Origin of the sequence: Kitasatospora sp. NPDC048365 (genome assembly GCF_043200835.1) — a bacterium.
Lineage (GTDB): Bacteria > Actinomycetota > Actinomycetes > Streptomycetales > Streptomycetaceae > Kitasatospora > Kitasatospora terrestris.
Map to the genome: position 1 here is coordinate 1 of NZ_JBICYJ010000016.1, position 180,626 is coordinate 180,626.

The following is a 180,626-nucleotide window of genomic DNA, read 5'->3' on the forward strand; positions in this document are numbered from 1 at the left end:
TGCTTCTCAAAACTGCCGCCCCCCCCACCCCCCCCGCCCGGTGTTTTTTTTCGCTCACGGGGGGGGGGTGGTTGCGTGTCCCCGCGCGCGGGCGGGGGGCGGGGGCCCCCCCCCCCCACCCCTTCCTGTCAGGCCTTCTTGAGCTGGAAGGTCAGGCCGAGGGACTCGTCGGTGAAGGACTCCGACTCCCAGTCGGCGGCGCCGGCGGCGAAGTCCGTGGCGAGGACCTCGTCGGCGACGAGCTGGCCGTGCTCGGCGACGGCCTCGGCGGTCTCCTCGTTGGCGGCCCGCCAGCGCAGGACGATCCGGTCGGCGACGTCCAGGCCGGAGTTCTTGCGGGCGTCCTGGATCTGGCGGATCGCGTCACGGGCGATGCCGAGCCGCTTGAGCTCCGGGGTGATCGTCAGGTCGAGGGCGACGGTGGCACCGGACTCGTTGGCGACGGCCCAGCCCTCGCGCGGGGTCTCGGTGATGATCACCTCGTCCGGGGAGAGCGCCACGGTCTCGCCGTCGAGCTCGACCGAGGTGGTGCCGGTGGCCCGCAGCTCGGCGGCGAGCCGGGCGGCGTCCGCGGCGGCGACCACCTTGGCGACGTCCTGCACGCCCTTGCCGAACCGCTTGCCGAGCGCGCGGAAGTTGGCCTTGGCGGAGGTGTCGACCAGCGAGGCACCGACCTCGGCGAGCGACTCCACGGCGACGACGTTGAGCTCCTCGGCGATCTGCGCCCGCAGGTCGGCCGGCAGCTCCTCCCAGCCCTGGGCGGCGACCAGCGCGCGGAGCAGCGGCTGACGGGTCTTCACCCCGGACTCGGCGCGGGTGGCGCGGCCGAGCTCGACCAGCCGGCGGACCAGCGCCATGTCGCGCGACAGCTCCGGGTCGACCAGCGTCTCGTCGGCGACCGGCCAGGAGGCGAGGTGCACGGAGAGCGGCGCGTCGGGGGCGACCGGGACGACCAGGTCCTGCCAGACCCGCTCGGTGATGAACGGGGTGAGCGGGGCCATCAGGCGGGTGACGGTCTCCAGCGCCTCGTGCAGGGTGGCGAGCGCCGCGGCGTCGCCCTGCCAGAAGCGGCGGCGGCCGCGCCGCACGTACCAGTTGGAGAGGTCGTCGACGAAGGCGGAGAGCAGCTTGCCGGCCCGCTGGGTGTCGTAGGCCTCCAGCGAGAGGTCGACCTCGCGGACCAGGGTGTTGAGCTCGGAGAGCACCCAGCGGTCCAGCAGCGGCCGCGTCGCGGGTGCCGGGTCGGTCGCCGAGGGCGCCCAGCCGGCGGTGCGGGCGTAGAGGGCCTGGAAGGCGACGGTGTTCCAGTAGGTCAGCAGCGTCTTGCGGACGACCTCCTGGATGGTGCCGTGGCCGACGCGCCGCGCGGACCAGGGCGAGCCGCCGGCGGCCATGAACCAGCGCACGGCGTCGGCGCCGTGCTGGTCCATCAGCGGGATCGGCTGCAGGATGTTGCCCAGGTGCTTGGACATCTTGCGGCCGTCCTCGGCGAGGATGTGGCCGAGGCAGACCACGTTCTCGTACGAGTTCTTGTCGAACACCAGGGTGCCGACCGCCATCAGCGTGTAGAACCAGCCGCGGGTCTGGTCGATCGCCTCGGAGATGAACTGCGCCGGGTAGCGCTTCTCGAACAGCTCCTTGTTCTGGTACGGGTAGCCGTACTGGGCGAACGGCATGGAGCCCGAGTCGTACCAGGCGTCGATCACCTCGGGGACGCGCACGGCGGTGCCGGAGCACTGCGGGCACCCGAAGGTGACGTCGTCGATGAACGGGCGGTGCGGGTCCAGCGCGGACTGGTCGGTGCCGGTGAGCTCGGAGAGCTCGGCGAGCGAGCCGACGCAGGTGAGGTGGTCGTCCTCGCAGCGCCAGATCGGCAGCGGGGTGCCCCAGTAGCGGTTGCGGCTGAGCGCCCAGTCGATGTTGTTGTTCAGCCAGTCGCCGAAGCGGCCGTGCTTGACGTTCTCGGGGAACCAGTTGGTGGCCTCGTTCTCCCGGATCAGGGCGTCCTTGACCGCGGTGGTGCGGATGTACCAGGACGGCTGCGCGTAGTAGAGCAGCGCGGTGTGGCAGCGCCAGCAGTGCGGGTAGCTGTGCTCGTACGGCAGGTGGCGGAAGAGCAGGCCGCGGGCCTGGAGGTCGGCGACCAGCGCCTCGTCGGCCTTCTTGAAGAAGACGCCGCCGACCAGCGGGACCTCCTCCTCGAAGGTGCCGTCGGCGCGGACCGGGTTGACCACCGGCAGGCCGTACTTGCGGCAGGTCGCGAGGTCGTCGGCGCCGAAGGCGGGCGACTGGTGGACGATGCCGGTGCCGTCCTCGGTGGTGACGTACTCGGCGTTGAGGACGTAGTGCGCGTCCTCGATCTCGACCAGGTCGAACGGGCGGCGGTAGGCCCAGCGCTCCATCTCGGCGCCGGTGAAGGACTCGCCGGTGGTCTCCCAGCCCTCGCCGAGCGCCTTGCCGACCAGCGGCTCGGCGACGACCAGGCGCTCGGTGCCGTCGGTGGCGACCACGTAGGTGACGTCCGGGTGGACGGCGGCGGCGGTGTTGGAGACCAGGGTCCACGGGGTGGTCGTCCAGACCAGCAGCGCGGCGGTGCCGGCCAGCGGGCCGGAGGTCAGCGGGAAGCGGACGTAGACCGAGGGGTCGACCACGGTCTCGTAGCCCTGGGCCAGCTCGTGGTCGGACAGGCCGGTGCCGCAGCGCGGGCACCAGGGGGCGACCCGGTGGTCCTGGACCAGCAGGCCCTTGTCGAAGATCTGCTTGAGCGACCACCAGACCGACTGGATGTACGACGGGTCCATGGTCCGGTAGGCCTCGTCGAGGTCGACCCAGTAGCCCATCCGCTCGGTGAGCTTCACGAACTCGTCGGTGTGGCGGGTCACCGACTCGCGGCACTTGGCGTTGAACTCGGCGATGCCGTACGCCTCGATGTCCTGCTTGCCGGAGAAGCCGAGCTCCTTCTCGACGGCGAGCTCGACCGGCAGGCCGTGGCAGTCCCAGCCGGCCTTGCGGGCGACGTGGTAGCCCTTCATGGTCCGGTAGCGCGGGAAGACGTCCTTGAAGACGCGGGCCTCGATGTGGTGGGCGCCCGGCATGCCGTTGGCGGTCGGCGGACCCTCGTAGAACACCCACTCGGGGCGGCCCTCGGACTGCTCCAACGTGCGCTGGAAGACCTTGTTGTCCTGCCAGAAGCTGAGGATCTGGTGCTCGACCGCGGGCAGGTCGACCTGCGGGGGGACGGCGTTGTAGGTGGTCATGAGGCCTCCGACGGATGCGTGGACGTGCTTCCGACGGAGGGACGAGACGGCGTGCCGTCCCGCGGTACCACCCTCCTTGGCCGCGGACTGCTTCCCGCGACCCTCTCCTTGGGTTTTGCTGCCGGTTCTACTGGGCCCTGACCTGGGCCGTTCTTCCGGCGGCTCCGGGGTGATCTTCCCGCCGCGCACACCCCCGGGCTCACACCGTCCCCGGGTCGCTCCTGGCTGCGTACGTCGGTACTCGTCCCATCTGCGCCTTGCAGGCCCAGTGTATCGGGCATCGCAACCCGGATTAGCCGATGACGATCTGGGCACAACTTGGGAAGCACTCGTGCAGCGGCGGCTGCCCGGGTGGGTTCGACGAGCTGCATCGGTATGTCCCGTTGTGACCGGATTCGATGGGGATTATCGTTCCGGCACTGGCAAGATCGTCGGGAACCGACGGTTCGAATTATTCGTAAATGAGGTCGAAGCCATGGCTGAGAAGGCAACAGGGACCGTGACCAAGAGGTCGCGCAAGGCTGTGGCGGGCGACTCGGGGGAGGGGACCGTGAGCACTGCACGGCGTAAGACCAGCACCGGTACCGGCCACGCGGCGGCGACCAGCCGCACCCACGTGGCGGCGGGCAGCGGCGCCCGGGGCGCCGAGTCGGTCGACCCGGCCGAGCTGCCGGTCCGTCCCGGTGAGGAGCCCTGGACCTCCGCCGAGGTCACCGAGCTGCACGCCGAGCTGGAGACCGACCTGCACCGGCTGCGGGCCGAGATCGAGGCCGCCGAGGCCGCCATCGCCGGCCTGATGCGCGACTCCAACGACGGCGCCGGGGACGACCAGGTCGACGCCGGCACCAAGAACATCAACCGGGAGAGCGAGCTCTCGCTCGCCAACAACGCCCGGGACAGCCTCGCCCAGACCGAGCGCGCCCTGGGCCGCCTGGAGGGCGTCGGCTTCGGCCTGTGCGAGTCCTGCGGCCAGCCGGTCGGCAAGGCCAGGCTCCAGGCTTTCCCGCGCGCCACGCTCTGCGTCAGCTGCAAGGCCAAGCAGGAGCGCCGGTAGCCGGACGGCTCCGCAGGCTCCGGTAACAGCGGGGTTTCGGAGGGAGGCCATGGGGGCGGGCGGTGCCGTAGGCTCGTCCCCAGTACCTCGTCCACCTTGCACACGGCAGCGGAGCGGATCATCAGCACTCCAGGTTCCCCCCAGACCCAGGACGACGCCGTCCCCACCGCGCGCACCCCGCAGGACGGCCCGGAGGTCGGCGTGGACGAGACCGCAGGGGTTCCCCAGGGCCCGCAGCCGGCCGGCGCCACCGCCGCCGGGGCCCGCGACCTGGTCCGCCGCAAGCGGGTCGGCGTGCTGCTGGTCGTCGCGCTGCTCGCCTACCTGATCGACCTCGGCTCCAAGCTGCTGGTCGTCGCCAGGCTGGAGGGCCACGCGGCCATCCGGGTCATCGGCGACCTGATGAACTTCCAGGTCATCCGCAACCCCGGCGCCGCGTTCGGCATGGGCCAGGCGATGACCGTGGTGTTCACCGCCATCGCCGCCGCCGTGATCGTGGTCATCTGGCGGATCGCCCGCAAGCTGTACAGCCTGCCCTGGGCGATCGCGCTGGGCCTGCTGCTCGGCGGCGCGCTCGGCAACCTCACCGACCGCCTCTTCCGCTCGCCCGGGGTGTTCCGCGGTCACGTGGTCGACTTCATCTCGGTGCAGCACTTCGCGGTCTTCAACCTCGCCGACTCGGCGATCGTCTGCGGCGGCATCCTGGTGGTGCTGCTGTCCTTCCGCGGCTCCAACCCGGACGGGACCACCCACCACAGCGCCAAGAAGCCCGCCGCCGAGGCCCCCGCCGCTTCCCCGGACGACCAGGTGTAAAACCCGGGTGTGCCGCTTGCGGCATACTCGTACGGGTGAGTACCGCAGCGCAGACCCGCAGCCTCCCCGTTCCCGACGGCCTGGAGGGCGAGCGACTCGACGCCGCCCTGGCCCGGATGTTCGGATTCTCCCGGACGAAGGCGGCCGAACTGGCCTCCGAGGGCAAGGTGACGCTGGACGGCACCGTCGCCGGCAAGTCCGACCGGGTCACCGCCGGCGCCTGGCTGGAGGTCGAGATCCCGGCGCCCGCCGCCCCCGTGCAGGTGGTCGCCGAGCACGTCGAGGGCATGCGGATCATCCACGACGACGAGCACGTCGTGGTCATCGACAAGCCGGTCGGCGTCGCCGCCCACCCCAGCCCCGGCTGGACCGGCCCGACCGTGATCGGCGGCCTCGCCGCCGCCGGCTACCGGATCTCCACCTCCGGCGCCGCCGAGCGCCAGGGCGTCGTCCACCGCCTGGACGTCGGCACCTCCGGGATCATGGTCGTCGCCAAGTCCGAGATCGCGTACACCGACCTCAAGCGGCAGTTCCACGACCGGGTCGTCGAGAAGAAGTACAACGCCCTCGTCCAGGGCCACCCCGACCCGCTGTCCGGCACCGTCGACGCGCCGATCGGCCGCCACCCCTCCTCCGACTGGAAGTGGGCGGTCACCCGCGACGGCAAGCCGTCCGTCACCCACTACGACCTGATCGAGGCGTACCGGGCCGCGTCGCTGCTCGACATCAAGCTGGAGACCGGCCGCACCCACCAGATCCGGGTGCACATGTCCGCGCTGCGCCACCCCTGCGTCGGCGACCTCACCTACGGCGCCGACCCGACCCTCGCCAAGCGGCTCGGCCTCACCCGGCAGTGGCTGCACGCGGTGTCGCTCGGCTTCGAGCACCCCGGCGACGGGCAGTGGGTGCAGTTCGGCAGCGAGTACCCGGCCGACCTGCAGAAGGCGCTCGACGTGATCTCCTCGGAGAGCTGAGCCGTGGCCGAGACGATCCTGGTCGCGGACGGCGACGAGCGGCTGGAGCAGGTCCGGGCGGTCCGCCGCGAGGTGTTCGTCGAGGAGCAGGCCGTCCCCGAGGAGCTGGAGTACGACGCGTACGACGCCACCTCGGTGCACCTGCTGGCGCTCGGCGAGGACGGCACGCCGCTCGGCACCGGGCGGCTGATCCACGGCCCGCAGGCGCTGGAGCTGACCGGCGGCAAGGACGGCCGGGTGCTGCTCGGCCGGCTCGCCGTGGTCAAGGCGGCCCGCGGGACCGGGCTCGGCGCGCGGCTGGTCCGGGCGATCGAGCAGGCCGGCCGCGAGCACGGCGGCACCGAGCTGGAGCTGCACGCCCAGGTCCAGGCGCTCGGCTTCTACGAACGCCTCGGCTACACCGCGGAGGGCCCGGTCTACGACGACGCCGGGATCCCGCACCGCACGATGACCCGGACGCTGTAGCGCGACCCCGGGGCCCTTGTAGGGTGCCCCCCGTGAAGATCATCAGGGACTTGGCGCTCCTCTCCGTCGCGGTGGTGCTGGTGTGCGCCGGCGGCTACTGGGTGTTCGGCCGCGGTGACTGCACGGGGGCGGACGACCGGCTGGGGGAGCGGCTCGCCCGCGAGTCGGTGCTGGCCGCGCCGGGCGACGGGCTGCGGCGGGTGGACCTGACGGTGTACCCGTGCGACGAGGACGACGCGCACGTGGAGCTGAGCGCCGGCTACCGGGTGGACGGCACCGGTGCCGAGACCCGGTACCGGGCCGCGCTGGTCCGCGAGGGCTGGCGCCCGCTGGACCTGGAGTGGCCGACCCGGCACTGCTGGGTGAAGGACACCGCCGGCACCACCGCCTACCTGCGCCTCCGGCCGGTGAGCGAGGCGGAGGTGGCGGTCGTCGTCCGCGCGACCCGCGGCGGCGGCGACTGGTGCTGACCGCTCAGGGGTCGGTGCGGACCCGGGGCAGCGCCTGCGGGTGGTGGTCGCGCAGGTGGGCGATCAGGTGCTCGCGGACGGCGAGGCGCAGGTTGGCGGTGTCGTCGGGGGAGCGGGCGGTCATCCCGGCGCGGACCACGATGGTGCTCGGCGTGGTGTCGGTGACCTGCAGCGACCACTCCTTGCCGTCCCAGAGCCCGCTGCCGCTCAGGTAGTCGTGGAGGGCGGTGCGCAGCTCCTCGACCGGGGTGGTGTGGTCGAGGTGGAGCAGCACCCAGCCGAGCAGCCCGGGGTCGCGGCGGGTCCAGTTCTCGAAGGGCTTGGAGACGAAGTACGAGGTCGGCACGGTCAGCCGCCGGTAGTCCCAGAGCCGGAGCACCAGGTAGGAGAGGGTGATCTCCTCGACGGTGCCCTGCTGGCCGTCGACCACCACGGTGTCGCCGATCCGGACGGTGTCGCTGAAGGCGATCTGCAGGCCCGCGAAGAAGTTGCCGAGGGTGGACTGGGCGGCGATGCCGGCCACGATGCCGAGGATGCCGGCCGAGGCGAGCAGGCTGGTGCCGATGGTGCGCATGGTCTCGAAGGTGAGCAGCATCGACCCGGCGGTGACCACCCAGATCAGTGCGCTGGTGACCCGGCGCAGCAGGGAGAGCTGGGTCTGCACGCGCTGCACCCGGGAGGCGTCCTCGGTGACCGTCTCGTAGCGGGTGTGGACGGCCTCCAGGGCCGCGGCGACCACCCGGACGGCGAGCCAGCCGCAGGCGGCGATCAGGACCAGCAGCAGCAGGTGGCGCAGGTCCTCGTCGTCCTCGATGCCGAAGATCCGCTGCAGCGGTTCGGCGGCGAGCAGGATCGAGGTGAGGACCACCAGCTGGAGCGGGACCCGGCAGCGGCGCAGCTGCTCCCAGACGGGGGCCTCCGGGTGCCGGGCGGCGAGGCGTTGCAGGAGTTGGTCGACGACCCAGCCGATCAGCAGGGTCGCGAGGACGGCGGCGAGCAGGCTGACGAGTGGCCAGAGCACGGGAACACCTCGCGGGGGGACTTTTTCGTACCATATCGCCCGTTTGGTCCGCCGGTGACGGTGCGTCGGACGGACGGTGTGTCAGCGCGGCCGGGCCTGCGGCGTACGTGTCAGGCCTATGATCGGACGAAGGAGTGGATCGAGCCCGGGGGGTGGCGCGGTGGCGTCGGAGTACGAGATCACGGACGGCGAGCTGATGGACGCCGCCGCGGATCCGCAGCAGGCCGCCTCGCTGCACAAGGCACTGCGCACGCTGGCCGGGAACCCCTCGGTCGGCGAGGAGCTGCAGGCGCTGGCCCGGGACGCGCTCTCCGGGCGGATCGGCATCCGGGAGATGATCGAGTCCCCGCGCTACCTGGCGGCGGTCGGCGCCAAGCTGGACGAGATGCGCGAGGCCGCCGAGCGGATGTCCCCCGAGGAGCGGAAGGCCTCCGAGCAGCGCGCCGAGAAGATGCGCGAGGAGCTGCCGGAGGACCAGCGCGACAGCCTCGACGAGAGCCGTGAGGAGCGCCTGGAGGCGGAGCGCGACCGGTACTGAACCGGCCCCGACCCCTGGCGTTCGAGCCGTCTTCAAGTGGGCTTACGGGTTCCCTACTTCGGCCGCGCTTAGGATCGTGATCCATGAGCTTCGGTGGGGCGTGGCGCGGACGGTTCAGGTGGCGCGGACGCCGGGTGGGCCGCGGGACGCTGGTGGTGGCGCTGGTCGCCGTGCTGGCGCTGGCGGGGTTCGGGGCGGTCGCCGCCTCGGGCTCCTCGCAGCCGTCCGTCCGGCAGGAGGACCGGTTCCTGGAGCTTCCGGAGACTCCCGGCAGCGCCGAGCGGGTCCGGATCGACACCTCCTTCTTCACCACCGGCGACGGCCGCCGCCCCGCGGTGCTGCTGGCGCACGGCTTCGGCGGCTCCAAGGAGGGCGAACGGGACCGGGCCCAGCAGCTGGCCCGCTCCGGGTACGCGGTGCTGACCTGGTCGGCGCGCGGCTTCGGGCACTCCGGCGGCCGGATCGGCCTGAACGCCCCCGACCGCGAGGTGCAGGACGTCAAGGCCCTGGTCGACTGGCTGGCCCAGCGCCCCGAGGTGCAGCTGGACGGCCCGGGCGACCCGCGGGTGGGCATCACCGGCGCCTCGTACGGCGGCGCGATCTCGCTGCTCGGCGCCGCGTACGACTCCCGGATCGACGCGGCCGCGCCCGGCATCACCTGGTGGAACCTCGGCGACGCGCTCTTCCCGCAGGGCGTGCGGGGCGGCGGCGCGGCGGACGGCGTGTTCAAGAAGCTGTGGGCCGGGCTGTTCTTCACCACCGGCTCGGCGAGCGGGCTGACCGACGGTCAGGGCCTCGGCGGCGCCCCGCAGGGCGGCGCGAGCGAGCAGCAGGGCCCGGTCGGCTGCGGCCGGTTCCTGGACGAGCTGTGCGCGATGTACAACCGGGTCGCGGTGAACGGGCGGGCGGACGCCGAGGCGCTGGCCGTGCTCGACCGCTCCAGCCCGTCCTCGGTCGGCGACCGGATCAAGGTCCCCACCCTGGTGGTGCAGGGCCAGGCGGACTCGCTCTTCCCGCTCGACCAGGGCGACCGGATCGCCCGGGCGGTCGCCGCCAACGGCGCGCCGGTCGCGGTGGACTGGTTCGCCGGCGGCCACGACGGCGGCCTGGAGACCAGCGACCGGGTGGACGCCCGGGTCACCGCCTGGTTCGACCACTACCTGGCCGGGAAGTCCACCGACACCGGCCCGCTCTTCCGGCTGACCCGCACCGGCGGCCTGGACTCCACCGGCTTCCAGGCCGTGCTGCGCGGCGCCGAGGCGTCGAGCTACCCCGGCCTGGACGGCACCGGCCGGCGGACCGTGGAGCTGGCCGGCCGGGAGCAGACCGCGGCCAACCCGCCCGGCGGCGCCCCGCCGAACCTCTCCACCCTGCCCGGCATCGGCGCGCTCGCCCAGCTCTCCTCGGCGGGCGCCGGCCTGGCCGTCGACTTCCCCGGCCAGTACGCCGCCTTCGACTCCGCGCCGCTGGACGGCCCGCTGCACCTGACCGGCGCCCCGAGCGTCCCCGTCCGCGTGCAGGCAGACCGGCCGGAGGCGGTGCTCTTCGCCAAGCTGTACGACGTCGGCCCGGACGGGCGGCAGAGCCTGCCGCAGCAACTGGTCGCCCCGCTGCGGGTCACCGGCGCGGACGCGCCCGGCGGCCGGACCGTCGAGGTGGTCCTGCCCACCGTCGACCACGCCTTCGAGGCCGGGCACCGCATGCGGCTGGTGCTGGCCGCCACCGACCTGGCGTACTGGTCGCCCATCGAGCCGGCGACCTACCGGATCGCCGCGGCCGGCCCGCTGACCGTGCCCACCGTCGACGGCCTGCACACCGAGGCCGCGCCGCTGCCCGCCCGGACCTGGCTGCTCCCGCTGGTCGCGCTCGCCGTCGCCGCGCTGCTGCTCTTCGGGCACCGGCTGCGCGGCCGCCGCTTCCGCACCCCGGCGCCGGACCCGGCGCTGGCCGGGGTGCCGCTGCAGATCACCGGCCTGTCCAAGCGCTACAAGGGCTCGACCGACCGGTACGCGGTCCGCGAGCTGGGCTTCCGGGTGGAGCAGGGCCAGGTGCTCGGCCTGCTCGGCCCCAACGGCGCCGGCAAGACCACCACGCTGCGGATGCTGATGGGCCTGATCCGGCCCGACGAGGGCGAGATCCGGATCTTCGGCCACGCGATCCGGCCCGGCGCGCCGGTGCTCTCCCGGGTCGGCGCGTTCGTCGAGGGCGCCGGCTTCCTGCCGCACCTCACCGGCCGGGCCAACCTGCACCTGTACTGGCAGGCCACCGGACGGCCCGAGGGCGACGCGCACTTCGAGGAGGCGCTGGAGATCGCCGGACTCGGCGAGGCGCTGGACCGCGCGGTGCGCACCTACTCGCAGGGCATGCGGCAGCGCCTGGCGATCGCCCAGGCCATGCTCGGCATGCCGGACCTGCTGATCCTCGACGAACCCACCAACGGGCTGGACCCGCCGCAGATCCGCGAGATGCGCGAGGTGATGATCCGGTACGCCGCCGCCGGGCGGACCGTGATCGTCTCCAGCCACCTGCTGGCCGAGGTCGAGCAGTCCTGCACCCACCTGGTGGTGATGGACCGCGGCCGCCTGGTCACCGCCGGGCCGGTCGCCGAGATCGTCGGCGCGGGCGAGCTGCTGCTGGTCACGGTGGCCCGCGAGTACGAGGCGGACGAGCTGGCGGTGGCCGCCGACAAGCTGGCCGCGCTCGGCGGGGTCGGCGAGGTGCAGCCGGTCGACGGCGGGCTGCTGGTCCGGCTGGACGGGCTGCCCGCGAGCCGGCTGACCGCGGAGCTGGTGCGGCTGGGGGTGCCCGTCGAGGGCGTCGGGCCGCACCGGCGGCTGGAGGACGCGTTCCTGTCCCTGATCGGAGGTGCGGCATGAGTGCCACGGATGTTGCTGACGGCCGGGTCGCGGCGGAGGGCTACCGGCCCGGGCGCACCCTGCCGCTGCGGGTGGAGGCGCTGCGCCAACTGCGGCGCCGGCGCACCATGGTGGTCGGCGGGGTGCTGTTCGCGATGCCGTTCGTGGTGCTCGGCGCGATCTGGATCGGCGGCTCGCCCGGCCGGGAGAACCGCACCTCGTTCATCGAGCTGGCCACCTCCTCGGGGCTGAACTTCGCCACCACCATGCTGTTCATGGGCACCGGCTTCCTGCTGGTGATCCCGGTCGCGCTGTTCTGCGGCGACACGGTCGCCTCCGAGGCCAGCTGGTCCTCGCTGCGCTACCTGCTGGCCGCCCCGGTGCCGCGGGCCCGGCTGCTGGCCCGCAAGCTGACCGTGGCGCTGGCCTTCTCGGCGGCCGCGGTCGTGCTGCTCCCGCTGGTCGGACTGGCGGTGGGCACCGCCGCGTACGGCTGGGGCGACCTCAAGCTGCCCACCGGGGTCAGCCTCCCCGCCGGGGAGGCCCTGCCGCGCCTGGCGGTCGCGGTGGCCTTCGTCTTCCTCAGCGAACTCGTGGTCGGGGCGCTGGCGTTCTGGCTCTCCACGGCCACCGACGCGCCGCTCGGCGCGGTCGGCGGCGCGGTCTTCGCCTCGATCGTCACCGGCGTGCTGGACGCGGTCACCGCGCTCGGCTCGCTGCGCGAGTGGCTGCCCGCGCACTGGCAGTACTCCTGGGCGGACGCGCTCCAGCCACAGGTGGAGTGGGGCGGCATGCTGCAGGGCGTCTCGCTGTCGGTGTCGTACGCGATCGTGCTGGTCGCGCTGGCCTTCCGCGGCTTCGCCCGCAAGGACGTGGTCTCCTAGGCCTTCCCTATCCTTCCCTATCACCACCTTTCCGCTGCTATGGTTGGTGCGGAAAGGGAGTGAAGCGTGCAGTACTACTCGGTGGAGCAGGTCGCGGAGCTGCTCGGGTTGCACGTCCGGACCGTGCGCGGATACATCCGCGAGGAGCGGCTGCGGGCCACCCGGATCGGCAAGCAGTACCGGATCGCCCGGGAGGACCTGGAGGCGTTCACCGGCACCCCGGCCGAGGCCGCACCGGCCCACCGGCACGTCGAGGTCTCCTCGATCGTCCGGATCGAGGGCATCGACGCGGTCGCGGCCGGGCGGCTGAGCACCGCCGCGCTGGCCGGTGCCACCGGCCGGCGGCCGGACGGCACGCAGCTGCGGGTGCAGACCGTGCACGACGCGGAGCGCGCCACGCTGCAGGTGGTGGTGCTCGGGTCGCCCGGGGCGACCGCCGAACTCCTGCGCATTGTCGAGCTGCTGGCCAAGGAGATGGAATGACGCGGCAGACGGACGAGCTGGAGCAGGTCGGCGCGGTGCCCGTGCTGTTCTGCGCGGCGGGCGGCGCGCCGATCGACGGCGACCGGGCGGCCGGGGACCTGGTCGGCGCCGCCTTCTCGCACGGCGCGCAGTGGATCGCCGTACCCGTCGGGCGGCTGCCGGAGGAGTTCTTCCGGCTGCGCACCCGGCTGGCCGGGGACGTCGTCCAGAAGTTCGCCACCTACCGCCTGGGCCTGGCGGTCCTCGGCGACATCTCCGGCCACCTGGAGACCGGCACCGCGCTGCGCGACTTCGTCCGCGAGTCCAACCGCGGCACCCAGCTCTGGTTCCTCCCGGACGAGGACGCGCTGCGCGCGAAGCTGGTCTAGCGGGCCGGGGCGTTCTTGGTCAGGAAGGCCTGGACGTCGGGGAGGGCCCCGTCGGTGAGCAGCGGGGCGCCGTGGTGGTCGCCCGGGTAGGTCCTGAGCTCCTTGACCGGGGTGACGGCGGCGGCGTGCAGCTGCTGGGCGAACTCGGCGAAGCGGCCGTCCCGGTCCTCGACCGCGAAGAAGGTCGGGACCCGGGAGACGAGCACCGCCTTCTCGGCGTTGGACTCGCCGGGGTGGCTGAGCGGGGTGGAGAGCGAGACCACCGCGCGCACCGGCAGCGGGCTGCTCGCGGGGTCGGCGGCGACCTCGATGGCCGCGCTTGCGCCCTTGGAGGCGCCGACGAGGGCGACCTCGGTGACGCCCTCGGCCTTGAGGCGGGTGATCGCCGCGCGCAGGTCGTCCGGCCCGTTGCCGCCGACCAGGTAGCCGAGCACGGCGTACCCGGCGGCGGTGAACGCGGAGTAGTGCGGCTGCCAGTCGCAGAGCGAGCCGCCGGCCTGCGGGGCGAAGACGATGCCGACCTTGGCGTGCCCGGCGTCCGAGTCGCGGTAGTAGGCGCCGAGCGGCCCGCCGGGGGTGGTCAGGTCGAAGGAGCCGGCCGCGGCCTGGGCCTGGCTCAGGCAGCCGTGGGTGTCCGCCGACGGGCTCGGCGCGGCCGCGACCTTGCCGGTGCCGTCGCCGGTGGAGCCGCAGCCGGCCAGCAGGATCGCGGCCGCCGCCAGGGCGGCTGTGGACAGGCCGACGCGCTTCATCCTGATCTCCCCCGTGCCGTGGAATGGGCGTTCGGCCCAGACGCTAGGCGCGGGGGTGACGGGGCGTCAATGGTATGGACCAATCTGCCGACTGGACCAATTCCTCAGCGGATCGGCGACCAGGCGCGCTCGACCTGCTGGGTGCCTGAGCGGGTCCGGTAGGAGCGGGCCCACTTGGTGGTGGCGTCCTGGCGGGTGCGGTCGGAGAGCACGTAGTAGTCCATCTGCACCTGGTCGGGGGTGATGTCGAGGACGCCGTAGCCGTGCGAGTCGAGGTCGACCCACTTCACGTGGCGGTTGGCGGCCTGGATCGCGGCGACGGCGACCAGCGACAGGGTCTGCGGGGCGACCTTGAGGAAGTCGTCGATGTTGTCCGAGGTCACCGACGTGACCACGAACTCGGTCGCGGCGCTGCCGGAGAACGGGTAGGTGGCGGCCTCGTACGGGACGTCGCTCGCCCAGGCGGAGTGGATGTCGCCGGTCAGGAAGACGGTGTTGCGGATGCCGTGGGACTTGAGGTGGCCGAGCAGTTCGCGCCGGTCGTGGGTGTAGCCGTCCCACTGGTCCGGGTTGACCGCGAGGCCCTCCGCGGGCAGGCCGAGCAGCTGGGCGAGCGGGCGCAGCAGGTAGTCGGGCAGCGAGAGGAAGGCGACCGGGGAGATCATCACCTCGTTGCCGATCAGCCGCCAGGTGGTGTCGGAGGCTGCCAGTCCGGCCTTCAGCCAGTCGAGTTGGGCGCGACCGGTGATGCTGCGGTCGGCCGAGTCGACGCTGCCGCTGCCGGCGGAGGCCTGCTGGGAGCGGTAGGAGCGCAGGTCGAGCAGGTGCAGGTCGGCCAGCTTGCCGTAGCGCAGCCGGCGGTAGGTGGTGCCGGCGATCGAGGGCCGGACCGGCATCCACTCGAAGTAGGCCTGCTTGGCGGCGGCGACCCGGTCGGCCCAGGCGCCCTCGGCGCCGGGGGTGTGGTTCTGGGCGCCGCCGGACCAGGCGTCGTTGGCGAACTCGTGGTCGTCCCAGATCGCGATGGTGGGGACGGCGGCGTGCAGCGCCTGCAGGTCCGGGTCGGTCTTGTAACGGCCGTGCCGGGTGCGGTAGTCGGCGAGGCTCAGGATCTCGTGGGCGGGCGCGTGCGGGCGCACCACGCTGCCGCGGGCGCAGAACTCGCCGGACTTGTACTCGTAGATGTAGTCGCCGAGGAAGAGGAAGGCGTCCAGGTCGCCGCGGGCGGCCAGGTGGCGGTAGGCGGAGAAGTAGCCGGCCTCCCAGTTGGCGCAGGAGGCGACGCCGAGGCGCAGGTGGCCGAGGGCGGCGTCGGCGGCCGGGGTGGTGCGGGCGCGGCCGGTGGGCGAGGTGGTGCCGCCGGCGGTGAAGCGGTACCAGTACGCGGTGTCCGGGCGCAGGCCGCGGACGTCGGCCTTGACGGTGTGGTCGGTGGCGGCGGTGGTGGTGACGGTGCCGGTGGCGACGATCGTGGTGAAGGTGCGGTCGGCGGAGAGCTGCCAGGTGACCGCGGTGTCGGGGCCGAGGCCCGAGCCGGGGACGGCCTCCGGGGCGGGGGTGACCCGGGTCCACAGCAGGATGCCGTCGGGCAGCGGGTCGCCGCAGGCGACGCCGTGCAGGAACTGCGGGGCGGACGCGGCGGTGGCCGTGCCGCCCGCGGCGGTCAGGGGGAGGGCGACCGCGCCGGCGGTGAGCGCGGCGGCCTGGATGACCCGGCGGCGGCGCGGCCGGGCGGGGGGCAGGGAGTCGGTGGGCTCAGTCACAGGATCCGAGACTTACTGATCGGTAATCAGATGTCCAGAGTGTGGACAGATTGTTCGTCGGCTTTTCATCTCTCGACCAACTGTGCGATCAGTGGCCGGAATTGACGGTGCATGGAGGGTTCCCGAAACCATGTGACGTATGCAATTGTACATGTCACTCAAGCACGTTCCTCTCCCCACGGAGGCCCCACACCGTGCGCTCCTTCCGCATGTCCCGAACCCTGTTCACCCTGCTGCTGGCGTGCTGCCTGGCCGTCGGCGCCTTCTCCGCACGTGGCCACGCGGCCCCCCGGCCCGCCCCCCAGGCGGACCGCCAGGCCCCGCGGCCTGCCGCCGGCTCCGCCCCCACGGACGCCGTCGACGGTCGCAGCGCGCTCAGCGAGCGGGCCCCGCGCAGCACCGACTCCCTCCGGCCGCAGCAGTCGAAGGCCGCTCCCCGGGCGCTCGCGGCCGCCACCTGCACCGTTTCGGACTTCACCACCCGGACCGGCAGCGCGCTGGTCGCCACGATCAAGGGGGCGAGCGTCGACTGCGTCAACTCGCTCTTCCCGCTGACCGGTTCGGACGCCTACGGCGCGTTCCGGGAGGCGCAGATGGTGACCGTCGCCAACGCCCTGCGGGACGTCTCCGCGAGCTACCCCGGCGACAACTCCGGCTCCGCCACCCAGCTGGTGCTCTACCTGCGGGCCGGCTACTACGCGCAGTGGTACCACCCCGCCGACGTCGGCCCGTACGGCAGCGCGCTGCAGACCGCGATCCGCGGCGCGCTGGACGCCTTCTTCGGCTCCGCGCACTCCCGCGACGTGACCGACGCCAATGGGCAGACCCTCTCCGAGGCGGTCACCCTGATCGACAGCGCCGCCGAGAACGCCCGCTACCTGTCCGTCGTCAAGCGCCTGCTGAGCGGCTACAACTCCTCGTACAACGCGTCCTGGTACATGCTCGCCGCGGTCAACAACACCTACACCGTGCTGTGGCGCGGCCACCAGAACGCCGACTTCGTCACCGCGGTGCAGAACGACGGCAGCGTGCTCACCACCCTGGACGCCTTCGCCACCGCCAACAACGCGCTGCTCGGCGGTGACCTGGGCTACCTGGTCTCCAACGCCGGCCGCGAACTCGGCCGCTTCCTCCAGCACTCGGCGCTCCAGCCGACCGTACGGCCGCTGGTCAAGCACCTGCTCGACCAGTCCACCATGACCGGCCGCACCGCCGCGCTGTGGGTCGGCGCGGCCGAGATGACCGCCGAGTACGACGCCGCCAACTGCGCCTACTACGGCACCTGCGACCTCGCGAACCGGCTCAAGGCGGCCGTGCTCACCGTCAGCTACACCTGCAGCCCGAGCATCCGGATCGTCGCCCAGCAGATGAGCGCCACCGAACTCGCCGACAGCTGCACCAGCCTGCGCAACCAGGACGCGTACTTCCACGGTGTGGTCCGCGACAGCGGCCCGGTCGCCGGCGACACCAACACCGCCATCGAGGTCGACGTCTTCGACTCCAGCGCCGACTACCAGACCTACGCCGGCGCGATCTTCGGCATCGACACCAACAACGGCGGCATGTACCTGGAGGGCAACCCGGCCGCCGCCGGCAACCAGCCGCGCTTCGTCGCCTACGAGGCGGAGTGGGTCCGGCCCGCCTTCCAGATCTGGAACCTCAACCACGAGTACACCCACTACCTCGACGGCCGCTTCGACATGTACGGCGACTTCAACGCCGGCCAGGCCCAGCCCGCCGTCTGGTGGATCGAGGGCTTCGCCGAGTACGTCTCCTACTCCTACCGGGGCGTCACCTACACCGACGCGCAGACCCAGGCCGGCCGGCACACCTACGCGCTGTCCACGCTCTTCGACACCACCTACGACAACGCTGACTCCACCCGGATCTACAACTGGGGCTACCTGGCGGTCCGCTACATGCTCCAGTCGCACCGGGCCGACGTCGACGCGGTGCTCGCCAAGTACCGCGCCGGCGACTGGACCGGCGCCCGTACCTACCTGAAGTCCACCGTCGGCACCCGCTACGACGCCGACTTCAACAGCTGGCTCACCGCCTGCTCGGCCGGCAACTGCGACTCCGCGCCGCAGGCCCCCGAGTGCACCGGCGCCGACGCCCGGCAGCTCGGCAAGGACTGCCGCCGCTCCAACCTGGCCGCCACCACCGGGAACTACAGCTACCTGTACGTCTACATCCCGGCCGGCACCGCCCGGCTCACCGTCACCTCCGCCGGCGGCACCGGCAACGCCGACCTGTACTACAACGGCTCCACCTGGGCCACCACCGGCGCGTACACCGCCCGGTCCACCGGCTCCGGCAACGGCGAGACGCTGACGATCACCAACCCGCCCGCGGGCTACAACTACATCAGCCTGTACGCCCAGGCGGGCTTCAGCGGGGCGTCGGTGACGACCTCCTTCTGACCGTCCCTCCCGGGGCCCGGTCCGCCACGGCGGGCCGGGCCTCCCGGCGTCCGGCGGCCCGGGGCAGGCGATGAGGGATCATGGGAGGAGCCCGCCGCCGACACGAAGGAACACCTCGTGGCCCAGATCGTCCTCTTCCACTCCGCGTACGGCCTGCGCCCGGCCGTCCACGCCGCCGCCGACCGGCTGCGCGCCGCGGGCCACCGGGTGCACACCCCCGACCTGTACGACGGGCGCACCTTCGACGACGTCGAGGAGGGCATGGCGTACCGCGACGAGGTCACCAACGACGAGCTGCTGCGCCGCGCCGTCACCGCCGTCGCCCCGCTGCTCACCGACCCCGCCGCACCGGGCCTGGTGTACGCCGGGCTCTCGCTCGGCGGCTCGCTCGCCCAGAACCTCGCGCTCGCCGACGAGCGCGCCCGCGGCCTGCTGCTCCTGCACGGCACCTCCGACATCCGCGAGGACGCCGCCACCGGGATCCCGGTGCAGCTGCACGTCGCCGAGCCCGACCCGTTCGAGTCCGAGGACTGGCTGAACGCCTGGTACCTCAACCTCACCAAGGCCGGCGCGGACGTCGAGGTGCACCGCTACCACGGCGCCGGCCACCTCTACACCGACCCGGAGCTGCCCGACTGGGACGCCGAGGCCGCCGAGCAGACCTGGCGGACCGCGCTCGCCTTCCTGGCCGAGATCGACGAGGCCGACGGCATCGGGACGGGCGACGGGGCCGGCGAGGGCTGACGGCCGCCTCGGCCCGCAGAGCGAGCTGCGGCTGGTGATCCGGCGCGAGCTGCGCGGCCGGTCAGACCGGCGGGTGCAGCAGCGGCCGGGCGAGGCCGGTGACCGCGGCGGCGCTGGCCATGCCGAGCAGGGCGCCGGCCGCCACGTCCCCCGGGTAGTGCACCCCGGTGTGGACCCGGGAGTACCCGACCGTGGCGGCCAGCAGGCCGAGCGGCACGGACGTCCACGGCAGGCAGGTGCCGACGGCGGTGGCGAAGGCGAACGCCGACGCGGTGTGCCCGGACGGGAAGGACGCCGAGACCGGCATCGGGACGTGCCGGACGAACGGCACCTGCGCCGCGTCCCGGTCCGGCCGGGGCCGGCGGGCCAGCTGCTTGCCGAGCAGGTTGGCACTGACCGAGGCGACCGTGACCGCCGCCACCCCGGCCGCCGCCGCCCGGCGGGCCGCACCCGGGCGGACGGCCAGCAGCGCGGCGATCGAGAACGAGATCTTGGAGTGGTTGGCGGCGGTCGACAGCTCCCGCAGCCAGGTGTCCAGGGTCGGCGTGGGGGTGGCGGCCACGGCCGCGTACACCGCCTGGTCGACGACGGTCAGTTCGCGGACCGTCTCGCGCAGGCGGACGGCGAGCGGGGAGCTAGTCAGCGTTCTCTCCGAGGGCGAGGTGGTAGAGCCGGCGCCAGTCGAGCGGCCCGGTGACCGGCGGTGCGCCGGGCCGGTCGCGCGGCACCCGGACGCGCAGCGCGCCCGGGCGGATCCGGCAGCGGACCGGGGTGGGGAAGTTCAGGGCCTCGCCGTCCACCGCGACCGGGATCGAGTCGGCGTCCGCGGAGACGGTGACCTCGGGGACGGTCACCGAGGTGACCGCCTCGGCCCGCCCGCCGCGCAGCGCGACGTCCGCGGCCTGCGCGGCGCCGGTCACCTTGATGCCGAGCACGCCGAGCAGCCCGGAGTCCAGGCGGGGCCGGCGGCCGGCCTCCATCAGGTCGGCCGTGGTGTACGGGTTGTTGCTGACCAGGATGGCCTGCGGCGCGTCCATCCGGTGCTTGCCGGCCTGCGCGGTCAGCCGGGGGCCGGTGGCGCCGACCAGCAGGTCGGGCAGGTTGGCCAGCGCGGTGGCGGTCTTGGCGTCGCGGTACTCCGGGCTCTGCACGATCTCGGCGTAGGTGCCGAAGGAGACCGTGTTGACGAACGCGCGGCCGTCGATGTCGCCGAGGTCGATGCGCAGCTCCTCGCCCGCGTCGGTCAGGGCGTCCAGGCAGCGGGACGGGTCGGTGCGGTCCAGGCCGAGGTCCATCGCGAAGTGGTTGCGGGTGCCGGCCGAGACCACCAGGAAGGGCAGGTCGTGCTCGGCGGCGATGGCCGCGACCAGTGCCTGGGTGCCGTCGCCGCCGGCGACGCCGAGCAGGTCGGCGCCGTCCTCGACGGCCTGCCGGGCGAGCGCGGCGACGTCCTGCGGGGCGGAGGGGTCGAGCAGGATCACCCGGGCGCCGAGCGCCTCGGCCCGCCGCAGCAGGTCGAACTTCGCGACCTTCCCGCCGCCGGACTTCGGGTTCATGATCAGGACGGCGCGGCGGGGCGGGGGAGTGGCGACGGCGGGGGACGTGTGGGTGTGCCGGTCCCGGTGCAGCGCCTGGCGGGCGCAGCCGAGCGACAGGCCCCACAGCAGCAGCGCGGCGAGGACGTCCGGCCAGAGGTCGCCGCTGGCGTAGATCGCGATCACGGTGGCGGGCGCGGCGAGCGCGAGCAGCCCGCCGAGCAGCCGGACCGGGCCGCGGTGGGCCACCAGCCACCAGACGCCGGCCGCGGTGAGCAGCAGACCGGCCAGGCCGGTGACGATGATCAGCGGGCTCCACAGCCCGGCGGCGAGCACCAGCACCAGCACGGCCGAGGCGGCGCACAGCAGGGCGGCGCGGGCGTAGCGTCGGGTGCGCAGGGGACCGCTCACGGTGCTGCTCCTCTCCTGGGTGAACTGATGCCCCGGGCCGCCGCAGGGCATCCCTGAGGTCACTCGAACGGGCGAGCGATCCCTACAGGCCCGGGATCCGCTCGTTGCGGTACAGGTCGACGAAGAGCTGGTGGTCGGTGCGGGCGCGGGCGCCGTAGGTGTGGGCGAAGTCGACCAGCATCGCGGTGAAGCCGGCCTCGTCCCGGCCGATCGCCTCGTCGATGGCGTGCTCGGTGGAGAACGGCACCAGGCTGTGGCCGCTGGAGGACTCGTCGGCGGCGGCGTGCATGGTGGCGGTGGCGCGGCCCAGGTACTCGGTGACGGCGAGCAGGTCGGCGGGCTCGTGCAGGTCGGTCCAGTCCAGGTCGGTGGCGTACGGCGAGACCTCGGCGACCAGCTGGCCGCGCCCCTGCAGGACGGTGTGGCCGAGCCAGGGGTCGCTGTGGGCCTGCAGGGCCCGCTGGGAGATGACGGTGCGGTGGCCCTCGTGCCGGAAGTACGAGCGGATCGAGGGATCGGTCACGTGCCGGGAGACGGCCGGGGTCTGGCCCTGCTTCAGGTAGATGATCACGTCGTTCTCCAGGGCGTCGGTGGGCCCTTCGAGCAGCAGGTTGTACGAGGGCAGGCCGGCGCTGCCGATGCCGATGCCGCGGCGGCCGACCACGTCCTTGACCCGCAGCGCGTCGGGGCGGGCGCGGGAGGCGGGCGGCAGGGTGTCCCGGTAGGCGTCGAAGGCGGCGAGCACCTCGTCGCGGGTGTCGTGGTCGAGCTCGATCGCGCCGTTGCCGAGCAGGAAGCGGCGGTCGTGGCCCTCGACCACGGTGTCGGTGTCGAGCATCGAGACCCGGGTCTGCACCCGGGCCCGGCGCAGCACCTCCAGGACCGGCCCGGTGGCGGTGTCGAGGGTGTACGCCTCGGCGCGGCCGGTGGCGGCGAGCCGGGAGATCTGGGCGCGGTAGGCCTCGGCGAAGCACCGGACCAGCTCGGTGATCGTCCCGTCGGAGAGCGCCTTGGCGTAGCCGATCAGGGCGAGCGAGGCGGCCAGGCGCTGGACGTCCCAGGTGAAGGCGCCGACGTAGGCCTCGTCGAAGTCGTTGACGTTGAAGACCAGCCGGCCCTCGGCGTTGAGGTAGGTGCCGAAGTTCTCGGCGTGCAGGTCGCCGTGGATCCACACCCGGCCGGTCCGCGCGTCCAGGAAGTCGCCGCCGTGCCCGGCGTACGCGCCGCCGTCGGCGACATCCGCGTAGAAGAGGCAGGCGGTGCCGCGGTAGAAGGCGAAGGCGGAGGCGGCCATCTTGCGGAACTTCACCCGGAACGCCGCCGGGTCCTGGGCCAGCAGGTCACCGAAGGCCGTGTCGAAGACCCGCAGGACGGTCTCGGATCGCTCGGCGGTGGACATGGCGGCTCCTTCGGGGCGGTGCGGGGAGGTACACCTGACCGACGAAGGAACCCCCGCGGTGGTTCCGGCCCGTCACACGGTCGGCGGGGTGCTCGGCGGCTGCGGCAGGACTGGGGGCGGCGGCAGCGGGTGCTGCTGCGGCTGCTGGTGCTGGTGCTGGTGGGGGAAGGCGGCCGGCTGCGGGTAGGGGACGTAGCCGGCGTACGGGGGCGGGAAGTACCCGGGCTGCGCCGGGCCCACCGCCCGGGTGACGCCGGTGACCACGCCGACCGCGACGGCCAGCAGCAGGGTGAGCAGCGGGACGGCGATCAGCGCCAGCTGCCCCGGGGTCTCGGTGGCCGCGGGGGCGCCGCCCCCGGTGAGCAGGCTGACCAGCGCGCTCGACGAGGCGTAGGCGTTGACCGCGAGCAGGACGGTGGCGGCGGGCTTGGCCCAGGCGCTGCCGCGGAAGGCGCCGACGGCCAGCACCACCAGGGCGACGCACAGCGCGGTGTCCTGGCCGAAGAAGCTGGCCGGCGCGACCACGTAGTGCTCGTAGCTGAAGCCCAGGGCATCCAGCAGGTAGGCCGGTCCGGCCTGGGTCACGTCGTACGCCAGCACGATCAGCTCCAGCAGCAGCTGGGCGAGCAGCAGCACGCCGACGGCGACCGCCCCGCCCTTGCCGGGCTGCCGCGGGCCGGGCGGTGGTACCTGTCCGTACACCATGGATCCCCCTCCGTGTCGGTGGTCGCGCCGAGGGTAGCGCGAGCCCGGGACGCGGGGCGAGTCCCGCGTCAGGAGCGGCCGGTGGGGGACTAGACTCGGTGCCGCGAACCCGGAAGCCGTGGTCCGAGCCCTGGTGGTGGCTCGGGCCTTACGTGTTTCAGCCCTCACCCAGGACCCCGGAGGCCCCGCCTTGAGCGACCAGCCGTACGCGCACCTGCACGTCCACACCGAGTACTCGATGCTGGACGGCGCCGCCCGGCTGAAGCAGCTGTTCAAGGAGGTCGAACGGCTCGGGCAGACCCATGTCGCGATGACCGACCACGGCAACATGTACGGCGCGGCGGAGTTCCACAAGCAGGCGACCGCGGCCGGCATCACCCCGGTGATCGGCATCGAGGCGTACGTGGCGCCGGAGAAGCGGTCCAACACCAAGCGCATCCTGTGGGGCCAGCCGCACCAGAAGAAGGACGACGTCTCGGCGTCCGGCGCCTACACCCACAAGACCATCTGGGCCCGGAACCGGGAGGGCCTGCACAACCTCTTCAAGCTGACCTCGCGCTCCTACGCCGAGGGCTGGCTGGTGAAGTGGCCCCGGATGGACAAGGAGATCATCGCCGAGCACGCGGCCGGCCTGATGGCGACCACCGGCTGCCCGTCCGGCGAGGTGCAGACCCGGCTGCGGCTGGGCCACTTCGACGAGGCGCTGAAGTCCGCCGCCGACTACCGGGACATCTTCGGCGCCGAGAACTACTTCCTCGAGCTGATGGACCACGGCCTCGACATCGAGAAGCGGGTCCGCGACGGCCTGCTGGAGATCAGCAAGAAGCTGAACATCCCGCCGGTGGTCACCAACGACTCGCACTACACCACCGAGGCCGACGCCGGCGCCCACGACCTGCTGCTCTGCGTGCAGACCGGCAAGAACCTCTCCGACCCGGACCGCTTCCGCTTCGACGGCACCGGCTACTACATCAAGTCGGCCGCCGAGATGTACGGCCTGGACTCCTCCGACGCCTGGCAGGAGGGCTGCCGGAACAGCCAGCTGCTGGTCGCCTCGCGCGTCGACACCGAGGGCATGTTCACGTTCAAGAACCTGATGCCGCGCTTCCCCATCCCGGAGGGCTACGAGTCCGAGGCGGACTTCTTCAAGGCCCAGGTGTGGAAGGGCATGGACTGGCGCTTCCCGGGCGGCTACGACGAGGAGCACAAGAAGCTCGCCGAGTACGAGATGGACACCATCATCCAGATGGGGTTCCCGGCGTACTTCCTCGTGGTCGCCGACTTCATCATGTGGGCCAAGGAGCAGGGCATCGCGGTCGGCCCCGGCCGTGGCTCGGCGGCCGGCTCGCTGGTCGCGTACGCCATGGGCATCACCGACCTCGACCCGATCCCGCACGGCCTGATCTTCGAGCGCTTCCTCAACCCCGAGCGCATCTCCATGCCCGACGTCGACATCGACTTCGACGAGCGCCGGCGCGGCGACGTGATCCGCTACGTGACGGAGAAGTGGGGCTCCGACAAGGTCGCCATGATCGTCACGTACGGCACCATCAAGGCGAAGGCCGCCATCAAGGACTCCTCCCGGGTCCTCGGCTACCCGTACGCGATGGGCGACCGGATCACCAAGGCGATGCCGCCGGACGTCATGGGCAAGGGCATCCCGCTCTCCGGCATCACCGACTCCTCGCACCCGCGCTACAGCGAGGCGGGCGAGATCCGCGGCCTGTACGAGACCGACCCGGACGTCAAGAAGGTCATCGACACCGCGCGCGGCATCGAGGGCCTGATCCGCCAGCCCGGCGTGCACGCGGCCGGCGTCATCATGTCCGCCGAGCCGCTGACCGACCACATCCCGGTCTGGACCCGGCACACCGACGGCGTCACCATCACGCAGTTCGACTACCCCACCTGTGAGGGCCTCGGCCTCCTCAAGATGGACTTCCTCGGCCTGCGCAACCTGACGATCATGGACGACGCCGTCAAGGCGATCGAGAAGAACAAGGGCATCAAGATCAACCTGCTTGATCTGCCCCTGGACGACAAGCCCACCTACGAGCTCCTCGCCCGCGGTGACACGCTCGGCGTCTTCCAGCTCGACGGCGGCCCGATGCGCTCGCTGCTGCGCCTGATGAAGCCCGACAACTTCGAGGACATCTCCGCCGTCCTCGCGCTGTACCGACCGGGCCCGATGGGCGTCAACTCGCACACCAACTACGCGCTGCGCAAGAACGGCCAGCAGGAGATCATCCCGATCCACCCGGAGCTGGAGGAGCCGCTCAAGGAGATCCTGGAGCCCACCTACGGCCTGATCGTCTACCAGGAGCAGGTGCAGAAGGCGGCGCAGATCCTGGCCGGCTACTCGCTCGGCCAGGCCGACCTGCTGCGCCGCGCGATGGGCAAGAAGAAGAAGGAGATCCTGGAGGCGGAGTTCGTCCCCTTCCAGAAGGGCTGCCGCGAGCACGGCTACTCCGACGCCGCGGTCCAGGCGGTCTGGGACGTCCTGGTCCCCTTCTCCGGCTACGCCTTCAACAAGGCCCACACCGCCGGCTACGGACTGGTCTCCTACTGGACGGCGTACCTCAAGGCCAACTACCCGGCCGAGTACATGTCCGGCCTGCTCACCTCGGTCAAGGACGACAAGGACAAGTCCGCGGTCTACCTCAACGAGGCCCGCAAGATGGGCATCAACGTCCTGCCGCCGGACGTCAACGAGTCCGACGCCGACTTCACCCCGCACGGCAACGACACCGTCCGCTTCGGCCTCACCGCCATCCGCAACGTCGGCGGGCCGGTGGTCGAGTCGATGATCCGCACCCGCAAGGCCAAGGGGAAGTTCGCCTCCTTCCCGGACTTCCTGGAGAAGGTCGAGTCGGTGGTGTGCAACAAGCGCACCGTCGAATCCCTGATCAAGGCGGGCGCGTTCGACTCGCTCGGGCACACCCGCAAGGGCCTGACCGCGCAGTTCGAGCCGATGATCGACAACGTGGTCGGGGTCAAGCGCAAGGAGGCCGAGGGCCAGTTCGACCTGTTCGGCGGCGACGCCACCAGCGACGAGCCGAGCTTCGGCCTGGACGTGGTCTTCTCCGAGGAGGAGTGGGACAAGGCCTTCCTGCTCACCCAGGAGCGCGAGATGCTCGGCCTGTACGTCTCCTCGCACCCGCTGCACGGCATCGAGCACGTCCTCGCCGACAAGGCCGACTGCGCGGTCGCCGACCTTGCCGAGCGCCCCGACGGCGCCATCGTCACCATCGGCGGCATCATCTCGGGCCTGCAGCGCAAGATGACCAAGCAGGGCAACGCCTGGGCGATCGCCACCGTCGAGGACCTGGCCGGCTCCATCGACTGCATGTTCTTCCCCGCCAGCTACCAGCTGGTCTCCTCGCAACTGGTCGAGGACGCCGTGGTGTTCGTCCGCGGCAAGCTCGACAAGCGGGAGGACGTGCCGCGCCTGATGGGCATGGAGCTGTCCGTCCCGGACCTCTCCAACGTCGGCGCGCAGCTGCCGATCGTGATCACCGTGCCCGACAACAAGCTGACCCCGCCGCTGGTCGCCCGGCTCGGCGAGGTGCTGGCCCACCACAAGGGCACCACCGAGGTCCACGTCCACCTGCGCGGGCGCACCAGGACCACGGTGCTGCGCCTGGACCGGCACCGGGTGAAGTCGGACCCGGCCCTGTTCGGCGACCTCAAGCAACTCCTCGGCCCGAGCTGCCTGGCGGGCTGATCAGGCCCGCTTCGGGGCGAGGGCGGCGAGCCGGCCGGACAGCGCCTCGGTGCGCGGGCGGTGGCGGGTGTTCTGGAACGACCGGATCAGCCAGCCGCCGTCCGCGCCGCGCACCAGCACGTAGGTCTGCACGGACAGCGCCCGCCCGGCGGGCCTGTCCCGACGGCCCTTCAGGACCGCGCCCCGGGAGTGGACCAGGGCGGTGTCCGGGCCCAGCATCGCCAGGCCGGTGATCTCGGCGTACAGCCGGGATCCCTTCAGCACGCCCTCGAACAGGCCCCGGTGGCCGTCGGCGATGCCCGCGCGGCCGACCAGGTGGCCGCCGAAGAAGGTCACGTAGTCGGCGTCCTCGGTGAAGCAGGCGGCGTACGCCTCGGTGTCGCCCCAGGCGGCGCGGTGGGTCTCGAAGAACGCGCGGACGGCGGTGGCGCTCATGGCTGATCCTCCGGTGCTCGGCTAGAATTGCTTGCATCGATGCAATAGTTGCATGGATGCAAGTACTCGGCAAGGGGAAGGCGGCGGCATGTCCGAGCGGGAGCGGGAGGCACTGGTCGGCGAGGGCGCAGTGGCGTACCGGGAGTACCTGGGCGCGGTGGTGCTGCACGGGCAGGCGGCGGCCGAGGTGCTCGGGCAGAACCCGACCGACGTGTACGCGCTGAACGTGCTGGCGCTGTCCGGGCCGCTGGCGGCGAGCGTGCTGGCCGGGCGGATCGGGCTCTCGCAGAGCGCCACCACCCGGCTGGTCGACCGGCTGGAGCGGGCCGGCCGGGTCCGGCGGGTGCCCGACCCCGCCGACCGGCGGCGGGTGCTGGTGGAGTCGATGCCCGTCCCCGCCGAGGAGGACGAGCGCGCCTTCGGGCCGGCCCGGCGCCGGCTCGGCGAGGTGTTCGCGGGCTTCTCCGAGGACGAACTGCGGGTGCTGTTCCGGTACTTCACCCAGGCCGCGCCCGCGCTGCGGGAGGCCGCCGCGGAGACCCGGGGGATCGCACCGCAGAACTAGTTCCGAACTTCCGCGCGAAAAGTTGTTATCTCCTGTGTCTCCTGGGATCTCCCAGGTGTCGGTCGCCCATCCCCTCATGGCCGACGAGGAGACACACATGGCACGCAGGAAGGCGGCGTCGTCGCACCGACGCCGGAGCAGCCGGAAGCTGCTGGTGACGGTCACCGGTCTGGTGGCCGGAGTGGCGGTCGCGGCCGTCGGATTCGGTGCGGTGACGGACGGTCTGCTGCCGCGGACCACGACGGCGGCGGCGCAGGACGTGGTGCCCACCCCGGCGGCCGGTCCGGAGCACAAGCAGGCCCCGGCGCCGATCACCCGGATACCGGACAACGATCCGTCCAAGGGCCTGGTGTACACCGGACTGACCGCGGCGGCGAGCGGCGACCGCTGCGTCGGCGTCTACAAGGTGTCCGAGGCGGGCCTGTGCACGCACGGGCCGGACGCGCCGCCCAAGGGCGTGGACATCCGCAAGAACACCGAGCCCGCCGTGGCCGCCGGTGACAAGGCGCCGGTGCTGCAGGGCGGTTCGACCGACCCGGCCGCCGCCGACCTGGTCAAGGACGTCCCGGTGGTGGTCGACGCGCAGAGCGGCACCGCCCTCGCCGCCGCGAGCCCGGCCGCGGCCGGCGCCGCCCAGGCCCCCGGTGCGGCGGCCGCCGCCGGCAGCGCGGTGGTCTGCGACGGCGACGGCAGCACCGGCAACCGCGTCCAGGTGCTCTACGTCCACGGGCCGAACCAGGACCGCTTCGCGCAGTACCTGCCGTCCTTCCAGAAGTGGGCCGCGGACACCGACGTCATCTACAACGCCTCCGCGCAGGAGACCGGCGGCGTCCGGCACGTCCGCTTCGTCACCCAGCCCGACTGCACCGTCTCGGTGCTGAAGGTCGAGGTGTCGGCGTCCGCGCTGCAGGAGTTCGGCGCGATGAACGACGCGCTCGCCTCGCAGGGTTACAAGCGCAAGGACCGCAAGTACATGGTCTTCGCCGACGCGCAGGTCTACTGCGGCATCGGCACCTTCGCCGGCGACGAGCGTCCGACCCAGAACAACCTGAGCAACTTCGGCCCCTCGTACGGCCGTACCGACTCCGGCTGCTGGAGCGGCTCGACCGCCGCGCACGAGCTGGGCCACAACCTCGGCGCGGTCAACAACAGCGCGCCGAACACCAGCAAGGGCGGCCACTGCGTCGACGAGTGGGACATCATGTGCTACTCGGACAGCCCGTACTACCCGCAGATGCAGACCCACTGCCCCGACCGGGCGCACGACGACCGGCTGGACTGCAACCACGACGACTACTACAACACCGCGCCGAAGGCCGGCAGTTACCTGGCCACGCACTGGAACGTCGCGGACAACCAGTTCCTGATCAACGGCAACGGCAGCAACCCGAACCCCACGCCGACCCCGACCCCGACGCCCACGCCGACCCCCACCCCGACCCCGACCCGGACCGGCTCCACGCCGACCCCGACGCCCACCCCCACCCCGACGCCGACCCCGACGCCCACCCCCACGCCCACCCCGAGCCCGACCGCGACCGGCTCCACGCCGACCACCGGCCCGGACGTGACGGTCGGCCAGCTCACCCCCAACTCGGCGGTGGTCAGCTGGAAGCAGACCGCGGGCGCGACCGGCTACGAGCTGATCTTCAACGGCCGCTCGCTGGCCACCGTCCGCGCCACCGTGGTGCGGATCGTCGGGCTGCAGCCGGACGCCCAGTACAAGCTGGCGATCGTGGTGCACGGCGCCGACGGCAAGGCCTCCAAGCCGGGCCGCACCGCGACCTTCCGCACCCCGGCCTCGGCCGGCCCGACCAAGCCCGGCACCCCGTACCTGCTGACCAACACGCTGACCGGCCAGGCCGCCGACATGTGGGGCGGCTCCACCCGTGACGGCGCCGTGCTGATCGGCTACCAGCGCACCGGGTACGCCAACCAGCAGTGGCAGTTCGAGGACGCCGGCGACGGCTACCTGCGGATCAAGTCGGTCCGCTCCGGCAAGTGCCTGCAACTCGGCGGCGCGCCGGTGCGCGGCCAGTACGTGATGCAGCAGACCTGCGGCACCGCCGACAGCCAGCAGTGGAAGCTCGCCTCGGACGGCGCCGGCTACCGCCTCACCGCCAAGGGCTCCTCGCTGGTGCTCGGCAGCAGCAGCCGCTGGTACTACGGCGGTTGGCTGCTGGAGCTGCAGCAGCCCGGCACCGCGGGTGCCGGCCAGAACTGGACCGTCCAGCCGGCGTCCTGACCCGACCCCGGTCGCACCAGGACCGGCGCGGGGGCGGCCACGAGCCAGGCCCCCCCGCGCCCCCGCCCCTTTGAGGAGACCGCCGCGATGCGAACCCGACTCGCCGCCGCACTCGTCCTGTCCGCACTCGCCGTCCCGGCGCTGGCCACCCCCGCCGGCGCCCACGGCGACACCATCCACTTCACCGTCACCGCGCTGGTCGACGGCCACACCAAGGCCGTGGCCACCTGGGACAACGACGGCGACCCGGTCGAGGAGAAGGTGGCGGCCACGCTCAGCGCGACCGCCACCGACGGCCGGACCGTCGGCCCCTGGCCGCTGGTCGCCGTCGACGCCGCCAAGGGCGACTACACCACCGCGCTGGCGCTGCCGCCGGGCAGCTGGAAGGTGACGGTGGAGTCCGGCTTCCCGGCCCTGGGCCGCGGCGAGGCGGACCTCACCGTCACCGCCGTCCCCGGCACCGCCCCGTCGGCCGCGCAGAGCGCCACCGCCGGCCCGGCGAGCGGGTCCGCCCCGGCACCGGACCGGACGGTATCGGGCTCGGCGGTGGCGAGCACCGGGCCCGCCGCCGCCCCCGCGAAGCGCGGCGGCCCCGGCGCGTGGGCCCTCGGCATCGGCGTCGCGCTCTGCGCGGTGCCGGCCGTGGCCGTCGCCCTGCTGCTGCGCCGGCGGGCTCAGCTCCAGCGGTAGCGGCGCTTCAGGCTGTCGACCACCAGGTTGAAGCGCGCCCGGTCCAGGGCGCACGCCTCGCGCCGCATGCCGCCGTCCCACACCCGCATCACGCGGTCCAGCGCGACCCAGGAGTCGCGCCCGGTGCGGTCCCAGGGGCCCGACCCGATCGGCACCCAGTCCCGGTCGTGGTCGTGGCCCTTGCTGGACAGCATCACGGTGAGCAGCGAACCGCCCTGCTCGCGGGCCACCACGAGCACCGGGCGGTCCTTGCCGCGCCCGTCGTTCTCCTCGTACGGCACCCAGGTCCAGACGATCTCGCCCGGGTCCGGGTCGCCGTCGTGGGCCGGCGCGTACTCGGTGCGCACCGCCCCCACCCGGGTCGGCTCGACCTCCACCGTCGCCTCGGGGCCGAACCGGCCCGGCTGGTACTCGTCCTGATCGATCATCTCGGCCATGCCGGAAGCCTCCCGAACCGCGCCGGGCCGGTCAAGTCGTTCCCGGCCCCCTGTTCGGTCCCGCGGGACGCCCCTATGGTCGGTGGTACGCCTACGGTTCGGGGGGATCGTGAACTTCACGCAACGTGTCGTCCGTCGAAGCGCTCTGCTGTCCCGCACCCTGCTCGGCCTGGTCGTGCTCTCGGGGCTGCTGCTGGTGCATGCGGTGGTCGTGGAGAACATCTCCTCGCCGACGTTGTGGCTGTGGCAGCTGAAGCTCCTCGACCTGCAGAGCGCCACCGACCTGCTGGTGGCCACCGGCGCGGCCACGCTGGCGCGCGCCCAGTACGCGCGAACGGTCCGCCCGGCGATCGGCGCGATCGGGCGCGCGGTGCCGGACCTCGCACCGGACAACCGGCTGGCGTGGAGCTTTCAGGTCACCAACGCGGCCCAGGACGTGGCGGTTGTCACCGACGTCTCCTACGGGCTTCTGCTCGTCCCGGCCGAGCCGGACGGGCCCGTCGACACCTTGTCCTGGACGGGCCGGGCCGAGGTGGACCACCGGTTGATCGAACGCGAGCTGGTCTGCAACGAGGACTACTGGCTGTCGCTGATGGGCGTGGGCCGTCCTCTGCCGGCCCAGGGTGCTGCTTTCGTCGGGTGGTTCACCGAGGAAGCGATGCGCGTGATCGTCGAACTCTACGTCCGGATCCAGGTGGTGGACCGGGTCGGGGACGTGCACGAGCGGGTCTTCCCGTGCCTGCGCGGCGCCGACCGCACGCCGCGCAACCCCAGCCCACTGCTGAACTGAACCACCTTCAGGCGCCCCGGAGTTCACGTGGGACCACGGCGTGCAGCGCGGCCGCGAAGGCGGCCACCGCCGGGTGCGCGGCGGCGCCCGCGCGGAAGGCGGTGCGGGTGCGGCGGTACATCGGCAGCCGGGTCAGCGCGACGCCGGCCGGGCGCTGGCCGACCGTGCCGAGATGGGGGACGAGGGCGACGCCCTGGCCGACCGCGACCAGGGCGAGCACGGTGGCGAAGTCGTCCACCTGGTGCCGGATCCGCGGGCTGAACCCGGCGGCCTGGCAGGCCCGCAGCGTCATCGCGTGGCAGAGGGTGCCCGGCCCGGCCATGATCCACGGCGAGTCGCGGTGCTCGGCGACGCTCCCCGCGGCGGGGGCCGCCAGGTACATCGGCTCGGTGAACACCGGCCCGGTGACGGCGATCCCGGGCTCGGTCTCGGTCGGCACCAGGTCGTACTCGTGCACCAGGGCGACGTCCAGCTCCCCGGCGCGCAGCGCGGCCGCGACACCCGCCGGGTCGACCTCGCTGACCATCGCCTCCAGCGCGGGGTGCCGGGAGGCGAGTTCGGCGAGCGCGGCGGGCACCAGCGCGCGGGTCGCGGACGGGTAGGCGCCGATCCGCAGCGGCCCGGCCAACCCCTGCCGGGCGTGCGCGAGTTCGGCGCCCGCGCGCTCCAGGCGCTCCAGCACCGCCTCGGTGTGCCGGACCAGGTTGTGCCCGGCCGGGGTGAGCGCGACCCGGCGGCCGGTGCGCTCCAGCAGGGGCACGCCCGCCTCCCGCTCCAGCACCGACAGCTGCTGGGAGACGGCGGACGGGCTGAAGGCGAGTGCCTCGGCCACCGCGGCGATGGTGCCGTGGTGGGCGAGTTCGCGGAGCAGCCGCAGGCGGCGGACGTCGAGCATCGGCTCAGCTTACGAGAACCATCGGAAATGTGAACTGGACCTGCACGGTCACCGCCCGGCAGGCTCGACGGCATGGAACTTCAGGGCATTCACGTCCCCCTGGTCACCCCCTTCGCCGCCGACGGCAGCGTTGCCCTCGACGCGCTGGAGCGGCTCGCCCACGACGCGCTGGCCGCCGGCGCGGCGGGCCTGGTCGCGCTCGGCACCACCGGCGAGCCTGCCGTCCTCGAACCCGAGGAGAAGGCCGCCGTGGTCGCCGTCTGCCGCCGGGCGTGCGACGCGCACGGCGCGCTGCTGACGGTCGGCGCGGGCAGCGGCCCGACCGGAGCGGCCGGCCGCGCGCTGGCCGAGCTCGACGGCGTCGCGGACGCGGCACTGGTCGCCGTCCCCGCCTTCCTGCGGCCCGGCCCGGCCGGGACGCTCGCGCACTTCGCCGAGCTCGCCGCGCGGAGCCCGGTGCCGCTGATGATCTACCACGTCCCCTACCGCACCGGGCAGCCGCTGGACGCCGCCACCCTGCTGGAGCTGCTGGCACTGCCCGGCGTCGCCGGAACGAAGTACGCGGCCGGCGGGATCGACGAGGAGACCGTCGCGCTGCTCGCCGCGGGCCCGGCCGGGGTGCTGGTCGGCGACGACCCGTACCTGTCGCCGATGCTGGCGATGGGCGCCGCGGGCGGCGTGCTCGCCTCGGCGCACCTGGCCACCGGCGACTTCGTCGAGCTCGCCGAGGCCTGGCGCAAGGGCGACGCGGACCGCGCCCGCGCCCTCGGCCACCGGCTGTCCACGCTCTCCCGGGCGCTGTTCACCGAGCCCAACCCAACCGTGATCAAGGGCGTGCTGCACGCCCAGGGCCGGATCCCCACCCCGGACGTCCGGCTGCCGCTGCTGCCCGCCTCGCCCGGCGCGGTGCAGCGGGCGCTCGCGGCGCTCCGGTAGCACCGGAAGTTTTGCGGCTGCGAACGACCCGCGCCGCAGGCCTTCCAGCGCCGGACGGCCACCGTTCACCCTGTGGGACGGCGGCCCCGCGAACCGGCCTGACAAGGCATGATGACTGTGCACATTCCAGGAGGAGGAAGTCGGATGAGGATCGGCATCGTAGGGGCCACCGGCCAGGTCGGCGGCGTCGTCCGCGAGATCCTGGCGGAGCGTAACTTCCCGGTCGAGCAGCTGCGGCTGTTCGCGTCGGCGCGCTCGGCGGGCCGGTCGCTGCCGTGGAAGGACACCGAGATCACCGTGGAGGACGCGGCCACCGCCGACTACACGGGCCTCGACATCGTGATCTTCTCGGCCGGCGGATCCACCTCCAAGGCCCTCGCGCCGAAGGTCGCCGCGGCCGGCGCCGTGGTGATCGACAACTCCTCGGCCTGGCGCCGCGACCCCGAGGTCCCGCTGGTCGTCGCCGAGGTCAACCCGCAGGCCGTGGCCGAGCGCCCCAAGGGCATCATCGCCAACCCGAACTGCACCACCATGGCCGCCATGCCCGTGCTGCGCCCGCTGCACGAGGAGGCCGAGCTGGTCGCCCTGGTCGTCTCCACCTACCAGGCGGTCTCCGGCTCCGGTCTGGCCGGCGTCGCCGAGCTGCACGACCAGGCGAGCAAGGTGGTGGACGGCGCCACCGCGCTGGCCCACGACGGCTCCGCGGTCGAGTTCCCCGCGCCGAACGTGTACCGGCGGCCGATCGCGTTCAACGTCGTCCCGCTGGCCGGCTCGCTCGTCGACGACGGCTCCAACGAGACCGACGAGGAGCAGAAGCTCCGCCACGAGAGCCGCAAGATCCTCGACATCCCCGAGCTGAAGGTCGCCGGCACCTGCGTGCGCGTCCCGGTCTTCTCCGGCCACTCGCTGCAGATCAACGCCCGCTTCGCCCGCCCGATCAGCCCCGAGCGCGCCACCGAGCTGCTCACCGGCGCGCCCGGCGTCGAGCTGTCCGAGATCCCCACCCCGCTGCAGGCCGCCGGCCGCGACCCGAGCTACGTCGGCCGGATCCGCGCCGACGAGACCGTCGACCACGGCCTGTCGCTGTTCCTGTCCAACGACAACCTGCGCAAGGGCGCCGCGCTCAACGCCGTCCAGCTCGCCGAGCTGGTCGCCGCCGAGCTGCGCGACTGACACCCGCCCGGCCCCCGTGCCGAGCCGACCGGCCCCGCTGCTCAGGCAGCGGGGCCGTCGTCGTGCACCGGCACCGGGGCGACCGTGATCGGCTGCGGCGGCGACAGCGCCCCGCCCGTCCACTGGTCGCCCGGCGCCCACCACTGGAACTCGCCGGTCCCGGTCGCCGGCACCTCGGCCCGCAGCAGCCCGTCCGGGTCGGCACCCGCCGACGCCACCGTGGTCCACACCGAGGACCCCGACGGCCGGAACTGCAGCAGCGCCACACTGCCGTACCGCGGCCGGAAACCGTTGCGGTCCCAGTCCGCCTGCTGCAGCCGCGCCGCCACCGTCACCCGCTCGCCGAGCGCCGCCCGCTCCGGCGCGGTCGCGTCGACCAGCCGGGCCGCGCGCTTCAACGAGAAACCCGCCGCCGCCTTCGCCACGTACCGGTCGCCGTCCTTCGCCCGCACCCGCAGGTCCACGAACCAGGTGCCCGCCTGGTCGTCGTACAGCTGCCGCGACGGCGCCGTGACGGTCGCCGTCCCCCGGCAGCTCGCCGCCGTGCCCGCCGGGTCGAGCGGCGTGCACACCAGCGGCGCGACCTTCAGCGCGCCGTAGCCCGGACCCCACAGGCCGATCGGGTCGACCGTCCGGATCCCGCTGTTGTCGGTCGCCACCACCTCCACCGGGAAGGTCAGCGACTCGCCCGGTCCCAGCTCCAGCGAACGGCCCCCGTTGATCCGCACCGCCGTCACCGCGGTGTCCCCGCTCGACGTCTCCGGCACCGTCGCGGGCACCAGCAGCAGGGCGACCGCACCCACCGCCGCCACCCCGCACAGGACCACCGCACTCTTCCGCACGGTGACCCAGTATTGCCGCCACCGCCGCCCGGTCCGAATCCGGCCGTTGCCGGACGGGAGGGGTAGCCGCCGTTCCGAGGGGTAAGGGAAGGCGCAACACGACCGCCGGACCACCGGGTGAGCCCCCACGACCCCGCCGGCGGGTGCAGGAGAGGTGGTGCCGGATGGACCGCTGCGTGGTACTGGTCGACGCGGGATACCTGCTGGGCGCGGCCGCCAGCCTGCTCGCCGGGGAGTCCTCGCGCTCCCGGATCTCCGTCGACCAGCAGGTCCTGATCAACGCCCTGCGGGAACGCGCCGAGGCCGAGACCGGCCTCCCCCTGCTGCGGATCTACTGGTTCGACGCCGCCATCGACCGGCGGCCCGCCCCCGAGCACCGGCGGCTGCGGGTCCTGCCCCGGGTCACCGTCCGGCTCGGCGCCCTCACCCGGGCCGAGGGGCGGTGGGTGCAGAAGGGCGTCGACGCCGCGATGCACGCCGAACTCTCCGAACTCGCCCGCAACCACGCCTGCGCGGACGTGGTGCTGGTCACCGGCGACGGCGACCTGCTGCCCGGCGTCGTGTCCGCCAAGGAACACGGCGTCGCCGTGCACCTGTGGGCCCTGCAGGCCGCCGACGGCGACTTCAACCAGTCCGAGGACCTGGTCGGCGAAGCCGACGAACGGCGCGTCCTCGACCGCGCGTGGATCGAGCGCTGGGTCCGCCCCCGCGAAGCACCCAGCGTCTTCCCCGCCGCCGCGCCCGACCCGGAGATCGCCGAGATCCTCGCCGCGCCGCCCGTCGGCCCCGCGACCGTCCCCGCACCCGCCCGGCGGCCCGTCGAACCGGCCGTCCCCGCGGTCGCCGCCGCGGCCGCCACCGCAGCCTCCGTCGCGGCCGCGGTGCGCCCCGCGGCGCTGCGGGTCATCCCCACCCCCAAGGACCTGGCCGACCGGGCCGCGCCGGTCGCCGCCGCGAGCGCCCCGCTCGGCGGGCCGGTGCTCCGCTGGTCCTCCGACCGCGGCTGGGTCGAACGGCCGCCCCGCGCCGACGGCCCGCCGGGCCCCGGCGCCGTCGCCCTCCCCACCCTCGCCGACCTCACCACCGACGCCCAGCGCTGGACCGACCGGGAGGAGGACATCACCTCGATCGGCGGCGACCCGCAGGAGGTCGGACAGGTCTTCGCCCGGCGCTGGATCGAACGGATCGGGACGACCGACCGGCTCGGCCCGCTCTGGACCGACTACCCGCGGATCCCGCACCGGCTCGACGGCGAGCTGCTCCGCTACGCGGCCCGCTTCGGGCTGCTCGCCCACAAGGACGACCAGATCGACGAGCACGACCGCTACGCCATCCGCGAGGGCTTCTGGAAGGAACTCGCCACCCGCGCCCCCACCCCACCCGCCGGCTGACCGCCCGCGGGGCCGGAACGCGGGGCCGGAACGGGGGTCCTTGTCCGGTTCTGGGTGGGGGGCGCGTAGAGTCTTCCGACGTGAGTGAGGCACCTCGGGACGGCGGCGGCGGGACGTGCTGCACGGTTCGTGGCGTGGTCAAGACCTATCGCGGTGCGGCCGGCGTCCGGGCCAATGACGGCATCGACCTGGACGTGCGGCGCGGCGAGATCTTCGGTCTGCTCGGCCCGAACGGGGCCGGGAAGTCCACGCTGGTCCGGCAGCTGACCGGCCTGTTGCGTCCCGACGAGGGCAGCATCGAGCTGCTCGGCCACGACATCGTCCGCCATCCCGACCGCGCCGCCCGGCTGCTCGCGTACCTGGGCCAGGAGTCGACCGCGCTGGACGAGCTGACGGTGGCGCTGGCCGCCGAGACGACGGGACGGCTGCGCGGGCTGACCCGGGCCCGGGCGCGGGCGGAGGCGGCCGAGGTGATCGCGGAGCTGGGCCTGGAGCCGATCGCGACCCGGCCGCTCGCCAAGCTGTCGGGCGGCCAGCGCCGCCTGGCGTGCTTCGCCGCGGTGCTGGTGGGCGAGCGTCCGCTGCTGGTGCTGGACGAGCCGACCACCGGTATGGACCCGGTGGCGCGCCGCGCCGTGTGGTCGGCGGTGGACCGCCGCCGGGCGGAGCGCGGGACGACGGTCCTGCTGGTGACCCACAACGTGATCGAGGCGGAGACGGTGCTGGACCGGGTCGCGGTCGTCGACCGCGGCCGGGTGATCGCCTGCGACACCCCCGGTGGTCTGAAGGCGCTGGTCGGCGGCGACGTCCGGCTCGACCTGGTGTGGCGCGACGAGCCGCCGCTGGAGCTGCCGGCGGTCGCCGAGCTCGCCGGGCGGGCGGAGCGCACCGGCCGCCGCTGGACCGTCCGAACCACCCCCGAGCAGGCCCGCGAACTGGTCGCCGCCGTCACCTCCGGTCCGGCCCTCGCCGCCCTCGACGACTTCACCCTCGCCACCCCGAGCCTGGAGGACGCGTACCTCAAGCTCGGCGGCCGGTCCGGAGGCCTCGCCCGATGACGCTGCTCGACGCCCCCGCGGCCCCCGACACCACCGCCGCGCCGCTCGCCGCGCGGGCCCGCCTGCTGCCCGCCCTGGACGCGGTGTACCGGGCGCAGCTGGCCCGGGCCCGGGTGTCGCGGATCCCGCTGCTGTTCGTGGCGACCTTCCAGTCGCTGGGCATCCTGGTGATGATGCGCGGCGTGGTCGACCCGGGCGACAACCCGTCCGCGCACGCCGTGGTGGCGGGTTCCAGCGTGCTGGTGGTGGCGTTCGTGGCGCTGAACCTGCTCGCGCAGTACTTCGGGCGGCTGCGGGCCACCGGCGGGCTCGACCACTACGCGACCCTGCCGGTGCCGCCGGCCGCCGTGGTGCTGGGCGCCGCCGCCGCGTACGCCTCGTTCACCGTGCCGGGGGCGCTGGTCACCGCGGTCGCCGGCTGCTGGATGTTCGCGCTGCCGCTGACCCACCTGTGGGTACTGCTCGCGGTCGTCCCGCTGGCGGGTGCGGCGCTGTCCGGGCTGGGCGCGGCGTGCGGCCTGCTCGCCCCGCGGCAGGAGATCGCCACCCTGCTCGGGCAGCTCGGCATGTCGGCGGCGCTGCTGCTGGGCGTGCTGCCGGCCGGGCGGATGCCGGGCGCGGTGCAGTGGCTGCGCGACCTGCTGCCCTCGACGTACGGGGTGGAGGCCTTCGCCCGGACGTTCGCCGACCGGCCCGACTGGGCGGCGGTCGGCGGCGACCTGGGGGTCTGCGCGGCGGTCGGCCTGGCCTCGCTGGCCCTCGCCACCTGGGCGTACCGCCGCGCGGTGCGCTGACCCGCCGCCCGGGGGGACGGGTTGATCGGCGCCCGGCCGGGGTGTCGTGAAACGATGGGCCGGTGACCGTTCCGAACACACCTACGGGTTCCCCGGCGGGCCAGGATCCCCTCGCCGTGCCGCCGCCGTACCTGCCCCAGCCCGAGCGCAAGCCGCGCGAGGTGGGCCCCGAGCTGCGGACGGGCGCCCTGCTGACGGTCGCCGGCCTGATCCTCGGGCTGGCGCTCGGCCTGTGCTGGCTGTGGCTGGCGCCCCGGGTGATGTTCGACGTCAAGAACGACCGGATCCTGTACGTGGACCCGGAGGGCGAGCAGCGGATCGGCGCCGACGGCGTCTTCGCCCTGCTCGGCCTCGCCTGCGGCGTGCTCTCCGCGCTCGCGGCGTTCCTGTTCACCCGGACCCGCGGCGGCGGCATCGGCATGGTGGTCGGCCTCGCGCTGGGCGGCATCGGCGGCTCGGTGGTCGGCTGGCAGCTGGGCATGAAGCTCGGCCCGACCAGCGACATCCGGGCGCACGCCCTGCAGGTCGGCAACGGGCACCGGATCAGCGGGGCGCTGGAGCTCGGCGCGCACGGCGCGCTGCTGGTGTGGCCGATGAGCGCGATGATCGTGGTCTTCGCGCTCACCGCGGCGTTCGGCAAGCGCGAGGAGGACCCGCCGCCGTACTGGGCCGGCCCGCAGTGGTCGCCGCCGCCGTACGGCCCGCCGTTCGCCGGTCCGCCGGCGGCCCCGGAGGCCCCCGGCGCGGCGCCGGCACCCGCTCGGCCGGGAGAGACCCCTCCCGCCCCTCCCGTGCCCCCGACGGACGCGCCCCCGGCCCCGCCCGCGCCGCCGAAGGACCCGTGGTCGGCACCGCCTAACTGATCGGTGGGGTCAGCGGCCGATCGCGGCCGTCCGCGCCCCGGTGAGCCGCACCAGCTCCGCCGGGGCCAGCTCCACCTCCAGGCCGCGGCGGCCCGCCGAGACGAAGACCGTCGGGTGGTCGAGCGCGCTCGCGTCCACCACGGTGGGCAGCGCGCGGCGCTGGCCGAGCGGGGAGATGCCGCCGAGGACGTAGCCGCTGCTCCGCTCGGCGGCCGCCGGGTCCGCCATCGCGGCCCGCTTCCCGCCGACGGCGGCGGCCAGCGCCTTCAGGTCGAGCTGGCCGGAGACCGGCACCACGCCGACGGTCAGCGCCCCGTCGACGTCGGCGACCAGCGTCTTGAACACCCGCTGTGCCGGGATCCCCAGCACCTCGGCGGCCTCGCCCCCGTACGACGCCGCCCCCGGGTCGTGGTCGTACGCGTGGACGGTGAACGCCACCCCGGCCGCCTCCAGCGCCACCGTCGCGGGCGTCCCGCCCTTCTTCGCAGCAGATTTCCTGGGCACGAGGACCCCCTCTAGTTCGGGCTGAAGGCCTGGCGGGTCAGGTCGATGGCCGGGAGCGAGGGCAGCCAGGCCAGCAGGGCGGTCTCCTTGCGCAGGAGCTCCAGTTCGCGGGTGAGGCGGGTGGCGGTGTCGGGGCAGGCGAGGAGCTCCTGCTTGACCGGGGTGGGCAGCACGGTCGCGGCGGCGACCAGGTAGGAGAGCACCTGCGGGTCGTCGGGGAGTTCGCGTTCGCCGCTGAGGCTGGCCTCCTTCGCGCCGGCCAGGCGCTTCTGGTAGGCCCGGAAGGCGCGGTCGACGCCGGAGGCGAGGGCGCCGGCGCCGGTGCCGGACTCCTCGGGCAGGACGGAGACGTTCCCGACCAGGTAGGGGCCGCTGGTGTCGACGGAGCGCAGCCGGATCCGGGTGGTGCCGGTGACGATCAGCTCGTAGCGGCCCTCGGCCTGCTCCCGGACGGAGGTGACGTCGGCGACGCACCCGACCTGGTGGAGTGCCTCCATCGGGTCGCCGGTGGTGGTGCCGAGCCCGTCGAGCGGGCCGGCGGGGTGTTCGTCGTCGCGGACGGGGGCGACCTCGCGGCCGTCCCTGATCGTGACGATGCCGAAGCGCCGCGGCTCGTCCTCCGGTTGCTTCAGCAGGTCGGCCACCAGGTGCCGGTACCGCTCCTCGAAGACGTGCAGGGGCAGCACCAGGCCCGGGAAGAGGACCGTGTTGAGCGGGAAGAGCGGGAGCCGTTCTGTCACGGCGGCAAGCGTAGTTGCCGCGGGCGTGCTCCTGTCGCCGGGTTTACCACCTGGTTGCGTGCCGGTCAGTTCCGCTGGAGGAGCCGGGTGACCCCGGCGACGGTGGTGGTGGCGAGTACCCAGCCGGTGAGGACGAGGGCGGCGGCGACCAGTTGGCCGGCGGTGCCGGGGTTCCAGCCGCCCTGGCCGAGGTCGACCAGCGGCAGCACCTTGCTGAGCGCGTACAGCGCGGGGACCCAGGTGGGGGCCTCGTCGGCCTTGAGCGGGGCGGGCGGGTGCCCGGTGAAGTACCAGGTGCCGGCGGCCCAGGCGAGGACCAGCCAGAGGGCGGCCCGGCCGGGCCGGTAGCCGTAGCCGATGGCGATGTCCTGGAGCCGGCCCCAGAGCCGGCCGGGCAGCGGCAGGGAGCGCCGGCGGCGGCGCTGCTTGGCGTACAGGACGGTGCGGGCGTCCTCGTCGGCGCCGTCGCGGCGCAGTGCGGCGGCCAGCTGCTCGTACGCCTCGGGCCGGTACTCGGGGGAGGAGCCGTCGAGCCAGGCGATCCGCCGCTCGACCGGGAAGGGCACGGTGGGCCGCAGCGACTCGTAGGTGAAGCCGGTGAGGCCGATCCGGTGGTGGCGCGGCCAGCTGGTGGGGGAGTCGACGAGGTTGCCGACCCGGGCGCGGCTGAGCGAGACGGCGCCGGTGGGCGGGGTGGGGCAGGCGAAGCGCAGTTCGGGGGTCTGGATCCGGCTGAGCGAGAGCTCCTGGCCGGCGCCGAGGTGGAACTCGGCGTCGGCGATCAGGCAGGCGTTGTCGAAGCGCCCGTCGGAGAGCCGGACCTTGCCCCAGGCCCGGAACGGGGTGCACGGGCGGCCCTCGGAATAGGGCTCGCCGTACCCGGAGCCGTACACCTCGGTGGAGCCGGCCCAGCCGCCGTCGTCCGAGCTGGAGAGGTAGAGGGTGTGGCCGACGGAGATCCGGGCGGCGTTGATCGCGTTGGGGTTGTTCGGGACGGAGCGCAGCTGGGCGCCGCGCAGCGAGAGCCGGCCGCCGATCCGGGCGGAGCGCAGGCTGAGCTCGCCGGTGAGTTCGATCCGGTCGGCCTCGAAGTCCTGGCTGACGGTGAGGCCGTCGGCGGAGAGCGCCCGGCCGTACTTGTCGGGGCCGACGACCGACTGGTTGAGCAGCAGGTCGGTGCCGAGCCGGGCGTCGGTGAGGCGGACGCCGCCGGGTATCCGGCAGCGGGCCAGGTGCAGGTCGCCCTCGGTGACCAGCCGGGAGGCCTCCAGACGGGGCAGGGCGCAGTCGACCAGGCGCAGGGTGCCGGCGCCGGCCTCGGACATCAGGACCTTGCGCTCGAAGCGGCAGGCGTGCAGCTCCACGTAGTGGCCGATGGCGCCGCCGGCCAGCCGCAGCGGGCCGGTGATCCGGGCGCCGGTGAGCTGCAGCGAGGCGACCCGCCCGGGGTGCGGTTCGGGGCCTGCCAGCAGCAGGTGGGCGAGGACCTCGGCGCGCACCGTCCGCTCCGCGCCCCACTCGTGGCCGCCGAACGGGTCGTCCGTCGCGGCGTCGTCCGCCCGCAGGTCGTACGGCACTCCGCTGCGGAACGCCTCCCAGAGCCCCTGCTCGGCAGGCGTCCAGTCGCTCGGCGGCTGCTCCACCGCTTCCTCCCCCGTGATGATCTTCGGCTGTCTCAGCCTTCGTATCACGGACTGAAATGCACGGAAGTCTGTTTCGACCACTCCTTACACTTGGCCCTGTGATCTCTCGAATCGATCTGCGCGGCTCCTCCACCGACCTGCGCACCGTGCTGCCCCGTGCCGAGTTCGACGTGGAAGCCGCCCTGGACAAGGTGCGGCCGATCGCGGAGGACGTACGCCATCGCGGCGTCGCGGCGCTGATCGAGATCACCGAGCGCTTCGACGGCGTGCGGCTTACCTCCACCCGGGTCCCGGCCGAGCAGCTGGACGAGGCCCTGGAGACGCTGGACCCGAAGGTGCGCGCCGCACTGGAGGAGTCGATCCGCCGCGCCCGCATCGTCCACGCCGACCAGCGCCGCGAGGGGCACACCACCCAGGTGGTGCCCGGCGGCACGGTCAGCCAGCGCTGGATCCCGGTCGACCGGGTCGGCCTGTACGTGCCCGGCGGCCTGGCGGTCTACCCGTCCTCCGTGGTGATGAACGTGGTCCCCGCGCAGGAGGCGGGCGTCCAGGGGATCGCGGTGTCCTCCCCGCCGCAGAAGGCCTTCGGCGGCCGGGTGCACCCGGCGATCCTGGCGGCGTGCAAGCTGCTCGGCGTGACCGAGGTGTACGCCGTCGGCGGCGCCCAGGCGGTCGCGATGTTCGCGCTCGGCACCGAGGAGTGCGAGCCGGTCAACCTGGTCACCGGCCCGGGCAACATCTACGTGACCGCCGCGAAGCGGCTGTTCGCCGGGAAGATCGGCATCGACTCCGAGGCCGGCCCGACCGAGATCATGGTCCTCGCCGACGACACCGCGGACGCCGCCGAGGTGGCCGCCGACCTGATCAGCCAGGCCGAGCACGGCCCGACCTCCGGCTCGGTGCTGGTCACCGACTCCGCCGCGCTGGCCGAGGCGGTCGAGGCCGAGCTGAAGACCCAGGTCGCCCGGACCAAGCACAGCGAGCGGGTGGCCGAGGCGCTGGGCGGCCCGCAGTCCGGGATCATCCTGGTCGACGACCTGGAGCAGGGCCTCGCGGTGGCCAACGCCTACGCCGCCGAACACCTGGAGATCCAGACCCGCGACCCGCGCGCGGTCGCCGCGAAGGTCCGCAACGCCGGCGCGATCTTCCTGGGCCGCTTCAGCCCCGTGTCGCTCGGCGACTACGCGGCCGGCTCCAACCACGTGCTGCCCACCGGCGGCTGCGCCTGCCACTCCTCCGGGCTGTCGGTGCAGGCGTTCCTGCGCGGCGTCCAGGTCGTCGAGTACGACCGCGAGGCGCTGGCCGGGATCGCCGCGCACGTGGTCAACCTGTCCACCGCCGAGGACCTGCCCGGTCACGGCGACGCCATCAAGGCCCGATTCGACTGGACGGTTCCGGACGCGTGACGAAGATCGACGACCTCCCCATCCGGGACGAGCTGCGCGGCCAGTCCCCCTACGGGGCGCCGCAGCTGGACGTCCCCGTCCAGCTGAACACCAACGAGAACCCGTACCAGCTGCCCGAGCCGCTGGTCGCCCGGATCGCCGAGCGGGTCGCCGAGGCCGCCCGCAACCTCAACCGGTACCCGGACCGCGACGCGGTCGAGCTGCGCACCGGCCTCGCCGCCTACCTGACCCGCACCACCGGCTTCCCGGTCACCCGCGGGCAGGTGTGGGCCGCCAACGGCTCCAACGAGGTCCTCCAGCAGCTGCTGCAGACCTTCGGCGGCCCCGGCCGCACCGCGATCGGCTTCGAGCCCTCGTACTCGATGCACGCGCTGATCGCCCGCGGCACCGGCACCGGCTGGATCTCCGGCCCGCGCAACGAGGACTTCACCGTCGACCTCGACGCGGCGGTCACGGCGATCGCCGAGCACCGGCCGAACGTGGTCTTCGTCTGCTCGCCGAACAACCCGACCGGCACCGCCGTCGCCGCCGAGACCGTGCTCGCCCTCTACGAGGCCGCCCAGGCCGCCGGGCCGAGCATCGTGATCGTCGACGAGGCGTACGTCGAGTTCTCGCACCGCGCCTCGCTGCTGCCGCTGCTGGAGGGCCGCCCCCACCTGGTGGTCACCCGCACCATGTCCAAGGCCTTCGGCGCGGCCGGCCTGCGGCTCGGCTACCTGGCCGCCGACCCGGCCGTGGTCGACGCGGTGCAGCTGGTCCGCCTGCCGTACCACCTCTCGGCGGTCACCCAGGCCACCGCGCTGGCCTGCCTGGAGCACACCGACACCCTGCTCGGGTACGTCGCGCAGCTCAAGGACGAGCGCGACCGGCTGGTCGACGCGCTGCGCGGCCTCGGCCTCGCGGTCACCGACTCCGACGCCAACTTCATCCAGTTCGGCCGCTTCGCCGACACCCACGCCGTCTGGCAGGCGATCCTCGACCGCGGCGTCCTGGTCCGCGACAACGGCGTGCCCGGGTGGCTGCGGGTCACCGCCGGCACCCCCGCCGAGAACGACGCCTTCCTGGACGCCGTCCGTTTCGTGATCAAGGAGCTGTAACCCCGTATGTCCCGTATCGGACGCGTTGAGCGCACCACCAAGGAGACCGCGGTCCTGGTCGAGATCGACCTCGACGGCACCGGCAAGACCGACATCTCCACGGGCGTCGGCTTCTACGACCACATGCTCGACCAGCTCGGCCGCCACGGCCTGTTCGACCTCACCGTCAAGACCGACGGCGACCTGCACATCGACACCCACCACACCATCGAGGACACCGCCCTCGCGCTCGGCGCCGCCTTCAAGCAGGCGCTCGGCGACAAGGTGGGCATCTACCGCTTCGGCAACTGCACCGTCCCGCTGGACGAGTCGCTCGCCCAGGTGACCGTCGACCTCTCCGGCCGCCCGTACCTGGTGCACACCGAGCCCGAGAACATGGCCCCCATGATCGGCGCGTACGACACCACCATGACCCGGCACATCCTGGAGTCGTTCGTCGCCCAGGCGCAGATCGCCCTGCACGTCCACGTGCCGTACGGCCGCAACGCCCACCACATCGTCGAGTGCCAGTTCAAGGCGCTCGCCCGGGCGCTGCGCTACGCCTCCGAGCGCGACCCGCGCGCGGCCGGCATCCTCCCCTCGACCAAGGGTGCACTGTGAGCAAGACCGCGATCGCCCTGATCACCGTGGGGCTGTTCCTGGCCGGCGGCTGCTACTCGTTCTGGAAGCAGAAGCTGCCCAAGGGTGTCATCGGCGTGCTCGCCATCGGCGCGGTCATGTGCCTCGCCGCTGGCGTCATGCGGCTCTAGAGACCGACGGAGACAGGAAACCGATGGGCAAGAACGTCGTGGTGCTGGACTACGGGTCCGGCAACCTCCGATCGGCGCAGCGAGCGGTCGAACGCACCGGCGCCGACGTCACCGTCACCTCCGACTTCGACGCCGCGATGAACGCCGACGGGCTGCTCGTCCCCGGCGTCGGCGCCTTCGAGGCCTGCATGCGCGGCCTCAAGGAGGTCCGCGGGGACTGGATCATCGGCCGCCGGCTCTCCGGCGGCCGCCCCGTGATGGGCATCTGCGTCGGCATGCAGATCCTCTTCGAGAAGGGCGTCGAGCACGGCGTCGAGACCGCCGGCTGCGACGAGTGGCCCGGCACCGTCGAGCCGCTGGACGCCCCGATCGTCCCGCACATGGGCTGGAACACCGTGGACGCCCCCGAGGGCAGCCGGATGTTCGCCGGGATGGACGCCGACACCCGGTTCTACTTCGTCCACTCCTACGGCGTGCGCACCTGGGAGCTGGAGGTGCACAGCGCGCGGATCAACGCGCCGCTGGTCACCTGGGCCACCCACGGGCAGCCGTTCGTCGCCGCCGTGGAGAACGGCCCGCTCTGGGCCACCCAGTTCCACCCCGAGAAGTCCGGCGACGCCGGCGCCGCCCTGCTGACCAACTGGGTCAACACCCTCTGACGCCTGGAGCACCTGATCGTGTCCCGCCTCGAACTCCTCCCCGCCGTCGACGTCCGCGACGGCCAGGCCGTCCGCCTGGTCAAGGGCGCCTCCGGCACCGAGACCTCCTTCGGCGAGCCGCTGGCCGCCGCCCTCGCCTGGCAGAACGCCGGCGCCGAGTGGCTCCACCTGGTCGACCTGGACGCCGCCTTCGGCACCGGCTCCAACCGCGAGCTGCTCGCCGAGGTCACCGGCCGCCTCGACATCAAGGTCGAGCTGTCCGGCGGCATCCGCGACGACGCCTCGCTGGCCGCCGCCCTCGCCACCGGCTGCACCCGGGTCAACCTCGGCACCGCCGCCCTGGAGACCCCCGAGTGGGTCGCCAAGGTCATCGCCGAGCACGGCGACAAGATCGCCGTCGGCCTCGACGTGGTCGGCACCACCCTGCGCGGCCGCGGCTGGACCCGCGACGGCGGCGACCTCTACGAGGTCCTCGCCCGCCTGGACTCCGAGGGCTGCGCCCGCTACGTCGTCACCGACGTCAACCGCGACGGCACCCTGACCGGCCCCAACCTGGAGCTGCTGCGCAACGTCTGCGCCGCCACCGACAAGCCCGTTGTCGCCTCCGGCGGCGTGTCGTCCCTGGACGACCTGCGGGCCATCGCCACCCTGGTTCCGGAGGGTGTCGAGGGCTCGATCGTGGGCAAGGCCCTCTACGAGCAGAAGTTCACTCTCGAAGAGGCCCTGGAGGCTGTGTCCCGATGACCGATTCCCCCGCTGTCACCGCCCGCGTCTCCGGTTTCTCCCCCTGGGAGGACGTGTACGGGTTCTCCCGGGCGGTGGCAGCCGGGGACTTCGTCCTCGTCTCGGGCTGCACCGCGTTCGACAACGGCCTGATCCACGGCGAGGGCGACCCGTACGAGCAGACCGTCGCCGCCTTCGGCCTGGCCCTCAAGGCCCTCGCCCACTACGGGCTGACCGAGGCGGACGTGGTCCGCACCCGGATGTACATCACCCACGTCCGCGACTCCGACGAGGTCGGCCGGGCGCACAAGAAACTCTTCGACGCGGTCCGGCCGGCCACCACCCTGGTCGTGGTCGAAGGCCTGATCGACTCCCGGATGATGGTGGAGGTCGAGGTCGACGCCCACCGCCCCGGTCTCGCGAACAGCCTGGAAGGCAGCAACCAGCCGTGACTCTTGCCGTACGTGTCATCCCCTGCCTGGACGTCGACGCCGGGCGGGTCGTCAAGGGCGTCAACTTCCAGAACCTCCGCGACGCCGGCGACCCCGTCGAGCTCGCCAAGCTCTACGACGCCCAGGGCGCCGACGAGTTGACCTTCCTCGACATCACCGCCTCGTCCGGCGACCGGGAGACCACCTACGACGTGGTCCGGCGGACCGCCGAGCAGGTCTTCATCCCGCTCACCGTCGGCGGCGGCGTGCGGACCGTCGACGACGTCAACAAGCTGCTGCGGGCCGGCGCCGACAAGGTCGGCGTCAACACCGCCGCGATCACCCGGCCCGACCTCATCCGGGAGATCGCGGAGCGGTTCGGCCGGCAGGTGCTGGTGCTCTCCGTCGACGCCCGCCGCTGCCCCGAGGGCACCGTCACGCCGTCCGGCTTCGAGGTCACCACGCACGGAGGACGGCAGGGCACCGGGCTCGACGCGATCGAGTGGGCCGCGCGGGCCGCGGAGCTCGGCGCCGGCGAGATCCTGCTCAACTCGATGGACGCCGACGGCACCAAGGACGGCTACGACCTGGAGATGATCCGGGCCGCCCGCAAGGCCGTCTCCATCCCCGTCATCGCCTCCGGCGGCGCCGGCAAGCTCGCCGACTTCGCCCCCGCGGTCGACGCCGGCGCGGACGCGGTGCTGGCCGCCAGCGTCTTCCACTTCGGCGACCTGACGATCGGCCAGGTCAAGGACGAACTGAGGAACACCGGGCACCCGGTCCGCTAGCCTGCAGGGCATCGTTTTCAGGGGCTCGGGGAACTGCGAGGCCAGCCCCGTGGTCGGCGTCGCAGTTCTCCCCCAGCCTTCGGCCGGGAGGTACCCCCACGAGCCCCTGTTGTGGTTGATCTACTGCCTCGGCTCGGGCTTGAGCAGCGCGAACGTGGCGCCGAAGGGGTCGGCCACGATCGCGATCCGGCCGACCGTCGGGACGTCGTCCGCGGGCATGACCACCGTGCCGCCCGCGGCCGTCGCCGCGGCGACCGTCGCGTCGGTGTCGGCGACGGCGAAGTACACCAGCCAGCCGGCGTCCATCCCCGGGTGCACGCCGGCGACCCCGCCGAACGCGGCCGCCGGGTCGTCACCGCCGCTCTCCGTCATCAGCACCGTGTACTCGACGCCCGGGATCCCCGGGTCGCCGGCCCGCCAGTCGAACAGCGACTGGTAGAAGCCGACGGTCGCCTTCTGGTCGTCGGTGTGCAGCTCCGCCCAGACGAAGGTGTTGTCCTCGCCCACCGCGTCGAGGCCCTTGGTCTCGCCCGGCTGCCAGACGGCGAACTGCCCGCCCGCCGGGTCGGTGAACTGGCCCATCGAGCCGGCGGCCATCACGTCCATCGGGGGGACGCGGACCACGCCGCCGCCCTGCTCGACGCCCTTGGCCGTGGCGGCGGCGTCCGGGGTCGAGAAGTAGACCGTCCAGCCGGACTTCGCGCCCTCCTCGGTGAGCGGGCCGATCGCCGCGACGGTGTCGCCGTCCTGCTGGAAGAAGCCGTAGCCGCCGGCGTCCGGACCGGCCGACTGCAGGCTCCAGCCGAACGTCGCCTCGTAGAAGGCGGCGGCCGCCGCGGTGTCGGGGCTGCCGAGGTCGATCCAGCAGACGGAACCCTTGGTGTAGTCGGTGGTCACCATGCGCGTACTCCTTCGGACGGCTGTGGACATGCCGGGATGACCGTCCGTCGGCGCTGTGACGTACGGCACGTTCCCGAGCCATCGTCAGGCTGGCACACCCCACTGACAACTCGGCGGGACCGGGCGGATCAGGGGAGCGGGAGCACCCGGGCGAGCGCCGCCACCGCCTCCGGTGCGCCGTCCGCGACCACCGCCGCGCGGGCTCCGCGCCCGTACGCGAACAGCACCAGCTCGCCGGGCTCGCCGGTGACGGTGACCGTCGGGCCGTCCTTCGGGCCCACCGTGGCGGTGCGGCCGTCCGGGCGGGCCAGGGTCAGCCGGACCGGCGGCTTGGCGCCGGCGCCGAACCGGACGACCATCGGCAGCCGCTTCCACAGCGCGTCCGCGAGCCGCGGGTCCGGCTCCGCGGGCGACGGGTCGTCGCCCGCCCGGCGGACGTCCTCGGCGTGGACGAAGTACTCGATCAGGTTGGCCGCCTCGTCCGCGCCCGGGAGGGCGAACAGCGAGACCGTCGGCGGCCCCGACCGGAAGGTCCGCACCAGTTCCTCGTAGGGGCGGGCGGCGTAGCCGTCCTGCACCCGCTGCGTCCACCCGGCCAGCGCCTTCACCTGGATCCCGGCGGCGGCGTCCATCCGCCGCTCCCGCAGCACCAGGTGGGCCGCCATGTCCCTGGTCGTCCACCCCGCACACAGCGTCCCGGCGTCCGGCCCCGCCGCTTCCAGCAGCCCGGCCAGTCGCTCCCGCTCACCCCGCGCAAATGTCATGGCGCCAACCATAGAACCGCCCCCGGACGCCCGGTCTTGAAGGTCCGCCGTCGGCGGAGGATCGTGGAGGCACGGCTGGGCACGGGCCGGCGGACGGTCGAGTCCGAGGGGGCCCATGGAGAGTGCCATGACGTTCGTCCAGATCGTCGAGTGCAGGACCGACCAGGTCGACGCCCTCAACAGCCTGATGGACACCTGGGTGGAGCAGACCCAGGGCCGGCGGACCGCCACCCACTCGATCGTCGGCACGGACCGCGACAACATGCGGCACGTGGTCGAGATCGTCGAGTTCCCCTCCTACGAAGAGGCGATGCGCAACTCGGACCTGCCGGAGACCGACCGGATCTTCCGCGAGATGGTCGCGCTCTGCGACGAACCGCCCACCTTCACCAACCTCGACGTGGTCCGCGACGAGCAGCTCAACAAGGAGCTCGCGATGCGGTTCTTCGCCGTCGCCAACGGCCCCGACGACGTGATGATCGACAGCTTCGTCGCCGCCGACTACCACGACCACGACCCGGGTGCCCCGATGCAGAGCCAGAGCCGCGAGGACCTCAAACGCCAGATGGAGATGTGGCGCGGAGCCTTCGACTTCACCATGAACGTCGAGGACATGATGGCCGAGGGCGACCAGGTCTGCTGTCGCTGGTCGCTGCGCGGCAAGCACACCGGCGAGTTCATGGGCCTGCCGGCCACCGACAAGGTGGTCGAGGTGACCGGCACCACCATGATGCGGTTCAAAGACGGCATGCTGGCCGAGTCCTGGTGGCAGTGGGACAACGCCGGCATGCTGCGCCAGCTCGGCCTGATCAAGATGTAGCGGCTACTTCAGGTGCCCGGTCAGCTTCCGGCCGTGCTGCTGGTTGCTGACGGTCATCGTGCAGGTGGCCTCGTGCATGCCCTGCTTGTAGAAGTCCAGGTACGGGCCGATCGGGAAGCCGTAGTAGGGGCCGCCGCCGCCCTGGCGCTGCTCCCACTCGGCCAGCGGGGCCTTGCACAGCTCGCGCAGGGTGCGGCCGATCAGGGCGTCGTTGGTGAGCCCGTCGGGCAGGACCACGTTGGCGATCGCCTCGCCGTCGTGGGTCTGCTCGCACGGGCGCGCCTCGGCGCGCGTGATCGCCTCGCTGAGCTGCGGGTGGTCGAAGCAGGTGCCCGGTGTGAAGTACGGGTACGGCAGCACCCGGGACGGGCTCGGCGAGGGGCTGGGGGAGGCGCTCGGCGGCGGGGGCAGGGCCTGCTTCTTCTTCCCGTCCGGCCACAGCAGGACGGCCACGCCGACCACCAGCACCAGCACGGCGGCCACCACGGCCCAGATCCGTCGCTTGCCCACCCCGACCCCCTCAGTTCCAGCGGCTGCCCATTGTGACCGCAGAGCCGGGGCGGCGTCAGGGGTTCGGCGCTACTGCCCGTCGTCGAGGGCGGCGAGGTGCCGCTCCACCGACGCGACCTTGGCGGTCAGGCCGCCGGTCACCCCCACCCGGTCGTCGATCTTGATCACGGTGGAGACCCGGTTGCTGTACGCCTTCACCGCCTCGATCGCGGCCCGCACCACCGGCATCACCTCGTCCCACTCGCCCTCGACGCTGGTGAACATGGCGTCCGTCCGGTTCGGCAGCCCACTCGCCCGCACCACCTTCACGGCGGCGGCCACCGCCTCACCGACGTCCTCCCCGATCCCCAGCGGCGTCACCGAGAACGCGACGATCATCCTGGTACTCCTTCACTCCCGAGGGTCGACCCGGCCACCTTACGACCCGTCACTCCGGGTCGGTGAAGACGGCGAGGGCGGCGTCGCGGACGTCGGGCCGCGGGTGGCTGCGGAGCGCGGCCAGTTCGTTCCGCCAGTCCTCGGACCAGCCGCCGGACCGGCCGCCGCCGGCGACCACGGTGACGGCGAAGAGGCCCGCGGCCGTTCCGCCGTCCGTGCGGAGCAGCCGGGCGGTGGCGAGCGCCGCCCCGGTGGGCGCCGTGACCTGGGAGCGGCGGCGCAGGTGCTCGGCGGCGGTCGCGGCGAGGACCGGACGGTCCCTCAGCAGCCGGGCGAGGTGGAGGAGTCGCCCGCCGGCGTCCGGGGCGTCCGGGCTGATCGCGGTGACCAGCACGGGCACGGCCGTCGGCAGCAGGGACGGCTCGTCGGCGAGCAGCAGGCCGAGTGCCCAGCGGGTGGCGCTCTGGGTGACGGCCGGCGCGTTGAAGCTGTACCAGGACTGGGCGAGGGTCTCGATCCGCTGGCGGGCCGGCTGGTCCCGCCCGGGCCGTGCGGGTTCACCGGACCGGACGGCGGCGACCAGGGCGGCCAGGGTGTCGGCGAGGACGCTGCCGGGCGCGCAGCCGCCGAGCGGGTGCGGGGCGTCGCTGTGGGCGACCGTGGCGAGCGCGCCGGCGGCGGCCCGCCAGCCCTCGCGCAGGCCGAGCGCGGTGACGGGGGCGGCGAGCGCGGCCACCGCCTCGGGGGCGTGGCGGACCCAGCCGGTGAACTCCCGTCGGGCCGGGTCGGCGACGTCGTGGTGGTCGGGGTCGGTCAGCAGCCGGGCGAGCAGGGCCGCGAACCGCGGTCGGTCGGCGGCGGGCAGCTCGTGCGGGCGGACCGCGCCGAGCAGCGGGGTGCGCTGCCAGGACGGGCCGTCGGCTGCCTCGGTGAGGACGTCCCAGAGCGCGAGGTCGGCGAGCCGGGCGAGGGCCGCGGTGATCACGGCGCGCCGGACGTCGGGGTGCTGGCCGGGCATCCGGTGGGCGGCCCGCAGCAGGGCCGCGCCCTCGGGGACGGGCAGCCGGTCGGCGGCCAGCCGGACGGCCTGCTTGCGGCTGGTCACCTTGGCGGCCGGGTCGACGGCGATCCGGTGCAGCGCGGGTGCGAGGAGGTCGGCCGCCGCGTACCGGGCGGCCCGGCCGGCCGCGGCCAGGGCGACCCGGGCACGGTCGTCCCCGGCGTGGGCGAGCAGCGCGGGCAGGGTGTCGGCGGGGTGCTCCGTCCAGGGCAGGGCGGCCAGCGCCGCTTCGGCGAGGACGGTGTCGGGGGAGCCCGCGTACCGGTGCAGCAGGTCGAGGCCGACGGTGGGCAGCGGGGCGGCCGCGGCGAGCAGGGCGGCGCGTTCGTCGAGCGGGCGGTCCGGGTCGGCGAGGCCCGCGGCGAGCAGGTCGGCGGCCGCCCGGTGCTGGGCCGGTGTCCAGCGGTCGGCGGCGGTGGTGTCGGGCCGGGCGGGGGCGAAGCGGGCGCCGGGCCCGGCGGGGGTGAGCAGTGCGTCCAGCAGGTCGGTGCGGTGCCGAGTCAGGACGGCCTGGACGGCCGGTCGGGTGGCGGCGCTCGGTTCCAGTGCCAGGACCGCTTCCACCCGGTCGGCGCGGCCGGCCGGGTCGGCCAGCAGGTGCCCGGCGGCCCGGTCGAACGCCGCGTCGCCGCCCGTGCGTAGCACGCCTTCGAGCAGGGCGAGGAGGACGGGGGAACGCCGGGTGCGGGCGCCGAGGGCGTCGGCGACGGCCAGCAGCAGCTCGGCGTCCGGGGTCGCGGCGGAGCGTTCCAGGGCCGGGCGGAGCCGCTCCACCAGGGCGTCGGCCGGGCCCGGCGGCAGGGCCAGCGGCGGCAGCGGCAGTGCGGCGGGGCGGAGCCGGGCGAAGGTCCGGGCCGCCCAGTCGGTGATCTCCGGGACGGCGTCGGGCGCTCCCAGCACGGCGAGGACGAACCGGCCCAGCCCGATCCGGGTGCCCGGCGAGCAGTCGCGGGCGGCGAGGGCGTCGTCGGTGATCCGGTCGAGCGGGCCGGCGGCGGCGGGTTCGAGCAGTCGGACCGGGATCGCACCGAGGCCTCGCAGGGCGTCGTTCCGGACCGGGTCCTGCTCGTTGCGCAGCTGCCCGAGCAGTTCCAGCGCCTCGGTGACCGTCGCCGGGTCACCGGAGTGGGCGGCCTGGGACACCACCAGCAACCAGGCGTAGCCGCGCTCCTCGGGGTCGGGGGCGTGGGTCGGTTCCAGCAGCCGGGGCCTGGCCTCCTCGGTCGGCAGCAGGGCCAGCCAGTGGCGTTCGCCCGGCTCCTCGGCGAGCAGGGCCCGGGCCCGCGCCCACCGCTCGGCCGGGGGCAGGGTGGCGAGGACGTCGGACCGGTCCCAGTACCGGTAGTCCCCCGGAAGGGCGGCCACCAGGTCGAGGAGGCCGGCGCGCTGCTCGGCGGGCAGGGCGCGCAGCAGGGCCAGGAGGTCCGCACTGTTGCGCCGTCCCAGCCGGGCCCGCCCGGTGAGGTCGGTCGCGCTCAGCGCGCGGACCAGCGCGGGCCGCATCGGCGGGACGTGCCGGTCGTGCGGAACGGTGAGCAGCAGCCGGACGGTGCGGTCGGCGTCGACGGCGGCGAGGTCCGGCAGCCGGTCGCGCAGCGGGCCGGGGAAGGACCTCGGCGGGTGGCGTTCCAGCAGCTCCAGTGCCCGCAGCGGCCGCTGCCCGGCCGCCGCGGCCAGGCCGGGGGCGTGCCACTCCCAGTACGTCGGGCGCAGCGTGAACGGCAGCTCGGCGAGCTCCTGCGCGGCGAGGTCGAGGACGGCGTCCGGATGACGCCGGCCGAGGGTGGTGGTGAAGGTGAACGCGTGGGCCAGGACGGGCAGTTCGCGGGCCACCACGGCGGGCGGGCAGAGCGGCAGCAGCGGTGCGGCGGCGGCCGCGCCCCAGCGCTCGCGCAGCGCGGGCAGCAGCCGTTCGGCCAGCTCGGCGCGGCGGGCCCGCAGCACGGTGCGGACCAGTTCGTCCCGGATCGCCGGGCCGGCCGTCAGGACGGCCCGGGCGACCGCCTCGTCGGGGACGGGCAGGGCCCGGATCGCGCGGTGGGCGTAGCGGCGGACCACGCGGTCGGGGTCGGTGAGGTGCTCGGTCAGCCAGGCGGTGTCCCGGCCGGCGAAGGCGGCCAGGGCGGCGAGGCGGCGGCCGTACGGGCCGTGGGCGGCGAGCTCCGCCAGCAGGGGTGCGCGTGCGCCGGGGTCGAGGGCGGCGGCGGTGCGGGCCACCGTGCGCAGGCGGAGCGGATGGGACAGCGGGTCGACGTCGGCGAGCAGCCGGTCGGCGGTGAGTCGTGGCATCGGCGGCGATTCTGCCGACGTGCCGCGTCGATCGCACCGGGTTTTCGCGGTAGTACGCTGTCGGGCGGCACGACCCGGTTCGAAGGGTCGAATTTCATGCGGGTCGGAATCGTCGGGCACGAGGGGCTCTCCGAGATCTCCGAGATGCTCGTCCGGGGTGAGCTCTGGCGGCTCGTCACGTCGTACGGTGCGTACGACCTGGTCGGTGTCGGCTGCCTGGCCGAGGGGCCGGAGACGTGGTTCGCGCAGGCGGTGCTGGACCACGGCGGCAAGGTCGAGGCGATCGTCTCGGCGAGTGCCGGGCGGGTCGGGGCGTTCGGCGGCGAGGGGTGTTCGCGCACCCGGCAGCGGCTGCTCAACGAGGCGAACGCGGTGCACCGGCTGGCGGCCGAGGAGGTCGGCGGGCTGGGGGACGACACCTGCCGGGCGCTGGTCGGCATGGTCGAGGAGCTGATCGCGGTGTGGGACGGCGAACCCGGCAGCGAACCGGCGCGGGTGGTCGGGGCGGCGCAGCAGGCCGGGCTGTACGTCCAGGTGGTGTGGCCGGACGGCTGCGAGAGCCCGCGTCCGCGTCCGTAGCGGTGTCCGCCGGTTGGGAAGGCGCGTCGTCGGAGGCGTGGGGCCTGCGAGAATGACGGCATGTCCAGCTCTCCCGCCGCCCCCGGTTCCACGTCCCTCGACCCGGCGATCGCGGCCCGCCTCAAGCGCACCGAGGACGGCCTGCTGCCCGCCGTCGCCCAGCAGTACGACACCGGCGAGGTGTTGATGCTCGGCTGGATGGACGACGAGGCGCTGCACCGCACCCTGACCACCGGCCGCTGCACGTACTGGAGCCGCAGCCGCAGCGAGTACTGGGTGAAGGGCGACACCTCGGGTCACGTCCAGCACGTGAAGAGCGTGGCGCTGGACTGCGACGGCGACACCCTGCTGGTCCAGGTCGACCAGGTCGGCGCCGCCTGCCACACCGGCGACCGGACGTGCTTCGACGCCGACGTCCTGACGGCCGCTCGCTAACCTTGCTCCACCTGTCCGATCCCCACTGTCCGACCGACCGAACGGTGCCGCCCGCCATGGACCTCGCCGCCTTCCGTACGCTCGCCGCAGACACCCGGGTCATCCCGGTGACCCGCCGCCTCCTCGCGGACGGCCTCACCCCGATCGGCGTCTACCGCTCGCTCGCCGCCGAGCGGCCCGGCACCTTCCTGCTGGAGTCCGCCGAGCAGGGACGCAGCTGGTCCCGCTACTCCTTCGTCGGGGTGCGCAGCGGCGCCGTGCTGACCGTCGACGAGCAGGGCGGGGCCCGCTGGCTGGGCGAGCCGCCGGTCGGCATCCCGCGGACCGGCGACCCGCTGGAGGTGCTGCGCGCGACGCTGGAGGCGCTGCACACGCCGCGGCACACCGACGACGGGCTGCCGCCGCTGACCGGCGGCCTGGTCGGCTACCTGGGCTACGACGTGGTGCGGCGGCTGGAGAAGCTGCCCCAGCTGACGCCGGACGACCTGAAACTGCCGGAGCTGACGCTGCTGCTGGCGACCGACCTGGCGGTGCTGGACCACGTCGACGGGACGGTCACCCTGATCGCCAACGCGGTCAACCACAACGACCTGGCGACCGGCGTCGAGGACGCGTACGCCGACGCGGTGGCCCGGCTGGACGCGATGGAGGCCGACCTGCGCAGGCCGGTCGACCCCGGGCTCGCCACCTTCACCCCGACCGGCGCGGACGCCCGCTCGCCGTTCGGCGGGGAGCCGTACCGCAAGGCGGTCGAGGTGGTGAAGGAGCGGATCCGGGCCGGCGAGGCGTTCCAGGTGGTGCCCTCGCAGCGGTTCGAGGCGCCCTGCCCGGCGTCGGCCCTGGACGTGTACCGGGTGCTGCGCACGACCAACCCCAGCCCGTACATGTACCTGTTCCGCTTCCCCGGGCCGGACGGCGGTGCGGAGGGCGGCTTCGACGTGGTCGGGTCCAGCCCGGAGGCGCTGGTGAAGGTCGCCGAGGGCGAGGCGATGGTGCACCCGATCGCCGGCACCCGGCACCGCGGCGCCACCCCGCACGAGGACGCCGAGCTCGCGGCCGAGCTGCTCGCCGACCCCAAGGAGCGGGCGGAGCACCTGATGCTGGTCGACCTGGGCCGCAACGACCTCGGGCGGGTCTGCGAGCCCGGCTCGGTCGAGGTGGTGGAGTTCATGCAGGTCGAGCGGTACAGCCACGTGATGCACATCGTCTCCACGGTCACCGGGAAGGTCGCGCCGGGCCGCAGCGCGCTGGACGTGCTCACCGCGTGCTTCCCCGCCGGGACGCTCTCGGGGGCGCCCAAGCCGCGGGCCATGCAGATCATCGAGGAGCTGGAGCCGACCCGCCGCGGGCTGTACGGCGGCTGCGTCGGGTACCTGGACTTCGCGGGCGACTCGGACACCGCGATCGCGATCCGCACGGCCGTGATCCGCGACAGCACCGCCTACGTCCAGGCGGGCGCGGGCGTGGTCGCCGACTCCGACCCGCACGCCGAGGACACCGAGTGCCGCAACAAGGCCGCGGCGGTCCTCCGCGCGGTCGCCACCGCGGCGACCATCGCCTAGGGCACGGCCCCTGTCGGGGCCCGGCGTTCGCGGTGCGATAGTTGTTCGGTGACTCAGAACCGCCGTTCGCTCTCGTTGATGCTGCTGCTGACCGTCGCCGGTGCCGTGCTGGTGCTGACGGCGGTGGGGCGGACCTGGGCGGAAGGGGTGGTCACCGGGGTCGACGGCGGGCGGCTGGAGGTCGCGGCCCCGGGCAGCCGGCTGACCGGCCTGCCCGGCGGGCTGGCCCTGGTGGCGCTCGCCGCGGCGGTCGCGGTGTTCGCGGTGCGCGGCCGGGCGCGGGTCGCGGTCGGCGTGCTGACCGTGCTGGCCGGGCTGGGCGCGGCCGCGGGCGCGCTGATCGGCGCGCGGGACACCGCCGGCCTGGACGCCGTGGCGGCGGCCAAGCTGGCACTGGCCGGTGCGCAGGCGGCCGAGGTGACCCGGACGGTGTGGCCGTGGGTGGCGCTGGCCGGCGGGCTGCTGCTGGCACTGGCGGGCGCGGCCACGGTGCGGTTCGGCGCGCACTGGCCGGCCATGGGCAGCCGCTACGAGGCGCCCTCCCGGACGGCCCGGCCGAGCACCGACTCCCCGGCCGACCTGTGGAAGGCGCTGGACCGCGGCGAGGACCCGACCACCACCTGAGACCCCCGCGGGCGGCGAAACCGAGACGCAGATCTCACCGCCCGGACCGGGGCCCCCGCTTGGGCCTGCCGCGGGCGGACCGGCACAATGGGAGGCGTCAACCCGCCGAGCGCCTCACCGCCGCCCGGCAGGGCCCCGGAGAACAAGGAGCACCATCAGATGTCGAAGGCTGCGCACGGCCACAATCCCGCCGCCTGGACCGGCGTCACCATTTCGTTCATCGGCTTTTGCATCAGCGGCGTCGCGATGATCATGCCGAACGTCCTGCTCTTCTGGGCGGGTATGGCGGTCGTCGTGATCGCCGGTGTCGTGGGCAAGGCGATGTCGATCGCCGGCATGGGCAAGCAGCCCAGCAAGCACTTCGCCCCGGTCGCCGAGGAGCGCACCCCGGTCGCCGCGGGCTGACCACGCGACGCAGTCGCAACGGCGGGCCGCCACGCCCGCCGTTCGGCGTTCCGGGTGAAATACGCGCGGACGGGGGCACAATCGTCGGCGTGAACGCTCCCGCCACCCCGGCCCCGGGCCAGAAGAGTTCCGCGCTGCGCCGGCTGGTCCGCCCCGTCGCCGCGCTGACCGCGGTCGCGGTGCCCACCGCGTACGTGGCGCTGGTGGACCCGAACACCCCCGGCCACTACCCGGTCTGCCCGGTGCTGCAGGCGACCGGCTGGTGGTGCCCGGGCTGCGGCGGACTGCGCGCCGTGCACGCGCTGACCAGGGGGGATCTCACCACGGCGGGGCACGACAACCTGCTGGTGCTGGTCCTGGCGATCGTGCTCGGGGTGCTGTGGGTGCGCTGGGCGTGGGCGGCGCTGACCGGCGGGACGGCGCCGGGCGCGCGGATCGGGCTGCGGCAGACGGTGCTGCTGACGGTGGTGCTGGGCCTGTTCATGGTGGTCCGCAACCTGCCGGTGGGGGCGGGGCTGGCGCCGCCGGCGGTGTGAACCGGCGCCCGGGGTGGTCCGCTCCGCGAGACGCGCGCCGGACGGATGCGCTTCGCGCCCCCTGTGACCGATACCATCGAAGGGCCAACGGGGGTGTCGGACGCATGATCCTCACCGGATCGTGCGAGTCACCCTCCTGGTCTTGACCGTCTGCCGGAACCGGGGAGAGCCCGTCTCGCCCCGGCCGCCGGCCAGCAACATGATGGGGGCCTCCTGTGAGTGTGCTCGACGAGATCATCGTCGGGGTCCGTGAGGACCTCGCCGAGCGACAGGCCCGGGTCTCGCTGGACGAGCTGAAGGAGCTCGCCGCGAAGGCGCCCGAGGCCAAGGACGGCGTGGCCGCCCTGCGTGGCGACGGTGTCCGGGTGATCTGTGAGGTCAAGCGTTCCAGCCCGTCCAAGGGCGCCCTCGCGGCGATCGCCGACCCGGCCGCCCTAGCCGCGGACTACGCGGCCGGCGGTGCCGCGGCGATCAGCGTGCTCACCGAGCAGCGCCGCTTCGGCGGCTCGCTCGCCGACCTCGACGCGGTCCGCGCCGCGGTGGACACCCCGCTCCTGCGCAAGGACTTCATCGTCACCGCGTACCAGCTGTGGGAGGCCCGCGCGCACGGCGCCGACCTCGCGCTGCTGATCGTCGCGGCGCTGGACCAGCCCGCGCTGGTCTCGCTGATCGAGCGGGCCGAGTCGATCGGGCTCACCCCGCTGGTGGAGGTCCACGACGAGGAGGAGATCGCCCGCGCGGTCGACGCGGGCGCGCGGATCATCGGGGTCAACGCCCGCAACCTGAAGACCCTCGAGGTCGACCGGAACACCTTCGGCAACGTGGTGGACGCCATCCCGGCGCACATCGTCAAGGTCGCCGAGTCCGGCATCCGCGGCCCGCACGACCTGATCACCTACGCCAACCAGGGCGCCGACGCGGTGCTGGTGGGCGAGTCCCTGGTGACCGGCAAGGACCCGAAGGCGGCCGTCGCCGACCTGGTCGCGGCCGGCGCCCACCCCGCGCTGCGCAACCCCGGGCGGAGCTGAACCAGGCCATGTCGCTCGCTTCCCGTCTCGCCCCCGGCTGCCGCCCGCGCGGCTGCCGCGCGCCCGCACGCCGGGTGCTGGGGCGGCGGGTGCGGTACGTGATCGGCTGTGAGCCCGGTCAGGTACCGGGCCGCCGATGGCGCAGGACGCGCGGCTGACGCCGCTCATCGCCCTTTCCTGCCCAGCCATCACTTCAGCTAGGACTCTTCCATGTCCGAGAACTACCTTCCGGGTACCCAAGTCCCGGACGCCCGCGGCTACTTCGGCGCGTACGGCGGTCGCTTCATCCCGGAGGCGCTGGTCGCCGCCGTCGAGCAGGTCGCCGAGGAGTACGAGAAGGCCAAGGCCGACCCGGCCTTCGCCGCCGAGCTCGACGCCCTGCTCAAGGACTACACCGGCCGGCCCAGCCCGCTGACCGACGTCCACCGCTTCTCCGCCGAGGCGGGCGGCGCGCGGGTCCTGCTCAAGCGCGAGGACCTCAACCACACCGGCTCGCACAAGATCAACAACGTGCTGGGCCAGGCGCTGCTCACCAAGCGCATGGGCAAGACCCGGATCATCGCCGAGACCGGCGCCGGCCAGCACGGCGTGGCCACCGCCACCGCCTGCGCGCTGTTCGGCTTCGACTGCACCGTCTACATGGGCGAGGTCGACACCCAGCGCCAGGCGCTGAACGTCGCCCGGATGCGGATGCTGGGCGCCGAGGTCGTCGCGGTGAAGTCCGGCAGCCGCACGCTCAAGGACGCGATCAACGAGGCGTTCCGCGACTGGGTCGCCAACGTGGACTCCACGCACTACCTGTTCGGCACGGTGGCCGGCCCGCACCCGTTCCCGATGATGGTCCGCGACTTCCACCGGGTGATCGGCGTCGAGGCCCGCCGGCAGGTGCTGGACCGCACCGGCCGGCTCCCCGACGCGGTCGTCGCCTGCGTCGGCGGCGGCTCCAACGCGATGGGCATCTTCCACGAGTTCATCCCGGACGCCGGCGTGCGCCTGATCGGCTGCGAGGCGGCCGGCGAGGGCGCCGAGACCCCGAAGCACGCCGCCACCCTGACCAAGGGCGACCCGGGCGTGCTGCACGGCTCCCGCACCTACGTCCTGCAGGACGAGGACGGCCAGACCATCGAGTCGCACTCGATCTCGGCCGGTCTGGACTACCCGGGCGTCGGCCCGGAGCACGCGTGGCTGAAGGACACCGGGCGGGCCGAGTACCGACCGGTCACCGACGACCAGGCGATGCAGGCGCTGCGCCTGCTCTCCCGCACCGAGGGCATCATCCCGGCGATCGAGAGCGCCCACGCGCTGGCCGGCGCCCTGGAGCTCGGCCGCGAGCTCGGCCCGGAGGCCACCATCCTGGTGTCGCTCTCCGGCCGCGGCGACAAGGACATGCACACCGCCGCCGAGTACTTCGGCCTCTACGACGCTGCCAACGGGGGTAAGTGACCATGGCCTCGAAGCTCACCGACACCCTCGCGGCGGCCAAGGCCGAGGGCCGCGCCGCGCTGATCGGCTACCTGCCGGCCGGCTTCCCCACCGTGGACGGCGGCATCCGGGCGGTCGGCGCCCTGATCGAGGGCGGCTGCGACGTGGTCGAGATCGGCCTGCCGCACTCCGACCCGGTCCTCGACGGCGCCACCATCCAGACCGCCGACGACATCGCGCTCAAGGGCGGCGTCCGGATCAAGGACGTGCTGCGCACGGTCGCCGAGGTGGCCGCCGCGCACCCCGCCGCGCCGGTGCTGGTCATGACCTACTGGAACCCGGTCGACCGCTACGGGGTCGCCCGGTTCGCCGCCGACCTGGCCGCCGCGGGCGGCTCCGGCGTGATCCTGCCGGACCTGCCGGTCGAGGAGTCCGAGGAGTGGCGGAAGGCGGCGGGCGAGCACGGCCTCGACACCGTCTTCGTGGTCGCCCCCAGCAGCAAGGACCCCCGTCTGGCGGAGGTCACCGCGGCCGGCTCCGGCTTCGTGTACGCGGCCGCCGTCATGGGCGTCACCGGCACCCGGGCCCAGGTCGGCAACCTCGCCGAGGACCTGGTCGCCCGCACCCGGGCCACCACCGACCTGCCGGTCTGCGTCGGCCTCGGCGTCTCCAACGCCGCCCAGGCGGCGGAGGTCGCCGGCTTCGCCGACGGCGTGATCGTCGGCTCCGCCTTCGTCCAGCGCATCCTCGACGCCGACGGCGACGAGGAGGCCGGTCTGGCGGCGGTCCGCGAGCTCGCCGCGGACCTGGCGGCGGGCGTCCGCAAGAAGTAGTCCGCAAGAAGTAGCCCGACCCGGCAGGAAGCAGTCCCACCAGGGCCCGGGGCACCGTCGTGACGGTGCCCCGGGCCCTCGTGCTGCTCGAACTGCGGCGTCCCGGTGCCCGTGCGACGGTGAAAACTCCACCAACCCGAGCACGAAGGAGTGCCCATGCAGGCCGACGACCTCACCGACGACGTGCTGCGCCGACTGCGCGAGCCGAGGTCCTACCCGGCGGTCTCGCTCACCCTGCCGACCCACCGGCGCGAGCCGGACAACGCACAGGACCCGGTCCGGCTGCGCAATGTCCTGGCCGAGGCCGGCAGCAAGGTCGACGGCGACCCGCAGATCTCCCGGCAGGACCGGATCGACCTGTTGGCCAACCTGGAGCGGGCGGCCGACGAGGCGGACCTGCGCCACGCGCGGGACGGCCTGGTGGTCTTCGCCACCCCGTCGGAGTACCAGCTGTGGAGCCTGCCGCGGGAGGTCCCCGAGCGGGTGGTGCTCAGTGACACCTTCCTGACCCGCAACCTGGTCGCGGCCCGCGCCCAGGCCCGCCCGTACTGGGTGCTCGCGCTCGCCGCCGACCGGGCCACCCTGTGGAGCGGCGTCGAGCAGGAGCTGGAGCAGCACCGCGACGACGGCTTCCCGGCGGCGCCGGAGCCGGTGCAGTGGGACGTCCAGCGCGAGGAGCGCACCGGCGGCAAGCCGAGCACCTTCATGGACGAGGAGACCCGGCAGTTCCTGCGGACCGTGGACGCCTCGCTGGCCGCCGTGCTGGAGGCCGACCCCCGGCCGCTGTACGTGGTGGGCCTGGCCCAGGCGGTGAGCCTGCTGGCCGAGCTCGGCCCGGCCTCCCGGAACCCGGCCGCGACGGTGCTCAAGGGCGGCCTGCAGGACGGCCCGGCTGCCGCGCTGCTGGAGGCGGTGGCCCCGGCGGCCAAGGAGGTCCGTGAGGAGCGGCGGCGCCGGATCGAGCAGGCGCTCGACGAGGCGCGCGGGCGGAAGACCTTCGCGGCCGGGCTGGACGAGATCTGGGAGGCCGTCCGGGCGGGCCGGGTCGACATGCTCGCGGTCGAGGAGCACTTCCAGCAGACCGTGAAGGTGACGGACGGTCACCTGGCCCCGGTCAACGGGGAGGCCGCCTCGCCCACCGCGTGGGAGCAGGGCGTGCGTACCGACATCGTCGACGAGGTGGTGGAGACCGCCCTGGACGGCGGCGCCGAGGTGGTCTTCCTGCCCGACGACCGGCTCGCCGACCACGGGCGGATCGCCGCCGTGCTGCGGTTCTGACCGCCGGGCCCGGAACCGATCGGGTGAAAACCCGCGGGAGTTCGCATCACCGTGCGCGGGGGTGCAGTTGAGTCGGTGAAACGTTCGTCGGCGAAAGGGCTGTCCGTGCCGCACCTGCACCGTTCCGTGCTGGCCCGGGCGGCCGCCGCCGCGTTGGCGCTGGGGGTGGCGTTCGGCGCGGAGACCGCGGTGGAGGACGCGCTGGCCAGGCGGGGCGCGGAGCGTGCGCAGCACGACGAGTACGTCTGCCACCAGATGACCCGGCTGGCCGGCGAGGTGCGGGCCAGCCGTTCGGAGTCGGACGGCCGCCCGCCGCTGGGCGGGATGGTACCGCCGTCCCGCTGCGCGGCCGCCGCGCGGGGGCGTTGAATTCGGACATTCGATCGGTTTTGCTCACTCAAACGGCTTAATTCGCCAATGTGGAGGAACCGCACGCCTTCCCCTACGGTTCATCAGGCAGGAGTACGGCCCGATGAATTTCCGAGGGGGAGCCCGATGGCCAGTCAGCAGACCGTCCGGCCGCGCGCGCAGGGCGCGTTGCGCCGGGCGGTGGACGGCTCGGCGGGGGAGTGGATCGGCCTGGGGGTGCGGCTCGCGCTGGCCGTGGTGTGGGGCTGGGCTGGGCTGGCGAAGATCTCGGACCCTGCCGAGGCGGCCCAGGCGGTGCGGGCGTACGAGATCCTCCCCGAGTCCCTGGTGAAGCCGGTGGGCTGGGGGCTGCCCTTCCTGGAACTCGCGCTCGCGCTGCTGCTGTTGCTGGGCCTGGGGACGCGGATCGTGGCGATCGTCTCGGCCGTGCTGCTGCTGGCGTTCATCTCCGGCATCGCGTCCGCGTGGGCGCGCGGCATCTCGATCGACTGCGGCTGCTTCGGCGGCGGCGGTGCGGTCGACGAGTCCAAGACCGAGTACCTGCAGGAGATCCTGCGCGACACCGGGTTCCTGCTGCTCGCCGCCTGGCTGATCTACCGGCCCCGGACGAAGTTCTCGGCCGACGCCTGGCTCGCGTCCTGACCACCTCTCCGCCCTCGAACACCCCGGACACACGTACCCATGAGTGAGAAGAACCGAGAAGGCAAGCGCACCGCCCGCGAGCGGATGATCCAGGAGCGGGCGGCCGACGAGGCGCGCTCCCGGCGCAACCGCAAGCTGGTCGTCGGCGGCGTGGTGGTCGCGGTGATCGCGGCCGCCGTGGTCACCGGTGTGGTGGTGCAGAACGAGCGCTCCAAGCCGGAGACCCCGGTCGCCGCCCCGCAGGGCGCGATCGGCGACAAGAGCCTGGTCCTCCCGGCCGGCCCGGCGAACGCGCCGTCCGTGCTGACCGTGTACGAGGACCCGCGCTGCCCCGCCTGCGGCACCTTCGAGCGGACCTTCTCGCCGACCATCAACCAGCTCCAGGACCAGGGCAAGCTGTACTCCAACGTCCACGTGGTCTCGTTCATCGACCGCTCGCTCGGCGGCAACGGCTCCAAGTACGGCGCCAACGCCCTGGCCTGCGCGCAGGATGCCGGGCACTTCCGCGACTACCACGACGTGCTCTACCGCAACCAGCCCGAGGAGACCGACGACTCCTTCGGCAACAAGCAGACCCTGATCGCCCTGTCCAAGCAGGTGCCGGGGCTGGACACGCCCGCCTTCGAGGCCTGCGTCAACGACAACAAGTACGCGGGCTGGGTCTCGGCGGTGCAGCAGGACTTCGACAAGTCCAGCTACAAGTCGACGCCGACGGTGCTGCTCAACGGCACCCCGATCTACCCGAAGAAGGGCGACGAGCAGATCTCCCCGGAGAACCTGGTGAAGTGGGTGAACGAGGCCAACGCGGGCAAGCCGCTCGGCACCACCGGTCCGAACGGGCAGAGCCCGGCGCCCACCTCGACGGCCGCCGAGTCCAACACCCCGCCGTCCCCCTGACCCGGGGAGACCGACGTCAAGCTGTGACCCGCTCCGGTGCCGGTGCGCCGGGCGGGACACGGTAGCGTCGACCCTGCCATGGATCTCGCATACATCCCGAGCCCGTCGCGGGGCGTCCTCGAACTGGGACCGATTCCGCTTCGCGCCTACGCCTTCTGCATCATCATCGGTGTCGTCGTGGCCGTATGGCTCGGCAGCAAGCGCTGGGTCGCGCGCGGCGGCGGCAAGCACACGGTCGGCGACATCGCCGTCTGGGCGGTGCCGTTCGGCCTGGTGGGCGGCCGGCTCTACCACGTGATCACCGACAACCAGCTGTACTTCGGCCCGGGCAAGCACCCGATCGACGCGCTGAAGATCTGGGAGGGCGGCCTCGGCATCTGGGGCGCCATCGCGTTCGGCGCGGTCGGCGCCTGGATCGGCTGCCGCCGTCGCGGCGTGCCGCTGCCCGCCTACGCCGACGCGATCGCGCCGGGCATCGCGCTGGCCCAGGCCTGCGGCCGCTGGGGCAACTGGTTCAACCAGGAGCTGTACGGCCGGCCGACCACCCTGCCGTGGGGCCTGGAGATCCACAAGACCCTGCCGGACGGCACCGTGATCACCGGCACCTACCACCCGACCTTCCTGTACGAGTCGCTGTGGTGCGTGGGCGTGGCGCTGCTGGTGATCTGGGCGGACCGCCGCTTCACCCTCGGCCACGGCCGGGCGTTCGCGCTGTACGTGGCCGCGTACACGGTGGGCCGGTTCTGGACCGAGTGGCTGCGGATCGACGAGGCGCACCACTTCTTCGGGCTGCGCCTGAACGACTGGGTGGCGATCGCGGTCTTCCTCGGCGCGGTCGCGTACCTGGTGATCTCGGCGCGGACGAAGCCGGGCCGCGAGGACCCGGATTCGATCGACCCGCGGGCCACCGAGGAGGCCCGGCGGGAGGCGGAGATGGCCGAGAGCGACCAGCAGCAGGCCTCCTGACCTGGGCCGACAGCACTTCTGAGGCCGCCCTCACCCAGCGTGGTGAGGGCGGCCTTCCGCGTGTTCGGACAGCCTTACTTTGCTGGAAAGTCGCAGGTCAACGGGCTACGTTCAAGGAGTGGAGCCCTGCCGGAGCGGCCAGGGGGGACGTTCGAGCAGGAAGGTGCGTACACGATATGAGCACGATCGTCGCGGAGCCGGAGATCGACAACACCCAGCCGCGGATACCCGCCGCCGGGCACCACCGGGACGTCAACGGGGGCTGGCTGCGACCGGCCGTGTTCGGCGCGATGGACGGCCTGGTCTCCAACTTCGCGCTGATGACCGGCGTGGTCGGCGGCGCGGTCTCCAGCTCCACGGTGATCCTCACCGGGCTGGCCGGGCTGGCGGCCGGCGCCTGCTCGATGGCGGCGGGCGAGTACACCTCGGTGGCCTCCCAGCGCGAGCTGGTGGAGGCGGAGATCGAGGCGGAGCGGATCGAGCTGCACCGCAACCCGCACGGCGAGCTGGCCGAGCTGGCGCAGCTCTACATCGACAAGGGCGTGGAGCCGAAGCTGGCCCACCAGGTGGCCAAGCAGCTCTCCTCCAGCCCGGAGCGGACCCTGGCGGTGCACGCCCGGGAGGAGCTCGGGGTGGACCCGGACGACCTGCCCTCGCCGCTGGTGGCGGCGGCCTCCTCGTTCGTCTGCTTCGCCGCGGGTGCGCTGCTGCCGCTGCTGCCGTACCTGCTGGGGGCGACCGCGCTGTGGCCGGCGCTGATCGTGTCGCTGGTCGGCCTGTTCCTGTGCGGCGCGGTGGTGGCCCGGGTGACGGCGCGCAGCTGGTGGTTCAGCGGGCTGCGGCAGCTGGTGCTGGGCGGGGCCGCGGCGGGGGTCACCTACCTGCTGGGCATGCTGATCGGCGGGGCCGTCGGCTGACCCGCGACCGATTGTCGGAAGCCACATAACATTGCATGGTTATGCTGAAGTATGCGTGATGTTCCGCACATGGGATAGGCTGGCTACCTGTTCTAGTCTCAGCATCCGGCCGTCGGACCCGCAGATTCGCATCCGTCGGTGCGGCCCCGGGATGGAATCGCAGGCAGCCCATGATCGCCTCGTGTGGCGGCAGCGTTTCGCCCCTGTTTCACCCCGCCCGACCCCGGGCACACTGGTGGGGACGCGCAAGGTGGCGCGTCCTCTCATCGCCCCCGTGACCTGCGGATTCTGTCCGCCATATGGACCACGGATTCCAGTTCGCGGGATCTTGGGCATCATGTAACCTGCACGAAATCGCATCAGGGCCAACGTCGTCCCTCTGCACCTGCACTTGCCAAAGACGACGACGGGAGAGCCGATGCTGTCTGCATCCACGCACTCCGCCAACGAGAACGCCCAGGCCTCCGGCCCGTACGCGCTCGTTCCGGATGCACGCCCCACGGCCCAGGGTCTGTACGACCCGCGCAACGAGCACGACGCCTGTGGCGTGGGCTTCGTGGCCACGCTGACCGGCATCGCCGACCACAAGATCGTCGAGCAGGCGCTGACCGTCCTGCGCAACCTGGAGCACCGCGGCGCCACCGGCGCCGAGCCGGACTCCGGTGACGGCGCGGGCATCCTGACCCAGATCCCGGACGCGTTCCTGCGCTCCAAGGTCTCCTTCGAGCTCCCCGAGGTCGGCTCGTACGCGGTCGGCATCGCCTTCCTCCCCGACGAGGACACGGCCGACGCCGCCGCCGTCGCCACGATCGAGGCCATCGCGGCCGAGGAGGGCCTGACGGTCCTCGGCTGGCGCGACGTCCCGGTCACCCCCGACCTGCTGGGCGCCACCGCCCGCAGCGTGATGCCGCGCTTCCGCCAGGTCTTCGTCGCCGGCGGCGACAAGTCCGGCATCGAGCTGGACCGGGTCTCCTTCGTGGTCCGCAAGCGCGCCGAGCGCGAGGCGGGCGTCTACTTCCCGTCGCTGTCCGCGCGCACCATCGTCTACAAGGGCATGCTGACCACCGGCCAGCTGGAGCCCTTCTTCCCCGACCTGTCGGACCGGCTCTACGCCTCCGCCGTCGGCCTGGTGCACTCGCGGTTCTCCACCAACACCTTCCCGAGCTGGCCGCTCGCCCACCCGTACCGCTTCGTCGCGCACAACGGCGAGATCAACACGGTCAAGGGCAACCGGAACTGGATGACCGCCCGCGAGTCCCAGCTCGCCACTGACCTGATCCCGGGCGACCTGGACCGGATCTTCCCGATCTGCACCCCGGACCACTCCGACTCGGCGTCGTTCGACGAGGTCCTGGAGCTGCTCCACCTCGGCGGCCGCTCGCTGCCGCACGCGGTGCTGATGATGATCCCGGAGGCGTGGGAGAACCACGCCACCATGGACCCGGCCCGCCGCGCGTTCTACCAGTACCACTCCAACCTGATGGAGCCCTGGGACGGCCCGGCCTGCGTCACCTTCACCGACGGCACCCAGATCGGCGCGGTCCTGGACCGCAACGGCCTGCGCCCGGCCCGGTACTGGATCACCGAGGACGGCCTGGTCGTCCTCTCCTCCGAGGTCGGCGTCCTGGACATCGCCCAGGAGAACGTGGTCAAGAAGGGCCGCCTGCAGCCCGGCAAGGTCTTCCTGATCGACACCGCCGAGCACCGCATCGTCGAGGACGAGGAGCTCAAGGCCCAGCTGGCCGCCGAGCACCCGTACGAGGAGTGGGTGGCGGCCGGTCAGATCCAGCTCGCCAAGCTCCCCGAGCGCGAGCACATCGCGCACACCCACGCCTCGGTCACCCGCCGCCAGCAGACCTTCGGTTACACCGAGGAGGAGCTGCGCGTCATCCTCGCCCCGATGGCGAAGACCGGCGGCGAGGCGCTCGGCTCGATGGGCACCGACTCGCCGATCGCCGCGCTGAGCGAGAAGCCGCGCCTGCTGTTCGACTACTTCGTGCAGCTCTTCGCGCAGGTCACCAACCCGCCGCTGGACGCCATCCGCGAAGAGCTCGTCACCTCGCTGCTGTCCAACCTGGGCCCCGAGGGCAACCTGCTCGACGCCTCCCCGTCGCACTGCCGCTCGGTCGGCATCACCTTCCCGGTGATCGACAACGACGAGCTGGCCAAGCTGATCCACATCAACGCGGACGGCGACCAGCCCGGCCTCAAGGCCGTCACCCTGTCCGGCCTGTACAAGGTCGCCAGCGGCGGCGCCGGCCTGGCCGCGCGCCTCGCCGAGATCGCCGCCGAGGCGGACGCCGCGATCGCCGACGGCGCCCGGATCGTCGTGCTCTCCGACCGCCACTCGGACGCCGAGCACGCGCCGATCCCCTCGCTGCTGCTCACCTCCGCGGTCCACCACCACCTGATCCGCACCAAGCAGCGCACCCAGGTGTCGCTGGTGGTCGAGGCCGGTGACGTCCGCGAGGTGCACCACGTCGCGCTGCTGGTCGGCTACGGCGCCGGCGCGGTCAACCCGTACCTGGCGATGGAGTCGGTCGAGGACCTGGTCGCCCAGGGTGTCTTCGTCCAGGGCATCGAGCCCGACAAGGCCATCAAGAACCTGATCAAGGCGCTCGGCAAGGGCGTCCTGAAGGTCATGTCGAAGATGGGCATCTCCACCGTGGCCTCGTACCGCGGTGCCCAGGTCTTCGAGGCCATCGGCCTGGCCCAGGAGCTGGTCGACAGCTACTTCGCCGGCACCACCACCAAGCTCGGCGGCATCGGCCTGGACCAGATCGCCAAGGAGGTGGCCGCCCGCCACGCCAAGGCGTACCCGGCCTCCGGCATCCCGGCCGCGCACCGCGCGCTGGAGATCGGCGGCGAGTACCAGTGGCGCCGCGAGGGCGAGCCGCACCTGTTCGACCCGGAGACGGTCTTCCGCCTGCAGCACTCGACCCGCAACAAGCGGTACGACATCTTCAAGCAGTACACCGACCGGGTGAACAGCCAGTCCGAGCGCCTGATGACGCTGCGCGGCCTGTTCAAGCTGGACGGCCTCGGCCGCACCCCGATCTCGGTCGACGAGGTCGAGCCGGTCAGCGAGATCGTCAAGCGCTTCTCCACCGGCGCCATGTCGTACGGCTCCATCTCGATGGAGGCGCACGAGACGCTCGCCATCGCGATGAACCAGCTGGGCGGCAAGTCCAACACCGGTGAGGGCGGCGAGGACCCGGAGCGCCTGTACGACCCGGCGCGCCGCTCGGCGATCAAGCAGGTCGCCTCCGGCCGCTTCGGCGTCACCTCCGAGTACCTGGTCAACGCGGACGACATCCAGATCAAGATGGCCCAGGGCGCCAAGCCCGGCGAGGGCGGCCAGCTGCCCGGCCACAAGGTCTACCCGTGGGTCGCCCGGACCCGGCACTCCACCCCGGGCGTCGGCCTGATCTCCCCGCCGCCGCACCACGACATCTACTCCATCGAGGACCTGGCTCAGCTGATCCACGACCTCAAGAACGCCAACCCCGCGGCCCGCATCCACGTGAAGCTGGTCTCCGAGGTCGGTGTCGGCACCGTCGCCGCGGGCGTCTCCAAGGCGCACGCCGACGTGGTGCTGATCTCGGGTCACGACGGCGGCACCGGTGCCTCCCCGCTGACCTCGCTGAAGCACGCGGGCGGCCCCTGGGAGCTCGGCCTGGCCGAGACCCAGCAGACCCTGCTGCTGAACGGTCTGCGCGACCGCATCGTGGTCCAGACGGACGGTCAGCTGAAGACCGGCCGCGACGTCGTCATCGCCGCCCTGCTGGGCGCCGAGGAGTTCGGCTTCGCGACCGCCCCGCTGGTGGTCTCCGGCTGCATCATGATGCGCGTCTGCCACCTGGACACCTGCCCGGTCGGCGTCGCCACCCAGAACCCGGTGCTGCGCGACCGCTTCTCCGGCAAGCCGGAGTTCGTGGTGAACTTCTTCGAGTTCATCGCGGAGGAGGTCCGCGAGATCCTCGCCGAGCTGGGCTTCCGCTCGATCGAGGAGGCCGTCGGCCACGCCGAGCACATCGACGCCGAGGCCGCGATCGACCACTGGAAGGCCGCCGGTCTCGACCTGACCCCGCTCTTCCACGTGCCCGAGCTGCCCGAGGGCGCGGCCCTGCACAACACCACCGGCCAGGACCACTCGCTCGACAAGGCGCTCGACAACCAGCTCATCGAGCTGGCCGAGGACGCCCTGGAGCGCGGCGAGGCCGTCCGGATCCAGCTGCCGATCCGCAACGTCAACCGCACGGTCGGCACCATGCTCGGCCACGAGGTGACCAAGCGGTACCGCGGCGAGGGCCTGCCGGAGGGGACGATCGACGTCACCTTCACCGGCTCGGCCGGCCAGTCGTTCGGCGCCTTCGTGCCGAAGGGCGTCACCCTGCGGCTGGAGGGCGACGCCAACGACTACGTCGGCAAGGGCCTCTCCGGCGGTGTGGTGATCGTCCGCCCGGCGCGCGACGCCGCCGCGATCGGGGCCGACGCGCAGAACCACGTGATCGCCGGCAACACCATCGGCTACGGCGCCACCTCGGGCCGGATCCACCTGCGCGGCAAGGCCGGCGAGCGCTTCGCCGTCCGCAACTCGGGCGCCACCCTGGTCGTCGAGGGCGTGGGCGACCACGGCCTGGAGTACATGACCGGCGGCCGGGTCGTGATCATCGGAGAGACCGGCCGCAACCTGGCGGCGGGCATGTCCGGCGGCATCGCGTACGTCCTGGACCTGCGCCCGGCGAACGTCAACAGCGGCATGGTGGGCATCGAGGCCCCGAGCGCCGCCGACCGCGAGTGGCTGCGCGACACCGTGCAGCAGCACTACGAGGAGACCGGCTCCACCGTCGCCGCCGAACTCCTGGCTGACTGGGGCAGCGGCGTCTCCCGCTTCTCCAAGATCATGCCGACCGACTACAAGGCTGTGCTCGCCGCCAAGGACGCCGCTGAGCGCGATGGCCTCTCCGAGGCCGAGACCACTCGCAAGATGATGGAGGCGGCACATGGCTGACCCCAAGGGCTTCCTGACCACGCCCAAGCAGCTGGCGGAGCGCCGTCCGGTGGACGTCCGGCTCCGTGACTGGAACGAGGTCTACGTCGAGCGCAGCCTCCTTCCGATCATCACCAAGCAGGCCGGCCGCTGCATGGACTGCGGCATCCCGTTCTGCCACAACGGCTGCCCGCTCGGGAACCTCATCCCCGAGTGGAACGACCTGGCCTTCCGGGACGACTGGTCCGGTGCGATCGAGCGCCTCCACGCGACCAACAACTTCCCGGAGTTCACCGGCCGCCTGTGCCCGGCTCCCTGCGAGTCGGCCTGCGTGCTGGGGATCAACCAGGACGCGGTGACCATCAAGAACGTCGAGGTCACCATCATCGACAAGGCCTGGGACGGCGGCGGGGTCACCCCGCAGGTCCCGGAGCGGCTGTCCGGCAAGACCGTCGCCGTGGTCGGCTCCGGCCCGGCCGGTCTGGCCGCCGCCCAGCAGCTCACCCGGGCCGGCCACACCGTGGTGGTGTACGAGCGCGCCGACCGCATCGGCGGCCTGCTGCGCTACGGCATCCCCGAGTTCAAGATGGAGAAGCGCCACATCAACCGCCGCATCGAGCAGATGCGTGCGGAGGGCACCCGGTTCCGCACCGGCGTCCACGTGGGCGAGGACATCACCGGCCAGGACCTGCGCTCGCGCTTCGACGCGGTCGTCATCGCGGCGGGTGCGACCACCGCGCGCGACCTGCCCGCCCCGGGCCGCGAGCTCAAGGGCATCTACCAGGCCATGGAGTACCTGCCGCTGGCCAACAAGGTGCAGGAGGGCGACTACGTCGACTCCCCGATCAGCGCCAAGGGCAAGCACGTGGTGGTCATCGGCGGCGGCGACACCGGCGCGGACTGCGTCGGCACCGCCCACCGCCAGGGCGCGGCCTCGGTCACCCAGCTGGAGATCATGCCGCGGCCGAGCGACGAGCGCCCCGGCCACCAGCCCTGGCCGACCATGCCGATGACCTACAAGGTCACCTCGGCCCACGAGGAGGGCGGCGAGCGGATCTACTCCGTCAACACCACCCACTTCAGCGGCGACGAGGAGGGCAACGTCCAGGAGCTGCACCTGGTCGAGGTGGAGTTCAAGGACGGCCGCTTCGAGCCCGTCCCCGGCACCGAGCGCGCCATCCCGGCCCAGCTGGTCACCCTGGCCATGGGCTTCACCGGCACGGACGTCAAGAACGGCCTGGTGGAGCAGCTTGGCGTCGACCTGGACGCTCGGGGTAATGTGGCCCGCGACGGAAAGTTCGCCACCAACGTGGACGGCGTGTACGTCTGCGGCGACGCGGGCCGCGGACAGTCGCTGATCGTCTGGGCCATCGCGGAGGGCCGCTCGGCCGCCGCGGCGGTCGACAAGTTCCTGGGTGGCAAGACCCCGCTGCCCGCCCCGATCCGCCCGACGGACCGCCCCCTGGTGGTCTGACCCGCGGGTCACCGCACGACCCCGCTGTACCTGCAGGTACTGCCTGAGCCGCAGTACCTGCAGCAAAATCCCTCACCCTGAACCGCCGGGCCCGCACTGCCCGCCCGGCCGCACGAAGCCGACCCGCCAGAGCCGCCGGGGACGGTCCCCGCGGCGCCTGTCCGCTCCCCGACCAGTTGGGGGCAGGCGCCGTTTCGTGTTTTCCGTGTGCGGTGACGGCATCTCCGTGGCATGCGCACGGCCACTATGGGAGACGGCCCTCCCCAATGTCGGTGGGAGATGGCAGACTTCACGCCGCGGGGACGGACCTGAGGGGAGGCGGGGATGACGGGCGTACAGACCGGTGGTGGTGCCACCGTGCGCCGGATGCTGCTCGGTTCGCACCTGCGGAGGCTGCGCGAGGCCCACGGCGTCAGCCGGGAGGACGCCGGGTACTCGATCCGCGCCTCCGAGTCGAAGATCAGCCGGATGGAGCTCGGCCGGGTCGCCTTCAAGGCCCGCGACGTCGCCGACCTGCTCACCCTCTACGGGCTCGCCGAGGGCACCGAGCGCGAGGCGCTGCTCGCCCTGGTCGGCGAGGCCAACGCCCCCGCCTGGTGGCAGGGGCTCACGGACGCGGTGCCGTCCTGGTTCCAGCAGTACCTCGGCCTGGAGGAGGCCGCCGACCGGATCCGCGGGTACGAGGTCCAGTTCGTCCCCGGGCTGCTGCAGACCGAGGCGTACGCGCGCGCCGTGATGCGGGCCGGCAGCCCGTCCGCGAGCGAGGAGGAGCTGGACCGGCGGGTCGCCGTCCGGCTCGGCCGGCAGCGCCGCTTCCTCGCCGACGGCACCACCGCCCGGGTCGACCTGATCCTGGACGAGACCGCGCTGCGCCGCGCCTGCGGCGGCCCCGAGGTGATGCGCGAGCAGCTGGAGCACCTGCTGGCGCTGGCCGAACGGCCCTGGCTGACCCTGCGCGTGCTGCCGCTCGGCATGGGCGCGCTGGCCGCCGACAGCGGCGCCTTCACCGTGCTCGGCTTCCCCGAGGACGACCTGCCCGACGTGGTGTACCTGGAGCAGTTCACCACCGCCCTCTACCTGGACAAACCCGTCGAGGTCGCCGAGTACACCGAGGCGCTCGACCGGCTGGCCGAGGCCGCCGTGGTCGGCGGGCCGGCGCGGGATCTTGTCCGGAGGGTGCTCCGGGAGAGCTGATCCATCATTAGGATGATGATCCGTCAAGTTCGGTCGCTTGCAGCGCTGAAAGGGATCAGATGTCCTCCTTCGCGGACCTCGCACAGCAGTACATCGACGGCCAATGGCGCCCCGGCACCGGCTCCTGGGACATCGTCGACCTCAACCCGTACAGCGGGGAGAAGCTCGCCTCCATCACCGTCGCCACCGCCGAGGAGATCGACCTCGCCTACCGCGCCGCCGAACGCACCCAGCGCGGCTGGGCCCGGCTCAACCCGTACGCGCGGCGGCTGGTCTTCGAACGGGCACTGCGCCTGATCGAGGAGCGCGAGGAGGAGATCACCCGCACCATCATCGCCGAGCTCGGCGGCACCTACCTGAAGGCCGGCTTCGAACTCGCCCTCACCAAGGACATGCTGCGCGAATGCATGCAGCTGTCGCTGCGGGCCGAAGGCCGGATCCTGCCCTCGCCCACCGACGGCAAGGAGAACCGGCTCTACCGGCTTCCGGTCGGCGTCGTCGGCGTGATCAGCCCGTTCAACTTCCCGCTGTTCCTGTCGATGAAGGCCGTCGCACCCGCGCTCGCCCTCGGCAACGGCGTGGTGCTCAAGCCCCACCAGGACGCCCCCATCACCGGCGGCACCCTGATCGCCAAGATCTTCGAGGACGCCGGACTGCCGGCCGGCCTGCTCAACGTCGTCCTGACGGACATCGCGGAGATCGGCGACGCCTTCATCGAGCACCCGGTGCCCAAGGTGATCTCCTTCACCGGCTCCGACTCGGTCGGACGGCACGTCGCGACGGTGGCCGCGAGCCACTTCAAGCGGACCGTGCTCGAACTCGGCGGCAACAGCGCGCTCGTCGTCCTCGACGACGCGGACGTCGACTACGCCGTCGACGCCGCCGTGTTCAGCCGCTTCGCCCACCAGGGGCAGGTCTGCATGGCCGCCAACCGGGTGCTCGTCGACCGCTCGCTGATCGCCGAATTCACCGAGAAGTTCGTCGCCAAGGTCGCCACCCTCAAGGTCGGCGACCCCCAGGACCCGGCCACCCAGCTCGGCCCGCTGATCAACACCGCCCAGGCGGACGCCATCACCGCACAGGTCGACCGGGCGGTCGCGGACGGGGCGACGGTGCTGCTGCGCGGCGCGACGGTGGGGGCGCTCGTCGACCCGGTCGTGCTCACCGACCTGCCGGCGGACGCGGAGATCCTGCGGCGGGAGATCTTCGGGCCGGTGGTGCTGCTGGTGCCGTTCGACGGCGAGGAGGAGGCGGTCCGGATCGCCAACGACACGCCGTTCGGGCTGTCGGGCGCGGTCCACACCGGGGACGTCGAGCGGGGCGTGCGGTTCGCGCAGCGGATCGAGACCGGGATGATCCACATCAACGACGGGACCATCCACGACGAGCCGATCGTCCCCTTCGGCGGCGAGAAGAACTCCGGCGTCGGACGGCTCAACGGCGAGGCGACGGTGGACGCCTTCACCACGCTGAAGTGGATATCCATCCAGCACGGCCGCTCCCGCTTCCCGTTCTGACGTCCGGCGCCGGCCCCACACCCTGCCCCGGCGGGACCTTCGGCGGTCGCCGAGGTGCCTGCGGCGCCCGGATCCGCCTCCGGCGAGGCCTTCGGCGGTGAGCGGTGCCTCCGGCGCGGGGGGTGGCGCCTCCGGCGGGGGCCTCCGACGGCGGGGCGGTGCCTCCGGCGGGGGTCTTCGCGGGAGCCCGCCGGTTCGCCTCCGGCGGGGGCCTTCGGTGGCTGCCGAGGTGGCTGCGGCGCCCGGATTCGCCTGCGGCGGGGGCCTCTGGCGGCGGGGCGGTGCGCCTTCGGTGGGGGCTTCGGCGGGGCCGCCGGTTTGCCTCCGTCGGGGGTCTTCGCGGGGCCGCCGGTTCGCCTTCGGTGGCCACGAATTCGCCTCCGGCGGGGGCCTTGGTGGAGCCTCCGGTTCGCTTTCGGCGTTGTATGGGTGGTGTGCCCCGGGCTCGGGTGGGTCCGGGGCTGTTGTGTGTTCAGGTGAGGCCGAGGACGGTGCCGAGGCGGCGGAGTTCGTGGTCGAAGTAGGTGTGGGGGTCGGCGATGATGCGGGTGCGGTGGCCGAAGAGTTCGAGGGAGAGGGCGCCGGTCAGGTAGGTCCAGGCGGAGAGGCCGGCGACGACGGCGTCGGCGGGGGTGTCGGGGGGCAGGCGGTCGAGCAGGGGGCGGAGCGCGTCGTGGACGGCTCCGTCGGCGGGCGGGTGGGCCGCGGGGCGGTAGCGGCCGGTCGCGGCGGCCTCGGAGAAGAGTCCGCCGATCAGGTAGGGCAGTCGGACGCCCGGGGCGACGGTGTCCTCCGGTGCGGCGTAGCCGGGGACGGGCGAGCCGTGGATCAGCGCGTACTCGTGCGGGTGGGCGAGTGCCCACGCGCGGACGGCGTGCCCGATCGCGAGCCAGCGCTCCAGTAGCGTCGCGGGCCCGGTGGCGGCCTGCTCGGCGGCGTCGCCGAGGGCGTCGTAGGAGTCGGCGATCAGCGCGGTGAGCAGGGCGTCCCGGCCGGGGAAGTACCGGTAGAGCGCGGAGGCGGAGACCAGGCCGAGGTCGCGGGCGACGGCGCGCAGGGAGAGTCCGGCGGGGCCGTGTTCGGCGAGTTGCCGGCGGGCGGATTCCTTGATGTCCCTGGTGAGTTCGATCCTGGCCCGTTCGCGGGCGGTGGGGGCCTTCGGCGGGGTGGACATACCGCACATCCTGGCAGCCGCTGGAGAACACCCGCAACATTCGAGTACAGTGTTCTCGATCGAGAACAGTGTTCTCCATTTGAGGGGAGTCCGTCATGAGCACCCACCTGGTCATCGGCGCCGGACCGGTCGGCAGCGCCGCCGCCCGGCTGCTCGCCGAGCGCGGCGAGCAGGTCACCGTCGCCACCCGCAGCGGCCGCACCGCACTGCCGCTGCCCGAGGGCGTCCGCCGGATCCGGCTGGACGCGGCGGACCCGGCCGCCCTCGCCGAGGCGGCCCGCGGCGCCGACGTGCTCTACAACTGCGCCAACCCGGCCTACCACCGCTGGGCGAGCGACTGGCCGCCGATCGCCGCCGCGCTGCTGGCCGCCGCCGAGAGCAGCGGTGCGGTGCTGGCGACGGTGGGCAACCTGTACGGCTACGGCGCCGTCGACGGGCCGATGACGGAGACCACCCCGCTGCGGCCGAACTCGGAGAAGGGCCGGATCCGGGCCCGGATGTGGCAGGACGCGGAGGAGCTCCACCGGGCGGGGCGGATCCGCGCGACCGAGGTGCGCTCGTCCGACTACCTGGGCGCCGGAGCGGTCGGCATGCTCGACAACCGGGCGTTCAAGCGGGTGCTGGCCGGGAAGTCGGTCCAGGTGCTGGGCGACCCGGACGCGCCGCACACCTGGGCGTACACCGGGGACGCGGCCCGGCTGCTGGTCGCCGCCGCGGCCGACGAGCGGGCGTGGGGCCGGGCGTGGCACACCCCGAGCGGGCCGCCGCGCAGCCAGCGCCAGGTCCTCGCCGACCTGGCCGCGGCGGCCGGGCGTCCCGAGGTGAAGGTCGGCCGGATGCCGGGCCCGGTGCTGGCGCTGGCCGGCCTGTTCAACCCGGCGGCGCGGGCCGTCCGGGAGACGGTCTACCAGTTCGAGCGGCCGTTCGTCGCCGAGTCCGCCGCCACCGAGGCGCACTTCGGGTTCGGGCCGACCCCGTGGAGCGAGGTGCTCGCCGACACCCTGGCGGGGGTCAGCTGAGGCCCCCGGCGGCGAGCCAGTGCTCGGCGACGGCGGTGCGCAGGTAGAGGACGGTGCGGCCGGTGGGGTGGCGGGCCAGCAGGCCGGCCGCGGTCAGCGCGGTCAGGTGGTGGGAGACGTTCGGCGCGGACAGGCCCAGACGGGCGGCGAGTTCGGTGGTCGAGGCGGGGGAGGCGAGTGCGGCCAGCAGGCGGGCGCGGGTCTCCCCGAGCACGCCGGCGAGCGCCGCCGGGGCGGCCGGGGCGCTCTCCCACAGGGTCGCCACCCCGGCGGGCGGGTAGACCAGGCCGGGCCGGTACGGCGGCTTGGCCTGCGACCAGACGCCGGGCCAGGCGAACACCGCCGGCACCAGGACCAGCCCCCGCCCGCCGTCCAGCCGCCGTTCGGCGCGGTACCAGCGGTGGGCGATCCGCAGCGTGCCGTCGGCCCAGGTGACCCGCGGGTGCAGGTCCGCGAAGAGTGCCGCCGGGCCGCCGGTGGACATCTGCCGGGCCCGGCGCAGCACTTCGCCCTCCACCAGCCGCCGGATCCGCGGCCAGGAGGGCTCCAGCGCCGCCGCGAAGTAGGCGCGGATCTCGGCCGCGAGCCGCTCCAGGCCGGCCGCCGGATCGGCGAGCAGCGCGGCGGGCGCGTCGAGGCCCGCCAGGTCGGCCCGCACCTGCTCCGGCGGGGTGACCACGAGCTGCGCCAACTCCTCGTCCAGGGTGGGGGCGTAGCCGGCGGGCACCGGCGTGAGGAAGTCCGGCACCGCGACGCTCGGGACCGGTACCAGCGCCGACAGCAGCCCGAACTCCACGCCCGCCAGGGCCGCGCGGGCGGTCCGCACCCAGGGCAGGTGGACGGCGTGCGCCCCCGGCTCCTTGAGCACCTGGAGGCTGGTCACCACCTCCCACAGCGGCGAGTGGGCGAACCGGGTCAGCGCCAGGTCGGCCGCCGAGAACTCCCAGCTGAGCACCGCTTTCCTCTCCGAGGATTCGACCAGGACGAAATCTCTGGGCCACCCTAGCCGAGCGCCCGAGGATCGCCCCATGACCACCGCGATCCTCGGCCGGCGCCCGCGCGTCCACGGCCCGCACCACCTGCTCGGCGCCCACCTGATCGACAGCCTCGGCAGCGGCCTGCTGCTGGCCTTCACCGTCGTCTGGTTCGCTCGCACCACCGACCTGACACTGACCGCGGTCGGCGCCGCGATCAGCCTCGCCCGGCTGCTCGCCCTTCCCACCGCGGTCCTCACCGGCCCGCTGGTCGACCGGTACGGCGCCCGCCCGGTCGCCGCCTGGGCCAACGCCGGGTCCGCGCTCGCCTACACCGGCTTCCTCGGCGCCCGGCAGGTCTGGCAGATCGTCACCGTGGTGCTGCTCGCCCAGATCGGCACCGCCGCGTACTGGACCGCCTCCACCGGCCTGGTCGTGCTCGCCGCCGAACCCGGGCAGCGCCCCCGCTGGTTCGCCCTGGTCGGCTCGCTGCGCAACGCGGGCCTCGCGGTCGGCGGCGCGCTCGGCGCCCTGCTGCTCGCCGTCGGCGGGACGGACGGCCTGCGGCTCACCGTGCTGCTGAACGCGCTCAGCTACGCCGTGGCGGCGGGACTGCTGCTCGCCTGGCGCCCGGCCGCCGTCCCGCCCGCCGCGCGGGCCGCCGCCGCGGGCGGCTACCGGACCGTGCTGCGCGACCGCCGCTACCTGCTGCTGGTCGCGGTCAACCTGGCGTTCGTCTTCGCCTCGCTGGTGCTCGGCCTGCTGCTCGCCGTCTACCTCACCGAGGGCCTGCACCGCCCGGCGTGGCTGGCGGGCTCGCTGCTGGTGCTCAACAGCGTCCAGGTGGTGCTCACCCAGACCGCCGTCGCCCGGCTGCTCAGGCGGTACCGGCCGACCCGGGTGGTGGCCGCCGGGTCGCTGCTCAACGTGCTGGCCTTCGCCGGCTTCGCCGCGGTCGCCGCCGCGCCCGGCTGGGCCGTGCTCGCCGGGGTGTTCGCCGCGATGCTGGTCTACAACCTCGCCGAGACGGTGGCCACCCCGTACAAGGAGGAGCTCACCGTCCGGCTCGCCGCACCCGGGCTGCGCGGCCGCTACCTCGCCGTCAACCAGCTCGCCTGGACGCTCGGGCAGGCCCTCGCGCCGGGCCTGTTCACCCTGCTGCTCGGCCTGGGCCCGGCGTGGCCGTGGGTCTTCCTCGGGGCGCTGGGCCTGGCCGCGGTGCCCGGACTGCTGCTGCTGGAACGCCTCGGCGTGCCTACTGCGGACGCTTGAGCAGGAACTCCTCGAACTCCACGCCGTAGAAGCGGTCGGTGCGGCCCACCGGCGCCATGCCGAGCCGGCGGCAGACCGCGGCGGACGGCTCGTTGCCTGGGCGGACCACCGCGTGGATCGCCGGGAGGCCGTCCGCGAAGCCCTTGGCCACCACGGCCCGCGCCGCCTCGGTCGCCCAGCCGTGCCCCCAGGAGTCCGGGTGCAGGTGCCAGCCGACCTCCACCTCGCCGTCCCCGCCCGGCAGCGGCATCAGCAGTACGGTGCCCGCTACCACGGCGGTCTCCCGGACCTCCACCGCCCACAGGCCGTACCGGGGGTCCGCCGAGCGGTCCCGGAACCGCCCGATCAGGGCGTCCGCCTCCGCCGGCTCCTGCAGCGCCCGGGGCTCGGCGCCGAGCCAGCGGGCCACCTCCCAGCGCGAGTAGATGTCGAACGCCCGCTCCCGCTCCGACGGCTCCCAGAGCCGGACGACCAGTCGCTCGGTCTCGATCACGGTCTTCCCCCAACGCTCGGTACTGGACTGGCGGTCAGCGTACGCCGCGGGCCGGGGCCCGTGCCCGCCCGTTCCGGGCGCGCCGCGGCGGCCGGCCCCCACCCTCCGGAGGGGACCGGCCGCCGCGGGGTCACGGGGTCAGGAGAACAGCGGGACGCCGCCGCGCACCAGACGCCAGGTGACACCGCCGAAGTCGGCCGGGTCGATGACGCCCTTGGCCTTCACCCAACCGATCATGGTGTTGCGGATCTCGTCCGAGTTCGCCCAGACCTTGGTCGCGTTCGCCACGTGCGGGAAGTTGCCGCCACCGTTGGCCCGGTAGTTGTTCACCGCGAGCACGAACTGTGCCGCCGGGTCGATCGGCTTGCCGTCGTACGACAGGTTGACGATCCGCGAGCCGACCGGCTGCGACACGTCGATGTCGTAGGAGACGCCGTACACCGCGTCGTAGTTGTAGTCCGGGGTGTTCAGCGCGTTGGTCAGGGTGTCCAGGTTGACCGGGTCGCCGGCGGCCAGCTGGGCGTAGTACTTCGCCGAGTACTCCAGGTAGTCCTTGACCTGGGCACCCGTCAGGATCCGGGCCTCCAGGGTGTTCTCGTAGATGTACAGCCCGGCCGCGTCGCGCAGCTTGACCTCGCCGGACGGGATCACCGCGGTGCGGTTGAACGGCGCGGCCTGGGCCAGCACCGGCAGGCTGCCGTACTGGCCGCCGGCCAGCGCCGCCTTCACGGTGTCGGCCTGCACCCGGCCGATCAGGTCGATGATCGGCACGTCCTTGAACCGGGCGTCGGCGATGGTCAGTTCGGCCTTGCAGGTGCCGATCACCTGGTTGACGTAGCCGACCACCTTCTGGTGCTGCGCCTCGATCAGCGCCACGATCTCCGGGTCCTCCGGCACCGTGTTGGTGTTGATCACCCGGGCGGTGAGGGACGTGACCGCCCACTTGCCCTTGGAGAACTCGACCTCGAAGTCGAAGCAGGACAGGCGGTAGCCCCAGCAGTACGGCTCGGTCAGCACGACCGTCTTCCCGGTCTGCTTGTTGACCACCCGGCGCTCGGCCATCTCCTTGTGGGTGTGGCCGACCAGCACCGCGTCCACGTCCGGGACCTGCTCGGCGAGCGAGACGCAGGCCTGCTCGGGGAAGGGGATCTGGTCGCCGTACGAGGAGGGCTCGTCCATGCCCGAGTGGGCGGAGACGATCACGATGTCCGCGCCGGCCGCCTTCAGCCGGGGCACGTACTTCTTGGCCTGCTCGACGATGCCCGCGAAGACCAGCTGGCCCTGCACGTTGGCCTTGTCCCAGATCGCGATGCCCGGGTTGGTCAGGCCGAGGATGCCGACCCGCACCGGACGGCCGTGGCCCAGGTGCAGCTCGCGGATCACGTACGGCGGGAAGGCGGGCTTCTCGTCCTTGGCGTTCAGCGCGTTGGCGCCCAGCAGCGGGAAGTCCAGCTGGCGCTCCCAGGCGCGCAGCAGCGGGATGCCGTAGTTGAACTCGTGGTTGCCGAGCGCGGCCGCGTCGTACTTCATCGCGTTCATCGCGGCGGCCATCGGGTGCACCGGGCCGCGGCCGCGGCCGCTGATCGGCTCCACCCGGGCGTAGTAGTAGGACAGCTGGGTGCCCTGGATGGTGTCACCGGCGTCGATCAGCAGGGTGCGGTGGCAGCCCTTCTCCTCGCGGATCTGCTTGATCAGGGTGGAGATCTTGGCCAGGCCGATGTCGTTGTGCGCCTTGTCGTCGTACTCCGCGTCGGTGAAGTAGTCCCAGTTGAGGATGCGGCCGTGCAGGTCGGTGGTGCCCATGACGGTGAAGGTCTGCTTGGCCTTCGCCTTGCCGGGCGCGGACTCGGCACCGGCCGCCGAGGCGGGGGCCGCGGCGGCGACCGACGCGCCGCCGGCCAGGGCGGCGCCGGCCGCGGTGGCGGCGGAGCGGGTGACGAAGTCACGGCGGTTCAGGGGCATGGACTACTCCAACGTGGGCAGGTGAAGGCGCAGGTGACGCGCGTAGAGAAACGCGCGTAGAAGTCTGCCCGGAAAGGTGCCCCGCGACCAGCCCCCGGACGTTTCCTGCGGGTGAGATCTTGGCGACGGGTTGCCGTACAGACGTCCGCCGGGGCCGCGTACGATGGTCGGACGTAACGACAACTCACGGCCCGTCGCCGGACGTTGTGTCAGTTTGTTAATGCAATCTTTCGCGAACGTCCACGGGTAGGCTTCGCGGAACCGCGCTGTTACGCACCGGTAATGCCTACGCTCTGAAGGCATGCGCCGAGCAAAAATCGTCTGTACCCTCGGGCCTGCCGCGGACTCGTACGACCAGATCAAGGCACTGGTCGACGCCGGCATGGACATCGCCCGACTCAACCTCAGCCACGGCTCCCACCTGGAGCACGAGGAGCGTTACCACAGGGTCCGCAAGGCCTCCGACGAGACCGGCCGGAGCGTCGGCGTCCTCGCCGACCTCCAAGGCCCGAAGATCCGGCTGTCCACTTTCGCGGACGGGCCGGTACTCCTTGAACGCGGTGACGAGTTCACCATCACCGTCGAGGACGTCCCCGGAGACCGCGAGACCTGCGGCACGACCTACCCCGGCCTCGCCGACGACGTCTCCAGCGGCGAACGGATCCTGGTCGACGACGGCCGGGTCTGCCTGGAGGTCGTCCGCGTCGACGGACCCCGGGTCCACTGCGTCGTCGTCGAAGGGGGCCTGGTCTCCGATCACAAGGGCCTCAACCTCCCCGGCGTCGCCGTCTCGGTGCCCGCGCTCAGCGACAAGGACGTCGCCGACCTGCGCTGGGCCCTGCGGACCGGCGCCGACCTGATCGCCCTGTCCTTCGTGCGCAGCGCCAAGGACGTCGACGAGGTCCTGCGGATCATGGCCGAGGAAGGCCGCCGGATCCCCGTCATCGCCAAGATCGAGAAGCCCCAGGCGGTCGAGAACCTCGACGAGATCGTCGACGCCTTCGACGGCATCATGGTCGCCCGCGGCGACCTCGGCGTCGAACTGCCCCTGGAGCAGGTGCCGATCGTGCAGAAGCGGGCTGTCAAGCTCGCCAAGCGCAACGCCAAGCCGGTCATCGTCGCCACCCAGATGCTCGACTCGATGATCAACACGTCCCGGCCCACCCGCGCCGAGGCCTCCGACGTCGCCAACGCCATCATCGACGGCACCGACGCCGTGATGCTCTCCGGCGAGACCTCGGTCGGCAAGTTCCCGGTCGAGACCGTGAAGACCATGAGCCGGATCATCGAGGCCGCCGAGGAGGACATCCTCGCGGCCGGACTGCCCGAGCTCACCGAGGCCGGCAAGCCGCGCACCCAGGGCGGCGCCGTCGCCCGCGCCGCCGCCGAGATCGGCGACTTCCTCGGCGCCAAGTACCTGATCGCCTTCACCCAGAGCGGCGACACCGCCCGCCGGCTCACCCGCTCCCGCTCCCCGATCCCGGTGCTCGCCTTCACCTACGAGCCCGCCGTCCGCAGCCAACTCGCCCTCACCTGGGGCGTGGAGACCTTCCTCGGCCCGTTCGTCCCCACCACGGACGAACTGGTCGCGCAGGTCGACGCGGCGCTCATCGGGCTCGGCCGCTGCGAGCGCGGCGACATCGTGGTGATCACCGCGGGCTCCCCGCCCGGCCTGGCCGGCTCCACCAACCTGGTGCGCGTCCACCACGTCGGCGAGCTGGACAACTGACCTGTTGGTGTAGCGAGTTCACCACTGCGCGGCGGGTCCGTCCCGGTCCTGCAACGGACCGGGACCGACCCGCCGCGCGCGGGTAGCTTCCACCACAACGGCGCCCCGCACCCCGTCCAGGCGGCGCCCAGGGAGGGAGACACCCGTCATGCGTACCAGCCCCGCAGCCAGACCCGTCGCCGCACTCGCGGCCGTCGTGCTCGTCGCGGCCCTCGCCACCGCCTGCGACGACCTCGGGCAGGACAAGGCCGAGCCCGCCCCCGTCGCACCCGCCACCGCCTCCGCCGCCGCGGGCGCCGGGACGGCCGGCGCGGCCGCCGGCAAGGCGAAGACCGTGCAGCTCGGCAAGACCGTCTACAAGGGCGGCCTGAAGTTCGACGTCGCGACCGCCAGCTACCAGCCCGGTGAGAACGGCGACTTCAAGGTCGTGGTCGACACCACCGTCACCAACACCTTCAAGACCAGCGCCGTCCGCGACTGGCCCGACTTCGCCCTCGACATCGCCGGCACCCCCGTCCGCGGCGACTACGGCACCGCCGTCCCGCCCACCCCCAGCGCCTCCAACCGGCTCCCGCTCACCTTCACCGGCCACAGCGAGCCCGGACACCCCTTCGCGTTCGACGGCACCTCCCTCGTCCTCGGCGACGCCGCCGAGGCCCAGGCCGTCCTCCCGCTCGGCACCGGCGGACGCGAGGCGGCCGACCTCAAGCCCCTCGACCTCACCCTCCCCGGCGCCGGCCTCACCTCCGGGCGCCTCACCCTCACCCTCAAGACCGCCCAGCTCCGCGCCGACTTCGGCGACGGCGCCCCCGGCGGCCTGCAGCGCGGCCAGCGCGCCCTGTTCGTCGTCTACGACATGAAGGGCAACGTCGGACCGGCCGGCATGGCCGTCGCCGGCGAGGTGCTGCGCCTCAAGCTCCCGAACGGCCAGGAGGTCGGCCCCAGCCGCGCCCCGATCGAGGCGATCTACCCCGACCACCCGCTCTACCAGGACCAGGTCGCCTGGTTCGTCTTCAGCGGCGCCACCGACGGCGACTACACCCTCACCGTCACCGACGCCCCCTCCGCACCCGGCGCCGCCGTCTTCCACGCCACCGGCCTCAAGGCCTCCGGCCCGCTCGGCTGACCGCCGAACCGAACCGAACCGAGCCGACCGTCGGTCGTTCAGCCGGCCTGGTCACCCGTTCCCGAACGGGCCGTGACCAGGCCGGACTCGTACGCCGCGATCACCGCCTGGGCCCGGTCCCGGACCCCGAGCTTGTCGAAGATGCTGGTGATGTAGTTCTTCACCGTCGAGGCGCTGATCCCCAGCTCCCGCACGATCCCCGCGTTGTCCAGCCCGGTGGCGATCAGCCGCCACACCTCGACCTCCCGGGGCGTCAGCCCGCCGGCCGCTGCCGCCTCCGGTGCTGGCGGCGGCGGGGCGGCCGGCACCCGCACGTACGCCGCGATCAACCGGGTCAGCAGCCGAGGCGCGACCGCCGCCTCACCCCCGTGCACCGTGCGGATCGCCGCACCCAGCTCCTCCGGCGAGACGTCCTTCGGCAGGAACCCGTACGCACCCGCCCGAAGCGCCGCCACCACGTACTCGTCCATGTCGAAGGTGGACAGCGCCAGCACCCGGCAGCCGGGCAGCACCCGGGCCAGCCGCTCCGTCGCGGCGACCCCGTCCAGCACCGGCATCCGGATGTCCATCACCACGACGTCCGGACGCAGCCGCTCGGCCAGCACCACGGCCTGCTCGCCGTCCCCGGCCTCGCCCACCACCTCCAACGACGGGTCGGGCGACAGGATCAGCGACAGACCGCGCCGCACCAGCGGCTGGTCGTCCACGATCAGGACCTTGACCGGCGCCGTCACCGCACCCGCTCCCCGCGCTCCACGGCGGCCTCCGCCACCTCGTCCGCCGACAGCGGCAACTCGGCGAGCACCGCCCAACCGCCGCCCGGCCGCGGACCGGTCCGCAGCGTTCCGCCGTGCAGCGCCACCCGCTCCCGCATCCCGACCAGGCCGTACCCCGACCCGGCAGGCAGCTTCTCGCGGCCCGGCGAACCGCCGTCACCGGCCTGCCCGCCGGCGCCGTCCCGCCCGCCGTCGTCCCGCACCTCGACCGTGACCCGGTCCGCCTCGTACGCCAGCCGGACCAGCGCCCGGGCCGGCCCCGCGTACCTGCGCGCATTGGTCAGCGACTCCTGGACGATCCGGAACACCGTCAACCCGACCGTCGGCGGCAACGGCCGTGCCCGGCCCTCGACCCCCAGCTCCGTCGGCAGCCCGGCCGCGCACGCCTCGGCCACCAGCCGGTCCAGGTCGTCCACCCCCGGCTGCGGCGCCGGCGGAGCCGACTCCGGCTCGTCACCCGCCCGCAGGACGTCCAGCAGCTGACGCATCTCGCGCAGCGCCATCCGCCCCGACGACTCCAGGGTCACCAGGGCGTCCCGGACCACCTCCGGATTGCCGACGTTCGCCCGGGCACCGCCCGCCATCAACTGCATGCTCGTGATGTGGTGCGCCACGATGTCGTGCAACTCCCGTGCGATCCGCCGCCGTTCGTCCGCCACCGCACGGTCCGCCAGCAGCCTGCGGTTGGCCGCCACCTCCCGCTGCCAGCGCGACACCGCGAGCCCCGCACCCCCCACCAGCAGTACCGTCAACGGGGCCGACACCGCCGCCTGCCACCCCGGCACCCGGACATGGCTCTGCGCCAGCGCGGTCACCACCGCCGTCGCCGCCCCCGCCGCCACCGTCACCGGGACGGCACACGTCCGCGCGACCGTGAACAGCGCCACCGCCGGGACCGCGCCGAAATGGCTGGTCGGCGGAGCGAGCAGGTCCGCCACCGCCCCCAGCGCCACCACGGCCCCCAGCACCGCCACCGGGTACCGGCGGCGGACCAGCAGCGGCAGCGCCGACAGCACCACCAGCACGAAGCCCGCCAGACCCGGCTCCTCGTGCCGCTCGACACTGCTGAAGAGCAGGTACGTGAGCAGATCCAACAGGCCGGCACCGACCGCCACCAGCGCGTCGGCCTGCGTCCACGGCGAGCCGTCGGCCGCCGCCCCGGAGACCGCCGCCCTGTTCTCGGGGCGCTGGCGCCCGCCCATGTCCGCTCCTCCTCGTACCCGGTGGCCGATCAGCCCCGATGCCCGATTCTGGCACCCGCCCGCACCCCCCGGCATGCCCCCCGCGACCGACCCCGGGACGCGGGACCAGGACCACGCTCCCGGTCCCCGGACCCGACCGGGGAGCCCGGGCCCCCGCACGGATCATCCGAAGCCAGGACGCCCCGCCCCCACCCGGGTGATGGTCTGGAGACCGGCCGCGAACCGCCGGCCGACCCACCATCAGCCATCAGCAGGAGGACGACGTGATCCGCGCACTGACCGGATACGCCACCAGACACGCGTGGAAGGTCATCGCCCTCTGGGCCGTCGTCGGCATCGGACTCGGCGTCCTCGGCCCGATGCTGCTCGGCCGCGTCACCCAGGCCCAGTCCGCCGACTTCCTGCCCAGCGGCTACGACTCCGCCGCCGCCCTGCGCATCGCCGAGGAACAGTTCGGCGTGAAGCCCGACGCCACCACCGCCACGATGCTCGTGGCCCGCACCGACGGCACCCCCCTCACCGCCGCCGACCAGCAGCGGATCGAACGCGAGGCAGCGGACCTCGGCCGGCACCGGGTCACCATGCCCCGCAAGGAGGACGAGCCCGCCTTCCTCGTCCCCGACCACTCCCAGACCCCCCGCATCGCCCCCGCGATGCTCGCCCCCGACCGCAGCTTCGAACTGTTCGCCGTCGAGCTCACCGGCAACGCCGCCGAACCGGGCGTCCAGGACGTGTACCGGACCTTCCGCGACACCGCCCGCACCCAGTACACCGACGCCGGCATGCGCACCGGATTCACCGGCGGACTCGCCGCCGCCGCGGACACCGCGGACGCCAACCGCACCGCCACCACCGTCGGCGGATTCCTCGTCGTCGGCCTCATCGTCCTGCTCAACGTGCTGGTGTTCCGCAGCGTCCTCGCCGCCCTCGTCCCGCTCCTGGCCGTCGCCATGATCAGCGGGGCCGCCACCGGCGCCGTCGCCGGCGCCGCCGCCCTGACCGGCCTCACCCTCGACTCGGGCACCCCCGGACTGATCTCCGTCGTCCTCCTCGGCATCGGCATCGACTACCTGCTGTTCCTGCTCTTCCGCTACCGCGAACACCTCCGCAACCGGCCCGACCAGCCCGCCCGCGAAGCCGCCGCCCAGGTGTCCGCCCGGGTCGGCACCGCCATCACCTCCGCCGCGCTCACCATCGTCGCCGCCTTCGCCACCCTCGGCACCGCCACCTTCGGCCAGTTCCGCTCCCTCGGACCCGCCATCGCCGTCGCCGTCCTCGTCATGCTCCTCGGCAGCCTCACCCTCATGCCCGCCCTGCTCGCCGCCTGCGGCCGCAAGCTCTACTGGCCCTCCCGCAGCCTCCGCCGACCGCCCCGCGAACGGCTCGCCACCCGCTACGGCACCCTCCTCGCCCGACGGCCGCTGCCCCTGCTGCTCGCCGCCGTCGCCGTCCTCGCCGCACTCACCGCCGGAACCCTCGGCATCCGCATGGACTACGGCCTCGGCGGCCGGACCGACACCCCCGCCGCCGCCACCGCAGGCGAGATCACCCGCGCCCTCCCCGCCGGCGTCTCCGATCCCACCACCGTCTACCTCACCGCCGACGACGCCACCCCGCTCACCACCGCCCGGCTCGACGACCTCACCCGGGCCCTCGGCACCGTCGACGGCATCGGCCGGATCGCCCCCGCCGTCCTCAACGACACCCGCCACGCCGCCCGCATCGACCTCTACCTCACCGCCGACCCGCAGAGCCAGGACGCCCGCGACCTCGCCGCCGGCCCCGTCCGCGACACCGTCGCCGCCCACACACCCCCCGGCACCACCGCCCACGTCGGCGGCACCGCGGCCACCCTCGCCGACATCTCCACCGCCGTCGACCACGACCTCCGGATCGTCTTCCCGGTCGCCGCCGCCCTGATCGGACTGATCCTGCTCCTCCTGCTGCGCAGCCTGCTCGCCCCGGCCGTCCTGATGCTCTCCGTCGGCCTCGGCTTCGCCGCCACCCTCGGCGCCGCCACCCTCCTCTTCCAGCACCTCCTGGACGGACCCGGCGTCAACTTCACCCTGCCGCTGGTCCTCTTCCTGTTCGTCGTCGCCCTCGGCACCGACTACAACATCCTCGTCACCGACCGGATCCGCGAAGAGATGCGACACCCCGGCCCGCCCCGCGCGGCCGTCGCCCGCGCCGTCCGCCACAGCGGCCCCGCCGTCGCCACCGCCGGCCTCGTCCTCGCCGGTTCCTTCGCCACCCTCGCCACCACCCCCGGCACCGAACAGGTCGCCTTCGCCCTCACCCTCGGCATCCTGCTCTCCGCACTCGTCCTCTCCCTCGTCCTCGTCCCCGCCCTCGCCGCCCTCCTCGGCCGCACCCTCTGGTGGCCCCTCCGCCCGACCCACCCCGAGCCAGCCCCCGAGCCCGCGCCGGACCGCTCAGCCCTTCGGGCCGACGTGCGCGTCCAGTAGCGCCACCGAGGCCCGGCGGGCGACCGACACGTTCACCGCCCCGGACGCCCGCCGGGCCGCCCTCCACCCCACCCCGACGGCATCGAGCGTGTCGGTGAACAGCCGAACGATGTCGGGGGAGGTGTTGGTGAAGAAGTACCGTGGGTACTCGTGCCGCCGGACCTCCCCACCCACCGTCCGCGTCGCCCAGTTGGCGATCCGGCACCCGTCCGAGTGGATCAGCCCGCGCAGCAACTCCCACGGATGACGGTCCACCAGCTCCCGCTGCCACGGCGCGAGGACGATCGGGCGCTCGTGCTTCTTCCCCGGCCCGTGCTGGGGAAGGAGGCACGGCCAGTGCTTGCTGCGGCTCACCATGTAGGTACAGCCGGGCGCCCGGACCCGGTGGGTCGCGTTGTGGGGCAGGACCGACCGGACGGCGCGCTCGCACGTGTCGATCAGCCCCGGCCACGCGTTGCCGCAGGCGATGCGAAGGGCGTACCCCCCGCGGCGCTCGGGGCTGATGCAGCCGTCGCCGAGGTAGAGGCCGAGGAGGTAGGTACAGGCGTCGGACGGGACGGTAGGGCTGAGGTGCCCGGACGGGGCGGGGCACTCCGCCGTCATTCGGGGGCTCGGATCGACCCGGGCGGTCCAGGCGCGGATCGCCGAGCGGGAGATCCCGGTGGACCGGCTGACCTGGCTCAGTGACAGGCCGGAGATGTGGAGTGCCAGAGCCCGCTCACGGGTTGCCATGTCGTACATGGTGGCGATGGTCCGTGGGCCGCGGCATTCTCGCGGAGGCCGGGCGCGGACGCCACCTGAAGTGGTGAAGATCGCCAACCCTCTGGCGTCCTTGGATTTGAAGGTAAGTGCCCCGAGTGGGATTCGAACCCACACTGAATGGTGTTTGAGACCATCGCCTCTGCCCTTGGGCTACCGGAGCTCCCAGCGAATCCAAGGTCACCCTCGGTGTGCTGTGTCTCAAACATACCGTGTCTAGGTAGGCTCATGCATGCAGTACCCCCGCCGGAACGAGGAGCCCCGTGAGCACCGCCGACGAGCAGCCCGAGCCGCTTGAGACCGAGTCGCCCCAGATCACCCGAATTGTGATCGCCGAGGACGAGGCGCTGATCCGTCTCGACCTGAAGGAGATGCTGGAGGAGGAGGGGTACACCGTCGTCGGTGAGGCCGGGGACGGGGAGACGGCGGTGAAGCTGGTCGAGGAGCTGCGGCCGGACCTGGCGATCCTCGATGTGAAGATGCCGGTGCTGGACGGGCTGTCGGCGGCGGAGCGGATTCACGAGCAGCACCTGGCGCCGGTGTTGATGCTGACGGCGTTCTCGCAGCGGGAGCTGGTGGACCGGGCCCGGGACGCGGGTGCGATGGCGTACATCGTGAAGCCGTTCTCGAAGAGCGACCTGGTGCCGGCGATCGAGATGGCGGTGTCGCGGTACACCGAGATGCGGACGCTGGAGCTGGAGATCGCGGATCTCTCGCAGCGGCTGGAGACCCGCAAGCTGGTGGACCGGGCGAAGAGCGTGCTGCAGACGAAGTTCGGGCTGACCGAGCCGGCGGCGTTCCGGTGGATCCAGAAGACGTCGATGGACCGCCGGATGACGATGGCGGCGGTGGCGGAGGCCGTGATCGAGGAGGGTGCGGCCCAGGACCGGAAGAAGGCCGAGTCCGAGGGCTGATCGGGGTCGATCGGGGGGAGCGCCCCGTCGTGCGTCTGCGCACGGCGGGGCGTTCGCATGTTCGGACAAAGTGGTGTGAGACCTCGGGGTGGGGTCGGAGCGTCTGGTACGGGTGAGGGCAACGACGGCGAGGACGAGGGATCCCGGCATGGGGCTTGAAGAGGATCTGGGCAGGCTCCTGGGGCAGAGCGTCGAGGACGTGATGCCGCCGGTGGGGGACCTGGTGGCGGAGGGGATGCGGCTGGGGCGTCGTCGCCGGCGGTTGCGGAGGGGGTTGCAGGCGGCGGGTGCCGCGCTGGCGGTGGCCGGTGCGGTGGCCGCGGGGTCGCTGGTGGTGCCGGGCTTCGTGGGTTCGGAGCCGGTGCAGGCGGCGAGTGCGGCGGTGGGCCCCACGGGGGTGGGCCCATCGCCGGCACAGCAGTCACCGTCCCAGCAGTCGCAGTCGCAGTCGCAGTCTCAGTCGCCCGCCCAGCCGGAGGTGTCGCCGGCGCCGACGGGTCCGCTGGTGGACATGACGTGGCAGGCGATGCTGAAGATCTTCGCGGACCAGTTGCCGCCGGGTGGGCGGCTGTTGAACCTGGATCCGTTCGCGGTGAAGTTCAACAACGTGGGGATGTCGCGGCACTACATCGAGCTGCAGTACGACGACGGCGCGGGTCCGGCGACGGTGATGGTGACGCTCGGCCGGAGCGTGCGGATGTCGAGCGGGGGGTTCTCCTGCGCGACGTGGACCGGCAGCTCGGACGAGGGTCCGCGACGGGCCGGGTCGGAGAAGCCGATGTGCCGGGAGACGACCCTGCCGGACGGTGCGGTGATGACGAGTTACATCACCGGGACGGACGCGGTGGGCCTGTACGACCAGGGGGTGAAGGTCGAGCGGTCGAACGGCGACTTCGTGCAGATCGTGGCGGCGAACGCGACGCTGGACCAGTACACGGGGCAGTCGGGTCAGCCGATCACGGTGACCCGGGACCGGCCGCCGCTGGGGCTGTCGGGCTGGGAGGCGATCGCCCGCAGCGCGCTGTGGCAGCAGCAGGTGCCGCTGTCGACGGCGGTGGCGGGGGTGGAGTTCGCGAAGTCGGTGGGGCGGTTCCCGTGTCCGGACGACGCGAAGGCGGCGGACTGCGTCATCGACTGATGCGTCGGCAGAGCGGGGGAAAGCGGGGAGCCCCGCCGGTCCGGGGGGATCGGCGGGGCTCTCGCGTGTGACGGGACGTCGGGAGGAGTGTCAGTCCTCGCCGAGGTAGGACTTGCGGACGGATTCGTCGCGCAGCAGGTCCGCACCGGTGCCGTTGAGCACGATGTGGCCGGTCTGCATGACGTAGCCCTGGTCGGAGAGCGAGAGCGCGGCCTGCGCGTTCTGCTCGACGAGCAGGATGGTCATGCCGGAGGCCTTGAGCTCGACGATGGTCGCCATGATCTTCTGCATCATCAGCGGGGACAGGCCCATGGAGGGCTCGTCCAGCATGAGCAGCTTGGGCTTGGACATCAGGGCGCGGCCCATGGCGAGCATCTGCTGCTCGCCGCCGGACAGGGTGCCGGCGGCCTGCTTGCGGCGTTCGCCGAGGATGGGGAAGAGCGTGTAGGCGCGCTCGACGTCCTCGGCGATGCCGGCGGTGTCCTTGCGGAGGAAGGCGCCGAGGAGGAGGTTCTCCTCGATGGTCATCCGCGGGAAGATGTGCCGGCCCTCGGGGGAGTGGGCGAGGCCGAGCGACACGATCTTGTGGGCGGGGACCGTGTTGAGCGGTTCGCCGTCGAAGGTGACGGTGCCGGCGGTGGGCTTCAGCAGGCCGGAGAGGGTGCGCAGGGTGGTGGTCTTGCCGGCGCCGTTGGTGCCGATCAGGGTGGTGACCTCGCCCTGGTTGACCTTGAAGCTGATGCCCTTGACGGCCTCGATCTTGCCGTAGGAGACGCGGAGGTCGTTGACCTCGAGCAGAGCGGTCACTGGTCGTCCTCCGTGCCTGCGGTGGTTCCTTCGAGCGGGGCGCCGAGGTAGGCGGTGATGACCCGCTCGTCGTTCTGGACGGTCTCCTTGTCGCCCTCGACGATCTTCTGGCCCTGGACCAGGACGGCGGTGCGGTCGCACAGGTTGAAGATGAACTTCATGTCGTGCTCGATGACCAGGATCGCGATGCCCTTGTCGCGGATCGCGAAGACCAGCTCCTCGGCGGCGTTGGTCTCCTGGGGGTTCATGCCGGCGGTGGGCTCGTCGAGGAGGAGCAGGCCGGGCTCGCTGGCGAGCGCGCGGGCGATCTCCAGCTTGCGCTGCTCGCCGTAGGGGAGGTTGCGCGAGAGGTGCTCGGCCTTGTGGGCGAGGCCGCAGAACTCGAGGAGTTCCATGGCCTTCTCGCGGCTCTCGGCCTCGGCGCGCTTGTAGCCGGGGCCGCGCAGGATGGCCGAGAAGAGGCCTTCCTTGGTGCGGGTGTGCCGGCCGACCAGGACGTTCTCCAGGACGGTCATGTTGGCGAACAGCCGGATGTTCTGGAAGGTGCGGGCGATGCCGGCCTCGGTGACCAGGTTCGGCTTGGGCGGCAGGACCGTGCCCTTGTACTTCACCGTGCCCTCGGTGGGGACGTACAGGCCGGTGAGGCAGTTGAAGAAGGTGGTCTTGCCGGCGCCGTTGGGGCCGATCAGGCCGACGATCTCGCCCTCGCGGACGGTCAGGTCGACGTTGTTGACCGCGGTGAGGCCGCCGAAGCGCATCACGACGCCGGAGGCCTCCAGGACCGGCGCGCCGGTCGTGGTGGTGGGGGCGGTGTCGGTGGTCATCTGGGTGTTCACGCCCCTGCCTTGGTGAGTGCGTCGGCCGGCTCGGCCTGGGCGGGGATGTCCGCCTCGTGGAACTCGAGCTTCTGCCGCCGGTTGGCGATGATGCCCTCGGGACGGAGGCGCATCAGCAGGATCAGCGCGATGCCGAACGCGAGCAGCTGGTAGTTCTGCAGGAACTGGAGCTTGGCCGGGATCAGGAAGAGCAGCGCGGTGCCGACCAGCGGGCCGCTGACGGTGCCCATGCCGCCGAGGATGACCGCGGCGAGCAGGAAGGCGGAGTTCGGCGGGACGGCGCCGGCGAACAGGTACTGGTCGGGCGAGACGGCGCTGGCCACGTGGGCCTGGACGGCGCCGGCCAGGCCGGCCAGGGTGGCGCCGAGCGCGAAGGCGATCAGCTTGACCCGGAAGCCGTTGATGCCCATGGCCTCGGCGGCGGTCTCGTCCTCGCGGATGGCGACCCAGGCGCGGCCGATCCGGGAGTCGGCGACCCGGGTGAAGACGGTGACGACGATCGCGGTGACGACCAGCATCAGCAGCAGGTAGTTGCCGAACTTGCCGAGCTGGAAGCCGAGGATGTCGTGCGGCTGGCCGAAGTCGAAGCCGAACAGCGAGACGTCCGGGATGGCGGCGACGCCGTTGGGGCCGTTGGTGAGGCTCGGGCCGGAGGTGCCGTCGAGGTTGTTCATCGAGATCCGGAAGATCTCACCGAAGCCGAGGGTGACGATGGCGAGGTAGTCGCCGCGCAGTCGGAGGGTCGGCGCGCCGATGACCACGCCGAAGACCAGGGCCGCGGCGGCACCGATCAGGACGGCGACGGGGAAGGGCAGGTGCACGCCGCGGAAGACCGAGAACTGCGATCCGGAGACCAGGGCGGCGGCGTAGGCGCCGACGCCGAGGAACGCGACGTAACCGAGGTCGAGCAGGCCGGCCAGGCCGACCACGATGTTCAGGCCGAGGGCGACGGTCGCGAAGATCAGGATGTTGACGCCGATCAGCGTGTAGACGTCGCTGCTCTGGGTGAACGGGAAGGCGGCCGCGGCGGCGAAGGCCGCGCCGGTGGTGACGGTGCGGTGCTTGCCGGTCAGGTCGCGCAGGCGGGCGAGCAGCCCGGTGGCGATGAGCGCCTGGGTGGTGAAGCCGACCAGCAGCAGGTAGCCGATGAACAGCTCGCCGTCCTCGGCGGAGACGCCGAAGGTGGCGGCGACCAGGCCGACCGCGAAGACCGCGATGATCAGCAGGATCTCCAGCCAGGAGGCCAGTGCGCGCGGTGCGGGCAGCTGGCGCTCGATCCGGCCGATGCGCAGCCAGGCGTCGGCCAGGAGCGCGAGCTTGAAGAGCGCGATCGCGCCGGGCAGGGCGACGAAGAACCAGGTGTTGGTGGTGAAGATGGGCTCGATGCCGTCGGGGATGACGGTCAGCGCGAAGCCCTGGTCCAGGCCGATCCGGAAGACCACGGAGGCGACGGCGACGGCGTACCACCACCACTGCACGGTGGGGTGCTTGACCGTGGTGCGGCGGTCGAGGGGCAGGCCGAGGGCGCCGAGGACGGCGATCAGCGAGCCGGCCGCGGCGACGAAGCCGCCGGGCTCCAGGTTGGCGAGGCCGCCGAGCTGGACGGAGATGGCGATCACCGAGTACCAGCAGACCGCGAGGGTGCCGGTGGCGGCGAACAGGATGCCGTTCTTGGAGCCGGAGGGGCTCATCCAGCGCACGCCCGGGGTGCCGTGGGCGGCGAGCGCCAGCAGCGTGGTGAGCGTGCCGCCGACCAGGGCGAGCCACTGCAGGCCGGCCGGGGAGCCGTAGTAGGTGAGGTCGCCGGGGAACTCGTCGGTCCAGGTCCAGGACATCATCGCGGAGGCGGCGGCGATGATGCCGCCGGCGATGGTGACGGCCTTGGCGACGCCCTCCGGGACGGGGAGGACGGGCGTGGTCTCGTGGGTGGTGGTGGTCATCTGCCTCACGCCCGGTCTGCGACGCGCTCGCCCAACAGACCCTGGGGCCTGACGAGCAGAACGACGATGAGAAGGACGAACGCCCACACGTTGGCCCAGGCGGCGCCGCCGAGCTGGTGCATGCCGGGGACGTTCTGGATGTACGCGGTGGCGACGGCCTCGGCGACGCCGAGGACCAGCCCGCCGAGCATCGCGCCGTAGATGTTGCCGATGCCGCCGAGGACGGCCGCGGTGAAGGCCTTCATGCCGGCCATGAAGCCCATCATGAAGTCGACCTGGCCGTAGCGGAGGCCGTGCGCGACGGCCGCGACGGCCGCGAAGGCGGCGCCGAGGGCGAAGGCGATCACGATGATGCGGTCGGTGTTGATGCCCATCAGCTTGGCGGTGTCCGGGTCCTGCGCGGTGGCCTGCATGGCGCGGCCGGTGCGGGTGAGGCGGACGAAGCTGGCCAGGATGATCATGCAGAGCGGCGCGGCGATCAGCAGGAAGAGGTCGTTGCGCTGCAGGTGGAAGGCGCCGAACTCGATCGGGCCGCCCGCGAACTGCGGGAAGGTGAGCGCCTTCTTGGCGTTCGGGTAGAAGGCCCAGACCAGCTGCTGGAGGGCCAGCGAGAGGCCGATCGCGGTGATCAGCGGGGCCAGTCGGGGTGCGCTCCGCAGCGGGCGGTAGGCGAAGCGCTCGGCGCCGGTGGCCACCAGGACGGAGGCGATGACGCCACCGATGATCATGATGGGGAGGGCCACCCAGAGCGAGGTGCCCGACGGCAGCGCCATGTAGGCGGTCAGCGCGCCGAAGCCGCCGATCATGAAGATCTCGCCATGGGCGAAGTTGATGAGCTGGACGATGCCGTAGACCATCGTGTAGCCGACGGCGATCAGGCCGTACATCAGCCCGAGCATCAGGCCGTTGGCCAGGTTTTGCGGCAGTTCGTGCACCGCAGCCTCCGTGTTGGGGGGTATGGGAAAGGCGGGGGGCGCTCTTGGCGCCCCCCGCCCGGACTAGCGCTTGGTGTCCGTCAGACGGATCAGCCGGTGTAGGTGCCGCTCTTCACGGAGGCCCACTTGTTGTCCTTGACGGTGTAGACCGTCAGCTGCTTGTTGCTGGTGTCGCCGTACTGGTCGAAGGAGACCTTGCCGGTGACGCCGTTGAAGGAGACCTTGCCCATGGCCTCGACGACCTTGGCGCGGATGTCGTCCGGCACCTTGCCGTTGTTGGCGGCGACGACGGCCTTGACGGCCTCGATGACCGACCAGGCGGCGTCGTAGGAGTAGCCGCCGTAGGCCGCGTAGGGCTCCTTGTAGCCGGCCGCCTTGTAGTCCGCGATGAAGGTCTTCGCGTCGGGCAGCTCCTCGACCGGGGCGCCGACCGAGGTGGCGAGGTCACCGTTGCTGTTGTTGTTCGACAGCTTGATGAACTCGTCGTCGTACAGGCCGTCGCCACCGAACAGCGGGACGGCGGCGCCGGCCTTCTTGATCTGGTCGGAGAGCGGGCCGCCCTCGGGGTACTCGCCGCCGTAGTAGACCGAGTCGGCGCCGGAGGACTTGACCTTGGTGGCGACCGCCGAGAAGTCCTTGTCGTCCGGGTTGATGTGCTCGGTGCCGACCACGGTGCCGCCGAGCTTCTTGAACTCCTCCTGGAAGATGTTCGCGAGGCCCGCGCCGTAGGTCTTCTTGTCGTCGATGACGAAGACCTTGGTCTTCTTGGCGTCGTTGAAGAGGTACTGGGCGGCGAACTTGCCCTGGACCACGTCGGTGGTGGCGGTGCGGAAGTACGAGGCGTACGGGCGGGTGAACTTGCCGGTGCCCCAGTCCGGGCCGAGGCTCAGCTGCGGGTTGGTGTTGGCCGGCGAGACCTGGGCGAGCTTGCCGTCGTTGAAGACCTTCTGCATGGTCAGCGAGACGGAGGAGTTCAGCGGGCCGACCACGCCGACGACGTTCTTCTCGCCGACGAACTTGGTGGCGTTCTGCTGGCCCGAGGTCGGGTTGGCCTGGTCGTCCAGGGCCTCGAGCTCGAAGGTGACGCCGGGAACGACCTTGTCCTTGTTGGCCTTCTGGACGGCCAGGTCGGCCGAGTTCTTGATGCCGAGGCCGAGGGCGGACAGCTTGCCGGTGAGCGGGGCGTCGACGCCGATGACGACCTTCGTGGTGCCGCCGGCGTTCTCGGAGCCGGACTTCTCACCGCGCGAGCCGCAGGCGGAGAGGGTGAGCGCTCCGGTGACTGCAATGCCCACGACAATCAGTGAACTCTTACGCACGAGGGTCCCCTTCTGGATCAGGAAAGCACCGCGCCCTGTGATGGCGGTGCCGGGTCGCGCGCTGGGCCAGGGGCCCACTCGGTTGGCGCGGTGACTGGCCGTGACTCTAAACCGGCTTTGCCGCGTCGGGCAGTGGGTCCGGACATGCTGTGATTCTCTTGTTATGAGTACCCCCTGAAGAAATCTCACATGGTGGTCATCCGACCCTCCTGGAGCCCGTGATTCCGGGCTTCGTCTCACTCTCCGAATACGCTTGCAGGCCAAAGCCCTGGTCACGCAACGAATGTCCGATAATCGAACTGCTGTGTTCGGGTGGGGATCACTGGTCGCGTGCGTCCGAATATCGGGAATCCGGGCAGGCCAGACGGATGCTCGCGGACAGGTCGCGCGCGTAGGCCGCGCCGAGGATCTGGCTGACGGTCTGCATGGCGCGCGTGTTACGCAGCGTTACATCCAGGTAAGGCAGTGAGGACTCCGCCGGCGCCGCCGAGCAGTCGGTCACCCGCAGCGTGACCAGCAGGACGGCGCCCCCGTCCGGCGCCAGGGTGCGGGGCAGCGAACCCGTCACCTCCAGCCGCAGCCCCCGGTAGCCCTGGCTGATCCCCAGCAGCTCCAGCGGTACCGGCCCGTCGTTGTGCGCCGAGAGGCGGAAGGCGAAGGCCCGCGGGTCCTGCGCGGACGGGCCCTGGTAGGAGAACCGGGCCACCTGGGAGGGGTAGGGCGGCGGCGGGGAGTTGGCCGCGTGGTCCGGCCGGTGCGCCGCGTGCCGGACCGTCGCCGCGGTGGCCAGCGCGAGCAGCAGTGCGGCCAGCCAGTACTTCTGACGGCGGGTCAGCATCGGGGTGGGCGGGAGCGGCGGGGGCGGCGGGGCGGCCGAGCCGTCACCCGCCTCCACCGGGCCGAGGAAGCCGTGACCCGCGCCGGGCGGTTCGCCCCCACCGGCCATGCCACCGCCCCCTCGCGTCGCCGTCGAATCGCAGCCAGGAGGTGCCCGTGACGGCGTCCGGCCAAACCGGCGAGGGGGTGGCGGGCTTCGTTCCTACAGGTCGCGCAGCATGCAGGTGAGCCGGCAGCTGGTGATCCGCTTGCCGGTGTCGTCGGTGATCGCGACCTCGTAGGTGGCCGCCGTCCGGCCCTTGAACACCGCCGTCGCCACGCCCGTGACCAGGCCGGACATCGCCGAGCGGTGGTGGGTCGCGTTCAGGTCGACGCCCACCGCGTAACGGCCCGGACCGGCGTGCAGCATGGCGCCGATCGAGCCCAGGGTCTCCGCCAGCGCCGCCGAGGCGCCGCCGTGCAGCAGCCCGTACGGCTGCTGGTTGCCGTCGACCGGCATGGTGCCCACCACCCGGTCCGGCGAGGCCTCGACGATCCGGATGCCGAGCTTGTCGCCCAGGTGCCCGCCGGAGAAGGTCTCCGCGCTCACCCCCAGCTTGGCGAAGTGGTCGAGGACGTCCTGGGGCACGTTGAGGACGGGGGCCGGGTCGGTCATGGTGCTCCTGCCGATCGAGGGTGCACAGCTCGTGTCGACTGTGATCGTACGACCGTGTACCCGCCGGTAGGAACGGGCGGTTTGCGTCCTTGCGTCCGTTGTCGGTGCCGGGCCATAGGATCTGTCCCTGGCAGTGGAACCGGCAGGACGGGACGTTGACGTGGCTACGCAGAGTGCAGGCAAGAAGGCGGCCGCCCGGCCCCGGCTTATGCTGCTGGACGGGCATTCGATGGCCTACCGGGCGTTCTTCGCCCTGCCCGTGGAGAACTTCAACACCACCACCGGTCAACCCACCAACGCGGTCTACGGCTTCGCCTCGATGCTCGCCAACATCGTCCGGGACGAGGCGCCCACCCACCTCGCGGTCGCCTTCGACCTCTCCCGGCAGACCTTCCGCTCCGTCGAGTTCCCCGACTACAAGGCCAACCGCGCCAAGACGCCCGACGAGTTCAAGAGCCAGGTCCCGCTGATCGGCGAGCTGCTCGACGCCATGCGCGTCCCGCGAATCACCGCCGAGGGCTTCGAGGCCGACGACATCATCGCCACCCTGGCCACCGCTGCCGGAGCGGCGGGCTTCGACGTCGATGTCGTCACGGGCGACCGCGACTCGCTGCAGCTGGTCAGCGAGCACGTCACCGTCCTCTACCCCATCAAGGGCGTCTCCGAGTTCACCCGGTACACCCCGGAGAAGGTCCAGGAGAAGTACGGCGTCCTGCCGAGCCAGTACCCGGACCTCGCGGCGCTGCGCGGCGACCCGTCCGACAACCTGCCCGGCATCCCCGGCGTCGGCGAGAAGACCGCCGCCAAGTGGGTCAACCAGTTCGGCTCCTTCGACGAGCTGATCGCCCGCGCCGACGAGGTCAAGGGCAAGATCGGCGAGAAGCTGCGCGAGCACCTCGACTCGGTCAAGCGCAACCGGGTGCTCACCGAGCTGGTCCGTGACGTCGAACTGCCGCTCGGCGTCCCGGACCTGGAGCGCACCCCGTTCGACGGCGAGGCGGTCTCGCAGATCCTGGAGGCGCTGGAGTTCCGCAACCCCAACTTCCGCGAGCGCGTCCACGGCATCGACCCCGGCGCCGGGCAGGGCGCCGAGGTTGCCGAGGCCGCCCCCGGCATCGAGGTCGACGGCGAGCTGCTCACCGTCCCCGGCGCCCTCGCTGCCTGGCTGGACGAGCACGGCAAGGGCCTGACCGCCGTCGCCGCCGTCTACGAGTGGGCGCTCGGCACCGGCCGGGTGCAGGAGGTCGCGCTCGCCGCCGGCGAGACCGCCGCCTGGTTCGACCCGGCGAGCCTGGAGGAGGCCGACGACCGGGCGTTCACCGCCTGGCTCGCCGACCCCACCCGCCCCAAGGCCCTGCACATCGCCAAGCACGTGATGCGCGCCTTCGCCGAGCAGGGCTGGCAGATCGCCGGCGTCACCGCCGACACCGCGCTCGCCGCGTACCTGGAGAAGCCCGGCCGCCGCACCTTCACCCTCGACGTCCTCGCCGAGGAGTACCTGGCCCGCTCGCTCGCCCCCGCCGCCGCCGTCGAGACCGGCCAGCTCACCTTCGACGCCGAGGAGGAGGACGCCACCGCCGGCGCCCAGGCCCTGATGACCCAGGCCCGCGCGATCCTCGACCTGGCCGCGCTCTTCGAGACCCGGCTGCCCGAGGTCGGCGCCGTCGAGCTGTTCCACGACATGGAGCTGCCGATCGCCGAGCTGCTGGCCCGGATGGAGCGCTACGGCATCGCCGCCGACCGCGCCTGGCTCACCGGCCTGGAGGCGCAGTTCGCCGTCGAGATCCAGCGCTGCGTCGAGGAGGCCCACGCGGCCGCCGGCCACCCCTTCAACCTCGGCTCGCCCAAGCAGCTCCAGGAGATCCTCTTCGGCGAGCTCGGCCTGCCCAAGACCAAGAAGATCAAGACCGGCTACACCACCGACGCCGACGCCCTGACCTGGCTCGCCACCCAGACCGAGAACGAGCTCCCGGTCATCCTGCTCCGCCACCGCGACCAGGCCAAGCTGCGCACCACCGTCGAGGGCCTGCTCAAGACCGTCTCCCCGCAGGGCCGGATCCACACCACCTTCAACCAGATGGTCGCCGCCACCGGCCGGCTCTCCTCCCAGGACCCGAACCTGCAGAACATCCCGGTCCGCACCGAGGAGGGCCGGGCGATCCGCCGCGCCTTCGTGGTCGGCCACGGGTACGAGTCGCTGCTCACCGCCGACTACTCGCAGATCGAGCTGCGCATCATGGCCCACCTCTCCGAGGACGCCGCGCTGATCGAGGCCTTCGAGAGCGGCGAGGACCTGCACACCACCGTCGCCTCCCAGGTCTTCGAGGTCGCCCCGGAGGCGGTCGACGCCGAGATGCGCCGCAAGATCAAGGCGATGTCCTACGGCCTCGCCTACGGCCTCTCCGCCTACGGCCTCTCCCAGCAGCTCGGCATCAAGCCCGCCGAGGCCCAGGGCCTGATGGACACCTACTTCGAGCGCTTCGGCGGCGTCCGCGACTACCTGCGCGACGTCGTGGAGGACGCCCGCGCCGTCGGGTACACCGAGACGCTGCTCGGCCGCCGCCGCTACCTGCCGGACCTCACCAGCGACAACCGGCAGCGCCGCGAGATGGCCGAGCGGATGGCCCTCAACGCCCCGATCCAGGGCTCCGCCGCCGACATCGTCAAGATCGCCATGCTCAAGGTCGACCAGGCGCTCACCGACGCCAAGCTCTCCTCCCGGATGCTGCTCCAGGTCCACGACGAAATCGTGCTCGAACTCGCCCCCGGCGAGCGCGAGCAGGTCGAGGCCCTGGTCCGCGAGCAGATGGCCGGCGCCTACCCGCTCCGCGCCCCGCTGGACGTCTCCGTCGGCGTCGGCGCCAACTGGGAGGCCGCCGCGCACTGACCGCGCCCGCGAGCCCGACCCGTGGCCGGACGCCCCTGCGAGCGGGGCGTCCGGCCATGATCGCTAAGCTGCCGCCCCGACCTCCGCCGCCCGGGCGGAGCAGAGTCCAGGAGCAGCGGTGGAGACCAACGACCCGGCACTGCCGGAGGCGGCGCCGAAGCGCCGGAGACCGCGGACCTGGCGGGTGCTCACGCTCGCCGCGACCGCGCTCGTCCTGAGCGGCGCAGCCGCGTGGGCGATGGCGGGCACCAGCCACGGGCGCTCCACCCCGCCCACCCCGCCCGCCGCTCCCGCCGCCGCGCCCAGCAGCCCTGAAGCCGCTGCGCCGGTCGACTCGCCGACGCCCTCGCCCACCCTGTCGCCGTCCCCCGCTCCGAGCCCCGCGCCCGACACCCCGACGCCGACCCCGCCCCCGGCGGCCAAGGGCGCGCAGAACACCACCCACCCGGCCGCGCGGGCCACCGGGACGCCGCGCACCCGGATCAGCCCGGGCAACAACTGCAACTGCGACAACCACCCGGCGCCCTCGACCTGTACGTACGGCGGTCCGGGCGTGGCCGTCTGCTCCCCGGTCCTCAGCCTGTCGCCGCAGCCGCGCCCGGACACCACCGGCTACCCCTCCTCGCCGACGCCGGGTCACTGAAGCCGGCGGCGGTCATCCCTTGCCGACGCCTGGTGCGCGCGAAATACTTTGCTGAAACTTTCTGAAAGTCTCTGCAAGGAGTCGCTTCATGCCGGGTCTCGCTCCTCCCGTAGCCGACGAGCGTTCGGGGCTCGTCGCCTTCCTCGATCAGCAGCGCCGGCTGCTGCGGGCCGCCGCACACGGGTTGACGGAGGATCAGGCCCGGACGGCGGCAGCGGCGAGCGAGTTGACCATCGGCGGCCTGATCAAGCACGCCGCGCGCTGCGAGCGCGGCTGGACGGACCTAGTCCTGCAGCGCGAGCGCACGCAACCGGACGCGGAGGACGACGAGTTCGTCCTCGGCCCCGACGAGACGCTCGCCGGTGCGCTGGCCGACTACCGGGCCGCCACCGCCGAGACGGACGCGGTCCTCGCCGGGATCGCCGACCTCGGCCGGCCGGTGCCGGTGCCGCCGGGGCAGGTCTGGATCTCCGCCGACGTCACCGAGTGGTCGGTCCGCTGGGTGCTGCTGCACCTGATCGAGGAGACCGCGCGGCACGGCGGCCACGCGGACATCATCCGCGAGACGATCGACGGCGCGACGCTCTACCCGCTGATGGCGGCGGCGGAGAGCTGGCCCGACCCCTGGTTCGAGCCGTGGCGGCCGGCCGAGGAGCAGGCGGCCGAGGGGTAGTCAGCGCCGGGCGTTGGTGCGCTTGGTCGGTTCGGCGGTGGTCGGGTCCTCGGGCCACGGGTGGCGGGGGTAGCGGCCGCGGAGTTCGGCGCGGACGGCCTTGTAGCCCTCGCGCCAGAAGCCGGCCAGGTCGCCGGTGACGGCCGCGGGCCGGCCGGCGGGGGAGAGCAGGTGCACGGTGAGCGGCACCCGGCCGCCGGCCAGGGCCGGGGCGGCCTGCCAGCCGAACAGCTCCTGGAGCTTGACCGCCAGGACGGGCCGGTCGCCGGTGTAGTCGACCCGGATCCGGGAGCCGCTGGGGACGGTGATCCGCTCCGGGGCGAGCTCGTCCAAGCGGCCGGCCTCGCCGCTCGACCACGGCAGCAGCCGCTGCAACGCGCTCGCGGTGTCGATGCGCTGGAGGTCGGCGCGGCGGCGGGCCCGGGACAGCTCCGGCTCCAGCCAGCCGTCGGCGGCCAGCAGCAGCGCGTCGTCGGCGACGTCCGGCCAGGGGGCGCCGAGCACGCGGTGCAGGAAGGCCAGGCGTTCGCGCAGCGAGGCGGCGGCCGGCGGCCAGCCGAGCAGGGCGGTGACGCCCTCGCGGGTCAGCCCGTCGAGCAGGGCGGACCGGAGCAGCGCCGGCGCGGGGGCGTCGAGCCGGTCGGCCGAGAGTTCGATCGCGCCGAGCGCGTCGACCCGGCGGGCGACCACGTCGCCGCCGCGGGTCGACCACTCGACCTCCTCGCGGGAGGCGAGCAGCGGCGCGGCCGCCCGTCGCGCCGTGGCCTCGTCGAGGGCGACGGCCCGCTGCACCCGCGCCGACGGCGAACCGGCCGGCCGGTCGGCGACGGCGATCGCCAGCCACTCCGTGCCGCCGAGCCGGGAGTCGGGCGCGAGCTCGGCGGCCGTCCCGGAGGCCATCAGGTACGGGCCCCGGGGCCCGCGCGCCCGCGCGATCCGCTCGGGGTAGGCCAGCGCGACCACCAGCGCGGCGTGGCCGGCCGTCGGTGCGGAGCCCGCCGGGGACGGGACGTCCGGCCGGGGGTGGGCGCCGTCGGCGCCTCCCGCGGCGGGGCCCCCGCGGCCCTGCAGCTGGGCCCGGAGCCTGCCGGACTCGGTGCGCCAGCGGCGGGCGTACGGGTCGTCGGGGCGGGCCCGGAGGGCGGTCAGGATCGCGTGGAGGTCGTCGCCCATGGCCCGCGGGGGCTCCTCGGACAGCAGCGCGACGAGGTCGGCGGCCGCCCGGGCGCCGACCGTGCCGGCGGCGTCGAGCAGGGCGCGGGCGAGCCGCGGGTGGAGGCCGGTGCGGGCGATGCGGTGGCCGCGGTCGGTGGCGCGGCCGTCGCGGTCGACGGCGCCGAGCGCGGTGAGCACGCCGCGGGCGGCGGCCATCGCGCCGGCGGGCGGGGCGTCCGGCAGGGCGAGGGTGCGGGCGTCGGGGTCGCCCCAGCAGGCGGCCTGGAGGGCGAAGGAGGTGAGGTCGGCGAGGGCGATCTCGGGGGTCGGGAAGCGGGCGGCGCGGGCGTCCTCGACCTCCGCCCAGCAGCGGTACACCGTGCCGGGCGCCTCGCGTCCGGCCCGTCCGGCGCGCTGCCGTCCGGCGGCGAGCGAGGCGCGGACGGTGACCAGCCCGGCGAGTCCGCGGGCGTGGTCGGTGCGCGGCTCCCGGGTGAGTCCGGAGTCCACCACGACCCGGACGCCCGGCACGGTCAGCGAGGACTCCGCGACCGAGGTCGACAGGATCACCCGGCGCCGCTCGCCCGCGCTCAGGGCCGCGTCCTGGACGGCCTGCGGGGCCTGCCCGTGGAGTTGCAGGACCTCGGCGTCGACCCGCAGCAGCCCGGCGACGCGGGCGATCTCGCCGACGCCGGGCAGGAAGCAGAGCACGTCGCCGTCCCGCTCGGCGAGGGCCCGGCGGACGGTGGCGGCGACGTGGTCGAGCAGCGCGGGGTCGGTGCGGGTGCCCTGCGGCGGGCGGACGGCGCGCGGCGGGGGTGCCCACACCACCTCGACCGGGTGGGAGACGCCCTCGGCGGCCACCACCGGTGCGCCGCCGAGCAGCTCGGACCAGGCGTCGGTGTCGGAGGTGGCGGAGGCGCAGACCAGTTCGAGCTCGGGCCGCAGGGCGGCGCGGACGTCCAGCAGGAAGGCGAGCGCGGTGTCGGCGTCCAGGTGCCGTTCGTGGCACTCGTCGAGGACGACCACGTCGACGCCGGGCAGCTCCTGGTCGCGCTGGAGGCGCTGCAGCAGGACGCCGGTGGTGACCACCTCGATCACGGTGGCGGCGGAGGTGCGCCGTTCGCCGCGCACGGTGAAGCCGACCCGCTCGCCGACCGGTTCGCCGAGCAGCCAGGCCATCCGGCGGGCGGCGGCCCGCACCGCGAGGCGCCGGGGCTCGGCGACCAGCACCCGGCGGGCGGGCCCGGCCAGGCCGTCCACCAGCCCGGCCAGGGCGAGCGGCACCAGGGTGGTCTTGCCGGTCCCGGGCGGCGCGGACAGCACGGCGCACCCGCGGTCGACGAGTGCGGCGTGCAGCGCGGGGACGGCCGTGCGGACGGGCAGGTCGAGCCCCACCGTGCGCACCGGCGGTCAGCCCCGCTCGGCGACGAAGATCGCGGTGCCGGGGATCAGCCGGCCGCGCAGCGGACTCCAGCCGCCCCACTCCTGCTCGTGGCCGGCGGGCCACTCGGGCTCGACCAGGTCGAGCAGCCGGAACCCGGCGCCGACCAGTTCGCGGACCCGGTCGCCGACCGTCCGGTGGTGCTCGACGTAGGTGGCGCGCCCCTGGTCGTCCTGCTCGACGTAGGGCGTGCGGTCGAAGTAGGAGGCGCTCACCGTCAGGCCCTCGACCCCGGCGTCGTCGGGGAAGGCCCAGCGGATCGGGTGGGTCACCGAGAAGACCCAGCGCCCGCCGGGCCGCAGCACCCGGTGGACCTCGCGCATCAGGGCTGCGGTGTCGGCGCTGAACGGCACCGCGCCGTACGCCGAGCAGGCCAGGTCGAAGGCGCCGTCGGCGAAGGGGAGGACGGCGGCGTCGGCCTGCACCACCGCGACCGGCTCGGCGCCGCGGCCGAGGTCGATCCGGCGGGAGTGCTGGAGCTGCCGGTAGGAGATGTCGAGCGCGACCGGCCGGGCGCCCCGGGCGACGAGCCAGCGGGAGCACTGGGCGGCGCCGGCGCCGAGCTCCAGCACGTCCTTGCCCGCGACCTCGCCGAGCAGGCGGACGTCGGCCTCGTCCAGGCCCTCGGGGCACCAGGTGAAGCGGTCGTCGCCGAGGAACTCGCCGTGCTCGTCCTGGTACTCGTCGGCGTTGCGGTCCCACCAGTGCCGGCTGGCCCGGCTGGACTCGTCCGCGGCGGCCTCCCGGCGGACGGCGTCGTCGCCGTCGTCCTCGTCCTCGTACGGGCTGAGCCGGGCGAGCTCGTCGAGGTCGGTGAAGTCCTGGGGCGTGGAGCCGGGGGTGGTGGCCAAGATCATAGAACCTGTCGCGTAGGCTATGGACTGCGGAAGCGCCACTGGCGCATTCGGAGGATATGGCCTGATCTGTCCCGGCCTCTACCGTCTCGTCGCTTCGGCGTTGACCGTGCCCGGGTGTCCCCGTATGCTACAAGTTGCGCTGCGGGCCTGCGCGCCTCGGACGGAGCAGGTCGCGCTCGCATCTGTCGAAGACCCCACGGTCGCTAGACGGACACCGAATCCCGGATTCCGGGCCTTCGGTGTGCCGTGTTCTGGGCTGTCCGGCTTTCGGTGGGAGCGATACGGGCCCTCCGCGTGGCATTACCTACGACTTCATGTCCGTACCGGAGCCCTTTTCCTAATGACGAGCCCCACCGACACCTCTGTCAGCACCACCCCGCAGGTTGCGGTCAACGACATTGGCGATGCCGAGGCCTTCCTCGCCGCCATTGACGAGACCATCAAGTACTTCAACGATGGCGACATCGTTGAGGGCATCATCGTGAAGGTCGACCGTGACGAGGTCCTCCTCGACATCGGTTACAAGACCGAGGGTGTCATCCCCTCCCGCGAGCTCTCGATCAAGCACGACGTTGACCCGCACGAGGTCGTCAAGGTCGGCGACGAGATCGAGGCCCTGGTTCTCCAGAAGGAGGACAAGGAGGGTCGTCTGATCCTGTCCAAGAAGCGTGCGCAGTACGAGCGCGCCTGGGGCACGATCGAGAAGATCAAGGAAGAGGACGGCATCGTCACCGGTACCGTCATCGAGGTCGTCAAGGGTGGTCTCATCCTCGACATCGGCCTCCGTGGCTTCCTCCCGGCGTCGCTGGTCGAGATGCGCCGTGTCCGCGACCTCCAGCCGTACGTCGGCAAGGAGCTCGAGGCCAAGATCATCGAGCTGGACAAGAACCGCAACAACGTGGTCCTGTCCCGCCGTGCCTGGCTCGAGCAGACCCAGAGCGAGGTCCGCCAGACCTTCCTCACCACCCTCCAGAAGGGTCAGGTGCGCTCCGGCGTCGTCTCCTCGATCGTCAACTTCGGTGCCTTCGTGGACCTGGGTGGCGTCGACGGTCTGGTTCACGTCTCCGAGCTGTCCTGGAAGCACATCGACCACCCGTCCGAGGTTGTCGAGGTCGGCCAGGAGGTCACCGTCGAGGTTCTCGACGTCGACATGGACCGCGAGCGTGTCTCCCTGTCGCTGAAGGCGACCCAGGAGGACCCGTGGCAGCAGTTCGCCCGGACCCACCAGATCGGCCAGGTCGTCCCCGGCAAGGTCACCAAGCTGGTTCCGTTCGGTGCGTTCGTCCGCGTGGACGAGGGCATCGAGGGCCTGGTCCACATCTCCGAGCTGGCCGAGCGCCACGTCGAGATCCCGGAGCAGGTCGTCCAGGTCGGCGACGAGATCTTCGTCAAGGTCATCGACATCGACCTCGAGCGTCGTCGCATCAGCCTCTCGCTGAAGCAGGCCAACGAGTCCCTCGGTGCCGACCCGGCGTCGGTCGAGTTCGACCCGACCCTGTACGGCATGGCCGCCTCGTACGACGACCAGGGCAACTACATCTACCCGGAGGGCTTCGACCCCGAGGCGAACGACTGGCTGCCCGGCTACGAGAAGCAGCGTGAGGAGTGGGAGCGCCAGTACGCCGAGGCGCAGGCCCGCTTCGAGCAGCACCAGGCCCAGGTCATCAAGAGCCGTGAGGCCGACGCCGCCGCTGCCGCCGAGGCCGGCGAGGAGGCCCCGGTCTCCGGTGGCGGTTCGTACTCCTCCTCGAGCGACGAGGGCTCCGGCGCTCTCGCTTCGGACGAGGCGCTCGCTGCCCTGCGCGAGAAGCTGGCCGGCGGCCAGAGCTGATCGCTCGCTGAACAGCCTCGCGGCTGAATAGCTGAGAAACCCCCATCCGGTTCGCCGGGTGGGGGTTTTGCTTTTCTTATGTGTTCTTTATGTGAAGAAGATTGTGAGATGTGGCTCATCGTCCTTCTATAGGACGAACGCGCATTCACACCTAGATTGAGGGGAGTTGTCCGAAAGGCTCCCGTACATGCGCAACGCCCGCACTACCGCTGAGCACAAGGTCAGCGGCCGGCTCGCCGCCCTCGGTCGAGCGTGCTTCCGCCACCGTCGTTGGGTCCTCGCCTTCTGGGCGCTCGTCCTGGCCGCCGGTGTCCTGATCGGCGGCCGGGTCTTCGAGGGCTCGGTGGCCGCCACCGGCTCCGGTGGCTCCGAATCGGCCCGTGGCACCTCGGTCGTGGAGACCGCCGACCCGGCCCTGGGTAGCCTCACCGCCGTCGTGGACGGGGCACCGGCGAGCGACCCGGCCGTCCAGCAGGCCGTGCAGGCCGCCACCGCCGACATCGCCGCCCTGCCGGGCGTCTCCTCGGCCGTCGACACCTACTCCGCCGGTGGGCAGCTGACCGCGAGCGACGGCAACGCCTCGCTGGTCTCGGTGAAGATGGCGGACGCCTCCACCACCGCCCAGCTCACCGCGGTCACCGACCGCCTGGAGCACATCGACGCCGGTGGCGCGCACGTCACGGTCGGCGGCGACCTGGTGCTGCAGGACGAGGTCAAGAAGCAGACCGAGGCCGACACCCGTTTCGGTGAGATCGTCACCCTGCCGTTGACGCTGATCGTCATGGTGCTGGTCTTCGGCGGCCTCGCCGCGGCCGGACTGCCCGGCATCGGCGCGATCGCCTCGGTGGGCGGCGCCCTGCTCGCCATGTTCGGCTTCAGCCGGATCATGGACATGGACACCAGCGTCCTGCCGATCGCCACCGTGCTGGGCCTCGGCCTGTCGATCGACTACGCGCTGCTGATCGTCAACCGCTTCCGCGAGGAGCGCGGCCACGGCGCCACCATCGCCCAGGCCGTCGAGCGGACCGCCGCCACCGCCGGCCGGACGGTCGCCTTCTCCGGCCTGACCGTGGCCGTCGCACTGAGCGGCCTGTTCGTCTTCACCAGCCCGGTGTTCCGGGCGGTCGCCGCGGCCGGCGTGAGCGTGGTGGTGATCGCCGTCGCGGCGGCGCTCACCCTGGTCCCCGCGCTGCTGGGCTTCGTCGGCAAGCGGATCAAGGCGCCGACCTCGCCGGTGCCCGACGAGGGCTTCTTCTCGCGGATCGTCCGCCGGGTGCAGAAGCGCGCCGTCCCGGTGATGCTGGCCTGCATCGCGCTGCTGCTGGCCGCCGGCGCGCCGTTCCTCGGCTCGCACTTCAAGAACTCCGGCGCCGACGTGCTGCCGAAGAGCTTCTCCTCGCGCCAGGTCGCCGAGACCGTCGAGCAGCGCTTCCCCGGCCAGGTGCCGGCCCCGGTCACCGTGGTGGTCGAGGGCGACACGGCCGCCGCGCAGAACTACGCGGACACCGTGGTCAGCAAGCTGCCCGGGGTCAGCGGGGTGCGGACCGTGACGCCGGTCGGCGCCGACACCGGAGTCTCCACCGTCGAGGTGCTGGTGCAGGGCGACCCGCAGGGCGACCAGGCGAAGACCGTGGTCAAGGAGCTCCGCGCCGACCGCGGCGGCCTGAAGACCTACGTCACCGGCGACGCCGCCTCGCTGGTCGACTTCCAGCACGAGATCACCACCCGAGGGCCGTGGGCGCTCGGCCTGGTCGCGGCCGGGACGCTGGTACTGCTGTTCATGATGACCGGCTCGGTGGTGATGCCGATCAAGGCGCTGCTGATGAACGTGCTCTCGCTGGGCGCGTCGCTCGGCGCGCTGACCCTGGTCTTCCAGCACGGCTACTTCAGCGGGCTGCTCGGCTTCACGCCGACCGGCGGGCTGGAGACGTACATCCCGGTGCTGGTGTTCGCCTTCGCCTTCGGGCTGTCGATGGACTACGAGGTCTTCCTGCTCTCGCGGATCAAGGAACTCCACGACCAGGGGTACGACTCCCCCCGGGCGGTGCAACTCGGCCTGCAGCGCAGCGGCCGGATCATCACCTCGGCCGGACTGCTGATGGTGATCGTCTTCGCCGGGTTCGCGGCCGGGCAGATGCTCATGGTCAAGCAGATGGGCATCGCGCTGGCGGTGGCCGTCGCGGTCGACGCCACCCTGGTCCGCTGCCTGCTGGTGCCGGCCACCATGTCGCTGTTCGGCAAGCTCAACTGGTGGGCGCCGGCACCGCTGCGCCGCCTGCACCGGATCATCGGCCTGAGCGAGCACGTCACGCTGCCGCCGCTGACCCCGGCGACGCTGCCGGCGCCGCGGGCGGCTGTGGAGGACGAGCGCGAGCCGGCGGGGGTCGGGACGCGCTGAGCAGCCCGCAGTCGGCGCGAGCATAGTTGAACGCGTTCAAAAATTCTGCGACGATGGCCCTCGGCCCGGGGCGGTCCCGGGCCGAGGGGGTGCGGGACATGACGTGTGCGGTGCTGACGCCGTGGTGGCGCGCGAGGGTCGATCTCGGCCCGGCGGGGGCGGTCGAGGCGGGGGCGGCTGAGGTTGGGGGTGGGACCGCGCCGACGCCGATCCTGGACCGCGAGCACCCCCGGGTGCGGGCGCTGGTCCGGGCGGTGGGGGGCGAGGGCCCGCCGGTGGAGCGGCTGCGGCGGGCGCACCGGCTGATCGTGGCCCGGGTGCGGCCGGTGTACTCCGTGGAGGACCTCCGCCCGGTCTCCGAGGTGCTGCGACGCGGGCGCGGCTCGTGCAGCCAGCGGCTGGCGGTGCTGGAGGCCGTGGCCCGGGCCGGCGGTGTGCCCACCCGGGTCCGCGGGCTGGTGGTGGACGGGACGTTCTGGTACCCGCGCTTCCCGCGACTGCGGCGGATCGTCCCGGACCGGGTGGTGCTCGCCTGGCCGGAGTTCCGGATCGACGGCGGCTGGGTCTCCGTCGGCGAGCTCTTCGGCGCGGCCGCGGGTGGCGGCGCCGAGGGCGGCTTCGCGGAGGACGGCTTTGCGGGTGGCGGGTTTTCGGGTGGCGGGTTCGCCAACCGCGGGTCGGAGACGCTGTTCGAGGCGCTGGCCAGGACCCCGATCGACTGGGACGGCCCGGCGGTGTGCCCGGCGGACGGGGCGGGCTGCGACCTGTCGGCGTACGTGCTGGCGGACCTCGGCCGCTTCGACTCGCGCGACGAGCTGTTCGCGCGGCACGGCCAGACGCTCTGCGGGCCCGCCCGGCTGGTGGCGGAGCCGGTCCTCGGGCGGTGGGCGGCCGGCGCCGCCGCCTGAAAAACTTGCCGAAAAGGAAATCTTGCCGAAGCGGCAATAATCGGCCTAGGCTTGCTGCATGGCACCTGAGGACGACGCGGGCCTGCCCGGTGGGCCGGGGCTGCGCGAACGCAAGAAGCGGCAGACCCGGTTCGCGCTGAGCCAGGCGGCGATCAGGCTGTGCGTGCTGAACGGCTGGGACGGCGTCACGGTCGAGCAGATCGCCGCCGAGGCCGGCGTCTCCGTCCGCACCTTCCGGAACTACTTCGGCGGCAAGGCCGAGGCGATCGCCGCCACCCAGCTGGAACGGATGCTCGGCGTCGCCGAGGACCTGCTGGCCCGCCCGGCCGGCGAGCCGATCTGGGACTCGCTGCGGCACGCGGTCCTCGGCCGGTTTGTCCCGCCCGGCGGCTTCACCACCTCGCAGGACACCCGCTGGCGGGACGGCGTCCGGCTGATGCTGGCCGAACCGGCGCTCGCCGGTGAGATCGTCAAGGTCAACGCCGCCGCCACGCAGGAGCTGGCCCGCGCGGTCGCCCGGCGCACCGGCACGGACGCCGGCGACCTGTACCCGAAGCTGGTCGCGGCCGCCGTCGCGGCCGGTACGGCGGTCGCCGTCGAGCACGCCCTGCGCGAGGGGTGGCCGGCCTCGCTCGGCACCGTCCTGGCCGAGGTCTTCGAGCAGCTCGCCGCCGGACTTCCCGTCCCTTAGGCCGTCTCTTTCGGATCGCGTGGGGGCCGTCGGCGACCGACGAGAAGCCGTCGCGGGGGTACCTCCCGGCCGGGGGCTGGGGCGTGCGTGCTCCGGCGGCGGCCGCCCGGCGTGATCAGAAGGAGGCGGCCTGGGCCTGTCTTCCCGGTGCCGCCCGGTTCTTCCCCGTGAACGCCAAGGAGGCGTGACCGTGACAGTCGATGTGATCGTGGTGGGAGGCGGCCCGAACGGGCTGATGCTGGCCTGCGAGCTGGCCCTGGCCGGCGTCCGGCCGGTCGTCCTGGAGGAGCTGCCGCAGCCCAGTGGCGAGCCCAGGGCCAACGGCCTGCTCGGCCAGGTGGTCCGGCTGGTCGACCACCGCGGCCTGTACCGACCGCTCGGCGGCGGCGCCGGGGCGCCGGTGCCGAACTCCGCCTACTTCATGTTCGCCGCGATGGGCCTCGACCTGTCGCTGCTGGACGACAGCCCGATCCACACCCTGGCCGTGCCGCAGTACCGGATCGTCGAGGTGCTGGCCGAGCGGGCCCGCGAGCTGGGCGTCGAACTGCGGCGCGGGTACCGGGTCGACGGGCTCGTCCAGGACGGGGAGGCCGTCACGCTCGACGTCACCGGCCCCGGCGGCCCCGAGCGGCTGCGCGCCCGGTACGTGGTCGGCGCGGACGGCGCGCGCAGCGTCGTCCGCAAGCGGAGCGGCATCGGCTTCCCCGGCGTCAGCCACGACCGCCGTACCACCCGGACCGCGCACGTCGCGGTGCCCGCCGAGTGGGTCGACCCGGCCAGTGGCGCGCTGACCGTCCCCGGGCACGGGAGCGTGCTGCCGTTCCTGCCGCAGCGCACGGACGGCGGCGGGTTCACCTATGCGCCGTTCCCCGGCCTGCCGGTGCTGGTGAGCACCACGGAGTGGGACCAGCCGGCGGCCGACGGGCCGATGAGCCTGGCGGAGATGGCCGGGAGCATCCGCCGGGTGCTCGGCGTGGAGGTTCCGCTGGGCGCCCCGGACGGGCCCGGCCCGCACGTGCTGCGGCGCCAGGACGGCGGCAACACCCGGGTCGCGGACCGGTTCCGGGACGGGCGGGTGTTCCTGGTCGGCGACGCCGCCCACGTCTCCGCGGGTGGCGGCGGCTACGGCCTCAACCTCGGCCTGCAGGACGCCGCCAACCTCGGCTGGAAGCTCGCCGCCGCGCTGCGCGGCACCGCGCCCGACGGGCTGCTCGACAGCTACGACCGCGAGCGCCGCCCGGCCGCTCGCCGCATGGTGCTCAGCGCCGAGGCGCAGGCCGCGCTCACCGCGCCGGGCAGCGACACCACCGCGCTGCGGGAGCTGTTCGGCGAGCTCCTCGCGCAGCGCCGGGTCGTCCAGCACCTCGCCGACCTCACGGCCGGCACCGACGTGCGGTACGACATGGGCGCCGCCGAGCCGCACCCGCTGGTGGGCCGCTTCGCGCCGGAGCTGTCCGTGGAGGTGGACGGTACCCGGCTGCGGCTGGCGGAACTCGCCCGGAGCGGGCGGCCGTTGCTGCTCGACCTCACCGAAGGGCAGCTGGTGGGAGGCCTCCTGACGGAGGGGCGGTCCGAGGTGGACGTGGTCACGGCGGCCGGCGGCGTGGACGGGGCGGGCGGGCTGCTGGTGCGTCCGGACGGGTACGTGGCGTGGGCGTGCGGCGCGGCCGGGCCGGACGAGGCGGAGCGGGAGGAGCTCCGGGCCGCGGTCGGGCGCTGGTTCGCCCCGACCCGGTAGCCCGCCCGCGCCGGGCCCGCCTCCGGCCTGCCTCCGGTCAGACGAGCCGGCGCAGCAGCGGGATCGCCTCGCTCAGGCGGCGGTGCTCGGCCGGGGTGAGCCGGTCGGCGATGGCGGCGGCGATGGCGCCCTCGCGACGGGACCGCTGCGCGCGCAGCGCGGCGGTCCCGGCCTCCGTCGCGGTGACCAGCAGCTTGCGGCCGTCGGTGGGGTGCGGCTGCTGGGCGACCAGGCCGGCGTCGGTGAGCAGGGCGACCGTGCGGGCCATCGACTGGTGGCGCACCCGCTGCAGGTCGGCGAGTTCGGCGGTGGTGCGGGGCCCCTCGCGGACCAGCCAGCCGAGGACGGCGGCCTGGTTCTGCGGCAGCGCGTCGTCCACCCGCAGGGCACGGACCAGGGTGCCGATCGCCAGCCGCAGTTCGGCGGCGGTCTCCAGGGGGTCGGTGCTCTCCATGGGGGAAGTGTATCCCGCCTGTCTACAGCAAAACTGTGCAGTCTTGCTGTACTGTTTTCGGCATGCGACTCACCAAGTTCGGACATGCCTGCGTACGGATCGAGCGCGACGACACCGTGGTGGTGATCGACCCCGGGGCGTTCACCGAGCCCGAGGCCGTCCTGGGCGCGGACGCCGTGCTGATCACCCACGAGCACTTCGACCACTTCACCGAGGCGCAGCTGCGCGCCGCCGTCGAGGCCAACCCCGGCCTGCGGATCTGGGCCAACCGCGCGGTCGCCGCCCAGCTGGACGGCATCGGTGCCCGGGTCGCCGTGGTCGGCGAGGGCGACGCCTTCGACATCGACGGCCTGCCGGTCACCGTCCACGGCGAGTGGCACGCCGTGATCCACCCGGACATCCCCCGGGTCAAGAACATCGGCTTCCTGCTCGACGGCGCCCTCTTCCACCCGGGTGACGCGCTCACCCTGCCGCCGCACTCCGTGGAGACGCTGCTGCTGCCGATCGGCGCGCCCTGGACCAAGGTCAGTGAACTCATCGACTACGTCCGGGAGTTCAAGCCGGTTCGGGCGGTCTCCGTGCACGAGGCGGTGCTCAGCGAGATCGGCCAGACGGTGCACGGCCGCCAGCTCGGCCCCGAAGGCCCGGGCACCGGCGCCGAGTTCGTCCGGCTCGCGGCCGGCGAGTCGCTCGACCTGGGCTGAGCCGGGCCCGGCCGGTTGGCCGTGTGACAGACTGCGATCATGACAACGGGGATGATCACCGCTGCGGCGGCGGGGAGTTGGCGGCTCGGCGACCTGGAGGTGAACCGGATCGGCTTCGGCGCGATGCGGATCACCGGCAGCGGCGCCTTCCACCAGGGCGTGCCGAGCGACCGGGCGCGGGTGATCGCGGTGCTGCGCAGGGCCGTCGAACTCGGCGTCAACCACATCGACACGGCGGCCTTCTACTTCTCGCGGCTGCGCTCGGCCAACGAGCTGATCAACTCGGCGCTGGCGCCGTACCCGGAGGACCTGGTGATCACCACCAAGGTCGGGCCCGGCCGCGACCCGTCCGGCGAGTGGTACGGGGCCGGGCCCGAGCAGCTGCGGGGGCAGGTCGAGGAGAACCTGCGCCAGCTCGGCCGCGACCACCTCGACGTGGTCAACCTGCGCCTGTTCGGCCCGCGCGGCACCACCCCGGCGGCCGAACTGTTCGGCGCACTCGCCGAGTTGCGGCAGGCCGGGCTGATCCGGCACCTCGGCCTCTCCAACGCCGGCGCGGAGGACCTGGCCGCGGCCCGGGCGATCGCGCCGGTGGTGTGCCTGCAGAACCCGTACGGCATCGACATCCGGCGCGAGGACGACGCGCTGGTGCGCGAGTGCGCGGCGGCGGGCATCGCCTACGTGCCGTTCTTCGCCATCGCGACCACCGGCCGCGAGGGCGGGCGGGGCGGCGGCGAGTACCCGGCGGTCGAGGAGGTCGCGCGGGCCCACGGCGCCACCCCGGCCCAGGTCCGGCTCGCCTGGACGCTGGGCCGGGGAGCGAACGTGCTCGCCATCCCGGGCACCGGCAACCCCGACCACCTGGCCGAGAACGTCGCCGCCGGCGCGCTGCGCCTCACCGCGGAGCAGACGGCGCGGCTGGACGCACTCGCCCCCGCGCAGCCGGACGCCGTGCAGCCGGACGCCGCGGGCCGGGGTCGCTCGGGCGGATGAGGCCGGGGCGTCCGTTCGGCCGCCGCCCGGCATGTCACCCGCGGGTGCAGGGCGGCGGTGCTCAGTATCGGCAGGGTCCCAGGTTGTCCCAGTCCGAGGTGGTGGCCCCTTTGATCAGATCGACCCGTGCGCGCGTGGCCGCGGTGACCGTCGCGCTGGCAGCGCTCTGTGCTGTCGGAGGTGCCGGAACCGCCGAGGCGGTGCCGACGCCGGAGCACCACTGTGTCTCGGAGGGGGTCGACCTCAACGCGTACCTCGGGATTTCCGAGCGGATCATCGGTCCGCCCGGCTGCCGGGAGGCGCTGGCGGGGGAGCGCTGGGTCCGGTTCGCCCCTCCGTGGGGCACCGCGCCCAGTGCCCAGGGAACGGTCTACCCGGCGGGCTACACGCCCTCGCGGCCGGCGCCGATGGACGACTTCCTGGCCAAGTTCCAGGGCATCCGGGTGGTGCAGGACATCGGCACGCCCCGTGAGTGGAGCGCGGTCACCGGCCCCGAGGCGGTACGCCGCCTGGACAACGTCGAGGGCCTGACCTTCGCGTTCTTCGCGAGCAACCCGCTGCGGCCGCTCTCCGTCGGCCGGCACACCACCACGGTTTTCATGCGGCTGAGCGCCGAGCACTGCGACGGGGTGAGCACGGACCCGGACGCGAGCTGCCTGCCGGCCGGGGAGTTCCCGTGGACCGGCGACGCCCCCCTCACCTTCTTCCCGCGCAGGCCGTGAACCGCCCCGGCCCGGGCCCGGACATCCGTCGGGCCCGGGCCGGCGTGCGGGTCAGGCCGGGAGGAGGGCGGGTTCGGCGGCCGGGGTGAAGGGGCGGCCGTCGAGCGTCCAGTGCGGGTCGGGGGTGATCTCCAGGGCCGCGTAGACGTGGGCGGCGACGTCCGTGTGGTGCAGCGGGCCGACGGGGGCGCCGGGGACGATGCCGGGGCCGGCGGCGGCGATCCAGGCGGTGCGCTCCAGCTCGCTGCGGCCGCCGTGGCCGCCCTGGTCGACGTGGCCGTGGTCGGTGACCACGATGACCGTCCACTCCTCGCCGGCGTGGCCGGGGCGGGAGCGGACGGCGTCCAGGATGCGGCCGAGGCGGGCGTCGGCGGCCTCGATCGCCCGGCGGTACTCCGGGCCGCAGCCGAGGAAGTGCGCGGTCTCGTCGGGCGAGCCGAGGTAGACGAAGGACGCCTGCGGGTCGTCGTCGCTGCGGCCCAGCACGTACTCGGCCTCGGCGGTGACCCGCTCGTCGCAGACCTCCCACGCCGCCGGGGTGTCCTCCAGCGGTGCGATGTAGGAGAGCCGGCCGGGCGCGGCGAACAGCGGGCCGCCCGAGCGGTTCAGGAACAGCGGCTCCCAGCCGCCGGCCGCGAAGGTCCGGCGGCGGTGCACGGCCGCGAGCCGGGTGGTGAAGTCGGGGAAGACGTCCAGCCGGTTGCCGCCCAGGTGGTTGCCGTACACGCCGTGCTTGGCGACGCCGACGCCGGTGACGACGGTGGCCCAGCACGGGCCCGACATGGTCGGGGTCGCCTCGTCCACCTGGACGGGGGCCAGGAAGCCGGCGGCGGCGACCGCGTCCAGGTGGGGGGTGTGCAGCGCGTCCAGCAGGTCGAGACGGACGCCGTCGATGCCGACGACCAGGACGCGGCGCGGGCCTGCGGGCCAGAGGCTGGACATGGGACTCCCGTTCGGTGAACTTGTGTGAACAACACACTAGTGCGGCCGGGGTGGTCCGGGGGAAGGGCCGGAGGCTCCGGCCGGGCGGGAGTTGGGGCGGGCGCCGGAGAGTTCGCCTGAAGTTCGTTCGCCGTTCGGGCGGGGCGGGGCGGCCGGGAGAGCGTCCCGACCGGCCGGTAACCTTGGCGCATGCTGAGGATCGGACTGACGGGCGGAATCGGCGCGGGCAAGAGCGAGGTCTCGCGACAGCTCGCCGAACTGGGTGCGGTGATCGTCGACTCGGACCTGATCGCCCGCGAGGTGGTCGCCCCCGGGACGCCCGGCCTGGCCGCCGTGGTCGAGGAGTTCGGCACCGGCGTGCTCCGCGCGGACGGCGGGCTCGACCGCCCCGCGCTCGGCGCCGTCGTCTTCACCGACCCGCAGCGCCTGGCCGCCCTGAACGCCATCGTCCACCCGCTGGTCCGGGCCCGCTCCGCCGAGCTGGAGGGCTCCGCCGGGCCGGACGCGATCGTGGTGCACGACGTCCCGCTGCTCGCCGAGAACGGCCTCGCCCCGCTGTACGAGGCCGTCATCGTGGTGGACGCGCCCGACCAGGTGCGGATCGACCGGCTGGTCGAGCTGCGCGGCATGGCCGAGGACGAGGCCCGGGCCCGGATGGCCGCCCAGGCCACCCGCGAGGACCGCCTCGCCGTCGCCGACCTGGTGATCGACAACGGCGGCACGCTCGACGAGCTCACGCCCCGGGTCCGCGAGGTCTGGCAGCGACTGAAGGACCGGCAGGCCGCGCAGGGCCGGGCCGCCGAGGGTTAGGCGCCGACGGGCGCGGCCGCGTGCTGGACGGCGGCCGCGGCGAGGGCCCGGACGATCGGGTGCGCGCGGGTGCCGTCGCCGGCCAGTTCGGGCTGGAAGAGGGTGGCCAGGAAGAAGGGGTGGCCGGGGAGTTCGGCGATCCGGACGTCCCCCGTGTCGTCGGCGCCGGTGAAGCGCAGGCCGTGCGCGGCCAGCACACCCAGGTGGGCCGGGTCGAGGCCGTACGAGCAGTGGTAGCGCTCGACCGTCCGCTCGGCGCCGAGCACGGCGGCGGCGAGGCTGCCGGGGGTGACGGTCACCGCGCCCTCGTGGCCCACCAGGGAGCAGGCGAGCGGCACGATCACCGGGTCGGGGGCGGCCGGGTCGTTCTCGGCGTGCCCGGCGTCGGCGAGCCCGCAGACGGTGCGGGCGTACTCGAGGATCGCGTGCTGGAAGCCGGCGCACGTCCCGAGGAAGGGGATGCGCCCCTCCCGGGCGGCGCGGACGGCGGCGATCGCGCCGGCTTCGCTGCGGTACGGGCTGCCGGGCAGCAGCCAGACGGCGTCGAAGCCGGAGAGCGTGCCCGGGGCCCCGGCGTCCTCGGTGGGGATCCAGTACGCGTCCAGGACCAGCTGCTCGCGCTCGGCGAGGGCGTCGAGGAGTCCGGGGATGCGGGCGTGCGAGCGGACGGCCGGGGAGCGGTCGCCGACCAGGGCCAGGCGTGCGGTGAAGGAGTTCATGGCTGCCATCGTCGGGCGCCTGGCATCATCACGTCCAACGATGATTCCTGAGATTGACATCAGGGTTACTGATGGAGGGTGGATGGATCCGCAGCAGCTCCGGACGTTCGTGGCGGTCGCGCACCTGGCCTCGTTCTCGGAGGCGGCCCGTGAGCTCGGGTACACGCAGTCGGCCGTGTCGCAGCAGATCGCTGCGCTGGAGGGCGACGTGGGGGTGGCGCTGCTGGAGCGTCGGCCGGTCCGGGTCACGGCGGCGGGGGAACGGCTGCTGGAGCACGCCGGTTCGCTGCTGCTGCGGCTGGACGCCGCCCGGGCGGACGTGCGGCGGGTGGTGGGGGTGAGCGGCGGGCGGGTGGTGATCGGGGCGGCCGGTGCCACCGTGACGGCGGCGGTCGCGCAGGCGCTGGCGGCGGTCCGGGCGCGGTACCCGCGGGTGGAGGTGAGGATCACCCAGGTCGCCCGGGCCGCGGTCGCGGCGCAGGTCGCCACCGGGGTGGTGGACGTCGGGCTGGTGGACGGGGTCGCCGCGCCGAGCGACCCGCTGGCACTCGGGGACGTGGGGCCGCTGCGGACCGTTGCGGTGGCGGAGGAGCCGCTGGCGGTGCTGATGCCCGCCGGGCACCCGCTGGCCGGCCGGAAGGGGCTGGCGCTGGCCGACCTCGCGGACGCCCGGTGGCTGGACGCGCCGGACGTGGCGATGGAACTCGACCGGCTGCGGGCGGTGGCGGGCCCGGGGTTCCGGGCGGCGGCCCGGTACGAGGGTGGGGAGGTGCGGGGGCTGCTGGCGCTGGTCGCGGCGGGGCACGGGCTGGCGCTGGTGCCGCGGCCGTCGGCGGGCGGTGCTGGCGTCGCGGCGGTGCCGCTGCGCTCGCCGCGCCTGGTGCACCGGACGGAGCTGGTGCACGGGGCCTTGGCGGAGGGGCCGGTGGCGCTGCTGGTGGAGACGTTGACGGGCCGCTGACGCGGCGGCTCAGTGGTCCCAGGCGCGGGGGCGGGTCTGGGCCTCCCACTCCTCGCGGAGGAGGGCGAGGATCGCGAGGTCGTGGCGGCGGCCGCGGTGCTGGCAGGCGGAGCGGCGGACGCCCTCCCGGGTGAACCCGGAGCGGGCGAGCGTGGCCAGGGCGGCGGCGTTGGTGGTGTGGGTGACGGCCTCGACCCGGTGCAGCGGGAGTTCGCCGAAGGCGAGGTCGGTGAGGGCGTCGAGGGCGTCCGAGGCGTAGCCGTGGCCGCGGAACCCGGGGGCGAGCAGGAGGTAGGCCTCGGCGGTGCCGTCGGCGAGGTCCTGGTCGGTGAGGGCGATGTGGCCGATCGGCGTCCCGTCGGGCAGCAGGACCAGGAAGTCGTCGCGGTCGTTGTCGCCCTGGTCGCGTTCGATGCGCTCGCGCAGGGCGGACAGGGCGCGCGGCCAGATGCCGATCTCGTGGGCGGCGGTCGGGTCGGAGCGCCAGCCGTGCAGGAGTTCGGCGTCGTCCGTGTCGAGCGGCGCGAGGGCCACCTTGCGGCCGCGCCAGCAGGGCAGGCGGCCCGGGTCGGTCCCGTCCTCGTGATCGGTGTCGCTCATGCGCGGATCGTACGAGGGCGGCTCCCCGGGCCGGTAGCGAATTTCGGTCAGGCCGGCTGGAGGAGGTCCCAGCGGTTGCCGTACAGGTCCTCGAAGACGGCGACGGAGCCGTACGGCTCGTGCCGGGGCTCTTCCAGGAAGCGGACGCCGGCGGCGAGCATCCGGGCGTGGTCGGCGGCGAAGTCCCCGGTGGTGAGGAAGTGCCCGACCCGGCCGCCGGTCTGGTCGCCGATCCGGGCCCGCTGCTCGGGCTTGGAGGGGCGGGCGAGGAGCAGGCCCGACTCGGTGGATCCGCGCGGGGCGACCACCACCCAGCGGGAGCCGTCGGGGCGCGGGGTGTCCTCCCGCAGCTCGAACCCGACGGCGTCCACGTAGAAGGCGATCGCCTCGTCGTAGTCGGCGACCAGCAGGGCGGTCAGGGAGATGTGTGCCATGCGCACCATGATCCCCGAGCCGCGGGTCAGGGCTTGCGCGCGACGCCCGCCCAGATCGCGACCTGGGAGTCGGTGGGCTGCTCGGGCTGGTCGGGGCGCCACTGCGGGGCGGTGACCAGGCCGGGCTCCTGGAGTTCGAGGCCGTCGAAGAAGCGCAGCACCTGCTCGCGGCTGCGCATGGTCAGCTGGGCGGTGGCGTTCTTGTAGATCGCCGGGCCGCGGCCGGCCTCCTCCGGCGTGCTGAAGTCGCCGGTGGCGTGCGAGATCGCCAGGTAGCTGCCGGACGGCAGCGCGTCGACCAGGGTGCGGACGATCGCGTACGGGTCGTCGGCCTCGTCGACGAAGTGCAGGACGGCGAACAGCAGCAGCGCCACCGGCTGGTCCAGGTCGAGGAGTTCGCGCACCCCCGGATCGGCCAGGATCGCCTTCGGCTCGCGCAGGTCGGCCTGCAGCACGGAGACACTGCCCCGAGCGGCGCCGGCCAGCAGCGCCCGGCCGTGGACCAGCACGATCGGGTCGTTGTCCAGGTACGCCACCCGGGCGGACGGCGCGACCCGCTGGGCCGTCTCGTGGGTGTTGCCGGCGCTCGGTATGCCGGTGCCGATGTCGAGGAACTGCCGGATGCCCTGCTCGGCGAGGTGCCGCACGGCGCGCTGCAGGAACGCCCGGTTGGCGAGCGCGCTGATCCGCACCAGCGGCCCGAGCGCCAGCACCTGCTCGGCGGCGGCCCGGTCGGCCGGGAAGTTGTCCTTGCCGCCGAGGTAGTAGTCGTACATCCGTGCCGGGTGCGGGACCTCCGGACGCAGGTCGGCCGGCGGGCGGGCCTCCCCGTCGCCGTTCATCCAGTCGAGCGCCACGTCCTGATGGTCGGTCATCTGATCCCCCGTTCGGCCGTACGTACCGTACGGAGGGCAGCATAGACGGGACGGGTGTTGTCCACGCGTCGGTCCGCGACCCGGGCCGCGACCCGGTCCGCGGGTCAGTCCTGGGACGGGCGGGGCTCCGGGCCGGTGGAGGGGTCCCGGGTGAGCAGGTAGCGGGCGCCGGGCCCGGACTCGGCCGCGCGGTCGCCGGCGTTGTACAGCGCGCAGCGGCTCAGCGACAGGCAGCCGCAGCCGATGCAGCCGGTGAGCTTGGCCTTCATCAGTTCGAGCTCGGCGATCTGCCGGTCGATCCGGCTCTGCCAGGCGGTGGCCACCGCGTTCCACTCCTGGTGGCTGGGGGCCCGGTCGTGCGGCAGCCGGTCGAGCGCGGTGTGCACCTCGTCGAGGGAGAGTCCGACCTGCTGCGCGGCCCGGACGAAGGCCACCCGGCGCAGCGTCGAGCGGGCGAAACGGCGCTGGTTGCCGGTGGTGCGCTCGGCGTGGATCAGCCCGAGCTTCTCGTAGTAGCGCAGCGCGGAGGTGGCCATGCCGCTGCGTTCGGCGAGCTGGCCGATGGTGAGCAGGTCGTGCCGGGTCGGTCCCATGGCACGCAGGATACCGCTTGACTTGAAGTCGACTTCAAGTTGCACGCTCTTCCCCATGACCACCGAGACGCCCTCCCGGTACGGCTTCGCCGACCTGCCGGGGCTGATGGGCCTGATGACCGGCGACGAGAAGCACGGACCGGCCGCCACCTCCACCCTGGACGCGCTCTGGGTGCTCCACGACCGGGTGCTGCGGGTCTCGCCCGCCACCGCGGACGCCCAGGACCGCGACCGTTTCCTGCTCTCCAAGGGCCACGGGCCGATGGCGTACTACGCGGTCCTCGCGGCGAAGGGCTTCCTGGCCGCCGAGGTGCTGCCGAGCTTCGGCAGTTACGACTCGCCGCTCGGCCACCACCCCGACCGGCTGCTGGTACCGGGCGTCGAGATCGCCTCCGGTTCGCTGGGCCACGGGCTGCCGCTGGCGGTCGGCACGGCACTGGGCCTGCGGGCGCAGGGGCTGACCGACCCGGCGGTGTGGGTGCTGATCGGCGACGCCGAGTTCGACGAGGGCAGCAACCACGAGGCCCTCGCCTTCGCCGGGGCCGCCGGACTGGACCGGCTGCACGCCGTGGTGATCGACAACTCCTCGGCCACGCACGGCTGGAGCGGCGGCATCGCGCGCCGCTTCGAGGTCGAGGGCTGGTCCACCGAGACCGTCGACGGCCGCGACCACGAAGCCCTCCACCGCGCCTTCACTGCCCCGCACCCCGGCCGGCCGCACGCCGTCGTCGCCCGGGTCGAGCCCAAGAACTCCTGAGGAGCCCGCAGATGGAAACCATGCGCGAACGATTCGCCGCCACCGCCGGCGAGTTGCTGGACTCGGACTCCCGACTGGCCGTGGTCCTCGCCGACATCGGGGTGGACGGCTTCGCCGGCGCGGCCGCCAGGCACCCGGACCGGGTCGTCAACGTCGGCATCCGCGAGCAGCTGATGATCGGCGTCGCGGGCGGGCTGGCCCTCACCGGCCTGCGCCCGATCGTCCACACCTTCGCCGCCTTCCTGGTCGAACGGCCCTGGGAACAGGTCAAGCTGGACCTCGTCCACCAAGGGGTCGGGGCGGTCCTGGTGAGCGCCGGCGGATCGTACGACTGGCCGGCCGGCGGACGCACCCACATGTCGCCGGGCGACGTCGCGCTGCTCGACACCCTGCCCGGCTGGACGGTGCACGTCCCCGGCCACCCCGACGAGGCGGAGACCCTGCTGCGGCACGCGGCCGCCGACGGGGACGGCCTGGTGTACCTGCGGCTCTCCGCCCACCGCAACGAGCACCCGGTGGACGTCCGGCCCGGGCGGTTCACCGTGGTGCGGGAGGGTCGGCGCGGCGTGGTGCTCGCGGTCGGGCCGATGCTGGACGCGGTGCTCGCCGCGACCGAGACGTTCGACGTGACCGTGCTGTACGCGGCCACCGTCCGGCCGTTCGACGCGGAGGGGCTGCGCGCCGCGACCGGGGAACGGGCCGACGTGGTGCTGGTCGAGCCCTACCTGGCCGGGACCTCGGCGCTCGCCGCGCACGAGGCCCTGGCGGACCGGCCCCACCGGGTCCTGGCCCTCGGCGTCCCGAAGGCGGAGCACCGGCAGTACGGGTCGATCCCGGAGCACCTGGCGGCGTACGGGCTCGACGGCGCCGGGCTGCACACCCGGATCGCCGGGTTCCTCCGCTGAGCCGACGTAGGCTTCGCTCCGAAGCCATGCCCGCACGGAACGCGAGGGAACCGCACGGATGATCGACGACCGGCACCTGCTCGACATCTGCCGCCACCTGTTCGACGAGGCCGTCGAGGGCGACGAGGGCAGCGAGCAGCAGCTCGACGCGTTCACCCCGGAGCTGGAGCGGATCGCCCTGGCCGGCGACAGCGGTGCGCAGGACCTGCTGGGCGGCGTGGCGCTGGTGCTCGCCGAGGACGAGACGGCCGCCGCCCGCTGGTTCGCGCTCTCCGCCGCCGCCGGGAGCCCGGTCGGTGCCCGCTCGCTCGGCCACCTGTACGCGCAGGGCGCGGGCGTGCCGCGCGACACCGCCCGGGCGCTGGAGCTGTTCCGCGCCGCCGTGGCCGGCGGGGACGCTTCCGCCAAGGCCACGCTGGGGCGCCTGGCCCGCGCGGGGGTGGCCGAACTCCCGGCCGAGGAGACGCTCGGCCTGCTCACCGAGGCGGCCGGGGCGGGGATCGCCGAGGCGAGCGCCGAACTCGGCGACCTGCTGGCCGAGGCCGGCCGGCCCGCCGAGGCCTTGGCCCGCTGGACCGAGGCCGCGGCGGCCGGCCACGAGCGCGCCACTGTCCTCGCCGCCGAGTGCTACCGCGACGGCGTCGGCACCGAGGCCGACCCGGTGCGGGCCGTCCAGCACTACCTGATGCTGCTGGACCACCACAGCGGCGCCGGCGTGCCGCAGGCGCTGGCGCTCGCCCGGCACCTCACCGACGACCAGGTCCGCGAGGCCTGCCGCCTCGCCGGCCGCGACGACCACGCCCGCTCGATCCTCGACACCGTCCGCGACTGACCTCCGGCCGGGAACGGAACCGCCCGGCGGCGGTCAGGCGGTCTGGACGATCACCGTGGTGTCCGGGGCCAGGTAGAGGTGGTCGTCGGTGCCCGGCCAGCAGTCGCCGTGGAGGGCGAGGGTGGCGCGGTAGGGGGCGTCGAGGGGGACGGCGAGGGGGGTCTGGCCGCCGAGGTGGACGATGACCCGGTAGGGGCCGCGGTGGACGGCGAGCCAGCCCTGCTCGGCGTCGTGGGTGACGCGGACGGCGGACAGGTCGGCGTCGGTGAGCTCCGGGACGGTGCGGCGCAGGCGGATCAACTGCCGATACCAGTCGAGGAGTTCGGCGTGCGGTCGGCGCTGCGGCTCGGTCCAGTCGAGCACCGAGGCGAGCACCGTGGAGCGGGCCTGCGGGTCGGGTACTTCCTCGGCTTTCCAGCCGTACTCCGCGAACTCGCGGCGCCGTCCCTGCCGGACGGCCTCGGCGAGGCCGGGGTCGGTGTGGTCGGTGAAGAACTGCCAGGGGGTGGAGGCGCCCCACTCCTCGCCCATGAAGAGCATCGGGGTGAACGGTGAGGTGAGCACCAGCGCGGCCCCGGCGGCGAGCCGGCCGGGGGTGGTGAGGGCGGAGAGCCGCTCGCCGGTGGCGCGGTTGCCGATCTGGTCGTGGGTCTGCAGGTAGCCGAGCAGCCGGTGCCCGTACTCCGCGGGGAACGGCCGCCCGTGGTGGCGGCCGCGGAAGGTGGACCAGGTGCCGTCGTGGAAGAACCCGCGGGTGAGGGTCTTGGCGACGGCGGCGTACGGGTCGGCGCCGAAGTCGCCGTAGTAGGCCTGGGACTCGCCGGTGAGCAGGGCGTGCAGGGCGTGGTGGAAGTCGTCGCTCCACTGCGCGTCCAGGCCGAGGCCGCCGGCCTGCCGGGGGGTGGTGGTGCGCGGGTTGTTGAGGTCGGACTCGCCGATCAGGAACAGCGGCCGCCCGGTGGCGTCGGCCAGTTTCCGCACCTCGACGGCGAGTTCCTCCAGGAAATGCAGGGCCCGGTTGTCGACCAGCTCGTGCACGGCGTCCAGGCGCAGCCCGTCGATCTGGTAGTCGCGCAGCCAGGCCAGCGCGCTGCCGATCAGGTAGGCGCGGACCTCGTCGGAGCCCGGGGTGTCGAGGTTGACCGCGGAGCCCCAGGGGGTGTGGTGGCGGTCGGTGAAGTAGGGGCCGAAGGCGGGCAGGTAGTTGCCGGAGGGGCCGAGGTGGTTGTGGACCACGTCGAGGATCACGCCGAGTCCGCGCCGGTGGGCGGCGTCGACGAAGCGCTTGAGGCCTTCGGGGCCGCCGTAGGGCTCGTGCACGGCCCACAGCGAGACGCCGTCGTAGCCCCAGCCGTAGCGGCCGGGGAAGGGGCAGACCGGGAGCAGTTCGACGAAGTCGACGCCCAGGTCGACCAGGTGGTCGAGGCGTTGGGCGGCGGCGTCGAAGGTGCCGTCCGGGGTGAAGGTGCCGATGTGCAGCTCGTACACCACGGAGCCGGGCAGCGGCCGCCCGTGCCACGGGGTGTCGGACCAGTGGAAGGCGGCGTGGTCGACCTTGCGGCTGAGCCCGTCCGGGCCGTGCGGCTGGTGGGCGGAGCGCGGGTCGGGCAGGGCCGGCCGGCCGCCGAGGCGGAAGCCGTAGTCGCCCTCGGGTGCCTCGCCCTCCCACCAGCCGGGCCGGTCGGGGATCCGGGTCATCAGGTACGGGATGGCCCCGACCTCGACCTCGACCACGACTGCGTCGGGGGCCCACACCTGGTAGCTCGTCACGAGACCTCCGTCAGCAGAGCCACCGGGTAGCGGCTCAGCAGGTACGACAACTCCACCGGCCCGCCGAGGAAGTGACGTTCCGTCAACTGGTCGGTCCAGCGCCCCTCGGGGAGCTCCAGCACTGTATCCCGCCAGCCGCCGGCCCGGTGCAGGCCGTAGGGCAGCCGGGTCGCGGCGGCGATCAGCCGCGGGCCGCGGGCGAAGGCCAGCAGGTGGTCGGCGCACGGTCCGCTCGCGGCGAGCGGCGCGTACGGCCCGAACGGGTGGGTCTTGCGCAGGTGCAGGGCGGTGGTGGTGAGGTGCAGCTTCTCGCGGGCGAGGTCGTCGGCGCGGTCGGCGGGGGAGTCGGTGAGGCGGACGGCGAGCGCGTCCAGGTCGACGGGGGCCCGGTTGTCCGGGTCGACCAGGGTGTAGAGCGGCTCCTCGCTGCCCTGGTACAGGTCGGGGACGCCGGGGACGGTGAGCTGCAGCAGCGCCGAGGAGAGCGAGTTGCTGCGCGCGAACGGCGCGATCAGCTCGACGAAGCCGGCCATCCGCGGGCACAGCACCGGGTTGGCGAGCGCGCCGCGGACGTATCCGGTGAGCCACTGCTCGAAGCGCTCGTCGGGGCGGATCCACGAGGTGCGGCGCTTGGCCTCGCGGGCGGACTTGAGGATCACGCCGGTCAGCCGCTCCGCGGAGGCGGGCCAGGCGCCGAGCAGGGTCTGCCAGATCAGCCAGGCGGTCGGCCGGTCGGCGCACGGGCCGGCGGCGGTGGTCCAGGCGGCGCACTCGGCGGCCCACGCCTCGGGCAGCTCGGAGAGGACGGCCAGCCGGGCGCGGGCGTCGGCGCTGCGCTTGGTGTCGTGGGTGGAGAGCGCGGTCATCGCGTCCGGCCAGGCGCGCTCGCGCTCGGCGCACCAGCGGTGGAACTCGGCGGGGGTCACGCCCGGCCGGCCCGGGTCGCCGCCGACCTCGTTCAGGCTGAGCAGCGCGTTCCAGCGGTAGAAGGCGGTGTCCTCGACGCCCTTGGCCGCGACCGCGGAGGCGGTCTGGGCGAACCGGGCGCAGAACTCGTCCTTGGCCTCGGAGCGGCCCAGCAGGCCGAGCGCCAGGTCCCGGACCAGGCGGCCGGTGGCGTCGTCCTCGGCGGCGTCCCCGAGCACGGCGACCGCCTCGGCCGGCGGGTCCTCGCCGGGCACCACGTACGGCCGGTACACGGGGTAGGCGGTGAACAGGTCGGTCAGTGCCCGGCGCAGGTCCAGCGGGGAGTGGTCGGCGAGGGCCGCCTCGGCGGCGCAGATCCGCTGGGTGAGCCGGACCAGCCGGTCGGTCTCGGCGGCCAGCTCGCCGCCGGGGGCGGTCTGCTCGGCGCGGCCCTGCCGGGCGGCCTGGGCGGCGGTGGTGCGGTCGGCGACGTCCCGCTGGTACGCGGTGACCAGGCGCTCCGCCCCGGCGTGGTCGGTGAGCACGCCGTCGATCCGGCGCAGCGCGTCGTACCCGGTGGTGCCGGCGCACGGCCAGTCGGCGGGCAGCTCCTCCGGGCCGGTGAGGATCTTCTCCACCACCGTGTACGCGCCGCCGGTGGCCTCCGACAGGCGCCGCAGGTAGCCGCGCGGGTCGGCGAGGCCGTCCGGGTGGTCGATCCGGAAGCCGGCCAGCACGCCGTCGGCGTGCAGCCGCAGCAGCACCCCGTGGGTGGCCTCGAAGACCTCCGGGACCTCCATCCGGACCGCGATCAGCTCGTTCACGGTGAAGAAGCGCCGGTAGTTCAGCTCGCCGGCGGCCAGCTTCCACCAGGCGAGGCGGTACCACTGGCGGGAGAGCAGCTCGGGCAGCTGCAGCTTCTCGGTGCCGGGGCGCAGCGGCAGGACGTGCTCGTGGTAGCGCAGCACGTCCCCGTCGACGGTGAGCTGGTCGAGGACGGCGCCGAGCCGGTCGCCGAGCAGCGGCAGCAGCAGCCGGCCCCGGGCGGGGGCGTCCGCCGGGCCCGGCTGGGCCGTCCAGTCGACGTCGAACCAGGCCGCGAACGGCGAGTCCGGGCCGTCCCGCAGCACCTGCCACAGCGGGCCGTTGAGCCGTTCGGGGACGGGCAGCGCCATGTGGTTGGGCACCACGTCGGCGATCAGGGCGAGGCCGTGCCGGTGCGCCTCGTCGGCCAGCGAGCGCAGGGCGGCCTCGCCGCCGAGCTGCTCGCTGATCCGCGAGTGGTCGACCGTGTCGTAGCCGTGCGTGGACCCGGGTGCGGCCTCCAGGAGGGGCGACAGGTGCAGGTGGGAGACGCCGAGCGCGGCCAGGTACGGCACCGCGCGTTCGGCGTCCTGCAGGGTGAAGCCCGGCTGGAGCTGCAGCCGGTAGCTGGCCGTCGGTGGGTGTGCGGCGGCTGAGGTCATGCCTCATGCCTACCCGGGCACCCGGGCCGGTATGGGATCGAACTGCGCCAACCGGGGGGCGGGCCCGGCCGGAACCACGGGCGGTGCGGGTGCGTCCGCAGGGGCGTGGACGCTGCTGTGGGGCTCGGGCGCGCGCCCGGGGTGCGGGTACCCGGGGGATTCGGGGCTCTGCCCGGAGAGCGAGATCCCGTCGTGGTGGCCGTCCGGGCTGCCCGCCCGAGCGGGCGCGCCGGGACGGCCGGGGCCGGGGTCAGGCCGGGCGCTGGAGGACCATCAGCGAGCGGTCGGTGAGCCAGAGGGTGTCGCCGGCCTTGACCCGGGTGCCGGTGCCGGGGGCGGGCAGGGTGGGCCGGGTGGTGTCGACGACCACCGTCCAGGCCTCGCCGTGGTCGGCGGGGACGGCGAACTCCAGCTGCTCGGAGCTGGCGTTGAAGAAGAGCAGGAAGGAGTCGTCGACGATCTTGCCGCCGCGCCGGTCGGGCTCGGAGATGGCGTTGCCGTTGAGGAAGACGGTCAGCGACTTGGCGTAGCTGGTCGACCAGTCCTGCTTGGTCATCTCCTCGCCGCCCGGGGTGAACCAGGCGATGTCGGTCAGGTCGTCGTGGGTGCCGGAGACCGGGCGGCCGTGGAAGAAGCGGCGGCGGCGGAAGACCGGGTGGTCGCGGCGCAGCCAGATCATGCCCTGGGTGAACTCCAGCAGCTGCGTCTCGGCGCCGGGGCCCTCGGGCCAGTGCACCCAGGTGAGTTCGGAGTCCTGGCAGTAGGCGTTGTTGTTGCCGAGCTGGGTGCGGCCCAGCTCGTCGCCGTGCGAGAGCATCGGCACGCCCTGGGAGAGCATCAGGGTGGCGATGAAGTTCCGCTGCTGGCGCGCCCGCAGTTCGAGGACGGCCGGGTCGTCGGTGTCGCCCTCGGCGCCGCAGTTCCAGGAGCGGTTGTGCGACTCGCCGTCCCGGTTGCCCTCGTGGTTGGCCTCGTTGTGCTTCTCGTTGTAGGAGACCAGGTCGCGCAGGGTGAAGCCGTCGTGGCAGGTGACGAAGTTGATCGAGGCGATGGGGCGGCGGCCGTCGTCCTGGTAGAGGTCGGAGGAGCCGGTCAGCCGGGAGCCGAACTCGGCGAGGGCGGCGTTCTCGCCGCGCCACAGGTCGCGCACGGTGTCCCGGTACATGCCGTTCCACTCGGTCCACAGCGGGGGGAAGTTGCCGACCTGGTAGCCGCCCTCGCCGAGGTCCCAGGGCTCGGCGATCAGCTTGGCCTGGGAGACCACCGGGTCCTGCTGGACCAGGTCGAAGAACGAGGACAGCCGGTCGACCTCGTGGAACTGCCGGGCCAGGGTGGCGGCGAGGTCGAAGCGGAAGCCGTCCACGTGCATCTCGGTGACCCAGTAGCGCAGCGAATCCATGATCATCTGCAGCACGTGCGGCGAGCGCATCAGCAGGCTGTTGCCGGTGCCCGTGGTGTCCTCGTAGAAGCGCTGGTCCTTGGCGAGCCGGTAGTACGAGACGTTGTCCAGGCCGCGGAAGGACAGCGTCGGGCCCAGGTGGTTGCCCTCGGCGGTGTGGTTGTAGACCACGTCGAGGATCACCTCGATGCCGGCCGCGTGCAGCGCCTTCACCATCGACTTGAACTCCTGCACCTGCTGGCCGCGGTCGCCGCCGGAGGAGTACGAGGAGTGCGGGGCGAAATAGCCGATCGTGTTGTAGCCCCAGTAGTTGGACAGCCCCAGGTCGCGCAGCCGGTGGTCGCGGACGAACTGGTGCACCGGCATCAGCTCGATCGCCGTCACCCCCAGCTTCGCCAGGTGCTCGATCACCGCGGGGTGGGCGACGCCCGCGTAGGTGCCGCGGATCTCCTCCGGGATGCCCGGGTGCAGCTTGGTCAGGCCCTTCACCTGGGCCTCGTACAGCACCGTGCGGTGGTAGTCGGTGCGCGGCGGCCGGTCGGTGCCCCAGTCGAAGTACGGGTTGATCACCACCGAGTGCATGGTGTGCGGCGCCGAGTCCAGGTCGTTGCGGCGCTCCGGCGCGCCGAAGTGGTAGCCGTACACCGACTCGTCCCAGTCGATGTGCCCGCTCATCGCCTTCGCGTACGGGTCCAGCAGCAGCTTGGCGCTGTTGTGCCGCTGGCCCAGGCCCGGGTTGTACGGGCCGTGCACCCGGAAGCCGTACCGCTGGCCGGGCTGCACGCCCGGCAGGTACGCGTGCCGGACGAAGGCGTCGGTCTCCCGCAGCTCCACCGCGGTCTCCGAGCCGTCCTCCGCCAGCAGGCAGAGCTCGATCCGGTCCGCGCTCTCCGAGAAGACCGCGAAGTTGGTGCCCGCGCCGTCGTACGTGGCGCCGAGCGGGTACGACTGCCCTGGCCAGACCTGCATATGTCCTCGACTTCCCTGGGAGGCGTACGGCTCATGTCGCATACTCCCCAACGCTTCGCCGAACACCGCATCCATTTGGCAGTAGTTCGCCCGAACGGGTGTCCGTGGTGTTTCGGGCGGGACGGACCGGGCCCCGTGATGCCGCCGGTGTGGGGCAACGGCTGCCGCCCGGCGGTGCCGGGCGATACCCTTGATCGTCCGGAGTGACGCACCGTCACCCTCTGTGGTGTGGCGGCAGCGAGAGGTGAGGTAGCGCATGGGGTTCCCCGCCGGCGGCAGGGGCGGCGGCCCCGACGGCCAGGATCCGCTCACCGGGCGGAGCGAGGCGCCCACCCTGGTGATCCGCCCCGGCAGCCCGGGCCGCGGCCCGCTCTCCCCCCAGCCCACCGTCGACGGCCCCACCCTCGCCTGGAGCTCCGGCCAGTGGGAGGACGCCTACCGCCGGGTCCGGCTGGCCGGCCGCGCCTACGTCTGGCTGAACCTCGTCGAGCAGCGGATGCGCGACCTGGTCGACGAGGTCCTGCGCCCGGTCTACGCCCCCGCCCACGGCGAGGAGTGGGTCACCGCCGCGGCCGGCCCGGCCGGCGAGGAGTGGGTGCACCGCTCCGGCGCCGTCCGCGAGGTCAGCCGACGCAAGGGCTACCTGCTCGACCCGGCCGACGACGACCCGCTGGTCTTCCTGACGCTCCCGCAGCTGCGGGAGCTGATGGTGCAGCACTGGCCGTGCTTCGAGCCGTACCTGGTCGACCGGCGCGAGGTGGAGCTGGCGCTGGACGAACTGGAGGTCGCCCGGCACGTCGTCTCGCGCAACCGCTCGCTCTCGCAGACCGTCCTCGACCAGACCGAGCGGGCGGCCGCGCGGCTGCTCGCCCTGCTCGACGGCGGCCACGGCGGCCTGCCGTCCGACGTGGTGGAGGAGCTGGTCGCCGGGCGGTACGCCGACGTGGTCGCCGTGCACGCCGACCGGGTCCGCCTGCAGCGCGACCTGCCGGTCGAGGACCTGCTGGACGGCGCCCGCCGGCTGGACGCGGTCGGCATCGGCCTCGGCATGCTGTGCCAGAACTACACCGGCAAGCGGCTGGTCCGGTTGGCCGGCGAGGGGTGCCGGGTGCGGCTGCTCTTCCTCAACCCGGCGAGCAGCGCCGTCCGCCGGCGGGAGCGCGAACTCGGCTTGGGCCGAGGCGAGTTGGGCCGGTCGATCGAGATGAACATCATGCACGTGCGGCGGGTGCGGGCCCGGCTCCGCGACCCCGGGGCGTTCGAGATCCGGGTGTTCGACGAGATGCCGCGCTTCACCGCCTACCTGGTCGAGGGCCCCCGGCTCGCCGGGCCGGCGGGCGGCCGGCGGCGCTCCAGCGACCTCGGCGTGGTCCAGCCGTACCTGCGGCGGGCCCGCGGCATCGAGTCCCCGGCGCTGGTGCTGCGCAACGGCACCGGGCCGGAGCCCGGGCTGCTGGAGGTCTACCGCGAGGAGTTCGAGGGCGTCTGGGCCGACTCCCGGGCGGTGTCCTGAGGCTTGTCCGTCAGGCAGGCCTCAGGGCGCCGTCGGGCTTGTCACAGGTGCACGGGATGATGGTCCACGTCGCCGCGCGGGCGACCGCGCGACGACGGAAGGACACGCCTATGACCTGGTGGAAGGGGCCACTGGTCGGATTCGACCTGGAGACCACCGGCACCGATCCGGAGGAGTCCCGGATCGTCACCGCCGCCCTGGTGGACACGGTCGGCGGGCGGCTGGAGACCACCGGCAACTGGCTGCTCGACCCCGGGGTGCCGATACCCGCCGAGGCCACCGCCATCCACGGGATCGACGACGGGTACGTCCGCGAGCGCGGCCGGCCCGCCGCCGAGGCGGTGGAGGAGATAGCCGCCGCGCTGTGCGAGCGGCTCACCGCCGGGCGGCCGGTGGTGGCGTTCAACGCGGCCTTCGACCTGTCGCTGCTCGACGCCGAACTCCGGCGGCACGGGCGGCCGGTGCTGGCCGAGCGGCTCGGCGGGCCGGTCGGGCCGGTGGTCGACGCGATGGTGATCGACCGGGCGCTGGACAAGTACCGCAAGGGCTCGCGGACGCTGCAGCGGGTCTGCGAGGTGTACGGGGTCGAGCTGCTGGACGCGCACCAGGCGGGCAGCGACGCGCTGGCCGCGGTGCGGGTCGCCGTCGCGCTCGGCGAGCGGTTCCCGCGCCAGGCGGGGGAGTTGCCGCCGGAGGAGCTGCACCGGCGGCAGATCGGCTGGCACCGGGAGTGGGCGGAGGGCCTGCAGGAGTTCCTGCGGCGCAAGGACGCGGGCGTGGTGATAGACCCGCGCTGGCCCCTGCGCTAGGCGGCCGCCCACCCCGGGCGGGCCTACAGGCCAGGGGGCACGTGCGGCCAGGGGCGGAGGGCCTCGACGACGGCGGCCGCGCGGAAGACCGTGGCGTCCTCGTAGGTGCGGCCGACCAGCTGCACGCCGGTCGGGACGCCGTTGGAGGCGAGCCCGGACGGCACGCTCAGCACCGGGCAGCGGCTCGCGATGTTGAACACCGTGGTCATCGCGGCGTCCATGTAGTGGTCCAGCAGGACGCCGTCCACCTCGACCTTCGTGACGGTGTAGTCGTCGTCCGCGGCGAACGCCGGGATCGCGATCGTCGGGCAGAGCAGCAGGTCGTGGCGGTCCAGCAGGGCGCCCAGCACGGCCTGCACCTCCCCCTCCAGGGAGAGCCCCTCCAGGAACGCGCCGGGCTCGGCGACGAAGCCCGCGGCCTCCTCGGCGAAGGCCAGCGCGTACGGGGTCAGCAGCTCGGCGTGCTCGGCGGCGACCGAGGAGACGTACGGGCCGAACACCGAACCGAAGTGGATCATCGCGGCGCGCCGGACCTGCGCCCGGGTGATCCCCACCTCGACCTCCTCGACCACCGCCCCGGCGGCGCGCAACGCCTCGGCGACCGCGCGGGTGTTGGCCGCCACCTCCGGGTCGACCGGCCAGTCGCCGAGGTGCACCGAGAGCGCGACCCGCAGCCCGGCGACGCCCTCGAACCGCTCGGGCAGGACCAGCTTGGGCCGCAGCGAGACCGCGTCCAGCGGGTGCGGGCCGGCGATCACGTTCTGCAGCAGCGCGCAGTCGCCGACCGTGCGGGCCATCGGGCCGTCGTGGCAGTAGGTGTCCAGGTTGAACGGCGCCATCGCCGGCACCCGGCCGTACGGCGGCTTGAAGCCGACCGTGCCGGTCGCGGAGGCCGGCAGCCGGATCGAACCGCCGATGTCGGAGCCGGTCGCCAGCGTGGTGCTGCCCGAGGCCAGCGCCGCGCCCGCGCCGCCCGAGGAGCCGCCGGGCGAGTACGCCGGGTTCCACGGGTTGCGGGTGACGCCCCACAACCGGGACCGGGTGAACGCCGCGCAGCTGAACTCCGGTGTGGTGGTGCGGGCGTGCACGATGCCGCCGGCGTCCAGGATCCGCTGCACCACCGGGTGGGTCTGCTCGGCGATCTCGTCCCGGAAGGCCAGCGAACCGTCGGTGGCACGGCGGCCGGCGATCGGCTGCTCCTCCTTGGTCGCCACCGCCAGGCCCTCCAGCGGACGGGGCGGCTCGCCCTTCCCGCCGTAGCGGGCCTCGGCGGTGCGGGCGGCGGCCAGCGCCTCCTCGAAGGTGCGCTCGGCCAGGGCGTTGACGGTCGGCTCGACCGCCTCGGCGCGCTCGATCACCGCCGTCATCAGCTCGACCGGGGAGAGCGAGCGGTCGCGGAAGCGGCGCAGCGCCTCGGTGGCGGGGAGGTGGGCGAGTTCGGTCATGGCACCAGGTCCTCGGTGGGGGCGGCCAGGGAGCGGCGCTGCTCGGCGATGTGCTCCGGACGCCAGCCGGGGCGGGGGACGGAGGCCAGCAGCAGCCGGGTGTACGGGTGTCGGGGGTTGCTCAGGACGGCCTCGGTGGCGCCGGACTCGACCACCCGGCCGGCCCGCAGCACGCAGATCCGGTCGGTGAGGTGGCGGACCACGGCCAGGTCGTGGCTGACGAAGAGGAAGGACAGGCCGGTGTCCCGGCGGATGCCGGCGAGCAGGTCGAGGATCTGCGCCTGGATCGACACGTCCAGCGCGGCGACCGCCTCGTCCAGGATCAGCACCTTCGGCTCGGCGGCCAACGCCCGCGCGATGGCCACGCGTTGGCGCTGTCCGCCGGAGAGCCGGCGGGGCAGCGCGGCCGCCTCGCGCTCGCCGAGGCCGACCCGGTCGAGCAGGTCGGCGGCCCGGTCGCGGCGGGCGGCGGCACTCAGCGGGGAGTGCAGCCGCAGCACCTCCTCGACGCAGTCCCGGACGGTGATCCGGGGGTCGAGCGAGAGGTACGGGTCCTGGAAGACCATCTGGATCTCGCGGGCGCGGGCCAGCCGTTCGGCCCGGCCGCGCGGGCGGGCCGAACGGTCGCGGCCGTCGAGCAGCACGGTGCCGGTGTCCGGGGTCTCCAGGCCGACCAGCATCCGGGCGGTGGTGGTCTTGCCGCAGCCGGACTCGCCGACGATGCCGAGCGAGCCGCCGGGCGGCAGGATGAAGGAGACGTCGTCGACGGCGGTGTGCGGGCCGAAGCGCTTGCCGAGGCCGGAGACCAGCAGGCCGGAGGGGGAAGGGGCACCGGTCACGGCCGCCTCCCGGCGGTCGGGGCGAACACCCCTGCGGAGCAGGCCCGGGTGGCGGCCGCGCGGCCGCGGGGCCGGGGAGCAGGAGCGGACCGGGCGGTGGCCGGGAGGCGGGGGCCGGAGTGGTGCGCGCTGCGCGCGGGTCCGCTGGGTGGCGGGGTCGGCGCGGGGTCGTGCGCGCTGCGCGCGGAGCGGTCGGCGGGCGGGGTGGGGCCGGGGTGGCGGGGGCCCCGGAGGCGGGGGCGGGTCACGGGAGGATCCCTTCGTCGGCGCGGTGGCAGGCGGCGAGGCCCGGGCCGTGCGGGGTGAGGGCGGGGGGCTCGGTGCGGCAGCGGTCCGCGGCGTGCGCGCAGCGGGCGGCGAAGGCGCAGCCGGCCGGGGCCTCGGCGAGCGAGACCGGGCGGCCGGGGATCGGCCGGGGCGGGGCGGCGCCGGGCTCCAGCCGCGGCGTGCAGGCGAGCAGTCCGGCGGTGTACGGGTGCCGGGGCCGGGCGAAGAGCTCGGTGACGGCGCGCTCCTCGACGATACGGCCGGCGTACATCACGTAGATCCGGTCGCAGACGGCGGAGGCGAGCTCCAGGTCGTGGGTGACGAAGAGCATGCCGGTGCCGCGGTCGGCCTGCAGCCGGGTGAGGATGGCGATCACCTCGGCCTGGGTGGTGACGTCCAGTGCGGTGGTGGGCTCGTCGGCGAGCAGCAGTTCGGGCTGCCCGGCGAGCGCGGCGGCGATCACCACGCGCTGCAGCATGCCGCCGGAGAACTGGTGCGGGTAGCGGCGCAGCGCGCCGTGCGGGTCGCGGATGCCGACCGCGTCGAGCAGTTCCTCGGCCCGGACGGCGGCCTCGGCGGCGGGCGTCCCGGCGGCACGCAGGCCCTCGGTGAGGAAGTCGCCGACCCGGCGCAGCGGGTTGATCGAGGCGCGCGGGTCCTGGAAGACCATGGCGACCCGGCGGGCGCGCAGGTCGCGCAGCCCGGCGGGGCCGAGGTCGAGCACCTCGCGCCCGCCGACCCGGATCCGCCCCTCGGCGCGGGCGCCCTCGGGGAGCAGACCGAGGACGCTGCGGCAGGCCACCGACTTGCCGGAGCCGGACTCGCCGACCAGGCCGACCGTCTCGCCGGGCCGGACGTGCAGGGTGACCCCGTCCAGGATCGGCCGGGCGGCCCGGCCCTCGGGGAGCCGGACGGTGAGTCCGTCGATCTCCAGGATGTTCTGCTGGTCGGTCATCACCGCTCCCGCCTTGCCACCCGGTCGGCGAGGCCCTCGCCGACGATGCCGAACGCCACCACGGCGAGCACGATGCACGCGGACGGTGCGAGCGCGGGCAGCATCGCGCCCTGCTGGAGCGCCGACTGCCCTTCGTTGATCATCGCGCCCCAGTCCGCGGCGGGCGGCTGCACGCCGAAGCCGAGGAAGGAGAGCGCGGCGAGGTCCATCAGCGCGTAGCCGAAGTTCATCGCGCACTGGGCGAAGACCGTCGGCGCGATGTTGGGCAGCAGGTGCCGCAGGCAGATCGTCCAGCCGGACCAGCCCTGGACCAGGTACGACTCCAGGTACGGGCGGGCCTTCTCCTGCCGGGCGATGCCGCGCACCAGGCGTCCCACGTACGGGGTGTAGGCCACCGACATGGCGATCACCGGCGCGGTCATCCCGGAGCCGAACACCGCCACGAACATGATCGCCAGCAGCAGGCCGGGGAAGGAGAAGACCAGGTCCATGGTGCGCGAGAGCAGGGCGTCCGCCCAGCCGCCGCGCCAGCCGGCCAGCACCCCGAGCAGGGTGCCGAGCAGCGTGGACAGGCCGACCACCAGCAGCGGGCCGAGCAGGCCGGTCCGGGCGCCGTACAGCAGCCGGGAGAGGATGTCGCGGCCGGACTGGTCGGTGCCGAGCAGGTGGTCGGCGCTGCTGCCGACCAGGGAGGCGCCGAGGTCGAGCGCCTCCGGGTCGGCCGGGGCGAGCAGCGGCGCGCAGAGCGCGACCAGCACGAGGGCGAGCAGCACGAGCACGGCGGCGGTGAACAGCGGCCCCCCGCCGAGCAGTGCCAGGGCCCGTTGGCCGGGCCGGCGGCGCAGTTCGGGCAGCGCGGTGGCGGTCATCCGGTACCTCCCTTCGCCCCGCGGCGCAGGGTGAGCCGGGGGTCGATCAGCGGGGCGAGCAGGTCCACGGCCAGGTTGACCACCGCGAACGCGGCGACCACCAGCAGGGTGACCGCCTGCACCACCGGGAAGTCCTTCACCGAGACCGACTGGACCAGCAGTTGGCCCACCCCCGTGACGTTGAACGCGGTCTCCACGATCGAGGTGGAGACCAGCAGGCCGGCCAGCATGGTGCCGCCGACCGTGACGATCGGGCCGAGCGCGTTGCGCAGCACGTGCCGGCGGACCACCGCGCGGCCCGCGACGCCGCGGGAGCGCGACACCTCGACGTGCTCGCGGCCCAGTTCGTCGAGCATCGCGGAGCGGGTCACCCGGGCCAGCAGGCCGGCCAGGGTGACGGCCAGCGCGAACGCGGGCAGCGTCAGGTGGTACAGCCGGCCGCCGAGGCCGCTGCCGGTCGAGCCCGGGCCGGGGAACCACCCCAACTGCACCGAGAACAGCGAGACCAGGGCGATCGCGGAGACGAACGGCGGCGTGGCGGTGGCCACCCCGGTGCCGATCAGCACCGCGCGGTCCAGCGGGCCGGGGCGCAGCGCCGCCAGCACGCCGAGCAGCACGCCGCCGACGGTGACCAGCAGCGCCGCGTATCCGACCAGCAGCAGGGTGCCGGGCAGCCGGGCGCCGATCAGCGCGCCGACGTCCTGGCGGAACTGCACCGAGCGGCCGAAGTCGCCGTGCAGCACGCCGCCGAGCCACTTCAGGTACTGGGTGAGGAACGGGTCGTCCAGGTGGTACTGGGCGCGCAGCGCGGCCACCGTGGCGGGCGAGGCCGGGCGCCCGTTGAGCAGGAAGGCCACCGGATCCCCGGGGGCGAGGTGCACGGCGCTGAAGACCAGGAACGAGGTCGCCAGCAGCACCCCCGCCAACCCGAGGAGCCGGCCGAGGAGGTAACGGGCCATCAGTGCGCGGCGCCGATCGTCGCGGCCCACGGGTAGTACAGCGACGAGATGCTCGCCGTGGCACCGGCGATCCTGGAGCCGAGGAAGACGGTGTACGGCGACTCGTAGAGCGGGATGGCGACCAGTTCGCGGACCGCGATCTTCTGCAGCTCGGCGGTCAGGTCGGCCCGGGCGGCCGGGTCGGCGGCGGCCACCGCGCGGTCGAAGAGCTTGTCGAACTCGGGGTCGGACCAGTTGCCGTAGTTGGCGAAGTCGCCGGTGTGGAACGACTGGTAGAACTCCAGCGGGTCCGGGCTGTTGGTGTAGCCGTTGGTGATCACCAGGTCCAGCCCGGCCCGGGCGTTCGGGTCGGTGAACAGCGAGGTGTACTGGTCCGGCGCGACCGGCTTCAGCTCCACGTCCAGGCCGATCTGCCGGCCCGCCGCCTGCACCGCGTTGGCGACCACGCTGATCTCGGGCGCCAGCGAACTGGTCGCCAGCACCACCTTCTTGCCGTTCGCGCCGGCCTCCTGGACCAGCTTCTTGGCGGCCTCCAGGTCGTACTTCGGCTCGGGGAGCGCGGCGAAGTAGCCCTCGGTCCGGTCCGGGGCGGTCGCCCACGCGGCGCGGGCGGACGGCGCCTTGGCCGGGGTGCCGATCCCGCCGACCGCGGCCTTGACCATCGAGGCGCGGTCCAGCGCCATGGAGAGCGCCCGGCGGACCTTCAGGTCGGCGAGGGTGCCCTTGAAGTCGAGCACCGCGAGCTCGCCGGCGGCGGTGTTCGGGCCGAAGTACAGCTTGCCCTGGCCGGTCGAGCGCAGCTGCGCCAGCGAGGAGGTCGGGACCATGTAGCCGCCGTCGACGGTGCCCGACAGCCAGGCGTTGGCCCGGGCCGTCGGGTCGTTGATGAAGACGAACTTCACGCTGTCGGCCTTGGGCGCGAGCTCGGCGTCCCAGTAGGCGGGATTCTTCTTCAGGGTCAGGCTCTCGCCCTGCGCCCAGCTGTCGATCGCGTACGGGCCGGTGCAGTCCACCCCGCCCTGCGGGGAGCCGTAGTCCTTGCCCGCCTTGGCCAGGTAGGCCGCCGACTCGATGGTGCCGGGGGAGGCGGCGAGCAGCTCGTTCAGCAGCACGTCCGGCTTGGTGAGGTGGATGGTCACCTCCAGCGGGCCGGTCTTCTCGATCGAGGAGACGTTCTTGAACGCCGACCCCCAGGTCGAACCGGTCGCCGGGTCGAGGTGCCGCTGCAGGCTCGCCACCACGTCGTCGGCGGTCATCGTCGCGCCGTCGTGGAACTTCACGCCCTCGCGCAGGGTGTACACCCAGGTCAGCGGGTCCGGGTTGGTGGACTTCAGGGCGAGCGACGGCTCGATCCTCAGGTCCGGGGTGACCCGGAACAGTTGCTCGCAGACGTTCGCCAGCACGGTGTTCGGCGGGTAGTCGAAGGCCTGCGTGTAGTCGAGCGAGTACGGCTCCGCGTACAGCGACCAGGTGAACGACGCGATCGGCCCCTTGGCGGGCGGGGTGTCGGGCGCGGAGGTGTACGCCGTGTCGGTGGCCGTCGGCCTGGTCGCGCCGGAGCAGGCGGCGGTGGCGAGGACCAGAGCGGTGGCGGCCAGCAGGGCGGCCGGTCTGGGGACGCGCATGGCGGGTCCACCCCTTTCAGGGGTTGGCGGGGTGCTGGGGAGCGTGCGGGGGAAGTGCTGAGGAGTATTGATGCGGGAACGTTCCCGCACAAGGGGGTGCGGCACGGTTTGCGGGAACGGTTTTGCAAAGGTGGCGAGGGCGCCGGAGGAGGGGTGACGGCGGGCAGGCCGGGCTGGCAGCATTCGGTGCATGACCGACACCCCGCGCCCCCGGATCCGGCTCGTCGACGTGGCCCGCGAGGCCGGCCTGTCCAAGACCACCGTCTCCGCCGCCCTCAACGGCACCGGCCGGCTCTCACCCGCTGTCCGGGAACGCGCCCGCGAAGCCGCCCGCGCGCTCGGCTACCGGCCCAACGCCACCGCCCGGCTGCTCCGCGCGGGTCACGCGCGGCTGATCGGCTTCGCGGTCGGCGAATACCCGGCCGGGGCCGGGTCGTACATGGAATCGCCCTACTTCGCGCAGCTCACCAGCGCCACGGCGACCGCGGCCCTGGAACACGGCTACGCACTGGTGCTGCTGCCCAGCGGCGCGACGCCCGACGAGTGGAACGACCTGCCGCTGGACGCGGCGATCGTCGCCGACCCGCTGATCGACGACCCGCTGGTGGAGGACTTCCTGCAGGCGCGGATCCCGCTCTTCACGGACCGGTCCGTGGAAGGGCGCGAAGGCGCGCACTGGGTGGACATCGACACGGTCGAGGCGGTCCGAGGAGTCCTCGACCACCTGCGGGAGCAGGGGGCGCGGCGGACCGCCTTCGTGTCGCAGGATGCGCGGACCCGGTTCCACCGCGAGTCGGGGGAGGCGTACCGGTCCTGGTGCGAGGAGCAGGGGGTGGAGGAACGGTCGGTGCTGGCGGAGCGGCCCGGGAACGGGGCGGTGATCGCCGCCGTCGAACAGGCGCTGAGGGGTGGGGCGGACGCGCTGTTCGTGGTCGCGGAGGTGGCGCCGCCGCTGGTGCTCGACGCCGCGCGGCGGCACGGGCTGGCGGTGCCGCGGGACCTGCTGGTGGTGTGCGCCGGCGAGGACGGCACGGCCGAGCACGCCGACCCGCCGGTCAGCACGCTCGGCCTCCGGCCCACCCAGGTCGCCGAGGCGGGGGTGGAGCTGCTGGTCGCCGCCCTGGAGAGCGGCGACCCCGCGCCGACGGGACGGCTGGTCCGGACGGAGCTGACCGTGCGGGCGAGTTCGCTGCGCTGAGCGCGCCGCCCCTGGCGGGGCGCGGGTTGCGGGTCTAGTTCCTGTTGTAGACCAACTGGCCGCCGACGTACGTGCGTTCCACCTTGGTGTCGGCGATGGTGAGGGGGTCGGCCGTGAGGATGTCCTGGTCGAGGACGACCAGGTCGGCGAGGTGGCCGGGCTGGAGGGTGCCGGCGTCGGGGTGGCCGTTGATGTGGGCGGACCCGGCGGTGTAGGCGGCGATCGCGCTGGTGAGGGCGAGGCGCTGCTCGGGGAGGAAGACCCGGCCGTCGGTCGCGTCGGGTTCCATCCGGTTGACGGCGACGTGGATGCCGGCCAGCGGGTCGGGGCTGGAGACGGGCCAGTCGCTGCCGGCGCAGAGCGTGGCGCCGGCCCGGTACAGCGAGCCGAACGGGTACTGCCAGGCGGCGCGTTCGGGCCCGAGGAACGGGATGGTGAGCTCGTCCATCTGCGGCTCGTGGGCGGCCCACAGCGGCTGGATGTTGGCGATCGCGCCGAGCCGGGCGAAGCGCGCGATGTCGTCGGGGTGGACGACCTGCAGGTGGGCGAGGTGGTGGCGGTTGCCGCGCCGGCCGTTGGCGGCGACGGCGGCCTCGATCGCGTCGAGCGCCTCGCGGACGGCGCGGTCGCCGAGTGCGTGGAAGTGCACCTGGAAGTCGAGCGCGTCGAGGTCGGTGACGTGGGACCGCAGCGCGTCGGGATCGACGAAGCTGAGGCCGGAGTTGGCGGTGGCGCAGCCGCAGCCGTCCAGGTAGGGGCTGGTCATGGCGGCGGTGAAGTTCTCGGCGATGCCGTCCTGCATGATCTTCACCGAGCCGGCCCGGAACCGCCCGGTGCTCAACGCGGCCCGGCGCTCGACGAGTTCGGCGATCTGCTCGGCGCCGCGCTCGCGGTCCCACCAGAGGGCGCCGGTGACGCGGGCGGTGAGGGTGCCGTCGAGGGCGGCGGCGTGGTACGCGTCGGAGGGGTCGGGCTGGCCGTTGAAGACGCCGAGCAGGGCGTCCTGCCAGCCGGTGATGCCGAGGGAGTGCAGCAGCTGCTGTGCCCGGTGCAGGCCGGCCAGGCGGTCGGCGGCGGTGCTGGGCGGGATCAGCCGGGCGACCAGGCCGGTGGCGCCCTCCTGGAGGACGCCGCTGGGAGTGCCGTCGGCCTCGCGCTCGATCCGGCCGTCGGCGGGGTCGGGGGTGTCGCGGGTGAGGCCGGCGAGTTCGAGGGCGCGGCTGTTGGCCCAGGCGCCGTGGTGGTCGCGGTTGGTGAGGTAGACGGGCCGGTCGGGGACGACGGAGTCGAGCAGCTGCCGGGTGGGCAGGCCGCCGTCGAAGCTCTCCATGGACCAGCCGCTGCCGGTGATCCACGCGCGCTCGGGGTGGGCGGCGGCGTAGGCGCGGATCCGGTCGAGGTAGTCGTCGACGCCGACGGTGCCGGTGAGGTCGCACTGGGCGAGTTCGGCGCCGCCGAACACCGCGTGGACGTGCGCGTCCTGGAAGCCGGCGAGCAGCAGCTTGCCGTCCAGGTCGACGACCTCGGTGCCGGGGCCGATGAGCTCGCGGACCTCGTCGTGGCCGACGGCGGTGATCCGCTCGCCGGTGACGGCGAGGCTGGTAGCCCGGGTGCGGGCGGGGTCGCCGGTGTGGACGGGACCGTTGGTGAAGACCAGGTCGGCCTTGGTCATAGCTGGCGCTCCAGTGCGTCGGCGGGGGCGGCGTCCGGGGCGGTGCCGGAGGCCGGGCTGTAGTCGGGGGAGAAGTACGGGGCCTTGCGGACCCAGCGGGCCCAGGCACCGGCGACCAGGCCGCTGGCGATCATCAGGACCGGGACCAGCAGCTCGAACCAGCCGTTGTCGGCCGAGAGCTCGAAGTGGTCGGCGGAGTCCCAGAAGGTCCAGGCGAGGTAGCCGCCGACGCCGAGCAGGGCGGCGGCGCCGAGCAGCGGTGCGACGACGGCGCGCAGGCCCTCCAGCGGGTTGCTGCGCAGCAGGTGCCGGAAGCGCTTCGCGGCGGCGATGGCGACCAGCGCGTAGTACAGGGCGACGACGATGCCGATCGCGTTGACGGCGGCGGAGATCAGGTCGTTGACCGTGGGGATGACCAGCGAGAGCAGGGCGAGGGCGATCGCGACGCCGGTGATCAGGTAGGTGCCGGTGGCGGGGGTGCCGTGCCTGGGGTGGATCCGGGTCCAGACCGGGCCGAGGGTGCGGTCGCGGCCCATCGCGTACATGCCGCGGGCGGTCGGGATGACCGAGGCCTGCAGCGAGGCGGCGGCGGAGAACGTCAGGGCGACCAGGGGCAGGGCGGCGAGCGGCTGGTCGGCGAGCTTGTCGCCGAAGTAGGCCAGGCCGTGGGCGCCGTTGTCGGCCAGCTCGTCGAGCGGCAGGACCCGCTGGAAGGCGGTGCCGGCCACCAGGAAGAGCAGCAGCATCACGGTCAGCGCGATGAACCCGGACCGGGAGGCGTCGCGCGGGTCGCGGACCTCCTCGCCGACGCTGAAGACGGACTCGAAGCCCCAGTAGCAGAACACCGCGAGGACCATGCCCTGGGCGAGGGCGGCCATCGACGGGATGGCGAACGGGTTGTACCAGTCCCAGGAGAACGGCTGGTCGCCGACGAACAGGCCGTAGCCGCAGAAGGCCAGCAGCACCGCGTACTCGAAGACCAGCAGGACGTTCTGCAGGCGGGTCGCGTGGTGCAGGCCGCGGACGGCGACCACGGCGGCGGCGATCAGCACCACCAGGCCGAGCAGGGTGGACTGCACGGTGGAGTCCGGGTCCAGGGCGAGCCCGGCGACGCTGTGCAGGCCGGCCTGGCCGAGCAGCTGGAGGACGGCCGAGCCGGTCACCGTGGTGGTGTACGCCATGAAGACGACGGTGCCGACGGTGTTGACCCAGCCGGTCAGGAAGCCGAGCCACGGGTTGAGCGTGCGGCCGACCCAGCGGTAGCTGGAGCCGGCGTCCGGCTCGACCCGGCCGAGCCGGCCGTAGCCGCCGGCGATGGCCAGGACCGGGAGGAAGGCCAGCAGCATCAGTGCGGGCAGGTGCAGGCCGACGACGGCGGCCATCAGGCCCAGGCCGATGCCGACGCTGGTGGTGGCGGCCGTACTGGAGGCGGCGAGTGCCACGCCGCCGGCCACGCCGAGCGAACGGCGCATCGCCGGCTGGGAGCTGTGCAGGCCCGCTCTGGGGCCGGCTCCGGAGTCCTTCACCGTGGGTGCCAACGGATCACCGCCTAGGTATGGGGGAGGAAGTGCCAGGTGGGGGAGGCCCCGGACGGCGGGCGTGCGGCGCCCGGTCCGGTGGCGAGCTCATGAAACCCGTGAGCCGCTTCACACGTCAATGCTGTTGTCATAAGCTCGGGAGGCATGAGCGATCGAGTCGTACCCGAGGACCGGCGCCGGCGGCGCCGCCCCACCCGGCAGGGCACCGTCCTCACCCGCGAGGGCATCATCGGGACCGCCCTGCGGCTGGTCGAGCAGCACGGGACCGAGGCGCTCACCGTGCGGCGCCTCGGCGCCGCGCTCGGCGCCGACCCCAGCTCGCTGTACCGGTACTTCCGCAACGCCGACGACCTGCTGCTCGCGGTCGCCGACGAGCTGATCGGCCAGGCCCAGGCCGGCTGGCGGCCCTCCGGCGACTGGCGGGCCGACCTGCGGGAGATCGGGCTGCGGATCCACGCGGCGTACCAGTCCCACCCGCAGGCCGCGGTACTGGCCGCCCACCGCACCACCGGACGCGAGAACGAGACCCGGGCGGTGGAGGCCATCCTCGGGCTGCTGCGCGACGCGGGCTTCCCCGACCGGGAGGCGGTCCGGGTCTACCACGCCTTCGTCGACCAGGCCCTGGGCTTCGCCGCCCTCGACGCGGCGGCCCAGGCCCTCCCCGAACCCGCCCGCAACGCCGACCGCGACGTGTGGCCCGACGCCTACGCCCACCTCACGGCCGAGACCCACCCGCACATCGCGGCCACCGCCGGCCTGCTGGTCGCCGACATGGGACGCAGCGGCTACCCGTTCGCGCTGGACCTGCTGCTGGACGCCGTCGCCGCCCGCCTGGCCAACCACCGTACGGCGGAAGGCGGTTGACGGACCGGCCGAGGCCGTCCCGTTCGGACTAGGACGCCGGGAAGTCGAAGGTGTAGCCCTGGGCGACCAGCCACGGCAGGAGCTGCGCCAGCGCGGCGACGGTCTGGCTGCGGTCGCCGCCGCCGTCGTGCATCAGCACCACGCCGCCGGGCCGCAGGTCCTTCTGGACGGTGGCGACGATCGCCGGGACGCCGGGGCGGGACCAGTCGCGCGGGTCGACCGTCCAGCCGAGCGACTTCATGCCGAGGTCGGTCGCCGCCTTGACGTTCTCGGCGGTGAAGTCGCCGCCGGGCGCGCGCCACCAGGTGACCTGGGTGCCGGGGCCGCCGGCCCTGACGATGGTGTCCCGGGCGTCGGCGATCTCGGCGACCTGCCGGTCGTGCGGGAGGGCGTGCATCGGCTGCGGGTGGTCGACGGTGTGGTCGCAGAGCCGGTGCCCGCCGGCCAGGATCCGCTGGGTCATCGCCGGATCGGCGGCGACGTTCTTGCCGACCTGGCAGAAGGTGGCGTGCGCGCCGTAGCGGGCGAGCAGGTCGAGCACCTGGCCGGTGGCCGGCCCCGGGCCGTCGTCGAAGGTCAGCGCGACGGTGCGGCCGCCGGAGGCGGTGTGGTGCAGCACCGAGCCGGGCACGGGGACGCCGCCGGCCGGTCCGGAGGGGCGCGGCGTGGCGGGGGCGGTCGCGGAGGCCGACGGGGAGCCCGGCGGGCGGGTCGCCGAGGGCTCGGCGCTCTGCGGCTCGGGGGTCCGGGTCGGGGTGGGGTCCGCGTCGTCCGTCTCGGGCGTGCTGCTCGGCGAGGCGGGGTTCGGGGCCGAGCGCGCGGTCGAGGTGGAGGCGGCGGGGGAGGGCGACGCCGACGGCGAGGCCGAGGTGGACGCGGAGGGGCGGCCCGCGGCGTCGCCGGCGGACGAGCCGTGCCCGGGGCCGCCGCAGGCGACCAGCAGGGCGGGCGCCAGCAGGGCGGACAGGCCGACCCCGAGGGCGCGGCGGCGACGGTTGAGGGTGTGATGGATCACCAAGGTGACGACTCCTGACGTCGTACCGGCCGCCTTTGGACGGGGCGTCTGGCGGATACGACGCCGGGCACGAACGGGCTGGTTCCGTACGGGTGTGCGCCACGCCACATCGCGGGCGACCCTGGGAATCGGTCAGAACTCGAACCAGCGTACGTGGGGGTCGGCGTTACGCAACGAGGTCACCCGGCGACCGAACTCCGCTGCGGCGGCCGGGTTGTCGGGCGTCCGCTGGGCGACCCAGGCGGCGCTCGCGGTCTCCCGGGCACCGCGCAGCACGGCGCATCCGGGCCACTCCCGGACGTCCCAGCCGTACGCCGCGGTGAAAGCGGCGTACTCCTCGGCCGGGAGCCCGTACCGGTCCTGAGCGAGGGTCAGGACCACCAGGTCGTGCTCGCGCAGGTCGGCGCAGACCGTCTCCAGGTCGAGCAGGACCGGGCCGTCCGGGCCGACGTGGACGTTGCGCGGGAGCGCGTCGCCGTGGACCGGGCCGGGCGGCAGGACCGGGGTCAGCCCGGCGAGGGCGGTGACGAAGCTCTCCTTCCGCTCGCGCAGGAAGGCGGCGTCGGCCGGGTCGATGTGGCCGTCCGCCGCGGCGAGCCAGCGGTCGACCGGGGCGAGTAGCTCGCGTCGGGGCAGCGGGAAGGCCGGCGCGGGCCGGTCCGGGGCGTCGGGCAGCTCGTGCAGGGCGCGCAGCAGCGGGGCGAGGTCGGCCGCCCGGGCCGGCCGGACGGCCGGTGGCAGGCGGCGCCAGAAGGAGACCGGGTGGCCGTCGGCGTCGAGCGCCTCCGGCAGGTGGGGGCGGACCACCGGGATGCCGTGCCCGTCCAGCCAGCGGGCCACCGCGAGCTCGCGGGCGGCCCGGCAGCCGGAGGTGCCCGCGGACGGGACGCGGCCCACCTTGGCGACCACCGCAGGGTCGCCGAGGTCGAACACGGCGTTCTCGCCGAGCGCCAGCAGCGCCGCGCCGTCGGGGTCGGGCAGCCCGGCCGCCCGGCAGGCCCGCCGCAGCAGGTGGCGGGCCCGGATCTCGTCGAAGGGTCGCTCCAGCACGGGGACCATCGTGCCAGCGCGGGTACGCCGATGTGCGCGGCCGGTGGCGGGCCGCGCACATCGGGACGGAACGGGTCAGACCAGGACGCGCTCCCGCTCCTCGGAGCCGTGCCGCGGCTCGGGGGTGCCGTGGTCCAGGTTCGGCAGCCAGGAGAGCCAGCTCGGCAGGTACCAGTTGCGCTCGCCGAGCAGGGTCATGGTGGCGGGCAGCAGCACCGCGCGGATCACGGTGGCGTCCAGCAGGACGGCGACCGCGAGGCCCACGCCCATCTGCTTCATGGACTGCATCGACAGGGTGCCGAAGACCCCGAACACGCCGACCATGATCACCGCGGCGCTGGTCACCACCCCGGCGGTGGAGCGGATGCCGTACGACACGGCCTCGCGGGTGGCCAGTCCGCGGTCGTGCGCCTCCTTGATCCGGGAGACCACGAAGACGTGGTAGTCCATGCTCAGGCCGAAGAGGATCACGAAGAGGAACAGCGGCACCCAGGACTCCACCGCGCCCACCCCGGAGGTGCCGAACAGGGCCGCGCCGAAGCCGTGCTGGAAGACCAGCGAGAGCACGCCGTACGCCGCGCCCACCGACAGCAGGTTCAGCACCACCGCCGTCAGCGCGATGCCGAGCGAGCGGAACGACATCAGCATCAGCACGAAGGCGAAGGCGACCACGAAGCCGAAGACCGGGATCATGGAGTTCGACATCTGCTGGTTGAAGTCGTGCGACCCCGCGGTGTTTCCCGTGACCGGGGCCTCGGTGCCGGGTACTTTCAGGACGGTGGACGCCACCACGTCCTCCCGGAGGGCCTTGAGCGCGGCGGTGCTGGTGGCGTCGTTGCCGCTGCCGCTCAGCGGGATGTCCACGGTGGCGACGTTCTGCTCGGCGTGGACGTCGACCGTGATCGGGCCGTGCATCTTCCCGCCGCTCGCCAGCGCCTTCGCCTGGAGCTGCTCCAGCGCGGCCTTCATCTCCGGGGAGTCGATGTCGCGCGCCTTGACCACCACGGTGGCCGGTGCCGGGCTGCCGGGGAAGGCGGCCTCGATCCGCTGCGAGGTGGCGACCAGCGCGTTGCCCTTGGGCAGCTGCTGCTGGAAGGTGAGGTTCGCGGTGTGCATGGTGAGCAGCGGCGCGGCGAGCGCCAGCAGCACGCCGCCGGCCAGCAGCGCGGCGGTCACCGGACGGGCCAGCACCGGGGTGAGCAGCGCGTTCCACACCCGGCCGCCGGTGCCGGCGGGCTGCGCGCTGCGCAGGCGGTGCAGGAACGGGACGCGGCCCTTCTCCACCCGGTCGCCGAGCATGGACAGCAGGGCGGGCAGCACGGTGAGCGAGCCGAGCACCGCGGTGACCACCACGATGATGGTGGCGCCGGACATCGCCTGGAAGTCCGCGATGCCGGTGAGGAACATGCCGGCCATCGCGACCACCACGGTGATGCCGGAGACCAGCACGGCCCGGCCGCTGGTGGCGGCGGCGATCTGCAGCGCGTCCGCCGCGCTGCGGCCGGCGGCCCGCTCCTCGCGCTCGCGGCGCAGGTAGAACAGGCAGTAGTCGACGCCGACCGCGAGGCCGACCAGCAGCATCACCGAGCTGGCGTCGTCACTGGTGTGCAGGAAGGTGCTGGACAGGGCGACCAGGCCGCCCGCCGCGACGAACGCGGTGACCGCGAGGACCACCGGCAGCACCGCGGCGACCAGCGCGCCGAAGGCGATCAGCAGGATGCCGAGGGCGAGCGGCACGGCCGTCCACTCGGCGCGGGCGAAGTCGTCCTGGAACTGGTCCTGGAACCACTTGCCGGCGCTGGCCTCGCCGAACTCCTCGACCACCAGGTCCTTGTGCGCGGCCTGCACGCCGGCCACCGCGTCGACCACGGCGGGCACGTTGGCGACGGCCTTCTCCCGGTCCTCCCCGGTGATGGTGAACTGGAGCAGCGCGGAGTGGCGGTCGGCGGAGATCGCCTGCGTGTCGTACGGGCTGCGCAGGTCGGCCGTCCTCCCGGTGGCGCCGACGGCGGCGGCGACCTGGTCGACCACGGCGCGGAACGCCTGGTCGTCGGCGGTCAGGGTGGAGCTCTGGACGAGCACGGTCTCGGCGGCCGGGGACTTGATCCCGGCCTCGTCGAGGATCTTGGCGGCCCGGGCGACCTCGCCGGGCATCGACTCGGAGTCGGTCACCTTGTTGCTGCCGTGCACACCGCCGAGGTAGGCGGCGAGGACGACGAAGAGCAGCCAGCCGAAGACCGCTGTCTTGCGGTGGCGGGCGCTCCACGCGCCCATGGTGGCGGCGAGTCCTGCTTTCACGGAAGTTGTCCCCACGGAGAAGCGGCGGCCACCCCCGGCCGCCGGAGCCTTGCGCCGGCTGCGGTCCGGCTGCGCAACAGACGCTACGGAAGCGCGAGCTGACGGAACATCCGGCTGGGTACCGAGTTGTCCCTGGGCTTTCCCCCACCTTCGATGGTGGGGTTACCCCTAGGTGCCGAGCCTGCCCCCTCCTCCTTGAGGGCGGCCAGAAGTCCACCTTGAGGGGGAGAGGACTCCACCCGAAGCACGAGGTGGGCGGGGGCGGGCCCGGGTGACGATGGTGTGGGGCCCGGTTCGCCGTCCCCGGGGGGCGCCCCGTCGCGGAGCTATCCACTTGCCGGGCGGCAGGTAAGAGACCGTACGATACGCATTCACGTACTTACCTGCCGACCGGCTAAGGGGTTAGGGACTCGATCATGTTCCATCGAATCGGACAATTCGTCGTCAACAGGGCATGGTGGGTGATCGTCGCCTGGATCGTGGCCGCCGTCGCCATCGTCGCCACCGCGCCGACACTGACCGCCCAGACCGACGAGAGTGCCTTCCTCCCCAAGAGCTACGAGTCGATCCGGGCCATGGAGGTGCAGCAGAAGGCCTTCCCGGACGACTTCACCCCGTCCGCCATGGTGCTCTTCGAGCGCAAGGACGGCGGCAAGCTGACCGAGCAGGACCAGGCCGTGATGGGCAAGGTCACGCAGGGGCTCGCCGACAAGCACATCGACAAGGTCGAGAAGGTCGTCCCGGTGAACCCGCGGACCACCTCGCAGGACGGCCGCTACGCGATGGCCATGGTGGCCATGGAGAAGGGCTCCGCGCAGAAGCCCGAGGCCGCGGACACCGCCAAGGAGCTCCGTGAGGGCGCCAAGGCGCTGGGCGCCGACAGCGACCTGAAGATCCAGCTCGGCGGCCCGGCGGCGCAGGTCCTCGACCAGAAGGACTCCTCCGACCTCGCCAACGCGCTGATCGGCATCGGCACCGTGGTGATCATCCTGCTCACCCTCGGCATCATCTTCCGCAGCCCGATCATCGCGCTGCTGCCGATCCTCTCGATCACCGTCTACTCGATGGTCGCCAACGGCCTGATCGCCGACGCCTCCAAGGCCTTCGGCCTCAAGGCGGACAACTCGGTCTCGGCGATCCTGATCGTGGTGCTGTTCGGTGTCGGCACCGACTACTTCCTCTTCCTGATGTTCCGCTACCGCGAGCGGCTGCGGGCCGGCGACGACCGCAAGGAGGCCGTGGTCAACGCGGTCGGCCGGGTCGGCGAGGCCATCGCCTCCGCCGCCGGAGCGGTCATCGTGGCGTTCAGCGTGCTGATCCTCTCCAGCCTCGGCATGTTCAAGGCGCTCGGCCCCTCGCTGGCCATCGCCGTCGCGGTCACCGCCCTCGCCTCGGTCACGCTGGTGCCGGCGATCCTCTCGCTGATCCCGCAGAAGGTGCTGTTCTGGCCGTCCAAGGCCTGGCAGATCGAGCCCAAGTCCGCGCGCTTCGAGGCGATCGGCCGCACCGTCGGCCGCCGCCCCGCCATGACCGCGATCCTGTCCGGCGCGCTGATGGTGCTGCTCTCGCTGGCGGCCTTCGGCTACAAGGGCTCCTTCGACCTGGCCGCCGGCTCCATGCCGAAGGACAAGGAGTCGATGGTCGTCACCGACACCCTGACCAAGGGCTTCTCGGCCGGCGCCTCCGACCCCAGCCACGTCTACCTGACCGGCAAGAACGGCAAGCTCGACAGCGCTGCGCTGAGCGGCTACGCCCAGGCCCTCGGCAAGGTCCCAGGCGTCGCCCAGGTCGCCCCGGAACCCAAGCTGAACGGCGACGGCACCACCGCCGACTTCACCGTCATGCTCAAGGACGCCCCGGCCACCAACAAGGCCATCGACACCGTCGGCAAGCTGCGCGCCACCGCGAAGGACGCCGCGCCGCAGGGCACCGAGGCCCTGGTCGGCGGCCAGAGCGCGATCTTCAAGGACATCAACACGGCGATGGCCCGCGACTACTCGCTGGTTTTCCCGGTCGCGGCCGTCCTGATCATGGTCATCCTCGGCCTGCTGCTGCGCAGCGTGGTCGCCCCCTGGTACCTGATGGCGGCGGTCGGCCTCGGCTTCGGCGCCACGATCGGCGCCACCAGCCTGCTCTTCCAGCAGGTGCAGGGCGAGGCCGGGCTGATGTTCATGCTGCCGATGTTCATCTACCTGTTCGTGGTGGCGATCGGCACCGACTACAACATCCTGATGATCGCCCGCCTCCGCGAGGAGGTCGCCGAGGGCAAGGATGCCCGGACCGCGGCAGCCCAGGCGATCAAGCACGGCGGTCCGACCGTCGCGGCGGCCGGCTTCATCCTGGCGGCCACCTTCGGCACCATGCTGCTCGCGGGTAACTCGCTGTTCAGTCAGATCGGCTTCTCGGTCGCCTTCGGCATCGTGGTCTCGGCGTTCGTGATGTCGCTCTTCTTCACCCCGGCGCTGACCGCCCTGTTCGGGCGCTGGGCCTGGTGGCCGGGCACGGCCACCGCCGGCGGCCACGGGGCTTCGGTCGCCCCGCTCGGTGAGCGCGAGCCGGAGACCGCCGGCCGGCACTGACGGCAGGGCACTGCGGAGAGGGGGGGGGGGGGGGGGGGGGGGGGCCCGCCCCGCCCCCCCCCCCCCCCCCCCCCCCCCTCCCGCGCCCGGCAAACGTGGTGTGACCAGGGGAACTTTTCCCGTCGCATCGACCGGCCGTCGTGCTAGAGTCGAAGCAGTTGCAGTATTGGTTCCCATGAACGTATGTGTGCGCCTGCTGGTTCCAACCAACAGGCGCATTTGTTTTGTCCGGTGTTCTCTCCGGATGGGGATCGCGGCTACTTGGGGTCCACGAGGTGTGGGCCCTGACGCCCCAGTGAAAGTGGAGACGGTTATGGCTACCGGCACCGTGAAGTGGTTCAACAGCGAAAAGGGCTACGGCTTCATCGAGCAGGATGGTGGCGGCGCCGACGTGTTCGCCCACTACTCGAACATCCAGGCCAACGGCTTCCGTGAGCTCGTCGAGGGCCAGAAGGTCGAGTTCGACGTCACGCAGGGCCAGAAGGGCCCGCAGGCCGAGAACATCCGCGCCATCTGAGACTCGCTCTTCGAGCAGACTCAACAGTCGCGCAGCGAGGGCCCGCAACCTGCAGGGTGCGGGCCCTCGCCCATGCCGCCGGACGGCCGGGGCGGCGCCCGCGCGACTTTCCACTCCTGATACGGCCGACTTCATCGCCACCGGTACCGCACCGCGCATCCCGCACCGTCCGTACCGCACCGTGGCCCACGGCCCACCAGGACTTGGAGCAGCATGACCGACCAGGCACGCCCGCCGCGCAACCGATCCGCCCGCCCGCCCCGCAACGGCTCCGCGCCGCGCGGTGCCTCGGGGGCCCGTCCGGCGAACCGGACGCGTGGCCCGCGTACCGTCCAGGCCCGGCCGGCCGAGGACTTCACGCCCGTCGAGGGCACTCCGGCGCGTCCGCCGGCGGCGTCGTTCGCCGAGCTGGAGCTGCCGAAGGGCCTGCTCTCCGCGCTCGCCGCGCAGGGCGTCACCGAGCCCTTCCCGATCCAGGCCGCCACGCTGCCGGACTCGCTGGCCGGCCGGGACGTCCTCGGCCGCGGGCGCACCGGCTCGGGCAAGACCCTCGCCTTCGGCATTCCGCTGCTGGTCCGCACCGCGGGCCGCCGCGCCGACTCGCGCCGCCCGCTGGCCCTGGTGCTGGTGCCCACCCGTGAGCTGGCGCAGCAGGTGACCGAGGCGCTGACCCCGTTCGCGACCGCGCTCAACCTGCGGATCACCACCGTGGTCGGCGGTATGTCGATCACCCGGCAGGCCAACCAGGTCCGGCGCGGCACCGAGGTGCTGGTCGCCACCCCCGGCCGGCTGGACGACCTGATCGGCCGCGGCGACGTGTACCTCGACGACGTCACCATCACGGTGCTCGACGAGGCCGACCAGATGGCCGACATGGGCTTCCTGCCGCAGGTCGTCAAGCTGCTGGAGCAGGTCGCCGAGGGCGGGCAGCGGATGCTGTTCTCCGCCACCCTGGACCGCAACGTCGACCGCCTGGTCAACCGCTTCCTGGCCGACCCGGTCACCCACTCGGTCGACCCGTCGGCGGGCGCGGTCACCACGATGGACCACCACGTGCTCCAGCTGGAGCCGGCCGACAAGGCCGAGGCGACCACCCGGATCGCCGCCCGCGAGGGCCGGGTGATCATGTTCGTCCACACCAAGCACGGCGCCGACCGGCTCGCCAAGCAGCTGCGGGCGAACGGCGTGATGGCCGCGGCGCTGCACGGCGGCAAGTCGCAGCCGCAGCGCAACCGGGTCCTCGACCAGTTCCGCGACGGTCACGTCACCGCGCTGATCGCGACCAACGTTGCCGCGCGCGGCATCCACATCGACGGCCTGGACCTGGTCGTCAACGTGGACCCGCCGATCGACCACAAGGACTACCTGCACCGCGGCGGCCGCACCGCGCGCGCCGGCGAGTCCGGCACCGTGGTCACCCTGGTGCTGCCCGAGCAGCGCCGCGAGGTCAACCGGCTGATGACGGTCGCCGGGATCCGGCCGACGGTCACCAAGGTGCGCCCGGCCGACACCGAGCTGAAGCGGATCACCGGCGCGCGCACTCCCACCGGCGTCCCGGTCGCGCTGCCCGTCCCGGCGGCGAACCAGCCGGCGGCACCGGCGGCGCAGGCCGCGCAGGCGGCCCCGGCCGGCGAGCAGGGCGGTCGTGGTCGCGGCCGCGGCGAGCGGGCCCGGCGGTCCGAGCGCGCGGAGCAGACCGAGCGCACCGAGCGCACCGAGCAGACCGCGCGTACCGAGCGCACCGAGGGCCAGACGCGGCGCCGTCCGCCGGCGAAGCGCTCCGGGCTGCCCAAGGACGTGGACGCCAGCGGCAACCCGCGCCGTCCCCGCCCCAAGCAGCGTCCGGGCGCCGGCTCCGGCGGCGGGCACATGGCGGCCGGCTTCATCGGCAAGTCCTCGGGCCGGGCGAAGCCGGGCTCCGGGTCGAAGAGCGGCTCCAACTACGGCACGGGTCGTCAGCGCCGCAAGTCCGACTGACCTCGCCGATCGGCAGAACCGACGGGCCGTCGGGACGTTCGCGTCCCGGCGGCCCGTCGCCGTTCAGCGGACCGGCTCGGCGGCGGTTCCGGTCCGGGCCGCAGTCGCGGCGGCGTCGGCGGCGTCGGCGGCCGGGACGAGGGCGCGCAGCCGTTCGGTGGTCTCCCGGTCGCGCGGGGAGATCACCACTAGCTGGAGCCCGTCCGGGGCGCGCAGCACCACCTGGTCGAGGTTCAGCCGGCCGACCGTCTCGTGGTCCAACTCCTTCTCGGTGCCCGCGCGTTCGCTCACCCGGTGCTCGTCCAGCCAGCGGTCGGCCTCCGGGAAGGCGGCCCGCAGCCGGCGGATCAGCGCCGCCAGTGGCTCGGCCTCCGGGGCGCCGTCGCCGCCGCGCTCGCCGTACGCCGCCCGCAGCTCGGCCAGGGTGCGGCGGGCGTGCCGCTCCCAGTCGACGGTCCGGGCGCGGCTGCGCTCGTTGGCGAAGATCACCCAGGCCAGGTTCCGGTCGGCGGGGGCGAAGCGGGAGAACTCCAGCAGCGCCTCGGCGGGCGGGTTCCACGCCCGCAGGTCCCAGTCGGCGTCCATCACGAACGCCGGGGCGGGCGACTGCGCCTGCACCATCCGCAGCAGTGCGGCCGGCACCTGCGGGACGCGGTCCGGCGGGGCCGGGCGCGGTGCGCTGCCGGCCAGCCGGAACAGGTAGTCGGTCTCGGCGCGGTCCAGCCGCAGCGTCCGCGCCAGTGAAGTCAGCACCTCCGGCGAGGGGTTGATCTCCCGGCCCTGCTCCAGCCAGGTGTACCAGGTCACCCCGACCCCGGCCAGCAGCGCCAGTTCCTCCCGGCGCAGCCCCGGCGTCCGCCGCCGCACCCCGGGCGCCAGGCCGACCTGTTCCGGCGTCACCGCCGCGCGCCGCGCCCGCAGGAAGCTCGACAGCGCCTGCCGCCGGAACTCCTCGTCACTCATACGACCCCCCTCTCGGTCCGACCACCAGTATCCGCCCGTTGCCTGTCACTCCGGCTACCAGCATCGACACGCACTGCCGCCCGCCGCGGCCCGCCGGAAGAGTGGTGGACGTCAGCGAGGAACGCACGAAGGAGCAGGGGCGGATGAGGACGAGGACGGTTCGGACGGCACTGGTCGCGGCGGCGGTGGCGGCCGTGCTGGGCACGGGCGCGGCGCCCGCCGGGGCGGCGGGGCAGCCGGCGTCGTGGGCAGTGGCACAGGCAGCGGCGCAGGCCGGGCGGTACCCGGCGGTGCTGGTGGGGCACGGGGACTCGCTGCACCCCGAGGGGGCGGGCTGGGACCCGGTGCACCACCGGTTCCTGGTCGGCTCGATGCGGCACGGCACGGTGGCCGCCGTCCGGCCGGACGGCTCGACGGCGGTGCTGGTGGACGACCCGGCGCTGGTCACCGTGGTCGGGGTGCACGTGGACGCCGGGCGCGGCCGGATCCTGGTCGCCAACGGCGACACCGGGGCGGGCCTGCGGTCGAGCGCGGCCACCACCCACCGGGTGGCCGGGATCGGCGCGTACGACCTGGCGACGGGGCGCCGGCTGTTCTACACCGACCTGGCCGCGGTGGCCGCCGACGGCGGCGAGCACCTGGCCAACGACCTGGTGGTCGGCCCGGACGGGACGGTGTACGTCACCGACTCCTTCGCGCCGTTCGTCTACCGGGTGGCGCCGGGCGGGACGGCGTCCGTCCTGGTCCGGGACGACCGGCTGGCCCCGCAGCCCGGTGCCTTCGGGCTGAACGGCATCGTCCGCAGCGGCGGGACGCTGGTGATCGGCAAGTACGACGACGGCACGCTGTGGCGGGTGCCGATCGCCGGCCCCGAGCGGCTGTCGCGGATCCCCGTGGCCGGGGACGGCGGCCGGCTGCTCGGCCTGGACGGGCTGCTCTCCCGGCCGGACGGCACGCTGCTGGGCATCACCAACCACCTGGGCGGCAGCGGCGCCGAGTCCCGGGTCGAGCTGCGCTCCGCCGACGGCTGGCGGACCGCCCGGCTGACTGCCGTCCGGCCGACGCCGGACGCGGCGACCACCGTGCTCACCCCCGGCCCCGGCGGCAGCGTGTACCAGCTGTCCGGGCGGCTCGACCTGCTGTTCGCGGGCACCCCGGTGGACGAGTTCACGCTCCGTCGGGTGGGCTGAGGCAAGCGGCGCAGGGGCCGCACCCACCGGGTGCGGCCCCTGCGCCGGGTCGGAGCGGGGTGTCAGTTGAACTGGTCCGGGTGCGGGCCGGTGCGCAGCTCGCGGTCGCCGGCGGCGATCGCCGCCAGGTCCTGCTCGGTCAGCCGGAAGTCGAAGACGTCCAGGTTCTGCCGGATCCGGGCCGGGGTGACCGACTTCGGGATCACGATGTTGCCGAGCTCCAGGTGCCAGCGCAGGACCACCTGGGCGGGCGACTTGCCGGTGCGGGCGGCGATCGCGGTGATCGCCGGGTCGGCGAGGACGGCGCCCTGGGCGAGCGGGCTCCACGCCTCGGTGGCGATGCCGTGCCGGGCGTGGAACGCGCGCAGTTCGGACTGGGGCAGGCCCGGGTGGAGCTCGACCTGGTTGACGGCCGGGACGAGGTCGCTGCTGTCCAGCACCCGCTGCAGGTGTGCGGGCTGGAAGTTGGAGACGCCGGCGGCGCGGATCCGCCCGTCGGCGGCGAGCTTCTCCAGGGCCCGCCAGGTGTCCAGGTACAGGTCCCGGGCCGGGGTGGGCCAGTGGATCAGGTACAGGTCGACGTGGTCGAGGCCGAGCCTGTCGAGGCCGGCGTCGAAGGCCCGCAGGGTGGCGTCGTACCCCTGGTCGGCGTTCCACACCTTGGTGGTGACGAACAGCTCCTCGCGGGCCACGCCGGAGTCGGCGAGGGCCCGGCCGACCCCGGCCTCGTTGCCGTAGACGGCGGCGGTGTCGATGCTGCGGTAGCCGGCCTCCAGGGCGGCGGCCACGGCGGCGGTGGTCTCCTCGTCGGGGACCTGGAAGACACCGAAGCCGAGCTGGGGGATCTCGACACCGTTGTTGAGCTTCACGGTGGGGACGGTCATGGCGGTTTTCCTTACGCGGTGCGGTCGGTGAGGTCGGTGCGGTCGGTGAGGTGGTAGCGGACGGTCTGGGCGCTGATCCGTCCGTCGCGGAAGACGAAGGTGTCGGTGCCGTCGGTCACCCGGTGGCTGCCGGTGACGGCGGTCCACCGGAGGAACAGCAGGTCGCCGGCGAACTGCGGGGTCAGCTGCCATTCGGCGTCCGGGAGGTCGGCGAGCAGCTGCCCGATGACCTCCCGGACCCCGTCGTGGCCGGCGTACGTCCCGGCGGGGGTGATCAGGACGGCGTCCTCGGTGTAGTTCCCGGCGATCAGGTCGAGGTCGGCGGTGGCCAGCCGGCGGCCGTGGTCGGCGAAGACGTCCTGCGGGGTTCTGGTGGTCATGGCGGGTCCTCGGGTGCGGCGGTGCGGCGGATCAGTGGTGGACGGGGACGGCGGTGGGGGCGGCGAGCGGTGCGCGGGCCGGGGTGCGGCGCTCCAGGGCGGCCGACCAGAGCGCGAGGACCAGGGCGGACGCGGCGAGCAGGGCGCCGACCCAGTTCGGGGCGGTGTAGCCGAGGCCCGCGGTGATCACCAGGCCGCCGAGCCAGGCGGCCAGCGCGTTGCCGAGGTTGAAGGCGCCGATGTTGACCGCGGACGCCAGGGTGGGGGCGCCGTGCGCCTGGTCCAGGACGCGCTTCTGCAGCGGCGGGACGGTGGCGAAGCCCAGCGCGCCGACCAGCAGGATCGTGACGGCGGCCGGCACCTTGCTGTGCGCGGTGAAGGTGAACACGGCGAGCACCACGGACAGGCCGCCGAGCGTCACGTACAGCATCGGCATCAGCCGGCGGTCGGCGAAGCGGCCGCCCAGCAGGTTGCCGAGGAACATGCCGACGCCGAACAGCACCAGCAGCCAGGTCACCGCGCCCTCCGAGTAGCCCGCCGCATTGGTCATCATCGGGGCGATGTAGGTGATCGCGGCGAACACCCCGCCGAAGCCGAGCACCGTCATCGCCATCGCCAGGACCACCTGGACGTTGCGGAACGCGGCCAGCTCGCGGCGCAGCCGGGTGCCCTCGGGGCGCGGCAGCTGGGGGACCAGCCGGGCGATGCCCAGCAGTCCGACCACGCCCAGCGCGGCGACCGCGGCGAAGGTGGCCCGCCAGCCGACCGCCTGGCCGATGAAGGTGCCGAGCGGGACGCCGACGATGTTGGCGACGGTCAGGCCGGTGAACATGGTGGCGATCGCACCGGCCTTCCGGTCCGGCGCCACCAGGTCGGCGGCGACCACCGCGCCGATGCCGAAGAACGCGCCGTGCGCCAGCGAGGCGACGACCCGGCCCGCCAGCATCAGGCCGAAGCCCGGCGCCACCGCGGACAGCAGGTTGCCGACCGTGAACAGGCCCATCAGCAGCATCAGCATGGTCCGGCGGTTCATCCGGGTGCCGAGCGCCGTCATCAGTGGCGCGCCGAGCACGACGCCGATCGCGTACCCGGTGACCAGCAGGCCGGCGGTGGGGATCGACACCCCGAAATCACCGGCGATCTGCGGCAGCAGGCCCATCACCACGAACTCGGTGGTTCCGATCCCGAAGGCCCCGATGGCCAGGGCGAGGAGCGCGAGAGGCATGACGCCACCCTCCATGCGATTGCTTGTGCGTCTTACGTGCTTCGACAATAGTTGCAGACGCTCTGTATATGCAAACGCTGGCAATCTTCGGATGCGGGTATCCTGGAGACCGTCGTCCTCGCAAGCCCTCGGAAGGAGACCGGGCCCATGACCGCCACCGACCCCGCGCTGACCGCCCTCGCCAGCGGCTGGGCCGCCCTCTACGTGCTGCACGGACGGATCGACGCGCACATCGAGCGGGCCCTGCAGGCCAAGCACGACCTCAGCGTCCGCGAGTACTCGCTGCTCGAAGTGCTCAGCCGCCAACACGACGGCATCGGCGGACACCTCCAGATGAAGCAGGTCGCCGACGCGGTCGTGCTCAGCCAGAGCGCCACCACCCGCCTGGTCACCCGCCTGGAGGACCGCGGCCTGCTCGCCCGCTACCTCTGCCCCACCGACCGCCGCGGCATCTACACCGACGTCAGCCAGGCCGGCCTCGACCTCCTCGCCGCGGCCCGGCCCACCAACGACACGGCACTGCGCGAAGCACTCGACGAAGCCGCCAAGAACCCCGAACTCGCCCCGCTGGTCAGCGCCGTGGAGTCGGTGAAGGCCTGAGATGCGGCAGGACGAACGGCACGCCGCCCAGGAGGCGGCGCTCGACGCGCTGCTCGCCGCCCTCGGCCTCGAACACCACGAGCAGCCCGACGAGCGCGTCGCCCGCCTCGACGCCCAGGCACCCGGCTACGCCCGCCACCACCGCATCGGCCACAAGCGGCAGACCGCCTACCGCGCCCTCGAAGCCGACCGCGCCCTCACCGCGCGCCACGCCGACCTCGTCGTCCAGGCCCTGGCCGCCGACGACGACCCCACCTCGCCGAGCTGGCTCACCCGCGCGCTGCTCGCCGCGATCGGCCACCGCCGCACCATGGAAGCCCTGCTCACCCTCCTCGAACACGGCACCCCCCACCAGCGCACCTGCGCAGCCGCCGCCTGGCACTGGGCCCGCCCCCCGGCCCACCACGCGACGGCCGTGGCCGACCTCGACACCCGCTTCCGCGAGGCCGTCACTCGTGAGGCCGAGTGATCGCCGGATCGCCCTGGGTAGGCTGAAGGAGCTGCAAGACTCCGGCCCATGGGAGCACTGATGACCGTCGCACCTGAGCCCACTTGGCCCGTACCGCCGGAGGGCGGCTGGACCGCAGACGACCTCGACCGGCTTCCGAATCTGCCTCCGCACACGGAGCTGCTCGACGGGAGCCTGGTTTTCGTGAGTCCGCAGTCCCTCTTCCACCTCTACGCGATCAACCTTCTCCACTTCGGCCTGCTCCAGGCCAAGCCGCCGGAGCTGGCGGTGATCCGGGAGATGACGGTCACCCTGGGTAGGCGCGATCGTCCGGAGCCGGACCTCTGCGTGGTGCCGCGCGCGGCGGCGGCCGACGCCCGTCAGACCACCTTCCAGCCGACGGACGTCCTGCTCGCGGTCGAGGTGGTGTCGCCGGACTCGGAGGCCAGGGACCGTGAGGTGAAGCCGCGGAAGTACGCGGGCGCCGGGTTCCCGCACTTCTGGCGGGTGGAGAACGAGAGCGGGGAGCTCGCGGTGCACGTTTTCGAGCGTGACGGGGCGACCGGGGCGTACGCGCCGGTGGGGATCCACCGGAAGCGGCTGGCCCTCGATCTGCCGTTCCCGATCGACATCGATCTGACGGACCCGCAGCGGTGGCTGTGACGTCGGGTCAGGCGGCGAGGGCGGCGGTGAGGGTCGCGGCGTCGTAGCGGGCCAGGAGGAGGTGGGCGAGCTCCGGGGCGGCGCCGAGGACGTCGGCGACCAGGTCGGCGTCGGTGGCGGCGGCGGTGATGCGGTCGGGGAGCAGGCCCGGGGCGAGCATGTACGGGGCGACGGCGGTGCGGGTCGCGCCGCGGGCCCGCAGGGCGGCGATCGCCTCCTGGACGGTGGGGCCGCCGGTGGAGGCGTGGGCGAGTTCGATGGCGGCCCAGCCGCGGGTGGCCTGCCAGCGGGCGGCGACGGCGCGGGTGGCGGCGTTCGCGGCGGGGTCGGAGGACCCGGCGGAGGCGAGGACCACGCCGGTGCGGGCGCGGACGGCGGGGGAGCGGACGTCGAGGCCGGCTTCGGCGAGGCGCCGGTCGAGGGCGTCGAGCAGCAGGGGCGAGGGGCCGAGCACGTCGGCGACCGGGAGGGTGGCACCGGCGGCGCGCAGCGCGGCGGGGATGTCGTGCTTGGCGTGGTAGGCGCGGCTCAGCAGGAGCGGTACGGCCACCGCGGAGTCGAGCCGGCCGAGGACCTGGGGGATGCGCGGGGCGCAGTGGTCCAGGTAGGCGGTGGCGACGTCGAGGCCGGGGCGCAGGGCGCGGACGGCGTGGACGAGCCGGTCGACGGTGGCGGCGTGCCGGGGGTCGCGGCTGCCGTGGGCGATGAGGAGGAGGGTGGGCCCCGAGGGGGCGGCGGCCCCCTCGGGGCGGCGGGTCATCGGGTGCTCACCAGCAGTCCGCGGCTGCGCAGGACGCGCCGCTCGATCGGGGAGAAGAACAGCAGGTCGATGGCGACACCGACGAAGAGGATCAGGACGATGCCGAGCAGCACGCCCGACATGTCGGAGAACTCGCGCTGGTTCTCCAGGTACCGGCCGAGGCCGAGGCCCAGGTCGGGGGAGGAGGCGATGAGTTCGGCGGCCATCAGGGAGCGCCAGGAGAAGGCCCAGCCCTGCTTGAGGCCGGCCAGGTAGCCGGGGAGGGCGGCGGGCAGCAGGATGTGGCGGGCACCGCGCAGGCCGGTGGCGCCGAGGGTCTTGCCGGCCCGCAGGTAGAGCGGCGGGACCTGGTCGATGCCGGAGATCAGGCCGTTGGCGATGGACGGGACGGCACCGAGCAGGATGACGGCGTACATCGCGGAGTCGTTGATGCCGAGCCAGATGACCGCGGCGGGGACCCAGGCGACCGAGGGCAGTGCCTGCAGGCCGGCGAGCACCGGGCCGACGGCGGCCCGGATCGGCTTGACCTGGGCGACCAGCAGGCCGAGCGGGGTGCCGATGACGACGGACAGCGCGAAGCCGGACAGGCCGCGCCAGACGCTGGTCCAGATGATCGAGAACAGCGTGCCCTGGTACCAGAGGTCCTGGAGGGCGCCGAACACGTCGGCGGGGCTGGGCAGCTTGTACTCGCTGGTCAGGTGGAGGCTGTAGGCGAGCTGCCAGAGGGCGAGCACCAGGGCGATGCCGAGGATCGGCGGCAGCACCTTCTGGCGGAGCACCTGGCCGATCGGGGTGCGCTGGGCCTGGTAGGTCTCCAGGGCGTCGAGGCCGGCCTCGACGGACGCGGAGTCGGAGGTCTCCGGCTGCTGGTCCTGGTCCTTGACCAGGGTGGTGTCAGGGCTGCTGGACATGGCGGCGGATCTCCCCACGCAGGTGCTCGGTGATCTCGATGGACAGATCCGCGACGCCCGCGGACTCGATGCGGCGCGGCTGCGGCAGGTCGATCCGCCACTCCTTGGCGATCCGGCCGGGCCGGGAGGAGAGCAGAATGACGCGCTGGGCGAGCCGGACGGCCTCGCGCACGTTGTGGGTGACGAACAGGACGGTGAGCTTGCGCTCGGCCCAGATCCGGGTGATCTCGTCGTGCAGCACGTCGCGGGTGATGGCGTCGAGCGCGGCGAACGGCTCGTCCATCAGCAGCACGTTGGAGCCCTGGGCGAGCGAGCGGGCCAGCGCGACGCGCTGGCGCATGCCGCCGGACAGCTCGTGCACCCGCTTCTTGTACGAGCCGCCGAGCCGGACCAGCTCCAGCAGGCGCTCGGCCTCGGACTGGCGCTCGGCCTTGGGCACGCCGGCCAGGCGCAGGGCGAGTTCGATGTTCTTGCCCGCGCTCAGCCAGGGGAACAGCGCGTGGTCCTGGAACATCAGGGCGGGGCGGGCGCCGGGCACCTCGATGGTGCCGGCGGTCGGCCGGTCGAGGCCGGCCACCAGGTTGAGCAGGGTGGACTTGCCGCAGCCCGATGCGCCGAGCAGCGTGACGAACTCGCCGGGCGCGACGTCGAGGCTGATGTCGTCCAGCACCGGGGCTGCGGTGCCGGGACGGCCGAAGGTCTTGTGCACGTGCGAGAGCCGGACGGCGTACTCGCTGTCCGGGGTCTCGACGGCGGGGGCGGCTGCCGAGGTGGTCAGTGCCGTGGTCATGGGCACCTCCTGCGTGGAGTCTGGCGGTGGGCGGCTGGGAGCCGGGGTCCGGCCCCGCCCCGGCCCGGTGGGTGGGCATCGAGGGGCACGGGGCGGGGCGCGGACCGCGGAGCTACGGGAGGGGTCGGGTCACTTGGCGCCGAGACCGGCGTCGGCGACGGCCGGCTGACCCTTCTCCTTGAGCACCTTGTTGAGCGGGTTCAGGTCGTAGATCCCGGCCAGGGTCGGCTTCTTGAGCAGTCCGGCGGTCACCGCGTGGTCGGCCTCGGCCTGCAGGGTGCCGGCCAGCGGGTCGTCCAGGAAGTCGATGTCGGCCCAGGCCGGGTCGAGGACCGCGGCGTCCAGGGCGCTGCCCGCGTCGGTCTTGATCTGGGCGTTGGCGGCGGCCTTGGCCTGGTCCGGGTTGGCCTTGATGAAGGCGTTGGTGTTCACCGAGCCGCGCAGCACGGCCTCCACCACGTCCGGGTGCTCGTTGAGGAACTTCTGCGAGACGATGATGTTGGTGATCACGAACTTCTTGTCGGGCCAGACGTCCTTCTCGTTCAGCAGGACCTTGGCGCCGAGGGTGACCAGCTTGGAGGCGGTCGGCTCGGGCACCCAGGCGCCGTCGATCGAGCCGGACTTGTACGCGTCCGGGGTGACCTTGTTGTCGGTACGGACCACGCTGACGTCGCCGGCGCCGGACTGGGCGTCGACCTTCCAGCCCTTGCCCGCCAGGTAGTTGAGCAGCGCCACGTCCTGGGTGTTGCCCAGCTGCGGGGTGGCGATCTTCTTGCCCTTGAGGTCGTCGACCGTCTTGATCTTGTCCGGGTTGACCACCAGCTTGACGCCGCCGGAGGCCGAACCGCCGATGATCTTCAGGGACTTGCCCTCGGACTTGGTGAAGCCGTTGATCGCCGGCGAGGGGCCGATCCAGCCGATGTCGATCGAGCCGGCGTTCAGCGCCTCGATCTCGGCCGGGCCGGCGTTGAAGACCTGGGTCTTGATCTGGGTGGAGCCGAGCTCCTTCTGGAACAGGCCCTGCTGCAGGCCGACCAGGGCGGTGCCGTGGGTCAGGTTGGCGAAGTAGCCGATCTTCACCGTGTCGGCGGAGAGCTTGGCACCACCGGCGGACGCGGCCGGGGCGGCGGAGGCCTTGTCGGTGCTCTTCGAGCCGTAGCTGCAGGCCGAGAGCAGGCCGGCGGCGGTGATCACGGCCGCGGTGACGGCGGCGGCGCGTCTGATCCGACCGGCGTTCGGGCGGTTCGGGGTATGGCTGGACTCGGTGCTCGGTGCCATGAGAGGTGTCCCGTTCATGAACGTAGGGATGGGTGGCCTGTCGTGCGTGGGTCGCGCCGGGCCGGCGCCTGCTGTGGGAAGGTCCGGGCCCGGTGCCAGGGGATCAGTGCCCCTGGCAGGACCCACATCGGGACAGGCCGCCCTCGCCACTGCCGAGGGCGCCGCTGCCGACGCGGCCGCCTTCCTTGTTCATGCCCGAGAACGCCTCGCTGGGCATCAGACCCAGTCCTCCTCGTGGGGAGCGTCGTTGGTGCTGACGGTGTCGAACGCCTCGCCCGCCATGCCGGCGGTGAGGGTGGTGCCGTCGGCCGGGTCGATCAGCAGGAACGATCCGGTCCGGCGGTTGTCGGTGTAGTCGTCCAGCGCCAGCGGCTCGGCGGTGCGCAGCACCACGTGGCCGATGTCGTTGACGTTCAACCCCTCGGCGCCGGAGCGCTGTTCGAGGGTGTCGATGTCGATCCGGTACGAGATCTCCTTGACCAGCGCGCGCACCGTGCGGGTGGTGTGCTTGAGCAGCACCTTCGCCCCGACGGTCAGCGGACGCTCGTTCAGGTGGCAGACGGTGGCCTCGATGTCCTTGGTGGGGACGGGGGCCGGGCCGGCCGCGATCAGGTCGCCGCGGGAGATGTCGATGTCGTCGGCGAGCCGGACGGTGACCGACTGGGGGGCCCAGGCGATGTCCGTCTCCGCGCCGAGCGCGTCGATCCCGGCGACCGTGCTGGTGTGGCCGGAGGGCAGCACCGTGACGGTGTCGCCGACCCGCAGCACGCCGGAGGCCAACTGGCCCGCGTAGCCGCGGTAGTCGGGGTTCTCCTCGGTCTGCGGGCGGATCACGTACTGGACCGGGAAGCGGGCCGGCTCGACGCTCGGGTCGGTGCCGACCGGGACGGTCTCCAGGTGCTCCAGCAGGGTCGGGCCGCCGTACCAGTCCATGTGGGCGGACGGCTCGACCACGTTGTCGCCGGCCAGGGCCGAGATCGGGACGGCCACCACGTCCTTGACGCCCAGCGAGGCGGCGTACGCGGTGAACTCCTCGGCGATGGCGGCGAAGACCGGCTCCGCGTACTCCACCAGGTCCATCTTGTTGACCGCGAGGACCACGTGCGGGACGCGCAGCAGCGCGGCGACGGCCGCGTGCCGGCGGGTCTGCTCGACCACGCCGTTGCGGGCGTCGACCAGGACGACGGCCAGCTCGGCGGTGGACGCGCCGGTCACCATGTTCCGGGTGTACTGCACGTGCCCGGGGGTGTCGGCGAGGATGAACCGGCGCCGCGCGGTGGCGAAGTAGCGGTACGCCACGTCGATGGTGATGCCCTGCTCGCGCTCGGCCCGCAGGCCGTCGGTGAGCAGCGCCAGGTCGGGCGCCTCCTGGCCGCGGCGGCGGGAGGCGTGCTCGACGGCCTCCAGCTGGTCCGTCAGGACCGACTTGGAGTCGTGCAGCAGCCGGCCGACCAGGGTGGACTTGCCGTCGTCGACGGAGCCGGCGGTGGCGAAGCGGAGCAGCGAGGTGGCGCTGGTCTCGATGGTGGTGCTCATGCTTAGAAGTACCCCTCGCGCTTGCGGTCTTCCATGGCGGCCTCGGACATCTTGTCGTCCGCTCGGGTGGCGCCACGTTCGGTGAGGCGGCTGGCGGCGATCTCGGTGATCACGTCCGCGATGGTGGCGGCGTCCGAGTCGACGGCGCCGGTGCAGGACATGTCGCCGACGGTGCGGTAGCGGATCAGCCGCTTCTCGACCGTCTCGTGCTCCTTGGGGCCGCCCCACTCGCCGGCGGTCAGCCACATCCCGTCGCGCTTGAACACGTCGCGCTCGTGGGCGTAGTAGATCTCCGGGAGCTCGATGTTCTCGCGCTCGATGTACTGCCAGACGTCCAGCTCGGTCCAGTTGGAGAGCGGGAAGACACGCACGTGCTCGCCGACCGCGTGCCGGCCGTTGTACAGCGACCACAGCTCGGGCCGCTGGCGCCGCGGGTCCCAGGCGCCGAACTCGTCGCGCAGGGAGAAGACGCGCTCCTTGGCACGGGCCTTCTCCTCGTCGCGGCGGCCGCCGCCGAAGACCGCGTCGAACTTGTTGGACTCGATGGCGTCCAGCAGCGGCACGGTCTGCAGCGGGTTGCGGGTGCCGTCCGGGCGCTCGCGCAGCAGGCCGCGGTCGATGAAGTCCTGCACCGAGGCGACGTGCAGCCGCAGGTTGTGCTGCGCGGCCGTGCGGTCGCGGTACTCGAGGACCTCGGGGAAGTTGTGGCCGGTGTCGACGTGCAGCAGCGAGAAGGGGATCGCCGCCGGGGCGAAGGCCTTCAGCGCCAGGTGCAGCATGACGATGGAGTCCTTGCCGCCGGAGAACAGGATCACCGGCCGCTCGAACTCGCCCGCCACCTCGCGGAAGATGTGCACCGACTCGGCCTCGAGGGCGTCCAGGTGCGACAGCGCGTAAGGGTTCTCGCCGGTCTCGACGAGGCTCCGGGTGGCGGTGGTCATGCGAGGCCCCTCTCGGTCAGGAAGGCGTGCAGATCGGCTGCGGACTCGGCAACCGTTCGGCCCTGCGTCTGGATGCGGAGCTCCGGGTCCTCCGGGGCCTCGTACGGGTCGTCCACCCCGGTGAGACCGGAGATCTCACCGGCGGCCTGCTTGGCGTACAGGCCCTTGACGTCGCGCTCCGAGCACAGCTCGACCGGGGTGGCGACGTGGATCTCCAGGAAGTCGGTGCCGTTGGCCAGGTGCCGCTCGCGCACCGCGGCGCGGGAGTCGGCGAACGGGGCGATCACCGGGGCCAGCACCTTCACACCGTTGGCCGCCAGCTTCTCGGCGACGAAGCCGATCCGGGTGACGTTGGTGTGCCGGTCCTCGCGGGTGAAACCGAGGCCCTTGGAGAGGAACTCGCGGATCTCGTCGCCGTCGAGCACCTCGACCTTGTGGCCCTCGGCGCGCAGGCGCTCGGCGAGGGCGAAGGCGAGGGTGGTCTTGCCCGCGCTGGGCAGCCCGGTCAGCCACACGGTGGCGCCGCGCTCGCAGGCGGCGGCCGGGGCGGCCGCCTCTGCGGCTCCGCCGGTCGCCAGGGTGGTGGCTGTGCTCACGGTGACTTCTCCTAGGTGTTCGTGAAGGGGGATCAGAGGTGGATGCCGCACTCGGTCTTGCCCGAGCCGGCCCAGCGGCCGGCCCGGCCGTCCTCGCCCTCGCCGGGCTTGGCGGTGCAGGACAGCGGCGAGCAGCCGATCGAGGTGTAGCCCTCCCACAGCAGCGGGTTGAGCAGCACCCCGTTGGCCTGGACGTAGGCGTCCACGTCGTCCTGGGTCCAGCGGGCGATCGGGGCCAGCTTCACCTTGCGGCGCTTCGGGTCCCAGGACACCACCGGGGTGTTGGCGCGGGACGGCGACTCGTCGCGGCGCAGCCCGGTGGCCCAGGCGTCGTAGCCGCCGAGACCGCGGTTCAGCGGCTCGACCTTGCGCAGCGCGCAGCACTGGTCCGGGTCGCGGTCGTGCAGGTTCGGCCCGTACTGGGCGTCCTGCTCGGCCACGGTGAGCTTCGGGGTGAGCGTGATGACGTTGACCTTCATGGTCGCCGCCACCGCGTCCCGGGTGCCGATGGTCTCCGCGAAGTGGTAGCCGGTGTCCAGGAACACCACGTCCACGCCGGGCAGCACCGTGGAGGCCAGGTGGGCGACCACCGCGTCCTCCATCGAGGAGGTGACGCAGAAGCGCTTGCCGAAGTGGTCGGCCGCCCACTGCAGGATCTCCTGCGCGGAGGCGTCCTCCAGGTCGCGGCCGGCCGCGGTGGCCAGTGCCTCGTAGTCAGTCATCGGTGTTTCCCCCGTTGGCGGTCGACAGCAGGCCGAGGAACTTCAGCTGGAAGGCCCGGCGGCAGGAGTGGCACTCCCAGGCGCCGTGCCCGGCCTCGGAGGGCCGCAGGTCCTCGTCCCCGCAGTACGGGCAGTGGAAGGGCGCCGCGCGCTCGCTCACGACAGCTGCTCCTCGCTGGCCCGGGCCGCCCACTGGGCGAAGCGCTCGCCCTCGGTGCGGTCGGCCTGGTAGCGGCCGAGCACGCGCTCGACGTAGTCCGGCAGGCCGGCGCTGGTGACCTTGAGGCCGCGGACCTTGCGGCCGAAGCCGGCCTCCAGGCCGAGCGCGCCGCCGAGGTGCACCTGGTACCCCTCGACCTGCTCGCCGTTCTCGTCGGTGACCAGCTGGCCCTTGAGGCCGATGTCGGCGACCTGGATGCGGGCGCAGGCGTTCGGGCAGCCGTTGATGTTGATGGTCAGCGGCTCGGAGAACTCCGGCAGGCGGCGCTCCAGCTCGTCGATCAGGGTGCGGCCGCGCTCCTTGGTCTCGACGATCGCCAGCTTGCAGTACTCGATGCCGGTGCAGGCCATCGTGCCGCGGCGGAACGGCGACGGGGTGACCCGCAGGTCCAGCGCCTCCAGGCCGGCCACCAGCGACTCGACCTGGTCCTCGGCGATGTCGAGGACGAGCATCTTCTGCTCGGCGGTGGTGCGCAGGCGGTCCGAGCCGTGGGCGGCGGCGAGCTCGGCGATCTGGCCGAGGACCTTGCCGGAGACCCGGCCGACGCGCGGCGCGAAGCCGACGTAGAACTTGCCGTCGTTCTGCTTGTGCACGCCGACGTGGTCGCGCCACTGGCCGGTGGGCTGCTCGGGCGCCGGGCCGTCGACCAGCTTGCGCTGCAGGTACTCGTCCTCCAGCACCTGGCGGAACTTCTCGGTGCCCCAGTCGGCGACCAGGAACTTCAACCGGGCGCGGTTGCGCAGGCGGCGGTAGCCGTAGTCGCGGAAGATGCCGATCACGCCGCCGTAGACGTCCGCGACGTCCTCCAGCGGGACCCAGGCGCCCAGCCGCACACCCAGCTTGGGGTTGGTGGACAGGCCGCCGCCGACCCAGAGGTCGAAGCCGGGGCCGTGCTCCGGGTGGTTCACGCCGACGAAGGCGACGTCGTTGATCTCGTGGGCCACGTCCAGCAGCGGCGAGCCGGAGACCGCCGACTTGAACTTGCGCGGCAGGTTGGAGAAGTCCTTGTTGCCGATGAAGCGGCGCTGGATCTCCTCGATGGCGGGCGTGCCGTCGATGATCTCGTCCTCGGCGATGCCGGCCACCGGCGAGCCGAGGATGACGCGCGGGGTGTCGCCGCACGCCTCGGTGGTCGACAGGCCGACGGCCTCCAGCTTCTGCCAGATCGCCGGGACGTCCTCGATCCGGATCCAGTGGTACTGGACGTTCTGGCGGTCGGTCAGGTCGGCGGTGCCGCGGGCGTACTCCTCGGAGACCTCGGAGATCGCCTTGAGCTGAGCCACGGTCAGCCGGCCGCCGTCGATGCGCACCCGGAGCATGAAGAACTCGGCGTCCAGCTCGTGCGGCTCGAGGATCGCGGTCTTGCCGCCGTCGATGCCCTCCTTGCGCTGGGTGTACAGACCCCACCAGCGCATCCGGCCGCGCAGGTCCGCCGGGTCGATCGAGTCGAAGCCGCGGTGCGCGTAGATCGTCTCAATGCGTGTCCGCACATTGAGACCGTCGTCGTCCTTCTTGAACTGCTCGTTGGCGTTCAGCGGGGTGAAGTGCCCCATGCCCCACTGGCCCTCGCCGCGGTGGCGGGTCACCTTGCGGGCGGCGGGGCGGGGCGCGGGAGCGCCGCCGTCCTGGGGCTCGACCGTTTCGGGAGTGGTGGCCATGGTGTCGTCCTTAGAGCAGCTTGGCTGGTGCGGGGTGCTGGCATCCCCGGGCAAGGACTGCTCTGATCTGCGGGTTTCGGCAGATCCGGTGAACAGTGACCGAGGCCGGAGGGCGCCCGCGCATCCGCGTCGGCGGGGATGGGCGAGAAGGTGGCGCCGGGTGCGGTGGTGGCGGCGGGGTGGGGCTCAGGTCACCGGACAGATGGCGCTGGACACGCGAAGGAGATCGACGTGCAGTCGACCTACTAGGGTGGTTCCGGCGCTAGGCATGGCAAGAGATTCGCACGGGGAGCGACTCGCGGTCCACTAACGTCCGCATTCTGGACCCGGAAGTTTCGAAATGCGAGACGCGAATCGGAACCGGCACGCCGGCGCGGTCCCCGGTGGCAGCGCGCGTGTGCGTGCGCGCGGTACGGACACCCCGGGCCAGTACCGTAGGGGCGTGCAAGCAGCAGGCGGTACCCCGCACCCCCAGGACACCCCGGTCCGCGCCGGCCGCCGCCGGGGCGGCCGCCGCCGTGCCGCGAAGCGGAACACCTGGTACCGGACGGTCTGGTCGCTGGTCAAGGACACCACCAACACCTGTGTCGAGTACCGGGTGACCGGCCTCGCCGCCGAGGCCGCGTTCTTCACGCTGCTGTCCATCCCGCCGCTGCTGCTCTGCCTCGCCGGCACCCTCGGCTACCTCGACGACATCCTCGGCGCCGGCACCATCGACAAGCTCGAACAGGACATCATCTCGGCATCCGGGACGGTCCTCTCACCGAGCTCCATCGAGCAGGTGGTCAAGCCGCTGCTGCACAGCGTCTTCAACGGCGGCCGCCCCGACCTGATCTCGATCGGTTTCCTGCTCTCCCTCTGGTCCGGCTCCAGGGCGCTCTACATCTTCATCGACACCATCACCGTGATGTACGGCCTCGACGGCAAGCGCGGCATCGTCAAGACCCGGATGATGTCGCTGGGCCTCTACCTCGGCGCCCTGGTGATCGGCTCGCTGGTGCTGCCGCTGCTGCTGGCCGGCCCCGGCCTGGTCGTCCACACCCTGCCCGACTCCGCCGGACTGGTCAGCGCCCTCTACTGGCCGACCGCCATCCTGCTGCTGATCGTCTTCCTCACCACCCTCTACCACGTGGCCGTCCCGGTCTCCACGCCCTGGCGCGAGGACATCCCCGGCGCCATGGTCGCCCTGGTGGTGCTGGTGGTGTGCAGCGTGCTGCTCCGCCTCTACCTGGTCAGCTCGATCGAGGGCAAGAGCGTGTACGGCCAGCTCGCCGCGCCGGTCGCGGTCCTGCTGTGGATCGGCGTGGTCGCGCTCGCTGTCCTGATCGGCGCCGCGATGAACGCCGCCATAGACCGCCGCTGGCCGACCGTGGAGACCGCCGACGCCCGGGCCGAGAACGAGCGTGCCGAGGAGGAGGCCGCCGAGTACCTGGTCCGCGAGGCCGCCGCCCGGCGCGCCGTCGAACGTGCCCTGCGCACCCGCGAGCTCGGGCTCGCCGAGGGCGTCGAGGAGGAGTACTACGGGGAGGACGACGAGGACGACGGCATGCCGCCCTCCGAGTACCCCGAGCGCTGGGCCGACTTCCTGCCGCACCGCGACCTGCGCGGCCGCCTCGGCGGCCGCGGCACCGAGCGCCGCCAGCCCCCGCCGCCGGACTCCGACCGGCCGTACTGACGCCGCACCGACCCCGTACCGACGCGGAACCGGGGGGGGGGGGGGGGGGGGGGGGGGGGGGGGGGGGGGCGCGGCGGGGGGGGGGGGGGGCCGGGCGCGGGCCCCCCCGGCCCCCCCCCCCCGGCCCCCCCCCCCCCCCCCCCCCCCCCCCCGCGCCCCCCCCCCAAAAACCGGGGGGCCCCCGGGGGGGGCCGGTTCGCTACGGTGCCGTGGAAGGCCTGTGCAGGCCCCGTTGAGCCGGGAGGTGAGGACTGTGATGACCGTCGTTGCGACGGGCGCGGTTCGCGTCCAGAAGTCCGTACGCCCCACTTCCGTGGTCTCCGGCTGACCTCACACACTCTTCTTTCGGCGGGCCCGTAGCGGCACCGCCCGGCCGGGGCCACCCTCCTCGAAGGGTCCCACCCCGTTGCTTCCGCACACCTTCGCCCACCCGCTGTCCGGCCTCGGCTGGAACGGCGAGCGGGACGAGCAGTTCGCCCACCTCGCCGAGGCGGGCCTCACCCCGGGCCGGATCGCCCGGATCGACCGCGGGCAGTGCGACATCGTGCTGCTCGACCCCGACACCGGCGAGCTCCGCACGGTGCGCGCCGACACCCGCCCGGTGACCGGCGCCGAGACGGTGGAGAACCCCTGCACCGGCGACTGGGCGGCCGTCGACCTGGCCGCACAGCCGATGCCGGCACTGGCGGCTGTGCTGCCCCGCACCACCGCGATCATCCGCAAGTCGGCCGCCAAGCGGTCCGACGGCCAGGTGCTGGCGGCCAACATCGACACCGTGCTGATCGCGGTCTCGCTGGCGGCCGAGCCCGACCTGGGCCGGGTCGAGCGCTTCCTGGCGCTGGCCTGGGAGTCCGGCGCCCACCCGGTGGTCGCGCTGACCAAGGCCGACCTGGTCAACGACGCCGAGTTCATCCGCGAGGACGTGGAGGCGGTCGCCCCCGGCGCGACCGTGCTGGTGGTCAGCGCCGAGACCGGCGAGGGCCTGGACGTGCTGCGCGCCTGCGTCGGCGGGTCCACCGCCCTGATCGGCCAGTCCGGCGCGGGCAAGTCCACGCTCACCAACGCGCTCGCGGGCGCCGAGGCGATGCTGGTCCAGCAGACCCGCTCGGTCGACGAGAAGGGCCGGCACACCACCACCACCCGCGAGCTGATCCCGCTGCCCGGCGGCGGCGTGGTGATCGACACCCCGGGTCTGCGCGGTGTCGGCCTCTACGGTGGCGAGGGCCTGGGCCAGGCGTTCGCCGAGATCGACGAGCTGGCGGGGGAGTGCCGGTTCGACGACTGCTCGCACCGTACCGAGCCGGGCTGCGCGGTCCGGGCCGCGCTGGCCGACGGCACGCTGCCCGAGCGCCGCTGGGAGAGCTTCCTGAAGCTCCAGCGGGAGAACGAGTGGATCGCCTCGCGCACCGACGCGCGGCTGGCCGCGGAGCGGGCGAAGAAGTGGAAGACGCTCACCAGGTCGGTGCGCGGTCTGCCGGTCAGGAAGTGAGCGCGGGACGGCGCGGCCGCTCCGGGGTCAGGTCCCGGATCGGCCGCGCCGTCGTCCTGGGGGCGCCTCAGTCGGGCAGTTCGCCGGTCCGCATCACCTGCGCGTACCAGCGGGCGCTGTCCTTCGGGGTGCGCCGCTGGCTGGCGAAGTCGACGTGCACGATGCCGAAGCGCTTGCTGTAGCCGTACGCCCACTCGAAGTTGTCCAGCAGCGACCAGAGGAAGTACCCCTTCACCGGGGCGCCCTCCTCGATCGCCCGGCGGACCGCTCCGAGGTGTCCGCGCAGGTACGCCACCCGCTCCGGGTCGTGCACGTCGCCGCTGGGGTCGCAGTAGTCCTCGTACGCGGCGCCGTTCTCGGTGACCAGCAGCGGCAGGCCGGGCAGGTCGTCGCGCAGCCGGACCAGCAGCTCGTACAGGCCGTCGGCGTCCACCGGCCAGTCCATGGCGGTGCGGCTGCCCGCGGCCGGCAGGAAGCGGATGCCCCGGTCGGCGGGCCACGGGGAGTCGCCCTGGTGGCCGTCCTGGCGCGGCGCGCTGCCGGTCGGGTCGGCGGCGACCACGGTCGGCGTGTAGTAGTTGATGCCGAGCGAGTCGATCGGCCGGGAGATCTCGGCCAGGTCGCCGTCGTGGACGAAGGACCAGTCGGTCAGGTGCGCGGTGTCGGCGAGCACGTCCGCCGGGTAGCGGCCGTGGAAGACCGGGTCGAGGAAGATCCGGTTGGCCAGGCCGTCGATCCGGCGGGCCGCGTCCAGGTCGCCGGGGGCGTCGGTGAGCGGGCGGACCGCGGCCAGGTTGAGGGTGAGCGACACCTGGGCGGCGGCCGGCAGCTCGGCGCGCAGCGCGGCGGTGCCGAGGCCGTGCGCGAGCAGCAGGTGGTGGTGGGCGGTGAGCGCGTCGACCGGGTCCTTGCGGCCGGGGGCGTGCACGCCGTTGCCGTAGCCGAGGAAGGCGCTGCACCACGGCTCGTTGAAGGTGGTCCAGGTGGAGATCCGGTCGCCGAGCCGGCGGGCGGCGATCGCGGCGTACTCGGCGAAGCGGTACGCGGTGTCGCGCTCGGGCCAGCCGCCGGCGTCCTCCAGCTCCTGCGGCAGGTCCCAGTGGTAGAGGGTGGCGACCGGGGTGATGCCGTGCTCCAGCAGGCCGTCCACCAGCCGGTCGTAGAACTCCAGGCCGGCCTCGTTGGCCGGGCCGCGCCCGCCGGGCTGGATCCGCGGCCAGGCGAGCGAGAACCGGTAGGCGCCGAGGCCGAGGTCGGCCATCAGCGCGAGGTCGTCGCGCCAGCGGTGGTAGTGGTCGACCGCGATGTCCCCGGTGTCGCCGTTGCGCACGGCGCCCGGGACGCGGCTGAAGGTGTCCCAGATGGACGGGGTCCGGCCGCCCTCGGCGGCGGCGCCCTCGATCTGGTACGCGGCGGTGGCCGCGCCCCAGACGAATCCGGGCGGGAATCCGGTGCGGACCGGTGCGGGCAGTGCTTCGACGCTCATGTCGCCTTCCATGGATGTAGGTTGCCAGGGCGGAGGGCTCAACCCTTGACGGCGCCCTGCATGATGCCGCCGACGATCTGGCGGCCGAGCAGGGCGAAGACCAGCAGCACCGGCAGGGTGCCGAGCAGGGTGCCGGCCATGATGATCGACTGGTCCGGGACGTAGCCCTGGCCGAGGGACTTCAGGGCGACCTGGACGGTCGGGTTCTGCGAGCTGAGGGCCACGATCGGCCAGAAGAAGTCGTTCCAGGTGGCCATGAAGGTCAGCATGCCGAGCACGGCCATGCCGGGCCGGGCCACCGGCAGCACGATCGAGCGGAAGATCCGCAGCAGCGAGGCGCCGTCCACCCGGCCGGCCTCGATCAGCTCGTCCGGCAGGGCCTGCACCAGGTACTGGCGCATGAAGAACACGCCGAACGCGGAGACCAGCGCGGGCAGGATCACCGCGGGCAGCTTGTTCTGCAGGTCGAGCTTGACGATCACCATGAACAGCGGGATCACGCCCAGCTGCGGCGGGATCATCATGGTGCCGACGGTCACCGCGAGCAGCAGGCCCCGGCCGCGGAAGCGCAGCTTGGCGAAGGCGAAGCCGGCCAGCGTGGAGGAGAGCACCACACCGGCGGTGACGGTGGCGGAGACGATCAGCGAGTTGAGCAGCGCGGTGCCGATCGCGGCCTGCTGCAGCGCCTCGCCCAGGTTGTGGAAGAGGTTGGGGCCGGGGGTGAGCGCCGGGGTCGCCGAGCTCAGCTCGGCGTTGGAGCGGCTGGCGGCGACCAGGGTCCAGTAGAAGGGGAAGGCCGAGATCAGCGTCGCGGCGGCGAGGACCGCGTAGGCGAGCGGGCCGCCCTGGAGGGGGGAGCGCTTGGCGAGTCGCATGGGGGTCACCGGTCCGTACGGTTGCGCCGGGCGGCGATGGCCGCGTTGAGCAGGGCGAGCAGCACGATCAGCAGGAACATCACCCAGGCGACGGCGGCGGCCCGGCCGAGGTGGAAGAAGCTCCAGCCCTGCTCGTAGAGGTAGAGGCCGAGGGTCTGGTACTGGTGCGAGATGCCGCCGCCCGCGTTGCCCTCGTAGAGCAGCGGTTCGCCGAAGAGCTGGGTGGCGCCGATGGTGGAGACGACCACGGTGAAGACGATGGTCGGCCGCAGCCCGGGGATCGTGACGTGGCGGAACTGCTGCCAGCGGGAGGCGCCGTCGACGGCCGCCGACTCGTACAGCTCGCCGGGGATGGCCTGCATGCCGGCCAGGTAGATCAGCGCGTTGTAGCCGGTCCAGCGCCAGGTGACGACGGTGGACACGCCGATCTGGGAGGCCCAGGTGTCGGCCTGCCAGTCCACCGGGTTGAGCCCGACGCTGCTCAGCACCCAGTTGATCAGGCCGTAGTCCCGGCCGAACAGCTGGGCGAAGACCAGGGTCGCGGCGGCGACCGAGGTGGCGTAGGGCAGCAGCATGGCGACCCGGAAGAAGCTCCGGCCGCGCAGCTTGTAGTTGAGCAGGTGGGCCAGGCCGAGGGCCATCAGCAGCTGCGGCACGGTGGAGAGCACGCCGATGGTGAAGGTGTTGCGCAGCGCGTTCCAGAAGAACGGGTCTTCCAGCAGCCGGGTGTAGTTCTGCAGGCCCAGCCAGTCCATCCGGTCGGAGGTCTGCAGCTCGACCCGGTGCAGCGAGACGTACGCGGTGTACAGCAGCGGGAAGAGGCCGAAGGCGGCGAACAGGACGAAGAACGGCGCGACGAAGCCGTACGGGGCGATCCGCCCGGTGCGGGCGCGCCGGGCCGGGGCGGTGCCGGCGGCCGGCAGCCGGGCGGCGGAGGTGGTGGCCATGAGTGGGATCCTTCGACGGGCGGGGGGGGGGGGCGGGGGGGCCCCCCCCCGCCCCCCCCCCCGCGCGGGCCGGGGGGGGGGGGGGGGGGGGGTTTGGGGGGGGGGGGGGCCCCCCGCGGCGGGGGGGGGGGGGGGGGGGGGGGGCACC

163 protein-coding genes and 1 tRNA gene are annotated in these 180,626 nt (G+C 73.3%); 88 read left to right on the forward strand and 76 right to left on the reverse strand.

The features are described from left to right. Nucleotides 1-128: 128 nt before the first annotated feature. The gene (gene ileS / locus ACGFX4_RS17955; RefSeq protein WP_393074872.1) at nucleotides 129-3,257 is read right to left on the reverse strand and encodes an isoleucine--tRNA ligase; all 3,129 of its coding nucleotides are present in this window, start codon (nucleotides 3,255-3,257) and stop codon (nucleotides 129-131) included. Nucleotides 3,258-3,807: 550 nt separating this feature from the next. Here ileS and ACGFX4_RS17960 point away from each other — a divergent pair. From ACGFX4_RS17960 to ACGFX4_RS17980, 5 genes are all read left to right on the forward strand, one after another. After that, on the forward strand, nucleotides 3,808-4,311 hold the full coding sequence (locus ACGFX4_RS17960; RefSeq protein WP_393074875.1) for a TraR/DksA family transcriptional regulator: 504 nt from the start codon (nucleotides 3,808-3,810) through the stop codon (nucleotides 4,309-4,311). A 96-nt stretch (nucleotides 4,312-4,407) separates the two neighbouring features. Continuing rightward, complete coding sequence (gene lspA / locus ACGFX4_RS17965) at nucleotides 4,408-5,124, forward strand: signal peptidase II (RefSeq protein ID WP_393074878.1); 717 nt, start codon at nucleotides 4,408-4,410, stop codon at nucleotides 5,122-5,124. 35 nt (nucleotides 5,125-5,159) lie between these two features. Then, the gene (locus ACGFX4_RS17970) at nucleotides 5,160-6,098 is read left to right on the forward strand and encodes an RluA family pseudouridine synthase (RefSeq protein WP_393074881.1); all 939 of its coding nucleotides are present in this window, start codon (nucleotides 5,160-5,162) and stop codon (nucleotides 6,096-6,098) included. A 3-nt stretch (nucleotides 6,099-6,101) separates the two neighbouring features. Next, the gene (locus ACGFX4_RS17975; protein ID WP_393074884.1) at nucleotides 6,102-6,563 is read left to right on the forward strand and encodes a GNAT family N-acetyltransferase; all 462 of its coding nucleotides are present in this window, start codon (nucleotides 6,102-6,104) and stop codon (nucleotides 6,561-6,563) included. A gap of 32 nt (nucleotides 6,564-6,595) precedes the next feature. Next, on the forward strand, nucleotides 6,596-7,033 hold the full coding sequence (locus tag ACGFX4_RS17980) for a hypothetical protein (protein WP_393074887.1): 438 nt from the start codon (nucleotides 6,596-6,598) through the stop codon (nucleotides 7,031-7,033). 4 nt (nucleotides 7,034-7,037) lie between these two features. Here ACGFX4_RS17980 and ACGFX4_RS17985 read toward each other — a convergent pair whose 3' ends face one another. After that, a complete protein-coding gene (locus tag ACGFX4_RS17985; protein ID WP_393074889.1) occupies nucleotides 7,038-8,054 on the reverse strand; it encodes a mechanosensitive ion channel family protein in 1,017 nt (338 codons plus the stop codon). A gap of 160 nt (nucleotides 8,055-8,214) precedes the next feature. Here ACGFX4_RS17985 and ACGFX4_RS17990 point away from each other — a divergent pair, with 160 nt between their 5' ends. From ACGFX4_RS17990 to ACGFX4_RS18010, 5 genes are all read left to right on the forward strand, one after another. Beyond that, a complete protein-coding gene (locus tag ACGFX4_RS17990; protein WP_393074892.1) occupies nucleotides 8,215-8,592 on the forward strand; it encodes a hypothetical protein in 378 nt (125 codons plus the stop codon). An 83-nt stretch (nucleotides 8,593-8,675) separates the two neighbouring features. Then, nucleotides 8,676-11,468, forward strand: coding sequence for an alpha/beta fold hydrolase (locus ACGFX4_RS17995; protein WP_393074895.1), 2,793 nt, complete (start codon nucleotides 8,676-8,678; stop codon nucleotides 11,466-11,468). Next, the gene (locus ACGFX4_RS18000) at nucleotides 11,465-12,331 is read left to right on the forward strand and encodes an ABC transporter permease (RefSeq protein WP_393074898.1); all 867 of its coding nucleotides are present in this window, start codon (nucleotides 11,465-11,467) and stop codon (nucleotides 12,329-12,331) included. Before ACGFX4_RS17995 ends, ACGFX4_RS18000 begins: the two co-directional genes overlap by 4 nt. A gap of 66 nt (nucleotides 12,332-12,397) precedes the next feature. Continuing rightward, complete coding sequence (locus ACGFX4_RS18005; RefSeq protein WP_393074901.1) at nucleotides 12,398-12,814, forward strand: helix-turn-helix domain-containing protein; 417 nt, start codon at nucleotides 12,398-12,400, stop codon at nucleotides 12,812-12,814. Further along, the gene (locus tag ACGFX4_RS18010) at nucleotides 12,811-13,182 is read left to right on the forward strand and encodes a DUF4180 domain-containing protein (protein ID WP_393074904.1); all 372 of its coding nucleotides are present in this window, start codon (nucleotides 12,811-12,813) and stop codon (nucleotides 13,180-13,182) included. The genes ACGFX4_RS18005 and ACGFX4_RS18010 overlap by 4 nt, the downstream gene beginning before the upstream one ends. On the opposite strand, the gene ACGFX4_RS18015 is transcribed toward ACGFX4_RS18010, so the two are convergent. Both ACGFX4_RS18015 and ACGFX4_RS18020 read right to left on the reverse strand, forming a co-directional pair. Continuing rightward, nucleotides 13,179-13,934 (reverse strand): hypothetical protein, encoded by a 756-nt coding sequence (locus ACGFX4_RS18015; protein ID WP_393074907.1) that lies wholly within the window; start codon nucleotides 13,932-13,934, stop codon nucleotides 13,179-13,181. The two genes, ACGFX4_RS18010 and ACGFX4_RS18015, sit on opposite strands and share 4 nt — an antisense overlap. Before the next feature lie 104 nt (nucleotides 13,935-14,038). Then, the gene (locus ACGFX4_RS18020; protein WP_393074910.1) at nucleotides 14,039-15,697 is read right to left on the reverse strand and encodes an alkaline phosphatase D family protein; all 1,659 of its coding nucleotides are present in this window, start codon (nucleotides 15,695-15,697) and stop codon (nucleotides 14,039-14,041) included. A 209-nt stretch (nucleotides 15,698-15,906) separates the two neighbouring features. Between ACGFX4_RS18020 and ACGFX4_RS18025 the strand changes: the two genes are divergently transcribed. Next, nucleotides 15,907-18,120, forward strand: a complete 2,214-nt coding sequence (locus ACGFX4_RS18025; RefSeq protein WP_393074913.1) for a M9 family metallopeptidase — start codon at nucleotides 15,907-15,909, stop codon at nucleotides 18,118-18,120. A gap of 117 nt (nucleotides 18,121-18,237) precedes the next feature. Then, nucleotides 18,238-18,864, forward strand: a complete 627-nt coding sequence (locus ACGFX4_RS18030; RefSeq protein WP_393074916.1) for a dienelactone hydrolase family protein — start codon at nucleotides 18,238-18,240, stop codon at nucleotides 18,862-18,864. 61 nt (nucleotides 18,865-18,925) lie between these two features. Here ACGFX4_RS18030 and ACGFX4_RS18035 read toward each other — a convergent pair whose 3' ends face one another. The 4 genes from ACGFX4_RS18035 to ACGFX4_RS18050 form a co-directional block, all read right to left on the reverse strand. Then, entirely contained in the window at nucleotides 18,926-19,507 is a 582-nt protein-coding gene (locus ACGFX4_RS18035) for a phosphatase PAP2 family protein (protein WP_393075297.1), read from the reverse strand. Beyond that, nucleotides 19,500-20,810 (reverse strand): diacylglycerol/lipid kinase family protein, encoded by a 1,311-nt coding sequence (locus ACGFX4_RS18040; protein WP_393074919.1) that lies wholly within the window; start codon nucleotides 20,808-20,810, stop codon nucleotides 19,500-19,502. The genes ACGFX4_RS18035 and ACGFX4_RS18040 overlap by 8 nt, the downstream gene beginning before the upstream one ends. Before the next feature lie 82 nt (nucleotides 20,811-20,892). Further along, the gene (locus tag ACGFX4_RS18045; protein ID WP_393074922.1) at nucleotides 20,893-22,209 is read right to left on the reverse strand and encodes a DUF2252 domain-containing protein; all 1,317 of its coding nucleotides are present in this window, start codon (nucleotides 22,207-22,209) and stop codon (nucleotides 20,893-20,895) included. Between the two features lie 72 nt (nucleotides 22,210-22,281). Further along, a complete protein-coding gene (locus tag ACGFX4_RS18050; RefSeq protein ID WP_393074925.1) occupies nucleotides 22,282-22,914 on the reverse strand; it encodes a hypothetical protein in 633 nt (210 codons plus the stop codon). Nucleotides 22,915-23,104: 190 nt separating this feature from the next. Here ACGFX4_RS18050 and dnaE point away from each other — a divergent pair, with 190 nt between their 5' ends. Then, the gene (gene dnaE / locus ACGFX4_RS18055; protein WP_393074928.1) at nucleotides 23,105-26,638 is read left to right on the forward strand and encodes a DNA polymerase III subunit alpha; all 3,534 of its coding nucleotides are present in this window, start codon (nucleotides 23,105-23,107) and stop codon (nucleotides 26,636-26,638) included. Here the strand turns inward: dnaE and ACGFX4_RS18060 are convergent, their stop codons facing one another. Then, nucleotides 26,639-27,073: an SgcJ/EcaC family oxidoreductase gene (locus tag ACGFX4_RS18060; protein ID WP_393074931.1), complete on the reverse strand. Its 435-nt coding sequence runs from the start codon at nucleotides 27,071-27,073 to the stop codon at nucleotides 26,639-26,641. An 88-nt stretch (nucleotides 27,074-27,161) separates the two neighbouring features. On the opposite strand from ACGFX4_RS18060, the gene ACGFX4_RS18065 reads away from it, so the two are divergent. From ACGFX4_RS18065 to ACGFX4_RS18075, 3 genes are all read left to right on the forward strand, one after another. Beyond that, nucleotides 27,162-27,638 (forward strand): MarR family winged helix-turn-helix transcriptional regulator, encoded by a 477-nt coding sequence (locus tag ACGFX4_RS18065; protein WP_393074934.1) that lies wholly within the window; start codon nucleotides 27,162-27,164, stop codon nucleotides 27,636-27,638. Between the two features lie 97 nt (nucleotides 27,639-27,735). Then, entirely contained in the window at nucleotides 27,736-29,883 is a 2,148-nt protein-coding gene (locus ACGFX4_RS18070; protein ID WP_393074937.1) for an RICIN domain-containing protein, read from the forward strand. Between the two features lie 87 nt (nucleotides 29,884-29,970). Next, nucleotides 29,971-30,573: a hypothetical protein gene (locus ACGFX4_RS18075; protein WP_393074940.1), complete on the forward strand. Its 603-nt coding sequence runs from the start codon at nucleotides 29,971-29,973 to the stop codon at nucleotides 30,571-30,573. Here the strand turns inward: ACGFX4_RS18075 and ACGFX4_RS18080 are convergent. Beyond that, nucleotides 30,558-31,001 carry a type II toxin-antitoxin system PemK/MazF family toxin gene (locus ACGFX4_RS18080; RefSeq protein WP_393075300.1) on the reverse strand — a complete coding sequence of 148 codons (444 nt, stop codon included), beginning with the start codon at nucleotides 30,999-31,001 and terminating at the stop codon, nucleotides 30,558-30,560. The two genes, ACGFX4_RS18075 and ACGFX4_RS18080, sit on opposite strands and share 16 nt — an antisense overlap. A gap of 118 nt (nucleotides 31,002-31,119) precedes the next feature. Here ACGFX4_RS18080 and ACGFX4_RS18085 point away from each other — a divergent pair, with 118 nt between their 5' ends. Next, nucleotides 31,120-31,800, forward strand: a complete 681-nt coding sequence (locus ACGFX4_RS18085; protein ID WP_393074943.1) for a hypothetical protein — start codon at nucleotides 31,120-31,122, stop codon at nucleotides 31,798-31,800. A 7-nt stretch (nucleotides 31,801-31,807) separates the two neighbouring features. On the opposite strand, the gene ACGFX4_RS18090 is transcribed toward ACGFX4_RS18085, so the two are convergent. Beyond that, nucleotides 31,808-32,695 (reverse strand): LysR substrate-binding domain-containing protein, encoded by an 888-nt coding sequence (locus ACGFX4_RS18090; protein ID WP_393074946.1) that lies wholly within the window; start codon nucleotides 32,693-32,695, stop codon nucleotides 31,808-31,810. Nucleotides 32,696-32,767: 72 nt separating this feature from the next. Between ACGFX4_RS18090 and ACGFX4_RS18095 the strand changes: the two genes are divergently transcribed. After that, nucleotides 32,768-33,631 (forward strand): dihydrodipicolinate synthase family protein, encoded by an 864-nt coding sequence (locus tag ACGFX4_RS18095; RefSeq protein WP_393074949.1) that lies wholly within the window; start codon nucleotides 32,768-32,770, stop codon nucleotides 33,629-33,631. Nucleotides 33,632-33,775: 144 nt separating this feature from the next. Next, nucleotides 33,776-34,804, forward strand: a complete 1,029-nt coding sequence (locus tag ACGFX4_RS18100) for an aspartate-semialdehyde dehydrogenase (protein WP_393074952.1) — start codon at nucleotides 33,776-33,778, stop codon at nucleotides 34,802-34,804. 41 nt (nucleotides 34,805-34,845) lie between these two features. Here the strand turns inward: ACGFX4_RS18100 and ACGFX4_RS18105 are convergent, their stop codons facing one another. Beyond that, a complete protein-coding gene (locus ACGFX4_RS18105) occupies nucleotides 34,846-35,646 on the reverse strand; it encodes a hypothetical protein (RefSeq protein WP_393074955.1) in 801 nt (266 codons plus the stop codon). 164 nt (nucleotides 35,647-35,810) lie between these two features. Between ACGFX4_RS18105 and ACGFX4_RS18110 the strand changes: the two genes are divergently transcribed. The 4 genes from ACGFX4_RS18110 to ACGFX4_RS18125 all read left to right on the forward strand — a co-directional run bounded on the left by ACGFX4_RS18110 (nucleotide 35,811) and on the right by ACGFX4_RS18125 (nucleotide 39,752). Beyond that, on the forward strand, nucleotides 35,811-37,037 hold the full coding sequence (locus ACGFX4_RS18110; RefSeq protein WP_393074958.1) for an NYN domain-containing protein: 1,227 nt from the start codon (nucleotides 35,811-35,813) through the stop codon (nucleotides 37,035-37,037). An 80-nt stretch (nucleotides 37,038-37,117) separates the two neighbouring features. Further along, nucleotides 37,118-38,095 carry an ABC transporter ATP-binding protein gene (locus tag ACGFX4_RS18115; protein ID WP_393074961.1) on the forward strand — a complete coding sequence of 326 codons (978 nt, stop codon included), beginning with the start codon at nucleotides 37,118-37,120 and terminating at the stop codon, nucleotides 38,093-38,095. Then, nucleotides 38,092-38,889, forward strand: a complete 798-nt coding sequence (locus tag ACGFX4_RS18120; RefSeq protein WP_393074964.1) for an ABC transporter permease — start codon at nucleotides 38,092-38,094, stop codon at nucleotides 38,887-38,889. Before ACGFX4_RS18115 ends, ACGFX4_RS18120 begins: the two co-directional genes overlap by 4 nt. Before the next feature lie 62 nt (nucleotides 38,890-38,951). Continuing rightward, nucleotides 38,952-39,752 carry a hypothetical protein gene (locus tag ACGFX4_RS18125; protein ID WP_393074967.1) on the forward strand — a complete coding sequence of 267 codons (801 nt, stop codon included), beginning with the start codon at nucleotides 38,952-38,954 and terminating at the stop codon, nucleotides 39,750-39,752. 9 nt (nucleotides 39,753-39,761) lie between these two features. Here ACGFX4_RS18125 and ybaK read toward each other — a convergent pair whose 3' ends face one another. From ybaK to ACGFX4_RS18140, 3 genes are all read right to left on the reverse strand, one after another. Continuing rightward, nucleotides 39,762-40,256 carry a Cys-tRNA(Pro) deacylase gene (gene ybaK, locus ACGFX4_RS18130; protein ID WP_393074970.1) on the reverse strand — a complete coding sequence of 165 codons (495 nt, stop codon included), beginning with the start codon at nucleotides 40,254-40,256 and terminating at the stop codon, nucleotides 39,762-39,764. Between the two features lie 11 nt (nucleotides 40,257-40,267). Continuing rightward, nucleotides 40,268-40,996 (reverse strand): LON peptidase substrate-binding domain-containing protein, encoded by a 729-nt coding sequence (locus tag ACGFX4_RS18135; protein WP_393074973.1) that lies wholly within the window; start codon nucleotides 40,994-40,996, stop codon nucleotides 40,268-40,270. 65 nt (nucleotides 40,997-41,061) lie between these two features. Next, nucleotides 41,062-42,639 (reverse strand): oxidoreductase, encoded by a 1,578-nt coding sequence (locus tag ACGFX4_RS18140; RefSeq protein WP_393074976.1) that lies wholly within the window; start codon nucleotides 42,637-42,639, stop codon nucleotides 41,062-41,064. A 98-nt stretch (nucleotides 42,640-42,737) separates the two neighbouring features. On the opposite strand from ACGFX4_RS18140, the gene hisD reads away from it, so the two are divergent. The 8 genes from hisD to hisF are packed head-to-tail and all read left to right on the forward strand — an operon-like array spanning nucleotide 42,738 to nucleotide 48,492. Further along, a complete protein-coding gene (gene hisD, locus ACGFX4_RS18145; RefSeq protein ID WP_393074979.1) occupies nucleotides 42,738-44,045 on the forward strand; it encodes a histidinol dehydrogenase in 1,308 nt (435 codons plus the stop codon). Continuing rightward, nucleotides 44,042-45,142 carry a histidinol-phosphate transaminase gene (locus ACGFX4_RS18150; protein WP_393074982.1) on the forward strand — a complete coding sequence of 367 codons (1,101 nt, stop codon included), beginning with the start codon at nucleotides 44,042-44,044 and terminating at the stop codon, nucleotides 45,140-45,142. Before hisD ends, ACGFX4_RS18150 begins: the two co-directional genes overlap by 4 nt. Before the next feature lie 6 nt (nucleotides 45,143-45,148). Continuing rightward, nucleotides 45,149-45,742 (forward strand): imidazoleglycerol-phosphate dehydratase HisB, encoded by a 594-nt coding sequence (gene hisB / locus ACGFX4_RS18155; protein WP_393074985.1) that lies wholly within the window; start codon nucleotides 45,149-45,151, stop codon nucleotides 45,740-45,742. Next, nucleotides 45,739-45,891, forward strand: coding sequence for a hypothetical protein (locus ACGFX4_RS18160; protein WP_345696575.1), 153 nt, complete (start codon nucleotides 45,739-45,741; stop codon nucleotides 45,889-45,891). The genes hisB and ACGFX4_RS18160 overlap by 4 nt, the downstream gene beginning before the upstream one ends. 23 nt (nucleotides 45,892-45,914) lie before the next feature. Further along, complete coding sequence (hisH, locus tag ACGFX4_RS18165) at nucleotides 45,915-46,550, forward strand: imidazole glycerol phosphate synthase subunit HisH (protein ID WP_345696574.1); 636 nt, start codon at nucleotides 45,915-45,917, stop codon at nucleotides 46,548-46,550. Between the two features lie 18 nt (nucleotides 46,551-46,568). Beyond that, the gene (gene priA / locus ACGFX4_RS18170; protein ID WP_253801871.1) at nucleotides 46,569-47,294 is read left to right on the forward strand and encodes a bifunctional 1-(5-phosphoribosyl)-5-((5-phosphoribosylamino)methylideneamino)imidazole-4-carboxamide isomerase/phosphoribosylanthranilate isomerase PriA; all 726 of its coding nucleotides are present in this window, start codon (nucleotides 46,569-46,571) and stop codon (nucleotides 47,292-47,294) included. Next, on the forward strand, nucleotides 47,291-47,725 hold the full coding sequence (locus tag ACGFX4_RS18175) for a RidA family protein (RefSeq protein WP_393074990.1): 435 nt from the start codon (nucleotides 47,291-47,293) through the stop codon (nucleotides 47,723-47,725). Before priA ends, ACGFX4_RS18175 begins: the two co-directional genes overlap by 4 nt. Further along, nucleotides 47,722-48,492, forward strand: coding sequence for an imidazole glycerol phosphate synthase subunit HisF (hisF, locus tag ACGFX4_RS18180; protein ID WP_393074993.1), 771 nt, complete (start codon nucleotides 47,722-47,724; stop codon nucleotides 48,490-48,492). Before ACGFX4_RS18175 ends, hisF begins: the two co-directional genes overlap by 4 nt. A 120-nt stretch (nucleotides 48,493-48,612) precedes the next feature. Here the strand turns inward: hisF and ACGFX4_RS18185 are convergent, their stop codons facing one another. Next, nucleotides 48,613-49,392 (reverse strand): VOC family protein, encoded by a 780-nt coding sequence (locus ACGFX4_RS18185; protein WP_393074996.1) that lies wholly within the window; start codon nucleotides 49,390-49,392, stop codon nucleotides 48,613-48,615. 128 nt (nucleotides 49,393-49,520) lie between these two features. Continuing rightward, nucleotides 49,521-50,156 (reverse strand): TIGR03085 family metal-binding protein, encoded by a 636-nt coding sequence (locus ACGFX4_RS18190; RefSeq protein ID WP_345696569.1) that lies wholly within the window; start codon nucleotides 50,154-50,156, stop codon nucleotides 49,521-49,523. A 127-nt stretch (nucleotides 50,157-50,283) separates the two neighbouring features. Between ACGFX4_RS18190 and ACGFX4_RS18195 the strand changes: the two genes are divergently transcribed. Continuing rightward, the gene (locus tag ACGFX4_RS18195; RefSeq protein WP_393074999.1) at nucleotides 50,284-50,976 is read left to right on the forward strand and encodes an ester cyclase; all 693 of its coding nucleotides are present in this window, start codon (nucleotides 50,284-50,286) and stop codon (nucleotides 50,974-50,976) included. A gap of 3 nt (nucleotides 50,977-50,979) precedes the next feature. Here the strand turns inward: ACGFX4_RS18195 and ACGFX4_RS18200 are convergent, their stop codons facing one another. The 3 genes from ACGFX4_RS18200 to ACGFX4_RS18210 all read right to left on the reverse strand — a co-directional run bounded on the left by ACGFX4_RS18200 (nucleotide 50,980) and on the right by ACGFX4_RS18210 (nucleotide 55,213). Beyond that, on the reverse strand, nucleotides 50,980-51,486 hold the full coding sequence (locus tag ACGFX4_RS18200; RefSeq protein WP_393075002.1) for a hypothetical protein: 507 nt from the start codon (nucleotides 51,484-51,486) through the stop codon (nucleotides 50,980-50,982). A gap of 69 nt (nucleotides 51,487-51,555) precedes the next feature. Beyond that, nucleotides 51,556-51,864 carry an MTH1187 family thiamine-binding protein gene (locus ACGFX4_RS18205; protein WP_345696566.1) on the reverse strand — a complete coding sequence of 103 codons (309 nt, stop codon included), beginning with the start codon at nucleotides 51,862-51,864 and terminating at the stop codon, nucleotides 51,556-51,558. Nucleotides 51,865-51,913: 49 nt separating this feature from the next. Continuing rightward, nucleotides 51,914-55,213, reverse strand: coding sequence for a hypothetical protein (locus ACGFX4_RS18210; RefSeq protein ID WP_393075005.1), 3,300 nt, complete (start codon nucleotides 55,211-55,213; stop codon nucleotides 51,914-51,916). Between the two features lie 96 nt (nucleotides 55,214-55,309). On the opposite strand from ACGFX4_RS18210, the gene ACGFX4_RS18215 reads away from it, so the two are divergent. From ACGFX4_RS18215 to ACGFX4_RS18310, 20 genes are all read left to right on the forward strand, one after another. Continuing rightward, on the forward strand, nucleotides 55,310-55,792 hold the full coding sequence (locus tag ACGFX4_RS18215; RefSeq protein WP_393075007.1) for a hypothetical protein: 483 nt from the start codon (nucleotides 55,310-55,312) through the stop codon (nucleotides 55,790-55,792). A 60-nt stretch (nucleotides 55,793-55,852) separates the two neighbouring features. Next, a complete protein-coding gene (gene hisI / locus ACGFX4_RS18220; protein ID WP_345696564.1) occupies nucleotides 55,853-56,227 on the forward strand; it encodes a phosphoribosyl-AMP cyclohydrolase in 375 nt (124 codons plus the stop codon). 56 nt (nucleotides 56,228-56,283) lie between these two features. Then, on the forward strand, nucleotides 56,284-57,789 hold the full coding sequence (locus tag ACGFX4_RS18225; RefSeq protein WP_393075010.1) for an anthranilate synthase component I: 1,506 nt from the start codon (nucleotides 56,284-56,286) through the stop codon (nucleotides 57,787-57,789). Between the two features lie 48 nt (nucleotides 57,790-57,837). Then, complete coding sequence (locus tag ACGFX4_RS18230) at nucleotides 57,838-58,413, forward strand: TIGR02234 family membrane protein (protein ID WP_393075013.1); 576 nt, start codon at nucleotides 57,838-57,840, stop codon at nucleotides 58,411-58,413. A gap of 159 nt (nucleotides 58,414-58,572) precedes the next feature. Further along, nucleotides 58,573-58,818, forward strand: coding sequence for an HGxxPAAW family protein (locus tag ACGFX4_RS18235; RefSeq protein ID WP_393075016.1), 246 nt, complete (start codon nucleotides 58,573-58,575; stop codon nucleotides 58,816-58,818). An 89-nt stretch (nucleotides 58,819-58,907) separates the two neighbouring features. Beyond that, nucleotides 58,908-59,354 carry a DUF2752 domain-containing protein gene (locus tag ACGFX4_RS18240; RefSeq protein ID WP_393075019.1) on the forward strand — a complete coding sequence of 149 codons (447 nt, stop codon included), beginning with the start codon at nucleotides 58,908-58,910 and terminating at the stop codon, nucleotides 59,352-59,354. 215 nt (nucleotides 59,355-59,569) lie between these two features. Further along, on the forward strand, nucleotides 59,570-60,382 hold the full coding sequence (gene trpC / locus ACGFX4_RS18245) for an indole-3-glycerol phosphate synthase TrpC (RefSeq protein ID WP_393075022.1): 813 nt from the start codon (nucleotides 59,570-59,572) through the stop codon (nucleotides 60,380-60,382). 8 nt (nucleotides 60,383-60,390) lie between these two features. Beyond that, nucleotides 60,391-60,540, forward strand: coding sequence for a tryptophan biosynthesis modulator TrpM (gene trpM, locus ACGFX4_RS18250; RefSeq protein WP_393075025.1), 150 nt, complete (start codon nucleotides 60,391-60,393; stop codon nucleotides 60,538-60,540). Between the two features lie 52 nt (nucleotides 60,541-60,592). Then, nucleotides 60,593-61,825 (forward strand): tryptophan synthase subunit beta, encoded by a 1,233-nt coding sequence (gene trpB, locus ACGFX4_RS18255; RefSeq protein ID WP_393075028.1) that lies wholly within the window; start codon nucleotides 60,593-60,595, stop codon nucleotides 61,823-61,825. Nucleotides 61,826-61,827: 2 nt separating this feature from the next. Continuing rightward, a complete protein-coding gene (gene trpA, locus ACGFX4_RS18260) occupies nucleotides 61,828-62,637 on the forward strand; it encodes a tryptophan synthase subunit alpha (RefSeq protein WP_393075031.1) in 810 nt (269 codons plus the stop codon). 156 nt (nucleotides 62,638-62,793) lie between these two features. Beyond that, entirely contained in the window at nucleotides 62,794-63,915 is a 1,122-nt protein-coding gene (locus ACGFX4_RS18265) for a chemotaxis protein (protein WP_393075034.1), read from the forward strand. Between the two features lie 105 nt (nucleotides 63,916-64,020). Then, nucleotides 64,021-64,284, forward strand: a complete 264-nt coding sequence (locus tag ACGFX4_RS18270; RefSeq protein WP_393075037.1) for a hypothetical protein — start codon at nucleotides 64,021-64,023, stop codon at nucleotides 64,282-64,284. Nucleotides 64,285-64,410: 126 nt separating this feature from the next. Beyond that, complete coding sequence (locus ACGFX4_RS18275) at nucleotides 64,411-64,926, forward strand: MauE/DoxX family redox-associated membrane protein (RefSeq protein WP_393075040.1); 516 nt, start codon at nucleotides 64,411-64,413, stop codon at nucleotides 64,924-64,926. Nucleotides 64,927-64,965: 39 nt separating this feature from the next. Further along, on the forward strand, nucleotides 64,966-65,823 hold the full coding sequence (locus ACGFX4_RS18280; protein WP_393075043.1) for a DsbA family protein: 858 nt from the start codon (nucleotides 64,966-64,968) through the stop codon (nucleotides 65,821-65,823). Nucleotides 65,824-65,901: 78 nt separating this feature from the next. Further along, nucleotides 65,902-66,789, forward strand: a complete 888-nt coding sequence (gene lgt / locus ACGFX4_RS18285) for a prolipoprotein diacylglyceryl transferase (RefSeq protein ID WP_393075046.1) — start codon at nucleotides 65,902-65,904, stop codon at nucleotides 66,787-66,789. 176 nt (nucleotides 66,790-66,965) lie between these two features. Then, nucleotides 66,966-67,706: a VIT1/CCC1 transporter family protein gene (locus ACGFX4_RS18290; protein WP_393075049.1), complete on the forward strand. Its 741-nt coding sequence runs from the start codon at nucleotides 66,966-66,968 to the stop codon at nucleotides 67,704-67,706. A 418-nt stretch (nucleotides 67,707-68,124) separates the two neighbouring features. Further along, nucleotides 68,125-72,720 carry a glutamate synthase large subunit gene (gene gltB / locus ACGFX4_RS18295; RefSeq protein WP_393075051.1) on the forward strand — a complete coding sequence of 1,532 codons (4,596 nt, stop codon included), beginning with the start codon at nucleotides 68,125-68,127 and terminating at the stop codon, nucleotides 72,718-72,720. After that, on the forward strand, nucleotides 72,713-74,173 hold the full coding sequence (locus tag ACGFX4_RS18300) for a glutamate synthase subunit beta (protein WP_393075054.1): 1,461 nt from the start codon (nucleotides 72,713-72,715) through the stop codon (nucleotides 74,171-74,173). Before gltB ends, ACGFX4_RS18300 begins: the two co-directional genes overlap by 8 nt. A 324-nt stretch (nucleotides 74,174-74,497) precedes the next feature. Further along, nucleotides 74,498-75,367: a helix-turn-helix domain-containing protein gene (locus tag ACGFX4_RS18305; protein WP_393075057.1), complete on the forward strand. Its 870-nt coding sequence runs from the start codon at nucleotides 74,498-74,500 to the stop codon at nucleotides 75,365-75,367. A gap of 59 nt (nucleotides 75,368-75,426) precedes the next feature. After that, entirely contained in the window at nucleotides 75,427-76,884 is a 1,458-nt protein-coding gene (locus tag ACGFX4_RS18310; RefSeq protein WP_393075060.1) for an aldehyde dehydrogenase family protein, read from the forward strand. A gap of 472 nt (nucleotides 76,885-77,356) precedes the next feature. Here the strand turns inward: ACGFX4_RS18310 and ACGFX4_RS18315 are convergent, their stop codons facing one another. Further along, a complete protein-coding gene (locus ACGFX4_RS18315; protein ID WP_393075063.1) occupies nucleotides 77,357-78,058 on the reverse strand; it encodes a TetR/AcrR family transcriptional regulator in 702 nt (233 codons plus the stop codon). A 95-nt stretch (nucleotides 78,059-78,153) separates the two neighbouring features. Between ACGFX4_RS18315 and ACGFX4_RS18320 the strand changes: the two genes are divergently transcribed. Then, on the forward strand, nucleotides 78,154-79,077 hold the full coding sequence (locus ACGFX4_RS18320) for an NAD-dependent epimerase/dehydratase family protein (RefSeq protein ID WP_393075066.1): 924 nt from the start codon (nucleotides 78,154-78,156) through the stop codon (nucleotides 79,075-79,077). On the opposite strand, the gene ACGFX4_RS18325 is transcribed toward ACGFX4_RS18320, so the two are convergent. Then, nucleotides 79,070-80,032, reverse strand: a complete 963-nt coding sequence (locus ACGFX4_RS18325) for a DUF5937 family protein (protein WP_393075069.1) — start codon at nucleotides 80,030-80,032, stop codon at nucleotides 79,070-79,072. The genes ACGFX4_RS18320 and ACGFX4_RS18325 overlap by 8 nt on opposite strands. 73 nt (nucleotides 80,033-80,105) lie before the next feature. Here ACGFX4_RS18325 and ACGFX4_RS18330 point away from each other — a divergent pair, with 73 nt between their 5' ends. Beyond that, nucleotides 80,106-81,323, forward strand: coding sequence for an MFS transporter (locus ACGFX4_RS18330; RefSeq protein ID WP_393075072.1), 1,218 nt, complete (start codon nucleotides 80,106-80,108; stop codon nucleotides 81,321-81,323). On the opposite strand, the gene ACGFX4_RS18335 is transcribed toward ACGFX4_RS18330, so the two are convergent. After that, nucleotides 81,307-81,816 (reverse strand): GNAT family N-acetyltransferase, encoded by a 510-nt coding sequence (locus ACGFX4_RS18335; protein ID WP_393075075.1) that lies wholly within the window; start codon nucleotides 81,814-81,816, stop codon nucleotides 81,307-81,309. The two genes, ACGFX4_RS18330 and ACGFX4_RS18335, sit on opposite strands and share 17 nt — an antisense overlap. 138 nt (nucleotides 81,817-81,954) lie before the next feature. After that, on the reverse strand, nucleotides 81,955-83,778 hold the full coding sequence (locus ACGFX4_RS18340; protein ID WP_393075078.1) for a bifunctional metallophosphatase/5'-nucleotidase: 1,824 nt from the start codon (nucleotides 83,776-83,778) through the stop codon (nucleotides 81,955-81,957). Between the two features lie 301 nt (nucleotides 83,779-84,079). Here ACGFX4_RS18340 and pyk point away from each other — a divergent pair, with 301 nt between their 5' ends. Further along, a complete protein-coding gene (pyk, locus tag ACGFX4_RS18345) occupies nucleotides 84,080-85,507 on the forward strand; it encodes a pyruvate kinase (protein ID WP_393075081.1) in 1,428 nt (475 codons plus the stop codon). Nucleotides 85,508-85,655: 148 nt separating this feature from the next. Then, the gene (locus ACGFX4_RS18350) at nucleotides 85,656-86,633 is read left to right on the forward strand and encodes a hypothetical protein (protein WP_393075084.1); all 978 of its coding nucleotides are present in this window, start codon (nucleotides 85,656-85,658) and stop codon (nucleotides 86,631-86,633) included. A 38-nt stretch (nucleotides 86,634-86,671) separates the two neighbouring features. Here the strand turns inward: ACGFX4_RS18350 and ACGFX4_RS18355 are convergent, their stop codons facing one another. Further along, nucleotides 86,672-87,367 (reverse strand): response regulator, encoded by a 696-nt coding sequence (locus ACGFX4_RS18355; RefSeq protein ID WP_393075087.1) that lies wholly within the window; start codon nucleotides 87,365-87,367, stop codon nucleotides 86,672-86,674. Beyond that, nucleotides 87,364-88,611 carry a sensor histidine kinase gene (locus ACGFX4_RS18360; protein WP_393075090.1) on the reverse strand — a complete coding sequence of 416 codons (1,248 nt, stop codon included), beginning with the start codon at nucleotides 88,609-88,611 and terminating at the stop codon, nucleotides 87,364-87,366. Before ACGFX4_RS18360 ends, ACGFX4_RS18355 begins: the two co-directional genes overlap by 4 nt. A 263-nt stretch (nucleotides 88,612-88,874) precedes the next feature. Between ACGFX4_RS18360 and ACGFX4_RS18365 the strand changes: the two genes are divergently transcribed. Further along, on the forward strand, nucleotides 88,875-91,076 hold the full coding sequence (locus tag ACGFX4_RS18365) for an MMPL family transporter (RefSeq protein ID WP_393075093.1): 2,202 nt from the start codon (nucleotides 88,875-88,877) through the stop codon (nucleotides 91,074-91,076). On the opposite strand, the gene ACGFX4_RS18370 is transcribed toward ACGFX4_RS18365, so the two are convergent. Both ACGFX4_RS18370 and ACGFX4_RS18375 read right to left on the reverse strand, forming a co-directional pair. Further along, nucleotides 91,044-91,817 carry a transcriptional regulator gene (locus ACGFX4_RS18370; RefSeq protein ID WP_393075096.1) on the reverse strand — a complete coding sequence of 258 codons (774 nt, stop codon included), beginning with the start codon at nucleotides 91,815-91,817 and terminating at the stop codon, nucleotides 91,044-91,046. The genes ACGFX4_RS18365 and ACGFX4_RS18370 overlap by 33 nt on opposite strands. Before the next feature lie 108 nt (nucleotides 91,818-91,925). Further along, a tRNA-Leu gene (locus ACGFX4_RS18375) sits at nucleotides 91,926-91,998 on the reverse strand. Between the two features lie 100 nt (nucleotides 91,999-92,098). On the opposite strand from ACGFX4_RS18375, the gene ACGFX4_RS18380 reads away from it, so the two are divergent. Further along, nucleotides 92,099-92,749: an ANTAR domain-containing response regulator gene (locus ACGFX4_RS18380; protein WP_393075099.1), complete on the forward strand. Its 651-nt coding sequence runs from the start codon at nucleotides 92,099-92,101 to the stop codon at nucleotides 92,747-92,749. A gap of 112 nt (nucleotides 92,750-92,861) precedes the next feature. After that, nucleotides 92,862-93,887, forward strand: coding sequence for a hypothetical protein (locus ACGFX4_RS18385; protein WP_393075102.1), 1,026 nt, complete (start codon nucleotides 92,862-92,864; stop codon nucleotides 93,885-93,887). A gap of 90 nt (nucleotides 93,888-93,977) precedes the next feature. On the opposite strand, the gene ACGFX4_RS18390 is transcribed toward ACGFX4_RS18385, so the two are convergent. From ACGFX4_RS18390 to ACGFX4_RS18420, 7 genes are all read right to left on the reverse strand, one after another. Continuing rightward, on the reverse strand, nucleotides 93,978-94,694 hold the full coding sequence (locus tag ACGFX4_RS18390) for an ABC transporter ATP-binding protein (protein ID WP_393075105.1): 717 nt from the start codon (nucleotides 94,692-94,694) through the stop codon (nucleotides 93,978-93,980). Beyond that, entirely contained in the window at nucleotides 94,691-95,518 is an 828-nt protein-coding gene (locus tag ACGFX4_RS18395; protein ID WP_345701801.1) for an ABC transporter ATP-binding protein, read from the reverse strand. The genes ACGFX4_RS18390 and ACGFX4_RS18395 overlap by 4 nt, the downstream gene beginning before the upstream one ends. 8 nt (nucleotides 95,519-95,526) lie before the next feature. Further along, nucleotides 95,527-97,470, reverse strand: coding sequence for a branched-chain amino acid ABC transporter permease (locus tag ACGFX4_RS18400; protein WP_393075108.1), 1,944 nt, complete (start codon nucleotides 97,468-97,470; stop codon nucleotides 95,527-95,529). 5 nt (nucleotides 97,471-97,475) lie between these two features. After that, nucleotides 97,476-98,405 (reverse strand): branched-chain amino acid ABC transporter permease, encoded by a 930-nt coding sequence (locus ACGFX4_RS18405; protein WP_345696530.1) that lies wholly within the window; start codon nucleotides 98,403-98,405, stop codon nucleotides 97,476-97,478. Between the two features lie 89 nt (nucleotides 98,406-98,494). Continuing rightward, complete coding sequence (locus ACGFX4_RS18410) at nucleotides 98,495-99,724, reverse strand: branched-chain amino acid ABC transporter substrate-binding protein (protein WP_345696529.1); 1,230 nt, start codon at nucleotides 99,722-99,724, stop codon at nucleotides 98,495-98,497. A gap of 319 nt (nucleotides 99,725-100,043) precedes the next feature. Beyond that, nucleotides 100,044-100,670, reverse strand: coding sequence for a hypothetical protein (locus ACGFX4_RS18415; protein WP_393075112.1), 627 nt, complete (start codon nucleotides 100,668-100,670; stop codon nucleotides 100,044-100,046). A 93-nt stretch (nucleotides 100,671-100,763) separates the two neighbouring features. Beyond that, nucleotides 100,764-101,216 (reverse strand): hotdog fold thioesterase, encoded by a 453-nt coding sequence (locus tag ACGFX4_RS18420; protein ID WP_345696527.1) that lies wholly within the window; start codon nucleotides 101,214-101,216, stop codon nucleotides 100,764-100,766. Nucleotides 101,217-101,424: 208 nt separating this feature from the next. Here ACGFX4_RS18420 and polA point away from each other — a divergent pair, with 208 nt between their 5' ends. The 3 genes from polA (at nucleotide 101,425) to ACGFX4_RS18435 (ending at nucleotide 105,419) form a co-directional block, all read left to right on the forward strand. Further along, complete coding sequence (gene polA / locus ACGFX4_RS18425; protein ID WP_393075304.1) at nucleotides 101,425-104,103, forward strand: DNA polymerase I; 2,679 nt, start codon at nucleotides 101,425-101,427, stop codon at nucleotides 104,101-104,103. Between the two features lie 118 nt (nucleotides 104,104-104,221). Then, nucleotides 104,222-104,746 (forward strand): hypothetical protein, encoded by a 525-nt coding sequence (locus ACGFX4_RS18430; protein ID WP_393075115.1) that lies wholly within the window; start codon nucleotides 104,222-104,224, stop codon nucleotides 104,744-104,746. Nucleotides 104,747-104,834: 88 nt separating this feature from the next. Continuing rightward, nucleotides 104,835-105,419 (forward strand): DinB family protein, encoded by a 585-nt coding sequence (locus ACGFX4_RS18435; RefSeq protein WP_393075118.1) that lies wholly within the window; start codon nucleotides 104,835-104,837, stop codon nucleotides 105,417-105,419. Here the strand turns inward: ACGFX4_RS18435 and hrpB are convergent, their stop codons facing one another. Further along, the gene (gene hrpB, locus ACGFX4_RS18440; RefSeq protein WP_393075121.1) at nucleotides 105,420-107,981 is read right to left on the reverse strand and encodes an ATP-dependent helicase HrpB; all 2,562 of its coding nucleotides are present in this window, start codon (nucleotides 107,979-107,981) and stop codon (nucleotides 105,420-105,422) included. Nucleotides 107,982-107,987: 6 nt separating this feature from the next. Continuing rightward, entirely contained in the window at nucleotides 107,988-108,869 is an 882-nt protein-coding gene (locus ACGFX4_RS18445; RefSeq protein WP_393075124.1) for a class I SAM-dependent methyltransferase, read from the reverse strand. A gap of 346 nt (nucleotides 108,870-109,215) precedes the next feature. Between ACGFX4_RS18445 and rpsA the strand changes: the two genes are divergently transcribed. From rpsA to ACGFX4_RS18470, 5 genes are all read left to right on the forward strand, one after another. Next, nucleotides 109,216-110,706, forward strand: a complete 1,491-nt coding sequence (gene rpsA / locus ACGFX4_RS18450; RefSeq protein ID WP_393075127.1) for a 30S ribosomal protein S1 — start codon at nucleotides 109,216-109,218, stop codon at nucleotides 110,704-110,706. 187 nt (nucleotides 110,707-110,893) lie between these two features. Further along, nucleotides 110,894-113,104, forward strand: a complete 2,211-nt coding sequence (locus ACGFX4_RS18455) for an MMPL family transporter (protein ID WP_393075130.1) — start codon at nucleotides 110,894-110,896, stop codon at nucleotides 113,102-113,104. Nucleotides 113,105-113,202: 98 nt separating this feature from the next. After that, a complete protein-coding gene (locus tag ACGFX4_RS18460; RefSeq protein ID WP_393075307.1) occupies nucleotides 113,203-114,012 on the forward strand; it encodes a transglutaminase domain-containing protein in 810 nt (269 codons plus the stop codon). A 58-nt stretch (nucleotides 114,013-114,070) separates the two neighbouring features. Continuing rightward, complete coding sequence (locus ACGFX4_RS18465; RefSeq protein WP_393075133.1) at nucleotides 114,071-114,703, forward strand: TetR family transcriptional regulator; 633 nt, start codon at nucleotides 114,071-114,073, stop codon at nucleotides 114,701-114,703. Nucleotides 114,704-114,893: 190 nt separating this feature from the next. Beyond that, nucleotides 114,894-116,441 carry an FAD-dependent monooxygenase gene (locus ACGFX4_RS18470; protein ID WP_393075136.1) on the forward strand — a complete coding sequence of 516 codons (1,548 nt, stop codon included), beginning with the start codon at nucleotides 114,894-114,896 and terminating at the stop codon, nucleotides 116,439-116,441. A 37-nt stretch (nucleotides 116,442-116,478) separates the two neighbouring features. Here ACGFX4_RS18470 and ACGFX4_RS18475 read toward each other — a convergent pair whose 3' ends face one another. Continuing rightward, complete coding sequence (locus tag ACGFX4_RS18475; RefSeq protein ID WP_393075139.1) at nucleotides 116,479-116,895, reverse strand: MarR family winged helix-turn-helix transcriptional regulator; 417 nt, start codon at nucleotides 116,893-116,895, stop codon at nucleotides 116,479-116,481. A gap of 62 nt (nucleotides 116,896-116,957) precedes the next feature. On the opposite strand from ACGFX4_RS18475, the gene ACGFX4_RS18480 reads away from it, so the two are divergent. The 3 genes from ACGFX4_RS18480 to ACGFX4_RS18490 all read left to right on the forward strand — a co-directional run bounded on the left by ACGFX4_RS18480 (nucleotide 116,958) and on the right by ACGFX4_RS18490 (nucleotide 119,314). Beyond that, nucleotides 116,958-117,599 (forward strand): MBL fold metallo-hydrolase, encoded by a 642-nt coding sequence (locus tag ACGFX4_RS18480; protein WP_393075142.1) that lies wholly within the window; start codon nucleotides 116,958-116,960, stop codon nucleotides 117,597-117,599. Between the two features lie 39 nt (nucleotides 117,600-117,638). Continuing rightward, nucleotides 117,639-118,592, forward strand: a complete 954-nt coding sequence (locus ACGFX4_RS18485) for an oxidoreductase (RefSeq protein ID WP_393075145.1) — start codon at nucleotides 117,639-117,641, stop codon at nucleotides 118,590-118,592. Between the two features lie 134 nt (nucleotides 118,593-118,726). Further along, nucleotides 118,727-119,314 carry a hypothetical protein gene (locus ACGFX4_RS18490; protein ID WP_393075148.1) on the forward strand — a complete coding sequence of 196 codons (588 nt, stop codon included), beginning with the start codon at nucleotides 118,727-118,729 and terminating at the stop codon, nucleotides 119,312-119,314. Nucleotides 119,315-119,365: 51 nt separating this feature from the next. Here ACGFX4_RS18490 and ACGFX4_RS18495 read toward each other — a convergent pair whose 3' ends face one another. Next, nucleotides 119,366-120,256, reverse strand: coding sequence for an alkaline phosphatase family protein (locus ACGFX4_RS18495; protein WP_393075151.1), 891 nt, complete (start codon nucleotides 120,254-120,256; stop codon nucleotides 119,366-119,368). A gap of 189 nt (nucleotides 120,257-120,445) precedes the next feature. Here ACGFX4_RS18495 and coaE point away from each other — a divergent pair, with 189 nt between their 5' ends. Beyond that, entirely contained in the window at nucleotides 120,446-121,066 is a 621-nt protein-coding gene (gene coaE / locus ACGFX4_RS18500; RefSeq protein ID WP_393075154.1) for a dephospho-CoA kinase, read from the forward strand. On the opposite strand, the gene ACGFX4_RS18505 is transcribed toward coaE, so the two are convergent. After that, entirely contained in the window at nucleotides 121,063-121,785 is a 723-nt protein-coding gene (locus tag ACGFX4_RS18505; RefSeq protein WP_393075157.1) for a hypothetical protein, read from the reverse strand. The two genes, coaE and ACGFX4_RS18505, sit on opposite strands and share 4 nt — an antisense overlap. 82 nt (nucleotides 121,786-121,867) lie before the next feature. Here ACGFX4_RS18505 and ACGFX4_RS18510 point away from each other — a divergent pair, with 82 nt between their 5' ends. Beyond that, entirely contained in the window at nucleotides 121,868-122,746 is an 879-nt protein-coding gene (locus ACGFX4_RS18510) for a LysR family transcriptional regulator (RefSeq protein WP_393075160.1), read from the forward strand. 9 nt (nucleotides 122,747-122,755) lie between these two features. Here ACGFX4_RS18510 and ACGFX4_RS18515 read toward each other — a convergent pair whose 3' ends face one another. The 4 genes from ACGFX4_RS18515 to soxR all read right to left on the reverse strand — a co-directional run bounded on the left by ACGFX4_RS18515 (nucleotide 122,756) and on the right by soxR (nucleotide 125,248). Continuing rightward, entirely contained in the window at nucleotides 122,756-123,346 is a 591-nt protein-coding gene (locus tag ACGFX4_RS18515) for a GNAT family N-acetyltransferase (RefSeq protein WP_393075163.1), read from the reverse strand. Between the two features lie 47 nt (nucleotides 123,347-123,393). Next, nucleotides 123,394-123,780: a VOC family protein gene (locus ACGFX4_RS18520; protein ID WP_393075166.1), complete on the reverse strand. Its 387-nt coding sequence runs from the start codon at nucleotides 123,778-123,780 to the stop codon at nucleotides 123,394-123,396. Between the two features lie 26 nt (nucleotides 123,781-123,806). Further along, on the reverse strand, nucleotides 123,807-124,655 hold the full coding sequence (locus tag ACGFX4_RS18525) for an SAM-dependent methyltransferase (RefSeq protein ID WP_393075169.1): 849 nt from the start codon (nucleotides 124,653-124,655) through the stop codon (nucleotides 123,807-123,809). A gap of 104 nt (nucleotides 124,656-124,759) precedes the next feature. Next, the gene (gene soxR / locus ACGFX4_RS18530) at nucleotides 124,760-125,248 is read right to left on the reverse strand and encodes a redox-sensitive transcriptional activator SoxR (protein ID WP_393075171.1); all 489 of its coding nucleotides are present in this window, start codon (nucleotides 125,246-125,248) and stop codon (nucleotides 124,760-124,762) included. A 55-nt stretch (nucleotides 125,249-125,303) separates the two neighbouring features. On the opposite strand from soxR, the gene ACGFX4_RS18535 reads away from it, so the two are divergent. The 3 genes from ACGFX4_RS18535 to ACGFX4_RS18545 are packed head-to-tail and all read left to right on the forward strand — an operon-like array spanning nucleotide 125,304 to nucleotide 127,742. Continuing rightward, a complete protein-coding gene (locus ACGFX4_RS18535; RefSeq protein WP_393075174.1) occupies nucleotides 125,304-126,005 on the forward strand; it encodes a transketolase in 702 nt (233 codons plus the stop codon). A gap of 11 nt (nucleotides 126,006-126,016) precedes the next feature. Further along, nucleotides 126,017-126,910: a transketolase family protein gene (locus ACGFX4_RS18540; protein WP_393075177.1), complete on the forward strand. Its 894-nt coding sequence runs from the start codon at nucleotides 126,017-126,019 to the stop codon at nucleotides 126,908-126,910. 58 nt (nucleotides 126,911-126,968) lie between these two features. After that, nucleotides 126,969-127,742, forward strand: a complete 774-nt coding sequence (locus ACGFX4_RS18545) for a tetratricopeptide repeat protein (RefSeq protein WP_393075180.1) — start codon at nucleotides 126,969-126,971, stop codon at nucleotides 127,740-127,742. Between the two features lie 33 nt (nucleotides 127,743-127,775). Here ACGFX4_RS18545 and treZ read toward each other — a convergent pair whose 3' ends face one another. From treZ to glgX, 3 genes are all read right to left on the reverse strand, one after another. Further along, the gene (gene treZ / locus ACGFX4_RS18550) at nucleotides 127,776-129,512 is read right to left on the reverse strand and encodes a malto-oligosyltrehalose trehalohydrolase (RefSeq protein WP_393075183.1); all 1,737 of its coding nucleotides are present in this window, start codon (nucleotides 129,510-129,512) and stop codon (nucleotides 127,776-127,778) included. After that, nucleotides 129,509-131,884 (reverse strand): malto-oligosyltrehalose synthase, encoded by a 2,376-nt coding sequence (treY, locus tag ACGFX4_RS18555; protein ID WP_393075186.1) that lies wholly within the window; start codon nucleotides 131,882-131,884, stop codon nucleotides 129,509-129,511. The genes treZ and treY overlap by 4 nt, the downstream gene beginning before the upstream one ends. A gap of 250 nt (nucleotides 131,885-132,134) precedes the next feature. Next, nucleotides 132,135-134,252 carry a glycogen debranching protein GlgX gene (gene glgX / locus ACGFX4_RS18560; protein WP_393075189.1) on the reverse strand — a complete coding sequence of 706 codons (2,118 nt, stop codon included), beginning with the start codon at nucleotides 134,250-134,252 and terminating at the stop codon, nucleotides 132,135-132,137. Between the two features lie 256 nt (nucleotides 134,253-134,508). Between glgX and ACGFX4_RS18565 the strand changes: the two genes are divergently transcribed. Next, nucleotides 134,509-135,765: an SAV2148 family HEPN domain-containing protein gene (locus ACGFX4_RS18565; RefSeq protein ID WP_393075191.1), complete on the forward strand. Its 1,257-nt coding sequence runs from the start codon at nucleotides 134,509-134,511 to the stop codon at nucleotides 135,763-135,765. Between the two features lie 110 nt (nucleotides 135,766-135,875). Then, nucleotides 135,876-136,574, forward strand: coding sequence for an exonuclease domain-containing protein (locus ACGFX4_RS18570; protein WP_393075194.1), 699 nt, complete (start codon nucleotides 135,876-135,878; stop codon nucleotides 136,572-136,574). 23 nt (nucleotides 136,575-136,597) lie between these two features. On the opposite strand, the gene ACGFX4_RS18575 is transcribed toward ACGFX4_RS18570, so the two are convergent. The 6 genes from ACGFX4_RS18575 to ACGFX4_RS18600 all read right to left on the reverse strand — a co-directional run bounded on the left by ACGFX4_RS18575 (nucleotide 136,598) and on the right by ACGFX4_RS18600 (nucleotide 143,533). Further along, the gene (locus tag ACGFX4_RS18575; RefSeq protein ID WP_393075197.1) at nucleotides 136,598-138,019 is read right to left on the reverse strand and encodes an amidase; all 1,422 of its coding nucleotides are present in this window, start codon (nucleotides 138,017-138,019) and stop codon (nucleotides 136,598-136,600) included. Then, on the reverse strand, nucleotides 138,016-138,858 hold the full coding sequence (locus tag ACGFX4_RS18580; protein ID WP_393075200.1) for an ABC transporter ATP-binding protein: 843 nt from the start codon (nucleotides 138,856-138,858) through the stop codon (nucleotides 138,016-138,018). Before ACGFX4_RS18580 ends, ACGFX4_RS18575 begins: the two co-directional genes overlap by 4 nt. A gap of 244 nt (nucleotides 138,859-139,102) precedes the next feature. Then, on the reverse strand, nucleotides 139,103-140,080 hold the full coding sequence (locus tag ACGFX4_RS18585) for an ABC transporter ATP-binding protein (RefSeq protein WP_393075203.1): 978 nt from the start codon (nucleotides 140,078-140,080) through the stop codon (nucleotides 139,103-139,105). Beyond that, the gene (locus tag ACGFX4_RS18590; protein ID WP_393075206.1) at nucleotides 140,080-140,949 is read right to left on the reverse strand and encodes an ABC transporter permease; all 870 of its coding nucleotides are present in this window, start codon (nucleotides 140,947-140,949) and stop codon (nucleotides 140,080-140,082) included. Before ACGFX4_RS18590 ends, ACGFX4_RS18585 begins: the two co-directional genes overlap by 1 nt. Then, on the reverse strand, nucleotides 140,946-141,908 hold the full coding sequence (locus ACGFX4_RS18595; RefSeq protein WP_393075210.1) for an ABC transporter permease: 963 nt from the start codon (nucleotides 141,906-141,908) through the stop codon (nucleotides 140,946-140,948). Before ACGFX4_RS18595 ends, ACGFX4_RS18590 begins: the two co-directional genes overlap by 4 nt. Further along, the gene (locus ACGFX4_RS18600) at nucleotides 141,908-143,533 is read right to left on the reverse strand and encodes an ABC transporter substrate-binding protein (RefSeq protein WP_393075213.1); all 1,626 of its coding nucleotides are present in this window, start codon (nucleotides 143,531-143,533) and stop codon (nucleotides 141,908-141,910) included. The genes ACGFX4_RS18595 and ACGFX4_RS18600 overlap by 1 nt, the downstream gene beginning before the upstream one ends. A gap of 190 nt (nucleotides 143,534-143,723) precedes the next feature. Here ACGFX4_RS18600 and ACGFX4_RS18605 point away from each other — a divergent pair, with 190 nt between their 5' ends. Then, nucleotides 143,724-144,731: a LacI family DNA-binding transcriptional regulator gene (locus ACGFX4_RS18605; RefSeq protein ID WP_393075216.1), complete on the forward strand. Its 1,008-nt coding sequence runs from the start codon at nucleotides 143,724-143,726 to the stop codon at nucleotides 144,729-144,731. Nucleotides 144,732-144,765: 34 nt separating this feature from the next. On the opposite strand, the gene ACGFX4_RS18610 is transcribed toward ACGFX4_RS18605, so the two are convergent. Then, nucleotides 144,766-146,403: an amidohydrolase gene (locus ACGFX4_RS18610; protein ID WP_393075219.1), complete on the reverse strand. Its 1,638-nt coding sequence runs from the start codon at nucleotides 146,401-146,403 to the stop codon at nucleotides 144,766-144,768. After that, entirely contained in the window at nucleotides 146,400-147,941 is a 1,542-nt protein-coding gene (locus ACGFX4_RS18615; RefSeq protein ID WP_393075222.1) for an APC family permease, read from the reverse strand. The genes ACGFX4_RS18610 and ACGFX4_RS18615 overlap by 4 nt, the downstream gene beginning before the upstream one ends. A 144-nt stretch (nucleotides 147,942-148,085) precedes the next feature. On the opposite strand from ACGFX4_RS18615, the gene ACGFX4_RS18620 reads away from it, so the two are divergent. Further along, complete coding sequence (locus ACGFX4_RS18620; RefSeq protein WP_393075225.1) at nucleotides 148,086-148,805, forward strand: TetR/AcrR family transcriptional regulator; 720 nt, start codon at nucleotides 148,086-148,088, stop codon at nucleotides 148,803-148,805. Nucleotides 148,806-148,833: 28 nt separating this feature from the next. Here the strand turns inward: ACGFX4_RS18620 and ACGFX4_RS18625 are convergent, their stop codons facing one another. The 3 genes from ACGFX4_RS18625 to ACGFX4_RS18635 form a co-directional block, all read right to left on the reverse strand. Then, nucleotides 148,834-149,820, reverse strand: coding sequence for a polysaccharide deacetylase family protein (locus tag ACGFX4_RS18625; protein WP_393075310.1), 987 nt, complete (start codon nucleotides 149,818-149,820; stop codon nucleotides 148,834-148,836). Nucleotides 149,821-149,952: 132 nt separating this feature from the next. Continuing rightward, a complete protein-coding gene (locus ACGFX4_RS18630) occupies nucleotides 149,953-150,879 on the reverse strand; it encodes a phosphotransferase enzyme family protein (RefSeq protein WP_393075228.1) in 927 nt (308 codons plus the stop codon). 66 nt (nucleotides 150,880-150,945) lie between these two features. Continuing rightward, nucleotides 150,946-153,144, reverse strand: coding sequence for an MMPL family transporter (locus ACGFX4_RS18635; RefSeq protein ID WP_393075313.1), 2,199 nt, complete (start codon nucleotides 153,142-153,144; stop codon nucleotides 150,946-150,948). A 440-nt stretch (nucleotides 153,145-153,584) separates the two neighbouring features. Between ACGFX4_RS18635 and ACGFX4_RS18640 the strand changes: the two genes are divergently transcribed. The 3 genes from ACGFX4_RS18640 to ACGFX4_RS18650 all read left to right on the forward strand — a co-directional run bounded on the left by ACGFX4_RS18640 (nucleotide 153,585) and on the right by ACGFX4_RS18650 (nucleotide 158,241). Further along, entirely contained in the window at nucleotides 153,585-155,747 is a 2,163-nt protein-coding gene (locus ACGFX4_RS18640) for an MMPL family transporter (protein ID WP_393075231.1), read from the forward strand. A gap of 313 nt (nucleotides 155,748-156,060) precedes the next feature. Then, nucleotides 156,061-156,264 (forward strand): cold-shock protein, encoded by a 204-nt coding sequence (locus ACGFX4_RS18645; RefSeq protein WP_345696490.1) that lies wholly within the window; start codon nucleotides 156,061-156,063, stop codon nucleotides 156,262-156,264. Between the two features lie 213 nt (nucleotides 156,265-156,477). Continuing rightward, the gene (locus tag ACGFX4_RS18650) at nucleotides 156,478-158,241 is read left to right on the forward strand and encodes a DEAD/DEAH box helicase (RefSeq protein WP_393075235.1); all 1,764 of its coding nucleotides are present in this window, start codon (nucleotides 156,478-156,480) and stop codon (nucleotides 158,239-158,241) included. Between the two features lie 63 nt (nucleotides 158,242-158,304). Here the strand turns inward: ACGFX4_RS18650 and ACGFX4_RS18655 are convergent, their stop codons facing one another. Then, nucleotides 158,305-159,204, reverse strand: a complete 900-nt coding sequence (locus tag ACGFX4_RS18655; protein ID WP_393075238.1) for a helix-turn-helix transcriptional regulator — start codon at nucleotides 159,202-159,204, stop codon at nucleotides 158,305-158,307. A gap of 143 nt (nucleotides 159,205-159,347) precedes the next feature. Here ACGFX4_RS18655 and ACGFX4_RS18660 point away from each other — a divergent pair, with 143 nt between their 5' ends. Beyond that, nucleotides 159,348-160,394, forward strand: a complete 1,047-nt coding sequence (locus tag ACGFX4_RS18660; RefSeq protein ID WP_393075241.1) for a hypothetical protein — start codon at nucleotides 159,348-159,350, stop codon at nucleotides 160,392-160,394. A 62-nt stretch (nucleotides 160,395-160,456) separates the two neighbouring features. Here the strand turns inward: ACGFX4_RS18660 and ACGFX4_RS18665 are convergent, their stop codons facing one another. From ACGFX4_RS18665 to ACGFX4_RS18675, 3 genes are read right to left on the reverse strand one after another with little or no spacing between them, the layout of a single operon-like run. Further along, entirely contained in the window at nucleotides 160,457-161,278 is an 822-nt protein-coding gene (locus ACGFX4_RS18665) for an aldo/keto reductase (protein ID WP_393075244.1), read from the reverse strand. Between the two features lie 11 nt (nucleotides 161,279-161,289). Next, nucleotides 161,290-161,658 (reverse strand): nuclear transport factor 2 family protein, encoded by a 369-nt coding sequence (locus ACGFX4_RS18670; protein ID WP_393075247.1) that lies wholly within the window; start codon nucleotides 161,656-161,658, stop codon nucleotides 161,290-161,292. 31 nt (nucleotides 161,659-161,689) lie between these two features. Beyond that, nucleotides 161,690-162,883, reverse strand: coding sequence for an MFS transporter (locus ACGFX4_RS18675; protein WP_393075250.1), 1,194 nt, complete (start codon nucleotides 162,881-162,883; stop codon nucleotides 161,690-161,692). Between the two features lie 147 nt (nucleotides 162,884-163,030). Between ACGFX4_RS18675 and ACGFX4_RS18680 the strand changes: the two genes are divergently transcribed. Genes ACGFX4_RS18680 through ACGFX4_RS18690 form a run of 3 tightly spaced genes read left to right on the forward strand, consistent with a single transcriptional unit; the run spans nucleotide 163,031 to nucleotide 164,594 of the window. Further along, nucleotides 163,031-163,483 carry a MarR family winged helix-turn-helix transcriptional regulator gene (locus tag ACGFX4_RS18680; RefSeq protein WP_393075253.1) on the forward strand — a complete coding sequence of 151 codons (453 nt, stop codon included), beginning with the start codon at nucleotides 163,031-163,033 and terminating at the stop codon, nucleotides 163,481-163,483. Between the two features lies 1 nt (nucleotide 163,484). Continuing rightward, the gene (locus ACGFX4_RS18685; RefSeq protein WP_393075256.1) at nucleotides 163,485-163,952 is read left to right on the forward strand and encodes a hypothetical protein; all 468 of its coding nucleotides are present in this window, start codon (nucleotides 163,485-163,487) and stop codon (nucleotides 163,950-163,952) included. Between the two features lie 60 nt (nucleotides 163,953-164,012). After that, nucleotides 164,013-164,594, forward strand: coding sequence for a Uma2 family endonuclease (locus ACGFX4_RS18690; protein ID WP_393075259.1), 582 nt, complete (start codon nucleotides 164,013-164,015; stop codon nucleotides 164,592-164,594). Nucleotides 164,595-164,601: 7 nt separating this feature from the next. Here the strand turns inward: ACGFX4_RS18690 and ACGFX4_RS18695 are convergent, their stop codons facing one another. The 11 genes from ACGFX4_RS18695 to ACGFX4_RS18745 all read right to left on the reverse strand — a co-directional run bounded on the left by ACGFX4_RS18695 (nucleotide 164,602) and on the right by ACGFX4_RS18745 (nucleotide 174,276). After that, nucleotides 164,602-165,354, reverse strand: a complete 753-nt coding sequence (locus ACGFX4_RS18695) for a sirohydrochlorin chelatase (protein ID WP_393075262.1) — start codon at nucleotides 165,352-165,354, stop codon at nucleotides 164,602-164,604. After that, nucleotides 165,351-166,265: an ABC transporter permease gene (locus ACGFX4_RS18700; RefSeq protein ID WP_393075265.1), complete on the reverse strand. Its 915-nt coding sequence runs from the start codon at nucleotides 166,263-166,265 to the stop codon at nucleotides 165,351-165,353. The genes ACGFX4_RS18695 and ACGFX4_RS18700 overlap by 4 nt, the downstream gene beginning before the upstream one ends. After that, on the reverse strand, nucleotides 166,249-167,055 hold the full coding sequence (locus ACGFX4_RS18705) for an ABC transporter ATP-binding protein (protein WP_393075268.1): 807 nt from the start codon (nucleotides 167,053-167,055) through the stop codon (nucleotides 166,249-166,251). The genes ACGFX4_RS18700 and ACGFX4_RS18705 overlap by 17 nt, the downstream gene beginning before the upstream one ends. Before the next feature lie 129 nt (nucleotides 167,056-167,184). Beyond that, a complete protein-coding gene (locus ACGFX4_RS18710) occupies nucleotides 167,185-168,333 on the reverse strand; it encodes an aliphatic sulfonate ABC transporter substrate-binding protein (protein ID WP_393075271.1) in 1,149 nt (382 codons plus the stop codon). 216 nt (nucleotides 168,334-168,549) lie between these two features. Then, nucleotides 168,550-169,869: a sulfate adenylyltransferase subunit 1 gene (locus tag ACGFX4_RS18715; protein WP_393075274.1), complete on the reverse strand. Its 1,320-nt coding sequence runs from the start codon at nucleotides 169,867-169,869 to the stop codon at nucleotides 168,550-168,552. Nucleotides 169,870-169,871: 2 nt separating this feature from the next. Further along, nucleotides 169,872-170,810 carry a sulfate adenylyltransferase subunit CysD gene (gene cysD / locus ACGFX4_RS18720; RefSeq protein ID WP_393075276.1) on the reverse strand — a complete coding sequence of 313 codons (939 nt, stop codon included), beginning with the start codon at nucleotides 170,808-170,810 and terminating at the stop codon, nucleotides 169,872-169,874. Continuing rightward, nucleotides 170,807-171,388: an adenylyl-sulfate kinase gene (gene cysC / locus ACGFX4_RS18725; protein WP_393075316.1), complete on the reverse strand. Its 582-nt coding sequence runs from the start codon at nucleotides 171,386-171,388 to the stop codon at nucleotides 170,807-170,809. Before cysC ends, cysD begins: the two co-directional genes overlap by 4 nt. Before the next feature lie 50 nt (nucleotides 171,389-171,438). After that, on the reverse strand, nucleotides 171,439-172,128 hold the full coding sequence (locus ACGFX4_RS18730) for a phosphoadenylyl-sulfate reductase (protein ID WP_393075279.1): 690 nt from the start codon (nucleotides 172,126-172,128) through the stop codon (nucleotides 171,439-171,441). Further along, nucleotides 172,121-172,288 carry a hypothetical protein gene (locus ACGFX4_RS18735; protein WP_345696473.1) on the reverse strand — a complete coding sequence of 56 codons (168 nt, stop codon included), beginning with the start codon at nucleotides 172,286-172,288 and terminating at the stop codon, nucleotides 172,121-172,123. Before ACGFX4_RS18735 ends, ACGFX4_RS18730 begins: the two co-directional genes overlap by 8 nt. Further along, nucleotides 172,285-174,006, reverse strand: coding sequence for a nitrite/sulfite reductase (locus ACGFX4_RS18740; RefSeq protein WP_393075282.1), 1,722 nt, complete (start codon nucleotides 174,004-174,006; stop codon nucleotides 172,285-172,287). Before ACGFX4_RS18740 ends, ACGFX4_RS18735 begins: the two co-directional genes overlap by 4 nt. A 186-nt stretch (nucleotides 174,007-174,192) precedes the next feature. After that, on the reverse strand, nucleotides 174,193-174,276 hold the full coding sequence (locus ACGFX4_RS18745) for a putative leader peptide (protein WP_310593185.1): 84 nt from the start codon (nucleotides 174,274-174,276) through the stop codon (nucleotides 174,193-174,195). A 172-nt stretch (nucleotides 174,277-174,448) separates the two neighbouring features. Between ACGFX4_RS18745 and ACGFX4_RS18750 the strand changes: the two genes are divergently transcribed. Further along, nucleotides 174,449-175,681 carry a YihY/virulence factor BrkB family protein gene (locus ACGFX4_RS18750; protein ID WP_393075285.1) on the forward strand — a complete coding sequence of 411 codons (1,233 nt, stop codon included), beginning with the start codon at nucleotides 174,449-174,451 and terminating at the stop codon, nucleotides 175,679-175,681. A 406-nt stretch (nucleotides 175,682-176,087) separates the two neighbouring features. Then, nucleotides 176,088-177,170: a ribosome small subunit-dependent GTPase A gene (gene rsgA / locus ACGFX4_RS18755; RefSeq protein WP_393075288.1), complete on the forward strand. Its 1,083-nt coding sequence runs from the start codon at nucleotides 176,088-176,090 to the stop codon at nucleotides 177,168-177,170. A 67-nt stretch (nucleotides 177,171-177,237) separates the two neighbouring features. Here the strand turns inward: rsgA and ACGFX4_RS18760 are convergent, their stop codons facing one another. The 3 genes from ACGFX4_RS18760 to ACGFX4_RS18770 are packed head-to-tail and all read right to left on the reverse strand — an operon-like array spanning nucleotide 177,238 to nucleotide 180,478. Further along, on the reverse strand, nucleotides 177,238-178,656 hold the full coding sequence (locus ACGFX4_RS18760) for a GH1 family beta-glucosidase (RefSeq protein WP_393075291.1): 1,419 nt from the start codon (nucleotides 178,654-178,656) through the stop codon (nucleotides 177,238-177,240). Between the two features lie 38 nt (nucleotides 178,657-178,694). Next, entirely contained in the window at nucleotides 178,695-179,531 is an 837-nt protein-coding gene (locus ACGFX4_RS18765) for a carbohydrate ABC transporter permease (protein ID WP_393075319.1), read from the reverse strand. A 5-nt stretch (nucleotides 179,532-179,536) separates the two neighbouring features. Further along, a complete protein-coding gene (locus ACGFX4_RS18770) occupies nucleotides 179,537-180,478 on the reverse strand; it encodes a carbohydrate ABC transporter permease (protein WP_393075294.1) in 942 nt (313 codons plus the stop codon). Nucleotides 180,479-180,626: the final 148 nt, after the last annotated feature.

What these genes read in the sequence shown, in the direction of transcription:
- ileS (WP_393074872.1), bottom strand. Translation starts at nt 3,257, where the DNA reads ATGACCACCTACAACGCCGTCCCCCCGCAGGTCGACCTGCCCGCGGTC.
- ACGFX4_RS17995 (WP_393074895.1), top strand. Translation starts at nt 8,676, where the DNA reads ATGAGCTTCGGTGGGGCGTGGCGCGGACGGTTCAGGTGGCGCGGACGC.
- ACGFX4_RS18000 (WP_393074898.1), top strand. Translation starts at nt 11,465, where the DNA reads ATGAGTGCCACGGATGTTGCTGACGGCCGGGTCGCGGCGGAGGGCTAC.
- ACGFX4_RS18010 (WP_393074904.1), top strand. Translation starts at nt 12,811, where the DNA reads ATGACGCGGCAGACGGACGAGCTGGAGCAGGTCGGCGCGGTGCCCGTG.
- ACGFX4_RS18015 (WP_393074907.1), bottom strand. Translation starts at nt 13,934, where the DNA reads ATGAAGCGCGTCGGCCTGTCCACAGCCGCCCTGGCGGCGGCCGCGATC.
- ACGFX4_RS18025 (WP_393074913.1), top strand. Translation starts at nt 15,907, where the DNA reads ATGTCCCGAACCCTGTTCACCCTGCTGCTGGCGTGCTGCCTGGCCGTC.
- ACGFX4_RS18045 (WP_393074922.1), bottom strand. Translation starts at nt 22,209, where the DNA reads ATGTCCACCGCCGAGCGATCCGAGACCGTCCTGCGGGTCTTCGACACG.
- ACGFX4_RS18050 (WP_393074925.1), bottom strand. Translation starts at nt 22,914, where the DNA reads ATGGTGTACGGACAGGTACCACCGCCCGGCCCGCGGCAGCCCGGCAAG.
- ACGFX4_RS18060 (WP_393074931.1), bottom strand. Translation starts at nt 27,073, where the DNA reads ATGAGCGCCACCGCCGTCCGCGCGTTCTTCGAGACCCACCGCGCCGCC.
- ACGFX4_RS18065 (WP_393074934.1), top strand. Translation starts at nt 27,162, where the DNA reads ATGTCCGAGCGGGAGCGGGAGGCACTGGTCGGCGAGGGCGCAGTGGCG.
- ACGFX4_RS18070 (WP_393074937.1), top strand. Translation starts at nt 27,736, where the DNA reads ATGGCACGCAGGAAGGCGGCGTCGTCGCACCGACGCCGGAGCAGCCGG.
- ACGFX4_RS18075 (WP_393074940.1), top strand. Translation starts at nt 29,971, where the DNA reads ATGCGAACCCGACTCGCCGCCGCACTCGTCCTGTCCGCACTCGCCGTC.
- ACGFX4_RS18080 (WP_393075300.1), bottom strand. Translation starts at nt 31,001, where the DNA reads ATGATCGATCAGGACGAGTACCAGCCGGGCCGGTTCGGCCCCGAGGCG.
- ACGFX4_RS18090 (WP_393074946.1), bottom strand. Translation starts at nt 32,695, where the DNA reads ATGCTCGACGTCCGCCGCCTGCGGCTGCTCCGCGAACTCGCCCACCAC.
- ACGFX4_RS18095 (WP_393074949.1), top strand. Translation starts at nt 32,768, where the DNA reads ATGGAACTTCAGGGCATTCACGTCCCCCTGGTCACCCCCTTCGCCGCC.
- ACGFX4_RS18100 (WP_393074952.1), top strand. Translation starts at nt 33,776, where the DNA reads ATGAGGATCGGCATCGTAGGGGCCACCGGCCAGGTCGGCGGCGTCGTC.
- ACGFX4_RS18110 (WP_393074958.1), top strand. Translation starts at nt 35,811, where the DNA reads ATGGACCGCTGCGTGGTACTGGTCGACGCGGGATACCTGCTGGGCGCG.
- ACGFX4_RS18120 (WP_393074964.1), top strand. Translation starts at nt 38,092, where the DNA reads ATGACGCTGCTCGACGCCCCCGCGGCCCCCGACACCACCGCCGCGCCG.
- hisB (WP_393074985.1), top strand. Translation starts at nt 45,149, where the DNA reads ATGTCCCGTATCGGACGCGTTGAGCGCACCACCAAGGAGACCGCGGTC.
- hisH (WP_345696574.1), top strand. Translation starts at nt 45,915, where the DNA reads ATGGGCAAGAACGTCGTGGTGCTGGACTACGGGTCCGGCAACCTCCGA.
- ACGFX4_RS18175 (WP_393074990.1), top strand. Translation starts at nt 47,291, where the DNA reads ATGACCGATTCCCCCGCTGTCACCGCCCGCGTCTCCGGTTTCTCCCCC.
- ACGFX4_RS18185 (WP_393074996.1), bottom strand. Translation starts at nt 49,392, where the DNA reads ATGGTGACCACCGACTACACCAAGGGTTCCGTCTGCTGGATCGACCTC.
- ACGFX4_RS18190 (WP_345696569.1), bottom strand. Translation starts at nt 50,156, where the DNA reads ATGACATTTGCGCGGGGTGAGCGGGAGCGACTGGCCGGGCTGCTGGAA.
- ACGFX4_RS18195 (WP_393074999.1), top strand. Translation starts at nt 50,284, where the DNA reads ATGACGTTCGTCCAGATCGTCGAGTGCAGGACCGACCAGGTCGACGCC.
- ACGFX4_RS18205 (WP_345696566.1), bottom strand. Translation starts at nt 51,864, where the DNA reads ATGATCGTCGCGTTCTCGGTGACGCCGCTGGGGATCGGGGAGGACGTC.
- ACGFX4_RS18210 (WP_393075005.1), bottom strand. Translation starts at nt 55,213, where the DNA reads ATGCCACGACTCACCGCCGACCGGCTGCTCGCCGACGTCGACCCGCTG.
- ACGFX4_RS18215 (WP_393075007.1), top strand. Translation starts at nt 55,310, where the DNA reads ATGCGGGTCGGAATCGTCGGGCACGAGGGGCTCTCCGAGATCTCCGAG.
- hisI (WP_345696564.1), top strand. Translation starts at nt 55,853, where the DNA reads ATGTCCAGCTCTCCCGCCGCCCCCGGTTCCACGTCCCTCGACCCGGCG.
- ACGFX4_RS18225 (WP_393075010.1), top strand. Translation starts at nt 56,284, where the DNA reads ATGGACCTCGCCGCCTTCCGTACGCTCGCCGCAGACACCCGGGTCATC.
- ACGFX4_RS18235 (WP_393075016.1), top strand. Translation starts at nt 58,573, where the DNA reads ATGTCGAAGGCTGCGCACGGCCACAATCCCGCCGCCTGGACCGGCGTC.
- trpM (WP_393075025.1), top strand. Translation starts at nt 60,391, where the DNA reads ATGTCGCTCGCTTCCCGTCTCGCCCCCGGCTGCCGCCCGCGCGGCTGC.
- trpB (WP_393075028.1), top strand. Translation starts at nt 60,593, where the DNA reads ATGTCCGAGAACTACCTTCCGGGTACCCAAGTCCCGGACGCCCGCGGC.
- trpA (WP_393075031.1), top strand. Translation starts at nt 61,828, where the DNA reads ATGGCCTCGAAGCTCACCGACACCCTCGCGGCGGCCAAGGCCGAGGGC.
- ACGFX4_RS18265 (WP_393075034.1), top strand. Translation starts at nt 62,794, where the DNA reads ATGCAGGCCGACGACCTCACCGACGACGTGCTGCGCCGACTGCGCGAG.
- ACGFX4_RS18275 (WP_393075040.1), top strand. Translation starts at nt 64,411, where the DNA reads ATGGCCAGTCAGCAGACCGTCCGGCCGCGCGCGCAGGGCGCGTTGCGC.
- ACGFX4_RS18280 (WP_393075043.1), top strand. Translation starts at nt 64,966, where the DNA reads ATGAGTGAGAAGAACCGAGAAGGCAAGCGCACCGCCCGCGAGCGGATG.
- lgt (WP_393075046.1), top strand. Translation starts at nt 65,902, where the DNA reads ATGGATCTCGCATACATCCCGAGCCCGTCGCGGGGCGTCCTCGAACTG.
- ACGFX4_RS18290 (WP_393075049.1), top strand. Translation starts at nt 66,966, where the DNA reads ATGAGCACGATCGTCGCGGAGCCGGAGATCGACAACACCCAGCCGCGG.
- gltB (WP_393075051.1), top strand. Translation starts at nt 68,125, where the DNA reads ATGCTGTCTGCATCCACGCACTCCGCCAACGAGAACGCCCAGGCCTCC.
- ACGFX4_RS18300 (WP_393075054.1), top strand. Translation starts at nt 72,713, where the DNA reads ATGGCTGACCCCAAGGGCTTCCTGACCACGCCCAAGCAGCTGGCGGAG.
- ACGFX4_RS18305 (WP_393075057.1), top strand. Translation starts at nt 74,498, where the DNA reads ATGACGGGCGTACAGACCGGTGGTGGTGCCACCGTGCGCCGGATGCTG.
- ACGFX4_RS18310 (WP_393075060.1), top strand. Translation starts at nt 75,427, where the DNA reads ATGTCCTCCTTCGCGGACCTCGCACAGCAGTACATCGACGGCCAATGG.
- ACGFX4_RS18315 (WP_393075063.1), bottom strand. Translation starts at nt 78,058, where the DNA reads ATGTCCACCCCGCCGAAGGCCCCCACCGCCCGCGAACGGGCCAGGATC.
- ACGFX4_RS18320 (WP_393075066.1), top strand. Translation starts at nt 78,154, where the DNA reads ATGAGCACCCACCTGGTCATCGGCGCCGGACCGGTCGGCAGCGCCGCC.
- ACGFX4_RS18330 (WP_393075072.1), top strand. Translation starts at nt 80,106, where the DNA reads ATGACCACCGCGATCCTCGGCCGGCGCCCGCGCGTCCACGGCCCGCAC.
- ACGFX4_RS18340 (WP_393075078.1), bottom strand. Translation starts at nt 83,778, where the DNA reads ATGCCCCTGAACCGCCGTGACTTCGTCACCCGCTCCGCCGCCACCGCG.
- pyk (WP_393075081.1), top strand. Translation starts at nt 84,080, where the DNA reads ATGCGCCGAGCAAAAATCGTCTGTACCCTCGGGCCTGCCGCGGACTCG.
- ACGFX4_RS18350 (WP_393075084.1), top strand. Translation starts at nt 85,656, where the DNA reads ATGCGTACCAGCCCCGCAGCCAGACCCGTCGCCGCACTCGCGGCCGTC.
- ACGFX4_RS18360 (WP_393075090.1), bottom strand. Translation starts at nt 88,611, where the DNA reads ATGGGCGGGCGCCAGCGCCCCGAGAACAGGGCGGCGGTCTCCGGGGCG.
- ACGFX4_RS18370 (WP_393075096.1), bottom strand. Translation starts at nt 91,817, where the DNA reads ATGTACGACATGGCAACCCGTGAGCGGGCTCTGGCACTCCACATCTCC.
- ACGFX4_RS18395 (WP_345701801.1), bottom strand. Translation starts at nt 95,518, where the DNA reads ATGACCACCGACACCGCCCCCACCACCACGACCGGCGCGCCGGTCCTG.
- ACGFX4_RS18400 (WP_393075108.1), bottom strand. Translation starts at nt 97,470, where the DNA reads ATGACCACCACCACCCACGAGACCACGCCCGTCCTCCCCGTCCCGGAG.
- ACGFX4_RS18415 (WP_393075112.1), bottom strand. Translation starts at nt 100,670, where the DNA reads ATGGCCGGTGGGGGCGAACCGCCCGGCGCGGGTCACGGCTTCCTCGGC.
- ACGFX4_RS18420 (WP_345696527.1), bottom strand. Translation starts at nt 101,216, where the DNA reads ATGACCGACCCGGCCCCCGTCCTCAACGTGCCCCAGGACGTCCTCGAC.
- polA (WP_393075304.1), top strand. Translation starts at nt 101,425, where the DNA reads ATGCTGCTGGACGGGCATTCGATGGCCTACCGGGCGTTCTTCGCCCTG.
- ACGFX4_RS18435 (WP_393075118.1), top strand. Translation starts at nt 104,835, where the DNA reads ATGCCGGGTCTCGCTCCTCCCGTAGCCGACGAGCGTTCGGGGCTCGTC.
- rpsA (WP_393075127.1), top strand. Translation starts at nt 109,216, where the DNA reads ATGACGAGCCCCACCGACACCTCTGTCAGCACCACCCCGCAGGTTGCG.
- ACGFX4_RS18455 (WP_393075130.1), top strand. Translation starts at nt 110,894, where the DNA reads ATGCGCAACGCCCGCACTACCGCTGAGCACAAGGTCAGCGGCCGGCTC.
- ACGFX4_RS18460 (WP_393075307.1), top strand. Translation starts at nt 113,203, where the DNA reads ATGACGTGTGCGGTGCTGACGCCGTGGTGGCGCGCGAGGGTCGATCTC.
- ACGFX4_RS18465 (WP_393075133.1), top strand. Translation starts at nt 114,071, where the DNA reads ATGGCACCTGAGGACGACGCGGGCCTGCCCGGTGGGCCGGGGCTGCGC.
- ACGFX4_RS18475 (WP_393075139.1), bottom strand. Translation starts at nt 116,895, where the DNA reads ATGGAGAGCACCGACCCCCTGGAGACCGCCGCCGAACTGCGGCTGGCG.
- ACGFX4_RS18480 (WP_393075142.1), top strand. Translation starts at nt 116,958, where the DNA reads ATGCGACTCACCAAGTTCGGACATGCCTGCGTACGGATCGAGCGCGAC.
- ACGFX4_RS18485 (WP_393075145.1), top strand. Translation starts at nt 117,639, where the DNA reads ATGACAACGGGGATGATCACCGCTGCGGCGGCGGGGAGTTGGCGGCTC.
- ACGFX4_RS18495 (WP_393075151.1), bottom strand. Translation starts at nt 120,256, where the DNA reads ATGTCCAGCCTCTGGCCCGCAGGCCCGCGCCGCGTCCTGGTCGTCGGC.
- coaE (WP_393075154.1), top strand. Translation starts at nt 120,446, where the DNA reads ATGCTGAGGATCGGACTGACGGGCGGAATCGGCGCGGGCAAGAGCGAG.
- ACGFX4_RS18505 (WP_393075157.1), bottom strand. Translation starts at nt 121,785, where the DNA reads ATGAACTCCTTCACCGCACGCCTGGCCCTGGTCGGCGACCGCTCCCCG.
- ACGFX4_RS18510 (WP_393075160.1), top strand. Translation starts at nt 121,868, where the DNA reads ATGGATCCGCAGCAGCTCCGGACGTTCGTGGCGGTCGCGCACCTGGCC.
- ACGFX4_RS18515 (WP_393075163.1), bottom strand. Translation starts at nt 123,346, where the DNA reads ATGAGCGACACCGATCACGAGGACGGGACCGACCCGGGCCGCCTGCCC.
- ACGFX4_RS18520 (WP_393075166.1), bottom strand. Translation starts at nt 123,780, where the DNA reads ATGGCACACATCTCCCTGACCGCCCTGCTGGTCGCCGACTACGACGAG.
- ACGFX4_RS18525 (WP_393075169.1), bottom strand. Translation starts at nt 124,655, where the DNA reads ATGACCGACCATCAGGACGTGGCGCTCGACTGGATGAACGGCGACGGG.
- soxR (WP_393075171.1), bottom strand. Translation starts at nt 125,248, where the DNA reads ATGGGACCGACCCGGCACGACCTGCTCACCATCGGCCAGCTCGCCGAA.
- ACGFX4_RS18535 (WP_393075174.1), top strand. Translation starts at nt 125,304, where the DNA reads ATGACCACCGAGACGCCCTCCCGGTACGGCTTCGCCGACCTGCCGGGG.
- ACGFX4_RS18540 (WP_393075177.1), top strand. Translation starts at nt 126,017, where the DNA reads ATGGAAACCATGCGCGAACGATTCGCCGCCACCGCCGGCGAGTTGCTG.
- ACGFX4_RS18545 (WP_393075180.1), top strand. Translation starts at nt 126,969, where the DNA reads ATGATCGACGACCGGCACCTGCTCGACATCTGCCGCCACCTGTTCGAC.
- treY (WP_393075186.1), bottom strand. Translation starts at nt 131,884, where the DNA reads ATGACCTCAGCCGCCGCACACCCACCGACGGCCAGCTACCGGCTGCAG.
- glgX (WP_393075189.1), bottom strand. Translation starts at nt 134,252, where the DNA reads ATGCAGGTCTGGCCAGGGCAGTCGTACCCGCTCGGCGCCACGTACGAC.
- ACGFX4_RS18565 (WP_393075191.1), top strand. Translation starts at nt 134,509, where the DNA reads ATGGGGTTCCCCGCCGGCGGCAGGGGCGGCGGCCCCGACGGCCAGGAT.
- ACGFX4_RS18570 (WP_393075194.1), top strand. Translation starts at nt 135,876, where the DNA reads ATGACCTGGTGGAAGGGGCCACTGGTCGGATTCGACCTGGAGACCACC.
- ACGFX4_RS18575 (WP_393075197.1), bottom strand. Translation starts at nt 138,019, where the DNA reads ATGACCGAACTCGCCCACCTCCCCGCCACCGAGGCGCTGCGCCGCTTC.
- ACGFX4_RS18585 (WP_393075203.1), bottom strand. Translation starts at nt 140,080, where the DNA reads ATGACCGACCAGCAGAACATCCTGGAGATCGACGGACTCACCGTCCGG.
- ACGFX4_RS18590 (WP_393075206.1), bottom strand. Translation starts at nt 140,949, where the DNA reads ATGACCGCCACCGCGCTGCCCGAACTGCGCCGCCGGCCCGGCCAACGG.
- ACGFX4_RS18595 (WP_393075210.1), bottom strand. Translation starts at nt 141,908, where the DNA reads ATGGCCCGTTACCTCCTCGGCCGGCTCCTCGGGTTGGCGGGGGTGCTG.
- ACGFX4_RS18600 (WP_393075213.1), bottom strand. Translation starts at nt 143,533, where the DNA reads ATGCGCGTCCCCAGACCGGCCGCCCTGCTGGCCGCCACCGCTCTGGTC.
- ACGFX4_RS18605 (WP_393075216.1), top strand. Translation starts at nt 143,724, where the DNA reads ATGACCGACACCCCGCGCCCCCGGATCCGGCTCGTCGACGTGGCCCGC.
- ACGFX4_RS18610 (WP_393075219.1), bottom strand. Translation starts at nt 146,403, where the DNA reads ATGACCAAGGCCGACCTGGTCTTCACCAACGGTCCCGTCCACACCGGC.
- ACGFX4_RS18620 (WP_393075225.1), top strand. Translation starts at nt 148,086, where the DNA reads ATGAGCGATCGAGTCGTACCCGAGGACCGGCGCCGGCGGCGCCGCCCC.
- ACGFX4_RS18630 (WP_393075228.1), bottom strand. Translation starts at nt 150,879, where the DNA reads ATGGTCCCCGTGCTGGAGCGACCCTTCGACGAGATCCGGGCCCGCCAC.
- ACGFX4_RS18635 (WP_393075313.1), bottom strand. Translation starts at nt 153,144, where the DNA reads ATGGGCGCGTGGAGCGCCCGCCACCGCAAGACAGCGGTCTTCGGCTGG.
- ACGFX4_RS18640 (WP_393075231.1), top strand. Translation starts at nt 153,585, where the DNA reads ATGTTCCATCGAATCGGACAATTCGTCGTCAACAGGGCATGGTGGGTG.
- ACGFX4_RS18645 (WP_345696490.1), top strand. Translation starts at nt 156,061, where the DNA reads ATGGCTACCGGCACCGTGAAGTGGTTCAACAGCGAAAAGGGCTACGGC.
- ACGFX4_RS18650 (WP_393075235.1), top strand. Translation starts at nt 156,478, where the DNA reads ATGACCGACCAGGCACGCCCGCCGCGCAACCGATCCGCCCGCCCGCCC.
- ACGFX4_RS18655 (WP_393075238.1), bottom strand. Translation starts at nt 159,204, where the DNA reads ATGAGTGACGAGGAGTTCCGGCGGCAGGCGCTGTCGAGCTTCCTGCGG.
- ACGFX4_RS18660 (WP_393075241.1), top strand. Translation starts at nt 159,348, where the DNA reads ATGAGGACGAGGACGGTTCGGACGGCACTGGTCGCGGCGGCGGTGGCG.
- ACGFX4_RS18665 (WP_393075244.1), bottom strand. Translation starts at nt 161,278, where the DNA reads ATGACCGTCCCCACCGTGAAGCTCAACAACGGTGTCGAGATCCCCCAG.
- ACGFX4_RS18670 (WP_393075247.1), bottom strand. Translation starts at nt 161,658, where the DNA reads ATGACCACCAGAACCCCGCAGGACGTCTTCGCCGACCACGGCCGCCGG.
- ACGFX4_RS18675 (WP_393075250.1), bottom strand. Translation starts at nt 162,883, where the DNA reads ATGCCTCTCGCGCTCCTCGCCCTGGCCATCGGGGCCTTCGGGATCGGA.
- ACGFX4_RS18680 (WP_393075253.1), top strand. Translation starts at nt 163,031, where the DNA reads ATGACCGCCACCGACCCCGCGCTGACCGCCCTCGCCAGCGGCTGGGCC.
- ACGFX4_RS18685 (WP_393075256.1), top strand. Translation starts at nt 163,485, where the DNA reads ATGCGGCAGGACGAACGGCACGCCGCCCAGGAGGCGGCGCTCGACGCG.
- ACGFX4_RS18690 (WP_393075259.1), top strand. Translation starts at nt 164,013, where the DNA reads ATGACCGTCGCACCTGAGCCCACTTGGCCCGTACCGCCGGAGGGCGGC.
- ACGFX4_RS18695 (WP_393075262.1), bottom strand. Translation starts at nt 165,354, where the DNA reads ATGACCCGCCGCCCCGAGGGGGCCGCCGCCCCCTCGGGGCCCACCCTC.
- ACGFX4_RS18700 (WP_393075265.1), bottom strand. Translation starts at nt 166,265, where the DNA reads ATGTCCAGCAGCCCTGACACCACCCTGGTCAAGGACCAGGACCAGCAG.
- ACGFX4_RS18705 (WP_393075268.1), bottom strand. Translation starts at nt 167,055, where the DNA reads ATGACCACGGCACTGACCACCTCGGCAGCCGCCCCCGCCGTCGAGACC.
- ACGFX4_RS18710 (WP_393075271.1), bottom strand. Translation starts at nt 168,333, where the DNA reads ATGGCACCGAGCACCGAGTCCAGCCATACCCCGAACCGCCCGAACGCC.
- ACGFX4_RS18715 (WP_393075274.1), bottom strand. Translation starts at nt 169,869, where the DNA reads ATGAGCACCACCATCGAGACCAGCGCCACCTCGCTGCTCCGCTTCGCC.
- cysD (WP_393075276.1), bottom strand. Translation starts at nt 170,810, where the DNA reads ATGACCACCGCCACCCGGAGCCTCGTCGAGACCGGCGAGAACCCTTAC.
- ACGFX4_RS18730 (WP_393075279.1), bottom strand. Translation starts at nt 172,128, where the DNA reads ATGACTGACTACGAGGCACTGGCCACCGCGGCCGGCCGCGACCTGGAG.
- ACGFX4_RS18740 (WP_393075282.1), bottom strand. Translation starts at nt 174,006, where the DNA reads ATGGCCACCACTCCCGAAACGGTCGAGCCCCAGGACGGCGGCGCTCCC.
- ACGFX4_RS18745 (WP_310593185.1), bottom strand. Translation starts at nt 174,276, where the DNA reads ATGCCTAGCGCCGGAACCACCCTAGTAGGTCGACTGCACGTCGATCTC.
- ACGFX4_RS18760 (WP_393075291.1), bottom strand. Translation starts at nt 178,656, where the DNA reads ATGAGCGTCGAAGCACTGCCCGCACCGGTCCGCACCGGATTCCCGCCC.
- ACGFX4_RS18765 (WP_393075319.1), bottom strand. Translation starts at nt 179,531, where the DNA reads ATGCGACTCGCCAAGCGCTCCCCCCTCCAGGGCGGCCCGCTCGCCTAC.
- ACGFX4_RS18770 (WP_393075294.1), bottom strand. Translation starts at nt 180,478, where the DNA reads ATGGCCACCACCTCCGCCGCCCGGCTGCCGGCCGCCGGCACCGCCCCG.